Origin of the sequence: Yoonia sp. GPGPB17, from assembly GCF_037892195.1 — a bacterium.
Lineage (GTDB): Bacteria > Pseudomonadota > Alphaproteobacteria > Rhodobacterales > Rhodobacteraceae > Yoonia.
The window spans coordinates 2,738,929-2,969,614 of the sequence record NZ_JATACI010000002.1 but is presented as its reverse complement, the minus strand read 5'-3'; the positions used below and the strand labels follow the sequence as shown (position 1 = coordinate 2,969,614).

At 55.8% G+C, this 230,686-nt stretch carries 196 protein-coding genes, 2 tRNA genes, 27 pseudogenes and 1 riboswitch (2 of these 226 running past the window's edge); of the genes and pseudogenes, 90 read left to right on the top strand and 135 right to left on the bottom strand.

Annotated elements, in window-relative coordinates; translation table 11 throughout:
• The 4 genes in view from QTO30_RS15590 to rpsJ are tightly spaced (at most 12 nt apart) and all read right to left on the bottom strand, a layout consistent with a single transcriptional unit that may run on beyond the window.
• Window positions 1–42 carry the 5' portion of a 50S ribosomal protein L23 gene (locus QTO30_RS15590; RefSeq protein ID WP_340425002.1) on the bottom strand. It extends 255 nt beyond the left edge of the window, so only the first 42 of its 297 coding nucleotides appear in the window; its start codon is at window positions 40–42; its stop codon lies beyond the left edge, outside the window.
• Entirely contained in the window at window positions 39–659 is a 621-nt protein-coding gene (rplD, locus tag QTO30_RS15585) for a 50S ribosomal protein L4 (protein ID WP_340425001.1), read from the bottom strand. The genes QTO30_RS15590 and rplD overlap by 4 nt, the downstream gene beginning before the upstream one ends.
• Window positions 656–1,510, bottom strand: coding sequence for a 50S ribosomal protein L3 (rplC, locus tag QTO30_RS15580; RefSeq protein ID WP_340425000.1), 855 nt, complete (start codon window positions 1,508–1,510; stop codon window positions 656–658). Before rplC ends, rplD begins: the two co-directional genes overlap by 4 nt.
• Window positions 1,511–1,522: 12 nt before the next feature.
• The gene (gene rpsJ / locus QTO30_RS15575; protein ID WP_340424998.1) at window positions 1,523–1,834 is read right to left on the bottom strand and encodes a 30S ribosomal protein S10; all 312 of its coding nucleotides are present in this window, start codon (window positions 1,832–1,834) and stop codon (window positions 1,523–1,525) included.
• A 274-nt stretch (window positions 1,835–2,108) separates the two neighbouring features.
• Here rpsJ and QTO30_RS15570 point away from each other — a divergent pair, with 274 nt between their 5' ends.
• Window positions 2,109–2,684: a hypothetical protein gene (locus tag QTO30_RS15570; protein WP_340424997.1), complete on the top strand. Its 576-nt coding sequence runs from the start codon at window positions 2,109–2,111 to the stop codon at window positions 2,682–2,684.
• Window positions 2,685–2,968: 284 nt separating this feature from the next.
• On the opposite strand, the gene tuf is transcribed toward QTO30_RS15570, so the two are convergent.
• From tuf to rpsL, 4 genes are all read right to left on the bottom strand, one after another.
• On the bottom strand, window positions 2,969–4,144 hold the full coding sequence (gene tuf / locus QTO30_RS15565) for an elongation factor Tu (RefSeq protein ID WP_340424996.1): 1,176 nt from the start codon (window positions 4,142–4,144) through the stop codon (window positions 2,969–2,971).
• A gap of 87 nt (window positions 4,145–4,231) precedes the next feature.
• Window positions 4,232–6,349, bottom strand: coding sequence for an elongation factor G (gene fusA, locus QTO30_RS15560; protein WP_340424995.1), 2,118 nt, complete (start codon window positions 6,347–6,349; stop codon window positions 4,232–4,234).
• 15 nt (window positions 6,350–6,364) lie between these two features.
• Window positions 6,365–6,835, bottom strand: a complete 471-nt coding sequence (gene rpsG, locus QTO30_RS15555) for a 30S ribosomal protein S7 (RefSeq protein ID WP_340424994.1) — start codon at window positions 6,833–6,835, stop codon at window positions 6,365–6,367.
• 12 nt (window positions 6,836–6,847) lie between these two features.
• Window positions 6,848–7,219 (bottom strand): 30S ribosomal protein S12, encoded by a 372-nt coding sequence (rpsL, locus tag QTO30_RS15550; protein WP_008232574.1) that lies wholly within the window; start codon window positions 7,217–7,219, stop codon window positions 6,848–6,850.
• 406 nt (window positions 7,220–7,625) lie between these two features.
• On the opposite strand from rpsL, the gene QTO30_RS15545 reads away from it, so the two are divergent.
• Complete coding sequence (locus QTO30_RS15545) at window positions 7,626–8,213, top strand: hypothetical protein (RefSeq protein ID WP_340424993.1); 588 nt, start codon at window positions 7,626–7,628, stop codon at window positions 8,211–8,213.
• Between the two features lie 2 nt (window positions 8,214–8,215).
• On the opposite strand, the gene QTO30_RS15540 is transcribed toward QTO30_RS15545, so the two are convergent.
• The 6 genes and pseudogenes from QTO30_RS15540 to QTO30_RS15520 all read right to left on the bottom strand — a co-directional run bounded on the left by QTO30_RS15540 (window position 8,216) and on the right by QTO30_RS15520 (window position 15,109).
• The gene (locus QTO30_RS15540; RefSeq protein ID WP_445327160.1) at window positions 8,216–8,836 is read right to left on the bottom strand and encodes a DMT family transporter; all 621 of its coding nucleotides are present in this window, start codon (window positions 8,834–8,836) and stop codon (window positions 8,216–8,218) included.
• Between the two features lie 14 nt (window positions 8,837–8,850).
• A complete protein-coding gene (locus QTO30_RS22140) occupies window positions 8,851–9,117 on the bottom strand; it encodes a hypothetical protein (RefSeq protein ID WP_445327159.1) in 267 nt (88 codons plus the stop codon).
• Window positions 9,118–9,155: 38 nt separating this feature from the next.
• Window positions 9,156–9,563: a universal stress protein gene (locus QTO30_RS15535; protein ID WP_340424992.1), complete on the bottom strand. Its 408-nt coding sequence runs from the start codon at window positions 9,561–9,563 to the stop codon at window positions 9,156–9,158.
• 94 nt (window positions 9,564–9,657) lie between these two features.
• Entirely contained in the window at window positions 9,658–10,932 is a 1,275-nt protein-coding gene (locus QTO30_RS15530; protein WP_340424990.1) for an NADH:flavin oxidoreductase/NADH oxidase family protein, read from the bottom strand.
• 102 nt (window positions 10,933–11,034) lie between these two features.
• Window positions 11,035–13,923 (bottom strand): annotated as a pseudogene (locus QTO30_RS15525) (DNA translocase FtsK 4TM domain-containing protein).
• A gap of 11 nt (window positions 13,924–13,934) precedes the next feature.
• Window positions 13,935–15,109, bottom strand: a pseudogene (locus QTO30_RS15520) (aminotransferase class I/II-fold pyridoxal phosphate-dependent enzyme).
• Between the two features lie 215 nt (window positions 15,110–15,324).
• Here QTO30_RS15520 and QTO30_RS15515 point away from each other — a divergent pair.
• On the top strand, window positions 15,325–15,702 hold the full coding sequence (locus QTO30_RS15515) for an ACT domain-containing protein (protein ID WP_340425952.1): 378 nt from the start codon (window positions 15,325–15,327) through the stop codon (window positions 15,700–15,702).
• Here QTO30_RS15515 and QTO30_RS15510 read toward each other — a convergent pair.
• A pseudogene (locus tag QTO30_RS15510) lies at window positions 15,699–17,026 on the bottom strand (amidase). The gene QTO30_RS15515 and the pseudogene QTO30_RS15510 sit on opposite strands and share 4 nt — an antisense overlap.
• A gap of 42 nt (window positions 17,027–17,068) precedes the next feature.
• Between QTO30_RS15510 and QTO30_RS15505 the strand changes: the two are divergent.
• The 8 genes and pseudogenes from QTO30_RS15505 (at window position 17,069) to QTO30_RS15470 (ending at window position 27,354) form a co-directional block, all read left to right on the top strand.
• The gene (locus QTO30_RS15505; protein WP_340424988.1) at window positions 17,069–18,316 is read left to right on the top strand and encodes a UbiH/UbiF/VisC/COQ6 family ubiquinone biosynthesis hydroxylase; all 1,248 of its coding nucleotides are present in this window, start codon (window positions 17,069–17,071) and stop codon (window positions 18,314–18,316) included.
• A 406-nt stretch (window positions 18,317–18,722) separates the two neighbouring features.
• Complete coding sequence (acs, locus tag QTO30_RS15500) at window positions 18,723–20,687, top strand: acetate--CoA ligase (RefSeq protein WP_340424987.1); 1,965 nt, start codon at window positions 18,723–18,725, stop codon at window positions 20,685–20,687.
• Window positions 20,687–21,373 carry an adenylate kinase gene (locus tag QTO30_RS15495; protein ID WP_340424986.1) on the top strand — a complete coding sequence of 229 codons (687 nt, stop codon included), beginning with the start codon at window positions 20,687–20,689 and terminating at the stop codon, window positions 21,371–21,373. Before acs ends, QTO30_RS15495 begins: the two co-directional genes overlap by 1 nt.
• 63 nt (window positions 21,374–21,436) lie before the next feature.
• A pseudogene (locus tag QTO30_RS15490) lies at window positions 21,437–21,720 on the top strand (DUF4212 domain-containing protein).
• Window positions 21,721–21,724: 4 nt separating this feature from the next.
• A complete protein-coding gene (locus QTO30_RS15485; RefSeq protein ID WP_340424985.1) occupies window positions 21,725–23,518 on the top strand; it encodes a sodium:solute symporter family protein in 1,794 nt (597 codons plus the stop codon).
• A gap of 75 nt (window positions 23,519–23,593) precedes the next feature.
• Window positions 23,594–25,421: pseudogene (locus QTO30_RS15480) on the top strand (DUF294 nucleotidyltransferase-like domain-containing protein).
• Between the two features lie 24 nt (window positions 25,422–25,445).
• Window positions 25,446–25,967: a hypothetical protein gene (locus QTO30_RS15475; protein WP_340424984.1), complete on the top strand. Its 522-nt coding sequence runs from the start codon at window positions 25,446–25,448 to the stop codon at window positions 25,965–25,967.
• Window position 25,968: 1 nt separating this feature from the next.
• Window positions 25,969–27,354 carry a 3'-5' exonuclease gene (locus QTO30_RS15470; protein ID WP_340424983.1) on the top strand — a complete coding sequence of 462 codons (1,386 nt, stop codon included), beginning with the start codon at window positions 25,969–25,971 and terminating at the stop codon, window positions 27,352–27,354.
• A 13-nt stretch (window positions 27,355–27,367) separates the two neighbouring features.
• On the opposite strand, the gene QTO30_RS15465 is transcribed toward QTO30_RS15470, so the two are convergent.
• The 3 genes from QTO30_RS15465 to QTO30_RS15455 are packed head-to-tail and all read right to left on the bottom strand — an operon-like array spanning window position 27,368 to window position 29,124.
• Entirely contained in the window at window positions 27,368–27,547 is a 180-nt protein-coding gene (locus tag QTO30_RS15465) for a Trm112 family protein (protein ID WP_340424982.1), read from the bottom strand.
• Window positions 27,544–28,185 carry an LON peptidase substrate-binding domain-containing protein gene (locus QTO30_RS15460; RefSeq protein WP_340424981.1) on the bottom strand — a complete coding sequence of 214 codons (642 nt, stop codon included), beginning with the start codon at window positions 28,183–28,185 and terminating at the stop codon, window positions 27,544–27,546. The genes QTO30_RS15465 and QTO30_RS15460 overlap by 4 nt, the downstream gene beginning before the upstream one ends.
• Before the next feature lie 27 nt (window positions 28,186–28,212).
• A complete protein-coding gene (locus QTO30_RS15455) occupies window positions 28,213–29,124 on the bottom strand; it encodes a co-chaperone YbbN (RefSeq protein WP_340424980.1) in 912 nt (303 codons plus the stop codon).
• 108 nt (window positions 29,125–29,232) lie between these two features.
• Between QTO30_RS15455 and QTO30_RS15450 the strand changes: the two genes are divergently transcribed.
• From QTO30_RS15450 to rplA, 4 genes and pseudogenes are all read left to right on the top strand, one after another.
• Complete coding sequence (locus QTO30_RS15450; RefSeq protein ID WP_340424979.1) at window positions 29,233–29,772, top strand: GDSL-type esterase/lipase family protein; 540 nt, start codon at window positions 29,233–29,235, stop codon at window positions 29,770–29,772.
• A 100-nt stretch (window positions 29,773–29,872) separates the two neighbouring features.
• Window positions 29,873–30,274: an NUDIX hydrolase gene (locus tag QTO30_RS15445; protein WP_340424978.1), complete on the top strand. Its 402-nt coding sequence runs from the start codon at window positions 29,873–29,875 to the stop codon at window positions 30,272–30,274.
• A gap of 451 nt (window positions 30,275–30,725) precedes the next feature.
• Window positions 30,726–31,150 (top strand): annotated as a pseudogene (rplK, locus tag QTO30_RS15440) (50S ribosomal protein L11).
• Window positions 31,150–31,850 (top strand): annotated as a pseudogene (gene rplA, locus QTO30_RS15435) (50S ribosomal protein L1). Before rplK ends, rplA begins: the two co-directional pseudogenes overlap by 1 nt.
• 17 nt (window positions 31,851–31,867) lie before the next feature.
• On the opposite strand, the gene QTO30_RS15430 reads toward rplA, so the two are convergent.
• A complete protein-coding gene (locus QTO30_RS15430) occupies window positions 31,868–33,664 on the bottom strand; it encodes an EAL domain-containing protein (protein WP_340424977.1) in 1,797 nt (598 codons plus the stop codon).
• Window positions 33,665–34,004: 340 nt separating this feature from the next.
• Between QTO30_RS15430 and rplJ the strand changes: the two genes are divergently transcribed.
• The 4 genes and pseudogenes from rplJ (at window position 34,005) to rpoC (ending at window position 43,893) form a co-directional block, all read left to right on the top strand.
• The gene (gene rplJ / locus QTO30_RS15425; protein WP_340424976.1) at window positions 34,005–34,517 is read left to right on the top strand and encodes a 50S ribosomal protein L10; all 513 of its coding nucleotides are present in this window, start codon (window positions 34,005–34,007) and stop codon (window positions 34,515–34,517) included.
• Window positions 34,518–34,585: 68 nt separating this feature from the next.
• A complete protein-coding gene (rplL, locus tag QTO30_RS15420) occupies window positions 34,586–34,960 on the top strand; it encodes a 50S ribosomal protein L7/L12 (protein WP_340424975.1) in 375 nt (124 codons plus the stop codon).
• Between the two features lie 245 nt (window positions 34,961–35,205).
• Window positions 35,206–39,344, top strand: a pseudogene (gene rpoB / locus QTO30_RS15415) (DNA-directed RNA polymerase subunit beta).
• A 301-nt stretch (window positions 39,345–39,645) separates the two neighbouring features.
• Window positions 39,646–43,893 carry a DNA-directed RNA polymerase subunit beta' gene (rpoC, locus tag QTO30_RS15410; RefSeq protein WP_340424974.1) on the top strand — a complete coding sequence of 1,416 codons (4,248 nt, stop codon included), beginning with the start codon at window positions 39,646–39,648 and terminating at the stop codon, window positions 43,891–43,893.
• A gap of 245 nt (window positions 43,894–44,138) precedes the next feature.
• On the opposite strand, the gene QTO30_RS15405 is transcribed toward rpoC, so the two are convergent.
• From QTO30_RS15405 to QTO30_RS15380, 6 genes and pseudogenes are all read right to left on the bottom strand, one after another.
• Window positions 44,139–44,564, bottom strand: coding sequence for a F0F1 ATP synthase subunit epsilon (locus tag QTO30_RS15405; protein ID WP_340424973.1), 426 nt, complete (start codon window positions 44,562–44,564; stop codon window positions 44,139–44,141).
• A gap of 12 nt (window positions 44,565–44,576) precedes the next feature.
• A pseudogene (atpD, locus tag QTO30_RS15400) lies at window positions 44,577–46,002 on the bottom strand (F0F1 ATP synthase subunit beta).
• 18 nt (window positions 46,003–46,020) lie between these two features.
• Entirely contained in the window at window positions 46,021–46,893 is an 873-nt protein-coding gene (locus tag QTO30_RS15395; protein ID WP_340424972.1) for a F0F1 ATP synthase subunit gamma, read from the bottom strand.
• A gap of 25 nt (window positions 46,894–46,918) precedes the next feature.
• Window positions 46,919–48,456, bottom strand: a pseudogene (atpA, locus tag QTO30_RS15390) (F0F1 ATP synthase subunit alpha).
• On the bottom strand, window positions 48,457–49,017 hold the full coding sequence (locus tag QTO30_RS15385) for a F0F1 ATP synthase subunit delta (protein WP_340424971.1): 561 nt from the start codon (window positions 49,015–49,017) through the stop codon (window positions 48,457–48,459).
• Window positions 49,018–49,349: 332 nt separating this feature from the next.
• Entirely contained in the window at window positions 49,350–50,273 is a 924-nt protein-coding gene (locus tag QTO30_RS15380; protein ID WP_340424970.1) for a hypothetical protein, read from the bottom strand.
• A 244-nt stretch (window positions 50,274–50,517) separates the two neighbouring features.
• On the opposite strand from QTO30_RS15380, the gene QTO30_RS15375 reads away from it, so the two are divergent.
• Window positions 50,518–51,261, top strand: coding sequence for a class I SAM-dependent methyltransferase (locus QTO30_RS15375; protein ID WP_340424969.1), 744 nt, complete (start codon window positions 50,518–50,520; stop codon window positions 51,259–51,261).
• 129 nt (window positions 51,262–51,390) lie between these two features.
• On the opposite strand, the gene QTO30_RS15370 is transcribed toward QTO30_RS15375, so the two are convergent.
• Complete coding sequence (locus QTO30_RS15370) at window positions 51,391–51,732, bottom strand: DUF2793 domain-containing protein (protein ID WP_340424967.1); 342 nt, start codon at window positions 51,730–51,732, stop codon at window positions 51,391–51,393.
• Between the two features lie 153 nt (window positions 51,733–51,885).
• On the opposite strand from QTO30_RS15370, the gene gmd reads away from it, so the two are divergent.
• The 4 genes and pseudogenes from gmd (at window position 51,886) to galE (ending at window position 55,124) form a co-directional block, all read left to right on the top strand.
• The gene (gene gmd, locus QTO30_RS15365) at window positions 51,886–53,007 is read left to right on the top strand and encodes a GDP-mannose 4,6-dehydratase (protein WP_340424966.1); all 1,122 of its coding nucleotides are present in this window, start codon (window positions 51,886–51,888) and stop codon (window positions 53,005–53,007) included.
• A 2-nt stretch (window positions 53,008–53,009) separates the two neighbouring features.
• The gene (locus tag QTO30_RS15360) at window positions 53,010–53,978 is read left to right on the top strand and encodes a GDP-L-fucose synthase family protein (RefSeq protein ID WP_340424965.1); all 969 of its coding nucleotides are present in this window, start codon (window positions 53,010–53,012) and stop codon (window positions 53,976–53,978) included.
• Window positions 53,972–54,046 (top strand): annotated as a pseudogene (locus QTO30_RS22135) (sugar phosphate nucleotidyltransferase); the annotation flags it as partial. The gene QTO30_RS15360 and the pseudogene QTO30_RS22135, both read left to right, overlap by 7 nt.
• Window positions 54,047–54,107: 61 nt before the next feature.
• Window positions 54,108–55,124 carry a UDP-glucose 4-epimerase GalE gene (galE, locus tag QTO30_RS15350; protein WP_340424964.1) on the top strand — a complete coding sequence of 339 codons (1,017 nt, stop codon included), beginning with the start codon at window positions 54,108–54,110 and terminating at the stop codon, window positions 55,122–55,124.
• A gap of 132 nt (window positions 55,125–55,256) precedes the next feature.
• On the opposite strand, the gene QTO30_RS15345 is transcribed toward galE, so the two are convergent.
• Window positions 55,257–56,645 (bottom strand): phosphomannomutase, encoded by a 1,389-nt coding sequence (locus tag QTO30_RS15345; protein WP_340424963.1) that lies wholly within the window; start codon window positions 56,643–56,645, stop codon window positions 55,257–55,259.
• 216 nt (window positions 56,646–56,861) lie between these two features.
• On the opposite strand from QTO30_RS15345, the gene QTO30_RS15340 reads away from it, so the two are divergent.
• Both QTO30_RS15340 and QTO30_RS15335 read left to right on the top strand, forming a co-directional pair.
• Entirely contained in the window at window positions 56,862–57,062 is a 201-nt protein-coding gene (locus tag QTO30_RS15340) for a hypothetical protein (protein WP_340424962.1), read from the top strand.
• On the top strand, window positions 57,062–59,035 hold the full coding sequence (locus tag QTO30_RS15335) for a M10 family metallopeptidase C-terminal domain-containing protein (protein ID WP_340424961.1): 1,974 nt from the start codon (window positions 57,062–57,064) through the stop codon (window positions 59,033–59,035). The genes QTO30_RS15340 and QTO30_RS15335 overlap by 1 nt, the downstream gene beginning before the upstream one ends.
• A gap of 6 nt (window positions 59,036–59,041) precedes the next feature.
• Here the strand turns inward: QTO30_RS15335 and QTO30_RS15330 are convergent, their stop codons facing one another.
• From QTO30_RS15330 to QTO30_RS15320, 3 genes are all read right to left on the bottom strand, one after another.
• On the bottom strand, window positions 59,042–59,266 hold the full coding sequence (locus tag QTO30_RS15330) for a hypothetical protein (RefSeq protein ID WP_340424959.1): 225 nt from the start codon (window positions 59,264–59,266) through the stop codon (window positions 59,042–59,044).
• A gap of 29 nt (window positions 59,267–59,295) precedes the next feature.
• Window positions 59,296–60,156, bottom strand: coding sequence for a polysaccharide biosynthesis/export family protein (locus tag QTO30_RS15325; protein ID WP_340424958.1), 861 nt, complete (start codon window positions 60,154–60,156; stop codon window positions 59,296–59,298).
• Between the two features lie 106 nt (window positions 60,157–60,262).
• On the bottom strand, window positions 60,263–60,439 hold the full coding sequence (locus QTO30_RS15320; protein WP_340424956.1) for a DUF1674 domain-containing protein: 177 nt from the start codon (window positions 60,437–60,439) through the stop codon (window positions 60,263–60,265).
• 72 nt (window positions 60,440–60,511) lie between these two features.
• Between QTO30_RS15320 and QTO30_RS15315 the strand changes: the two genes are divergently transcribed.
• The 11 genes and pseudogenes from QTO30_RS15315 to QTO30_RS15260 all read left to right on the top strand — a co-directional run bounded on the left by QTO30_RS15315 (window position 60,512) and on the right by QTO30_RS15260 (window position 73,061).
• The gene (locus tag QTO30_RS15315) at window positions 60,512–61,786 is read left to right on the top strand and encodes an RsmB/NOP family class I SAM-dependent RNA methyltransferase (protein ID WP_340424955.1); all 1,275 of its coding nucleotides are present in this window, start codon (window positions 60,512–60,514) and stop codon (window positions 61,784–61,786) included.
• Window positions 61,787–61,856: 70 nt separating this feature from the next.
• Entirely contained in the window at window positions 61,857–62,816 is a 960-nt protein-coding gene (locus tag QTO30_RS15310) for a heparinase II/III family protein (RefSeq protein WP_340424954.1), read from the top strand.
• Entirely contained in the window at window positions 62,777–63,598 is an 822-nt protein-coding gene (locus tag QTO30_RS15305; protein WP_340424953.1) for a heparinase II/III family protein, read from the top strand. The genes QTO30_RS15310 and QTO30_RS15305 overlap by 40 nt, the downstream gene beginning before the upstream one ends.
• A gap of 18 nt (window positions 63,599–63,616) precedes the next feature.
• A complete protein-coding gene (gene purH, locus QTO30_RS15300; protein ID WP_340424952.1) occupies window positions 63,617–65,206 on the top strand; it encodes a bifunctional phosphoribosylaminoimidazolecarboxamide formyltransferase/IMP cyclohydrolase in 1,590 nt (529 codons plus the stop codon).
• Between the two features lie 10 nt (window positions 65,207–65,216).
• The gene (locus QTO30_RS15295; protein ID WP_340424951.1) at window positions 65,217–65,723 is read left to right on the top strand and encodes a signal peptidase II; all 507 of its coding nucleotides are present in this window, start codon (window positions 65,217–65,219) and stop codon (window positions 65,721–65,723) included.
• Window positions 65,724–65,773: 50 nt separating this feature from the next.
• Window positions 65,774–66,420, top strand: a pseudogene (locus tag QTO30_RS15285) (DUF3035 domain-containing protein).
• Window positions 66,421–66,505: 85 nt separating this feature from the next.
• Window positions 66,506–67,836: pseudogene (locus tag QTO30_RS15280) on the top strand (M16 family metallopeptidase).
• Window positions 67,836–69,145 (top strand): annotated as a pseudogene (locus QTO30_RS15275) (M16 family metallopeptidase). Before QTO30_RS15280 ends, QTO30_RS15275 begins: the two co-directional pseudogenes overlap by 1 nt.
• A 108-nt stretch (window positions 69,146–69,253) precedes the next feature.
• Complete coding sequence (mutL, locus tag QTO30_RS15270) at window positions 69,254–71,065, top strand: DNA mismatch repair endonuclease MutL (protein WP_340424950.1); 1,812 nt, start codon at window positions 69,254–69,256, stop codon at window positions 71,063–71,065.
• Window positions 71,062–72,300: a DNA recombination protein RmuC gene (locus QTO30_RS15265; RefSeq protein WP_340424949.1), complete on the top strand. Its 1,239-nt coding sequence runs from the start codon at window positions 71,062–71,064 to the stop codon at window positions 72,298–72,300. The genes mutL and QTO30_RS15265 overlap by 4 nt, the downstream gene beginning before the upstream one ends.
• Window positions 72,301–72,302: 2 nt before the next feature.
• Window positions 72,303–73,061, top strand: coding sequence for an SDR family oxidoreductase (locus tag QTO30_RS15260; protein ID WP_340424948.1), 759 nt, complete (start codon window positions 72,303–72,305; stop codon window positions 73,059–73,061).
• A gap of 87 nt (window positions 73,062–73,148) precedes the next feature.
• Here QTO30_RS15260 and QTO30_RS15255 read toward each other — a convergent pair whose 3' ends face one another.
• Together QTO30_RS15255 and QTO30_RS15250 are read right to left on the bottom strand one after the other, a co-directional pair.
• Window positions 73,149–73,799: a ChrR family anti-sigma-E factor gene (locus QTO30_RS15255; protein ID WP_340424947.1), complete on the bottom strand. Its 651-nt coding sequence runs from the start codon at window positions 73,797–73,799 to the stop codon at window positions 73,149–73,151.
• 8 nt (window positions 73,800–73,807) lie between these two features.
• Entirely contained in the window at window positions 73,808–74,332 is a 525-nt protein-coding gene (locus QTO30_RS15250; protein ID WP_445327195.1) for a sigma-70 family RNA polymerase sigma factor, read from the bottom strand.
• A 254-nt stretch (window positions 74,333–74,586) separates the two neighbouring features.
• On the opposite strand from QTO30_RS15250, the gene QTO30_RS15245 reads away from it, so the two are divergent.
• The 5 genes and pseudogenes from QTO30_RS15245 to QTO30_RS15225 all read left to right on the top strand — a co-directional run bounded on the left by QTO30_RS15245 (window position 74,587) and on the right by QTO30_RS15225 (window position 79,177).
• The gene (locus QTO30_RS15245; protein WP_340424946.1) at window positions 74,587–75,885 is read left to right on the top strand and encodes an NAD(P)/FAD-dependent oxidoreductase; all 1,299 of its coding nucleotides are present in this window, start codon (window positions 74,587–74,589) and stop codon (window positions 75,883–75,885) included.
• On the top strand, window positions 75,882–76,640 hold the full coding sequence (locus QTO30_RS15240; protein WP_340424945.1) for a DUF1365 domain-containing protein: 759 nt from the start codon (window positions 75,882–75,884) through the stop codon (window positions 76,638–76,640). The genes QTO30_RS15245 and QTO30_RS15240 overlap by 4 nt, the downstream gene beginning before the upstream one ends.
• Window positions 76,637–77,863 carry an MFS transporter gene (locus tag QTO30_RS15235; RefSeq protein WP_340424944.1) on the top strand — a complete coding sequence of 409 codons (1,227 nt, stop codon included), beginning with the start codon at window positions 76,637–76,639 and terminating at the stop codon, window positions 77,861–77,863. The genes QTO30_RS15240 and QTO30_RS15235 overlap by 4 nt, the downstream gene beginning before the upstream one ends.
• Before the next feature lie 2 nt (window positions 77,864–77,865).
• Window positions 77,866–78,438 carry a DUF3833 domain-containing protein gene (locus tag QTO30_RS15230; protein ID WP_340424943.1) on the top strand — a complete coding sequence of 191 codons (573 nt, stop codon included), beginning with the start codon at window positions 77,866–77,868 and terminating at the stop codon, window positions 78,436–78,438.
• A gap of 2 nt (window positions 78,439–78,440) precedes the next feature.
• Window positions 78,441–79,177, top strand: a pseudogene (locus QTO30_RS15225) (SDR family NAD(P)-dependent oxidoreductase).
• 6 nt (window positions 79,178–79,183) lie between these two features.
• Here the strand turns inward: QTO30_RS15225 and QTO30_RS15220 are convergent.
• Both QTO30_RS15220 and mutY read right to left on the bottom strand, forming a co-directional pair.
• Window positions 79,184–80,325 (bottom strand): annotated as a pseudogene (locus tag QTO30_RS15220) (alkane 1-monooxygenase).
• Window positions 80,326–80,375: 50 nt separating this feature from the next.
• Entirely contained in the window at window positions 80,376–81,428 is a 1,053-nt protein-coding gene (mutY, locus tag QTO30_RS15215) for an A/G-specific adenine glycosylase (RefSeq protein ID WP_340424942.1), read from the bottom strand.
• A 68-nt stretch (window positions 81,429–81,496) separates the two neighbouring features.
• On the opposite strand from mutY, the gene QTO30_RS15210 reads away from it, so the two are divergent.
• From QTO30_RS15210 to QTO30_RS15200, 3 genes and pseudogenes are all read left to right on the top strand, one after another.
• Entirely contained in the window at window positions 81,497–82,015 is a 519-nt protein-coding gene (locus tag QTO30_RS15210; RefSeq protein WP_340424941.1) for a DUF721 domain-containing protein, read from the top strand.
• A gap of 2 nt (window positions 82,016–82,017) precedes the next feature.
• Window positions 82,018–82,683 (top strand): DsbA family protein, encoded by a 666-nt coding sequence (locus QTO30_RS15205; protein WP_340424940.1) that lies wholly within the window; start codon window positions 82,018–82,020, stop codon window positions 82,681–82,683.
• 25 nt (window positions 82,684–82,708) lie between these two features.
• Window positions 82,709–83,841: pseudogene (locus QTO30_RS15200) on the top strand (CaiB/BaiF CoA transferase family protein).
• On the opposite strand, the pseudogene lpxK reads toward QTO30_RS15200, so the two are convergent.
• From lpxK to QTO30_RS15170, 6 genes and pseudogenes are all read right to left on the bottom strand, one after another.
• A pseudogene (gene lpxK, locus QTO30_RS15195) lies at window positions 83,838–84,718 on the bottom strand (tetraacyldisaccharide 4'-kinase). The pseudogenes QTO30_RS15200 and lpxK sit on opposite strands and share 4 nt — an antisense overlap.
• Window positions 84,719–84,826: 108 nt before the next feature.
• Window positions 84,827–86,020, bottom strand: coding sequence for a 3-deoxy-D-manno-octulosonic acid transferase (locus QTO30_RS15190; RefSeq protein WP_340424939.1), 1,194 nt, complete (start codon window positions 86,018–86,020; stop codon window positions 84,827–84,829).
• 22 nt (window positions 86,021–86,042) lie between these two features.
• A complete protein-coding gene (locus QTO30_RS15185) occupies window positions 86,043–86,288 on the bottom strand; it encodes a DUF4170 domain-containing protein (protein ID WP_340424938.1) in 246 nt (81 codons plus the stop codon).
• Between the two features lie 36 nt (window positions 86,289–86,324).
• Window positions 86,325–87,116, bottom strand: a complete 792-nt coding sequence (locus QTO30_RS15180) for a 3'(2'),5'-bisphosphate nucleotidase CysQ (RefSeq protein WP_340424937.1) — start codon at window positions 87,114–87,116, stop codon at window positions 86,325–86,327.
• Entirely contained in the window at window positions 87,103–88,449 is a 1,347-nt protein-coding gene (locus QTO30_RS15175; protein ID WP_340424936.1) for a TldD/PmbA family protein, read from the bottom strand. The genes QTO30_RS15180 and QTO30_RS15175 overlap by 14 nt, the downstream gene beginning before the upstream one ends.
• A gap of 122 nt (window positions 88,450–88,571) precedes the next feature.
• Entirely contained in the window at window positions 88,572–90,074 is a 1,503-nt protein-coding gene (locus tag QTO30_RS15170) for a DUF2125 domain-containing protein (protein WP_340424935.1), read from the bottom strand.
• Between the two features lie 112 nt (window positions 90,075–90,186).
• Here QTO30_RS15170 and QTO30_RS15165 point away from each other — a divergent pair, with 112 nt between their 5' ends.
• From QTO30_RS15165 to QTO30_RS15145, 5 genes are all read left to right on the top strand, one after another.
• Entirely contained in the window at window positions 90,187–90,951 is a 765-nt protein-coding gene (locus QTO30_RS15165; RefSeq protein WP_445327158.1) for an SDR family oxidoreductase, read from the top strand.
• Window positions 90,948–91,556 carry an enoyl-CoA hydratase/isomerase family protein gene (locus QTO30_RS15160; RefSeq protein ID WP_340424934.1) on the top strand — a complete coding sequence of 203 codons (609 nt, stop codon included), beginning with the start codon at window positions 90,948–90,950 and terminating at the stop codon, window positions 91,554–91,556. Before QTO30_RS15165 ends, QTO30_RS15160 begins: the two co-directional genes overlap by 4 nt.
• A 58-nt stretch (window positions 91,557–91,614) precedes the next feature.
• Window positions 91,615–92,922: a mechanosensitive ion channel family protein gene (locus QTO30_RS15155; protein ID WP_340424933.1), complete on the top strand. Its 1,308-nt coding sequence runs from the start codon at window positions 91,615–91,617 to the stop codon at window positions 92,920–92,922.
• Complete coding sequence (locus QTO30_RS15150) at window positions 92,919–94,082, top strand: TIGR03862 family flavoprotein (protein WP_340424932.1); 1,164 nt, start codon at window positions 92,919–92,921, stop codon at window positions 94,080–94,082. The genes QTO30_RS15155 and QTO30_RS15150 overlap by 4 nt, the downstream gene beginning before the upstream one ends.
• A 397-nt stretch (window positions 94,083–94,479) precedes the next feature.
• Window positions 94,480–94,692, top strand: a complete 213-nt coding sequence (locus QTO30_RS15145) for a hypothetical protein (protein ID WP_340424931.1) — start codon at window positions 94,480–94,482, stop codon at window positions 94,690–94,692.
• Between the two features lie 53 nt (window positions 94,693–94,745).
• On the opposite strand, the gene holA is transcribed toward QTO30_RS15145, so the two are convergent.
• The 6 genes from holA to QTO30_RS15115 form a co-directional block, all read right to left on the bottom strand.
• Window positions 94,746–95,768, bottom strand: coding sequence for a DNA polymerase III subunit delta (gene holA / locus QTO30_RS15140; protein ID WP_340424930.1), 1,023 nt, complete (start codon window positions 95,766–95,768; stop codon window positions 94,746–94,748).
• On the bottom strand, window positions 95,765–96,250 hold the full coding sequence (gene lptE / locus QTO30_RS15135; protein WP_340424929.1) for an LPS assembly lipoprotein LptE: 486 nt from the start codon (window positions 96,248–96,250) through the stop codon (window positions 95,765–95,767). Before lptE ends, holA begins: the two co-directional genes overlap by 4 nt.
• Window positions 96,240–98,798: a leucine--tRNA ligase gene (leuS, locus tag QTO30_RS15130; protein WP_340424928.1), complete on the bottom strand. Its 2,559-nt coding sequence runs from the start codon at window positions 98,796–98,798 to the stop codon at window positions 96,240–96,242. Before leuS ends, lptE begins: the two co-directional genes overlap by 11 nt.
• A 77-nt stretch (window positions 98,799–98,875) precedes the next feature.
• Window positions 98,876–99,217 (bottom strand): DUF3576 domain-containing protein, encoded by a 342-nt coding sequence (locus tag QTO30_RS15125; RefSeq protein ID WP_445327194.1) that lies wholly within the window; start codon window positions 99,215–99,217, stop codon window positions 98,876–98,878.
• Window positions 99,218–99,421: 204 nt separating this feature from the next.
• Entirely contained in the window at window positions 99,422–100,069 is a 648-nt protein-coding gene (locus tag QTO30_RS15120) for a porin (RefSeq protein ID WP_340424927.1), read from the bottom strand.
• A gap of 10 nt (window positions 100,070–100,079) precedes the next feature.
• The gene (locus QTO30_RS15115; RefSeq protein ID WP_340424926.1) at window positions 100,080–100,631 is read right to left on the bottom strand and encodes a porin; all 552 of its coding nucleotides are present in this window, start codon (window positions 100,629–100,631) and stop codon (window positions 100,080–100,082) included.
• A gap of 226 nt (window positions 100,632–100,857) precedes the next feature.
• Between QTO30_RS15115 and QTO30_RS15110 the strand changes: the two genes are divergently transcribed.
• Together QTO30_RS15110 and QTO30_RS15105 are read left to right on the top strand one after the other, a co-directional pair.
• Complete coding sequence (locus tag QTO30_RS15110; protein ID WP_340424925.1) at window positions 100,858–101,511, top strand: YggS family pyridoxal phosphate-dependent enzyme; 654 nt, start codon at window positions 100,858–100,860, stop codon at window positions 101,509–101,511.
• Window positions 101,508–102,155, top strand: coding sequence for an RluA family pseudouridine synthase (locus QTO30_RS15105; RefSeq protein ID WP_340424924.1), 648 nt, complete (start codon window positions 101,508–101,510; stop codon window positions 102,153–102,155). Before QTO30_RS15110 ends, QTO30_RS15105 begins: the two co-directional genes overlap by 4 nt.
• Here the strand turns inward: QTO30_RS15105 and QTO30_RS15100 are convergent.
• The 3 genes from QTO30_RS15100 to QTO30_RS15090 form a co-directional block, all read right to left on the bottom strand.
• Window positions 102,152–102,748, bottom strand: a complete 597-nt coding sequence (locus QTO30_RS15100) for an alpha/beta hydrolase (RefSeq protein WP_340424923.1) — start codon at window positions 102,746–102,748, stop codon at window positions 102,152–102,154. The genes QTO30_RS15105 and QTO30_RS15100 overlap by 4 nt on opposite strands.
• A 1-nt stretch (window position 102,749) precedes the next feature.
• Window positions 102,750–103,679 carry a VOC family protein gene (locus QTO30_RS15095; RefSeq protein ID WP_340424922.1) on the bottom strand — a complete coding sequence of 310 codons (930 nt, stop codon included), beginning with the start codon at window positions 103,677–103,679 and terminating at the stop codon, window positions 102,750–102,752.
• Between the two features lie 96 nt (window positions 103,680–103,775).
• Window positions 103,776–105,215: an aldehyde dehydrogenase family protein gene (locus QTO30_RS15090; protein WP_340424921.1), complete on the bottom strand. Its 1,440-nt coding sequence runs from the start codon at window positions 105,213–105,215 to the stop codon at window positions 103,776–103,778.
• A 123-nt stretch (window positions 105,216–105,338) separates the two neighbouring features.
• Between QTO30_RS15090 and QTO30_RS15085 the strand changes: the two genes are divergently transcribed.
• Window positions 105,339–105,992 carry a peroxiredoxin gene (locus QTO30_RS15085; RefSeq protein ID WP_340424920.1) on the top strand — a complete coding sequence of 218 codons (654 nt, stop codon included), beginning with the start codon at window positions 105,339–105,341 and terminating at the stop codon, window positions 105,990–105,992.
• 64 nt (window positions 105,993–106,056) lie between these two features.
• Here the strand turns inward: QTO30_RS15085 and QTO30_RS15080 are convergent, their stop codons facing one another.
• Together QTO30_RS15080 and pnp are read right to left on the bottom strand one after the other, a co-directional pair.
• Window positions 106,057–106,650: a hypothetical protein gene (locus QTO30_RS15080; RefSeq protein WP_340424919.1), complete on the bottom strand. Its 594-nt coding sequence runs from the start codon at window positions 106,648–106,650 to the stop codon at window positions 106,057–106,059.
• Window positions 106,651–106,888: 238 nt separating this feature from the next.
• Window positions 106,889–109,021: a polyribonucleotide nucleotidyltransferase gene (pnp, locus tag QTO30_RS15075; RefSeq protein WP_340424918.1), complete on the bottom strand. Its 2,133-nt coding sequence runs from the start codon at window positions 109,019–109,021 to the stop codon at window positions 106,889–106,891.
• A gap of 424 nt (window positions 109,022–109,445) precedes the next feature.
• Between pnp and QTO30_RS15070 the strand changes: the two genes are divergently transcribed.
• Complete coding sequence (locus QTO30_RS15070; RefSeq protein ID WP_340424917.1) at window positions 109,446–110,624, top strand: DegT/DnrJ/EryC1/StrS family aminotransferase; 1,179 nt, start codon at window positions 109,446–109,448, stop codon at window positions 110,622–110,624.
• A gap of 187 nt (window positions 110,625–110,811) precedes the next feature.
• Here the strand turns inward: QTO30_RS15070 and QTO30_RS15065 are convergent, their stop codons facing one another.
• On the bottom strand, window positions 110,812–111,582 hold the full coding sequence (locus QTO30_RS15065; RefSeq protein ID WP_340424916.1) for a class I SAM-dependent methyltransferase: 771 nt from the start codon (window positions 111,580–111,582) through the stop codon (window positions 110,812–110,814).
• Complete coding sequence (locus tag QTO30_RS15060; RefSeq protein ID WP_340424915.1) at window positions 111,579–112,397, bottom strand: 2OG-Fe(II) oxygenase; 819 nt, start codon at window positions 112,395–112,397, stop codon at window positions 111,579–111,581. Before QTO30_RS15060 ends, QTO30_RS15065 begins: the two co-directional genes overlap by 4 nt.
• A 363-nt stretch (window positions 112,398–112,760) precedes the next feature.
• Between QTO30_RS15060 and QTO30_RS15055 the strand changes: the two genes are divergently transcribed.
• Together QTO30_RS15055 and QTO30_RS15050 are read left to right on the top strand one after the other, a co-directional pair.
• Complete coding sequence (locus QTO30_RS15055; protein WP_340424914.1) at window positions 112,761–112,961, top strand: hypothetical protein; 201 nt, start codon at window positions 112,761–112,763, stop codon at window positions 112,959–112,961.
• Window positions 112,962–113,102: 141 nt separating this feature from the next.
• On the top strand, window positions 113,103–113,705 hold the full coding sequence (locus tag QTO30_RS15050; RefSeq protein ID WP_340424912.1) for a prolyl hydroxylase family protein: 603 nt from the start codon (window positions 113,103–113,105) through the stop codon (window positions 113,703–113,705).
• A gap of 70 nt (window positions 113,706–113,775) precedes the next feature.
• On the opposite strand, the gene rpsO is transcribed toward QTO30_RS15050, so the two are convergent.
• From rpsO to truB, 5 genes are all read right to left on the bottom strand, one after another.
• On the bottom strand, window positions 113,776–114,045 hold the full coding sequence (gene rpsO, locus QTO30_RS15045; RefSeq protein WP_340424911.1) for a 30S ribosomal protein S15: 270 nt from the start codon (window positions 114,043–114,045) through the stop codon (window positions 113,776–113,778).
• A gap of 137 nt (window positions 114,046–114,182) precedes the next feature.
• On the bottom strand, window positions 114,183–114,440 hold the full coding sequence (locus tag QTO30_RS15040; RefSeq protein ID WP_340424910.1) for a hypothetical protein: 258 nt from the start codon (window positions 114,438–114,440) through the stop codon (window positions 114,183–114,185).
• A gap of 13 nt (window positions 114,441–114,453) precedes the next feature.
• On the bottom strand, window positions 114,454–115,023 hold the full coding sequence (locus tag QTO30_RS15035; protein ID WP_340424909.1) for a calcium-binding protein: 570 nt from the start codon (window positions 115,021–115,023) through the stop codon (window positions 114,454–114,456).
• 101 nt (window positions 115,024–115,124) lie between these two features.
• Window positions 115,125–115,637, bottom strand: coding sequence for a DUF1643 domain-containing protein (locus tag QTO30_RS15030; protein WP_340424908.1), 513 nt, complete (start codon window positions 115,635–115,637; stop codon window positions 115,125–115,127).
• The gene (truB, locus tag QTO30_RS15025) at window positions 115,638–116,543 is read right to left on the bottom strand and encodes a tRNA pseudouridine(55) synthase TruB (RefSeq protein WP_340424907.1); all 906 of its coding nucleotides are present in this window, start codon (window positions 116,541–116,543) and stop codon (window positions 115,638–115,640) included. It abuts the gene before it with no gap.
• A gap of 129 nt (window positions 116,544–116,672) precedes the next feature.
• Between truB and QTO30_RS15020 the strand changes: the two genes are divergently transcribed.
• Together QTO30_RS15020 and QTO30_RS15015 are read left to right on the top strand one after the other, a co-directional pair.
• A complete protein-coding gene (locus tag QTO30_RS15020) occupies window positions 116,673–116,870 on the top strand; it encodes a hypothetical protein (protein WP_340424906.1) in 198 nt (65 codons plus the stop codon).
• The gene (locus QTO30_RS15015; RefSeq protein WP_340424905.1) at window positions 116,843–117,892 is read left to right on the top strand and encodes an MFS transporter; all 1,050 of its coding nucleotides are present in this window, start codon (window positions 116,843–116,845) and stop codon (window positions 117,890–117,892) included. Before QTO30_RS15020 ends, QTO30_RS15015 begins: the two co-directional genes overlap by 28 nt.
• On the opposite strand, the gene recQ is transcribed toward QTO30_RS15015, so the two are convergent.
• From recQ to QTO30_RS15000, 3 genes are all read right to left on the bottom strand, one after another.
• A complete protein-coding gene (recQ, locus tag QTO30_RS15010) occupies window positions 117,889–119,925 on the bottom strand; it encodes a DNA helicase RecQ (RefSeq protein WP_340424904.1) in 2,037 nt (678 codons plus the stop codon). The two genes, QTO30_RS15015 and recQ, sit on opposite strands and share 4 nt — an antisense overlap.
• 155 nt (window positions 119,926–120,080) lie before the next feature.
• Window positions 120,081–120,413, bottom strand: coding sequence for a hypothetical protein (locus QTO30_RS15005; RefSeq protein ID WP_340424903.1), 333 nt, complete (start codon window positions 120,411–120,413; stop codon window positions 120,081–120,083).
• A 94-nt stretch (window positions 120,414–120,507) separates the two neighbouring features.
• Window positions 120,508–120,840 (bottom strand): hypothetical protein, encoded by a 333-nt coding sequence (locus QTO30_RS15000; RefSeq protein WP_340424902.1) that lies wholly within the window; start codon window positions 120,838–120,840, stop codon window positions 120,508–120,510.
• A gap of 483 nt (window positions 120,841–121,323) precedes the next feature.
• Between QTO30_RS15000 and QTO30_RS14995 the strand changes: the two genes are divergently transcribed.
• From QTO30_RS14995 to QTO30_RS14980, 4 genes are read left to right on the top strand one after another with little or no spacing between them, the layout of a single operon-like run.
• Window positions 121,324–121,968, top strand: a complete 645-nt coding sequence (locus QTO30_RS14995) for a histidine phosphatase family protein (RefSeq protein ID WP_340424901.1) — start codon at window positions 121,324–121,326, stop codon at window positions 121,966–121,968.
• A 12-nt stretch (window positions 121,969–121,980) separates the two neighbouring features.
• Entirely contained in the window at window positions 121,981–122,583 is a 603-nt protein-coding gene (locus tag QTO30_RS14990) for a glutathione S-transferase family protein (protein ID WP_340424900.1), read from the top strand.
• Complete coding sequence (locus QTO30_RS14985; RefSeq protein WP_340424899.1) at window positions 122,583–123,632, top strand: saccharopine dehydrogenase; 1,050 nt, start codon at window positions 122,583–122,585, stop codon at window positions 123,630–123,632. Before QTO30_RS14990 ends, QTO30_RS14985 begins: the two co-directional genes overlap by 1 nt.
• Window positions 123,632–124,540 (top strand): glutathione S-transferase family protein, encoded by a 909-nt coding sequence (locus tag QTO30_RS14980; RefSeq protein ID WP_340424898.1) that lies wholly within the window; start codon window positions 123,632–123,634, stop codon window positions 124,538–124,540. The genes QTO30_RS14985 and QTO30_RS14980 overlap by 1 nt, the downstream gene beginning before the upstream one ends.
• 22 nt (window positions 124,541–124,562) lie before the next feature.
• On the opposite strand, the gene QTO30_RS14975 is transcribed toward QTO30_RS14980, so the two are convergent.
• The 7 genes and pseudogenes from QTO30_RS14975 to QTO30_RS14945 form a co-directional block, all read right to left on the bottom strand.
• Window positions 124,563–124,889 (bottom strand): DUF3775 domain-containing protein, encoded by a 327-nt coding sequence (locus QTO30_RS14975; RefSeq protein ID WP_340424897.1) that lies wholly within the window; start codon window positions 124,887–124,889, stop codon window positions 124,563–124,565.
• 84 nt (window positions 124,890–124,973) lie between these two features.
• A complete protein-coding gene (locus QTO30_RS14970; RefSeq protein ID WP_340424895.1) occupies window positions 124,974–125,150 on the bottom strand; it encodes a hypothetical protein in 177 nt (58 codons plus the stop codon).
• A 336-nt stretch (window positions 125,151–125,486) separates the two neighbouring features.
• Window positions 125,487–126,149: a hypothetical protein gene (locus tag QTO30_RS14965; RefSeq protein ID WP_340424894.1), complete on the bottom strand. Its 663-nt coding sequence runs from the start codon at window positions 126,147–126,149 to the stop codon at window positions 125,487–125,489.
• Between the two features lie 317 nt (window positions 126,150–126,466).
• A pseudogene (gene dxs, locus QTO30_RS14960) lies at window positions 126,467–128,381 on the bottom strand (1-deoxy-D-xylulose-5-phosphate synthase).
• An 11-nt stretch (window positions 128,382–128,392) separates the two neighbouring features.
• A complete protein-coding gene (locus tag QTO30_RS14955; RefSeq protein WP_340424893.1) occupies window positions 128,393–129,301 on the bottom strand; it encodes a polyprenyl synthetase family protein in 909 nt (302 codons plus the stop codon).
• Entirely contained in the window at window positions 129,294–129,527 is a 234-nt protein-coding gene (locus QTO30_RS14950; RefSeq protein ID WP_340424892.1) for an exodeoxyribonuclease VII small subunit, read from the bottom strand. The genes QTO30_RS14955 and QTO30_RS14950 overlap by 8 nt, the downstream gene beginning before the upstream one ends.
• Window positions 129,524–130,446, bottom strand: a pseudogene (locus QTO30_RS14945) (histone deacetylase family protein). The gene QTO30_RS14950 and the pseudogene QTO30_RS14945 overlap by 4 nt, the downstream one beginning before the upstream one ends.
• Before the next feature lie 148 nt (window positions 130,447–130,594).
• Here QTO30_RS14945 and QTO30_RS14940 point away from each other — a divergent pair.
• A complete protein-coding gene (locus QTO30_RS14940) occupies window positions 130,595–131,296 on the top strand; it encodes a hypothetical protein (RefSeq protein ID WP_340424891.1) in 702 nt (233 codons plus the stop codon).
• A 54-nt stretch (window positions 131,297–131,350) separates the two neighbouring features.
• Here QTO30_RS14940 and QTO30_RS14935 read toward each other — a convergent pair whose 3' ends face one another.
• Together QTO30_RS14935 and QTO30_RS14930 are read right to left on the bottom strand one after the other, a co-directional pair.
• Window positions 131,351–132,052 (bottom strand): response regulator, encoded by a 702-nt coding sequence (locus QTO30_RS14935; protein WP_340424890.1) that lies wholly within the window; start codon window positions 132,050–132,052, stop codon window positions 131,351–131,353.
• Window positions 132,049–132,555 carry a MarR family winged helix-turn-helix transcriptional regulator gene (locus QTO30_RS14930; protein ID WP_340424889.1) on the bottom strand — a complete coding sequence of 169 codons (507 nt, stop codon included), beginning with the start codon at window positions 132,553–132,555 and terminating at the stop codon, window positions 132,049–132,051. Before QTO30_RS14930 ends, QTO30_RS14935 begins: the two co-directional genes overlap by 4 nt.
• A 148-nt stretch (window positions 132,556–132,703) precedes the next feature.
• Between QTO30_RS14930 and QTO30_RS14925 the strand changes: the two genes are divergently transcribed.
• On the top strand, window positions 132,704–133,573 hold the full coding sequence (locus tag QTO30_RS14925; protein WP_340424888.1) for a branched-chain amino acid aminotransferase: 870 nt from the start codon (window positions 132,704–132,706) through the stop codon (window positions 133,571–133,573).
• Window positions 133,574–133,624: 51 nt separating this feature from the next.
• Here the strand turns inward: QTO30_RS14925 and QTO30_RS14920 are convergent, their stop codons facing one another.
• Entirely contained in the window at window positions 133,625–133,810 is a 186-nt protein-coding gene (locus QTO30_RS14920; RefSeq protein WP_340424887.1) for a hypothetical protein, read from the bottom strand.
• A gap of 294 nt (window positions 133,811–134,104) precedes the next feature.
• On the opposite strand from QTO30_RS14920, the gene QTO30_RS14915 reads away from it, so the two are divergent.
• Window positions 134,105–134,671, top strand: coding sequence for a hypothetical protein (locus QTO30_RS14915; protein WP_340424886.1), 567 nt, complete (start codon window positions 134,105–134,107; stop codon window positions 134,669–134,671).
• On the opposite strand, the gene QTO30_RS14910 is transcribed toward QTO30_RS14915, so the two are convergent.
• Entirely contained in the window at window positions 134,668–135,588 is a 921-nt protein-coding gene (locus tag QTO30_RS14910) for a DMT family transporter (protein WP_340424885.1), read from the bottom strand. The genes QTO30_RS14915 and QTO30_RS14910 overlap by 4 nt on opposite strands.
• Before the next feature lie 114 nt (window positions 135,589–135,702).
• On the opposite strand from QTO30_RS14910, the gene QTO30_RS14905 reads away from it, so the two are divergent.
• Window positions 135,703–136,728 carry a fatty acid desaturase gene (locus QTO30_RS14905; protein WP_340424884.1) on the top strand — a complete coding sequence of 342 codons (1,026 nt, stop codon included), beginning with the start codon at window positions 135,703–135,705 and terminating at the stop codon, window positions 136,726–136,728.
• Here QTO30_RS14905 and QTO30_RS14900 read toward each other — a convergent pair.
• The 8 genes and pseudogenes from QTO30_RS14900 to QTO30_RS14865 form a co-directional block, all read right to left on the bottom strand.
• A complete protein-coding gene (locus tag QTO30_RS14900; protein WP_340424883.1) occupies window positions 136,725–137,873 on the bottom strand; it encodes a PQQ-dependent sugar dehydrogenase in 1,149 nt (382 codons plus the stop codon). The two genes, QTO30_RS14905 and QTO30_RS14900, sit on opposite strands and share 4 nt — an antisense overlap.
• Before the next feature lie 2 nt (window positions 137,874–137,875).
• Entirely contained in the window at window positions 137,876–138,913 is a 1,038-nt protein-coding gene (gene queG, locus QTO30_RS14895) for a tRNA epoxyqueuosine(34) reductase QueG (protein WP_340424882.1), read from the bottom strand.
• A 51-nt stretch (window positions 138,914–138,964) separates the two neighbouring features.
• Window positions 138,965–139,631 (bottom strand): annotated as a pseudogene (gene fzlA / locus QTO30_RS14890) (FtsZ-binding protein FzlA).
• A 64-nt stretch (window positions 139,632–139,695) separates the two neighbouring features.
• The gene (gene mtgA, locus QTO30_RS14885; protein WP_340424881.1) at window positions 139,696–140,460 is read right to left on the bottom strand and encodes a monofunctional biosynthetic peptidoglycan transglycosylase; all 765 of its coding nucleotides are present in this window, start codon (window positions 140,458–140,460) and stop codon (window positions 139,696–139,698) included.
• 517 nt (window positions 140,461–140,977) lie between these two features.
• Window positions 140,978–145,510: pseudogene (gltB, locus tag QTO30_RS14880) on the bottom strand (glutamate synthase large subunit).
• A 54-nt stretch (window positions 145,511–145,564) separates the two neighbouring features.
• Window positions 145,565–146,236: a hypothetical protein gene (locus QTO30_RS14875; protein WP_340424880.1), complete on the bottom strand. Its 672-nt coding sequence runs from the start codon at window positions 146,234–146,236 to the stop codon at window positions 145,565–145,567.
• A complete protein-coding gene (locus tag QTO30_RS14870; RefSeq protein ID WP_340424879.1) occupies window positions 146,233–146,904 on the bottom strand; it encodes a hypothetical protein in 672 nt (223 codons plus the stop codon). Before QTO30_RS14870 ends, QTO30_RS14875 begins: the two co-directional genes overlap by 4 nt.
• A gap of 86 nt (window positions 146,905–146,990) precedes the next feature.
• Window positions 146,991–148,418, bottom strand: coding sequence for an NAD(P)-dependent oxidoreductase (locus QTO30_RS14865; protein ID WP_340424877.1), 1,428 nt, complete (start codon window positions 148,416–148,418; stop codon window positions 146,991–146,993).
• A gap of 216 nt (window positions 148,419–148,634) precedes the next feature.
• On the opposite strand from QTO30_RS14865, the gene QTO30_RS14860 reads away from it, so the two are divergent.
• Complete coding sequence (locus tag QTO30_RS14860) at window positions 148,635–149,438, top strand: undecaprenyl-diphosphate phosphatase (protein ID WP_340424876.1); 804 nt, start codon at window positions 148,635–148,637, stop codon at window positions 149,436–149,438.
• Here QTO30_RS14860 and QTO30_RS14855 read toward each other — a convergent pair.
• Entirely contained in the window at window positions 149,435–150,415 is a 981-nt protein-coding gene (locus QTO30_RS14855; protein WP_340424875.1) for a complex I NDUFA9 subunit family protein, read from the bottom strand. The genes QTO30_RS14860 and QTO30_RS14855 overlap by 4 nt on opposite strands.
• A gap of 157 nt (window positions 150,416–150,572) precedes the next feature.
• Here QTO30_RS14855 and QTO30_RS14850 point away from each other — a divergent pair.
• Together QTO30_RS14850 and QTO30_RS14845 are read left to right on the top strand one after the other, a co-directional pair.
• A tRNA-Leu gene (locus QTO30_RS14850) sits at window positions 150,573–150,659 on the top strand.
• A 208-nt stretch (window positions 150,660–150,867) separates the two neighbouring features.
• Entirely contained in the window at window positions 150,868–151,080 is a 213-nt protein-coding gene (locus QTO30_RS14845; RefSeq protein ID WP_340424873.1) for a helix-turn-helix transcriptional regulator, read from the top strand.
• 48 nt (window positions 151,081–151,128) lie between these two features.
• Here QTO30_RS14845 and QTO30_RS14840 read toward each other — a convergent pair whose 3' ends face one another.
• Together QTO30_RS14840 and QTO30_RS14835 are read right to left on the bottom strand one after the other, a co-directional pair.
• The gene (locus QTO30_RS14840; protein ID WP_340424872.1) at window positions 151,129–152,973 is read right to left on the bottom strand and encodes an ATP-binding protein; all 1,845 of its coding nucleotides are present in this window, start codon (window positions 152,971–152,973) and stop codon (window positions 151,129–151,131) included.
• On the bottom strand, window positions 152,970–153,974 hold the full coding sequence (locus tag QTO30_RS14835; RefSeq protein WP_340424871.1) for an SIR2 family protein: 1,005 nt from the start codon (window positions 153,972–153,974) through the stop codon (window positions 152,970–152,972). Before QTO30_RS14835 ends, QTO30_RS14840 begins: the two co-directional genes overlap by 4 nt.
• Window positions 153,975–154,263: 289 nt before the next feature.
• Here QTO30_RS14835 and QTO30_RS14830 point away from each other — a divergent pair, with 289 nt between their 5' ends.
• Together QTO30_RS14830 and QTO30_RS14825 are read left to right on the top strand one after the other, a co-directional pair.
• Entirely contained in the window at window positions 154,264–155,220 is a 957-nt protein-coding gene (locus QTO30_RS14830; RefSeq protein ID WP_340424870.1) for a DNA cytosine methyltransferase, read from the top strand.
• Window positions 155,221–155,292: 72 nt separating this feature from the next.
• Window positions 155,293–156,177 carry a NaeI family type II restriction endonuclease gene (locus QTO30_RS14825; protein ID WP_340424869.1) on the top strand — a complete coding sequence of 295 codons (885 nt, stop codon included), beginning with the start codon at window positions 155,293–155,295 and terminating at the stop codon, window positions 156,175–156,177.
• A 57-nt stretch (window positions 156,178–156,234) separates the two neighbouring features.
• On the opposite strand, the gene QTO30_RS14820 is transcribed toward QTO30_RS14825, so the two are convergent.
• From QTO30_RS14820 to QTO30_RS14775, 10 genes are all read right to left on the bottom strand, one after another.
• Window positions 156,235–156,912: an H-NS family nucleoid-associated regulatory protein gene (locus QTO30_RS14820; RefSeq protein ID WP_340424867.1), complete on the bottom strand. Its 678-nt coding sequence runs from the start codon at window positions 156,910–156,912 to the stop codon at window positions 156,235–156,237.
• Window positions 156,875–157,246: a calcium-binding protein gene (locus tag QTO30_RS14815; RefSeq protein ID WP_340424866.1), complete on the bottom strand. Its 372-nt coding sequence runs from the start codon at window positions 157,244–157,246 to the stop codon at window positions 156,875–156,877. The genes QTO30_RS14820 and QTO30_RS14815 overlap by 38 nt, the downstream gene beginning before the upstream one ends.
• Window positions 157,203–157,991, bottom strand: coding sequence for a hypothetical protein (locus tag QTO30_RS14810; RefSeq protein ID WP_340424864.1), 789 nt, complete (start codon window positions 157,989–157,991; stop codon window positions 157,203–157,205). Before QTO30_RS14810 ends, QTO30_RS14815 begins: the two co-directional genes overlap by 44 nt.
• Before the next feature lie 83 nt (window positions 157,992–158,074).
• Window positions 158,075–158,386: a hypothetical protein gene (locus QTO30_RS14805; protein ID WP_340424863.1), complete on the bottom strand. Its 312-nt coding sequence runs from the start codon at window positions 158,384–158,386 to the stop codon at window positions 158,075–158,077.
• Between the two features lie 412 nt (window positions 158,387–158,798).
• Window positions 158,799–159,602, bottom strand: coding sequence for a DUF2927 domain-containing protein (locus QTO30_RS14800; RefSeq protein ID WP_340424862.1), 804 nt, complete (start codon window positions 159,600–159,602; stop codon window positions 158,799–158,801).
• A 538-nt stretch (window positions 159,603–160,140) separates the two neighbouring features.
• Complete coding sequence (locus tag QTO30_RS14795) at window positions 160,141–160,374, bottom strand: hypothetical protein (protein WP_340424860.1); 234 nt, start codon at window positions 160,372–160,374, stop codon at window positions 160,141–160,143.
• A gap of 104 nt (window positions 160,375–160,478) precedes the next feature.
• Window positions 160,479–161,195 (bottom strand): hypothetical protein, encoded by a 717-nt coding sequence (locus QTO30_RS14790; protein ID WP_340424859.1) that lies wholly within the window; start codon window positions 161,193–161,195, stop codon window positions 160,479–160,481.
• 221 nt (window positions 161,196–161,416) lie between these two features.
• Complete coding sequence (locus QTO30_RS14785; protein ID WP_340424858.1) at window positions 161,417–162,190, bottom strand: hypothetical protein; 774 nt, start codon at window positions 162,188–162,190, stop codon at window positions 161,417–161,419.
• Between the two features lie 2 nt (window positions 162,191–162,192).
• The gene (locus QTO30_RS14780; protein WP_340424857.1) at window positions 162,193–162,909 is read right to left on the bottom strand and encodes a hypothetical protein; all 717 of its coding nucleotides are present in this window, start codon (window positions 162,907–162,909) and stop codon (window positions 162,193–162,195) included.
• 360 nt (window positions 162,910–163,269) lie between these two features.
• Entirely contained in the window at window positions 163,270–166,155 is a 2,886-nt protein-coding gene (locus tag QTO30_RS14775; RefSeq protein ID WP_340424856.1) for a Tn3 family transposase, read from the bottom strand.
• A gap of 93 nt (window positions 166,156–166,248) precedes the next feature.
• Between QTO30_RS14775 and QTO30_RS14770 the strand changes: the two genes are divergently transcribed.
• A complete protein-coding gene (locus QTO30_RS14770) occupies window positions 166,249–166,854 on the top strand; it encodes a recombinase family protein (RefSeq protein WP_340424855.1) in 606 nt (201 codons plus the stop codon).
• Here QTO30_RS14770 and QTO30_RS14765 read toward each other — a convergent pair.
• The 8 genes from QTO30_RS14765 to QTO30_RS14730 form a co-directional block, all read right to left on the bottom strand.
• The gene (locus QTO30_RS14765; protein WP_340424854.1) at window positions 166,851–167,390 is read right to left on the bottom strand and encodes a tripartite tricarboxylate transporter permease; all 540 of its coding nucleotides are present in this window, start codon (window positions 167,388–167,390) and stop codon (window positions 166,851–166,853) included. The genes QTO30_RS14770 and QTO30_RS14765 overlap by 4 nt on opposite strands.
• A gap of 22 nt (window positions 167,391–167,412) precedes the next feature.
• Window positions 167,413–167,958, bottom strand: coding sequence for a hypothetical protein (locus QTO30_RS14760; RefSeq protein WP_340424853.1), 546 nt, complete (start codon window positions 167,956–167,958; stop codon window positions 167,413–167,415).
• 156 nt (window positions 167,959–168,114) lie between these two features.
• Window positions 168,115–168,915: a tripartite tricarboxylate transporter substrate-binding protein gene (locus QTO30_RS14755; RefSeq protein ID WP_340424852.1), complete on the bottom strand. Its 801-nt coding sequence runs from the start codon at window positions 168,913–168,915 to the stop codon at window positions 168,115–168,117.
• 111 nt (window positions 168,916–169,026) lie between these two features.
• Window positions 169,027–169,767, bottom strand: coding sequence for an RraA family protein (locus QTO30_RS14750; RefSeq protein WP_340424851.1), 741 nt, complete (start codon window positions 169,765–169,767; stop codon window positions 169,027–169,029).
• Between the two features lie 9 nt (window positions 169,768–169,776).
• The gene (locus QTO30_RS14745; RefSeq protein ID WP_340424850.1) at window positions 169,777–170,547 is read right to left on the bottom strand and encodes an IclR family transcriptional regulator; all 771 of its coding nucleotides are present in this window, start codon (window positions 170,545–170,547) and stop codon (window positions 169,777–169,779) included.
• A gap of 618 nt (window positions 170,548–171,165) precedes the next feature.
• Window positions 171,166–171,783, bottom strand: a complete 618-nt coding sequence (locus tag QTO30_RS14740) for an SMI1/KNR4 family protein (RefSeq protein ID WP_340424849.1) — start codon at window positions 171,781–171,783, stop codon at window positions 171,166–171,168.
• 252 nt (window positions 171,784–172,035) lie between these two features.
• Window positions 172,036–172,698 (bottom strand): HXXEE domain-containing protein, encoded by a 663-nt coding sequence (locus QTO30_RS14735; RefSeq protein ID WP_340424848.1) that lies wholly within the window; start codon window positions 172,696–172,698, stop codon window positions 172,036–172,038.
• A gap of 85 nt (window positions 172,699–172,783) precedes the next feature.
• The gene (locus QTO30_RS14730) at window positions 172,784–173,197 is read right to left on the bottom strand and encodes a DUF6640 family protein (protein WP_340424847.1); all 414 of its coding nucleotides are present in this window, start codon (window positions 173,195–173,197) and stop codon (window positions 172,784–172,786) included.
• Between the two features lie 325 nt (window positions 173,198–173,522).
• Here QTO30_RS14730 and QTO30_RS14725 point away from each other — a divergent pair, with 325 nt between their 5' ends.
• Window positions 173,523–173,726 (top strand): hypothetical protein, encoded by a 204-nt coding sequence (locus QTO30_RS14725; protein ID WP_340424846.1) that lies wholly within the window; start codon window positions 173,523–173,525, stop codon window positions 173,724–173,726.
• A 145-nt stretch (window positions 173,727–173,871) separates the two neighbouring features.
• On the opposite strand, the gene QTO30_RS14720 is transcribed toward QTO30_RS14725, so the two are convergent.
• The 11 genes from QTO30_RS14720 to QTO30_RS14670 all read right to left on the bottom strand — a co-directional run bounded on the left by QTO30_RS14720 (window position 173,872) and on the right by QTO30_RS14670 (window position 186,773).
• Window positions 173,872–174,489: a glutathione S-transferase family protein gene (locus QTO30_RS14720; RefSeq protein WP_340424845.1), complete on the bottom strand. Its 618-nt coding sequence runs from the start codon at window positions 174,487–174,489 to the stop codon at window positions 173,872–173,874.
• Between the two features lie 418 nt (window positions 174,490–174,907).
• Window positions 174,908–177,721, bottom strand: a complete 2,814-nt coding sequence (fdhF, locus tag QTO30_RS14715; RefSeq protein ID WP_340424844.1) for a formate dehydrogenase subunit alpha — start codon at window positions 177,719–177,721, stop codon at window positions 174,908–174,910.
• Entirely contained in the window at window positions 177,718–178,122 is a 405-nt protein-coding gene (locus QTO30_RS14710; protein WP_340424843.1) for an NADH-ubiquinone oxidoreductase-F iron-sulfur binding region domain-containing protein, read from the bottom strand. The genes fdhF and QTO30_RS14710 overlap by 4 nt, the downstream gene beginning before the upstream one ends.
• A 41-nt stretch (window positions 178,123–178,163) precedes the next feature.
• Entirely contained in the window at window positions 178,164–178,709 is a 546-nt protein-coding gene (locus QTO30_RS14705; protein ID WP_340424842.1) for a hypothetical protein, read from the bottom strand.
• Window positions 178,682–179,404 (bottom strand): NADH-quinone oxidoreductase subunit NuoE family protein, encoded by a 723-nt coding sequence (locus QTO30_RS14700; protein ID WP_340424841.1) that lies wholly within the window; start codon window positions 179,402–179,404, stop codon window positions 178,682–178,684. The genes QTO30_RS14705 and QTO30_RS14700 overlap by 28 nt, the downstream gene beginning before the upstream one ends.
• 114 nt (window positions 179,405–179,518) lie before the next feature.
• Complete coding sequence (locus QTO30_RS14695) at window positions 179,519–181,309, bottom strand: OFA family MFS transporter (RefSeq protein WP_445327157.1); 1,791 nt, start codon at window positions 181,307–181,309, stop codon at window positions 179,519–179,521.
• A gap of 152 nt (window positions 181,310–181,461) precedes the next feature.
• Window positions 181,462–183,450, bottom strand: coding sequence for a sensor histidine kinase (locus QTO30_RS14690; protein WP_340424840.1), 1,989 nt, complete (start codon window positions 183,448–183,450; stop codon window positions 181,462–181,464).
• Window positions 183,438–184,349: a sigma-54-dependent transcriptional regulator gene (locus tag QTO30_RS14685; protein WP_340424839.1), complete on the bottom strand. Its 912-nt coding sequence runs from the start codon at window positions 184,347–184,349 to the stop codon at window positions 183,438–183,440. The genes QTO30_RS14690 and QTO30_RS14685 overlap by 13 nt, the downstream gene beginning before the upstream one ends.
• A 2-nt stretch (window positions 184,350–184,351) precedes the next feature.
• The gene (locus QTO30_RS14680) at window positions 184,352–184,840 is read right to left on the bottom strand and encodes a response regulator (RefSeq protein ID WP_340424838.1); all 489 of its coding nucleotides are present in this window, start codon (window positions 184,838–184,840) and stop codon (window positions 184,352–184,354) included.
• 2 nt (window positions 184,841–184,842) lie between these two features.
• The gene (locus QTO30_RS14675) at window positions 184,843–185,037 is read right to left on the bottom strand and encodes a DUF6494 family protein (RefSeq protein ID WP_340424837.1); all 195 of its coding nucleotides are present in this window, start codon (window positions 185,035–185,037) and stop codon (window positions 184,843–184,845) included.
• Window positions 185,038–185,894: 857 nt separating this feature from the next.
• Window positions 185,895–186,773 carry a hypothetical protein gene (locus QTO30_RS14670; RefSeq protein WP_340424836.1) on the bottom strand — a complete coding sequence of 293 codons (879 nt, stop codon included), beginning with the start codon at window positions 186,771–186,773 and terminating at the stop codon, window positions 185,895–185,897.
• 212 nt (window positions 186,774–186,985) lie between these two features.
• Between QTO30_RS14670 and QTO30_RS14665 the strand changes: the two genes are divergently transcribed.
• The 5 genes from QTO30_RS14665 (at window position 186,986) to QTO30_RS14645 (ending at window position 190,704) form a co-directional block, all read left to right on the top strand.
• Window positions 186,986–188,209, top strand: coding sequence for a hypothetical protein (locus QTO30_RS14665; RefSeq protein ID WP_340424835.1), 1,224 nt, complete (start codon window positions 186,986–186,988; stop codon window positions 188,207–188,209).
• A gap of 132 nt (window positions 188,210–188,341) precedes the next feature.
• Window positions 188,342–188,962 (top strand): hypothetical protein, encoded by a 621-nt coding sequence (locus QTO30_RS14660; protein WP_340424834.1) that lies wholly within the window; start codon window positions 188,342–188,344, stop codon window positions 188,960–188,962.
• Window positions 188,886–189,251 carry a zinc ribbon domain-containing protein gene (locus QTO30_RS14655; RefSeq protein WP_445327156.1) on the top strand — a complete coding sequence of 122 codons (366 nt, stop codon included), beginning with the start codon at window positions 188,886–188,888 and terminating at the stop codon, window positions 189,249–189,251. Before QTO30_RS14660 ends, QTO30_RS14655 begins: the two co-directional genes overlap by 77 nt.
• Window positions 189,211–189,723: a hypothetical protein gene (locus QTO30_RS14650; RefSeq protein ID WP_340424832.1), complete on the top strand. Its 513-nt coding sequence runs from the start codon at window positions 189,211–189,213 to the stop codon at window positions 189,721–189,723. The genes QTO30_RS14655 and QTO30_RS14650 overlap by 41 nt, the downstream gene beginning before the upstream one ends.
• 222 nt (window positions 189,724–189,945) lie before the next feature.
• Window positions 189,946–190,704, top strand: coding sequence for a class I SAM-dependent methyltransferase (locus QTO30_RS14645; RefSeq protein WP_340424830.1), 759 nt, complete (start codon window positions 189,946–189,948; stop codon window positions 190,702–190,704).
• Window positions 190,705–190,838: 134 nt separating this feature from the next.
• Here QTO30_RS14645 and QTO30_RS14640 read toward each other — a convergent pair whose 3' ends face one another.
• The 11 genes from QTO30_RS14640 to QTO30_RS14590 all read right to left on the bottom strand — a co-directional run bounded on the left by QTO30_RS14640 (window position 190,839) and on the right by QTO30_RS14590 (window position 206,792).
• Entirely contained in the window at window positions 190,839–191,315 is a 477-nt protein-coding gene (locus QTO30_RS14640; RefSeq protein WP_340424829.1) for a toxin-activating lysine-acyltransferase, read from the bottom strand.
• Between the two features lie 7 nt (window positions 191,316–191,322).
• Complete coding sequence (locus tag QTO30_RS14635) at window positions 191,323–198,747, bottom strand: DUF4214 domain-containing protein (protein WP_340424828.1); 7,425 nt, start codon at window positions 198,745–198,747, stop codon at window positions 191,323–191,325.
• On the bottom strand, window positions 198,713–199,720 hold the full coding sequence (locus tag QTO30_RS14630) for a hypothetical protein (RefSeq protein ID WP_340424827.1): 1,008 nt from the start codon (window positions 199,718–199,720) through the stop codon (window positions 198,713–198,715). Before QTO30_RS14630 ends, QTO30_RS14635 begins: the two co-directional genes overlap by 35 nt.
• The gene (locus QTO30_RS14625; RefSeq protein WP_340424826.1) at window positions 199,707–200,414 is read right to left on the bottom strand and encodes a hypothetical protein; all 708 of its coding nucleotides are present in this window, start codon (window positions 200,412–200,414) and stop codon (window positions 199,707–199,709) included. The genes QTO30_RS14630 and QTO30_RS14625 overlap by 14 nt, the downstream gene beginning before the upstream one ends.
• Window positions 200,415–200,417: 3 nt before the next feature.
• Window positions 200,418–200,765: a hypothetical protein gene (locus QTO30_RS14620; protein WP_340424825.1), complete on the bottom strand. Its 348-nt coding sequence runs from the start codon at window positions 200,763–200,765 to the stop codon at window positions 200,418–200,420.
• Window positions 200,762–201,037: a hypothetical protein gene (locus QTO30_RS14615; protein ID WP_340424824.1), complete on the bottom strand. Its 276-nt coding sequence runs from the start codon at window positions 201,035–201,037 to the stop codon at window positions 200,762–200,764. Before QTO30_RS14615 ends, QTO30_RS14620 begins: the two co-directional genes overlap by 4 nt.
• Before the next feature lie 267 nt (window positions 201,038–201,304).
• A complete protein-coding gene (locus tag QTO30_RS14610) occupies window positions 201,305–202,615 on the bottom strand; it encodes a hypothetical protein (RefSeq protein WP_340424823.1) in 1,311 nt (436 codons plus the stop codon).
• A gap of 224 nt (window positions 202,616–202,839) precedes the next feature.
• The gene (locus tag QTO30_RS14605) at window positions 202,840–203,154 is read right to left on the bottom strand and encodes a hypothetical protein (protein WP_340424822.1); all 315 of its coding nucleotides are present in this window, start codon (window positions 203,152–203,154) and stop codon (window positions 202,840–202,842) included.
• A 47-nt stretch (window positions 203,155–203,201) separates the two neighbouring features.
• Window positions 203,202–204,794, bottom strand: a complete 1,593-nt coding sequence (locus tag QTO30_RS14600; protein ID WP_340424821.1) for a Hint domain-containing protein — start codon at window positions 204,792–204,794, stop codon at window positions 203,202–203,204.
• A gap of 827 nt (window positions 204,795–205,621) precedes the next feature.
• Window positions 205,622–205,984, bottom strand: coding sequence for a tyrosine-type recombinase/integrase (locus tag QTO30_RS14595; protein ID WP_340424820.1), 363 nt, complete (start codon window positions 205,982–205,984; stop codon window positions 205,622–205,624).
• On the bottom strand, window positions 205,896–206,792 hold the full coding sequence (locus QTO30_RS14590; protein WP_340424819.1) for a hypothetical protein: 897 nt from the start codon (window positions 206,790–206,792) through the stop codon (window positions 205,896–205,898). Before QTO30_RS14590 ends, QTO30_RS14595 begins: the two co-directional genes overlap by 89 nt.
• 328 nt (window positions 206,793–207,120) lie before the next feature.
• Between QTO30_RS14590 and QTO30_RS14585 the strand changes: the two genes are divergently transcribed.
• Window positions 207,121–207,660: an RNA 2'-phosphotransferase gene (locus tag QTO30_RS14585; protein WP_298383912.1), complete on the top strand. Its 540-nt coding sequence runs from the start codon at window positions 207,121–207,123 to the stop codon at window positions 207,658–207,660.
• Between the two features lie 182 nt (window positions 207,661–207,842).
• Here QTO30_RS14585 and QTO30_RS14580 read toward each other — a convergent pair.
• Window positions 207,843–207,918: transfer RNA gene (locus QTO30_RS14580), tRNA-Lys, on the bottom strand.
• A gap of 95 nt (window positions 207,919–208,013) precedes the next feature.
• On the opposite strand from QTO30_RS14580, the gene dapF reads away from it, so the two are divergent.
• From dapF to QTO30_RS14560, 4 genes are read left to right on the top strand one after another with little or no spacing between them, the layout of a single operon-like run.
• Window positions 208,014–208,829: a diaminopimelate epimerase gene (dapF, locus tag QTO30_RS14575; RefSeq protein ID WP_340425944.1), complete on the top strand. Its 816-nt coding sequence runs from the start codon at window positions 208,014–208,016 to the stop codon at window positions 208,827–208,829.
• Window positions 208,829–210,088, top strand: coding sequence for a tRNA (N(6)-L-threonylcarbamoyladenosine(37)-C(2))-methylthiotransferase MtaB (gene mtaB, locus QTO30_RS14570; protein WP_340424818.1), 1,260 nt, complete (start codon window positions 208,829–208,831; stop codon window positions 210,086–210,088). The genes dapF and mtaB overlap by 1 nt, the downstream gene beginning before the upstream one ends.
• Window positions 210,085–210,717, top strand: a complete 633-nt coding sequence (locus QTO30_RS14565) for a glutathione S-transferase (RefSeq protein WP_340424817.1) — start codon at window positions 210,085–210,087, stop codon at window positions 210,715–210,717. Before mtaB ends, QTO30_RS14565 begins: the two co-directional genes overlap by 4 nt.
• 23 nt (window positions 210,718–210,740) lie before the next feature.
• Window positions 210,741–211,343, top strand: coding sequence for a glutathione S-transferase (locus tag QTO30_RS14560; RefSeq protein WP_340424816.1), 603 nt, complete (start codon window positions 210,741–210,743; stop codon window positions 211,341–211,343).
• Between the two features lie 6 nt (window positions 211,344–211,349).
• Here the strand turns inward: QTO30_RS14560 and QTO30_RS14555 are convergent, their stop codons facing one another.
• A complete protein-coding gene (locus QTO30_RS14555; protein ID WP_340424815.1) occupies window positions 211,350–211,994 on the bottom strand; it encodes an outer membrane protein in 645 nt (214 codons plus the stop codon).
• 417 nt (window positions 211,995–212,411) lie between these two features.
• Here QTO30_RS14555 and petA point away from each other — a divergent pair, with 417 nt between their 5' ends.
• From petA to QTO30_RS14540, 3 genes and pseudogenes are all read left to right on the top strand, one after another.
• On the top strand, window positions 212,412–212,969 hold the full coding sequence (gene petA, locus QTO30_RS14550) for a ubiquinol-cytochrome c reductase iron-sulfur subunit (protein WP_340424814.1): 558 nt from the start codon (window positions 212,412–212,414) through the stop codon (window positions 212,967–212,969).
• 12 nt (window positions 212,970–212,981) lie between these two features.
• A pseudogene (locus tag QTO30_RS14545) lies at window positions 212,982–214,335 on the top strand (cytochrome b).
• 10 nt (window positions 214,336–214,345) lie between these two features.
• Entirely contained in the window at window positions 214,346–215,224 is an 879-nt protein-coding gene (locus QTO30_RS14540; RefSeq protein ID WP_340424813.1) for a cytochrome c1, read from the top strand.
• An 82-nt stretch (window positions 215,225–215,306) separates the two neighbouring features.
• Here QTO30_RS14540 and QTO30_RS14535 read toward each other — a convergent pair.
• The 3 genes and pseudogenes from QTO30_RS14535 to thiB all read right to left on the bottom strand — a co-directional run.
• A pseudogene (locus QTO30_RS14535) lies at window positions 215,307–215,997 on the bottom strand (thiamine ABC transporter ATP-binding protein); the annotation flags it as partial.
• Window positions 215,984–217,512 (bottom strand): annotated as a pseudogene (locus QTO30_RS14530) (thiamine/thiamine pyrophosphate ABC transporter permease ThiP). The pseudogenes QTO30_RS14535 and QTO30_RS14530, both read right to left, overlap by 14 nt.
• A complete protein-coding gene (gene thiB / locus QTO30_RS14525; protein ID WP_340424811.1) occupies window positions 217,488–218,477 on the bottom strand; it encodes a thiamine ABC transporter substrate binding subunit in 990 nt (329 codons plus the stop codon). Before thiB ends, QTO30_RS14530 begins: the two are co-directional and overlap by 25 nt.
• Window positions 218,478–218,513: 36 nt before the next feature.
• Window positions 218,514–218,616, bottom strand: a riboswitch (TPP riboswitch).
• A 90-nt stretch (window positions 218,617–218,706) separates the two neighbouring features.
• On the opposite strand from thiB, the gene aroC reads away from it, so the two are divergent.
• The gene (gene aroC, locus QTO30_RS14520; RefSeq protein ID WP_340424809.1) at window positions 218,707–219,810 is read left to right on the top strand and encodes a chorismate synthase; all 1,104 of its coding nucleotides are present in this window, start codon (window positions 218,707–218,709) and stop codon (window positions 219,808–219,810) included.
• Here the strand turns inward: aroC and QTO30_RS14515 are convergent, their stop codons facing one another.
• The 7 genes and pseudogenes from QTO30_RS14515 to QTO30_RS14485 form a co-directional block, all read right to left on the bottom strand.
• Entirely contained in the window at window positions 219,811–220,671 is an 861-nt protein-coding gene (locus QTO30_RS14515) for a DMT family transporter (RefSeq protein WP_340424808.1), read from the bottom strand.
• Between the two features lie 117 nt (window positions 220,672–220,788).
• Window positions 220,789–221,079 (bottom strand): HU family DNA-binding protein, encoded by a 291-nt coding sequence (locus QTO30_RS14510; RefSeq protein WP_247228465.1) that lies wholly within the window; start codon window positions 221,077–221,079, stop codon window positions 220,789–220,791.
• A gap of 133 nt (window positions 221,080–221,212) precedes the next feature.
• A complete protein-coding gene (locus QTO30_RS14505) occupies window positions 221,213–222,694 on the bottom strand; it encodes an AMP nucleosidase (protein ID WP_340424807.1) in 1,482 nt (493 codons plus the stop codon).
• On the bottom strand, window positions 222,691–224,490 hold the full coding sequence (ade, locus tag QTO30_RS14500; protein ID WP_340424806.1) for an adenine deaminase: 1,800 nt from the start codon (window positions 224,488–224,490) through the stop codon (window positions 222,691–222,693). Before ade ends, QTO30_RS14505 begins: the two co-directional genes overlap by 4 nt.
• Window positions 224,491–224,531: 41 nt before the next feature.
• The gene (gene tspO, locus QTO30_RS14495; RefSeq protein WP_340424805.1) at window positions 224,532–225,011 is read right to left on the bottom strand and encodes a tryptophan-rich sensory protein TspO; all 480 of its coding nucleotides are present in this window, start codon (window positions 225,009–225,011) and stop codon (window positions 224,532–224,534) included.
• Between the two features lie 30 nt (window positions 225,012–225,041).
• On the bottom strand, window positions 225,042–226,064 hold the full coding sequence (gene crtB, locus QTO30_RS14490; protein ID WP_340424804.1) for a 15-cis-phytoene synthase: 1,023 nt from the start codon (window positions 226,062–226,064) through the stop codon (window positions 225,042–225,044).
• Window positions 226,061–227,598: pseudogene (locus tag QTO30_RS14485) on the bottom strand (phytoene desaturase). The gene crtB and the pseudogene QTO30_RS14485 overlap by 4 nt, the downstream one beginning before the upstream one ends.
• A gap of 108 nt (window positions 227,599–227,706) precedes the next feature.
• Here QTO30_RS14485 and crtA point away from each other — a divergent pair.
• The 3 genes and pseudogenes from crtA to QTO30_RS14470 form a co-directional block, all read left to right on the top strand.
• On the top strand, window positions 227,707–228,408 hold the full coding sequence (gene crtA / locus QTO30_RS14480) for a spheroidene monooxygenase (protein ID WP_340424803.1): 702 nt from the start codon (window positions 227,707–227,709) through the stop codon (window positions 228,406–228,408).
• Window positions 228,409–229,410 (top strand): magnesium chelatase ATPase subunit I, encoded by a 1,002-nt coding sequence (bchI, locus tag QTO30_RS14475; RefSeq protein ID WP_340424802.1) that lies wholly within the window; start codon window positions 228,409–228,411, stop codon window positions 229,408–229,410.
• Window positions 229,411–229,420: 10 nt separating this feature from the next.
• Window positions 229,421–230,686 (top strand): annotated as a pseudogene (locus QTO30_RS14470) (magnesium chelatase subunit D) (it continues 349 nt past the right edge of the window).

The following is a 230,686-nucleotide window of genomic DNA, read 5'->3' as shown; positions in this document are numbered from 1 at the left end:
CGGCTTGCGGATCACATCGTAATGTTCTGCTTTGGCGTTCATGACAAACGAGCCTCCAGAGCTTCGACGCCTGCTTTGGTCAACACGAGTGTGTCAGACTTCAGGATGTCGTAAACGTTCGCACCCTGTGAGGGGAGAACGTTCAGAGTGTTGATGTTGGCGGCTGCCTTCTTGAAGTTTTCGTTTACTTCGGCACCGTCGATGACCAGCGCGCGCTTCCAACCAAGGGACCCGACCTGCTTGGCCAGTGCCGATGTCTTGGCATCTTTCATGTCGATGCTATCGACAACCACCAGCTCGCCAGCGGCCACTTTCGCGGACAAAGCGTGCTTGAGACCAAGCTTGCGGAACTTCTTGGGCAGATCATGCGCGTGGCTACGGGGCGTTGGACCCTTGTAGATACCACCGGACCGGAAGATCGGTGCACCACGAGAGCCGTGACGTGCGCCACCTGTGCCCTTTTGGCGATAGATCTTCTTGGTGGAATAGCTCACTTCGGAACGACCCAGCACATCGTGTGTGCCTGCCATTGCCTTGTTGCGCTGCCAGCGAACGACGCGGTGCAAGATGTCCTTGCGCGGCTCAAGACCGAAGATCTCGTCGTTCAGTTCGACGGAACCAGCTTTCTTGCCGTCCAGTTTGATTGCATCAGCCTTCATTCTTTTTCACCTTCTTCTGGCGCGGCATCATCTGCCGAGGCTTCAGTTGTGGCTTCTGCTTCCGCAGCTTCCAGCGCGGCCTGCTCTGCTTCGGCAGCGGCCTTTGCGGCGGCTTCCTCTTCAGCGGCAGCAGCGGCGGCAGCTTCTTCAGCCAGACGCTCTGCTTCTTCGGCCATGGATTTCAGACCAGCAGGGTAAATCACGTTCTCAGGCGTTGGCTTTTTCACCGCATCCTTGATTGTGACCCAGCCACCTTTGGAGCCTGGAACAGCGCCTTTGACCATGATGACACCACGGTCAGCATCTGTCTTGACCACTTGCAGGTTCTGAGTAGTGACTTTCGCCGCACCCATGTGACCGGCCATCTTCTTACCTTTGAAGACTTTGCCCGGATCCTGACACTGGCCTGTGGAACCATGCGAACGGTGCGAGATCGAAACACCGTGTGTCGCGCGCAGACCACCAAAGTTGTGGCGCTTCATCGCACCGGCAAAACCTTTACCGATGGATGTACCACAAACGTCAACGAACTGACCTTCGAAGTAGTGGTTCGCTGTCAGCGTCTCACCCACGTTGATCATGTTCTCTGGGGCAACGCGGAACTCAGCAACCTTGCGCTTGGGTTCTACCTTGGCCTTGGCAAAGTGACCGCGCATCGCTTTGGATGTGCGCTTGGCCTTGGCGTTGCCTGCACCTAGCTGAACAGCCGTGTAGCCGTTTGTGTCAGCAGTACGCTGTGCGACAACCTGCAGGTTCTCGAGGGAAAGAACGGTCACAGGGATCTGCTTGCCGTCTTCCATGAAAAGCCGGGTCATGCCGACTTTCTTTGCGATCAATCCTGTACGGAGCATGTTGGTGCCTCCTTATACAGAAATCTGGACGTCAACACCGGCGGCCAGGTCGAGCTTCATCAGCGCGTCCACGGTCTGTGGCGTTGGGTCGATGATGTCGAGAAGGCGCTTGTGTGTACAGATCTCGAACTGATCGCGGGATTTCTTGTCTACGTGGGGGCCACGCAGAACGGTGAACTTTTCGATCTTGTTTGGAAGTGGGATCGGTCCACGCACGCTTGCGCCTGTGCGCTTTGCTGTGCTGACGATTTCCTGTGTGCTTGCATCAAGCACCCGGAAATCAAACGCCTTGAGGCGAATACGGATGTTTTGGCTCGCTGCCATGTCATCACCCTTTATCTAGGGCCTTAACGGATTGGACGAAGCCGGCTCATCCGACCCCCTCGTCGCGTCTTTTGGTCCAACGTATACAGAGCACGCGCGGCGCACCCTTATTGGATAGCGGGCGTATAGGGGGAGTCAGCGGATGTGTAAAGGGGGGTTGGTACTTCGAAACGGTCACTAAAGCAAAACACTACCTGAAGATGTTTTCTCTTTTAAGAATCGCCTAATGGTGTAACTCTATAGCTGTTATTACCTAGTGAAAGTGAAAGCACTCATGAAATTCTTACTTATTGCCGGTATCGCGATGCTTCTTTCCGCTTGCACAGCAAACATGCAAGCCTTGGGAGGCAAAACACAACGTGGCTTCATCGATAGAAGCAGTTATAAATTTGGAGAGGTTCTCCTATGGGATAGTCAGGCGAAGAGACTTCAGCCACTCGCAGTTCTTAGAGAACTTAATGTTGACACCGACGATCAAGGCACAACAGACAGAGTGAACTTCTCAACTGAAGTAAAATTTGGCGGCAACATCGATCTAACCGCAGCTCAAATTGACGCTCTACAAGGCGAAGTGACCTCTCGGACCACAGCAACGATCACCAACTTTGTTACTCAGCAATTTTTTCAAGTCAGAAATGTGTTTGAAGACAACTGGGACGCCGAACCCGACAAGTGGCGCCGCTTGACTGAAATCTCTGTAAATGGATGGCCAGCCGACGGAAGCCCCATTTATGTTGTTGTCATTGACGATCAAACGCTGGCAAAAAAATGGAGATCCAAGTCGAAGGACAGAGCGCAGTTGGAGCATCATTTGAGTCTTCGATCCGAGGTCCATTTGGCGCTAACTTGAATTACTCAATCGTAGACACTGCTGCGATCAATAGAGAGAATAGTGGGAACGGTCGATCTGTCGTTTTTTTCGAACCAACGATCATTAGAATTACGCAAGGCGCCAATGGTAATCCTTTCTTTTCTACAACTCGTGTCGACAACAAAGTTCGAGAAGAGATTGAGGCATATCTATTGCGATAGTTAGAATTAAGCATTTGCAAAACGCAAAAGGCCGCCCCTTATGGAGCGGCCTTTGGTTGTAAGGTGGATCATGATCCACCTTACGTGTTTGGTCAGTCGTGTTTACTCGACGATTTTGGAAACGACGCCAGCGCCGACGGTGCGGCCGCCTTCGCGGATGGCGAAGCGCAGGCCGTCTTCCATCGCGATGGGGGCGATCAGCTCGACGTTGAACTTCAGGTTGTCGCCCGGCATCACCATCTCTGTCCCCGCTGGCAGCTCAACAGTACCGGTCACGTCTGTGGTCCGGAAGTAGAACTGTGGGCGGTAGTTGGCAAAGAACGGCGTGTGACGGCCACCCTCTTCCTTGGTCAGGATGTAGGCCTCGGCCTCGAACTTGGTGTGTGGCTTCACAGAACCCGGCTTGCACAGGATCTGGCCACGCTCAACACCGTCACGGTCCACGCCGCGCAGCAGCGCACCGATGTTGTCGCCAGCTTCACCGGAGTCCAAGAGCTTGCGGAACATTTCAACGCCTGTGCAGGTCGTTTTCGCTGTGTCGCGGATCCCGACGATTTCGATCTCGTCACCAACATTGATCACGCCACGTTCAACACGGCCGGTCACAACAGTCCCGCGGCCAGAGATCGAGAAGACGTCCTCGATGGGCATCAGGAACGGCAGGTCAACCGCACGGGCTGGTGTCGGGATGTATGTGTCCACAGCTTCCATCAGGGCTTCGATGGATTTCTTGCCGATCTCTTCGTCACGCTCTTCCATCGCGGCCAGAGCCGAACCCGGGATCACAGGAATGTCGTCGCCAGGGTACTCGTAAGAGGACAGAAGCTCGCGGATTTCCATTTCCACCAGTTCCAGCAACTCTTCGTCATCCACCTGGTCAACCTTGTTCATGTAGACAACCATGTAAGGGATGCCCACCTGACGGCCCAGCAGGATGTGCTCGCGTGTCTGTGGCATTGGGCCATCAGCGGCGTTCACAACCAGGATCGCGCCATCCATTTGCGCCGCACCGGTGATCATGTTCTTGACGTAGTCAGCGTGGCCGGGGCAGTCGACGTGCGCGTAGTGGCGGGTCTCTGTTTCATACTCAACGTGCGCGGTCGAGATCGTGATACCACGGGCCTTTTCTTCGGGCGCGCCGTCGATCTGATCATAGGCCTGGAAGTCACCAAAGTACTTCGTGATCGCCGCTGTCAGCGTCGTCTTGCCGTGGTCAACGTGGCCAATCGTACCAATGTTCACGTGCGGCTTGTTACGTTCAAACTTTTCCTTAGCCATGAGAGGCCTCCTTCGATTTTGTTGTGCGGCGGGGTTGGCCCCGCCCTACGTGGGGGTGGTAGGGCGGGGTTCACCCCGCCGCACCGCTTATGCGTATTTTGCCTGAATCTCTTCCGAGATGTTGCTTGGCACTGGATCGTAGTGGTCAAACTGCATCGTAAACTGCGCGCGACCCGAAGACATGGAGCGCAGCGTGTTGATGTAGCCAAACATATTCGCCAGAGGCACCATTGCGTCGATAGCAATAGCGTTGCCGCGTGTGTCCTGACCCTGTACCTGACCCCGACGTGATGTCAGGTCGCCGATGATACCACCGGTGTATTCGTCAGGTGTGATCACCTCAACCTTCATGATCGGCTCGAGCAGTTTCGCACCAGCTTTGCGCATGCCTTCACGCATACACATACGGGCCGCGATTTCGAACGCCATGATGGACGAGTCAACATCGTGGAACTTCCCGTCGATCAAGGCCACCTTAAAGTCGATCACAGGGAAGCCAGCCAATGGGCCGTTATCCATGACGGACAGGATGCCTTTTTCAACACCGGGAATGTATTCCTTAGGCACAGAACCACCAACGATGCGGCTCTCGAAAGAGTACCCTTCGCCGGGCTCTGTCGGTGTGATGATCATCTTCACTTCGCCGAACTGACCAGACCCACCAGACTGCTTCTTGTGGGTGTAGGTATGCTCGACCTCGTGGCCGATGGTTTCACGATAGGCTACCTGTGGCGCACCGATGTTTGCTTCGACTTTGAACTCGCGCTTCATGCGGTCAACAAGGATGTCGAGGTGCAATTCGCCCATGCCCTTCATGATGGTCTGACCGGATTCCAGATCAGTTTCCACACGGAAGGATGGATCTTCGGCAGACAGACGCTGCAAGGCGATGCCCATCTTTTCCTGGTCACCCTTTGTCTTAGGCTCAACGGCGATCTCGATCACAGGGTCGGGGAATGTCATTGTTTCCAGAACAACCGGATCAGCAACAGAACACAATGTGTCCCCTGTTGTTGTGTCCTTCAGGCCGCCCAGCGCGATGATATCACCAGCGAATGCTTCGGAGATCTCATCACGGTCGTTGGAGTGCATGATCATCATGCGGCCAACGCGCTCTTTCTTGCCTTTGGTGGAGTTCAGGAACGTGTCGCCCTTTTCCAATGTACCAGAGTAGATCCGTGTGAATGTCAGCGAGCCAACAAACGGGTCGTTCCAGATTTTAAACGCCAGCGCAGAGAACGCCATGTCATCGTCCGCACGGCGGGCAATGTCACGGACTTCGTTTTCGTCGCCGGGCTTAAAGCCCATGTAGTCAACAACGTCGAGCGGGCTTGGCAGATAGTCGACAACAGCGTTCAACAGCGGCTGAACACCCTTGTTCTTAAATGCAGAACCACCCAGAACAGGTACGAATGCCATGGACAGACACGCCTTGCGGATCAGCTTGCGCAATGTTGGCACGTCAGGCTCATTGCCTTCCAGATACGCTTCCATTGCATCGTCGTCTTGCTCAACCGCACCTTCGATCAGCTTCTCACGCCACTCGGCGGCAGTATCCTGCAAGCTGTCACGGATCGGCGCTTTGACCCAGGACGCACCAAGGTCTTCGCCCTGCCACAGCCATTCTTCCATGGTCACAAGGTCAACCAGGCCTTCTAGCTCAGTTTCCGCACCAATGGGGAATGCGATGGGCAATGCACGTGCGCCTGTACGGTCTTCGACCATTTCAACACACTTGAAGAAGTCAGCACCGATCTTGTCCATTTTGTTGACAAAGACCATGCGCGGCACCTTGTAGCGGTCAGCCTGACGCCAAACAGTTTCTGTCTGCGGCTCAACACCGGCGTTGGCGTCAAGCACACAAACCGCACCGTCAAGCACAGCCAGAGAACGCTCAACTTCGATGGTGAAATCAACGTGGCCGGGGGTGTCGATGATGTTCAGGCGGTGCTTGGGGCTGTCAGCAGTTTCACCATCTTCTGTGCGCTCCCAGAATGTGGTTGTCGCAGCAGAGGTAATGGTAATACCACGCTCTTGCTCTTGCTCCATGTGGTCCATGGTCGCCGCGCCATCATGCACTTCGCCGATGTTATGCTCTTTACCTGTGTAGTACAGGATACGCTCGGAACATGTGGTCTTACCGGCGTCAATATGCGCCATGATGCCGAAGTTACGGTAAAGTTCGAGGGGATACTCGCGTGCCATCTTGATAGCTTCCTTTTACCAGCGGTAGTGGCTGAACGCTTTGTTCGCGTCGGCCATCTTGTGGGTGTCTTCGCGCTTTTTGACGGCTGTGCCACGGCCATTGACCGCATCCATCAGCTCGCCTGCAAGGCGCTCTTCCATGGTGTTTTCGTTGCGCTTTTTCGCAGCAGCGATCAACCAGCGAATGGCCAGTGCTTCGCGGCGCTCGGGGCGCACTTCAACAGGCACCTGATATGTCGCACCACCGACGCGGCGCGAACGCACTTCGACGGCTGGCTTGATGTTATCAAGACTCTCGTGGAAGACCTCCACAGGGGATTTCTTCATTTTGTCTTCAACGCGATCAAAGGCGTTATAGACGATACGTTCTGCGACGGATTTCTTACCGTCGATCATGAGGTTGTTCATGAACTTGGTCAGAACCAGATCACCAAACTTTGCGTCTGGCAGGACTTCGCGTTTTTCAGCGGCGTGACGACGTGACATCTAATCTCTTCCTTACTTAGGACGCTTCGCGCCGTACTTCGAACGGCGTTGCTTACGGTCTTTGACACCTTGTGTATCAAGCACACCACGCAGGATGTGGTAACGCACACCTGGAAGGTCTTTGACACGGCCGCCACGGATCAGAACCACTGAGTGCTCCTGAAGGTTGTGGCTTTCACCGGGGATGTAAGAGATGACCTCAAAACCGTTTGTCAGGCGCACTTTGGCAACCTTACGCATGGCCGAGTTCGGCTTCTTCGGTGTCGTTGTATAAACGCGCGTACAGACGCCGCGTTTTTGTGGGCAGCCTTCCATATGCTGCGACTTGGACTTGGTGACTTTTGGCTGGCGCGGTTTGCGGATCAGCTGCTGAATCGTTGGCATCGTTTGATGTTCCCATCTATTCACATTTTGCGTCCGGCAAACGCGGGTTTCAAAAATGCTTTCACTTCGGAAAGCACAAAAATTCCGCAGTCGAACCCTTACCGGAGGTTCGGTGCGGTGAGCTCCAGAGGAACAAAGCTAAAGGCGCTCGGTTCTTGGCCACTACGTGGTATGATATCGGGACGACGAGGGGTGACCCTCAGCCCGGATGAGCGGCGTATAGGAGGAGTCGGAATGCCTGTCAACAGCGGCCCATCCCCCTGGCCTGACCATGACGTCACATGACCAATAACACTCGGTCGCTATCGCATATCAGTCAGTCTTTATTGCTTAGCAGATGTGGCCACGCCCATCCTGACATTCAAGGCGCATCTTTGCCGCCACCAGTCATGATGGAGATACTTCAATGGTCCGTACCGCAGCCAGCCTCATCACCCTGATCGCCATGTCCGCCTGTGGCGTCGGCGGCGGGACCGCGACACCTAACCCGCCCACCGTCAACAACGCAGATATGCGCGATGCGCTGGCCGAGGCCGCCGCCATCAGCAATGCGCCGCAGACCAGCTTCAGCAACCTGCCCACAGGCAGCGTGACCTATACGGGTCAATTGGGCGCCGACGTGCGCGGAGACGTGAATGGCAGTATTCTGGGTGATTTGAATATGAATGTTGGGTTTTCCAGCAACACGGTTCGCGGCTCGGTGGACAATATCAACGTGCTTGATGCAAACGAGATGGCGGACCAACGTCTTGGTGGCCGACTCATTCTGGATGGTGTCGAGACAGCGGGGCAGCTTGATGCCTTCGCCTCTGGCAATCTATCCGGGGTGAACAACAGCGGCACAACTGTCGACACACAGATGCTGCTGATCCTTGATGGGCAGGTGCGCGATGACTTTGGGCGCGGTGATGCAGTTTATGGTGCCGCCAGCGGTCAAGCCGAAGGCGACCTCGATTTCGACGTCGAAGGCGTGTTTTACGGCAGCCGCAACTGACCTTACCTGATCCGGTCGGGCACAACCCTGTGCCGGATTTGTAGCTTGGTTTCGCGGTAAAGTGTAAACAGCCCCGTCGCCACGACAACTGCACCACCGATTAGGGCCAGCGTATTCGGCCATTCATCAAACACCAACACGCCTAGCACCAATGCGACCAACAGGCTGGTATACCGGAAGGGCGCAACAAACCCGATCTCGCCAAACCGCATGGCACTGACCGAGGCGATATAGCCAAAGATCAGAAACGACATCGCACCGGCCAGTTGCAAGCCAGAGGTCATCGAGAATGGCTGCCACGCGACAAAGAGCGATCCGACCCCGCCAAGACCGGTCACACCGACCGCCGCGATCAAAGCGACAAACACAGAAGGCACATCACGTGACATACGCCGCACAGCAATGTCGCGGAGGGTGACACAGGCCACGGCACCCAACGCGTAAATACTGTATATGCTGAAGTCTGCGCCACCGGGCTGAATGATCAACATCACCCCAATAAACCCCACAAAAATCGCGGTCAGTCTGCGCCAGCCCAGCGCCTCGCCCAGAAACAGGGCCGCGACAAGGCTGACACTCAGCGGCAGCACTTGCAAAATCGCGCTGACATTCGCGATGGGCATATTGAACAGGGCGGTCAGAAAAAGAACGTGCCACCCAGCTCGCCCGCCGTGCGCAACAATAGAAAGCCCCAGTCGCGCAGCGGAAACCGGAACCGTAGCTGGCCCAGCATTTTGCACATGATCGCCAGAAAAACTACCGCGCCCACGCCCCGAAAGAAGATCGCCTGAAACAACGGTATCTCATCCGCCAACGCCTTCATAAAGGCGTCATTGAACGTGTAGGCGCACATCGCGCCCATCATCATCAGCGCACCGCGGATGTTATCGGATAAGACTGGCATGGCGCGGAGGTATCAGCGCCGTCCTTGCAAGGCCAGCATTAGCGCAAGACATGCACCGCACATTTGGCGTGTCGCACAACCTTGGCCGCAGTGGACCCCAGCAGGTAGTCCTGCATGCCCGGTTGGTGGCTGGCGACGATGATCAGATCAACGTCATTGTTGTCGGCATGGGCCAGGATAGTACGCGATGAATGGCCATCAATCACGATGGTCGCGGCGTTGTCGACACCTTCGACCAACGATTTCAAACCATCCAGCACATCAGCCTTCGCCGCCTCAAGGTGACCTTCCGGCAGATACTCAGTGGCATATTTGGGCAGTTTTTCCATCACATGCAGGCAAGTGATCGCGCCGCCCTCTGCGCGCAGCGCCTTGGCGATTTCCATCGCGCCTTGGGCGTTGCGGTCCGCTTCAAATGACACGGGGACGAGGATATTCTTGTACATAGGGCACTTCCTTCTTTGGTTACCCCAGTTCTATCGCAGCAAACGCGCCTACACTTTGATCTGTATCAGGATGCCAACAAAACGCCGGCAAGCCCTACCTGCGTAACTTGCGCTGCAAACCAAGCCGTGTAGTCCGGCCGACATACCAGATAAAACAGCCAATCGCGTTCATCCTGGCCTCCGACATCGGTGCGAGGCCGCGCGACATCCGCGTCATTTGCCACACATAGTACTCCACCCGTGAAACCGTATTGATCAGACCGGCAAGCCAGCTCTTGGTGTTCACGCCCAACCATCCGCGCCCAATAACAAGCCCGTCTTCTTCGATCCCGACGTTTTCACTTGCACCACTCAGCAACGCGTCTGCCGCATCAGGTTGTACACAGAAAGGGCGGGCCAAACCGATCAGGTCAATCCCGTCTTCGGTCAAAGCGCGCTCCATCGCGGATCGGCTGCGAAAACCGCCCGTGACCATGATGGGTACAGTTACCGCCTGCCGTACGACCTTGGCATACTCCAGAAAATAAGCCTCGCGGCGCTGTGTACTTTCACGCCGATCATCCTCAGTGCCGTTAACGAAACTCATCTGCTCATAGGTGCCGCCCGAAAGCTCGATCAGGTCAATCCCGTCCTGTTCGAGCCAGCGTGCCACCTGCGCGCATTCCTCCAGATCAAACCCGCCTTTCTGAAAGTCGGCCGAGTTCAGTTTGACTGCCACTGGGAAGTCCGCACCAACCGCCGCACGGGTTGCTGCGTAAACACGGCGCAGAAACCGCGCACGGTTTTCAAGCGCGCCGCCCCACTCATCTGTGCGTCGGTTCGTGATCGGCGACAGAAACTGGCTGACCAGATAGCCATGTGCGCTGTGGATCTGCACCCCATCAAAACCTGCCTTCTGCGCGATCCGGGCTGTGTTGGCGTATCGCGTAATGGCATCCTCGATATCATCGACGATCATCTCACGCGGCTTGCCAAATTGTCCCATGATCTTGAGTTTTTCGGCGGAGGGCGACAGCGGACGGGCGTTTACGACAATCGGGCATTGCCGCCCCGGGTGGCTGATCTGCATCCAGACCTGATTGCCGCCTGATTTGGCGGCCTGCGCCCAGCCGCGCAATTCGTCCAACGCGCTTTCATCCTCGACCACCACATTGCCGGGCCGTTCCAGATAGCGTCGGTCGACCATCACATTTCCGGTCATCTGCAATGCGAGCCCGCCCTCAGACCAGCGCTGGTACAGTTTTTGGTGCCCTGGCGTGGGACAGTCCTTGCGATCAGCCAAGGCCTCGGTCATTGCGCTGCGCACGATCCGGTTTTTCAAACGCGCACCGCAGGGCAAGGTCAGGGGTTGTGAGAGTGCCGTCATCATCGTTACCTTCGCGGCCAAACAAGCATGCCACACAACATGGTGTCGAAGGGCGCGGAAAGTAAAGCGCCGGGCATGGATCACCCAGGCCCGACTCCATGATCTCTAGTGCTGCTCGGGCACCAAAATCTCACGTTTGCCAACATGGTTTGCTGCGCTCACCACACCCTCATCCTCCATCTGTTCCACCAGACGCGCGGCCTTGTTATAGCCAATGGCCAATTTGCGCTGGATGTAAGAGGTGGAACACTTGCGGTCCTTGATCACAATCGCCACGGCGGTGTCATAAAGCGCATTCTCGCTGTCGGACCCATCGCCCAGACCCAGCACCAGATCAATACTGCTTTCCTGATCATCAGACGGCCCTTCAACCACACCTGACATATACTCCGGTGGTCCAAAGCCTTTGAGGTGATTGACGATCTCTTCGACTTCCTCATCGCTCACAAACGGGCCATGCACACGGGTAATCTTGGACCCACCAGCCATATAAAGCATGTCACCCATGCCCAACAGCTGCTCGGCCCCCATCTCACCAAGAATTGTGCGGCTGTCGATCTTCGACGTGACCTGGAAAGAAATCCGCGTCGGGAAGTTTGCCTTGATTGTGCCGGTAATCACGTCAACCGATGGGCGCTGCGTCGCCATGATCAGGTGAATACCCGAGGCACGCGCCATCTGCGCCAAACGCTGAATGCAGGCTTCAATCTCTTTCCCCGCAACCATCATCAGGTCAGCCATCTCATCCACGATGACGACGATGTAAGGCAGGATTTCCGGCTGGAATTCCTCGGTCTCAAAGATCGGATCGCCGGTTTCGTCATCAAACCCGGTCTGCACGGTCCGGCTGAACATCTCATTCTTGGCCAGTGCATCCTTCACCCGACCATTGAAGCCATCGATGTTGCGCACGCCCATCTTGGACATCTTGCGATAGCGTTCTTCCATCTCGCCCACGACCCATTTCAGGGCGACAACAGCCTTTTTGGGATCGGTCACAACAGGCGAGAGCAGATGTGGAATCCCGTCATAGACGCTCAGTTCCAACATCTTGGGGTCGATCATGATCATCCGGCATTCTTCCGGTGTCAGCTTATAAAGCAACGACAGGATCATCGTGTTAATCGCCACGGACTTACCCGAGCCCGTCGTACCCGCGATCAGCAGGTGAGGCATCTTGGCAAGGTTGGCCACGATAGGATCGCCGCCGATATCCTTGCCCAGCGCCAAAGGCAGCTTTTGATTGCCGTCACCGAAATCGCGGTGCGAGAGGATTTCACGCAGAACCACCTTTTCGCGGTTTTCATTCGGCAATTCGATCCCGATGACCGATCGGCCAGGCACAGTGGAAACACGCGCAGACAGGGCCGACATGGAACGGGCGATGTCGTCAGACAGGCCAATGACGCGGCTGGCTTTCAAACCGGGCGCAGGTTCCAACTCATACATTGTAACCACAGGACCCGGACGAACAGAAACGATCTCACCCTTCACGCCATAGTCATCCAGCACGCTTTCCAGCATACGGGCGTTTTCTTCCAAAGCCTCGTCACTCAGATGATGCCGTTGAATTTCAATCGGATTGGTCAAAAGGCCCAACGGCGGATGCTCGTAAGAAGCATATTTATCATCAAACTTCAGCGCAGGCTGCGCCTCGGCCCTGGCTTGGCGAGACGGAGCGGGCGCACGCTTGGGTGGGTGCTGCACGACGCTACGCTGTTCTGGCGCAGGGGCCATGACCGGGGGTGTGGGCACATGCGCCTCGGGAATTGGCATATGCGGTTCGGCCATGCGGGGGCTTCTTCGATCCCCTCAACCAACGGCTCATCGTCACCCATTGGTTCAAACACCAATGGTGCAGGACCACGGCCCGCCGTTAATGAGGGCTCAATCCGCACGCCGGTGGGGGACGGCGGCACAGCGCGGCTCTTGATCGCATCAGCGATACGCGCGCTGACGCGGTCAGGATTGCCAGCCTCGAGTACATCCTGCCGGACGGCATCTGGTGTCACCAATTCGGGCTCGGGCATGGTATCATTGCGCTTGAGCAAGCCAGACAAAAAACCGCCCTGCGGTTCGGGGGTTGTTGCGCGGGCTGGCGCAGACAGCGGCGGCGCCATGCGGCATCTTGGGCGCGGTCAAAGGCGGCTCGCTTGTTGGCACGACGGGGTTTGCACGCACAACAGCGGCCGCACGGGTGCGGACGTCATCCTTCAGTGGCGGCACGGTAAACGCGTCTTCCATTGTGGGTTCTTCGGCGCGCGCCGCGCGGGCCTCATGCATCTGCTCGCGGCGGGCTTGAACGGTGCTGCTCATCCCTTGCGCCGCCTGGGCTGAAAGGGCTGCACCCTTACCCAACACACGTAACAACGTGGCATATAGCAACACGGTTCCCAGCAGAACGAAACGGCCCGCTACCTTCATCTCAGACTTCGTGAAGCCCAGCACAAAGGCCATTAGCGCCAACAACGCAACGCCTGTCAGGAACGACAAAAGCTTGACGCCAAAGATCGCGCCCACAGGCACAATCGTCAAAATGACACCCAAAACGGTATCGCCAAACAAACCACCAAGACCAAAGTTCGCAGGCCAATCAATGCCCGGCGTCAAAGTCGCGGCATGCACGGATGCCAGGATCACGGCCACAGGCGCAAAGATCAGACGGCCAATCGCGCGCTCTTGCCCGTGGTGCATCACAAAACGAACACCCCACATGATCAGCACCAAGGGTACGACCCAAACCCCAAGACCGATCACCATCATCAAAGGCGCCGCAGTCGAGGCACCAAAGTGGCCCAGCCAGTTCTGCACGGGGGCATCGGTCGCAGAAATCCAGCTTGGATCGCTAGGGGAATAGCTGCCAACCATCGCAGCAATCAGCAGACCGACAAAGATCAGACCAAGACCCACAAGTTCTTTGGTGCGTTTCTCAATCGCTGCCTGCGTTGTGCTGTCCAGAAGCGGATCGCGCCGCCGGGATTGGTAAGATGCCATACGCTCGTTCCTCAATCGTACAAACAGTCGCGGATCAGGGTCAGACCGCGCTGCATTTCTTGTGTTGGGGCCACCATGGCGACCCGAATGTAATTCTTGCCGGGGTTTGTCCCGTTTGCTTCCTGAGACAGATAGGCCCCGGGTAGGGTGCGTACGCCTGTCTCCTGCCAAAGCTTTACTGCCGCTGTTTCGCCGTCACCTGTCGGCAGCCACAAAAAGAACCCTGCCTGTGGGGAGTGGTAGCCGGGCACGTGACCCAGAATATCATCGGCAATCTCGTACTTGCGATGATAGAGGGCGCGGTTTTCAACCACATGCGCCTCATCATTCCACACCGCAGTGGCGACGGCCTGCAAAGGCTCTGGCAAAGGCGCCCCGGCAAAGGCGCGCAGGCTACGCAAACGGGCGATAGATTCTGGACCGCCTGCGCAAAAGCCAGAACGCAGACCTGACAGGTTCGACCGTTTTGACAGCGAATGAAAGATCAAAACCCGTTCAGGATGTGCGCCCATCTCTTTGGCGATCTGCAACGCGCCGGGGGCGGCGTTTCACGGTAGATCTCCGAATAGCACTCATCTGCAAAGATAATGAAATCATGTTTTTCGGCCAAGGCGATCAGGTTGCGCCAATAGTCCGCATTCGCCACAGCGCCTTGCGGGTTGGCAGGCGAACAGATGTAGGCGATCGCTGTGCGGTCCAGCACATCTACAGGCAGTGCTTGGAAATCCGGCAAATGGCCGGTTTCGACGGTCGCAGGCACATAGACCGGCTCCGCCCCCACGGATCGGGCTGCAACCGCATAGACCTGATAAAACGGATTGGGCGTCAAGATGACCGGCTGGCCATTCTTCTCTTCCCGGCACAGGGCCATGGCGGCGTTATAAAGCCCCTCACGGGTGCCGTTCAGCGCCAAAATCTGATCGTTTGGCACGTCGATGTCATAGCGACGCTTGAGGAAACCACCAATGGCATCAAGCAAAGCAGATGTTCCATAGTTCTCAGGATACTTGCCAAAACCCGCCAGATTGGCTGCAAGTATGTCGCCCACAAAGGCAGGAAACGCATGGCGCGGTTCGCCAATCGTCATGTTTATGGTTTCGGACGCCTTTGTCGGCACGTCAAGAAGCGCACGCAAGCGTGGCCAAGTCGCTGCCGGAAGGTCCGAAAACCGCTCGGGAAATACCATATCTGCCTCAATACACCGGATCATTTGCGCCCGGCTTTTTCGCAAACTAGCGCGGCGGCGGCGGGTCTGTCCAGAAGAAGGGGTGAGTCCTGGGGTTTTTGTGGCTTTTTGGTCAGTTAGCAATTTGGGTTGCGACATCTATCATGGCCTGCAATCATTCATCATAAGAAGAGGAACACATTCAATTGCAGGCAATCGCAAATAACGCTCATGATATGATTTCGAATATGTCGCCAGAGGTTCAGCCCGGTGAGTTTGCCTTCATCTCGACGCAAGACAAGGATTTGATTGCCAAGCTGCTGCCTGAGGCAATCGGTACGTTCCAAGAAGCAGAAGGCCTTTCATTGCTCGTACCCTTAGATCTTGCCGGAGAGGCACCCCTATCGATGAAATGCATCACGCTGCGTGTCTATTCCTCACTTGAAGGTGTAGGACTAACCGCAGCGGTATCGTCCGCATTGGGTGAACACCACATTCCTTGCAATATGGTTGCCGCTTACAACCACGACCACGTATTCATACCTGCGGACAAATGCGATCAGGCAATGGCGATTCTCAAGGCATTACAACGACGAGCCGCAAACACTGCCTAGGTGAGCGCCCGCTCCGCCGCAGCCGCCACCCTCAACAGCGCCTCCTCATTCCCGTTCTGCCCATTCAGCATAAACCCGCATGACGGCACCCCTGTCGGCAATGTCACCGAACACACATCCATCAGGTTCGCGACCCGCGTGTTGCGTAGGGCCAGCAGGTTCTCGGCTTTGTAATAGTCATCATTATTCAACAGCCGTTCCGCATTCGGCGGCAGGATCGGGGCGGTGGGCATGATGACCGCGTCAAACGCTGCCGTCGCAGCGTGGTACTGCTTGCGGATGTCGCGCAGCATGTTCCAGCCTGCGCAATAGTCAGCCCCGCCGACCGTTTTGCCGCCGCGCACCCGTTCTAGAATCTGCGGGAACATCTTTTCAGGATGCGCCTCGACCAATTCCCGCCACCAGCCATAGCTGTCGGCGGCATAAAGGTTGCCTGCCTGCGCGAAAGCATCAAAGAGCTGTGCAAAATACCGATGCTCGATCTGCGCGCCCGCCGCTTTAAGACGCGCCACGGCCCCTTCAAACGCTGCGCGGGGGCGTCACGGACATCGTCGGGGGCGATGGTGTCGAGGATCATGAAGCGGACGCCTTCCAACGCGTTCCCAGTCAGGTCAGCTGGTTTGTTCCCCTCCAACGCGGCCAACAGCAGATTGGCATCCTCAACCGACCGACACAGCGGACCGACCGTATCAAAGGTCAAACACAGCGGCACAACCCCTTCCAAAGACAACCGCCCATGCGTTGTCTTCAACCCCACCAGATCATTCCATGCCGACGGTATACGCACAGACCCGCCGGTATCGGAGCCAATCCCAGCGGCTGCTAAGCCAAAAGCAACCGAGGCCCCGGCGCCAGACGATGACCCGCCCGGCACGGCATCGCAATCATTCACGCAAGGGGGTGTGGCGGTAATCGGGTTCAGCCCCAGCCCTGAAAACGCGATCTCGGACATATGCGTTTTGCCGAGGCAGACGAGGCCAGCCGCCGTTGCAGCTTTCAAGACCGCTGCATCCTCATCCGGCACACGGCCTTCCATGAGCGCGGTCCCCGCCTCGGTCCCGACACCAGCAGTATCGAACAGATCTTTCCAAGACACCGGCACACCGTCCAGCACACTACGGCGCAGGCCCGATTTCGCCCGCTCAGACGCCGCCCGCGCCTCGGCCCGCGCGCGGTCGTGCGTCACCCGCGCATAAATCCGGTCGCGGAATTCATGGGCGTCGATGGCCTCCAGATACACCTCTGTCAGCGCCACCGGATCAATCTCGCCTGCCCCAATCGCACGACCCAAATCGGCCGCCGTCATCCATCGCCAGTCTTGCATGTCGTTCTCCTGTTCAGCGCGACGGTAGCGGCCATCCGGCGCATGGACAATCCCGCCTGGCTGCGCATATTGCACTGTATGGATACTGACCTGATTATCGTCGGCGGCGGGCTCAACGGACCGGCCTTGGCACTGGCCGCAGCGCAGGCTGGTTTTACGGTGACCATTGTCGACAGTCTGCCACTTGACACTCGCAAGCGCATCGACTTCGACGGGCGGAGTTATGCACTTGCGCATGCCTCCATGCGCCTGCTGCGCGGGATCGGGGTTTGGTCAACGATCAGTAACAAAGCCCAGCCGATGCTGGAGATCAAAGTGACTGACGGGCGCGCGGGTGAAGGACCGTCACCTTGGATGATGCATTTCGATCATGCGGAAATCGAAGAAGGCCCGATGGGTTTCATGGTCGAAGACCGGCACCTGCGGCGGGCCTTCCTTGATGCGATGGCGCAGGATGATCGGGTCACGCAACTTTCAGAAGAAACCGTTGTGGCGCAGTCGGTCCATAGCGCTGGCGCAACCGTGACGTTGGCATCGGACAAAAAAATCACCGGCAGGCTTTTGATTGGATCGGACGGGCGTAAAAGCGGCACCGCTGAACGGGCCGGGATCAAGCGCACCGGATGGGGCTATGGCCAGACCGCTGTTGTTTGCGCAGTAAAGCATGAAAAGCCTCATGGCGGCATCGCGCATCAGTTCTTTATGCCAAATGGCCCATTGGCCATTCTACCGCTCACCAAAGACCGAAGTTCGATTGTCTGGAGTGAGACAGATGCAAACGCAGCGGCATTGATGGCGATGGACGACAATGACTTTCTGAACGCCCTGCGTCCGGCATTTGGCAGTTTCCTGGGACAGATCAGCCTGACAGGTGCGCGGTTCAGCTATCCTTTGGGATTGACGCTGGCGAACAGTTTCGTCGCCGAAAAGACCGCTTTGATCGGCGACGCCGCACATGGGATGCACCCGATTGCAGGGCAGGGGCTGAATGCTGGGCTGCGTGATGTGGCGGCCTTGGCAGAGGTGCTGGAAACCGCCCGCAGCCGTGGCGAAGACATTGGCGGCGCGCAGACGCTCGCGCGCTATCAACAATGGCGGCGGTTCGACACGGCAACGCTGGCTTTGGCAACCGATACATTCAACAGGCTTTTCTCAAACGACAATCCGCTGTTGCGCGCCGCGCGGGACATCGGCATGGGGATGGTGAATGCGGCACCCGGCATCCGCCGTAGCTTTATTCGCGAAGCTGCTGGTCTAACCGGTGATCTGCCGCGCCTGATGCGCGGCTGAACAACAGGTCGTTCTGTTAACAGTCTGCCTCTCGAATCAGCTACGGTGATCCGGCTCGCCTTTTAATTGTGCAACCGTCTTCGGTCCCATTCTGATGCGAAGGCTTCCCGAACGCGTTCAACACCCAAGCTGACGCAAGGTCGTCACGCCGCGATACAATACAGAACGCAGTCACAGCCAAACAGCATCAAAGCACTGTTGATTAAGGCAAAAATGCGGAGTTTAGCTCTGACATTAACAACGTCAGCGCTAACATTTGTCATTTATTTTACAGAAAAATATAGTATCTTCAGTTATTTGCGTACCAACTACCCGGTATGCAATAGAATACATTTACGAATTGATGCGATGCCGGGGGGCGCGTTACCAAAGACGCCCTCCGTCGCATTCGCAAGGAGGAGCGATTATGAACACCGACACCGTCATGCCACCACAGAGTCAAGCTTTCGCGTCTGATCGGATGCCACACGTCACCGCACAGCAGTATCAGTCGCTCTATCAAGCGTCGGTGAACGACCCTGACACATTCTGGGCAGAGCAAGGCAAGCGCCTTGATTGGATCAAACCTTTCACCAAGGTCCAGAACGTCGATTTCACCCTTGGTAGCGTGTCCATCAAATGGTTCGAAGATGGTGTTCTGAATGTCTCTGCCAACTGCATCGACCGTCACTTAGAGACGCGCGGCGATCAGACAGCCATTATCTGGGAACCGGATGATCCGACCGACAAGGCGCTCCACATTACCTACAAAGATTTGCACCGCAGCGTTTGCAAGATGGCTAACATTCTTGAAACGCTGGGCGTGCGCAAAGGCGACCGGGTCGTGATTTACCTCCCCATGATCCCGGAAGCCGCCTATGCAATGCTTGCCTGCGCGCGGATTGGCGCGATCCACTCCATCGTTTTTGCGGGCTTCTCCCCCGATGCGCTCGGCGCGCGGATCAACGGCTGTGATGCAAAAGTTGTGATCACCGCAGACGAGGCCCCACGTGGCGGGCGCAAGACGGCGTTGAAGTCCAACACCGATGCGGCCCTGCTGCACTGTGATGACCGGGTCAAATGTCTGGTGGTCAAGCGCACCGGCGGCCAGACCACATGGACCGACCGGGACTATGACTACAACGAAATGGCGCTAGAGGCGGACGACTATTGCGCGCCCGCAGAGATGAATGCCGAAGATCCGCTGTTCATCCTCTACACCTCGGGCTCAACCGGCCAGCCCAAGGGCGTGGTCCATACATCCGGTGGCTATCTGACCTATGCCGCCATGACGCATGAGATGGTCTTCGATTACCACGATGGTGATGTGTTCTGGTGTACGGCGGATGTCGGCTGGGTCACGGGCCACAGCTATATCGTCTATGGCCCGTTGGCGAATGGCGCGACCACAATCATGTTTGAAGGTGTTCCGACCTACCCCGATGCGGGTCGGTTCTGGGCTGTGTGTGAAAAGTACAAAGTTAACCAGTTCTACACAGCCCCCACAGCCATCCGCGCCCTGATGGCCGCTGGCAACGGTCCCGTTGAATCCCATGACCTCTCCCATCTGCGGGTTCTCGGGACCGTTGGCGAGCCGATCAATCCCGAAGCGTGGAACTGGTACAATGACATCGTTGGCAAGGGGAACTGCCCCATCGTTGACACATGGTGGCAGACCGAGACAGGTGGTCACTTGCTAACACCCCTGCCCGGCGCGACCGAGCTGAAACCCGGCTCAGCCCAGCAGCCATTCTTCGGGATCGTGCCCAAGGTGCTCGACCCGCAATCCGGCGAAGAGATCACCACCACCGAAGCCGAAGGCGTTCTGGTGCTGGCCAGCAGTTGGCCGGGCCAGATGCGCACCGTATGGGGCGATCACGAACGGTTCGAGAAAACCTATTTCAGCGACTACAAAGGCTACTACTTCACCGGTGACGGCTGCAAACGCGATGCCGATGGCGACTATTGGATCACCGGTCGCGTTGACGATGTGATCAACGTCTCGGGCCACCGTATGGGCACCGCAGAGGTCGAAAGCGCCCTGGTTGCGCATGCCAAGGTGGCCGAGGCTGCCGTTGTCGGCTACCCCCACGATATCAAGGGCCAAGGCATCTACGCCTACGTCACGCTGATGAATGGGGAAGAACCATCACCGGAACTGCGCAAGGAACTGGAAACCTGGGTTCGCACCGAGATCGGCCCGATTGCCAAGCCGGACCTGATCCAATGGGCGCCGGGCCTACCGAAAACACGCTCTGGCAAGATCATGCGTCGCATTCTGCGCAAGATCGCCGAGGATGATTTCGGGTCACTGGGCGATACGTCCACGCTGGCCGAACCTGCCGTCGTCGATGATTTGATCGAGAACCGCATGAACCAGAAGGACGCGTAATGGACGGCTCTCGCTCACCACAAACGCCCCCTGTCCTGATCTTGCTCGGGCCCCCGGGCGCGGGCAAGGGCACGCAAGCGCGGATGCTGGAAGAACGCTTTGGTCTGGTCCAGCTCTCTACCGGCGATCTGTTGCGCGCAGCGGTCGCTTCGGGTTCAGAGGCAGGCAAGGCGGCAAAAGCGGTGATGGAGGCCGGTGGCCTCGTCAGCGACGACATCGTCATCGCCATTTTGCGCGACCGGCTTGCCGCACCCGATTGCGCCAAGGGCGTGATCCTTGATGGCTTCCCACGTACTACCACGCAGGCCGAAGCGCTGGATCAAATGTTAGCCGAAACCGGGCAACAGATTGATGCGGCTGTGCTGCTGGAAGTAGACGATGTGAAAATGGTCGTCCGCATTGCGGGTCGCTTTACCTGTGGCGCATGTGGCGAAGGATACCACGACACATTCAAGGCACCAAAGGTCGCCGACACATGCGACAACTGCGGCGCTCAGCAAATGACGCGCCGAGCGGATGACAACGCGGCAACCGTGATGTCACGCCTTGATGCATATCATGAACAAACCAGCCCTCTGGTTGCATACTACACCGACAAAGGCGCACTGCGTCGTGTGGATGCAATGGGAGAGATCGCAGAAATTCAGAACGCCATCGCGGCGCTTACAGAAAGCGTCATGCGTTAAGAAACCGCGTTCGGGCGATACCGTCCGGACACTGAATAGCCAAAAAATCAGGAGGAGCGCCACATGGCGGAACAATCAACACAAATAAAAGCAGCCGAGGATGGGGTAGAAGCTATTGGAAAGCCAATATCCGCATCATTCTCGCCAGCCTTGTCATCTGGGCACTTGTGTCCTTTGGCTTTGGCATTCTGCTGCGCCCAATGCTGTCCGGCATCGCTGTGGGTGGCACTGACCTTGGGTTCTGGTTCGCCCAGCAAGGTTCAATTCTTGTCTTTCTCGCGCTGATCTTTTTCTACGCCTGGCGGATGAACAAACTCGACCGTGAATACGGCGTAGAGGAGGACTGATCTGATGGAACAGTTTACCATTAACCTGCTGTTCGTCGGCGCGTCATTTGCGCTGTACATCGGCATCGCGATTTGGGCCCGTGCAGGTTCCACATCAGAATTTTATGCTGCTGGCCGGGGTGTGCACCCTGTCACTAACGGTATGGCCACAGCGGCGGACTGGATGTCTGCGGCATCTTTCATCTCGATGGCAGGTCTGATCGCCTTTACCGGCTATGACAACTCGACCTTCCTGATGGGTTGGACGGGCGGTTATGTGCTTCTTGCACTGCTGCTGGCACCTTACCTGCGCAAGTTCGGCAAGTTCACTGTGTCTGAGTTCATCGGTGATCGCTTTTATTCCCCAACGGCCCGCATGGTGGCTGTGATTTGTCTTATCGTTGCGTCCACGACGTATGTGATTGGTCAGATGACAGGCGTCGGTGTGGCTTTTGGCCGCTTCCTGGAAATCTCGAACACTGCCGGTCTGTTGATCGGTGCTTGTGTCGTATTTGCTTACGCGGTGTTTGGCGGCATGAAGGGCGTTACCTATACACAGGTCGCACAGTATTGCGTGTTGATCACGGCCTACACGATTCCGGCGATCTTCATCTCACTGCAACTGACAGGTACGCCAATTCCGGCACTTGGCCTGTTTTCGGAAGTGAGCGCATCAGGCGGCGAAAGCAGCGTTTACCTGCTGACCAAGCTTGACCAGATCGTCACCGACCTTGGGTTTGCCAGCTATACCGAAGCGCACAAAGACAACCTCAATATGGTTCTCTTCACGCTGTCGCTGATGATCGGTACGGCGGGTCTGCCACACGTCATCATGCGCTTCTTCACTGTGCCAAAGGTATCTGACGCGCGGTGGTCTGCGGGTTGGACGCTGGTGTTCATCGCACTCTTGTACCTCACAGCCCCGGCTGTTGGTGCAATGGCGCGCCTGAACATCACCGAACTGATGTGGCCAAATGGCACCTCAGGTGAGCCTGTGTCGGTGCAAACCATCGAGACCGCACCAGAATACGACTGGATGCTGACATGGCAGAAAACCGGTCTTCTTGATTGGGAAGACAAGAACGGCGATGGCCTGATCCAATACTACAATGACAAGTCCGATGCGATGGCCGAAACAGCCGCTGCAAATGGCTGGGAAGGTAACGAGTTGACCAACTTCAACCGTGACATCCTGGTGCTGGCCAACCCAGAGATTGCCAACCTGCCTGGTTGGGTGATTGGTCTGGTGGCTGCAGGTGGTCTGGCTGCAGCGCTGTCTACGGCTGCGGGTCTGCTGCTGGCGATTTCATCTGCGGTCAGCCACGACCTGTTGAAAGGTCAGTTGACACCAAACATGTCTGAAAAGGCAGAACTGATGTCAGCCCGTATCGCCATGGCCGTTGCCATTGGTGTGGCCACGATCCTTGGATTGAACCCACCGGGCTTTGCTGCACAAACCGTGGCTTTGGCCTTTGGTCTGGCAGCGGCGTCGATCTTTCCTGCCTTGATGATGGGTATCTTCTCGAAGCGGGTGAACAACGTCGGCGCGGTGGCGGGCATGCTGTCAGGTCTGATCTTTACCCTGATCTACATCTTCCTGCACAAAGGCTGGTTGTTCATCGCGGGGACGAATTCTTTCCCGGATACGGTTGATGGTTCTCTCTTCGGAATCCAGTCCACTGCGATCGGTGCAATCGGTGCTTTGATCAACTTCGGTGTCGCCTATGGTGTCTCAATGATGACCAAGGACACACCGCAAGAGATCAAGGATCTGGTCGAAAGCGTCCGCATTCCTGCGGGTGTTAAGCAGTGCCGTTGATCACTAAAACAAACGGGCCAGCAGCCTTCGGTTGCTGGCCCACCCCATATTGATGCGTTACCGCGAGGCATCCGCATGACCGACACCACACTTTCGTTCCTTAAGCAACTGCACCCTTACGACGCCCTGCCGGACCGGGCGTTTCATGCGTTGTGGAAAGAAGTGATGTTTCGGACCTACCCCGCCGGGACCAAGGTCTATGATCTGGGGGAAGAACTGGACGGACTTTACATCATCGAAAGTGGTCAAGTCACAGTCCGTGATGAGAACAACAACCTGATTTCGCAGCTTCACCGTGAAAACTCTTTTGGCGAACGTGGCCTGATCAAAGGCGGCAGCGCCGTCACCTCGGCCTATGCCCAAGAGGCGTCGCGCCTGATCTGTATCCCACCAACGGTGTTTCATAAACTCCGTGCAGACCATGAACCTTTCCGCCGTTTCTTTGACCGGACGCGCGGCGCAGAAACGCACGATGCCCTGAGCCAGTTTGACCTCGCGCGCGCGCAGGTTGCCGCATTGATGGTACCAAACCCTGCGACCTGTGCGCCAACGGCAACGATTCAGGCGGCTGCACAAATGATGCAGGCTGATGGTATCTCCTGCCTTTGCGTGGTGGCCAGAAAGAAGCTGGTTGGCATCCTGACGGTCCGTGACCTTGCTGGCAAAGCACTGGCGGAAGGGCTGGCGCATGACACACCCGTTCGTGACATTATGACGCCGGATCCGTATGTCCTGTCCGCTTCGGCCATCGGTTCAGACGTGTTGCATATGATGATGGAGTACAGGCTGGGCCACCTGCCCATTGTTGAGGCGGGAAAACTGGTTGGCATCGTCACACAAACCGACCTGACTCGCTTTCAGGCCTCAAACACGGCTGATTTCGTGTCGGAGGCCGCACGTGCCGAAACCAATGAAGACCTGTCAGCGGTCACCAAACGCATCCCCAATCTGCTGGTGCAATTGGTCGCTGCTTAGCAATCGACATGATGTCGTCACCCGTATGATCACCGATATCGCGGATGTGGTGACCCGGCGTTTACTGACCATGGCCGAAGAGAAATACGGGCCCCCACCCGCCCGCTATGTCTGGCTGGCCTGTGGCAGCCAAGGGCGGCAGGAACAAACCGGCGTGTCCGATCAGGACAATTGCCTGATCTTTGAGGACGACCTAAGCGAAAATGACCTCGCCTATTTCGAACCCTTCGCGCAATTTGTCAGCGATGGGTTGGATGCCTGTGGATACATCTATTGCCCCGGCAATATGATGGCGACGAACCCGCGCTGGCGGCAACCTGTTTCGGTCTGGCATGAGTACTTCCAACATTGGATCAAAAGCCCGGGCAAAGAGGCGCAGATGCTGGCTTCTGTCATGTTCGATCTGCGGCCCATCGGCGGTGACTTTAACCTGTTCGACGGGTTGCAGGCCGAAACACTGAAAGCGGCCGCGGCCAATTCGATCTTCACCGCCCATATGGCGACGAATGCGCTGACCCATGCCACCCCGCTGGGGATGCTCAGGGGGTTGGCCACCATCCGATCGGGTGAAAACCGCAATACAGTCGATATGAAACTCAGCGGCGTCGTTCCGGTTGTCGATCTTGGCCGCATGTACACGTTGCAAGGCCAACTCGAGCCGGTGAATACCCGCGCGCGTCTGCAAGCGGCTATCGGAGACGAGGTGGTCAGCGAAAGTGGCGGGCGTGATTTGCTGGACGCCTACGATCTGGTTGCGCAAACGCGGCTTGAGCATCAGGCCCGCCAGATTAAACAAGGCAAAGCGCCGGACAACTTTCTGCCGCCCGCGGACCTGTCCGCCTTCGAACGCAGCCACTTGCGCGATGCGTTCGTGGTGATCAAAACAATGCAATCTGCCTTGATGCAGGGACGCGGCGTTTTGGGCTAACATGAACAACAGGGAGGAGACCTGATGTTTTTCGAACTGATCGGCACGATTGTGGTAAGCGTTGCCGCTGCGCTGTTGGTGTGGGCGATCAACAAAGCACTGAAAGGACGGTTGCCGAAATGGCTAATCCCAGCCTCTGCCGGTGCTGCGATGCTGGCCGCGACCATATCCAGCGAATACGGCTGGTATGACCGTACCGTAGCGACGATGCCGCAGGGGATGGTTGTCGCACAGACAATCGAAGAAACCGCCTTCTACCGCCCATGGACCTACGCAGCACCCTTTATTTCCCGCTATGTCGCGGTGGATCAGGTGAGCACGCGCACCCACCCCAACCACCCGGACCAACGCATCGTCGATCTGGTGTTCTACGGGCGCTGGACCCGGACGGCCAAGGTGCCGATGCTGTTTGATTGCGCCGAAAATCGCCGCGCCGATGTCGTTGATGGGATCACCTTTGGCGATGACGGTGCTGTGACGAATGCACAATGGTTCCTGCTTGAACCCGCCGACCCATTGCTCAGAACCGCCTGCGCGGAGGTGTAACGTGACCCACCTCAGCCTGCGTCTGCGCGTCTTCCTTTTCTTCAGCCTGATCGGGATTGGGGGGATCATAGTGGTTCTGGGGGCGCTGATCCTGGGCTACCGACAACTCGGCATGACCGAGGCGTTTTCGGCCTTTGCGACTGTTGCCATCACAGCAGGTTTCGGCGTTCTGGCTTTGGCGACCTTTGTTTGGCGACTGTTTGACGAAAACATCAGCAAACCCATCGAAGCGCTGGCCGCACAAATCCGCGTGCGCGCTGAGGCGGGGATCGACACGGCCTTGGATGAAAGATCTGCCAAGTACCTTGGTGATCTCGGGCCCGCCGCCACTGCGATCAGCGACAAACTGGGCCGGGCATCACAGGCGACTGCCGAAACGGTCGCCCAGAAAACCACCCGTCTGGAACGCCAGCGCGCGCAGCTTTTGCGCATTTTGTCCGATATCCCTGTCGCCGTAATCGTCGCGACACCCGACGATCAGATCGTGCTATATGATGGGCAGGCTGCCGATCTGATGGAATGCGAAGCACCGGCTAGGCTGAACGCATCCGTCTGCGATTATCTGGACGCGGACACATTGCACGAAACGCTTGCCCGGATGCAGGAAGACAAGGTGATGCGTCGCCCGATCACGATCAAAGGGAAATCGGGCGCTGTGTATTCTGGTCACATCCGTGTCTTTGAAGATGACAGCGGATATATGGTGATGCTGGAACCACTGGACCCTGATGCGGCCCGGCCTTTGGTCTATGACTTTGACCTGTTCGACCAAACACCCGCAAAAGACATCAATGAAACACCCTTGCGCGACCTGACGTTTGTTGTGTTCGACAGCGAAACCACCGGGCTTGATCCACAAAAGGACGATGTTGTTCAGCTGGGTGCGGTGCGGATTGTCAACGGGCGCATCATCGGGTCCGAGACCTTTGATGCGCTTGTCAATCCGGGAAGGCCCATTCCCGCACAATCAACCAAGGTGCACGGGATCAATGATGATATGGTCGCCGATGCCCCCGATTTTGGGCAGGTCCGCGAAACCTTTCAACGCTTTGTCGCGGATGCTGTCCTTGTGGCACATAACGCGCCATTCGACATGGCGTTTCTCAATCGCAACGACCACGCGTTTCAGAATGCTGTGATGGACACGGTCCATTTGTCGGCCATCGTGTTTGGCGGATCGGCGGTGCATACACTCGATGCGCTTTGCGACAGGCTTGACGTCAACATTCCCGCAGAACTGCGCCATACCGCCCTAGGCGATGCGATGGCAACGGCTGAGGCATTTGCAGCTCTGCTGCCCATACTGGAAGCGCGGGGTTTTCAGACCTTTGCCGACGTGCGGAAAGAAGCGACTAAGCACCGGCGCATCCTTGAGGTGCATGAATAGATCGGGTGAGGTTTCACTCCAGCCCGCGGGCTTCATCCATCAGCATCACCGGGATGCCATTGCGGATCGGAAATGCGACGTTCGCTGCCTTGCTGACAAGCTCATTCTTCTCGACGTCATAGGTCAACGTAGCCTGCGTCATGGGGCAGACCAGCGCTTCGAGCATTTTTGGGTCAAACGCTGTTTCGCTCATTGCATCACCTCTTCACCTGATCCGCCCCGCAAAGCGAATTCGATCAAAGTCATGAGTGTTTCGCGGCGCGTGGTCAAGGAGGGTGCCTCGAGTAGAGCTTGTTTATCCTCAGGCTCGAACGGGCACAGCATGGACAGCGAATTGATTAATAGCTCATCTTCCGCCTCGCCCAGACTTTCCCAATCAGTCGACAGCCCCTGATCAACCAGATAGCGGCCCAGCGCCGCCATGAATTTTTCCCGGTCAAAGCTGGTGTCTTTCTCGGTTGGTCCAAGATCTCGGTCAAAACCCTGCCAGCTGACATTGCAACGGCGATACGCGGTGAACCCTTCGACCTCCTCAGTAATGCGAAACCGGGATGCTCCGGAGAGGGTGATCATGTATCGCCCATCTTCCGTTTCGGAAAAGGCTGTCACTTTGCCCGCACAGCCGATCGCATGCAGTTTCCCACTGCCGCCCGGCGTATCATATGGTTGCACCATACCAACCAGCCGCGACGAGGTTTTCAGCACGTCGTCCAGCATCGCCAGATAACGCGGTTCAAACAAATGCAGCGGCAGGCGAGATCGCGGCAAAAGCAGCGCACCGGGCAAGGGGAACACCGGGATCGTGTCGGGCAGGTCGGTCTTTGATATCATGCAAGCAAAGGTAGGCCGAACCTTTGATCAGGCAAATATCATCGAAGAGAGCTTGCGCCGCCCATTCAGAACAATCGGATCTTTCGCTTCGTGCGCGTCGAAAATTGTAAACAGCTGCGTCTTGGCTGCCCCGTCATTCCATTCACGGTCACGACGGAAAAGTTCAAGCAGCGTGTTCACGGCATCTTCAACCTGCCCGTTGGCATGAAGGGCAATGGCAAGATCAAAACGGGCTTGATGATTGTCAGGCTCAGCCTCAACCGTTGCCTGCAACTCGGCCACCGGACCGGCATTCGCCGCCTCGCGTGCAAGGCTGATCTGCGCATGAACCGCTTCAAGCAGCGGGTCGGTTGAAATCTCTGCCGGTGCGCCGTTCAAAATCGCCTCGGCCTGATCCACATCATCGAGTGCCAGATAGGCACGCACCAACCCGGCGTAGGCGGGCGCGTTGTTTGGTTCTTCCTGCAAGATCGCGGCGAACGTCTCTGCCGCATCTGCCGCAGCACCTTCTTCGAGCATCTGATCCGCCGCTTCAATCGCTGCACTCAACCCTTCAGCCTCTGGATCACCCGCGAGCGCTGCGATCTTGTCGACAAAGGCGTTGATCTCGGACGGCGGTAAAGCGCCTTGAAACCCATCAACGGGCTGCCCATTGAAGAACGCATAGACCGTGGGGATTGATTGCACCTGCAACTGACCGGCGTAGGCTTGGTTGGCATCTACATCGATCTTGACCAGCTTGACCCGGCCCTTGGCATTGGTCACCGCCGCTTCAATCGCGGGGCCCAACGTTTTGCAGGGGCCGCACCACGGTGCCCAGAAATCCACGATAACCGGCACCTGCTTAGAGGCTTCGATTACATCTGCGGCAAAACTTGCATCGGTGCCGTCCTTGATCAGATCAGCGGGGGCGCCTGCATTTGCATCCAATTCCAGCATGTCTGTCTCCTTCAACTTCGTGTTGTGCTCTATATGTGCGCTCCAGACCGCGAGGCCAAGGGGGCAAAGCGGCTTTACCATTCCAAGTGCGAGACATAGCGTGCACCCATGACAAAAACAGTCCTGACATTCGGCGATAGCAACACCTATGGCACCCCACCTGCCCATGCGCGTGGCGAATACCGGCGGTTCGGGCCAGAGGTGCGGTGGCCCACGGTCATGCAAGCGGCCATTGGCCCCGATTGGGCGCTAGTCGAAGACGGCTTGCCCGGGCGCACAACGTGCCGCGCTGACCCGGTGATGGGTGCGCATATGGACGGACAGCTGGGTTTGCGGATTGCGTTGGAAAGCAACGGACGCATTGATCTGCTGGTGATTATGTTGGGCACGAATGACATGCAAACCCAGCATGCGGCGAAGGTTGATCAGGTTGTGGGTGGCTTGGCCGGGTTGCTGGCCATTGCCCGTTCAGAGCCATACCAGTTGCGCCATGATGGGTTCGATATCCTGCTGATCGCGCCGCCACTTGTGTTGGAGCAAGGCACATATCGTGATACCCTTTTGGGGGCGCATGAAAAGTCGCGCGACCTGCCCTTTGCCATTGCGCAGCTGGCAGATCATTGGGGCATCGCCTTTCTGGATGCTTAAGCGCGCATATCAGACCCAGCGCTTTGGACGGGCTGCATTTCGAGGCCGCAGATCACGTGACACTGGGCAGGGCCATCGCTGCCAAAATCGAGGCAATGTGATGCAACCCAAGCTTGGCGCCATCGCGGTTGTCTATCACGAAGGACGTTTTCTGCTGGTCAAACGCAAGAAGGAACCCAATGCCAACACATGGGGCTTTCCCGGTGGGCATGTGGAACTGGGTGAAACCGGGTTTGAGGCGGCGGTACGCGAACTGGCAGAAGAAACCGGCATTGTCGGGACAGCGGACCGCTATCTGACGAATATTGATGTCATCACCTACGACGATGAAGGAGCAGTCCTGTTTCACTATCTGTTGGCGGTGGTGATTTGCATCTACCAAAGCGGAACACCCGTCGCTGCTGATGATGTCAGTGATGCGGGTTGGTTTACCGCAAAAGAAGCGACCGCGCTGAACCATAGCCCAGGCCTGCAGATGATTGTTGCGCAACTGGATAAGTGAGGGGCGCCCGAAAGGCTCGCCCTCTAATGCGTGCTTCTGAGACAAGACATTCCACGCGGTATGCGCTATCCGCTCCAACCTCAATAGTTATTGCCACGTTAGACGTTTACAGCGTGATGAACCAACGGCAGCTCAGCGGAGATGGCGTTGAGAAAGGGTGGCCTTGCAGTCACGAAGAAGAGGTATGCCGTGCCGCCCCTCCTTGGCGATCAGGCCAGTCAAAGCAGCAACTTCTTCACACGATCTCAGCATCGCTGACGTCACAGTTTTCCCGATCCGAACGCGAATAACCCTTGCAAACCGTCTGATTCACCCCTAGTTGCACCGCCTGTCGCGGTCTTCAGCTGCGGCATCCATGTGGGAGGTACGGCGCGCGCGCGTGACCGGCCGCACCACACAACGAAAATCTCGGGCGGCGCGTCGTTCCGGGAGTTGCAAAAGGAGAAGGCCAATGGCCAAGAAAATCGTGGGTACGCTTAAGCTGCAGGTCCCTGCAGGCGCTGCAAACCCTTCCCCCCTGTCGGTCCAGCGCTGGGTCAGCGCGGCATCAACATTATGGAATTCTGTAAAGCGTTCAACGCCAAGACAGAAGACATGGAAAAGAATGCGCCGTGCCCGACCGTGATTACTTACTATCAGGACAAATCGTTCTCGATGGAAATCAAGACGCCACCCGCGTCTTACTACATCAAGAAAGCTGCCAAGCTGCAGTCCGGCTCCAAAGAGCCTGGTAAATCTGTGGCGGGTTCCATCACCGGCAAGCAGGTGCGCGAGATTGCAGAAGCCAAGATGAAGGACCTCAACGCGACGTCCATCGAAGGCGCAATGCAGATCATCATGGGTTCTGCCCGTTCTATGGGCATTGAGGTGAAGTAATGGCAAAATTTGGTAAGCGCACAACTGCGGCCCGCGCCGCATTCGAAGGCAAGCAAAACGTATCCGTTGCAGAAGCCGCATCTTTGGTCAAAGACAACGCCAAGGCAAAGTTCGACGAAAGCATTGAGATCGCAATGACACTGGGCGTTGACCCGCGTCATGCCGATCAGATGGTCCGTGGCACTGTGTCTTTGCCGCACGGCACCGGCAAGACTGTCCGCGTTGCTGTTTTCGCCCGCGGCGAAAAGGCGGAAGAGGCAAAGGCCGCCGGTGCAGATATCGTTGGTGCTGAAGACCTGATGGAAACTGTTCAGGGCGGCACGATCGACTTTGATCGTTGCATCGCCACACCTGACATGATGGCCGTTGTCGGTCGCTTGGGTAGGTTCTGGGTCCACGTAACCTGATGCCAAACCCACGTGTTGGCACAGTCACCATGGACGTCAAAGAAGCTGTGGAAGCAGCAAAGGGCGGTCAGGTGCAGTTCAAGGCTGAAAAAGCAGGCGTCGTTCACGCCGGTATCGGCAAGGCCTCTTTCTCTGCCGATCAGATCGCGGAGAACATGAAGGCATTTGTTGATGCGGTCAGCAAAGCCAAGCCAACAGGTGCCAAAGGTACTTACATGAAGAAGATCGCGGTCAGCTCTACAATGGGCCCAGGTGTTTCTATCGACGTGGCTTCGGCGACTGGCAACGACTAGGTTAGTCTCAAAAAGACTTAAGCAAGTTTCGGCAGGTCCAATGGGCCTGCCGTTCGCGTTTTAGACACTGTCGCTTTTTCGCTTAAAAAAGTGCAGAAGTCCGCCTCGGAGAGCGGCCTTGCGTAGGCATAGCCTTGAAACAACCGGCAGCCGAGCGCCCGGATGATTGCCACGTCCTGTTCGGTTTCCACCCCTTCAGCGAGCGTTTCGATCCCCAGCGCGCGCGTCATTTCCAGAATGGCTGACACGACAGTGCGTTGAACTGGATCATGAACGGCAGCCTGAATGAGTTTGCGATCAATCTTCAGGCGATCTGGGCGCACCTGCAATAGACTGGTGATCGAGGCCCGCCCGCTGCCGAAATCATCCGTTTCGATCTGCACGCCAATCGCGCGCAGGCGATCCAGATTCTCGCTGACCAATGTCTCTTGCTGCAATGCGTCAAAGCTGATCGTTTCAAGGAGTTCAATTGAAAGCTTGCACTGACGGTTCGTCCAATACTTTTCGATGTCATCAACTAAATGCGGATCGATCAGTCGACCCGCGCTGAGATTGACCGAAATTGATGGCAGATGCAGATTCATGTCCCCCACACTACCGGCGAATTCAAGCGCTTTCTCAAGCATGCAACGGTCAAGAGCGGCAACAAGACCCAGTTCTGCAGCAAGATCCAGAAATGCAGCCGGGGCCAGTAACCCGTGCTCGGGGTGCTGCCAGCGCGCCAGAGCCTCGACACCGATGATGGCGCCTGTGTCGGCGTCAATCTGCGGTTGATAGAAGGGAATAAACTCGCCGTTTTTGAGCGCATGCGGGATTTCACTGGCCAGTTGCCGCCGCGCGGCCATTTGCGACAGCCTCTGTCCGGTCAACTCTCGGATACATCCACGGCCGCCGCGTTTTGCATCATACAGCGCGATGTCTGCATTGGCGGTCAATTCGCTGGGCGTGATCTCTCCTCCTATGCCGCAGGCAATGCCGAGGCTCGCACCAGTTGACGTATTTTGGCGCCCAACCCAAATCGGCGCACTCAAGGCCTCCAGAACAGCGTCGCCGATCCATCGGGCCCGATCCAGATCGGCGTTATCTGCAAGCACGATCTGGAATTCGTCACCGCCGACCCGGTAGACGGGTGCTGTACCGCTTGCCAGGTGTCTGATCCTTTCGGCGACTGTAGTCAGGACAGCGTCACCCGCTTGATGACCCAGCGTATCATTGATCCATTTGAAGCGATCCAGATCGATATGCATCAGGATCACTTCCTTGCCCGGTACGGCCAAGGCTTCGTTTAAATCCCGCTCAAAGGCGCGGCGATTCAGTAGATTGGTCAAGCTGTCCTGGTTCGCGCTGCGTTCCAACGCGCGGCGGGTTTCATTGAGTTCCATGTTGCGCTCCGCCAGCGCGGCATTCGCAGTCGTCAGGTCCTCCAACGCTTCGACCTCGGCGGTGATGTCGTTGCCGACTCCGCGATAGCCGATGAATGCGCCAGATGCATCGAACCTGGGTTGTCCCGACACGCGAAACCAAAGCATCTTTCCATCAGCAGGGCGCCTGTATTGGTATTCGAAGTTTCTGAATATGCGGCGTGCGTCAAGGTCAGCCAGATGTGTCTGCCACTTGGGCTCTTGCAGAGTGGCTTCCGCCAGATTGACCCGGTGATGGCCAAGCACATCTTTGCGGTTGATCTTTAAAACGGATTCAAGTTTACCAGAAAAGAAGGTGAATCGATGGTTGGCATCGGTTTCCCAAAACCAATCAGATGCAATCTCGGCAAAGTCCTCTAGATTGCGGTGTTTCGTGATGGGATGTCTTTCCATATATATGGAGATAACCGCAGGAGCCTAAACAAGTGGTTAGCCGCCCCAACAAACGACATTTTTTGGTTGATAATACCTGAATTGCACTTGGCATTCTGGCCTAGGGGTACTAATTGAACGCTCAGGCCCGTGCGATTGATTCGTTTGGGCCTTTATTCGTCCGAGACGGTGGGTTGGCCACATGCCAGTAATTCCTGCCTGAGATGGGATAAACCAGAATTCTTGAGGCTCGTCTCAATCCGTTCTGGCATGCCCCGTTTACAAGGACTGTAGACTGTTGGGCGGCCCGGACCGTTTGACAAAATTGAGCCGGGGGAAACCCCAAACTTGGAGTAAAACTGTGGATAGAGCACAAAAAGAACAGCTGGTCGAAGATCTCGGCCAGATCTTTGAAAGCTCTGGCGTCGTAGTGGTTGCCCACTACGAAGGCATGACAGTTGCTGAAATGCAGGACCTGCGCGCGAACATGCGTGAAGCGGGCGGTTCCGTGCGCGTTGCCAAGAACAAGCTCGCCAAGATCGCCCTTGAGGGCAAGCCATGCGCAAGCATTGCGGAATACCTCGAAGGCATGACTGTACTCGCTTACTCGGAAGACCCTGTCGCTGCGGCGAAGGTTGTCGACAAGTATGCCAAAGAGAATGACAAGCTTGTCGTTCTTGGCGGTGCCATGGGCGATACAGCGCTGGATCCAGCTGGTGTGAAAGCTGTTGCCGGTATGCCATCCCGTGAGGAGCTTATTGCTTCCATCGTGGGCTGCATCGGTGCACCTGCTTCCAACATCGCCGGGGCCATTGGCGCGCCTGCTTCGAACATCGCAAGCGTTCTCTCAACCATCGAAGAGAAAGCTGCATAAAGCATCTGAATTGACTTGGGGGTCTACTCCCACGTTGGAACACACATAACGGAAACGGAAAGCATAAAATGGCTGATCTGAAAAAACTTGCTGAAGAGATCGTTGGTCTGACCCTTCTCGAAGCACAAGAACTGAAAACCATCCTCAAGGACGAGTATGGCATTGAACCTGCCGCTGGTGGCGCTGTCATGATGGCTGGCCCTGCTGATGGTGGTGGCGAAGCTGCTGCTGAGAAGACAGAATTCGACGTCGTTCTCAAAAACGCTGGCGCATCCAAAATCAACGTCATCAAAGAAGTCCGCGGCATCACAGGTCTTGGCCTGAAAGAAGCCAAAGACCTCGTCGAAGCTGGTGGCAAGATCAAAGAAGGCGCGTCCAAGGACGAAGCCGAAGAGATCAAAGGCAAGCTGGAAGCAGCTGGCGCAGAGGTCGAGCTGGCCTAAACCACGCTTTTGGCGAAGTACAATTCGCCCCAAAAACACGGCTGGACTCGCAAATCGTGGGTCCAGCCAAACCTGTCTTAGAGGTCGGCCATTCTGCTGACCGACCTCTTGGGTAGGTTTCTTAGTCGGGAGGCGCCGGTGGGACGGTTGCCACGAATAGACTTTGGACCCCCTGTCAAATGGGTGATGTATCGCGGCCCGGGCGATGCAGCACTCGAGAGACAAAACAAAAGGTGATACCGCACATGGCTTCTACGTTCCTTGGACAGAAACGCCTGCGTAAGTACTACGGCAAAATCCGCGAAGTACTTGAAATGCCGAACCTCATCGAGGTTCAGAAATCTTCTTATGATCTGTTCCTGCGCTCTGGCGACAGCGACACACCGCTTGACGGTGAAGGCATCAAGGGTGTCTTCCAATCGGTGTTCCCGATCAAAGACTTCAATGAGACCGCCGTGCTTGAGTTCGTCAAGTACGAGCTGGAAAAGCCGAAGTACGATGTTGAGGAATGTCAGCAGCGTGACATGACCTACAGCGCCCCGCTGAAGGTTACCCTGCGTCTGATCGTGTTTGAAGTCGATGAAGACACAGGCGCAAAGTCTGTGAAAGACATCAAAGAGCAGGACGTCTTCATGGGCGACATGCCTTTGATGACGCCGAACGGCACTTTTGTCGTCAACGGCACCGAGCGTGTGATCGTCTCCCAGATGCACCGTTCCCCCGGTGTGTTCTTTGACCACGACAAGGGCAAAACCCACTCTTCCGGCAAACTGCTGTTTGCCTGCCGCATTATCCCCTACCGCGGCAGCTGGCTCGACTTTGAATTCGACGCCAAAGACCTTGTCTTCTGCCGGATCGACCGCCGCCGCAAACTTCCGGTGACAACCCTGCTTTATGCGCTGGGCTTTGATCAGGAAGGCATCATGAATGCCTATTATGACACCGTTGAGTACAAGCTGGCCAAAAAAGGCGCGGGTTGGACCACCAAGTTCTTCCCCGAGCGTGTTCGTGGCACACGCCCTGCGTTTGATCTTGTGGATGCCAAGACCGGCGAAGTGATTGCCAAAGCGGGTGAGAAAGTCACCCCGCGCTCGGTCAAGAAACTGATCGATGCTGGTGAAGTCACTGACCTGCTGGTCCCCTATGAAAACATCGTCGGCAAGTTCGTCGCGCAGGACATCATCAACGAAGAAAACGGCGCAATTTACGTCGAAGCCGGTGATGAACTGACGCTTGAGATGGACAAAGATGGCGAAGTCATCGGTGGTACGCTCAAGGATCTGGTTGATGCGGGCATCAAGACGATCCCTGTGCTGGATATCGATAACGTCACCGTCGGCGCTTACATGCGCAACACCATGGCGTCGGACAAGAACATGAACCGCGAAACCGCGCTCATGGATATCTACCGCGTCATGCGTCCGGGTGAGCCGCCGACCGTTGATAGCGCATCTGCTCTGTTTGATACGCTGTTCTTTGACAGCGAGCGCTATGACCTGTCCGCCGTTGGCCGCGTGAAGATGAACATGCGTCTTGATCTGGATGCCGAAGACACCATGCGCACTCTGCGCAAGGAAGACATCGTTGCATGCATCAAAGCACTGGTTGAGCTGCGTGACGGTAAGGGCGATGTCGATGACATCGACCACCTTGGTAACCGTCGCGTCCGTTCTGTTGGCGAATTGATGGAGAACCAGTACCGCGTCGGTCTGCTGCGCATGGAACGCGCGATCAAAGAGCGTATGTCTTCGGTCGAAATCGACACCGTGATGCCGCAGGACCTGATCAACGCCAAGCCTGCAGCCGCAGCCGTGCGCGAATTCTTCGGCTCCAGCCAACTGTCCCAGTTCATGGACCAAACCAACCCGCTGTCAGAGGTCACGCACAAGCGTCGCCTTTCAGCACTTGGGCCCGGCGGCCTGACACGCGAGCGTGCGGGCTTTGAGGTGCGCGACGTGCACCCAACCCACTACGGCCGCATGTGCCCGATTGAAACACCAGAAGGTCCAAACATTGGTCTGATCAACTCGCTGGCCACTTTTGCCCGCGTGAACAAATACGGTTTCATCGAAACACCATACCGCAAGGTCACAGACGGCAAGGTTACAGACGAAGTATCCTACATGTCCGCGACCGAAGAAATGCGTCACACTGTGGCGCAGGCCAATGCGAATATGGGTGCCGATGGCACGTTCAACAACGAATTGGTCTCGACCCGCAAGAACGGCGACTACACCCTGTCCCCACGCGAAAACGTGGACTTGATCGACGTGTCACCTAAGCAACTGGTGTCTGTTGCGGCGTCCCTCATCCCGTTCCTTGAGAATGACGATGCGAACCGGGCCTTGATGGGTTCGAACATGCAACGTCAGGCGGTTCCATTGCTTCAGGCCGAGGCCCCATTGGTGGGTACTGGTATCGAGGAAGTCGTTGCCCGAGATTCAGGTGCGGCAATCATGGCGAAACGCGCCGAAGCATCATCGACCAGGTCGATGCCCAGCGTATCGTGATCCGTGCGACATCTGACCTTGAGTTGGGTGACGCAGGCGTTGACATCTACCGCATGCGCAAGTTCCAGCGGTCCAACCAGAACACCTGCATCAACCAGCGTCCGCTGGTGAAGGTGGGTGACACGATCCAGAAGGGTCAGGTGATTGCCGATGGTCCATCCACCGATATCGGTGAATTGGCCTTGGGTAAGAACGTGGTCGTCGCGTTTATGCCATGGAATGGCTACAACTACGAAGACTCCATCCTGATCTCTGAGCGTATCGTGCGCGACGACGTCTTCACCTCGATCCACATTGAGGAATTCGAAGTCGCCGCCCGTGACACAAAGCTTGGGCCAGAGGAAATCACACGCGATATTCCAAATGTCGGCGAGGAAGCCCTGCGCAACCTCGACGAAGCGGGTATCGTATATATCGGTGCCGAAGTTGGCCCGGCAGATATCCTTGTGGGTAAGATCACACCGAAGGGTGAGAGCCCGATGACACCAGAAGAAAAGCTTCTGCGCGCCATCTTTGGCGAGAAAGCATCTGACGTCCGTGACACATCCTTGCGCCTGCCACCGGGCGACTTTGGTACCGTGGTAGAGGTCCGCGTCTTTAACCGCCATGGTGTGGAAAAAGACGAGCGTGCGTTGCAGATCGAGCGTGAAGAGGTTGAGCGCCTTGCCCGTGACCGCGACGATGAGATGGTCATCCTTGACCGCAACATCTATGCGCGTTTGTGGGACATCATAGGCGGCAAGAAAGCAGCGAAAGGCCCGAAAGGCTTTAAGTCTGGTTCTGTCGTGTCCGAGGAAAGCGTTTCTGAACTGACACGTGGTCAGTGGTGGCAGTTGGCGATGGCTGACGAAGATGACGCCAAGATCGTGGAAGCACTGAACGAACAGTACGAAATCCAGAAGCGTGCCATGGACGCCCGTTTCGAAGACAAGGTCGAGAAAGTGCGCCGCGGCGATGATCTGCCTCCGGGTGTGATGAAGATGGTCAAAGTCTTTGTGGCTGTGAAGCGCAAGCTGCAGCCCGGCGATAAGATGGTAAGCCGTCACGGCAACAAAGGTGTTATTTCCAAGGTTGTACCTATGGAAGACATGCCATTCCTTGCCGATGGGACACCTGTCGACTTCTGTCTGAACCCATTGGGCGTGCCGTCGCGTATGAACGTCGGTCAGATCCTTGAGACACACATGGGCTGGGCTGCACGTGGCCTTGGCATTCAGATTGACGATGCGCTGGGTGAATACCGCCGCTCTGGTGATCTGACACCTGTGCGGGACGCCATGAAGATCGTCTATGGTGACAACGTCTATGACGAAGGCATCGCTGGCATGGACGAGGATGAGCTGATTGAAGCGGCAGGTAACGTCACACGCGGTGTGCCGATTGCGACGCCAGTCTTTGACGGTGCGAAAGAGGCTGATGTGAACGACGCGCTGGTGCGTGCCGGTTTCAGCACCTCTGGTCAGTCGGTGCTTTATGATGGCCGCACGGGTGAGCAGTTCAGCCGCCCTGTGACGGTTGGTGTGAAGTACCTGCTGAAGCTGCACCACCTTGTCGATGACAAAATTCACGCGCGTTCAACCGGGCCTTACAGTCTTGTCACGCAGCAGCCTCTGGGTGGTAAAGCCCAGTTCGGCGGCCAGCGTTTCGGGGAAATGGAAGTCTGGGCATTGGAAGCTTACGGTGCCGCTTACACCTTGCAGGAAATGCTGACTGTGAAGTCGGATGACGTGGCAGGGCGGACGAAAGTCTACGAAAGCATCGTCAAGGGCGAGGACAACTTTGAGGGCGTGCCGGAGTCGTTCAACGTGCTCGTGAAAGAAGTCCGGGGCCTCGGCCTCAACATGGAACTCCTGGATGCGGAGGATGAAGAGTGAAAGCAGCTTCGGTCGCTTCAACGCTAGGCGGACTTTCAGTTCTGGCTGCCTGTGCATCAGTAGATGTACGGGCAGCTGAAGATCCCCGGTCTCACAACGCTTTTGTGCGTTTGAGCCCGTTTGGATTTTTCGGGAACTGGTCGGACGCCGAAGCGGGAGGTGATCTGGCTTTGAGCGCGGCACGGGAAACATGCAAGCTTCCCGATGCAAGTTCAGAAACTCTCGCGCTGACGCGCGGAATCAGCATCTATGATATTCGGGACTACAGCTTTGTATGTCCCCAACCTGGAAAGGTCATGCAATGAACCAGGAACTGACAAATAACCCGTTTAACCCGCTTACACCGGCAAAAACCTTTGACGAAATTAAGGTCTCTTTGGCCTCACCTGAACGCATCCTGTCGTGGTCCTTCGGTGAGATCAAAAAGCCGGAAACCATCAACTACCGTACGTTCAAACCAGAGCGTGACGGCCTGTTCTGCGCGCGTATCTTTGGCCCGATCAAAGACTACGAATGCCTCTGCGGTAAATATAAGCGTATGAAGTATCGCGGCGTTGTCTGCGAGAAATGCGGTGTGGAAGTGACACTTCAAAAGGTCCGCCGTGAGCGCATGGGTCACATTGAGCTGGCTGCGCCTGTTGCGCACATCTGGTTCCTCAAGTCGCTGCCATCCCGCATCGGCCTGATGCTGGATATGACGCTGCGTGATCTTGAGCGCATCCTGTACTTTGAAAACTACGTCGTCATCGAGCCCGGTCTGACTGATCTGACCTACGGCCAGTTGATGACCGAGGAAGAGTATAACGACGCGCAAGATCTTTATGGCATGGACGCGTTCCAGGCCAACATCGGTGCGGAAGCGATCCGCGAGATGCTGTCTCAGATCGACCTTGAGTCCGAAGCAGAGCAGCTGCGCGCTGATCTGAAAGAGGCGACAGGCGAGCTGAAGCCCAAGAAGATCATCAAGCGCTTGAAGATCGTCGAAAGCTTCCTTGAGTCCGGCAACCGCCCTGAGTGGATGGTTCTGACCGTAATCCCCGTGATCCCACCAGAACTGCGCCCACTGGTGCCACTTGATGGTGGCCGTTTCGCGACGTCTGACCTGAACGATCTGTACCGTCGCGTGATCAACCGGAACAACCGTCTCAAGCGCCTGATCGAATTGCGTGCACCTGACATCATCGTCCGTAACGAAAAGCGGATGTTGCAGGAATCTGTCGATGCGCTGTTCGACAACGGCCGTCGTGGCCGTGTGATCACGGGTGCCAACAAGCGTCCGTTGAAATCACTGTCTGACATGCTGAAAGGTAAGCAAGGTCGCTTCCGTCAGAACCTTCTAGGTAAGCGTGTCGACTTCTCTGGTCGTTCGGTCATTGTGACCGGTCCGGAACTGAAGCTGCACCAATGTGGTCTGCCGAAAAAGATGGCGCTCGAACTCTTCAAGCCGTTCATCTATTCGCGCCTTGAAGCCAAAGGTCTGTCTTCCACAGTGAAGCAGGCCAAGAAACTGGTCGAAAAAGAACGTCCAGAGGTCTGGGATATCCTTGATGAGGTGATCCGCGAGCACCCTGTTATGCTGAACCGTGCGCCAACGCTGCACCGTTTGGGCATTCAGGCGTTCGAACCTGTGCTGATCGAAGGTAAAGCTATCCAACTGCACCCGCTTGTGTGTTCGGCCTTTAACGCCGACTTTGACGGTGACCAGATGGCGGTGCACGTCCCACTGAGCCTTGAGGCCCAGTTGGAAGCGCGTGTCTTGATGATGTCCACGAACAACGTCTTGTCGCCCTCAAACGGTGCGCCAATCATCGTGCCTTCGCAGGATATGATCTTGGGTCTGTACTACACCACGATCATGCGTGAGGGCATGAAGGGTGAGGGCATGTCGTTCTCGGATATCGAGGAGGTTGAGCACGCCTTGACCGCTGGTGAGGTGCATCTGCACGCCAAGATCACGGCGCGGATGACGCAGATCGACGATGAGGGGAACGAAGTCTACGAACGCTTCGAAACCACACCGGGCCGTCTGCGCCTTGGTGCATTGTTGCCGCTGAACGCGAAAGCACCGTTTGCCTTGGTCAACCGTCTGCTGCGCAAGAAAGAGGTGCAGCAGGTCATCGACACTGTTTACCGTTACTGCGGTCAGAAGGAGTCGGTCATTTTCTGTGACCAGATCATGACCATGGGCTTCCGTGAAGCGTTCAAGGCAGGCATTTCGTTCGGTAAGGACGACATGGTTGTACCTGACACCAAGTGGTCGCTGGTTGATGAGACCCGCGAGCAGGTGAAAGACTTTGAACAACAGTACATGGACGGCCTGATCACGCAGGGTGAAAAGTACAACAAGGTTGTCGATGCCTGGTCAAAGGCCAACGATAAAGTCACTGACGCGATGATGGGCACCATTGGTGAAACACCGACGCTCGAAGATGGCTCTCAGGGTGAACCAAACTCGGTTTACATGATGGCCCACTCCGGTGCGCGTGGTTCGGTCACACAGATGAAGCAGCTGGGCGGTATGCGCGGCCTGATGGCCAAGCCGAACGGCGAGATCATCGAAACGCCGATCATCTCGAACTTTAAGGAAGGTCTGACTGTTCTTGAGTACTTCAACTCCACACACGGTGCCCGTAAGGGTCTGTCGGATACAGCATTGAAGACCGCGAACTCTGGTTACCTGACACGTCGTCTGGTGGACGTCGCCCAAGACTGCATCGTCCGTGAGGTCGATTGTGGGACTGAGCGTGCGATCACTGCTGAGGCTGCGGTCAATGACGGTGAGGTTGTGGCTTCACTGGCTGAGCGTGTGCTGGGCCGTGTCTCTGCTGATGACGTTGTCAAGCCGGGTACGGATGAGGTGATTGTCGAAGCAGGCGAGCTGATCGATGAGCGCAAGGCCGACATGATCGACGTTGCCAACATCACCAAGATGCGTATCCGTTCACCGCTGACCTGTGAGTCAGAGGATGGCGTTTGCGCAATGTGCTATGGCCGTGACCTTGCACGCGGTACACGCGTCAACATCGGTGAAGCCGTTGGTATCATTGCGGCACAGTCCATCGGTGAACCTGGCACACAGCTGACCATGCGGACCTTCCACATCGGTGGTGTTGCCCAAGGTGGCCAGCAGTCGTTCCAGGAGGCGTCACAGCCCGGTAAGGTGCGTTTCGACAACGAGAACTTGTTGGAAAACGCATCCGGCGAAATGGTTGTCATGGGTCGCAACATGACCTTGTCCATCATGGATGCAGACGAGAACGAGTTGGCCAGCCACAAGGTGGGTTACGGCTCCAAGGTCTTTGTCAAAGACGGTCAGGACATCCTGCGCGGCGACAAAATGTTCGAATGGGATCCATACACCTTGCCGATCATTGCCGAGCAGTCCGGTACAGCCAAATACGTCGATCTGGTCAATGGTATCGCCGTGCGTGAAGAAACAGACGATGCAACGGGTATGACCCAGCGTATCGTATCTGACTGGCGTGCTGCACCAAAAGGCAATGAGCTTGCTCCCAAGATCATTGTTCTGGGCGCCGATGGCGAAGCTGCGGTCAAAGAGGATGGCAACCCAGTTGCCTATCCGATGTCCGTGGATGCCGTTCTGTCTGTTGAAGACGGGCAAGAGATCAAAGCGGGTGATGTTGTCGCACGTATCCCACGTGAGGGTGCGAAGACAAAAGACATCACCGGTGGTCTGCCACGTGTGGCTGAACTCTTCGAAGCCCGTCGTCCGAAAGATCACGCAATCATCGCTGAAATCGATGGCTACGTGCGCTTTGGCAAGGACTACAAGAACAAGCGCCGCATCGCGATTGAATCTGCTGACGACGCAGACGTGAAGGTCGAATACATGGTGCCCAAGGGCAAGCACATTCCGGTTGCGGAAGGTGACTTCGTTCAGAAGGGCGACTACATCATGGACGGCAACCCAGCCCCGCACGATATTCTGGCGGTTCTGGGGGTCGAGGCCCTTGCGGACTACATGATCGACGAAGTGCAGGACGTGTACCGCCTGCAGGGTGTGAAGATCAACGACAAGCACATCGAAGTTATCGTGCGCCAGATGCTCCAGAAGTGGGAGATTCAGGACAGCGGTGACACCGTTCTGCTGAAAGGCGAGAACGTCGACAAGGCTGAGTTTGATGAAGCCAACGCAAAGGCACTGGCACGGGGCGATCGCCCTGCGCAGGGTGAGCCGATCTTGCTCGGTATCACCAAAGCGTCGTTGCAGACCCGGTCGTTCATCTCTGCCGCGTCGTTCCAGGAAACGACACGCGTTCTGACCGAAGCTTCCGTGCAAGGTAAGCGCGACAAGCTGATCGGCCTGAAAGAGAACGTGATCGTGGGCCGTCTGATCCCAGCCGGGACCGGTGGTGCGACACAGCAGGTGCGCCGCGTGGCACAAGACCGCGACAACGTCGTGATCGAGGCCCGCCGCGAAGAGGCCGAAGAGGCTGCACGCCTCGCCGCTCCGATGGAGATGGCGGACGCGTCAGAAGCGCAGGTCTTTGGTGATGCCGCACCCGTTCCAGAAGGCGACGACGCGTAAGCGACATAGCATATCAACAAAGAAAGGCCCCTGCATTGCAGGGGCCTTTCTTTGACTAGTCAAGCGAAATGGTCGTAACGCTGCGGCTGCTTCGTTCGCCCTCAAATGCAAAGGGCGCGCTCATTCTGACCGATGCTGTGGTATCGGCTACTCTCTTCAGTCGTCGACTTGGGATTATGGTTGACACTTGTCCACATAAGAAAGGCCTCGCAAAAGCGAGGCCTTTGTATTCGTTTATGTAACGCTTAGTTCTTGGCGGTTAGACCAATGTGTCCACCGATAGCCACCATGTCAGACAACAGCTTGGCTGCATCATCAACAGGGCCCGGTTCGTTCTTAAAAGTCTCTTGCGCTCGGCCGTAAGCCGCTTTCGCGTCTTCAACCATCTGGTCGTAGACCTCTTGGGTCACTTCGTCCTTGGGCAGGGCTTGTTCGGCCAGAACCGATACGCCTGTGGCTGTAATCTCAGCGAAACCGCCAGAAACCACATAGGCGTCAGACCCACCGCCATGCACCACAGTCAGAACGCCGGGGCGTAGTGTTGTGATGGTGGGGGCATGGTCAGCCATTGCCGTCATGTCACCATCTGCGCCGGGGATCTGGACCTCGGACGCCTCGACCGACGCCAGACGGCGTTCGGGCGAGACCAGATCGAATTGTAGGTTTGCCATGATGGCTTCTCCTTAAGCTGCGTCTGCAGCCATTTTCTCGGCTTTGGCTTTCACTTCGTCGATGCCGCCAACCATGTAGAAAGCACCTTCGGGGAAGTGATCGTATTCGCTAAGCCACAACAGCCTTGAACGACGCGATTGTATCTTCCAGCGGCACTTGAACACCAGGGGAACCGGTGAAGACCTGTGCAACGTCAAACGGCTGAGACAAGAAGCGCTCGATCTTACGTGCGCGGGCAACAGTCAGTTTGTCTTCTTCTGACAGTTCGTCCATGCCCAGAATGGCGATGATGTCCTGAAGCGACTTGTAACGCTGCAGCATCTGCTGCACGTCAGCCGCCACGCTATAGTGCTCTTCACCCACAATCGCAGGATCCAACAGACGTGATGTGGAATCGAGCGGGTCAACCGCAGGGTAGATACCCTTTTCGGAAATCGCACGGTTAAGAACGGTTGTGGCGTCCAAGTGCGCAAACGACGTCGCTGGCGCCGGGTCGGTCAAGTCATCCGCAGGCACGTAGATCGCCTGAACAGATGTAATCGAACCGTTCTTTGTCGATGTAATACGTTCCTGCATGGAGCCCATGTCGGTCGCCAGTGTTGGCTGATAGCCCACAGCGGATGGGATACGGCCCAGAAGCGCTGACACCTCGGAACCGGCTTGTGTAAAGCGGAAGATATTGTCGACAAAGAACAGAACGTCTGTACCGGACTGGTCGCGGAAGCTCTCCGCCATTGTCAAACCAGACAGCGCCACACGCATACGTGCACCTGGAGGCTCGTTCATCTGACCGTAGACCAGTGCCACTTTGGACTTGGTCAGGTCTTCGGCGTCGATAACACCGGATTCGATGAATTCGTAGTAAAGGTCGTTCCCTTCACGGGTCCGCTCACCTACGCCCGCAAAGACGGAGTAACCGGAGTGCACTTTCGCGATGTTGTTGATCAGTTCCTGAATAAGAACAGTCTTACCAACACCCGCACCACCGAAGAGGCCGATTTTCCCGCCCTTCGCGTAAGGGGCCAGCAGGTCGATGACCTTGATACCTGTCACTAGAACTTCAGACGCTGTGGACTGCTGCTCAAAAGCAGGCGCATCAGCGTGGATGGAGCGGCGATCTTGCTCACCGATGGGGCCTTTTTCGTCAACGGGCTCGCCCACAACGTTCATGATGCGGCCAAGGGTCGCGTCGCCCACAGGAACGGTGATAGTTGTGCCTGCGTCAGTGACGTCTTGGCCGCGTACCAGACCTTCGGTGGAGTCCATCGCAATTGCGCGAACTGTGTTTTCACCAAGGTGCTGGGCCACTTCCAAAACCAGCTCTTTGCCGTTGTTGTCTGTTGTCAGCGCGTTCAGAATCTCGGGCAGGTGGTCATCGAACTGCACGTCGACGACGGCGCCGATAACCTGCGTGATCTTGCCTTTTGCGTTTGCCATAATGGTCTTCTCCGGGGTCTAGAGCGCTTCCGCGCCCGAAATAATTTCAATCAGCTCGTTGGTGATCACAGCCTGACGTGAGCGGTTAAACTCGATTGTCAGCTTGTCGATCATCTCACCGGCGTTGCGAGTTGCATTGTCCATCGCAGACATACGTGCACCCTGCTCGGACGCGGCGTTTTCCAGCAAAGCGCTGAAGATCGCCGTGGCCACACCACGTGGCAGCAAGTCAGCCAGGATCTCTTCCTCGCCGGGTTCGTAGTCATAAAGCGTGACATCAGCTTCTTCATCCTGCTCAAACTTGGCTGGAATGATCTGCTGTGCGGTCGGGTGCTGGGTGACAACGTTTTCAAATCGCGCAAAGAAGATTGTCGCCACATCGAATTCCTCAGCGTCAAAGCGGCCAAGAACATCCTTAGCGATGCCTTGTGCGTCAGCGTAGCCCACGCGCTTGACTTCGGTCAGGTCAACGTGACCGACAAAGTGATCGCCCAAGTCACGCTTGATCGCGTCGCGGCCTTTCTTGCCGACTGTGATGATCTTCACAGTCTTGCCTGCTGAAAGCAGCTCCTGAGCATGCGTCTTGGCCAGCTTGGCTATGTTGCCGTTAAAGCCACCGCAAAGCCCGCGTTCCGCGGTCATGATGATCAGCAACTGCACCTGATCGCTGCCCGTACCGGACAACAGCTTTGGTGCAGACTCTGATCCGCCAACCGATGCGGCCAGCCCACCCATCACGGCGTTGAACCGCTCTGTGTAAGGGCGTGACGCCTCAGCTGCATCTTGGGCGCGGCGCAGTTTTGCTGCCGCGACCATCTGCATGGCCTTGGTGATCTTGCGGGTCGATTTGACCGACTCGATCCGATTTTTCAGGTCCTTAAGACTAGGCAAAGCAAAGTCTCCTTTGTCTCAAAGATTAAGCGAAGTCTTTTGCGAAGGCTTCGATAGCCGCCTTGATCTTGTCTTCCGCTTCACCTTTGACCTTTGGGTCTTCTTTGGTGATCATGTCGAGCACTTCAGAAGCGTTCGTGCGCAGGTGGTTCAGCAAACCAGCCTCGAAACGACCCACATCCTTGACGTCAATCTTGTCGAGGTAGCCATTTGTCCCTGCGTAGATGACGCATACAATCTCGGCATTTGTCAGCGGCGCATACTGTGGCTGCTTCATCAGCTCGGTCAGACGTGCGCCCCGGTTCAGCAATTGCTGTGTCGCGGCATCCAGATCGGAACCGAACTGCGCAAAGGCAGCCATCTCGCGGTACTGCGCAAGCTCAAGCTTAACAGGGCTTAAGCAACCGACTTCATGGAGTTGGTTTGCGCGGATGAACCCACACGAGACACCGACAGACCCGTGTTCACCGCTGGGCGGATACCTTGGTAAAAGAGTTCCGTTTCCAAGAAAATCTGACCGTCGGTGATCGAAATCACGTTGGTTGGAATAAACGCGGACACGTCACCGCCTTGGGTTTCAATGATCGGCAGAGCTGTCAAAGAACCAGCGCCATTATCTTCGTTCAGCTTTGCTGAACGCTCAAGCAGGCGGGAGTGGAGGTAGAAAACGTCACCTGGGTAAGCTTCACGGCCTGGTGGGCGGCGCAGCAGCAAGGACATCTGACGATAAGACACAGCCTGCTTGGACAGATCATCATAGATGATCAGCGCGTGGCGACCATTGTCACGGAAGTGCTCTGCCATCGCAGTCGCCGCGTAAGGTGCAAGGAACTGCATTGGTGCCGGGTCGGACGCGGTTGCAGCCACAACGATGGAGTACTCAATCGCACCGCTTTCTTCGAGCTTCTTAACCAACTGGGCAACGGTGGAACGTTTCTGACCAACAGCGACATAAACGCAGTAAAGCTTGTCGTACTCGGATGCGGCCGCATCGTTATAGGATTTCTGGTTCAGCATGGTGTCAAGCGCAACCGCTGTCTTACCAGTCTGACGGTCACCAATGATTAATTCGCGCTGGCCACGGCCAATCGGGATCATGGCATCAACAGATTTCAAACCAGTTGCCATCGGCTCGTGAACCGATTTACGGGGGATGATGCCGGGAGCCTTTGAGTCTGCGACAGCGCGTGTTTTTGTCTTAATAGGGCCCTTGCCGTCCAGCGGGTTACCCAGACCATCCACAACGCGGCCCAGCAGTTCGTCACCGACGGGGACGTCCACGATGGATTGTGTACGCTTAACAGTGTCGCCTTCTTTGATGTCACGGTCGGAACCGAAGATAACGACACCCACGTTGTCAGCTTCGAGGTTCAGCGCCATCCCACGGATACCACCGGGGAATTCAACCATCTCACCGGCTTGGACGTTGTCGAGGCCGTAAACACGGGCGATACCGTCGCCAACGCTCAATACGCGGCCCACTTCGGCCACTTCGGCTTCTTGACCGAAGTTTTTGATCTGGTCCTTCAGGATCGCAGAAATTTCAGACGCTTGGATCGCCATTTATCCGACCTCTTTCATAGTGTTCTGGAGTGCGTTGAGCTTGGAGGCGATCGACGTATCGATCATCTTTGAGCCCACTTTGACAATAAGACCGCCAATGATGCTCTCATCGACGGTTTCTTTGATGGTGACTGATTTGCCCACTTGGGCTTTGAGTGTTTTGGCCAGCTTGTCGGCCTGTGCCTTGGTCAGCTTCTTGGCGGTGATGACTTCGGCGGTCACTTCGCCACGCTCTTCAGACAGCATGTCCTGCAGAACGGCCAAAAGCTGTGGCAACACAAACAAACGGCGCTTGCTTGCCAGCAGCGCCAATACATTGCTTGTGGTGTCTGAGAGTTTCATTTTCTTGGCGACAGCAGAGATCGCGCCAGATTGTTCTTCACGGCTGTAAAGCGGTGATGTCAGCAATGTGCGCAGATCGGCGCTTTCGGCCATTGCTGCTTCTAAAGTCGCAACATCTGATTCGAGTGCTTTGATCGCCTTGCCTTCTTTGGCGAGGTCGAAGACGGCAGTCGCATAGCGCGCGGCGATGCCTGTCGAAATACCAGCAGTTTCGGACACGTGGAGCCTTCCGATATCTTGGGCCCGGACCCGTGACGCCCGAGCGATCGGACAACGGTTGGGCAACTTCTTTGGCCCTCACGAAAACGCGAAAGCGGCAAAATCCTGCGCGATGTAGCAGAGCCCTCTTGGTGTCGCAAGCACCCTGCGACAAGAATCCACTGTAGGCAGGTGCATATGTTGCGCTGATTGTAGTTGAACAGGCATTTTGAGGCTAAATTCTGGTCGTTTGTTTGGGCATATTGCTCGAAAGAGGGAAAGCGCGACGCCCGATGGGTGTACATGAGGTTGTCTGGTTTCTGTCCAACGATGCGTTCGCTGAATACTTTGCGCTACGACCCAGTTAGTCGGCGTCGCAGATTCCGTAGCCTTCTGCGCCAGCGCAACTTTCGGCGAAGACTATACGATAGGTCCTCGTACCATTCCTCACGCTCAACAAAACTCGCGCCCCGAACATTCCTCAGATTGAATCGAATGACACCACTCGATGCTTCGGGACCGGGGTCAATCGATGCCAGTGCGTCGGCCATCTGCGGGATGACAAATGATTTGCGCTTTTCACGCCCGCCCTGATCACGATCCGGATCCACGTCGGGAAAGGTCGGGTTCGTGTTTATCTCAAATACGGCGAGTTTGCCCTCAAAGAAGCCGTAGTCTATACGACCATAGCGGATACCCACTTTATGCGCCACCTCGCGCAGCCAGTCTTCGTGCGGATTTTCTTCGCAATACGCGTACTCTTCCTTGATGAATGCGGCATCATCGTCACGTTGGTTGTGCTTAACCACCCAGTGTTTTGTTCGCATGATGTGGATCGGGACTATCCTGTCACCAATGACAAAGGCTCCATATTTACGAAAATAGCCCTGATCGTCTCGGTCCGATGTAAATCGAACCGTGATTCTTCGCTTCATCGGTCTGCCCGCTTCAGCGAAACTGTTCAGGGCGTTGTCCAGTTCGGCAGGCGTTTCCAGCAAATCCGTCTCAGGTCCTGCACACCCATCTTCGGCCCTCAGGAACAAGGGGTAGTGTTGCGGCACTAGGGGGCCAGGTAATCGCGTGACTTCGACGGGGTTCAACCCTTCTTGGTACAACCGGTTCAAAAGATCAAAACGCTCACAAGCCTCAGCTGGATGGTTCAGGATCGGCAGATCCGGACGAGCCGTACGGACTGCATTTGCCAAAATGGCAGCAGCATCCAGCTCGTAGCTTTGCAGGTGATCAAAATCAGTGAAAATCAGCGCGCCTGCAGGCACACATCGCCGTGCAAAAAGGCGTTGGTAGGTATGGCAAGTAAATACGCCCGAAATCTGCGGGGGCGCCAACGAAATGTTTCTGGTCGTTTCGGCATTTCGGGCGTGGACAATCAAATGAAGCATTTTACTTGAATTTCCACTATGAAAGTCAACATATTCAGCCCGACCGGCGTGCTATCAGATCCGCTTCGTCCTATACTACGCATTGGGCAGCACGCAAAAGAGAAATGGGCCAAGCGCCAAAATGACAGAGCAATCAGACAGCTATTACCGGCGCGTGACTCACTACAGCCCGGAACGTATTGCCCCGTTCAATCTTGCCAATTCGCACAGTCCCCACGCGCGCCGGATCGAACGTCAGTTGCTGATTGATCGACTGGACTTGCAGTCGGATAACAGGGTTCTGGATACAGGTTCCGGTGGGGGGTACCTTGTTCAAGGTTTCCCACAATCGGTGATTGAAAACGGGACGATCATCTGCAGTGATACAGCAGAGCATTTTATCGCAACGATCCCCAAGCCTTTTGTGCCAGTGGTTTGCGGAATGGATGCCTTTCCTCTGCCACGCCACTCAATGGATCGCGTATGCAATCTGGCCGGGTTACACCACGTCCAATACAAAGACCGCTTCTTCAAGGAAGCATTCCGCGTTTTGAAGCCGGGTGGCGTGATCGCCGTGGCCGATGTTCTTGAGGGAACAAAGCCTGCGCGCTGGCTTAATGGTCCCGTCGATCAATTCACCGACATTGGCCATGACGGCATGTTTGTTGTCAAAGGAGAGTTCACCGCGCTTCTGGAAGACGCTGGGTTTACTGAGATCGACGAGAAACACGAAGTCTACCCTTGGTCGTTTGAAAGCTGGGACGAATTAGTCGATTTTTGCAGAGACCTCTTTCGTCTGACCAAAGCAACAAGAGAAGAGATCGAAGCAAAGATCGAGGAAGTGCTGGTGGTCCGCAGCGAAGAAGCTAAGCGCAGTGCATCTTGAGTGGGAGCTGACCTATGCAACCGGCCGCGCTCCTTACTAGCGGATCGCTCGCGCTGGCACAGAAGGCTTCGCTGCGGTTTCGCTTAATGGATTGAAAGGAATCGCGTTCGATCAATCATGGAGCAGTGCTTAAGCTACTTTCGCCCAACTCGTGCCGGTAAAGACTTGCAACTCCGCGTCATCTTTGACCCAGGCCATCCAGCCCTCTCGCGGTGCGACAAAAAGCCACCCGCCGCCACGCCAGGTCGCGATTTGCCCACCATGGCCCGACCAATCCCCCGTCGGCGACGCGCCCAGCGCCCAGCCCTCACCTTCGCTTGGTAACGCCGGTGGCGTCACTGCGTCGCTGTTCTCCAGCGTTAGCTGCACAATTGTGTCAAGCAATTCGATTGCCTCGTTATGGGTCACATGCTTTTGCGCCTGAGCAGGCATGATGAATGGCATAGCAAGGTTTGGGGTCTGTTCTGACATATGGGTGCGCCTTCCGCTAAACGATGGGTTCACGCGCAGTATTTCGGCCAAAGTGTCAGGAATATCTTACACCAACGTGCGCAAGTTAACTTTACATTAAGGGGTTCCCATCCATGAAGGTTAATAACAGCTTTACAAGTCGATTGAGGACCCATGCCCAAACGTGCCCTTATCACCGGAATTACCGGACAAGACGGATCATACCTTGCAGAACTTTTGCTAGAAAAAGGGTACGAGGTGCATGGCATCAAGCGCCGCTCCTCCTCTCTGAATACTGAAAGGGTTGATCATATCTATCAGGATCCACAAACCGATGATGCACGGCTGATCCTGCACTATGGTGACCTGACAGACAGCTCGAACCTGACGCGAATTCTGTCAGAAGTGCAGCCAGATGAGGTTTATAACCTTGGCGCGCAAAGCCATGTCGCCGTCAGCTTTGATACCCCCGAGTATACTGCAGATGTCGATGCGCTTGGCACATTACGTTTGCTAGAGGCGATCCGTTTTCTGAAAATGGAGACAACCACACGCTTCTATCAGGCCTCGACGTCCGAACTTTATGGACAGGTCCAACAATCCCCACAAACTGAACTCACCCCGTTCCACCCGCGCAGCCCCTATGCCGTCGCCAAGCTTTATGCCTATTGGGCCTGCGTGAACTACCGCGAAGCCTATGGCATGTATGCCTGCAACGGCATACTGTTTAATCATGAAAGCCCGCGCCGGGGTGAAACATTTGTGACCCGCAAGATCACACGCGGGTTGTCGCAGGTCGCCCTTGGCCTGCAAGATTGCCTTTATCTGGGTAACATCGACGCCAAGCGTGACTGGGGCCATGCGAAGGATTTCGTCGAAATGCAGTGGCTGATGCTGCAACAGGACCGGCCCGAGGACTATGTGATTGCGACCGGCCAGCAGCACTCCGTCCGCGATTTTGTGAAATGGACGGCGGCAGAGTTAGGCATGAAACTGGCTTTTAGCGGCAATGGCACAGAAGAGATTGCGACGGTCGCGGCGGTGAACTCCAACCGTGCCCCGAGCGTGCGCACTGGTGACGTCGTGATGCGCATTGACCCGCGCTATTTTCGACCTGCGGAAGTTGAAACGCTTTTGGGCGATCCGTCCAAGGCAAAGAAACAACTTGGGTGGACACCAACAATCACACCGCGAGACCTTTGTGCCGAGATGGTCGCAGTCGACCTCAAAATCGCACAGCGCCATGCCATACTGCGCGAACACGGCATGGATATGCCTGTGGCGCTGGAGGCGTAACCATGCGGATTTTTCTGGCAGGTCATACTGGCATGGTGGGCAGCGCTATCCTGCGCAAACTGGTCGCGACGGGCGATCATGACGTGATCACGGTGGCGCACGCAGCCTTGGACCTGACAGATCAAGCCGCTGTCCGGTCATTTGTCTGGGCGAAGAAACCTGATCTGGTCATTATTGCGGCAGCCAAGGTCGGTGGCATCATCGCCAACGATACACGGCCTGCCGATTTTATTCAGGACAACCTGATGATCTCCAGCAACCTGATCCACGAGGCCCATGCCGCAGGCGTCCAGCAGTTGATCCAGCTGGGATCGTCATGCATCTACCCCCGTGACACGCCCCAACCGATCCCCGAGAGCGCTTTGATGACCGGGCCACTGGAACCCACGAACGAGCCCTACGCACTGGCCAAAATCGCCGCCATCAAGCTATGCGAAAGCTACAACCGGCAGTATGGCCGCGACTACAGATCGCTGATGCCGACAAACCTGTACGGGCCTGGCGACAACTTTCACCCAAATCACGCACATGTCCTGCCCAGCCTGTTGCGGCGCTATGACAATGCGGTACGCACCGCCCAACGGGCTGTGACGATCTGGGGAACCGGGACACCACGGCGCGAATTTCTGCATGTCGACGATCTGGCCGATGCGGTTCTTTTCACAATGGGTTTGAGTCAGGAACAATACGCCGCAGCAACCAAGCCCATGCAAAGTCATCTGAATGTCGGCGTGGGCAAAGACATCAGCATTCTGGAACTGGCCTATATGGTGGCCGATCTGACCGGGTTTCAAAGAGAGACAAAGACAGATCCCGGCAAACCTGATGGTACACCACGCAAACTGCTGGATACATCCGTGATGCAAAGCCTAGGCTGGCAGCCAAAGATATCGCTACGCGACGGCATGGCCCAAACCTATGACTGGTACTGCGCGATGCAGGAGACGGGCGGCAACCTACGCGCATCATAAAAATCAGACCAGTCATCCTATGTGGCGGATCAGGGACACGGCTGTGGCCGCTTTCATGCAAGAGCTATAGCGCAGTTGAACCCGACCCTCGGACTGCCTAGAAACGTTCAGCAACATTTGGAGGCGGTCATGCGTGTATTGGTCACGGGCGGCGCTGGGTATATCGGCAGTCATACGTTGTTGGAACTGATGGCGCAGGGACACGAGGTCTGCGTTCTGGACAACTACAGCAATGCAACGCCAGAAGTGCTGAACCGTGTGCGGTCGCTATCGAACGGGGTGCTGCATGACTATGTTGGCGACGTGCGGGACGCGGGCAAACTTGATCAGGTGATGCAGGATTTTCAGCCCGAGGCCGTGATCCACTTTGCCGGACTGAAGGCCGTTGGCGAAAGCACCCGGAAACCGCTTCACTATTATGATGTGAACGTCTCTGGCACCCTGTCACTTTTGCATGCGATGGGCCGTGCCGGCTGCAATCGCATTGTGTTTTCATCATCTGCAACCGTTTATGGCGAACCCATCTACCTGCCCTATGATGAAGCGCATCCGACAAACCCGATGTCTGTTTACGGGCGGTCCAAGATGATTGCCGAGCATATCCTGACTGATTGGACGGCGGCGCATCCCAACACTACCGCCGTGCTGTTACGCTACTTCAACCCCGTCGGCGCGCATGCCTCTGCACAGATCGGTGAGGACCCACAGGATATTCCAAACAACCTCATGCCTTTCATCGCGCAGGTCGCCGTCGGCAAGCGAGAGGCCTTACAGGTCTTTGGCGATGACTATGATACGCCTGACGGGACAGGTTTGCGCGACTATATTCATGTCGTAGACTTGGCTCGCGCCCATGTTGCCGCCATCAACTATGCCGAAACCGCCACCGGAGCCCGGCCTTTCAACATTGGCACCGGACAAAGCTATAGCGTGCGCGATATGGTGGCTGCATTTGAACGGGCAAGCGGCAAATCCATCCCAACCCGGCAGGCGCCGCGACGCGAAGGTGATATTGCGGCCATGCAGGCCGACGCTAGTCGCGCAAATGCAGAACTAAACTGGTCAGCGAAACATGATCTGGAGGCGATGACAGCAAGCACATGGGCCTGGCAGTCAAAGAACCCGAATGGCTATGAAGGTGCGTAAATAAAACGTGCCTTGCATCTGAAGATGCAAGGCACAATGAAGATATACCGTTAAACCCTCACCACACAAATTATCCCCAACAACTTATATATAGATACAATTCGATACGTTCTGTGCGTTTTGTCACAAAGTTTATCTATCTTGCTGCGGCGAAAAGGCACGCGCCAAAACCGGCATGAGTTTCATCAACATGTTACGCGCATCCTCTGGCGATGACGCTTCGACATAAAGCCGCATTTCTGGCGCGTTCCCTGACGGGCGCAGGTGGACAATGTGGCCGTCCAGCAAGGTCATTTGCACCCCGTCGGTTTCATCAATCGACCGACATGTGCTGCCAAGTGGGGTCAGAAACGCGGCCCTGTCATTATCACTGTGCCGCAGCTGATGGAGAAATGTGGCGACGCTATCCAAATCGACATCCTGCAATCTGTCAGCGGCCGTAAAGCGCTGCGGCTGCGCCGCAACCGTCGCCTTAACACCGATGGCCCTAATTTGCGCCAGAACCGCGATGACGGGTAAGGCCGCATCACGCGTCATCAAAGGCGGCAAGGCCCCGCTGGGTCCTTGCGCCTGAAAGCCCAACAAAAAGCCGCCATTCGCCTCGTAGCCCACAACTGCGCCCGCACTGCTCCGCATCCCCGCGATCACATGCGGTGAACCGATCGCTGTGCGGACAACGCGTGTAAACTGACCCGAGAGCAACACACCAGTGTTGGATGAAATCGGGGTGACAACCGTATCGGCCCCCAGCGCCTCTGCCGTGATCTGACCCAGAATATCGCCTGGCACAACGGCACCATCTTCATCCGTCAAAAGCGGGCGATCACCATCCGCGTCGGTCGACACGATCGCATCAAGGTCATGTTCCTGCGCCCAAAAGTGCAGTTGGTCGCGCAAATCATCTGACAGCGCCTCGGTATCTATCGGCACAAAGACGTCAGACCGGCCCAGTGGCGTAACCTTTGCACCAAGGCTGCCCAACAGATCAGCAAGCGCATCGCGCCCCACTGCGCTTTGTTCGTAAAGCCCAATATGTAAACCAGCCAATGCTTGACCGAATGCAGTTTGGTATCGCGCCGCGTAGCGGGCCTGCACATCCGTCGCGCGCGTCACAGCGCCAGCAGAGGCTGCAATACAGGATTGACCAAGAGCCCTTTGGATCAACACTTCATCAGCCTTGGTGATCTCACCCTGCGGGGTGTAAAACTTCAGCCCATTGCGATCTGCCGGGATATGGCTGCCAGTCACCATGATTGCCGCTGCGCCATCCGACAGCGCCGCATTGGCCAATGCGGGCGTGGGCACCGCGCCACACAGCGTGACCATCACCCCCGCATCGACGGCTGCTTGCGCCACGACATCGGCAAGCCCAGCCGAGGACTCGCGCAGATCATATCCGACATAAAGGCCGCGGCCTACAGGGCAGCTTGCGAGAAAAGCGTGAACATAGTCGCCCACACAACGGGATGTCAGCTCGGTCACAAGGCCGCGCAGGCCGCTGGTTCCAAATTTGGGGGGCATATCCGTGATCCAATTGCAGACCCCCAGCATGACAGATGTTCCCGCGCCATCAAGCTCAAGATCACCGGGGGATTCATCTTAAATCCGTAACGATATTAAACAAATTGCACGGCAAGCTTCATACCCCCGCCGCAATTGCGCCCCTATCCGACCGCCAGTGCCACGCATCTTAACAGAACATTCTGATGACACATGGTTCCGGGGGGGACCTATTTCATGTCTTCTATATCCTTTTCGTATTATGTCACCGGTCCCGGTGACATGGCGCTTTCGCATATTACTGACCTCATGGTCATGGATGTGAACGGCACCGCACAGCTTTATAGCAGCACCCGATATGACGGCGTGTTGCGACAATGGGACATTGACAGCGGTGTTCTGAGCATTGGTGAAGACAAGCCCTTTGCCGGGGGGTGATGGCCGGTGGTACAGGTAGCATCGCCGGACTCTCTATAAGTGGATCACAGGCATTGCTCGTCGGTGGTGGAACTGATGGCGCACTTGAGGCTGTTGTCCTTAACACCGATGGGAGCTTTGGGGTGACTACGGCGCTAACGTCGCTGCCCCCCACCTTTACCGGTTTCCAGTTTGGAACAAACGTCGGCCTGTCCGACGGCAGTCAGGTGATCTACGGGGCCTTGGCCGGGCAAACCGGGCTGGCGCGTCTTAACTTTGACGCAAGCGGCACGCTGCTTGGCCACACCGTTCTGCAGGACGTGACACCAGACACGACCGCTGGCATCACAGCATCTGCGACGACGGCGGTTGCCGGGCAGAATTTCCTCATCACAACCAGCACTGTGCAAAACGGCATCACCGCAAGGGCGGTGGATGAAGCGGGGCATGTGACCAGCGAAACCACCATCGGAGCGGACGAGGGCCTATGGATCAGCGCACCAACCGCACTTGAGACCGCAACAGTGGGTGGAACAAACTATCTTGTCCTTGCCGCTGCTGGAACAGGCAGCCTGAGCGTCGTCGAACTGGGCGAAGGTGGTAGCATGATCGTCCGCGATCATGTGCTCGATAGCCGCGACACCCGCTTTGGCGGCGTCACATCGCTTGATGTGATCGAAGCGGACGGCAAAACCTATGTTATCGCGGGCGGCGCAGATGACGGGATCTCTGTCTTTCTGTTGCTGGAAGGCGGCTTGTTAGTACACCGCGCCTCAATAGAAGATACCGATGATTTCGGTCTGGATAACGTCAGCGCGGTTGCTGCATCTGCGCGCAACGCAGGCATTGATATATTCGCCGCCAGCAGCAGTGAAACCGGGGTGACGCAACTGCGGCTAGACACCGGGCTGGCTGGCATAACCATAACGGCTGTGGTGGATGGCGACCAACTGACCGGCACGGCTGGCGGCGACATTCTACAAGGCCACAACGGCGATGACACAATCAACGGTGAAGGCGGCGACGATATCCTGCGTGATGGGTTGGGCCGCGATATCATGGCTGGCGGCGCGGGCGCAGATGTGTTCATACTATCTGCCGATGGCGAGGCGGATACGATCACAGATTTCGCCGTGGGCGAGGACAAGATCGACTTGTCGCTTTGGCCGATGCTGCGCGACATCAGCCAGTTATTCATCACGCTGCAAGACGATGGCATGCGGATTATCTATGGGGATGAGGTACTGCATGTCATCAGTTCAGATGGCAACCCGATTGACTATCGCACGCTGAGTACGGGTGATCTGATTGGCCTGTCCCGGTTGCCAGTCGACCTGACACCTGGCTATCCGGGCCCAGCCACACCTACACCACCGCTGGGCGGCACCCTGCCCACGCCACCTGTAGCCGACAATGGCGACAACAGCCCTTTGACCCCCTGGCAGATGATCAAGTCCGGCAATCTCGATCTGCTACGCGGAACCATGGGTTCATCATCAAGCGAAGGATCTGGCCTTGTGATTGACGGCAGCAACGCTTCGGAAACGCTGGAAGGCGGTGCCGGGTTCGATCTTGTCTTTGCTGGTGGGGGTGCTGATGTGGTGCGTGGACATCGGGGCGATGACGCGCTCTTTGGGCGCGCAGGCGACGATATGCTCTTGGGCGATCAGGGGGCAGATACGCTGCTGGGTGGTGCAGGTGCGGACACCTTGGACGGTGGTTCGGGGCAGGACGTGCTGATTGGCGGCACCGGTGCGGATACGTTTATTTTCAATAGCGGAACCGATGAGATTATCGACTTCGCGCAAGGGGTGGACCAGATCATCCTTGACCCCTCGCTTTGGACGGGTCTGACCTCGGCTGCGGATGTGCTGTTCGTCTACGGTGATATCGCCGACGGGCGCGCCGTTATTGATTTTGAAGATGGCAACGTCCTGATCGTCAACGGGATCACAGACCCCGCCACTTTCGCGGATGACATCGCCCTGTTCTAGACTCTATCAGTTTGTATTCGCCAGGCTGCGCACGTTGTTGGTCAGACTAAACAACGTCAATGCCGGGCCAAGCGCGCTTTCGGTGCCGTAGATCAGATCATCGCCTTCCAGCATGAAATTGCGGGCCGAAAACAAGCCGTCAGCGGTGGTCAGGTCAATGTTGAACACCACCCGCTCTTGCGGTGGCCCGGCAATCCCGTCAGCCACGGCACCTGTGGCATATTCGCGCAAGATAAGAATGCCCTCGGGGTTGGCGCTGCTTAAGCGTTAACACCCCCGATAAAAGCAAGCGCTTCAATGGCCGAAAATTCGACCTCGGGAAAATCAACAACGGTTTGGGTGCCGGTGGCGCCAAGCGCAATGAACTTGCGGGCGTCATCTTCGACATAAACGCGGTCGCCACCTCGCAACGCAATATTGGCGCTGGGCTCCCGCAACAGTCGTTCGAACGGGATACCAAAGGTGCGCGACCCACGGACGAGACGGACCTGAGGCGAGTTCAGTTCGGGGTTCGGTCCGCCCGCCTGTGAAAACAGATCAAGGATTTTGACGTTGCGATCAAGCAGCGGATAAAGGCCAGGCGCGGCGAAACCAAAAGCCAGATTGGCCGTATTGGACCGCCCCGGTTCAACGGACAACTGCACCTGTGCAGATGGCACAGTTCGGATCAACTCTTCTTCGATACGTTGCCGCGCGGTGGATGGAGACATGCCAGTCACGCGCAAATCACCGATGTAAGGTACAAAGATCCGCCCGTTGGAGCTCACTACTTCGGGCTGCAAAGGTGTCACACCGGTGGCCCCGAAGATCGAGTTTTCTTCGGCGTCCCAGATCGTCACCTGCACCGTATCACCTGCGGCAATCATCAAGGATGCGGGCTGTTCCTGCGCCACGATCCACGGCAACGTATCATCGCCCGTCACTGGCCATCCTTGCAGAATGGGCAATGTATCGCGGTTCACCTCGTAGACAGCAAAGTCATAGACGGGTTCTTCGCCTTCAGCGGCCGTATTGGCGTTAGACGCCGCTAAAATCTCCGATTGGAAGCCCGCGCCACGGGGCAAACCACAACTGGCAAGGGCAAAACACGCAATGACGGCAGCAAATCTTGGGACGAGCAAACCTGATTCCTTTGTAGCAGCCCGAATACCCTACACCGCCAACAACATAGGCAACAGCGCTTGGTTTGCAAAATCAGTAGATATCTTTTGCGCGGCCACGCTAAGGTCAGAAATCGATGGCCAGACCCTTCTTCTCCCAATCGCCGTAGCGCACAGGCTCCGGCCCATCGCGTCCACCCAATTCGGTCGGCAAGGTCTGATCCTTCGCCATCTTACGCCGCTCTTCCGCCTCGGCGAGCGCACGCTGTGCTGCAGGTGGCAGGTCCTTGGGCTGATCGGTCACGGGCGGCACCCTCCTTGTCGATGTCTATGGATTGATATACGCCCCGGCCACCCAGCTTCAAGTGAGACCGTCATGAACCAAACAGGTTTGCCCGCCCGCCGCTCTGCGCATTATCTGCTGATGCAGATCACCGGTGAAGGCCGTTTGATGGCAGAACTGATCGGCAGCGGCGCATTGGCACGGCTGGAAAGCGATGACCGTGCCCGCGCCCAGCGCCTTGCGACCGAAGCTTTGCGCGGGTTGGACCGGGCCGACCGGATGTTAAAGCCCTACCTCAAGAAAACGCCACCTGATCACGTGATGAATGCTTTGCGTCTCGGTGTCATAGAACTGTGCAGCGGTGAGGCCGCACACGGGGTGGTGAACGCCTATGTCGAGATCGTGGCCCGTAACAAGCGCACCCAAGCGATGAAGGGTTTGACCAACGCCGTCTTGCGGAAAATTGCTGCCGAAGGACCGGACGGCTGGGCCAAACGCGCTGTGCCGCTTACGCCGGGGTGGTTACGCCAACCTTTGGTTGCGGCATGGGGGCGTGAGGCCGTCATGGGGATGGAAGCCGCGCATTTCACAGGCGCACCATTGGATCTATCGGTGAAGGGTGACGCGGCAGTTGTTGCAGAAACCCTCGGTGGCACGGTTTTACCGACAGGTTCGGTGCGTTTGCAGAACGCGGGCCAGGTATCCACTTTGCACGGCTATGCCGAGGGAGATTGGTGGGTGCAAGATGCAGCGGCGGCCATCCCGGTGAAGCTTCTGGGTGATGTCAAAGGCCTGAAGGTGCTGGACCTTTGCGCAGCGCCGGGTGGCAAGGCGATGCAGCTGGCGGCCTTGGGGGCTGATGTTATCGCCGTCGATATATCCGAAAAACGGATGGAACGGATTGGTGAAAACCTGTCGCGCGTGGGTCTGAAAGCCAAATGTGTGATCAGCGATGCGTTTGCCTTCAATGAAGGCGGCTTTGATGCCGTCCTGTTGGATGCCCCCTGTTCCGCCACAGGCACCATCAGACGGCACCCCGATCTACCCTATGCCAAGGACGGGTCCGAGTTTGGCGCGCTGATCGACCAACAAGAGGCAATGATTGATCATGCGCTGACCCTGCTGAAGCCTGGGGGCCGGTTGGTATTTTGTACCTGCTCGCTCTTGCCAGATGAAGGCGAGGTGCAAGTAGAAGAGGCGCTGGCCCGCCATACTGACCTCACGATTGAGGCGGACGCCCTGCGCCTTGGCGGCATAAGCCCTGACTGGGTCACCGATGAGGGCGGGCTGCGCCTGCGCCCCGATTACTGGGCGGACACCGGCGGCATGGACGGGTTCTACATGGCCGTCCTGCGAAAGCCTGCGTGACTTAGCGTCAGGCTTTTCCTATGGTTTGCACAAAACCGTATGTTACGCGTGCAAACTAAGGCTACAGGCATTGGCCAAAGCAATCACATGGCAGGACAAGCGCACGCGCTTTATGAACCGGATGCATGCCCGCCGCGCTGCCCGGGCGGCCCTTGCGACGGAATTTGTATCCCCGCCAGAACCGCGAACCATTGGCGTTGTGGAACGCGGACAGCAGTTGATAGCAGGAAAATTCTTGTTTTCAGGACTTTTTGTCGAAGGCAAAGACTACACCATCTGGGATATCGCGGCAGCATATCCGGAAGTTGTAGACGAAGCACAAGGTTGCGCGTGGTTGGATGATCTGGCCGCAGTGGGCGACGAAAAAGCGCGGGCGCTCGCCCAAAACTGGATCTTTGGCTGGATCGACACCTACGGCCATGGCCGGAGTGACGGCTGGACACCGGGTATCACCGGGCGCCGTTTGATACGCTGGATCAACCACGGGCCCTTTCTGCTACGCGGCCATGACAAATACACATCTGCCCGGTTCTTTCAGAGCCTTGCGCGGCAGACTTTGTTTCTGTCGCGCCGCTTGCACACGGCAAGACCGGGTTTGCGGCGGTTTGAGGCGCTTGCCGGGACAATCCACGCCAGCCTGTCGCTTAAAAGCATGCAAAGCCATGCAGACCCCGCACTTACCGCACTGGTACAAGACTGTGCGACACAGATTGGTCCTGATGGGGCGATTGCAACGCGCAAGCCGCAGGACCTGTTAGACATCCTCAGCCTACTGAACTGGACCGCGCAGACACTACGCGATGCCAAACGCACTGTGCCACGTGAGCTCACGGATGCCATTGCCCGCATCGTGCCGACTTTGCGGGCGTTGCGCCATGCTGATGGCAGTCTTGCGCGCTTTCATGGTGGCGGAGAAGGGATCGAAGGGCGCCTGGACGAAGCGCTGGTGTCCACCGGGATCAAGACGCAGCCTAAGCAGCACAGCCCTATATGGGTTATGCGCGGCTCGCCGCTGGACGCACCACGCTGATTGTGGATGCGGACACACCCCCTTCAGGCGCCGCATCGGTTGAGGCACATGCCAGCACACTTGGGATTGAACTGACCTCTGGCCGCCGCCCAATGATCGTCAACTGCGGCTCTGGTGCGCGCTTTGGGGAAGAGTGGCGCAGGGCCAGCCGTGCAACACCCAGCCATGCAACCATGATGATTGAAGGGGTGTCATCCTCGCATCTTGGCCCCAAGGGACGTTTGGCAAACGGTGACGAATTGCTGACTGAACTGCCAACGCAAGTGCAATGCGCCTTCTCTGACCTGGACAATGGGCGCAAGCTGGAGCTATCGCACAACGGCTACCAAGCCTCGCATGGTTTAACCCATGCGCGCATCCTGCATCTTTCGGCGGATGGGCGTACGTTGGAAGGGCAAGACCTGCTGACCACACTCGGCCCCAATGACGAAACCGTTTTTGACAAAGTGCAAACGCCGGGTGGTTTGCCATTTGTGATCCGCTTTCATCTGCACCCAGATGTCATCCCCGCAATTGATGTTGCTTGCACGACCGTCTCGCTCACTCTGAAATCAGGCGAGATTTGGCAGTTGCGTCATGACGGTACAGCAAAACTTGGCCTCGCGCCGTCAGTTTATCTGCAAAATCGGCGATTAAAACCCCTTGCGACACAACAGGTGGTTTTATCCGGGCGCGCAATGGCCTATGCGACGCGTGTCCGTTGGTCCTTGGCCAAAACGCAAGACACACCGACTGCGGTGCGTGACTTTGCCAAGGCCGATCCATTGGACGCGATAGATTAGCCTTTCGTAAGGACCCACATGACCGATCTTGCCCCGCTGCGCCGCGCCCTGCTTTCTGTATCTGACAAAACCGGGTTAACTGACCTTGGTCGTGCGCTCGCTGCACGCGGGGTTGAACTGCTGTCCACCGGCGGATCGGCTAAGGCGCTGCGGGATGCCGGGCTTGAAGTCCGCGATGTGGCCGATGTGACGGGCTTTCCCGAGATGATGGATGGGCGGGTCAAGACATTGCACCCGGTCGTCCACGGTGGCTTGCTGGCCCGTCGCGATCTGGAAGGACACCGTGATGCGATGGTCGAGCATAACATCGGGCCAATCGACCTGTTGGTAGTGAACCTTTATCCGTTTGAAGAGACCGTCGCCAAAGGTGCGGATTTCGACACCTGTATCGAAAACATAGATATTGGTGGGCCTGCGATGATCCGCTCTGCAGCGAAAAACCATGCCTTTGTGAATGTGGTCACAGATGTGGAAGACTATGATGCGTTGCTGGCCGAACTGGAAGCCAATGACGGGCAGACTACGCTGGCACTGCGCCAGCGCCTAGCGCAGACAGCCTATGCACGCACTGCCGCTTACGACACAGCGGTCAGCACTTGGATGGCTGGAGCGATTGGGTCAGATACGCCGCGGCGGCGGTCTTTCAGCGGCACATACAAACAGACCATGCGCTATGGCGAAAACAGCCACCAGTCGGCGGCATTCTATACCGATGGCACAGATCGTCCCGGCGTGGCGACTGCCGTGCAGCATCAGGGCAAAGAGCTGTCCTACAACAACATCAACGACACGGACGCCGCCTTTGAACTGGTGGCAGAGTTTGACCCTGCCGACGGCGCCGCCGTCGCAATTATCAAGCACGCCAACCCTTGCGGTGTAGCGCGTGGTACGACTTTGCTGGAGGCCTATCAGAATGCCTTTGACTGCGACCGCACCAGTGCCTTTGGCGGTATCGTCGCACTGAACCAGCCGTTGGATGAGGACACCGCCAAAGCGATTGTCGAGATCTTCACCGAAGTCGTGATCGCACCCGGTGCCTCTGATGCGGCCAAAGCCGTGTTTGCCGCAAAGAAGAACCTTCGCCTGCTGACAACCGATGGACTGCCGGACGTGAAAGCGCCCATCACCACCTACCGTCAGGTTGCGGGCGGCATGTTGGTGCAGGACAAAGACACCGGCTATGTCGGCATGGATGATCTGAAGGTTGTGACCAAAGTGGCACCAACCGACGATCAAATGGCCGACCTTCTGTTTGCTTGGAAAGTCGCCAAACACGTCAAATCCAACGCTATCGTTTATGTAAAAGACAAGGCAACAGTGGGAGTCGGCGCTGGCCAGATGTCGCGCCTTGATAGCGTGCTGATCGCTGCCAAGAAGGCGGAGCGCATGGCCGAGGCGATGGGCTTGCCGGAACCGCTCACCAAGGGTTCTGCGGTCGCGTCCGATGCGTTCTTCCCCTTCGCTGACGGATTGATGGAAGCCGCCGCTGCGGGTGCGACCTGCGTGATCCAACCCGGTGGTTCCATGCGTGACGATGAGGTGATTGCGGCTGCCGATGAAGCTGGCATCGCAATGGTCTTCACCGGCATGCGCCACTTCCGGCACTAGAGGTTTTGCGATGCGGTTGATGTTCCTGACGGCCTTTTGGATTTTCCTGCTTGATCAGCTGATCAAATTCCACGTGCTGTTCAATGTCTTCGGGTTGAAGTGGGCGCAAGTAACCGTGCCATCAGATCAACTGCCCTATCCGCAATCAGTCGAGGTGTTCCCGCCCTTTCTTGTCCTGCGCATGGCGTGGAATCGCGGTGTGAACTTTGGCCTATTTGCAGAATTCGATATGCGCTGGGTGCTAATTGCAGTCGCCTTCTTAATCACTGCCGCTGTCATCTGGTGGCTGAACAAAGTCGGCGGCACCAAGTGGGTCTACATTTCGGGCGGGCTGCTGATTGGCGGTGCGATGGGCAATGTCATCGACCGCTTTTTCTATGGCGCCGTTGCTGATTTCCTGAATATGTCGTGCTGCGGGATCAACAATCCCTATGCGTTCAATGTCGCTGACATCTGTATCTTTATCGGTGCAGTCGGATTGGCCTTTCTTGCCGATGACAAAAAGAAATCAGCGTGACGTCCCCACGACCATGGGTTAAACACCAAAAACACACTGAGGGTTTTTCGATGCGTGCGCTTTCTTTCTCTGTTCTGGCCCTGATTTTGGTGACCGCCTGTGGCAACACCGACCGGCCCTTGCGTGACCTGCGGTCGGCAGGTGGAGGTCCGGACGAATTCAAGGTGATCCCGCTCGGCCCGCTCGAAATCCCGCAAACACGTGATCTGCCAACTCCTACACCGGGGGTGCCAATCGCACCGATCCATCACCGAACGCCGACGCCATCCGCGCGCTGGGTGGATCGCCATCCGCGCAGATCGCTGGCGGTATACCTGCAGGTGATTCAGCCCTTCTGGCGCAAACGAACCGCTATGGCGTGGATCCGAACATCCGGTCCGTCTTGGCCGCAGAAGATGCAGCGAAGCTGGAACGCGCGCGGCGACTAAATGTCGTCAACCCACTCGGACGCGACAGATATTTCCCCGCTTACAGCCGCGACGCACTTGATGCACCAGCAGAGCTGGCACGTCTTGGGACCCTGGGGGTTCTTGTGCCGCAAGTCCCTGCCGAAGCGGTTGAAGCACGCGAGACAGCTGCATCCGGACTATTGGGACAATTTGGCTTGCGTGAAAACTGTGTGTTCACGACAATCGGATCACCCGATGGGCGCTTGCGCCGCGTTTGTGAAACCGACGAACCTGCAGAAGCGCAATAACCACACCTCACATCCGCGTATGGTGACTTGATCGAAACGCAAAGCAGCGTAGGTATCAGGGCAGTCATTTGAAAAAAGGGTGCTCATGACACGTTTGTTCGCCGCATTGGCAATCATGATGTCGGCTATTGCCGCACAGGCCGAAGAAGTTACAACATATACGCTGGATAACGGGATGGAGGTTGTCGTCATCGAAGACAACCGCGCACCTGTGGTCGTGCATATGCTATGGTACAAAGTAGGCTCCGCGGACGAGCCCGAAGGCGTCTCTGGCATTGCGCATTTCCTTGAACACCTGATGTTCAAAGGCACCGATGTACTCGCATCGGGCGAGTTTTCATCCGTCGTCGCGGCCAACGGGGGCAGTGATAACGCCTTCACCAGCTATGACTATACGGCCTATTTCCAACGCGTCGCCGCTGATCGGCTTGAGTTGATGATGCAGATGGAAAGCAATCGCATGAACAACCTTGTGCTGACGCCAGAAGAGGTCGAAAGCGAGCGTGGCGTTATTCTGGAAGAGCGCAACCAGCGTACCGAAAACAGCCCCAATGCTTTGGCCCGCGAACAGTTCCGCGCAGCCTTGTTTCAAAACCACCGCTATGGCGTGCCGATTATCGGCTGGAAGCACGAGATGGAGCAGCTTGATCAGCAAGACGTGCAGGACTTCTATGACCTCTACTATGCGCCGAATAACACCATCCTGATTGTAGCGGGTGATGTACAGCCCGACGAAGTGCTTGCACTTGCCGAGCAATACTACGGCGTGATCCCCGCCGAAGATCAGCTGCCAGTCCGTGAACGCCCGCAAGAGCCACCGCAACGCGCGGAACGACGCATCACCTATGTCGATGCGCGTGTCAGCCAGCCTTATCTGGTCCGCAGCTACCTTGCGCCGGAACGTGACCCTGGCGCACAGACCGAAGCGGCAGCACTGGTCTATTTGGCAGAACTGTTGGGTGGATCACCCTTCACGTCAGCGCTGGGGCAAGCGCTGCAATTTGACACAGAAACCGCGATTTACACCAATGCATCCTACAGTGGCTCATGGCTGGACGATGCGACATTCTCTTTGCGGTGGTTCCGTCCGAAGGGGTCACCCTTTCGGAAGCCGAAGCCGCAATGGATGAGGTGATCAGCGCCTTTATGGAAGGGACGATTGATCCTGACCGTATGGAAAGCATCCGCACACAGCTGCGTGCGTCAGAAATCTACGCGCTCGACAATGTCCAAGGGATCGCGCAGCGCTATGGCGCGGCCCTGACCCAAAGCCTGACCGTCGCGGACGTACAAGAATGGCCAGATGTTTTGCAAGCGGTCACCGAAGACGACATCAAAGCGGTCGCCGCAAAGGTCTTTATTCGGGATCAGGCGGTCACCGGCTGGGTCGTGACCAACGATGAGGAGGCACGCTGATGCTGCGTATTCTGATTGCTTTGTGCCTGACCATTATCGCGACAACCGCACGGGCCGAGATTGACATCAAAGAGGTCACATCCCCCGGTGGTATCAACGCTTGGGTGGTGGAAGAGCCTTCAATCCCCTTCGTGGCGCTCGAGCTGCGTTTCCAGGGTGGCCCCGTGTTGGACCAGCCCGGCAAACGCGGCGCAACAAACCTGATGACAGGGCTTTTGGAAGAAGGATCCGGCGATATGTCGGCGCAGGAATTCCAGGCAACGCTGGAGGAACTTGCTGCAAGCATCAGCTTTCGGGCGTCTGATGACACGATCTCTGTCTCGGCCCGCTTTCTGACCGAGAACAAAGAGGAGGTCATAGCCCTTTGCGTCAGGCACTGCTGGAGCCACGCTTTGATCAGGACGCGCTGGACCGGGTACGCGCCCAGGTGATTTCGGGAATAGCCAGCGACGAAAAGAGCCCAAATGCGATCTCAAGTGCGGTTTTCAACGCGGCCGCCTACGGCGATCATCCTTACGGGTCAGCGATTGAGGGTACCGTGGAAAGCGTCAGTGCGCTGACACAAGATGACATGGTGACAGCCCACCGCAATGCCTTGGTCAGGGACCGTCTGTATGTATCCGTTGTCGGCGACACAACAGCCGAGACCGTGGGCAGCTTACTGGACGATCTTTTAGGCGATTTGCCTCAAGAGGGCCCGCCACTGCCTGAAAATGTTGTCTATGACGTTGCGGGTGGGATCACCGTGGTAGATTTCGACACACCCCAATCCGTCGCCCTTTTTGGGCATCGTGGCATGCAACGCGATGATGAGGATTTTTTTGCCGCTGTGATCGTTAACCGCGTGCTTGGTGCAGGTGGGTTTGAATCGCGGCTAATGACCGAGGTGCGGGAAAAACGCGGTCTGACCTATGGCATCCGCTCTTATCTGGTGCCACGGTTTCATTCAGAGGTCATGCTGGGATCAGTCGCATCCTCCAATGAAACGATTGCCGAAGCGATTGAAGTGACCCGCAACGAATGGACCCGCATGGCCGAGGAAGGGATGACGGCAGAGGAACTGGCCGTCGCAAAAACCTATATGACCGGTGAGTATCCACTGCGTTTCGATGGCAATGCGGAAATCGCCAAGATCATGGTTGGCATGCAAATGGTTGGGCTGACGCCCGACTATGTTATCAATCGCAATGATTTTGTTGACGCTGTAACGCTGGACGATGTGAACCGGGTGGCAGCAGAGCTGCTGCAGCCGGAGAACCTGCATTTCGTGGTGGTCGGCAAACCTGTTGGATTGGAAAGCACACCTTAGCGGCGAACAATTTTAGATAAAAATTGTTTTGTCAGAAGGAAATTCCAGAATTTCCTTCGCATGTTTTCCACTCGCAGAATCGTGCATGAACATGCTAGAACTTGTGGTATGGCCATCGCAGACCCCCAAATACAGCCACACCCGGTGATCCGGCAATTGGACGACGCCGCAATTAACAGGATTGCGGCGGGCGAAGTATTGGAACGCCCTGCCTCGGCAGTCAAAGAACTTGTTGAAAATAGTATCGACGCAGGGGCTTCGCGCATTGAAGTGGTTATCGCTGATGGTGGTAAGACATTGATCCGCGTGACCGATGATGGATGTGGCATGATGCCCTCGGATCTGCCAATGGCGATGTCCCGCCATGCGACGTCAAAGATTGATGGGTCGGACCTGCTCAACATCCGATCGTTCGGGTTTCGGGGTGAGGCTTTGCCGTCGCTGGGGGCAACGGGCCGCCTGACGATCACGTCGCGCGCCAAAGGCGCTGAGGCCGCGATGATCGCTGTTGCGGGCGGGAAAGCCGAAGGCGTAAAACCCGCCGCGCTTTCATCAGGCACGGTGATCGAGTTGCGCGATATGTTCTATGCGACACCCGCACGGCTCAAGTTCCTGCGCACGGACCGGGCAGAGGCGCAAGCGGTGACAGATATCGTCAAACGCCTTGCTATGGCAGAGCCATTCGTCACCTTTATTCTGCAAGACGCCTCCAAAGGTGACAATCGCACGGTGTTCCGCGCCGATGCCGAAACCGGCGATCTGTTTGACGCCCTACATGGGCGGCTCCGCACGGTCTTGGGCAAGGATTTCGCCGAAAACGCACTGCGGATTGATACCCAGCGTGAAGGGTTCCACCTGACAGGCTATGCCGCCTTGCCAACCTATTCGCGCGGGGCTGCAGTCGCACAATTCCTTTTCGTGAACGGACGCCCGGTGCGCGACAAGATGCTGCTGGGTGCCTTGCGCGCCGCTTATATGGACGTTCTGTCACGCGACCGACACCCGGTTGCCGCACTGTTCATCGATTGCGATCCGACGCAGGTGGATGTCAACGTCCACCCCGCAAAATCAGAGGTGCGGTTTCGCGACCCCGGTACGGTACGCGGGTTGATCATCTCGGGCCTGCGCCATGCTTTAGCCGACGCCGGACACCGCGCCTCTACCACGGTCGCGAATGCAACTTTGGGCGCGATCACGCCAGAACCAATGACACCTCGCGTCTATCAGATGGACCGGCCCAGCTTCAGTGCGCGTTCGATGACGTTTCAGGCGCAGGCGCCCGGGTTTGGCGAAGCACCTTCAGCCCGGATCGAACCGGTCATCGAAGATGAACCCGACGATCTGCCACTTGGCGCCGCCCGCGCGCAGGTGCATGAGAACTATATCATCGCGCAAACCGAAAACGGGATCGTGATTGTTGATCAACATGCCGCACACGAGCGGCTGGTGTATGAAAAGCTCAAGGCGCAGATGGCGGAAAACGGCGTTGCCGCGCAGGCCTTGCTGATCCCTGAGGTGATTGAGCTGTCAGAGAACGAAGCGCGACACCTGCTGGAAATCGCCGAGGACCTCGCCAAGTTTGGCCTGACCATCGAACCCTTTGGCGGCGGCGCAATTGCCGTGCGCGAAACCCCCGCCATTCTGGGCGAAGTGAATGCCGCAGCCATGATCCGCGATATCCTCGACGAATTGGCCGACCAGGGCGACAGCGCATCGGTCCAAACGCAGATTGAGGCAATACTCAGCCGGGTCGCTTGCCACGGCTCCATCCGTTCGGGCCGTCGCATGCAGGCCGCTGAAATGAACGCGCTCTTGCGCGAAATGGAGGCGACGCCGCTGTCCGGCCAGTGCAATCATGGACGGCCGACTTACGTCGAACTCAAACTGACCGATATTGAGCGGCTTTTCGGGCGCACATGATCCAAATCGGTGAAAATATCTACGACCTCAGCGATCCCATGGTGATGGGCGTGATGGCTGGCGCAGTGCTTATGCTGGTTGTGTTGATCCTACTGATCATGACCGTGCGCCGCGCAGGCACGTCGACCGAAGCGGTGCAATTTGTCGCCTCGCAGGTCGGGCGCCTGTCACAGGACGTCAACGCACTTGGGCAAGGGCAGCAACAACTGGCAGGCAACATCCGCACCGTCAGTGACGCGCAGGCGACAGCTCAGGTGCAGGTGGTCCAAACGATGGAAGCGCGCTTGGCCGAGGTGCAGGCGCAGATGGCCGAACGCCTGTCTGACAATGCCATCAAATCGGCGCGCTCTTTGGCTGAAATGCAAGAGCGGATGAAAGACACGCTGTCGGGATCGTCCGAGAAGACGACCAAGAGCCTAACCGAGCTGCAAGAACGCTTGGCAACCATCGACAAGGCGCAGACGAATATTGAAAAACTGTCCGGCGACGTGCTGTCCTTGCAGGACATTCTGTCAAACAAGCAAACCCGCGGGGCTTTTGGCGAAATTCAACTGCAAGACATTGTGTCCAAGGCCCTGCCGTCTGATAGCTATACGTGGCAAGCGACCCTGTCGAACAACAGCCGCCCCGATTGTCTGGTACATCTACCCAATCCGCCCGGCCCCATCGTGATTGACGCCAAGTTTCCGCTGGAAGCCTATGAGGCGCTAATGGCAGCGGAAACAAAGGCAGAGCGGGAACGCGCACTGGCCACCTTTGGTCAGGCCATCAAGGCGCACATCAGGAAAATCTCGGACAGTTACCTGATAGAGGGCGAAACCGCCGATGGCGCGCTGATGTTTCTGCCGTCCGAGGCTGTCTATGCCGAGTTGCACAGCCGCCTCCCGCATATCGTGCGCGAAGGTTTTGCCGCCCGTGTCTGGATCGTATCGCCGACCACCTGCATGGCCACGCTCAACACCATGCGTGCCATTCTGAAAGATGCGCGGATGCGCGAGCAGACAGGTGCCATTCGCAAAGAACTCGCGATGCTGGGAGGCGATGTTGAGCGGCTCGTGACCCGCGTCGGCAATCTGGATCGGCACTTTGGGCAAGCCGCCAAGGATATCGAAGATATCAAGATTTCGGCCGAAAAGGCAGGTAAGCGCGCCCACCGGTTGGATAACTTTGACTTCGAAGAGATCGCGCCAGAGCCTGACCCAAAGGTCGTTCCAATGATGCCGCCCAAAGGATGACCATGGCCCAACGTGTTTTTATCACTGCCGGAGCAGGCGGGATCGGCAAAGTGATTGCCGAAACCTATGCGGACCAAGGCGCACAGGTTTATGTCTGTGATCAGGACAATGCAGCCCTCAATGAGCTGAGAAAAGGGATCACCGGCACCCCTGTGGATGTCACCGATGAAGCAGCTTTGGACGCATGGCTAAGGGCCGGGCTGGACCACTTTGGCGGCTGTGATGTCTTGATCAACAACGCAGGCATCGCGGGTCAGGCAGACCCGGTTGAAGCCCTTGACCTTGCGCAGTGGAAACATTGCCTTGCGGTCAATCTGGACGCTCAGATGATCACCTGTCGCGCCATCGCCCCTGTCATGAAAAGGCAAAAATCCGGGACAATCATCAATCTCTCATCGACATCAGGCCTGTTTGGTGCCCCGTTTCGTGCGCCTTACGCCGCAGCGAAATGGGCTGTGATCGGATTTACCAAAACGATCGCAACAGAACTGGGTCCATATGGTATTCGCTGCAATGCCATTTGTCCCGGCGCGGTGAGTGGTGACCGGATGGATCGGGTTCTTGCCGCAGAAGCCCAAGCGCGCGGCGTTACCCCGGATGAGGTGTATCTCGACTATGCCTCTGGCAGTTCACTGCGTCGCTTTGCAGAACCCAAAGAAATAGCGGAGCTTTGCACATATTTATCATCCGATGCCGCAAAATTCGTTTCAGGCCAGGCGATTGCTGTCGATGGCAATACCGAAACTTATCATTCGGTCTAGACGCGCTGTCGTTACTGCTACGCGATTCCAGATACAAAAAGACACCCCGATTTGCATCGGCGCGCCTTTTTGTGAGTGGGTCCCGGTTCAGATCCCAATAAATTTCTGTGCAATGCGCGGCACGATGCCACTAAACCGCAGCGGCGCATCAGTCGCAGCAAGGCAAATGCAATCCATGCCCTCTTCCGCAACTGGCGTATGGTGCAAATCTTCGTTGGCGACCTCAATGTCACCGGCCGCAAATCGATCCTCTTCGTCGGTGAACGCACCTTGCAACACCAACGTCAGTTCCGTCCCACGATGCCCATGATCCGGCACTGCCGTACCCGCAGGAATGCGCAAAAGCCGCACACTGGCGTCCTTTGAGGTGTTCAGGACAAGCTGACTGACACCCCCACCGATCTTGCGCCACTTCAGGCTATCGATATCACCGGCAATATAATCCTGCAGGGGGCCTGGAAACATGCTGCGCTGGTCGCGAAGCGGCGCTGGCTTTTCTACGAACCGCCCGCCATCTATCATCGCCAGCGTTGCTTCCAACGCATCTTCAGCGATCTGAGCCGGGTCACTTTCCAACATCACTTCCCCGCCCAGCGCTTCGTACTCGGCCAAGGCTGCGCGACAGGTATCACACATCGAAATATGCGTGGCCACGACCAGATTGAAGGCCTCCGGCAGCGTTCCAGCAGCATACCCCATCAGAAGTTGCTCGGTCAGGTGGTGTTTGATCTTTTTCATATCGTTCATCATTTCATTGCGTGGCGCAGTCTATCCAGCGCCAATCTAATCCGCGATTTGATCGTCCCCAGCGGCAATCCCGTCTCAGCGGCGATCTGACTGTGGCTCAGCTCGCCAAAGTAGGCGCGCTCGATCAGTTTTCTCTGTTCTGCGGGCAATGTGGCCAAGGCCTGCCCGAGTTGTTCCGTTTCTTGCTGCAGTCCCAAAGCCTCGGTCTGGTCTGGCTCTGCTTCGGGGCCCCATGGCAGGTCTTCCGGTTCGGGCCGTCGCTGCTTGCGCAAAATGTCGATCTTTCGGTTACGAGCAATCGTAAAGATCCAAGTGGATACACTCGCTTTCGTGGGATCGAACATATGGGCCTTGTTCCAAAGGGTCGCCATGACCTCCTGTGTACATTCTTCTGCCAGATCCGGGCTGGCCCCCGACTTCATCAAAAATGACTTCACGCGCGGCGCGAAATAGCCAAAAAGCTCGGCAAAGGCCTTGCGATCCTGGCTGTCACGCACGGCATACACCTGAACGACCCACGCCATGCGTTTTGATGATGCTTCGGGGTTCACCTTTGTCTTCCTCACTTTGCGCATGGGCTGCACTTTCGCATCACCATAAGTGACAGCGGGCGGCAGCGCATCCGCTTTTGTGAGGGTGTTCGGTTCCGTCAACATATAGGTGTTACGCCGCCAACCCGCGGTTGGATCACCACACATGCGATTTTCTTGTGATCCATGTAAGTAATGGACACGTAACAACAATAACAAATGATCAAGACACACTGGAGCCCCCTGACATGCCATTCGAGACCGGGACAGCCGTTCCCAGAAAAATTGCGGTGATTGGTGCTGGTATTTCAGGTATGGGGGCTGCGCACGCACTGGCAAAAGACCACCGCGTCGTGCTGTTTGAGGCCGAGAACAGGTTAGGGGGCCACGCCCGTACACGAATGGCGGGCAAAAACAGGGATCAGGCCGTTGATACAGGGTTTATCGTTTTCAACTATGCCAATTACCCAAACCTGACGAAGCTGTTTGATCACCTTGATGTGCCGGTCATCAAAAGCAACATGAGCTTTGGCGCCTCTTTCAGCGGGGGCCGGATGGAGTACGGTCTGGCCAGCCTCAACGCGCTATTCGCCCAGCGCAGCAACATTGCCAGCCCCAAGTTTCTGCGCATGGTCCGGGATATCTTGAAATTCAATGCCCACGGGCTTGAAGCAAGCCAAGATGAAACGATGACGATTGGTGAGTTGCTGAAAAAGCTGAACCTCAGCGATTACTTCCGCGACCACTACCTCCTGCCCTTTTCCGGCGCGATCTGGTCAACGCCAAAGGAAAAGATCCTCGACTTTCCGGCCTATGCCATGATGCGCTTTTTCGACAATCATGCGCTGCTGGGCGCAACAGGTCAGCATCAATGGTACACTGTCGACGGTGGGTCGCGCGAGTATGTGACGCGCCTTGCCGCTGATATGGTGCAACGCGGTATTGATATCCGGCTTGGCGCACCCATTGACGCCGTGCGCCGCACGGCAACAGGGGCTGACGTGAAGACGCATGGCGAAAGCTGGGAAGCCTTTGACGAAGTGGTCTTTGCCACCCATTCGGACGACACATTGCGAATGCTGTCGGATGCCACTGCCGTCGAAAAATCTGTTCTTGGGGCCGTGCGCTACCAGCCCAATAAAGTCGTGCTGCATTCGGACACCTCGATCATGCCCAAGCGCCGTCAGGTTTGGTCGTCTTGGATCTATTCCGAAGATGCCCAACGCACCGACAAAGAGATCAACTTGACGTACTGGATGAATTCGCTGCAGCCTTGGCTAAAAGGCGAGGACATGATGGTTACCTTGAACAGCAACAGGCCCATCGAAGAAGAGCTGATCTGGGATGAAGTGACGCTGCGCCATCCGGTCTATGATCTTGAGGCGATAGCCGCCCAAGAGGCCGCCGCGGCAATGAACGGCTCGAACCGTACCTGGTTCTGCGGCGCATGGATGAAGAACGGGTTCCACGAAGACGGGTTGTCCAGCGCGCTTGATGTCGTGCATTCGCTCAATGCTGTTAATCATCTGCAACTTGCTGCCGAGTGACCTCTGCCGTTCATCATATCGCAGCGGAAACCTATCATGGGCGGCGTGGGGCGACGAAGAACGCTTTTCGCTATTCCATCGACTATGTTCTGACGGACGCTGAGGCGACGCCGCAAACGCCAGCGTTCTTTTCGCGCAACAGCGGCAACCTGATGTCATTGCACGACCGCGACCATGGCGGTGCACCCAAGCAAGGCAAAGGGGCCGCTTGGGTCCGTGATGTGCTGGCGACATACAATGTGACAGACGCGGTCCGGATTGAGCTGCTGGCGCAGCCGCGCGTGCTGGGGCATGTGTTCAACCCTGTCTCCTTCTGGCTGTGTTACGATGGCGATGATACCCTCACCACTGTCATCGCCGAAGTCACCAATACGTTTGGCGACCGTCACTCTTATCTGTGCCGTCATGATGATGGTCGACCGATCACCAAAGACGAAACACTTTCAGCTCAAAAGCTGATGCATGTGTCGCCCTTTCAACCCATCGAAGGCGGATATACCTTCCGTTTTGACATTCAGCCCGACATTATTGGCATCTGGATCGATTATTCACGCGGCAATGGCGGTTTGATCGCGACGCTGACGGGGCCACGTAAGCCCATTACCAATGGCTCCATCATCAAGGCAGCGCTTCGGCGACCCTTCGGGTCTCGGCGCGTGCTGACGTTGATCCACTGGCAAGCGATCAAACTATGGTGGAAAGGTGCAACTTTCCGATCCCAACCTGAACCGCCGACCAACGAGGTCAGCAGATGAAAGCCCTGTCAGAGCGGCTGCCCGCCTACTCGGTCTTTGCGGCCGTGCTGTCTGGCGCTGGCCTGCCGATCTATATCTATGCACCCAAATACTACGCTGATACCTTTGGGGTCAGTTTGGCTGCACTGGGTGCACTGCTGTTCGCGATGCGCCTTTTCGATATGGTTCAGGACCCGGTGTTGGGATGGATCAGTGAACGCCTGACGCGATCCAAGAAACTGGTGATCACACTGACCGCTCTCGTCATGGCGCTATCCATGATCGGCCTTTTTGCGGTCATCCCGCCCATCGCCCCGATTTGGTGGTTTGGGATCACCGTCACCGCGCTTTTCACCGCGTTCAGTTTCCTATCCATCAATTTCTACGCCCAAGGGGTCAGCAAGGTAAGCAGCGACCCACAGGGTCACGTCAAACTGGCGGCATGGCGTGAAAGTGGGGCGCTGTTGGGTGTGTGCATCGCGGCTGTCATCCCAACGGTCTTGATTGGGGTCGTTGCCAGCCCCTTTGCCGCCTTTGCATATGGATTTGCCGCACTAACACTCATCGCAGCCTTCTTCATGTGGCCCGAATGGAAAGAACGCGTCAGCCAAGAACCATCACAGATCGGTGAAATCATCCGCGACAACACCGCGCGAAAGCTCCTGATCCTGGCGCTGGTCAATGCAACACCACTTGCGGTTTCGTCCACGCTGTTCCTCTTTTATGTGGAAAGCAAATTGGGGGGCGTTGGCTGGGAAGGTGCGCTACTGGTCCTCTTTTTCCTGGCGGCAGCGCTCTCTTCCCCTATCTGGTCAGCCCTCGCGCGACGGTTCAGCCCCAAGCCTGTTTTGATCGCCGCCATGATCCTCGCGGTCCTTTCATTTGGCTACACCCTCACTTTATCGCCCGGCGATGTGATCCCTTTTGCAGTTATCTGCGTATTAAGTGGAGCGACCATCGGGGCAGACCTCACTTTGCTGCCCGCAATGTTCGCGAAACGGATGGCTGCAATTTCGCCCAATGGGGGGCAGGGATTTGGCCTTTGGAATTTGGTGAACAAGTTCACGCTTGCCTTCGCCGCGGTGGTTCTACTGCCGCTACTTGAACGATCTGGCTTCACGGCAGGGGCCACCGATTTGCCCGCCGAAGCGATCACCATGCTGACGGTGCTATACGCACTTGTGCCGTCACTATTGAAACTTTTGGCCATCGGCTTGCTGATCGCCACGAAACTCGAGGACTAACGATGTCGTTTGTCACTTACATTCTGCTCGGAGCGGCGCTCATGGCAACGGCGGTGTTCTTCAAAGAGCGCTATGTGTCCTTCTGGGCGCAAAAGTCTGATGACTACGCAGATGGGCCCATCTTTGACATTCGCGAACGGTTCAATGGGCCGATTCTATGTGAAGGCGTGATCTACGGTCCTACCGGCAAAGTATCGTCACGCTTCGTGGCTGATTTTGAAGCATCCTGGAATGGCAATGTCGGCACCATGAAAGAGGTTTTCTACTACGACAGCGGTCAGGTACAGAACCGTGAATGGACCCTGACACTGGGCAATGACGGCAAGATCAAAGCCGAAGCTCCTGATGTTGTTGGAGCGGGCACGGGCCAACAAAGCGGATCTGCCGTCTTGTTGAACTACCGCATCAAACTGACCGAAGAGGCAGGCGGACATGCGCTGGATGTGACTGACTGGATGTACCTGATGTCCAACGGCTCCATCATGAACCGCAGCCAGTTCCGCAAATTCGGGATCAAAGTGGCCGAGCTTGTCGCAACCATGCGCCCCAAAGACAAGGCCTACGCAGGAGAATAACCGTGAAAGACTGGCAAGGAAAACGCTACTGGCTCGTTGGCGCGAGCGAGGGTTGGGCCGCGAAGTGGCCTTCAGCATAAGCCGCGCCGGGGCCGAGGTGATTGTCTCTGCCAGATCCGAAGACCGCTTAAAGGAACTGGTGGCACAACTGCCTGGCAAGGCATCATATGTGACCGTTGATGTGGCCGACCGCACCGCTGTTGAGGCGGCGGCGAAAAAGGTGGGTGACATTGATGGCGTTGTCTATCTCGCCGGGGTATATTGGCCCATGAAGGCGCAGGATTGGGACAACGAAAAGGCCGACATGATGGGCGAGGTAAACTTCCTTGGTGCATCACGCGTCGTAGGTTCCGTGATCAAGGGCATGGTCGCCAAAAACGCGGGGCATATCGTGCTGGTTGGCTCGCTCTCAGGTTTCAGGGGTCTCCCCGGTGCCATTGGCTACTGCTCGTCCAAGGCCGGGATGATGTCTTTGGCGGAATCCATGCAGGCGGACCTGCGCACCTCACCTATCGAAGTGCAGTTAATCAACCCCGGCTTTATCAAAACGCGTCTGACAGAAAAGAACGACTTCAACATGCCGTTCATCATGTCGCCCGAGGATGCAGCAAAAGAAGTGTTCGAACATATGAACACCGACGCCTTCAAGAAAAGCTTCCCGATGGTCTTTTCCTGGGTCTTCCGCCTGTCGCAGTTCATGCCCGACTGGATGTACTATCGCCTTTTCGGGGCGAAATAGCCCCTCTTATCGGGGCAACGGATTAGTCGCGTTCTTGTAAGGCCGCCAATCTTTGATCTCTGGATAGTACCGCCGTCGCCATTCCTTGACGCGCGGATTCATGATTTTACGCCACGCAAGCGGCACCAAAGCGATCATCGTCATCAACGGATAGCCATAGGGCAGTTGCGGCGCTTCATCGTCATCATAGGTTTGTAGCAAAGGAAAACGCCGGTTGGGTTTGTAGTGATGATCTGAATGGCGTTGCAGGTTGATCAGCAACCAGTTCGAGGCCTGTTGCGTGGCATTCCATGAATGGCGCGGCAACACATGTTCGTATTTACCATCGCCAAGGTGTTTACGGGTCAGACCATAGTGTTCAACGTAGTCCACCAACTCGAGTTGGAAGACAGCCCAGAACGCCTGTGTTGCAAACAAAAAGACGCCCCACCAACCGCCAATGACCCATGCTAGCAGGGCAAACCCTGCCTGAAGCGTCAGATACAGCCAGAAGGGGTTTGAGAGGTGAAGCCAAGGCAATGACTTACGCGCCAGCATGCCTTTTCCGCTTTGAAGGACGACACTAGCGACTGATAGAGCACGCGCGGAAAGAAGCGGTAGAAGCTTTCACCGTAGCGGGCCGTGACGGGATCACGAGGCGTGCCGATATAGCGGTGATGGACCAACAGGTGTTCGGATCGGAAATGCGAATACAAGACTGATGCTAGCAAAACATCCGCCATCCAGCGTTCCAGCTTGGGCTTTTGGTGCATCAGTTCATGCGCGTAGACGATACCGATTGTGCCGGACAGAATCCCAAGGGCGGCAAAGAGAAGCCACTCTTCAACACGCGTCAGGTGATCAGACCCAATCACATAGATCATGATCCCAAAAATGGTGATCAATTGTATCGGCGTCCAAAGCAGGGTGATCAGCCGATACCAACCCAACTGATCCTCGGGCGTTTCCAGATCGGGGTTTTCATTGTTTTTCCCGACAACATAATCCAACCCAGTGAACAGAAACCACGTTGAAAGGGGCAATAGCGCAATCGCCCAGCCCCCATACGTCGCAGCAAAGATGGCCACAGGGACCAGTCCGAGCGAGAGCCAAAACGGCAACGCGGTTGTGATCTTTGCGATCTTGGGTGTCTGAGGAATTGACGTCATCTCGCCTCCGCAACGCTAGGACGACAGTGTACGACTGCTAGCTTCATTTCTCAAATGTGGCGTAACGTCATATGGGCCAGATCAAACACTTTACGCATCGCGGTCGGCAACGCCGTCGGGCTGAAAGCATCGGGCGTCAGGAACTGTCCACGCAGGGGCTGTGTGTCCAAATCGGCGTGGGCGATCATGATGTTCAGCCGCAAATGAAAATGGGTAAAGGTATGGCGCGCCTCTTCTTGAAGCAGCTGCCAATCAGCCTCGAATGGTGGTGCCTCCTCGGGCTCATCCCCCCAGTCTGATCCGGGCCAACCGAGCATGCCGCCAAGCAACCCTTTCTCAGGCCGAGTTTCCAATAACCAAGCGCCATCCGTCCTGCGCGCCACATAGACGATTCCAAACCGCGTGGGCGTTTTCTTTTTCGGGGTCTTCTTGGGCAATTCCGCCGCCGTCCCCGCCACCCGCGCCGCACAAGGATCACGCCAAGGACAAATCCCGCAAGCTGGACTGCGCGGGGTGCAGATCGTCGCCCCAAGGTCCATCACCGCTTGTGCATAGTCGCCGGGGCGGTTCTGCGGGGTCAGCTCTTTGGCCTTGGCTGTCAGTTCAGCCTTCGATCCCGGCAATGGCGCGTGAATGTCATGCAAACGCGCCATGACACGTTCAACATTGCCGTCGACCACCGTTTCTGGCCGATCAAACGCAATCGCCGCCACCGCCGCTGCGGTGTAAGGGCCAATGCCCGGCAACTTCAGCAACTCGTCATAGCTATCGGGGAATATGCCATCCCAATCCGCCACAACGGCGCGCGCGCATTTCAGCAGATTGCGCGCACGGGCGTAATAGCCCAGCCCGGCCCAAGCGGCCATGACATCGGCATCCTCAGCCGCCGCCAGATCACGGACCGTCGGCCAAAGCCCCATGAATTTGCGGTGATAGTCACGCACAGCGGCAACCGTTGTCTGCTGCAACATGATCTCTGACATCCAGACCCCATAAGGGTCTGGCAGAACCCCCGCTTGGCGGTCCGCAGGCGAAATCCGCCACGGCATTTCGCGCGCATGCACGTCATACCACGCCAACAGCTCTGAACTAAGGTCACGCAATTTTTATTATCCGTTTCATCCTGACACACAGACTTGGCGCATCTTTCGTAATAAAGTAGGGCTTAGACATGAAACAGCCACGGCACACCAGCACCACGCGTGGATTTTCCCGTGCGGCTACATTGATGCAAAGCGACATTCGCAAAGCCAGCGAAGAGCGTGGGTTTGCTGTGACGCGTTTGCTGACCCATTGGGCCGAGGTTGCCGGTGATGCAACAGCCGAGATTGCTACCCCTGTGAACGTCAGCTACGGCAAAGGCGGTATGGGGGCGACTCTAACACTGCTGACCACAGGTGCGCAGGCGCCGATGCTGGAGATGCAAAAAGAACAAATCCGCGAAAAGGTGAATGCCTGCTATGGGTATCGCGCGATATCACGGGTGCGGATTACGCAAACCGCGCCCACTGGCTTTGCCGAGGGACGTGTGACCTTCGCGCCTGCGCCCAAGGTCAAGAAAACACCAGATGCCGCCATGCAATTGGCGGCAGAAGCCCTATCTAAACCGGTGGAAAACGAAAAACTGCGGGCGGCGCTGACGGCGCTGGGCGCAAATGTCTTAACAAAACAAAACTCTGATCAGAGGTAGATATGAAACGCAGAACTCTTTTGGCCGCTGGTGGCGGTGCGCTTGTGGCCCTGGGGGCCGGTTGGACACTGACACGGCCTGACCCGCAAACGGGGCTTTTGCCCGGTGCCGCAATGGCGCAAAGCGCAGATGGCGAGATGCCCACCGTTACGGAAATGGTCATGGGTGATCCTGAAGCACCCGTCGAAGTGATTGAGTATGCCTCTTTCACATGCCCACATTGCGCGACATTCCACGCCAATCAGTTTAAGGCGATCAAAGAGAATTACATCGACACTGGCAAAGTCAGGTTCATCTACCGTGAGGTCTATTTTGACCGTCCCGGCCTTTGGGCGTCGATGATTGCGCGTTGTAGCGGAAACACCGATTTCTTCTTTGCATTCTCCAATGTGCTTTATGCCGAACAACGCGCATGGGCCGCATCCGGTGATCCGGCAACGATCATCGAAGACCTGCGCCGTTTGGCCAAAACTGCGGGTCTGGATGATGCAACGCTTGATGCCTGTCTGAGCGACGGAGCAAAGGCGGAGGCATTGTTCACTTGGTATCAGGAAAATGCAGAACGTGACGGTGTCCGTTCGACCCCAACGTTCATGATCGACGGGCAGCAGTATTCAAACATGGCCTATGATGAATTCGCTGGTGTTCTGGACGGGAAGCTGGGCTAATCGGCCCATCGCTTGAACTGAAAGAATGACCCATGCAGCCCCTTGCTTAAGCCTGAAAGTAATTGAACTGGCGCGGGTCCTTGCGGGCCCGCTTGCCGGTCAAACCCTTGCTGATCTTGGGGCAGAGGTCATTAAGATCGAAAGCCCCCAAGGCGATGATACACGCCAATGGGGCCCGCCCTTTGTTGACCATGATGGCGAGAAAAGCGCCGCCTATTTCCATTGCTGCAATCGCGGCAAGAAATCCGTTGTCATCAACCTGCGGACACCGGAAGGACAGGAACAGGTGCGCCAGCTTGTTGCCGATGCGGATATCCTGATCGAGAACTTCAAGGTTGGCGGGCTAGCCAAATACGGCCTCGATTATGACAGCCTGTCTGCCCTGAATCCACGCCTGATCTATTGTTCGATTACGGGGTTCGGTCAGGACGGGCCCTACGCTAAACGCGCCGGGTACGACTACATCATCCAAGGCATGTCTGGTATGATGTCAGTCACCGGCCCACCCGATGGCCAACCGCAGAAGGTGGGTGTCGCGGTAACCGATCTGTTTACCGGCATTTACGCCTGTACCGGCATCCTCGCCGCGGTAAACCAGCGCCATACAACGGGCAAAGGCCAGCATATTGATATGGCGCTGATGGATGTTGCCACTGCCGTGATGACCAATCAGGCCATGAACTATTTGGTGACGGGCGACGCGCCCAAGCGGATGGGAAATGCGCATCCAAATATCGTACCTTATCAGGTCTTTGATTGCGCCGATGGGCATATCATTGTCGCAAGCGGAAACGATGGGCAGTACGGGCATTTCTGCGACCTTCTGGGGTTGGTAGAATTGGCTGAACACCCCGACTATGCAACGAATGCCGCCCGCCTGACGAACCGCGAGGCTCTGACAACGCTGCTGACCGAGAAGACGCGGCAGCGGTCGAAGGCGGATTTGTTGGCCGCCTGCGAAGAAAACGGCGTGCTTAAGCAGGACCAATCAACAATCTTGAAGAAACCTTCGCCGACCCGCAGGTCATTCATCGCGGTCTGCGCGTTGATCTGGAGGGTATCCCATCCGTGCGATTGCCGATTACGTTTTCAGATGCAGATGTCGACCCAAAGGCCGCATCACCCAAATTGGGGGCCGATCAGGATTTGTTGGACTAAAGGCCTAGCCTGTCAAAGGCCGCATCAATCGGTGCCCAATCCACCAATTGCAAACGTACCGGTAGCGTCAGCACCTTCATGCGAAAACTGTCAGGTAGGCGCACGGCATCCTTCTCTGTCGTCACCAACTGCGCCGTTCGCGCCTCTGCCTCAATCTCGAGCCGCTTCATCAGCGCATCTGTCAGTGGCTGGTGATCGCCCAGCGCCTCGGCGCGGACCAGCGTAGCCCCCATATCGCGCAGAGTAACAAAGAATTTTTCGGGGTGGCCAATGCGGCAAAGGCCAGGAGCTTCAAATCGCGCCAAGGCATACCGGTTGGCAAAGGTGCAAGATGCCCAACAAGGTGCGGAACATCAAAACTCCAGTCAGCGCTGAACCGGTCCTGCGCGTCAGGCGGACCAATGGAAAGTACCAGATCGGCGCGCCGTAGGCCCGCCGTCACAGTCTCGCGCAACGGACCAGCAGGGATCACGCGGCCATTGCCGAACCCGCGCATCGCGTCCACCACGACGACCGACAGGTCTTTGGCCAAATCGGGGTTTTGAAATCCGTCATCCAGCAAGATCACATCAGCACCCGCCGCTTGCGCGGCCTGCACCCCCGCAGCGCGGTCCTCAGCCACCCATGTTGGGGCAAAGGCAGCCAGCAGAAGCGGCTCATCCCCGGTTTGAGCCGCTTTGTGGCTGCGTTCATCCACCCGTACAGGACCGTTCAGATTGCCACCATAGCCACGCGAGACGACATGCGGTGCGCGCCCTCTGGCCACCAACCGCTCGATCAGCGCAATTGTTGTGGGTGTCTTGCCAGTCCCGCCCGCATTGATGTTGCCGATGCAAATCACCGGCACATCCGCGTCAATCTTGGGTGGCTGCCGCACGCGCCGCGCCGTTGCCGCACCATAGAGCGCCGCCAGTGGCACCAAAGCCCGGGCTAGCAATGCTGGGCGATCCGGTGGCGTAAACCAAAATGAAGGTGCACGCATCCGTTACACCAACTCTTCCAGCCGCAACTGAATAAACGCGGCAATTCGGTTGGTTACGCTGGCCCCGCGCGAGGTGACGTCCCACGCGGCATGTGCCAACTGCGCGGTTTTTTCCGAAGACAGCAAGCTTTCCACATTTGGCCCCAGATCAGACGCCGACCGGATCAGACGGGACGCGCCCGCCGCATTCAGACGCGCCGCATGGCGCTGAAAAGGTGCCACCTGCGGACCATACAGAACAGCAGACCCTAAAGCTGCAACTTCGAACGGGTCACGGCATCCGCCGCCATCCAGCGTGCCGCCCAGATAGGTGATGGGCGCAATGCGATACCACAGTCCAAGTTCTTCGTCGGTATCGACAACATAAACCTGTGTAATCTCTGAAGGTTCCGGTTCGGACGACCGCAGCGCCACGTTGAAGCCGTATCGGCGTAATTCATCCGCGATATGCGAGGCCATGACCTGATGTTTGGGTACGAATATCAAGAGAAGCCGATGCGCACGTCTGCTCGCGACCTGCTGCGCACGCGCGATACCTTTGCACTCATCCAGTGAGGCCGCGGCCGCAAGCCAGACCGGGCGCGTGCCGATAGCAGCGGCAATTTCGCTCCTGTCACTCTCATCACAAGGCAAAGTAGGTGCGCAGTCTTCCATCGCACCGGTGACTAAAACGGTTTCGGGCGGGGTTCCTGACTGGATCAGGCGATCGGCAGCGTTTTGGTCCAGGGCAAAGACGGCCTCAAACTGCGACAAAAGCGACCGCATAGCACCAGGTACCCATGTGCCTGCAACGTCTTCCAACCCTTCAGCAGAAGCATCGACAAACACAGTCGAAATATTGGCATTGCGCATTTCGGCCAATAAAATGGGGTCAAGATCACCTCTGACCCAAACGCTCATGACGGGCTGCCAGTGGGCGATGAACTCGCGAATGTCGGGGCGGCCCCGCGGCTCTGGCAGGGCACGATCTGCAAAAACCGGGTTCCAGTCCAGCAGCGTTGCAATAACATGCACTGGGTCGCCATCCTCTGCCAGCTTGCGATCCAACGTCTCAACCGCAGTCAGTTGGTCCGGATGGCTACACCGCGCCCAGATGATCGTTCCTGTCGGTCGGGGCGGCTGTTCTGTGGGATTGCTAGGCCTGCCCGGCGATCCAAGGCCCGCCAGATAGGCCGCAATTGCGAGGGACCTTGCCATTTTGCGATCCTAGAGCCTCACATCAGTTGTCGAGTTCTTCGGTCGGAGAGGACTCTTTTTCTTCATCCCGCAAACGGTGGATATGCGCGATGTAATAGCGCATATGGGCATTATCCACCGTGCGCTGGGCGGCACCTTTCCATGCGTTGTAGGCGGTGTCGTAGTCGGGGAACATGCCAACGATATCAATTGCTTCAATATCTTTGAACGCGTTCTTGCTTGGGTCGATAAGCTCACCGCCGAAGACGAGATGCAAGCGCTGTGTCATGGGAATACCTTTGTATGTATGCGTGTTGGGTGCACTCTAGGGGTTTGGCTGTTGTGGCTCAAGCCGGGCCAGCAGATCACTGTGCAAACCTGATCCGGCAGCCAGTACACCTGGAACCTGAGGATACTTGTTGTTAAATTGTAAGCCCATGCCATTTTGGTCGGTGACCGAAGCCTGCGATTCTTCCACAATCAATGCGCCAGCGGCAATGTCCCACTCCCAACTGGGGCGCAGTGTGATCATCCCGTCAAACCGCCCCTGCGCCACAAGACAAAGCCGGTAGGCCAACGATGAACGAAACGCGCGTTTGATGGGCGGCTGCATACCGCCTTTCCAAAAACGTCCTTCAAAGTTTGGCCTTGCACCCAGCAAAGTCGCCTCTGCCATTGGTGCCGTTGTCGCTTTGATCGGCGCACCATTCAGCGTGGCACCTGCGCCTTTCATAGCTGCAAACATCATGTCACGCATGGGCAGATACACCGCCGCAGCGACAGGAACGCCATCCTCTGTGATGGCAAGCGAATGCGCCCAGTCTTTGCTACCGTCGATAAAGGCGCGTGTGCCGTCAATCGGATCAACGATGAACTGGCGCCGGGTCTCAAGCCGGGCTGTTGTATCCTCGGTTTCCTCTGACAGCCAACCATAGTCTGGGCGCGCATCCCGCAGGACACCTTCCAGCATATCATTGACAGCAAGGTCAGCCGCCGTCACCGGCCCTGCCCCGCCGGGTTTGTCCGTCACATCTGGGTCTTGCTGAAAATAGCGTTTTGCGATGTCGCCGGACTGGCGTGCCGCCTCGACCAGCAAAACGAGATCAGTCTCCGGCAAGGGTGAGCCCCGCGACCAGCAAAGAGGGTACAACCCGCGAAAGATGCATGCGCCCGTCGTTGGCTGGTACAATCGTCTTCAGCATATCGCGCAGGTTCCCGGCAACCGTGCATTCGTTCACCGGGTAAGTAATTTCGCCGTTCTCGACCCAAAAGCCTGCAGCACCACGCGAATAGTCGCCTGTGTTGGGGTTGATGGTCGAACCGATCATCGAGGTCACAAGAAGCCCGGTACCCATTTCCTTGATCAGGTCAGCGCGAGATTGATCGCCTTGGGTCAGCGCCACATTCGTCAGGCTGGGGGTGGGTGGCGAAGTGGTACCGCGCGCCGCGTTTGCTGTGCTTTCCATGCCCAGCTTGCGACCTGTCGCAAGATCCAGTGTCCACCCTGTTAACACGCCATCGTCAACAATAGCCCGCTGCGATGTGGCCAATCCTTCTGCATCAAACAGGCGCGACCCCGTAACACGGGCGCGATGGGGGTTCTCGATGACGGACAGCCCTTTGGGCAGGACCCGTTCCCCCACAGCATCGCGCAGCCAACTGGAGCCACGCGCAATCGTTGCCCCATTGGTGGCCTGTAGCAAACTGCCAATCAACGAACTGGCAACACGCTCGTCAAAGAGAACCGGAAACGCACCTGTCTGCGGCTTCTTCGCACCGACACGCTCAACCGCACGTTCCGCCGCGATACGCCCGATTTCCTCTGCATCGCGCAAATCGGCCTGAAACACGCGGCTATCATAGTCATAGTCACGTTCCATTCCTGTGCCTGTACCACTGATGGCAACACAAGACAGACCGCGGTCACTGCGCGCATATCCGGCTGAGAACCCGTTGGACGCTGCCAGATGAATGCGGCGGCGGCCATAGCCCGCAGAGGCGGATTGGACCTGACTGATCCCTGCGTTGCGCAATGCCGCCGCTTCGGAGCGGGTCGCATCCTCTTGCAAGGCAGCCGGGTCCGGTTCTTCACTTGGGTCAAATAGCTCCAACGCCTCAGTGGCAGTGTTTGTCGTCAGCTGCGCTGCGTCAGCCAAGCCTGCGTGCGGATCTTCTGGTGCTTCCTTGGCCATTGCAACGGCACGTTCGGCCATTTGGGTCAGCGTATCGGGCTTGGTGTCGGACGACGATACACAGGCCTGCCGCTGTCCGACAAAGACCCGCAAACCAATGTCGATACCCTCAGACCGCTCCGCCTGTTCCAGAGCGCCCTCGCGCACTGTGATCGACAGTGACGTGCCGTCCACCGCAATCGCATCGGCGGCATCTGCGCCAGCGCGTTTGGCCGCTTGCAAGATTTGATCAGACAGGTCGGAAAGAGATTGGGTCATCAGGTATCCTTTGCTTGACCAAAGACCTAGTGCGCTGGCGTCTGGCCCGCAAGGCCAAGGGATACGCACAGCACAAAGGGCGCAGGTGTTGCCACCCGCGCCCCATTGCAAAACCGATGTGGTTAGCGAACGCGGTTGCCGTTCACATTGACTTGTCCGTTCGGCAGAACTTCAACTGATGTCTCCATCTTGTCGTCACCGGTTGAACGGGCAAACATGCCCATCATCATACGCGCACCCATCACGTCCTGCTCTGGGACCAGACCCATAGCGACGACGTTATCAAGCAACGCATTAAAGCCTGTAATCTCGACCGAGGCTTCACCTTCCGGGCGCGGCAGCGGTGCAAAGCTCTGCATATCGCTGCTGTCGAAGGTGAACGCGCCATCGCCCGTGACCATTGCGCCTGCTGCGTTGATGTTCAGGGTATCAATGGAAACTGATTCCAGTTCATATGGCATCTCGGCATCGTTGATCGCATCCTGCTGTGAGGGATCGAACATATCAAACAGCGCCTTGGCTTTGCCGCTGACTGCCAATTGGATCGTGGCTGGATCGCGCGGCAAAACACTGCCTCCGTCAAACATATTCCAGATCGCATCACTGATATTCAGATCGATCAGATCAAAACCAATGGCAAAGTCAGACGCTTCATCCGCTGCACCCATCGGCATCAGAAAGTTGATGCCATATTGCGCCAGGCTCAGTTCAACCGGCAGAGGAAGATCGCCAGAGACAAAATTCAGCGCGATATCGTCTGTTTTCGAGGTATAGCCTACGGTGTCGCTATTCATCTCACCCGTCAGCATGGATGCACCCATGCTGATAGAACCAGAGGCCTGATCGCCGTCCGCGTTCACATCAAAGATATAGTCCGCGCTGTCGATCGTATACCCACCCGCCATCGCGAAACCGTCGTTCACCAGACTATCGGGGTCTTCAAAGTTTGCATCCAGTGGCACGGCCATCTCAGCCTGCGTCGTCAGGCCAACCATCTTGCCACCACCAGTCACATATTCACCACCGCCGCCAGGAATCTGGAAATCAACAAGCACGTCAACGGATGCGATCGTGCCACCGTAAGAGATATTGCGCAGGTCACTAACCGTGGTCTGATATGTCAGATCAACATCATTCATTGCGATTTCTGCGTCACCTGTGAAGGTCACATCACCATCGACGACATCTTCAAGCGCAATCATATATTGATCGGCAGTGACCTCATAATCCATCGCATCAGGATCACCGCTGACAATCATTTCCATGTTTTGCTGGCTGACGTTGATTGTGATCACCACACCATCGTCGCCAGTCACGACCATCGGATAGCTTTCATCCATCGTCACGCGCACCGAACCGTCAGACTGCTCGTTAAAGGTGATAGCCTCCATCGTCATTTCAGCCGTGACGTCGTCGTCTGACACGCGCAAACCAAGATCACGCACTGTGACCGTACCGCTTGAGGTCTCTTCTGCGCCAATCGTCAGGTTGTCTTCGCCATAAATGGCCAACTGCGCCTTCCAGTCCTCCCAGACTTGCGCGGCCGTCACATCGGCGTTTGCTGCGCTGCCAGCGATTAGTGCGGCGATGCAAACAGCGCTGCGCATTCCAGTTGAATAGATCATTAAAGGTCCTTTCTTTATGTCTCTTTCGGAACGCGCCTTGACTTTCTAATATGGGCCAAAGGGCGTTACTATTGACTCGATAAGTAGCTACCCAAAACATAATCCGAAAGGGATGGCCGTGAAAAACATCAATTTAGTCGGGAAAACCGTACTTATCACCGGGGCCAGCCGCGGGATTGGAGAGGCCACCGCCTATGCTTTTGCCGAAGTTGGCGCAAATGTTGCCCTTGTTGCACGCAGCACAGACCATATTGCTGAAATCGCAGGGAAAATCGGTGAGAAGGCACTTGCGATTCCCTGCGATGTCTCGCGCTACGCCGAGGTCGCATCAGCGGTTGAGGCGACTGCGCAGACCTTTGGCGGCTTGGATGTGCTGGTCAACAACGCGGGCATTGTTGATCCCATCGGCCACTTGCAAGACACCGATCCAGAGGCATGGTCACGTACAATCGACATCAACCTCAAAGGCGTAATGCATGGGTTGCATGCCGTGATGCCGGGGATGATTGCGCAGGGGCACGGCACAATTATCAACATTTCATCGGGGGCAGCGCATGGCCCGGTAGAGGGGTGGACGGCCTACTGCAGCTCGAAAGCGGCCGTTTATATGCTGACTCGCGCGGCAGATAAGGAATCGCGCGACAAAGGTCTGCGGATCATGGGCTTGTCCCCCGGCACCGTCGCCACCCAGATGCAACGCGAAATTAAGGCCTCTGGCATCAACCCGGTCAGCCAGCTTGACTGGTCGGTACATATCCCACCGGAATGGCCAGCACAGGCGCTTTTGTGGATGTGTACCCCCGAAGCAGACGACTATCTGGGCGAAGACATCAGCTTGCGCGAAGATGACATTCGCAAAAAGGTCGGCCTTACATGATCCGTTGCGACAAGGACGGGGATACATGGACCGTCACGATTGACCGACCCGACAAGGCCGGGGCACTCACGCGTGAAATGCTGACCGAATTGGCCGACATTGCCGAGGCCGCACAATCAGCAAAACTCTTTATCCTGTCGGGCACCGGCGGCGTCTTCAGCGCAGGCGCTGATCTGGACGCCGCGCGCGCAGGCCTTGCTACAGATCCTGTCTGGGAAAGGCTTTCGACCGCGATTGCCAATCTACCAGGACTGACAATTGCGGCCCTGAACGGCACTGTCGCAGGCGGCGCGTTCGGCATGGTGCTGGCCTGCGATTTGCGCATCGCGGTTGCAAAAGCCAAGTTCTTCTACCCGGTGATGAAGCTAGGCTTTCTGCCGCAACCGTCCGACCCACCGCGTCTTGTCACGCTGGTGGGCCCAGCGCGCGCGAAACTGATCTTGATGGCAGGCCAGAAAATCACCGCTGATCAAGCTTATGGCTGGGGCCTGGTTAATCAGATCGTTGACGGCGATGCATTGCGTCGCACGGCCCTTGCACTGGGTGCCGATGTGCTGTCCGCCGCACCTGACCATATTGCGGGCATTAAGGGCATGACGGCTTAGCCATGCTTGTTGAACAGGCAGACGTCAGAACAAAAGAAACGGGATAGGGGCGGCCCTGATGGAACCAACGACATTGATGGATCAGGCGCGCGACGCCTTTGATCAGGCCTTGGTACTGGCGCAGGATTGGCTTTTGTCGCCCGCGGCATGGTCGCAGTTTGCGCTGCTGATCGGGGCCTATCTGCTGGCGCGTCTGGTCAATCGGATCGTTACACCACGTCTCACCGCTTTGCTGACACCGGATGCGGCCAATCAGTCTATTCTGGCAAAGGCACGCCATTTCATTCTGATTTTTCTCCCGCTCCTTTTGCCGCTATTGGCCTATGGTTTCACCGCCATCGGCGAAGCTGTCACAAGATCACTCTTCGGGTCCGGCGCCGTCATCGCCTTTGGCAAACGGGTTTTCCTGTTTTTGGCCGCTCGCGCCTTGGCCAAGCACATCATCACCGATCCCTTCCTACGGACACTTGCAAAATACGTTCTCGTCCCGGCGGCCGCACTCTACGCGGTGGGCTTTTTGGATGAGATCGTCGCGGCGCTCGATGCAGCCCAGGTTAACCTCGGCAACATCAGTTTCTCTGCTCTGGCAATTGTAAGGGGCATCGTTGCTGGCAGCATCCTGTTCTGGCTGGGCCAATGGTCCAACTCGCAGTCGTCGTCCTACATCGAACAACAGCCGATGCGGCCTGCGATTCGGCAGTTGGCCATAAAGTCATCCGAGTTCGCGATCTTCGCAATCGCCTTCCTGATCCTGATGAACATCATGGGCATCAGCCTCAGCTCGCTCGCGATCATTGGCGGTGCCGTTGGTGTGGGCCTTGGTTTTGGCTTGCAAAAGATCGCGTCGAACTTCATTTCGGGCGTGATCCTGATGGTCGAAGGGCAAGCTACCGTCGGCGACTATGTCGAACTGGATGGCGGCGAGGCAGGCACCATCATCAAGATGACCGCGCGTGCAACGATTCTTGAGACATTCGATGGACGGTGGATCGTGGTCCCGAACGAAGATTTCATCACGACACGGGTGGTCAATTATTCCGACTCGGGTTCTGCCAACCGTTTGGAAGTGCCGTTTTCGGTCAGCTATGACACCGATATCAACCAAGTCCCCGCGATCATCGAAGCGGCGGTGTCCAAGCACCCCGGTGTTTTGCAAGAACCTGAAGGCCCTGATTGCGAGTTGCGCGGCTTTGGCGATAGCGGCATTGATTTTGGTGTTGAGTTCTGGGTCGAAGGCATCGACGACGGCAAGAACAAATATGCCTCTGACGTGTTGTTCCTTATCTGGAACGCACTCAAGGAAAACGATATCGAAATCCCTTATCCGCATCGCGTGGTCGAATTCAAAGGGCAGATGCCCACGTGACAGACGCCGTCGTCATTGGCGCAGGCCCCGCTGGCCTGATGGCGGCTGAGGTCTTGGGGCAGGCTGGTCTGTCGGTTACGGTGGCAGAGGCGATGCCCTCGGTGGGGCGCAAGTTTCTGATGGCCGGAAAATCTGGGCTGAACATCACCAAAGCTGAACCAAGTGCCGCTTTTCTTGCCGCCTACGGCAGCCAGTTGCCCGCTGCTTTGCAAAAAGCGCTTGATGAGTTCGGCCCCGATCAGGTGATCAATTGGGCAGAAGGGTTGGGACAATCCGTTTTCACCGGATCAACCGGACGGGTCTTTCCAACGGTAATGAAGGCGTCACCCCTACTACGCGCATGGCTGGCGCGTCTGAGTGATCTTGGTGTGCGTCTGGAAACCCGCTGGCGGTGGAACGGATGGCAGGGCAACAACCTGATTTTTGAAACCCCCTTAGGCCTGCAAAGGATACAATCGAAAACCACCATCCTTGCAACAGGGGGCGCAAGCTGGAGGCGCCTGGGCGCAAATGGCCAATGGGCCGTACATCTGGCACAGGATGTTACACCGTTTCAGCTTACCAACATGGGATTTGTTGTCGATTGGTCGGACCACATGAAACCATACCTTGGGACACCTGTGAAATCGGTTGCGCTGACCGCCAGAGATCAGAGATCACGCGGCGAATTCATCATCTCCGAGCAGGGAATCGAAGGAGGTGGGATCTATATGGTCTCACGTGCCATGCGTGATGGGGCGACGTTGACCATTGATCTGAAACCGGACTGGTCGCACGATCGGGTACGCTCTGCTTTAAGCAGATCACGTGGTAAGAGCAGCCTGTCAAACCACTTGCGCAAGATGCTGAAATTCACACCAGTACAAACCGCATTGCTGTCAGAATTCGGGCGACCATTGCCTGATGATCTGGCACCGTTGATCAAGGCGCTGCCGATCACACATCTAGGACCGCGACCGATCGATGAAGCGATTTCGACCGCTTGCAGCGGTATGCGGTTTGATGCACTGACCGATAGCCTGATGATCAAACATAGACCGGGCGTGTTTTGCGCAGGCGAGATGCTGGATTGGGAAGCCCCAACCGGCGGTTATCTGATCACGGGGTGCCTTGCGACCGGGGCACTGGCAGGTGCGAGCGCCGCCGCTTTCATTGGGTGAGCAGGGATTAGTAACAGTTGTCTGCCACAACATGGCAAATCAGAATCCTTGCAGCGGATCGTGAAAAGCGCCAACTCACGTCTTATTGCGGTTAGAACTGTTGCGGAAATACACCTACTTCAGACTGTTTTCTATTGACACATCGTGGGGCAGTGCCGCGTCAAGCAAGGCGTTGCCCATACAGAAACCACATAACTATTTGTTATAAATAAATAATATTTGTTCCGTTACATGCGGTAGAGTAGGAATCTGCGGCCTCGGCATGATACTGCCCAAATGCGCCAGATATTCCATGTATTTTCGCATCTAGGATTTACCGGCAATCCCTGATTCAATGTCACAATGTGGTTCGGTCACGCTTTGACCTCACCGCCCCGTGCATGAATGGAGTATCAATATGCGCTTTACAACAACACTTGCCGCTGCCGCAGCTCTTGCAGTTTCCGGCGTTGCCGCCACAGCTGGTGGCATGGCCGACGAAGTTATGGAAGCACCTGTCGTGATGGCCGAGCCAGCACCAGCACCAGCTGCTTCTTCTGTTAGCCCAACATATGTTGTTCTGGGTGTGCTTGCAGCACTTCTGATCGCTGCAGCCGCTGCTGAAGACTAATCAAAGTCTACGATTTTGATGGAAAGGCAGGCCTTGGCCTGCCTTTTTTCGTGTCATCGACGCGCCAGCATTGCAAGCCGGATCAGAACGCGCTCCATCAATGCATTGGGCGGCGCTGTATTTGCAGAACGCAACTGTAGGTCGACATCCGTCAACGCGGTGAGCGCCTTCTCAACCCGGTCACGGCCCCAATGATTGGCCTGTCGCACCATCTTGTCGCGACGTGGACCAAAGACGGGCGGACGCAAACGACCAACCCCAGCAGCCGCACCGCCCGGATCACTTGCCACCGCATGCAGCCTGCGGAAGTGGCGCATTGCTCCGATGCTTAGCGCGACAGGCGTTACCCCTTGTGCGTAGAGGTTCCGCAGAAGTGGCCCAAGCCGATCCGCCTGCCCCGTTGTGACAACCTCAAGCACGTCATCAATATCGACCTCGGCCGATTGTGGGGCGTTTGCGGTCACATCTGCGATGCTTAGGGCAGTATCATCGCCGCGTTTGTAAAGGCTGACTTTCTCGATTGTCTGTCTGAAGTCGCCGGGCTCTAAGCTGTTGGCCAGCGACATCAATGTGTCCATCACATCCCGTTCGGGCAAATCCACGCCAACGTCCCTGAGTGCCTGCTCCACATCGGCAACAGTCGGCGGGTCATCATATAGGCCAATTGCGACGGCATTTTTGTGCCCCTCAACCACCTTGCGCAGCGCTGATTTCGCGGTCAACTGACCAGCGGTAATCACGACCTGTGCGTCGCCTGCCTGCCAATCGGCCAAGGCCGCAGCCAACACCTTCGACATCCCATCGGTGGCATCTTCGACAAAGGCCACCCGGTGACCTGGAAAGAACCCTTGCGCCTTGATCGCATCGTCCAGCAAGGCTGGGTCCTTGCGCAAATCAGCGGTGCTGATCCGGGTCAGCCGCATCTCTTCTTCGCCCTGTGGGCCGACCAATGCATTGATCACCTGCTGACGTTTATCAGCAACGCGCATCGGATCGGCACCAAAGATCAAGAGCGCCGCATGCGACGGGTCCGGTTGGCGGAAATAAGTGTTGGCCGCAGCACCGGTTAGTTTCATTGGTCCTGCTCAGTGTCCAGAACAAGGATACGGCTGACAATCAGATCTGCCAATATGACCGACAACCGCGCCTCGGCATCGTCCCGTGTCGCCTGCGTCGCAATAGTCGAGCCGGTGGCCGAATAGCTGGTAAAGGCTTCAACCTTGCCGCTGTCCAAGACTGCCGCGGTTTCAAGCGAAACCAGCGACCACTCTGCCGTCCCGATGATGTTAAAGCGTGATGTATCACCTTCTGAGGAAATCGCCGCAGCCCTTTGCGAAGACCGGAGTGTCGTCTTGAGCGTGAACCGCGGCGCAACACTGCGGCCAAGTCGATCTTCCAGCCGTTCGCGTAGCCGAAAGCCCGCGATGCTCTCGTCTGTTAAAAAATCGACCTGCCCTCTGAACCCGTTGTCAGCGCCGTAAATCGGCACAAAGCCGCAACTCGCCAGCCCCATCAATCCGATGAGAAGGACGCGGCGGGGGATGGGCTTAGATGACAATGTTTACAATCCGTCCTGGGACAACGATCAGCTTCTTGGGGGCCCCGCCGTCAAGGGCATTCTGCACGACCTCCAATGCCATTGCCATCTCTTCGACAGCATCTTTCGAGGCATCGGCAGCCACTTGAATTTCCGCACGGCGTTTGCCGTTGATCTGGATCGGCATGGTGACCGTGTCTTCCACCAGCATTGCCTCATCCGCGACCGGCCAGGACGCATTCGCGATCAGACCTTCACCCCCCAGCATCGACCAGATCTCTTCTGACAAATGTGGGGTCATCGGCGACATTAACTGGGCCAGAATCCGGGCCGCCTGACGTTTGGCGGCACCACCCGCCTTTGACTTTGCCAATACGTTGGTGAAAGCATAAAGCTTTGCAATTGCTGCATTAAAACCAAACGTCTCCACCCCCATAGTCACGTCATGGATTGCCTTATGCATGGCACGCAGCAGGTCTTCGTCACCCGCACCCGTGCCTTCATCCATTGCCGCAATCTCGGTCACAACACGATGGACGCGGTTCAGGTGCTTGTAGGTCGCCTCGGCGCCCGAGGCGGTCCACTCCACGTCACGCTCGGGCGGGCTGTCAGACAGTACGAACCAGCGGGCCGTGTCGGCACCGTATTTGGCCAGAATGTTGTCCGGGTCGACGACATTCTTCTTGGACTTCGACATCTTCGCAGATGGGATCACATCAACATCCTGCCCGGTCGCACCTAAGCGTGCACCACTCTCGGTCCACTCGATATCCTCGGGCAGATGATAGACCGGGCGGTCCCTTTCATCGCGTGTCACATAGATCTCATGCGTCACCATGCCTTGCGTAAACAGCGCATTAAACGGTTCTTCGGTGCCTTGCGGCAGGTGGCCGGTCATTTGCATCGCGCGGGCAAAAAAGCGGCTGTAGAGCAGGTGCAAAATCGCATGCTCAATGCCACCGATGTACTGGTCGACGTTCATCCAATAGGCGGCATCTTCCATCTTCGTCGGCGTGTCCGCGTCAGGCGCGGTGAAGCGTGCAAAGTACCACGACGAATCCACAAACGTGTCCATCGTGTCCGTTTCGCGCTTTGCGGGCTTATCGCAGGATGGACAAACGCAGTCGCGCCAAGTCGGGTGACGGTCTAGCGGATTGCCAGGCACGTCAAAGCTGACGTCATAGGGCAGCTCAACCGGCAGGTTCTCTTTCTTCTCAGGCACCACGCCGCAGTCATCGCAATGAACAACGGGGATCGGGCAACCCCAATAGCGCTGGCGGCTCAACCCCCAATCGCGCAGGCGGAACTTGGTCACACCTTCGCCGATGGCATGCTTCTCACAAAAGGCAATCGCTGTGGCAATGCCCGCGTCGCCGGTTTGCTCGGTCTCGCCAGCGAAACCGCGGATATAGATGACGGGTTCTGACTTTGGCGGGACATAAGCATCGCCGCCATCTTCGGGCATCACTATGCCTTCGTCCTTCAAAGGCGCATAGGTGCTGATCACAGGCAGGCCGTATTTACGCGCGAAATCAAGGTCGCGCTGGTCATGGGCCGGACAGCCAAAAATCGCGCCAGTGCCGTAGTCCATCAGAATGAAGTTTGCGATGTAGACGGGCAGGTCCGGTTGACCCTCCAGCGGATGCTTTACGCGCAGGCCGGTGTCATGGCCCAACTTATCGGCCTTCTCAATCGCCTCAGCAGTCGTGCCACCTTTGCGGCATTCTGCACAGAACGCGGCAACAGCTTCGTCTTTCGCTTCCAACTCTTTTGCCAGCGAGTGATCTGGAGAAACGCCCACAAAGGACGCCCCCAGCAGCGTATCCGGTCGGGTCGTATAAACCTCGATCTCACCACCATCGGTGCGCTGGAAGGCGAACTGCAAGCCGCGCGATTTACCGATCCAGTTCGCCTGCATCAGTTTCACTTTGGCGGGCCAGTTATCCAGCCCGTCGATGGCGCTCAACAGCTCTTCGGAGTAATCGCTGATCTTAAAGAACCACTGCACCAACTCACGCCGCTCAACTTCGGCACCAGAGCGCCAGCCCTTGCCGTCGATGACCTGTTCATTGGCCAGCACGGTCATATCGACCGGGTCCCAGTTCACCACGGCTTTCTTACGGTAAATCAGGCCCTTAGACAGGAAGTCGATGAACAGGGCCTGCTGCTGGCCGTAATAGTCCGGATCGCAGGTCGCAAACTCTCGCGACCAATCAATCGACAGGCCCAGCGGCTTCATTTGCGCCTTCATGTCGGCGATGTTGCTGTAGGTCCAATCCTTCGGGTGGCCGCCCGATGCCATCGCCGCATTCTCGGCGGGCATCCCAAAAGCATCCCAACCCATCGGGTGCAAGATGTTATGCCCGGTCGCCAGCTTATAGCGCGCAATCACATCGCCCATGGTGTAGTTGCGCACGTGACCCATGTGGATGCGGCCTGACGGATAGGGGAACATCTCAAGCACATAGTACTTGGGCTTATCCGCGCTGCGCTCAGCCTTAAAGGTCTGGGCCTCGGCCCAGGCATCCTGCCATTTCGCCTCGATCGTGGCGGGGGTGTAAGTCGTCATCTCATCGGTCTTTCGAAAAAAGCAAAACGCCGGGCAGTGGGCCCGGCGCTATTCATAATCGGGCTTTATGCCGATGGCTATAGGGCGCCATCAGCAATACGGAGTTGGCGGGCACGCGCGAGGATCGCATCTGTCACAGCGCGTTCCGTCTCAACAGCAACTGGGCCGCTGCGGGTCAGCAGGTTGACGTTTAGTGACCGGGCATCCATCGCCGGATCAGTCACCTGCACCGTTGCACGGTAGGCGCGGCCACTGCCGGGGGGTGTCCCAAAGCCTGTTGTGATCACGCCGGTAAATGGATCGGCGGATTGCACCGGCAAAAAGCTCAGGACATCCAGCGAGGCGGCCCAAAGATAGCGGTTCACCGCAACATTCTCTGCACCCCGTGGGGTTGGCGGGGTGCCGCTGCCACAAGCCACAAGGGCCGCCAAAGCAAAGATCGCCAGCGCCTTGCGCCAAATTCCAGAAATCACAGTCAAACCACTTCCCCTCTGATCGGGTCAATCACGTTGCAGGAATATGTAGCGAAGGGGGGACGTGGTCACAAGCGGTTAGGGGCCTGCACAAAAAGAAAGAGCGACCCCAAGGGGCCGCTCTCGCTATTTCAGATCGTTCTGCTTCGATTAGAAGGAGAAGGATACTTCAACAGTTGTACCAACCTGGTACTCTGGATCACCAACTTCGTCGTCGTCGATTGTGCCTGGAACTTCTGCTTCGGCATAGGATACCAGCAGCTCTGCACCACCGCCGAGGTCGTATGTACCAGCGACATAGAAGTCTGTGCCGTCATCAGCAGCGGCCGTGTTGTCAGATTCATCAAAGACACCGGCAAGTACAGTGAAGCCGTTACCTACGTCGTAAGAACCGTCCAGCGCAACTTTGTTCACGCCTTGATCGTAGTCGTAATCAAGGGTCACCGCAAATGGGCCACCATCTGGTGCATAAGCTACAGTCACACCGTAGTTATCTTCGTCGTTGTCGTTGTCGTCCTCAGACACATAGTAAACTGTGCCTGTGATCCCGCCACCGAATGGGTATGCAACCTGAATACCTGTGGATGATTCGTCATCATCAGCACCGAGGCCTGTTTTCTGGGCGTATGCCAATGTGATGTCTGCACCAGCAACACTTACGCCAGCCGAGATACCAAAGATTTCGTTGTCGGTGAAGTCGCCGTTGTCGCCAGTGATTGGAGGGCCTACATCATCATCATTGGTGAAATAACCGGGGAATTCGTTCTCTTCTTGATATGCCACAGCAAAGTTAAACATACCAAATTCGCTAAGCTGCACCAACAGACAATTGTGCGTAGTCTTCTTCAGTATCGTCAGAGACCAACTCACCTTTGTTGTTCGAAAGAGCAAGCGATACAGATGCGTCGATGCCAGCAACTGACACGTCACCGCGCAGAACATTTTCACCATCCGCTTCGGAGAAGTTATCGGCTTCCATGTCACCAGCAGCGGACCAGTGAGTTTCAGCAGCAAATGCTGTGTCGCCCAAGAACAGGCCAGCATCGTCTGTTGTCAGCGACAAAACAACGCTATCAGAGTTGATTGCCTGACCGTTGTCTTCGTCTGTGATGTCGAATTCCCAAGTCGCAGACGCCGTTACACCGTTGTCCAGTGCCGCTGTACCAGTGACGTTCAGGTCACCTTCCCAGTAGAAACCGTCGTTGTCGCCAATCTTTACTGTATCATCATCATCGTTGTCGTCGTTGAAGCCAAGTGTAAAGTCGCCGCTGAAAGAGACGCCAGCATGGCCATCAGCGTAAACAGCGGATGTACCTGCAAGCAGGATCAGCGCTGTTGTTGTAAGAAGGGTGCTTTTCATGGATATTTTCCCTCGTGTTATGCATTCCCAAGAATGCCAGTTGTCCTAGCATTGGCGTCTACCTGCGCCCTTCCACCTTAACACTCAAGTGAAATAGGGCTGTAATTCCTGTCTTTGATAAAAATGATGCATCAATGACACACAATTATTTCAATCATGACACGGGTGCAATTTCGCACTATTTCAGCCCGAAACTTACCGTGATCCTTATTTCTTGGAGTCTGCCATGCCCCTAGCCGAAATTCAGGCCCGAGTCGCGAGCGCATGTGATGCGGCGGGCCGAAATCCTGATGATGTAAAGCTGATAGCCGTGTCAAAAGTGCAGCCCAACGAAAGGGTTGAAGCGGTGCTGGCAGAGGGCCACCGCATCTTTGGCGAAAACAAGGTGCAAGAGGCCGCAGGCAAATGGCCCGATTTTCGCGCGCGCTATGACGGCATCGAACTTCATCTGATCGGGCCCTTGCAGACCAACAAGGTCAAGCAAGCCATGCAGTTGGCCGAAGCGATCCATACCGTTGATCGCCCCAAGCTGGCCAAGGCAATCGCGCGCCATGCGCAGGATCTGGGCCACTGCCCCGATCTTTATATTCAGGTCAATACAGGCGAAGAGCCGCAGAAGTCGGGCATTCTGCCCGCAGAGGCGGATGCTTTTGTAGCCGAGGTCCGCGCGCTTGACCTGCCACTGAAGGGCCTGATGTGCATTCCGCCCGTTGATGAAGAACCGTCTTTGCACTTTGCCCTGCTGGCCAAGATCGCGGCACGCAATGGCCTGACCGGGCTATCTATGGGTATGAGCAGCGACTTTGAAAGCGCCATCGCGCTGGGGGCCACGCATATCCGCGTCGGCTCTGCCATCTTTGGTGAGCGTGTTTACGGGTGAGCGGCGACTACAACCCGCCGCAAGACCCGCTTGCCATCCTGCATGATGATCATGAGGTGCTGCTGGTCGACAAACCCAGCGGGCTCTTGTCCGTACCCGGAAAGGGCGACCACCTTGCCGATTGCCTGATGGCACGTGTGCAGGCGGCGTTTCCCACCGCCCTTCTGGTGCACCGCCTCGATCGCGACACATCCGGCGTGATGATCTTTGCCCTGACGCCGCATGCCCAGCGCCACCTTGGCCTGCAATTCGAAAAGCGGCAGACCAAGAAAACCTATGTCGCCCGCGTCTGGGGTGAGATGACCGAGAAGACCGGCACCGTTGATTTACCATTGATTGTCGATTGGCCGAACCGTCCACGGCAAATGGTGGATCAAGTGAACGGCAAGCAAGCGGTCACCGATTGGCGCGTTGTGCGGGCAAAGGCTGGCGAAACCCGCGTTCGGCTGATGCCACGCACCGGACGGTCGCATCAGTTGCGGGTGCATATGCTAGCACTCGGCCACCCGATCCTAGGCGATCCGTTTTACGCAGAAGGTGAGGCGCGGGATTTCCCGCGCCTGATGTTGCATTCCGAGACATTGCAATTTCGGCATCCCGATGGCGGGCAAGGCATGCGTGTTACGGCGAAGTGCCCTTTTTAGCCTGTGACAAACTGCGCAATCGCATCAACTTCCGACTGAGCAATCTCATGCCCGCCAGGGTGCCAATGCACTGTCACGCCTGCGCCCTGCGTGCCTAGATAGTCCGCCAAGGCTTGTGTCATCGGTGCCGGGCAAATCGGATCGCGCTCACCCGCTGTGATCAAGATGCGACGCCCCGCCAGACCGGGTTGCGGATCAGGCGCCCATGGTATCAGCGGGTGCATCAGGATCAGATCATCCACCAGCGCAGGCCGTTCAAGCGCAACCGCCGCCAGAATATTCGCCCCGTTCGAATAACCCAAACCAAGCGTCTTTGACGGCGACGTAGAGTCTTTCTCAGACTCTATGAAACCGGCCATCGCGGCCGTCCGCTGCGCCAGATCAGCCATGTCATAGACACCCTCGCCCGTGCGACGAAAATACCGCAACGCGCCATGTTCAGACACGTCACCGCGCGGCGAGGTCACATGGGCACCGGGGATCAACTGTTCGGCAAAGCCATGAAACTGGTCTTCATTGCCGCCTGTTCCATGGAATGTCAGGAACAGCGGTTTGCCCGCTGCCCCTTCCGTGCGTTTCGCTACATAGGACATATCAGTCACCCAACGGCTGAAGTATACCTTCCAACCGCCCACGCAGATGCTCATGCTGGCTAGGCAGTTTGAGCGCTTCGCCAAGATGGGCTGTGTCTTCGTCGCGGTCAAAGCCGGGCTCATTCGTGGCAACCTCAAACAACACACCACCGGGCGTGCGGAAATAGATCGCATAGAAGTAGTCACGGTCGATGACTGGCGTCACCTGATAGCCGGTGTCCAGCAATGCCTCGCGCACCTCTAACTGACGCGCGCGGTTTTCCACGGCGAACGCGATGTGATGCACCGATCCGGCCCCCTGCGCGGCATGGCCCGCGTTTGGCAGCTCTTCGATATCAATCGTGTTGGCGTCATTGCCACCGGGGACAGAGAAGCGGGTGACATTGTCTTGGCTGTCCAGCTTTTCATATCCCATGAACTGCAACAGCTCAGTACTGACGGCCGCATCCTTCAGACGCATATCGGCAGAGTGGAAGCCATGGATGCCCATCGCCTCACCCACGCCATTCCCGGTCCAAGGGGCGCGATCGTCGTCGCTTTCAACTAGGGCAAACTGGTCACCATCGGGACCATCAAACAGCACACGCTTTTCACCAAAGCGGGTATCCTGCGCGACGCCATCAACCGCGAACGTGGCAAACCGGTCCAGCCAAGCCTGTGAAGACCCGGTTGGAATACTGAACGCGGTGCGCCCAACCTCACCCACACCTTTTGCCCCGCGCCCCGCATTCGGGAAGGGGAAGTAGGTCATGACAGTACCCGGCGATCCAGCCTTATCGCCATAATAGAGGTGATAGACGTCGGGTGCATCGAAGTTCACGGTCTTCTTCACCCGGCGCAGGCCGAGCACATTCGTGAAGAAGGCATTATTCTCGCGGGCATCACTGGCCAGCGAGGTGACGTGGTGGAGTCCTTTGATCTGTTTTAGCATAACGCTCTCCTATTCCTTTGACAGAATAGATAGCGATCACGCCGTCGCACAAAAGACCGATAGGCGCACCTATTTGGTGCGCCCATGCACATGACATTACTCGGCAGCCCAGCCAGAGATGGCCTTGACCTCAAGGAACTCTTCAATCCCCCAAACGCCGCCCTCGCGGGCGCGCCCTGACATCTTGACACCACCAAAGGGCGACCCGGCCCCGCGACCTTTGCCATTCATCTCAACCATGCCAGAACGCAGCGCGCGGGCCATGCGGTTGCGTTTGTCCCCGTCTTCACTCTGAACATAGTTGGTCAGACCGTAAGGTGTGTCATTCGCAATCTTCACCGCATCTGCCTCATCGTCAAACGGGATGATCGACAGAACCGGGCCAAAGATTTCTTCCTGCGCGATGCGCATGTCGTTGGTCACATCAGCAAAGACCGTCGGACGGACATAATAGCCACGATTCATCCCCTCGGGCAGGCCGGGGCCACCGGCAACAAGCCGGGCACCTTCGTTGATGCCCACCTCAATCATGTCCTGTATTTTGGTCCATTGGGTTTTGTTTACCACGGGGCCAATATGGCGACCGGGCTCAGACGCCGGACCAACGGTGATCCCTTTGGCAATCTCGGCCGCAGCCTCGACTGTTTGGTCATAGATCGAGCGTTCCACCAACATGCGCGTCGGCGCATTGCAGGACTGACCGGAGTTATTCATGCAATGGATTACGCCGCGCTTGACCGCCTTCTCATCCGCATCGGCAAAGATCACATTGGCACCCTTGCCCCCCAATTCCAGCGTCACGCGCTTGAGCGTTTCAGCAGCCGCGGCAGAGATCGCCTTACCGGCACGGGTTGACCCCGTGAAGCTGATCATCGCCACATCTTCGTGGCGGGACAACTGACTGCCGACCCCGGCACCATCACCGTTCACGAGATTGAAGACACCAGCCGGGACGCCCGCGTCATGGACAAATTCAGCGAAGAGGAGTGAAGACAAAGGCGACTCCTCGGATGGTTTGAGAACCATCGTGCAACCAGCAAGAAGCGCCGGGATCACCTTGAGCGTCACCTGGTTCATCGGCCAGTTCCACGGCGTAATCAGGCCCACAACGCCAATTGGCTCCATCGCGATACGATCATTCGGTGCGTGGGGGCCAAGCGGGCGAATCCACGCGATCTCTTTGAACGCCGCAAGAGAGCTTTCCAAATGCCATGGCAAGCACGGGGCTTGGCTGCTGCGCGCCATATCAATGGGCGCACCCATCTCGAGGCTGATGGCTTCGGCCATTTCTTCAACACGCGCTTCATACTGTGCAAGAATGCCTTTGACATATCCGGCGCGCACCTCAGGATCGGTCGCCGCCCACGCGGGAAAAGCAGCCTTAGCCGCCGCAACGGCGGCATCGGTGTCCGCCTGATCGCCCAAGGAAATTACGGCACAAGCATCTTCGGTCGAAGGATCAATCACATGGTAATCATGCGCTTGCACCGGCGGCACCCACGCACCGTTGATATAGAAATTGCGACTCTCAATCATGGCAGCTCTCCTCTCGCTCACAGAATATGTGGCATCGCAAAAGGTGTTGCGCAAGCGGATGTGGTGTTGCGCCGCCATGCCCCCTATATTGAATTCGGAAAATGAAGAGCAAGGAGTACTACAATGGGTCTGCGCATCAACGATACCATCCCTGATTTGACGGTCGAGACCGATCAGGGAACAATGTCACTGCATGATTGGGTCGGCGATAGCTGGGCAATCCTGTTTTCACATCCCAAGGATTTTACCCCCGTGTGCACCACCGAATTTGGTGCCGTTGCGCAACTGGCCGACGAATGGGCCAAGCGCGGCACCAAGGTCATGGGCGTCAGCGTAGACGGCGTTGAGGACCATAAGAAGTGGAAAGGCGATATTGAAACTGTTGGCGGCGCACCTGCCGGGTTCCCGATTGTTGCCGATGACGGATTGGAACTGTCCAAAGCCTTCGACATGCTACCCGCCGAGGCCTACCTGCCCGATGGCCGTACCCCAGCAGATAGCGCCACCGTGCGTTCCGTGTTCATCATCGGCCCTGACAAGCAGCTCAAGCTGTCGATGACATATCCCATGACAGTCGGGCGGAACTTTGCCGAAGTGTTGCGGGCGTTGGACGGCCTGCAAACATCCACCGGGCGTGGCGTGGCCACGCCTAAGAACTGGAACGTGGGCGATGATGTAATCATCCCAGCAACAGTCAGCGATGAAGATGCCAAGGCGAAGTTTGGTGATTTCACCACGGTCTTGCCGTATCTGCGGACAACCAAGCTAAAAGACTGACGCTTATCTAACAGAAAAGCCCCGGTCGTCTTTTGACCGGGGCTTTTTTTCGCGCTGTGGGATTTTAGTAGGTATAGCTGACAGCAAAACCGACAAACGGCAGCACTGGCAAATCCTCAAGATCATCATTCAGCTCTGAAATGTCATCCTGAACATCTGTGCTTGGATCATCCGATGAAACCTCCAACGATGAAACAATCACCCCCAGATCACCTGACAGGGACCAGCCCGGCGCGATCTTTGTGTTGAAGCCAGTTGTGATCATTGGTGCCACTTCGTTTTTAAGGGCAACCTCACCATCATAAATCAAGAGGCCGTCCATGACCTGTCCTGTGATTTCGGTGTTCGAAAAGAACAATCCACCTGACACGCGCCAAGCGTTCGACAACGGGTAATAGTCGGCCAGAATGGCGACACCGCCCAAATCAGCCTGCCCATCGACATTGGCATCATCAACCTCAAACTCATCATCAATGTCAAAGCCACCCATGATCATGCCGCGCACAGCAACCTGCGGTGCCACATCATATTCACCCTGCAACGCGAAACCAAAGTTGGTCACGCCCACACCGACAGAGATTTCACCTGCGTCCTGCGCTTGTGCAGCAGTGCTCAGGCATGCAATCGCCAGTGCGGCTGTCATCATCTTCAAACTCATTCCAATTCCTTTCAACAATACAGAATCATAGCGCCTACGGCGTGAAGAAATTCTAACGGCATTGATTGGACGTATCAGTGATGACGGCGGCATTGGGTCACGCAACCAACCAAATGTCACATATTTGCTTGGTGCAATTGCACTATACGCTTGATTTTGAAACCAAAAAAGGCCCCGGCAGTGACGCCGAGGCCTCGTGTTTTCGTTACCCCGGAACAACCCCGGGCAGAGACGCTGCTTACTCGGCAGCATCCTCTTTCTTGATCTCTTCACCGGTTTCCTGATCAACCATCTTCATGGCCAAACGGACCTTGCCGCGATCATCAAAGCCCAGCAGCTTGACCCAGACTTCCTGACCTTCTTTCAGAACGTCGGAAGGATGGTTCAAACGGCGGTTTTCGATCTGTGACACGTGCACCAGACCGTCGCGCTTTCCAAAGAAGTTCACGAAGGCGCCGAAATCGACAAGCTTCACGACCTTGCCCTTGTAGATCACACCCTCTTCCGGCTCAGCCACGATAGAATGAATCATGTCGTAGGCTTTCTTGATCGCATCCGCGTCGTTAGAGGCCAGCTTGATGATACCTTCGTCGTTGATATCAACCTTGGCACCAGATGTTTCCACAATCTCGCGGATAACCTTACCGCCGGACCCGATGACTTCACGGATCTTGTCGGTTGGGATCTGCATGGTTTCGATCTTAGGTGCGTGAACGCTGAATTCATTCGCACCAGTGATGGCTTTGCCCATCTCGCCCAAAATGTGCAGACGGCCCGCTTTGGCCTGCTCCAGAGCTTTTTTCATGATCTCTGGCGTGATGCCTGCGATCTTGATGTCCATCTGCAAGGATGTGATGCCGTTTTCGGTACCAGCTACCTTAAAGTCCATATCGCCAAGGTGGTCTTCGTCACCCAGGATGTCGGACAGGATGGCGTATTCGCCGTCGTCTTCCATCACCAGACCCATCGCCACACCGGCAACCGGTGCTTTCAGCGGAACGCCTGCGTCCATCATGGACAAGGAGCCACCACAAACAGACGCCATTGAGGACGAGCCGTTTGATTCAGTGATCTCAGACACCAGACGGATGGTGTAAGGGAAGTCTGTCGCCGCAGGCAGAACGGCCTGCAACGCACGCCATGCCAGTTTGCCGTGACCAATTTCACGACGGCCCGGGCCAGATACACGACCAACCTCACCAACAGAGTATGGTGGGAAATTGTAGTGCAGCATGAAGTTGGACTTATACATGCCGGTCAACGCGTCAATCATCTGTTCGTCGTCGCCGGTACCCAGCGTCGTCACAACCAAACCCTGTGTCTCACCACGGGTGAACAGGGCAGAACCGTGTGTGCGGGGCAGGACACCTGTCTCGGACACGATTGGACGAATAGTATCAAGGGCACGGCCATCGATACGCTTGCCGTTCTTGACAACATCACCGCGCAGAACCTGGCTTTCCAGCTTCTTCAGCGCCGCACCAAGGTTGCCGTCTTCTTGCTGCTCTTCGGTCAGAGCCTCAACAATTTCCGCCTTGGCAGCAGCTACAGCGGCAGTGCGTTCTTGCTTATCGGTAATCGCATAAGCAGCACGCATCTTGTCTTCGCCAGCGGCCTTCACAGCGGCGGACAGCTCAGAGTAATCCTCTGGCTGGAAGTCAAACGGCTCTTTCGCGGTTTCTTCGGCCAGATCAATGATCAGGTCGATGACCGGCTGAATGCTGTCGTGGGCGAATGTGACGGCGCCCAGCATTTCGTCCTCTGTCAGCTCGTAAGCTTCAGATTCAACCATCATCACCGCATCTTTGGTCCCGGCAACAACAAGGTCCAAACGCTGCTCTGGGTTCATGCGCAGGTTGTGCATGTCGTCGATTTCAGGGTTCAGGATGTATTCGCCATCCTCATACCCCACGCGGCAAGCGGCAATCGGACCCATGAACGGCGCGCCAGAGATGGTCAGCGCGGCAGAGGCCGCAATCATCGCGACCATGTCGGGGTCGTTGACCATGTCGTGGGACAGCACCGTGCACATCACCAGAACTTCGTTTTTGAAGCCGGGAACGAACAATGGGCGGATTGGACGGTCGATCAAGCGGGCGGTCAGCGTCTCTTTCTCAGTCGGACGCGCTTCGCGCTTGAAAAAGCCGCCTGGCACTTTACCGGCGGCATAGTATTTCTCTTGATAGTGGACGGTCAGCGGGAAAAAGTCCTGCCCCGGCTTTTGCTTACGCGCAAATGTCACGTTCGCCATGACACTGGTTTCACCCAATGTTGCGATGACAGAGCCATCAGCCTGGCGGGCAACCTTGCCCGTTTCCAGTGTCAGCGTTTCTTCGCCCCACTGAATTGATTTCTTCACTTCATTAAACATGATGTTTTCCTAGTTGGCCTGTTTGGCCTTTTGCGTAGGGGGCGTATTCCCCCTCACCCCGGTATCTTGCTATGGCGCTGGGATGCGGGCGCCTGCTTCTCAAGATTTGCGGGGCTTAGCGGGTTTTAAGTGGTTTGGGAAGGGGGTGTCGCGATCAGTGGTTTGTCGTGCCTTATGCGACGAAGCTTTGTTGTCAATGTCTGCATCGAGATACAGCTTTGAACCCATCTTACTGGATGCTGCAGATATGAAAGGTTGCTTCTATTCATTTCACACAATTGTTAAACTTGTCCAAGTATAGCTGCGCAACAGCTTTGAAAGCACACCCAGCGTCGAAGTCATTTGGAACACAAAGAGGTGGAATACCATGCATGTCTGCTGGTCACGCGCATTAACTCTCACACCAAGACAGGAATAGACGAGGATGGTGAAACTCCCAAACCTGAACGCCGCTGAACCAATCCCTGATTCTGCCATGGCAGAAGTCGATCGGATACTGCGCACAGGAGACTTGTTCAGATACAGCTCAGATCAATCACCCGTTTCTCTACTTGAGGCCGAGTTCTCCTCTGCTCTTGGAAGTAAGTATGCACTAGCTGTGTCATCCTGTTCTGCGGCCTTGTTTCTTTCCCTGAAAGCGCTCGACCTGCCACGTGATGCGAAAGTACTGCTTCCAGCGTTTACATTTGCTGCCGTGCCGTCAGCGGTCGTGCATGCAGACTGTATTCCGGTGCTGTGCGAATGCGGAGACGACTATCGGATCGATTTGGTCGATTTCGAAAACAAGCTACCGGGTTGCAGTGCCGTTATCATAAGTCATATGCGCGGCCATACGTCTGATATGGATGCCATTATGGCAATGTGCGATGCCGCCGATGTTGCAGTGATCGAAGACGCAGCACATAGTCTTGGCACAACCTGGGCAGGCCGCAATATTGGTACTATTGGCAAGGTCGGATGTTTCAGCTTCCAATCTTACAAAATGCTCAATGCGGGTGAAGGCGGCATTATGATCACCGATGACGAGAACCTCATTGCGAGGGCCGTCATCATGTCAGGTGCCTATGAACATAATTGGCAACGGCATCCTGTCCTTCATGAAGCCGTCGCAAAATGGCAAAATCAGCTGCCGTTGTACAATCAAAGACTGAATACAATGTCGGCCGCTTTGATCCGGCCGCAGTTGGATGCTCTTGCGCGTCGGGTCGAAGCAGGGCGTCGCAATCATGACCATGTTGCCGACATTCTAAACAACAGCCCGAATATCTTCGTACCGCAACCATTGCCAAAGGAGCGACGTGCACCTGATTCAATTCAGTTCAATTTGGTGAACATGTCGGACGAGCAGGTTGATGGTTTTGTCAAGGAAGCGGGAGCACACGGGTTGAAGGTACAAGTCTTTGGCCGTTCTCAAGACAACGCCCGAGCGTTTTGGAATTGGCAGTTTTTAGGCGACAACCCTGATCTGCCAAAAACCCGTGCAATGCTTGATCGCGCTTGCGATGTACGTCTACCAGCCCGGCTTGAGCTTCAGGAATGCAATGCCATTGCGCAAGTACTTCTTAAAGCTGCCGAATCGACTGTATGTGTCGAAGCGGGCTAGGGAATTGAAACGGTTTCCATTGAAAACTTTGCCTTTGGCGCGACTTAAAGCGGATCGTCATACAGCCCCCGTGAAAGCCAAAAGCTGCGGTCCAGCTTCGCCAAAGCCAAAAACGACTATCGGCGGATCTGTTCGAAAGATGGGTTTTGTCAGGCAAATGGGGTGCGCCCAGCGGGAACGGCTTGTACTATGTGGCAGGCTTGTCCAGCACGCTCATGACGTATTTCATCAGCCCCGCGCGATGAAGCGTTTTCATGGCAGCCTCGGGCGAGGCGCGCGGCGTCATCCTGGATGAAACGATGTGATCCCATGTGGCATCGATATGCGCTGATATATCGCGGGTTGCTCGCAGGTTCAGCCCGTTCACCTCGTGATCTGCGGCAGTTGCGCGGGGGTTTGGCCAAGGCGCATAACCCTCGGTGATCACTGCCAGGCAGGCCGCAGCATCTTCTGAGTTGCAATGCTCAAAAAGAATATCGCTGCACACCAAAATGCCGCCGGGACGCAAGACCCTTGCTGCCTCGGCCAGAAAGTGTTGCCGATCTGGAAAATGGAACATCGCTTCAAGTGACAGAACACAATCGACACTCGCGGTTTGCAGGCCAGTTTGTGCAGCTTCCGCCTCAATCCATTGCAAGCTGTTGCCATTCTTGGCCGCGATCTCATCGCAAATGGCCAACTGCCTTGGGTCGATATTTAGGCCGATCAGCGTCGCATCGTGAAGCCTGTCGTTGATCACACGCAGACTGCCCCCGATCCCACATCCTATATCGGCGACAGTCATACCATCCCGCAGGTTAAGTGCATCAAGATGCAGCGCGGTCATTGCCTCTTGTGCCTGCGGCCACGTCAGAACCTCGCCTTCTGGCCAAAACCCCAGATGCACATGATCAGTGGCATACCCCGCCCGGTAGGCTGCGATCAGACCGGGAATATAGTCGAGCCCCCGATCACTCATCCCCAGCAGTAAACCTGTGATCCGTCTTTGGCCAAAGCCATAAAGCTGCACACGGTCCAGCGCGTGCGATCGCCCTGCACCTTACTGACACCATGCAGATATCGGCTGGAATGCAGGATCACCATTTCACCGGGTTCCAGACGGATAGAGGTTTTTTCGATATCACTTAAGTCGCGTTTTGGCTGGCCGGTATCCCGATTGCGAAAGCCCTGCGCGTCGGTGGCCGAAGACAGGTTGTAGACATCAAGCGCACCGCCCGCCTCAGCCTGATCAATGCAAAGCACGAAGGAGTAAATCTCTGGCTCACAAAGGGCGGCAACATGTTGGTAGGTAGGCCGGATCGCGGCTTCGTTGTCGAAATGGGCGGGGATGTATCCGCCAGTCAGGTGGGCACGCAGCGTTGTGAAGAAGTGCCGCGCACCGTCAGGGCCGGGTGCAGCACCATAGGCGCGACCTTCGTCAAGTTGTGACAGCAGGCCAGTGATCCGGCGCTCCAACGGCGCACCCCCGAAATCGAGCGCGGCGAGCTTTGCCCGAAAGTCCGGCTCTGCCGCAAAGTAAGGGGCAAGGTCGCTGTCAGCGAGATTCAGGTTGATACCGTAGAAGTAGGCACAGAACGCCGGTGGAAAGGTTGTCTTAACGAAGTCCGGTGCATTCTTGGCAAGAACAGGCGGCAATTTTGCCAGTGCTTCTTTCGGATAAACGCCGCGCACAATGACAGCACCCAGATCATTCGCGCGCAACCGGACCATCGCATCGGTTGATGTGGCAATATCATCAGCATCGACATCAGCGACTTTGAGGAATGAGGTCATCGTTTATCCCAAGCTTTTCGGATGGGACTATTGCAAAGCAAAGCAAAAGTGACAACGCAGACCATACAAACAGAAAAGCCCACCGGATTGGTGGAGCGTGATAGATTTTTGATAAGTTTGTGAAGCGAGGTGGTGCGACCCAACTAGCCGCTGTTTCTCCGCCGACGACTGCCCAGCCTACCACATTTGCCTTCGCGGTTCTTTCGATGGGCGAACAAAAAGCTTGGCAGGAGTCGCTTTCGCTTGCTACTTTGATGGGTAGAAGCGCAAAGAATTTTAATAATTGGGATCATAGTTCAATGAAATACGTACCTCACGCAGCAGCGATTTCACTTGCAGCCACACAATCAATGGCTAAATGGCTTGGCTGATGCTATCGATGAAACGCCTGTGATCCAACCCGAGGTTGTCGAAGCACCAACTGGAAGCTCCGATTGGATTATCCCGGTTCTCATTTTCGGTGCGCTGGCCGCAGTCGCAATATCAAGTAGCGATGATGATGGCGACACGCCGACAACACCGACGCCACCAACTCCTCCGACACCTGGACCAGTTACCCCTTAACCGAACTAGGGTATCTGGACATTACTGATTTATATGCGGCTGACGCGTTTGGCCGCATTCAGTTGGGTACGCGTTACCCACCTAAGTGAGGCATGGATATTGTCTGCAAATCTACTTTGTTTGAATCCCTTGGTTGTTGTAATGGACGATGTCTTTGACGCGGCATTGGCCAACGAAATCATTTCACTTGGGCAGGACACCCTGGTCAGAGCGACCGTCGTACGCAGTGCGGGAGGCGGGAAAGAACACGATAGCCGGACAAACGACGCTAGCGTCATAGACCAATGGGCACATGAAAAGATGTCGGCACTTGTGACGAAAATCGCAAGCTTTGTGCGGCTTCCACCCGAGAACGCAGAGCCATCCCAACTTTTGCGATATGAAGGTGACCAGAAGTTTGACCCGCACACCGACGCTTTTGACAACAGCGTCGGGGGGCGTGACTTTCTTTCCCAAGGGGGGCAGCGGCTCTTTACGACAATTTGTTATCTCAACGATGTCGGCAAAGGCGGCGAAACAGAATTCCCGGCACTGAAGATCAAGGTGGCCCCAAAGTTGGGCCGGGTCCTGATTTTCGGTAACACTCGTCTGGGAACAACGATGGAGCATCCGCACTCCAGTCACGGTGGTCGTCCTGTTGAAGAGGGCGAAAAATACGCCCTTTCCATTTGGTGGCGGCAACTAGCCTATCATATCCAACGGGATTACCCCGCCGAAGAGGGCGAAACCAAGACGGTCTCTTAGCGCGGCATCAACAAAAGCAAAACGCCCACCAAAAGGTGGGCGCTTCATCGTCTTAGCATGTCGTATCGCCTTAGCGACGCAAGCCGAGACGCTTGATCAAATCCTGATAGCGGGCTTCGTCTTTGGCTTTTGTATAATCCAAAAGCTTGCGACGCAGGGCCACCATTTTCAGCAGACCACGGCGACCGTGGTTATCTTTTTTGTGGGTCTTGAAGTGCTCTGTCAGTGTCGCGATGCGGCTGGACAGGATAGCGACTTGCACCTCGGGGGAACCAGTGTCGCCCTCTTTGGTCGCAAATTCCTTCATGATCCGTGCTTTGTCTTCAGCAGTAATCGACATCGGGGTCTCCTTCATATCAAGGGTTAATGGCACGATCCGGGATGTCGTCCAGAAAGGCCCATGGAGGGTCTGGGCAAGGGGAACCCTGCGCAGATGCGCCGAAATAGGAGGATTCTGTGCAAAAGGAAAGGGTTTTGTTAGGCGGCAACCAAGGTGATCTGATGAATATCCAGATCAGCAAGCTCAAGGAAGGTCGCGACCACCGTGCCATCTGCCATCAGAACAAGGCCATCCTCCGTTTCCATGGTGCTGAGTTCCGGTACCTTGCCTTCATAGGTCAGCTCAATCACATCCGCTGTTGCGTCAAAGTCTTCAACAATCAGATCGTTGTCAGCCAGCACCGCAAAGGTATCGGCCCCTGTCCCGCCATGCAGGTTATCGCCCGCGCCACCCATCAGGGTGTCATCGCTAAGCCCCGCCGTTCAGGTAATCCTTGTCGTCGTCATCACGATCATAAAGCGTATCATTGCCAGACCCGCCATGCAGTGTGTCGGCCCCGCTGCCGCCCACAAGCGCGTCATCACCCAATGACCCCAACAGCGCGTCATCGCCCGCACCGCCCATCAGCACATCATCTCCGTCGCCGCCGTTCAGCGCGTCATTCCCATCGCCACCAGCAAGCACGTCATCGCCCACATGACCGTTCAACTGGTCATCACCGGCCCCGGCATCCAGAACATCGTCACCGCGACCACCGTGTAGGATGTCATCCCCCGCACCGCTGGCCAGGTGATCGTTCCCGTCTTCACCATCCAGATAGTCATCCCCCGCCCCCGTCAGGACGATATCATCCAGATCACCGGAAAAAATCACGGTGTCCTCATCACTTGGATCCATCAGCTCATCGACCGATTTGATCTCAACGCTGGGATCATCATCTTCTGGCATCTCATCACTGACTGGCGCGTCCTCCTCATCCGAGTCCGACATCACCACAGCCGCCATCGCGACCCCCATCAATCCAAAAAGAGCGAGCATTTCGTCTACCTGCCACTAACCGAGTCGCCCCCAACCCGTGGACAATTAGATAGCATGCCGAAAGCGCAAAACGTTGCGAATTTTAAGCAACTGGTTAACGTCTACACCGCTTCCCATAGGATCGGTTGCTGCTGATAGCTGATGTAGAGCGGGTGCTTGGGATGCCCTTGTTTGCTCAGGCCCAACGAGTAGAGTGGCTTGCCCGTCTGGCGTAACAACGCCTCGGTTTGCGGACCACGATCAAGGTGCACGCCATGTGTGCCCCATGCGGCGATGATCTGATCAGCCCAAGCAACCCCGTCCAGAATTGTCGCGTCATTCTCGGGGCCGACCGGGTCCACTGCCTTGCGCATCTGAAACGGATCGGTATCGCGCCATGCAAAGATGTTTGTTACCTGAAACGCGCCAAAACCCAGCGCTCGCGCGCGCCGTTCGCAGCGCTCTACCGTGGGATCGTTCTGCACTTCGGTGGCCTTTGAGGGGTTGAGCATGACAAACAAGACCCGCTTGCCCGGCGCATCCCACGTCCGGGTCAGCGCATAACGATAACGTTGGCAATCGGAATAAGTCGCAGTCGAGGGCGCATCGTCCTTGAGATGTGTCCGTGTGATCATCTAGCCGACAAACACGCGGGATGGCTGCAGTTCGCCGCCACGGTAGGTGCCGACGGCGATAGCCTGGCCGTCAAAAGAGGCCCAAACCTCTTCGCCATACTCTACGTCTGAAGCGATAACAGAGGCCGGGTTGCCATTGCGCAGCTTGGCCACGCTTTCGGCAAGGCAACGGACTTCTGGCAGGTCCACCAGCCCAACCTCCAGCGGTAGCAGGTAAGCGTCCAGATCAGGCGTCTTCGCCATCGCATCGACCTGTTCCAGCGTCACACCCTCGGTCGCCTGAAACGGCCCTGACCAGATACGACGTAGTGATTTGACATGGGCCTTGCAGCCCAGCGCATCACCCAGATCACGCGCGATAGAGCGGACATAGCCGCCTTTACCGCAAGTCATTTCCAGCACCGCGTGATCAGGATCAAGACGATCAACCAATACCAGCTCTTCAACCCACAAGGGCCTGGCGGACAGCGACATTTCTTCGCCATCACGGGCCTTCTTATAGGCGCGCTCGCCATCCACTTTCACAGCAGAAAACTGCGGCGGCACCTGCATGATGTCACCGACAAAGGCACCAAGCGCCGCTTTGATCGCATCGTCATCAGGGCGCAGATCAGAGGTTGCAATCACCTCGCCCTCGGCGTCATCGGTGTTGGTGGCCTGCCCCAACCGCATGGTAAAACTGTAAGCTTTTAACGCATCGGTGATGTAAGGCACCGTCTTTGTCGCCTCACCCAGGGCCACTGCCAATACGCCCGTCGCCTCGGGATCAAGCGTACCTGCGTGGCCCGCCTTCTTGGCGTCCAACGCCCAGCGCACCTTGTTCACGACAGCCGTTGACGTGATGCCAGCGGGTTTGTCCACCACCAGCCATCCCGAGATATCGCGACCTTTCCGTCTGCGTGCCATGTCATTGCCCTTTGTCAGAATGGGCGCTTGCTAGAGCGTCGGGTTGCGCGGGTCAATATGGACAAAGCACAGCGGTTGGCGCAGGCTGGTATCAGCGTCATTCCCGCTCATCAAACTCCGGAAAATCACATGGCAACGGCCCTCCTCGCACGTAACCGCAATTTTCGTCTGCTTTTCAGCGCAGGTGCGCTGACAAACCTTGGCGATGGGCTGGTTGTTCTGGCATTGCCTTGGCTGGCCACGCTGATGACGGATGACGCGCTGATGATTGGTGCGGTGGCGGCGGCAGGCCGCCTGCCGTGGCTCTTGTTCGCGATCCCGGCCTAAGCGTTGTGATTGACCGGGTGGATCGGCGCAAGCTGATCGCGCGAGCGGATCTTTTGCGGGCAGTGATAGCCTTTGCGATCATGTTGCTTGCACTGCAGGAGTATCATGCCGGGGCTGTCTGGCTGCTCGCCGGGCTCGCGTTTCTACTCGGGTCCGCCGAGGTGATCCGCGACAACGCCGCGCAAACCATTTTGCCTTCCATCGTAGCGCCCGAAGACCTTGAAAAGGCTAACGGACAATTGTGGAGCACTGAGCAACTGACCGGTCAGTTCATTGGGCCACCACTGGCGGGCGTTCTGATCGCCGCGGGCATCGCATTGCCTTTTGGCCTGCATGCCGGATTCCTTGTTCTGGCGGCCGGGCTGGTCTGGCTGATCACGTTGCGACCCACGATCAAGGTACAAGCGGGGTTCGGCCAAGCTTTACTGGAAGGCATCGCCTTCATGCGCAGTGACGCCCTGTTGCTGCGACTGGCAATTGTACTCGGCATCGCAAACTTCATCGCCACCGCAACCCTGACGGTGCAGGTGCTGTTCGCGCAGGATGTGTTGAACCTGTCGCCCGCTGCCTATGGCCTGGTGCTTTCGGCGGCAGCCGTTGGTGCAATTTCCGGCAGCCTGTTGGCACCTTGGCTGACGCGACTGTTTGGCATTCAGCTCTGCCTCTTTTTGTCTATCGCAGGATGGGGCGTTGGCTACGCCACGATCGGATTGACATCGCAAGGCATTGTCATGGGCTGCGCGCTTTATGGTGTGATGGCAGCGGCCATGCTCTGGAATGTGATCACCGTCTCATGGCGTCAGCGCCGTATCCCCTCCGAACTTCTGGGCCGCGTCAACAGTATTTACCGCTTCTTTGGGTGGGGCTCCATGCCACTGGGCGCGCTGGCCGGTGGCCTGCTGGTCGCTGTTCTCGAAGACGACATCGGGCGCGAAATGGCGATCCGTGCGCCTTTCCTGCTCGCTGGTCTCTGTTGCGCTGCTTTACTGGTCTACGCGATATTCAAGCTGCGGCTGGATTAACTGCCTTCAAGCACTTCCAAGAACGCCTCACCAAAGCGTTCTGCGTATTTGTCACCAATCACACGGGTCAGATGATCCATATCTGCGCCGCGCAGCTGCGCCACCTTTGCCAGCATTGAGGCCGAACAACTCATCGGCTTATCCGCCCCATGCGGGCCCCGGTTAAGTGACGCCTGCACCTGCATCAACCGGTCATAGACCGCCCCTTCGTCACGCCCTGCCAGTTTGCGGCGCATCGGGTGTACGTTTTCAAAGGCACCGGCGATGACTTCGAGGAAATCGCGTCCGTAGTTTTCCAACTTCTTGGCACCGACCCCGCCGATATGCGCCATGTCATCCAGCGTCATCGGGCGTTTCTCGGCCATCTCGATAAGGGTGCGATCGTTAAAAATGATGTAGGCTGGCGCATTGGCCTGTTCAGCCAGATAGCGGCGCTTGGCCTTCAATGCGGAAAGCAAAGGCGCATCTTCTTCACTGACCAACATCCGCACCTTGGGGCCGGACCCGCGTGCCGCTTTGATGCTGTCTTTGCGCAGTTCAATCGATGCCTCACCACGCAGGATCGGGCGCGCATGGTCGGTCATGCGCAACGCACCATGCCGTTCTCGGTCAGGGCGCAACAGGTCATGCCCCATCATCTGCCGGAAAATCGCCTGCCATTGGCGTTTGTCATAGTCTTTGCCGACACCATACGTCGGCAGGCTGTCGTGGCCACGTTGCTGGATCTTATCGGTCTGGTTGCCCAGTAGGATATCAATCAGATGCCCTGCGCCAAACCACTCTTCGGTGCGCAACGCAGCCGAGAGTGCCATGCGCACGGCGGTTGTACCATCAAACACCTCTGCTGGTTTATCACACAGATCACAGTGCCCACAGGGTTCGGAGGGTTCACCAAAATACTCCAACAAGTTCTGCCGCCGACAGCGTAATGCCTCTGCCAAACCCAAGAGCGCATTCAGACGCCCGTGATCTGCCGCGCGACGTTCAGGCGGGGCCAGTCCTTCATCAATCTGTTGGCGGCGATAGCGGATATCATCGGGTCCAAATAGCGTGAGCGTTTCCGCAGGCGCACCATCGCGCCCCGCACGGCCGATTTCCTGATAGTAGGCCTCAATCGACTTGGGCAGATCGGCATGCGCGACCCAGCGGATATCTGGTTTGTCGATCCCCATGCCAAAGGCAACCGTGGCACAGACAATCAACCCGTCCTCTTGCTGAAAGCGACGTTCGATGATGCGGCGGTCGTCTGCCTCCATCCCGCCGTGATAGTGGCAGGCTCGATGGTAAGCATCGGACAGAGCTTTGGCAAGCGTTTCGGTTTTTGCGCGCGTCCCGCAGTAGACAATGCCAGATTGCCCTTTCCGGGCTGCGGCAAAGTTTAGGATCTGGTTGCGCGGGCCGTCCTTCACGGCAAAAGCCAGATGAATGTTGGGCCGGTCAAAACCACGCAGGAAGGTAGCGGGTTGCTGGCTACCAAAGAGCTTTTCGACAATCTCGTCGCGGGTTTCGGCATCGGCCGTCGCCGTGAACGCGGCCAAAGGCACGTCCAGCATCCGCTTCAACTCACCAATCCGCAGATAGTCGGGGCGGAAATCGTGGCCCCACTGGCTGACACAATGGGCCTCATCCACAGCGATCAGGCTGATACCTGCACGGCGCAGCATGTTCATCGTACCGCCCGAGGCGAGACGTTCGGGCGCCATATACAGCAGCTTGAGCGTACCGGCCTCCAGCGCCTGCCAGACGGCATCGGTTTCTTCGGGGGTATTGCCGGACGTCAGCGCGCCCGCCGCAACACCGGCTTCGCGCAGGCCGCGTACCTGATCGCGCATCAGGGCAATCAAGGGTGATATCACAATGGTTACGCCGCTTCTGGCAAGGGCAGGTAGTTGAAAACACAAGGATTTCCCACCACCTGTTGGCATGATCGCTAGCGTGTTTTTCCCTTTGATCACAGCTTCGACAATTTCTTCCTGGCCAGGCCGAAAATCATCAAAGCCGAAAACGTCACTCAGAAGCGATGTGGTGGACACGCGATACCCTGTTTTTTTAAGTCTTGCTGCTCTCGAGGGTCACAATCCCATGCCAAGAATCTGTTAACAAGAGCAATGCCTGCGGCAAAACGCAAAAGGCCGACACCTAACCAAAGGTGCTAGCCCCAGGAACAGGAAGGGGGACGCCTTCCTGTTTAGCTGTTGATGTCGTAGTCGCGCTGGGCAACTTCCTGACCATCAACTTTCAGAATGGCGATCACGTCCTGCTTTGGACGGACACCAACATTGACGCGGACATCTGCGTTTGCACCGGCGTTCACAGCTTCGGTGCCGAGCAATGCGCCGATTTCGCCTGTGGCAAAGTCGTAGATTTCGACAACGCCTGCGCCTTCAGCGCGAACCAGACCAAGGTCCAGTGTAGACTTGCTTTCCAGGTTTTCACCCAATTCAAAGTAGCTGTCAGCAGATGCAACAGAAGCGGTAGCGGCGATCGTAGCGGCAACAAGTGCGATTGATTTGATAGACATGGTTATGTTCCTTCAGCTTTGTAAGTGCAGCGGGAGAACTGCTTGGTGTTGGGGTGGCGGTGACCCGTCAGCGGGCCACCGCCGAGGGGGATGATTATTGGATGATGTCGTAGTCGCGCTGAGCAACGGTCTCGCCGTCAACTTTCAGAACTGCGATCACGTCCTGCTTAGGGCTGATGCCGAGGTTCACACGAACATCTGCGTTTGCACCGGCGTTCACAGCTTCGGTACCGAGCAGCGCACCGATTTCACCTGTGGCAAAGTCGTAGATTTCGACAACGCCAGCGCCTTCAGCGCGAACCAGACCAAGGTCCAGCGTGGATTTGCTTTCCAGGTTTTCGCCGAATTCAAAGTAGCTGTCAGCAGATGCAACAGAAGCGGTAGCGGCGATCGTAGCGGCAACAAGTGCGATTGATTTGATAGACATGGTTATGTTCCTTTTCAGTTTGTTAGGTGCGGCGGGAGAACCGCGTTTGGTTTGTTTGTGCGGCGATCGGTGCCGCGTTTCGATGAGTTGAAGATTGGGTATGAAAGGCCGTTCGGAAAGGTCTTCAGCGATCACGAAAATGGTGATCAATGTGATCTGGTTTGGTGCTTGACATGAAGATTTTCATTCTATGTATGCAGTTCTGCGCATATACGCACAGAAATGAATCCTACTCTGTGCGCCAGTTGCCTCCAGGGCAGCCAAAACTGGATCAAAAGTTTTTCACCCGTTCACAGATTTCATTTCGACTTTTTTCTGTGAGCGGTGATTATTTCTCTGTTCTCGCGCCTGCGTGACTGATGTGACATGAAATCCGGGACTTAGCGGACGTCATATGCGTGCACTGCACCCCCGAATCCGCAATTTTGAGTCGTTGCCAACCCCTGCCACACCACTTAACCCTGTTGGTTCAGGAGGAATGTGATGGGCGAGATCATTTTAGTCCGGCACGGACAGGCCAATTCCGGCGCGACCGATGAAGAAAGCTATGATCGGCTGTCTGATCTGGGCCACCAGCAAGCAAAATGGCTGGGTGAATATCTTTCTGATCGCGAAGATGGCTTTGACAAGGTCATTTCCGGCAGCCTGCGCCGCCACAAAGAGACCGCGGCCGGTATTGGATACGTCGACCCCCATATCGACCCCCGCCTGAATGAGATGGATTACTTCAATCTGGGTCAGGCGCTCGAAGATGTGCATGGTGTGCCCTTTCCCGGCCCTGATGAATTTGCCAGCCACGTCCCTCAAGTGATGGAAGCCTGGCACAAGGCCGAGATTATGGGTGTCGAAAGCTTCACCTCGTTCGAGGATCGGGTCACATCCGTGCTGCAAGAGGCCGCCAATCCGGGGGTCCGGGTGCTCTGCGTGACCTCTGGTGGGGTCATCGGTATGATCATTCGCCATCTGTTGAACCTTGACCCAACCCGCATGGCCCATGTCCTGCTGCCGATCATGAACAGTTCGCTGCACCGGGTCCGCGTGATCCCCCAAGGGCCAATCCTTGCCAGCTTCAACGCTGTGCCACATCTGGATCAGGATGATCGCCTGCATGCCCAGACACACTACTGAAGGAAACCCGCTATGCTGAAACTGCACTATGCCCCGCGCACGATCTCTGTCGCTGTTGCCATCGTTCTGGAAGAACTGGAGATGCCCTATGAGGCGCTGCGTGTCGATTTCGCGAATGCAGAGCAAACAAAATATGACTACCGTCAGATTAATCCCAAAGGTCGGGTCCCGGCACTGGAAACACCAGAGGGCATTCTGACCGAAACCCCCGCGATCATCGAATACGTCGCACCCCAGTTGGTACCAGAGGACGCCTATGCCGCGGCCAAGATGCGCGAGCTGATTTCCTATCTCAATGGCACCATGCACCCGCACCATGCCCACGGCACCCGGGGCGAACGCTGGGCCGATGAGGAAAGCTCTTTTGCGGATATGAAGCGCAAAGTGCCCCAGCGAATGGCAGATTGCGCGGCGCATCTGGAAGAATTCCTGCCGAGTTTACCATTCAGAACAGGCACGCTTGAAGTGCTGTCGGATGCCTATCTCTATGTCGTGCTCGCTTGGTTGCCTGGCGATGGTGTCGATATCTCTCACTATCCCCGCCTCGCAGCCTTCCAGCATGACATGAATACGCATAAATCCGTGCAGGCCGTCTTTGAAAAAGGAATGCTGTGATGACCCACATTTGGGTACGCTCAGAAAGTCGCCCGCATGAAGAACGTGTTGGCTTGACACCGCAAGGTGCCGCCAAGCTGATCGCAGCAGGGTATCAGGTGACTGTTGAGGAAAGCACGCAGCGCAGCCTGCCTATCGCCGACTACGCCGCGGCGGGATGCGCGATTGCGCCAGAGTTCTCTTGGGTCGACGCACCCGACGACGCGATCATCTTTGGGCTTAAGGAGTTGCCCGAAGACGGCACACCCCTGCGCCATCGCCATATCATGTTCGGACACGCCTATAAGGGACAGCCCGCAGGTCAAATTCTGCTGGAGCGGTTCAAAGCGGGCGGCGGCAAACTCTATGATCTGGAGTATCTGACCCAGGAAGATGGGCGGCGCGTTGCTGCGTTCGGGTATTGGGCCGGATATGCCGGGGCGGCTGTGTCGCTGATGTGTTGGATGGCACAGCAAAGGGGCGACGTCGCGGCACCGGTCAAAGCTTACCCTAGCGCCAACCATCTGTTGATGGAACTCCAACAAGAGCTGATGGCACTGGGCACCAATCGGCCCACGGCCTTGATCATTGGCGCCTTGGGCCGCGTCGGCACGGGTGCCGCTGACCTGTGTCAGGCCATGGGTGTCGCAACAACCAATTGGGACATGGCCGAGACAGCTTCCGGCGGACCGTTCCCGGAGGTTCTCGCACACGACATCTTCCTCAACTGTATACTGGCACGACCGGGCACACCGGTCTTTGTGCCTGCCAGCGCGAAAGTAGCACAACGCACGCTTTCGGTCATTGGTGACATCGCCTGCGATCCTGATAGCGACTTTTCTCCTATCAAGGTCTATGATCGTATAACAAGCTGGGATGCCCCCGCCCTCCGCGTGCATGACCAGCCTGCGCTGGACGTCACCGCCATCGACAACCTACCCTCCATGCTACCCACTGAAAGCAGCGAAGATTTTGCTGAACAGCTTTTGCCGCATCTGATGACCCTTTCCCAAATCGATGACGGGGTTTGGGCGCGGGCGCGAGGCTGGTTTGATCGGGCAACCGCCTGATGGGGTATATGGTCGATGGCGTCTATCACATCGGAGAAGATGTAACGAAGACGCTCCCCAACGGCGAATGGGAGCGTAGCCGCAGCACGGTGCGACACTGGATCGGCAAGGGCGATTTCCCAGCAGAAGCAGGGCGCTATCACCTCTTTGTGGCATGGAACTGCCCATGGGCGCATCGGGCGTTACTAACCCGCGCGATTAAGGGGTTGGACGAGATCACCGTATCCTATGCAAGACCCAACCGTGATGATCAGGGGTGGGTCTTTGACAAAGAGGGTGAGTTCAGTGATCCGCTTCTTGGTGTCCGCGCCGTGCACGAGGTTTATAGCGCCGATCCAATGCAATACACCGGGCGCCTGACCGTGCCCGTCCTCTGGGATAAGGTGCAAGGGCGGATGGTCAGCAACGAATCCGCCGACATCGTGCGGATGCTGAACGCAGCCTTCGACGGGCCGGACCTTTATCCAGCAGCGCATCAGGCGCAGATCGACGAGTGGAACACGCTGATCTACGAGACCGTGAACAACGGGGTCTACCGGGCGGGTTTTGCATCGGCGCAGGAACCATATGAGAAAGCCGCGCATCAGGTATTTGAGACGCTCGACAAGATCGATGCGCATCTGGGCAAACACGCGTTCCTCTGCGGAGATACTTTCACCGAAGCTGACCTGCGGCTGTTCCCAACGCTCGCGCGGTTCGATGTGGCCTATCACTACGCGTTTCGCTGCAATCTGCGAATGCTATCGGACTACGCACACCTTTGGCCCTACTCCAAAAGAATCTACGCGATGCCCGGCGTGGCCGAGACAGTGCGGTTTGACATCTACAAACGGGGGTATTTCAGCGCGAGCGAGAAGCGGAACCCGCTGGGGATCATCCCGATAGGACCAACTGTTGATTGGGGCTAAGGTGGATCACGATTCACCTTACTCATGCGGGTCGATAAAGATCGTCCTCTGCCGCAGACGGATCAACCCCAAGGGCCGCCATACCCGCCTCAAGATGATCAGCCAAATGCGGTGACCCTTTCAGATAATCCGCCGCCGGGATTGTCGCTTCGCGCTCTGCCGTTGCCAGGGCTTCGGCCATATCCTCGGGCTCAAAACTCCCGCGTCCGACCCAGAAGATCGCAACTAGTGCAGCTTTTTCATCATCGGCAAGCTGATCGACAAAGCCATCAAACTCATTCTCGGCACGGTCAAGCTCCCGGGCCAGAATGATCACCTCGGCAATCTTGTCGGCTGTAATTGGTAACATCGGATATCCTCCTTTGCTGCCAGCATGAAGAAACAACACGCAAGCGCATTGATCTGGCGCAAGCCATATCAATTCTACGCCGACTTACTTTTTGTCGCGCGCAGCTTTTTCTTCCTTGGTCAGCTTATTGTTCCAAACATTGTTGCTTAGACCCAGTTCCGCCGCCAAAGGTTTGGTTTTACCCACACTGACTTTGCCACCTTTGTTCAGGAATTCCTGAATAAGGGCATCATCGGTGGTTTCTTTCGGGACATGTTTCATAGTGGAAAGGGTAGCCGAGGCACGCGTTGCAGGCAATGGCGGGCATGCGGACAGAGCTGACTCTAGGTTTTCGCGCTTCGCTGACGCAGCATCGCCTGGCAGGTGCAACAGAGGCCTTGCCGCACCGCGGCCGTTGTCACGAAAGCAGTCATTGCCGAGCGTCCCGGAACACAAGATCCAAACCGCAATTTCTCTGCGGCTGCGCTAGGTTCTGCTTTTGATCCTTATATTCAACGCACATCCCGTCAAGGCTAAGACTTGAAGAAGGCGGAGATAAGAGATGCGGCACATAGTTGCATATGCTCAACTTTATGCCGGAGCGCAGACTGGCATATACTACCGTTTTCCGTAAAAATAACCGCCGAGATCGGAGTCACTGAAACCCGCTGCAACCTCATTTGCGTCGCTGCCGTAGATGCCGCCATCCAACGCCATGTCGGTCCCGTCGAAATCTACGCTGCCAGTGATTACGCCGTTGTTGTCGACGGTGCCAAATACACTGAGGCGTGCATCATCAGACCTGCCGACCAAGGTGTTGTTGAAGAACGCATATTGCAGGTCAAGTGCGCCATGTCCGGCGATTTCATCGTCAGCAGCCACAGTATAGTGCCCCTGATAAGTGACATTGCCGGTGGGTATCGCTTCGGTAGTGCCTTGTATGATTGAAAAGCCGTCACTAAGGCCATCACTGCCCCCCGCAGCCGCGACGATGACATTGTCGCCAGTAAACACAGCACCTGCGAGTCCGAAGCTTCCAGTCAAAACCAGCTCTTCACCGGCGACATTTCCGGGGGTCGGAATATCCAGATTATCTAGAAAAACGCCATCGGTGAGACGGTAGCCGTTCCCAGTGACATAGGGGGTGATTTGCCCACCACTCACCGCTATCGCGACCGGTCGACTAGATGCCGAGGCAGTGCTATCAACATCGCCACCAGAGCCGCCGCTGGCGCAAGCTGTAAGCAGGGGCAGTGCGGCGAGAAGCGTCAGTTTTTTCATTTTGATCTCTTTGGTTGGTCAGATTGGGCACAATCACTCGCTGATCGCCCACAGCGACCTTCAATATGTCCTCCATGTTCAAATTGGGGCGAGTTTGCGACGAATTTGATTTGATTTGGCAGCAATAGGCGGTGGACTTCAGCTTCGTCCGCACCCTGTGAATTGCTCCAACGATCCGCTCCGCTTAGCCTTCGAACGGCCGGTTTTCGCGCCAACTTGCAGAGGAACAGACAGTGCGAGCGCCGCACAATTTGCGCTGCGTGTGCTCGCAGCATCATTAGAAGACTTCCGCCTTGGACTCTAAACCGCCATAGACCCTAAGCGCGCTTCTCCAACGTTGCCACGCCCATCACTTCAAGTACCTTCGCCTCGATATGCTCGGCATTCATGCCAACCACATCATACATCGCCTTTGGGCTGGCCTGATCAATAAAGATATCGGGCAGCACCATCGACCGGTACTTTAGGCCATCATCAAAGACGCCCTCGTCGGCCAATAGCTGAGCGACATGTGATCCAAAACCACCTACGGCGCCCTCTTCAACGGTGATCAGCGCATCGTGCTCCGCAGCCAGCTGCAAAATCAAATCCCGGTCGAGCGGTTTGGCAAAGCGGGCATCAGCCACCGTCGGTTTGATCCCCTTCGCTCCCAGAGCTTCACAGGCTGCAACCACCTCTTGCAAGCGTGTGCCAAAAGACAGGATCGCCACCTGTTTGCCCTCGCGGATCATCCGGCCCTTGCCAATCTCCAGCGGTTCCGCGTTTTCTGGGATGTCAACGCCCACACCTTCGCCCCGCGGAAAGCGGAAAGCGATAGGACCCTCATCATGCGCAGCGGCAGTGGCAACCATACGTACCAGTTCGGCCTCATCAGCCGCCGCCATCACAACAAGTCCGGGCAGGCTCGCCAGATAGCCGATATCAAAAGAGCCCGCATGGGTCGCACCGTCGGCCCCAACAAGCCCCGCACGATCAATCGCAAAGCGGACCGGCAAACGCTGGATCGCAACATCATGGACAACCTGATCATAGCCACGTTGCAAGAATGTCGAATAAAGCGCACAAAACGGACGCATGCCGCCAGCCGCAAGGCTGAGCACTAAATGTCACCGCATGCTGCTCGGCGATCCCGACATCAAAACAGCGGCTGGTATAGCGTTCCATAAACTTGGTCAGGCCCGTGCCGTCTGGCATCGCCGCCGTTATCGCACAAATCTTAGGATCATCGGCGGCCAGCTTGCACAGGGTTTCCGAGAACACAGAGGTATAAGATGGCGCATTGCTTGGCGCTTTCTTTTGCTGTCCGGTGATGACATCAAACTTGGCCGTCGCATGACCCTTGTCGTTGGCGCGCTCGGCAGGCGCATAGCCTTTGCCCTTCTTCGTAATCGCATGGATCAGGATCGGGCCATCGGCACGCTCTTTCACCGTGCGCAGCACGGACAAAAGCTGTTCCATATCGTGCCCATCAATCGGACCCAGATAGGAAAAACCCAGCTCTTCAAACAGCGTCCCACCCACGGTCATATGCTTAAGCATATCCTTAGCGCGCTTGGCCCCTTCGCGAAACGGTTCTGGCAGCAGCGAGACAGCGCCTTTGGCGGCAGCTTTGAACTCCTGAAACGGTTCACCAGCATAGAGACGCGACAGATAGGATGACATCGCCCCGGTCGGCGGCGCAATCGACATTTCATTGTCATTGAGGATCACGATCAGGCGTTTACCCAAATGACCGGCATTATTCATTGCCTCATAAGCCATGCCCGCCGACATCGCGCCATCGCCGATCACGGCAATCGCATCGCCACCTTCACCGCCCAGATCACGGGCCACAGCAAAACCAAGGGCCGCTGATATCGATGTACTGGAGTGGGCCGCGCCAAACGGGTCATAGGGGCTCTCGGACCGCTTGGTAAAACCACTCAACCCACCTTCGGTCCGCAAGGTGCGAATACGGTCCCGGCGCCCTGTCAGGATCTTGTGCGGGTAACACTGGTGCGACACATCCCAGATGATCTTGTCCTTGGGCGCATCAAAAACGGCGTGCAACGCCACTGTCATCTCAACCACACCCAGACCGGCACCCAAATGCCCGCCCGTCACGGATACAGCCGAAATCGTCTCGGCCCGCAATTCATCTGCCAGCTGGCGCAACTCGGCGTCTGACATGCCTTTCATGTCATCAGGCATGTTGACGCGATCCAGAACAGGGGTGTGGGGCTGGTCAGACATAGCGACCCTTCTTAATGCGTGCGCGCAATCACAAACTGTGCGGCCTCTTTCAACGTGTCGGCGTCGTCACCATAGGGAGATAGCGCATCACAGGCCTCTTCCACCAGCGCTGCCGCGCGGCTTTTTGCCCCATCCAGGCCAAGTAGTGACACAAAAGTGGCTTTGCCAGCCGCAGCATCCTTGCCAACGGCCTTACCGACAGTATCGGCGTCTCCCGTCGTATCCAGCACGTCATCGGCAATCTGAAAGGCCAGACCAAGGTAAGCACCGTAAATCGAAAGCGGTTCCCGCTCCGCTTCGGCCATACGCGGCCCAACAAGGGCTGACCACGAAATCAACGCGCCTGTCTTGGCCGCCTGCAAATCCATAACTTGCTGCAAATCAAGCGGTACTGCGGCGGTTTCAGCAGCAATATCAGCCGCCTGTCCACCAACCATGCCACGGACACCCGCAGCGTTGGCCAATGACATGATCAGGTTCAGTTTCGCCCGTGGTCCGCATTCGGCCTGTACCAGCAATTCAAACGCCAGGGCCTGCAATCCGTCACCTGCCAGAACGGCCGTCGCCTCATCCCACTTTTTATGCACCGTCGGCTGACCACGACGCAGCTCATCGTCATCCATGCAAGGCAGGTCATCGTGAACCAGCGAATAAGCATGGATGCATTCAATTGCAGCGGCAGCACCGGCCACAGCGACCGGATTGATCCCGAGCATGCGTGCTGTTTCCAAAGCCAAAAACGCCCGCAAAGCCTTACCACCCGAGGCGGCATAGAGCATCGCCGCCGGCACATCGCCCTCCAATCCGGTCAGCGCAAAACCAATTCTGGCTTCCGCAATCTTTGATGCGTTTGCCAAAGCCTTTTCCAAAGGTTTGCGTTGCAAGGCGGCGATTTGATATGTCTGCGCGCCCTCAGCCATCGAGTGGAGCCGTCCCTGCTGGTGCGCCGCCTTCACCCAAAGTGATCTTGGCGACCTTTTCTTCGGCCTCTTTCAACTTGGCCTCGCAACGGGCTTTCAATGCCGCACCACGCTCATAAAGGGCGATGCTTTCATCCAAGGCAACATCGCCGCGTTCAAGCTGGCCGACAACCGTTTCCAGCTCTTTGATCGCATCTTCAAAACTCATCTTTTCAACGTCGGTCATCGGCCGCGTTCCTCCAATACCTTCACATGGGCTGCCGCAGATGCGCCCAATGCCGCCAAGTCATATCCACCTTCTAAACTCGATACCACCCGACCCTGACAATGACGGTCGGCCACATCACACAGGCGTTCGGTGACCCAACCAAAATCTTCGGTCGTCAGGTTCATACCCGCCAATGGATCATCCATATGTGCATCAAATCCAGCCGAAATTATGACGAGTTGCGGAGAGAATGCGTCAACACGGGGCAAGACAACGCGTTCCATAACATCGCGAAACACCTTTGAGCTAGTCCCGCCGGGCAAGGGGACATTCAGCACATTATCCACACCCACCTCATGCGCGGCGCCCGTGCCGGGGTAAAGCGGGGATTGATGGGTCGAGCAGAACAGAATGCGCGGATCATCCTCGACCAGGTCCTGTGTGCCATTGCCGTGGTGGACATCAAAATCAACAATCGCCACGCGGTCCAGCCCATGATGGTCGAGCGCATGTTTGGCCCCAATCACGACATTGCCAAAAAAGCAAAATCCCATCGCCGTCTGCCGTTCCGCATGATGCCCCGGCGGGCGCACGGCGGCAAAGGCATTCGCCGCCTCACCGCCCAGCACCATATCCACGGCGCGGACCACGCCACCTGCCGCGCGATAGGCGGCTTTCAAGGTACCGACAGACATATGCGTATCGGCATCTAAGGAACGCCACCCCTCTGCGGGGGCCGCTGCACGAATAGCATCGACATGGGCTTTTGGGTGGGCGCGCAGCAGATCATCTTCCGCCGCCAACGGCGCCTTCACCCTCTGCAAATCAAAACCGCTCAGCGCACCCAAGACCGCATCCAATCGGGCCACCTGTTCAGGGTGGCCGGGGGGGTTACATGATCCGCGCAGTCTTCATGAGAAATTAGTGCTGTTGTCATGAAGACAAAAGACGAGATTCAGGGCCGAAGCACAACCGCCTTTGTCATCAATGCGTAGCACCTTTCCACTTGTTGATCATAAATCCTAAGTTAGTCTATTGAAGTGATCCGCTTCTTTCTTCAATCCATATGCGTACTGCTTCTCACCGTGCTGACGCAGATCGGTGGTCTGGCATGGATCGTAGCACTTATGTTCCGCAGACGGTTGTTCGCGTTTCTGCTGACGTACACGGCGATGACGCTCGGGACACTCTGGATCGCGCCCAGCTTTGGCCGCACTGCATTGAGCTGCGCCGCGGATGGCCCTCTTCAGGTGCAACACTGGATGTACTGTGCCCTGAACCGAAACTACGTGACGCCTGAACTCGCCGAAGCCCTCGAAGCAACGGCAATTGAGATGGATGAACGCTATCCGGGTACGGTCACGCTGGTTCTGGATGCAAACTTCCCATTCTTCGATAACTTTCCGCTACTTCCGCACCTGTCCCACGACGATGGTGAGAAAGCGGATCTCGCATTCTATTACCAAGATGGGACAGGGTATCTGGCTGGAGCGACGCGCTCCCCCATCGGGTACTTTGCCTTTGAGCCGGGGCCAACCAATTGCACACCCACTTGGCCATCACTGCGATGGGACTTTGTAGCGCTGCAACCGCTGTGGCCGAACTATACGTTGGCACCCGAACGCAACCGCGCGGTGCTGCAAATTCTAGCAGATGATCCACGCATAGGGCGCATTTTCGTCGAACCGCATCTGCTTCAAAGCCTCGACATCACCCACACCAAGATCCGCTTCCAAGGATGCCGGGCTGCCCGCCACGATGATCATATCCACCTACAGCTCAGGTAAAATCCAGGTCAATCATCTTCTCATGTTGAAAAATACCGCGGGGGCGGTTTCCGTCTACTCCGGTGCCAGCATATACCCTGCACCGCGTACCGTCTGTAGATAGCGCGGTTGCTTGGGGTCCAGCTCAATCTTGCGGCGCAGCCGCGTGATCTGCACATCCACCGCGCGTTCCTGGGTCTGTCCGCCCGACCGGCTCAACTCCTCAACCAGCCGGGTCCGCGTCACCGCCTCACCCGGAGAACCCGAGAAGATGCGCATCAACTGGCTTTCCGTCGCGGTCAACCGCACCAGCTTTTCACCATGCCACATCTCGCCGCGCTCAATGTCATAGCGCACGGGACCCATATTGAGGACCTTGGGCAAGACAACTGCAGGCTCTGCCGCAGGCATGCGGCGCAGAATGGCGTTGATGCGCAGCAGTAGTTCCTTTGGCTCGAACGGTTTGGCCAGATAATCATCCGCCCCGGCCTCAAGCCCGGTAATCCGGTCATCCGTGCCGCCCTTGGCGGTCAGCAACATGATCGGCGTCGTGATCGTTTTGCGCAGATCACGGCAGAGCGCCATGCCATCTTCGCCCGGCATCATCACATCCAGCACGATCAAATCAAACTCCAGCCCCGACAGAATGCGCCGCGCGTGCGCGGCATCGCGGGCGGTACTGACGAGGAAACCGGACCGCATCAGGAACTTCTGCAGAAGACCACGAATACGCTCATCATCGTCGACAATTAGCAAGTGTGCGTCATCGTTACTCATTCCGGTCTATCCTTCATCGCCTCATAATGGTGGCGCGGTTCTTCATCCATCATCGCTTCCAGCACCTGTCGAAACCCGACAACCGCCGCCGGACCAGCCGCACGATAAGCGGCGCGCATCCGGTCCCGCTGGGCATCAGAGAGTTCACGCTCCAACGCGGCACCGGCCTCTGTCAAATGCAGATGGCGCTCGCGCTTATCACGCTGCCCTACGGTGCTCGCTACCAAACCGTCTTCGATCAAAGTACGCAACACACGATTAAGCGATTGTTTTGTAACGCCAAGAATGGACAACAGATTATTCACCGTCGTTCCGGGGCTGCGATGAATGAAATGGATGGCCCGGTGGTGGGCACGACCATAGGACTTTTGCGCAAGGATTCGGTCAGGATCCGCCGTAAACCCGCGATATGCAAAGAACATCGCCTCAATCCCTTTGCGCAGCTGCTCATCCGTCAGGAACAGCAGGCTCTGGCCCATCTGCGGCGGCATCCCATCGTTCATGCGCGTCCTCCCATTGGTCGTTCACCCACAATACGTCAGCTTTGTTGACATTCCAAGAATCAACTCGTAAGAAAATGCAGAAACTGCGCAATATTATGTCCGAAACGGACCTATCAGCGTAACAAATGCAAATCGGATGGAGGATACGATGGCCGGTGCATATGACGACAGAGACGGAAAGATCTGGATGGACGGCCAGTTGGTCGACTGGCGCGATGCAAAAGTGCACGTCCTGACACATGCCATGCACTACGCCTCATCCGTTTTTGAGGGTGAGCGGTGCTACTCTGGCAAAATCTTCAAATCGCGCGCACACTCTGAGCGTTTGATCAAATCCGGTCAACTGATCGACTTTGAAATCCCCTATACGGTGGATGAAATCGAGGCCGCAAAACAGGCCGCACTTGATGCCAACGGGTTGACCGATGCCTATGTGCGCCCCGTTGCGTGGCGCGGTTCCGGTGAAGACATGGGTGTCGCCGCGGCCCGCAACCCGGTCCATCTGGCCGTAGCGGTTTGGGAATGGGGCAACTACTATGGCGACGCCAAGATGAAGGGCGCCAAGCTTGATATCGCAAAGTGGAAACGCCCCAGCCCCGAAACCGCCCCATCGCAGGCCAAAGCAGCCGGTCTCTATATGATCGCCACCATGTCCAAACATGCGGCAGAGGCAAAGGGCTGTTCCGACGCCATGATGTTCGACTATCGCGGCTATGTGGCCGAAGCGACGGGTGCCAACATCTTCTTCGTGAAAGACGGCGAGGTGCACACGCCCAAAGCCGACGCCTTCCTGAACGGGATCACCCGCCAGACTGTGATCGGGATGCTCAAAGACAAAGGGTTGACCGTGAATGAACGGGTCATCATGCCCGAAGAACTGGAAGGGTTCGAGCAATGCTGGCTGACAGGTACGGCAGCGGAGGTCACCCCGGTTGGCGAAATCGGTGACTACAATTTTGAGGTTGGCGCGATCACGCGCGAGATCTCAGAAGACTACGAGAAATTGGTGCGAGCCTAACGCCATCATCACCAATACGAAAAGGGGCGCTCTGGCGCCCCTTATTGCATTCTAAGGCTCCATACCACGCGCGAACAGCGTGTAGAACTTTGCGCGATGATCCCACGCTCTGTTCCGGCGGCGGCGTTGCAGTGCGAGCGTTGCCCGATGCGGGCCGTTCTGGCGTTCGATCGCCACGGCCTGTTTCATCATTGCCGGTGAAACAGTCTTTGGTCTGTCGAGTACATGTTTTGTCATCTCATCCTCCGATCTGATCCCCTACCATACCATATCTCCAAAATGATTGCGCGCTTATCGGCAAACTTCGACCAATGCCCACATTTCACATGAAGGAAAGCGCAGACGGCCAATTCTCATAAAATTGTACCCGATTTCGAAACAATAAATATCTGAATGTGTTCGTCGCAGACAAAGTTCAGACCGCTTTCAGTGCGATACCTAAAACGTACAGAAAGTAAAAGTGTCATGATATTTCCCAGCAACGTCAACGCACTACCGATATCCCACAAATCAAAGCTTTCGGAGAGTGAGATGCACTTGCGCCGTGTGCTCAAGTCGTCGCCACAAGACCTGTGGCTGGACACTTTGCGGCGTACTCGCGGGCCAGAGCATGACACTTTGGTTTATTGGATGCTGGGCCAGACAGAGTGTGATTTTGCGATTGCGGTGCATGCGTTTTATCGCAGCGACCCTGTGCTGCATCTTGATGATCCAAAACCGCTGCCGCTGCGCCCCGGGCCTTCTGACCTCTTTGCGCTTGTTTTGCTCAATTGGGATACAGGGTCATACCGGACGCATCGTGTTCAGGTCGAACCCTTGGATGCAGACCCACGGGCGATTGCCCGCACCAAGCAAAAACTGATGGCGCACCCCCAAGGATCTCTGCCATTCAAGATCCCGCAGCGCTTTCTGGAACCAACAGGCGGCGCCCCAATCAAAGTTCCACCACATTTGCAACCAAACGAAGTATCACATCTGTGGTCGATCTTTTCGGAGCTTGGTTTGCAGGTCGACGCCAACCCACCCGGTTTTGTTCGCAGGGTCGCACGTGCAAAGGCGCTGTTCCAAAGGTTCAGTGCAATCGGACGACGGGCCTAGTTGCCCACATTCCCCGTCGCCTTACGTTGCTGCGCACGTTGCAAACCAAGCGCACGCTCGCGCCAAATAATCAGCACGCCAGCAGCAATCACGATTCCTGCTCCAATCAGCATCGTGCCTGTCGGCACCTCATCAAAGATGAAGTACCCAATCAAAAGCGCCAATATCATTGACGTATAGTCAAAGGGCGCAACCAGTGATGCATCGGCATAGCGATAGCTGGAAGTCAGCAATATCTGCCCAATCCCACCCAACAAACCCGCCATCACCAGCATGACGGCCACATGGACAGGGGGCACAACCCAGCCCCATGGCAGCGTAAACAGCGCCATCACCGAAGAGGTGATTGTGAACCAAAAGACAATCGCGGCAGTTGTCTCGGTCGCCACCAGTTTACGGACAAACACCTGCGCCAGCGCCGCTAAAACGGCACCCATCAGCACCACAACGGCACCCAATGTCTCGGACGTATTCAGTGTCGCCCCCACCGAAAGACGCGGCGAAAGCACGATCAAAACCCCCATCATCCCCATGGCGACTGCGGATAGCCGAAAGGCACGCACGTTTTCATTCAGAAACATTGCCGCAAACACGACCACTAAAAGAGGGGCGGCATAGCCAATCGCCGTGACCTCTGGCAGAGGCAACAGCCCAAGGCCTGTAAATCCCAGCCCCATAGCGGATGTGCCGACCAAACCACGCCAAAAATGACCCAATGGGTTTTTGGTTTTCCAGCCATCACGCAACTCATGCCGGATGGCCAGCCAGCCCAGAATAATCGGCAGCGCAAAGAAAGACCGAAAGAAAACAGCCTGCCCGGGCGGCACGTCTGCGGATGCGGCTTTGATCAGGCTAGCCATCCCCATGAACATGCAGACCGACATGATCTTGAAAATGATGCCGCGGAATGGCTGCATGGGTCTTCCCTTCGTGGCGACACTAAGGCGTGATCAAACCACAATGAAGCCTTTTTCGCTTGCTAATGTCTGACGTTAGGTTATCGAAAACCAAATCAGGCTAAGAAGCAGTGTATGCAAGATAAAATTCAGACTCCCGCAAACATGGCCCCGCGCGACTGGGTCCGAATTTTAGCCAAGTATCGTGAACCCAGCAGCATCCGCAGCAGCTTTGAACTTGCCATCAGTTTGATCCCCTTTGTTGTGCTTTGGGTGCTGGCCTGCTGGGTGGCACAATATAGCTATTTTGCAGCGTTTGTGATCTCTGCGGCCAATGGCCTATTTCTGCTGCGCCTGTTTTGTATTCAACACGATTGCGGGCACGGCTCGTTCTACGATAACCGCAATGTCAGCGACTGGATCGGGCGCGCTCTGGGCGTTGTCACGCTGACCCCATATGATGTTTGGCGGCGCACCCATTCCATCCATCACAGTCACGCAGGTGATCTTGACCAGCGTGGCATCGGTGATGTGATGACTCTGACCGTCGAAGAATACCATCAGCGCACCGCATTTGGGCGCTTCCTATACCGCGCCTACCGGCATCCTTTCGTGATGTTTGGCCTCGGTCCGACCTACCTGTTTTTCCTGCAAAATCGGCTGCCGCTGGGGCTGATGGACCAGGGGCGCAAATACTGGATCAGCGCGATGGGTACCAACGCGGCAATCCTCACAATTCTTGGCACAATCGTCTACTTCGGTGGGTTTCAGGCGCTCTTCCTCGTCTTCCTGCCAACAACCCTGATCGCCTCATCTATCGGCGTTTGGTTGTTCTATGTCCAACACCAGTTCGAAACGACGCATTGGGAACAAAACGAAGATTGGCAACTGCACGAAGCCGCCTTGCACGGCAGTTCACACTATGACCTGCCACCGATCCTGCGCTGGTTCACAGCCAACATCGGCATTCACCATGTGCATCACCTTTACAGCCGCATCCCGTTCTACCGGCTTACAGAGGTGCTGCGTGACCACAACGAACTGGTCGAAGTCAGCCGTATGACGATCGCACAAAGCATCAAATGCGCGAGCCTTGATCTGTGGGATGAAAAGTCGCGTCGCCTGATTTCATTTGCTGCAGCGCGCAAGCTGGCGGTTTAACCGGGCGTCACGCGCAGTATCTCACCTGCGTCAAGCAAGACCAAAACCGCACCGTCATCCAAGACCTCAACGTCGCGGATGCGGCCCACATCGGTCAGCATCCGCTCTTCCCCGACCACACGGCCATCCTGTATTTTCAGGCGCACAAGCCCACCAGGGTTCAGTGACGCAATCAGCAGATCACCCTGCCAATCGGCATAGGGCCCATCGTAAAACATCATACCCCCGGGTGCGATCACCGGGTCCCAGTAATAAACCGGCTCTTCAAACCCCGCCGCGCGCGCCTGGCCTTCACCCACATCCGATCCACGATAGTTGATCCCATAGCTCACCACTGGCCATCCGTAATTCAGCCCTGCTTTGGGTTGGTTCAACTCGTCGCCACCACGCGGCCCATGCTCAATCGTCCAAAGCCCGCCCGGCCCTATCGCCGCGCCCTGCATGTTACGATGCCCCAGCGACCAGATCTGATCATCCCCCTCGCGACCAACAAAGGGATTGTTGGCAGGCACAGATCCATCCGCATTGACACGAATAACCTTGCCATGCGTGCTGTTAATGTTCTGCACCAGCGTACCACCATCCCCCGCACCCCGATCACCGGTCGTAATCCAAACCGTACCATCCGGCATTGGAATGATCCGGCTACCAAAATGGCGCCCATTCCGGGCCGGGCTGTCCTGCACGAAGATGTCGCGCACCTCACTCAAGCTTCCATCGGTCGCCAGCACGCCACGCGCCGCAGCAGTCACCAAACCACCGCGCACTGACTTCGCGTATGTCCAGAATACTATACGATCCTGCGCAAATCCGGGTGACACAGCCACATCGAGCAATCCACCCTGACCTTGGGCGGCGACATCCGGCAACCCGGATAGCGGACCAGACACGCTGCCATCCGCATTGATCACCCGCAATGCGCCGGGCTTTTCAGTAACTAGAAACTGCCCCGCACCCAAAGGTGCAATCCCCCAAGGGCCGTCCAATCCTTCGGCGAAGACCTCAACGGTGATTGGTGTATCGGCCATTGCGGGCGCACGGGTCTGTTCGGCAAAGGCAGGCGCAAAGTCAGCATTTGCGCGGCCTTGTGCCACTTGCGCATTGGCAACCACCGGCAACAGCATCAAAGCAAGAATACGGATCATGATCAGTCCTCCTTCAACCGCAAGATAGCCCAGCGCGCCGCATCGGCCACCGCCGGGTCAAGGTCATCAACCAAAGGTGAAATGACGGCGAGGAGCGCAGGATCACCCGAGTTCCCAATCGCATAAGCCACATTGCGCACAAAACGATCCCGGCCAATGCGTTTGATCGGCGACCCAGCGAACTTCGCACGAAACGTCGCATCATCAAGACCCGCGAGATCAGCAAGCGGCGGCGCGATCAAATCATCCCGCGCGGCGAGTTTTGCATCGCGCCCCTCAACCGCAAACTTGTTCCAGGGACAGATTGCCAGACAATCATCACAGCCATATATTCGGTTACCAATCAAGGCGCGCAGGTCTTCATCCACGGGCCCATTATGCTCAATTGTCAGATAGGAAATACAGCGCCGCGCATCCAACTGATAAGGGGCGGGAAACGCCGCCGTTGGGCAAATATCCAAACATGCGGTGCACGACCCACAATGGCTGATCTCGGCCTGATCAGACTCCAATTCCACCGTCGTAAAAATCGCGCCAAGAAAGAACCAGTTCCCCAAATCACGGCTCAACAGGTTGGTATGTTTGCCCTGCCAACCAAGGCCCGCAGCCTGCGCCAAAGGCTTCTCCATTACCGGTGCGGTATCAACAAATACTTTGATCTCGGCCCCCGGCGCCTGCTCAATCAGCCAGCGACCAACCCGCTTGAGTCGTTTTTTGACGACATCATGATAGTCGCGGTTCTGCGCATAGACACTGATGGCAGCCCGATCCGATTCCTCCAACACCGCCAAAGGATCATGCTCCGGCGTATACGGCTCTGCCAGCATGATCACCGACCGCGCTTCCGGCCATAAAGCCGCCGGATCGGACCGCCATTGCATCCGCTCTGCCATCCAGCCCATCTGCCCATGCAGTCCTGCATCGACAAAAGACTGCAGGCGTTCAGGCAGTTCTGGCACCGCATCCGGCCGACACACCCCAACAGAGGCAAACCCCGCCTCATGCGCAAACGTCACAAGCTGCTCTTTCAAGCTTCTCATGTTCCAAAATACCTCGGGGGCAGGACCGAAGGGACAGGGGGCTGGCCCCCTTTAGAAATCCAGATCAGCATAATGTGCAGCAGGCTGAAAGCCGGGCACCTCGTCCGCCAGGATCGACCGGAATGCCGGACGGGATTTGATCTTGGCATACCAGTCTTTCAGAACCTCATGCCGGTTCCAATCCACATCGCTGGTATAATCGAGGCAGGACAGCTGTGCCGCAGCCGCGAAATCAGCCAATGTCATATCGTTTCCCGCCAGCCAACGGCGCTCATCCAGCAAACGCGCCATATAGTCGAGGTGGTACTTAATCGCCTTCGCACCCGCCTTTACATTCGTACTGTCGGGATAGCCACGCCCCATCACCTTACGGTTCACACGTTCACCTGTCAGGTTGATCGTGACCTCATGATAAAACTTATCATCAAACCAGCCTACCAAACGACGCACTTCGCAACGCGCATCGGTTGTTTTGGGCAACAAAGCCGGCTGTCGGGTGGGTCTCTTCGATGTACTCACAAATCGCCACGCTATCTGACAGCGTGCGCCCATCAATTTTCAACACCGGCACTTTACCCGCCGGGTTGCGGCGCAGAAAATCCGGGTTTTCTTCCCAATAGCGTTCCTCGACCAGCCCGACTTCGATCTTCTTCTCGCCCAGACACAAACGGACTTTGCGGGAAAACGGAGACAGTGGGTAATGGTAAAGGGTGTTCATGATGGGCTCACTTAAGGGACTGTCCCTTCAATGCCGCAAGCTGCCGCCCTGATCAATGGCTCGGTCAGTTTTCAAAGCATTCCGCGCGCCCGTCCGCCGCAATAGTCGCCGCTCCACTCATGATCGAAGCAGCCCGGTTGCGGGTGAACGTGCTGGGGTTACTGGCCGAGCGGTTCTTGGGCGACGGCAAAATGGCAGCCAAACGGGACGCTTGGGTCGCTGAAAGGTCCGAGGCATCCACACCAAAGTAATGCCGCGCTGCCGCCTGCACCCCGAACACGCCTTCATCAAACTCGGCGACGTTCAGGTAAATCTCGACGATCCGGCGCTTGGACCAGACCGCCTCGGTCAGTGGTGTCCACAACGCCTCAATCGCCTTGCGCGACCAGCTGCGCCCGTGCCAGAGAAACACGTTCTTCACGACCTGCTGCGAAATGGTCGAGGCGCCACCGCGTCCGCGCTCCACAGCCGATTGGATCGCGTTCACATCGAGGCCCCAATGCAGGCAAAAATTCGCATCCTCTGCGGCCACGACCGCACGGGCCATCACCGGGGCGACATCTTCAATATCGACCCATTCCTGTTCGATATTGACCAACCGATGTGCCTCGGCCCACATGTAGGGCGTCGTGGGGGGATTGATGACGGCGTAAAGCAGCGTCCACATCAGAGCAAAAGAAAACGCCGCGAAAGCGCCCCAAAGAAACACCCTGCGAAAGAGCCGACGAACCCGGGCAACCGGGCCCAGTTTCTTGGTTTTCTTCGCTGGCTTTCTTTTGGGTGCCGACTTTTTTGCCGGTTTCTTTTTTGCTGAGCTCGTCTCTGCCATCAGGCACCATAAGCCACGGCAGGCGTTCACAGGTCAAGAAGATGAGTCACCAATCTAGGTTTTATCATGAAATCGTTGCGTGGTGCCCTCAGATTCATAACCGTCAGGTCGAAAGAAGTTCACGGCTCCTTTCGCTGCAGTTTCACACCACTTTGCCCCGCTCATCCCCTGTCGTACGACGAAACTAAAGTAGGCTTGACTAAGCAGTAAATGGGACAGTGCCAAGACGCCCAAAACCGGGAGGACTAGAAGTACCGCGATAGCAATTTTGGCAATGAGAATAGTCTCAAAAATGAGGGTAATTCGGGCTATCGCCGATAGTCCAATCGCACACCCTAGGAATGCAATTGGAAACCAAATCAAACAGTATGACCGGACGCTAGACTCAAGCCTCTCTATCAAAAAGTGGTTTATTCTCCGACATAGCAGCCAAAGGCCAAAAGGTACGGCTAGAAGAAACCTCAATCATGGAGCTCCCGTTGGGGCGCCCGCGCACTTAAACGCGGGGGCGTGTCATTTACTCCGCAGGGATTGCGGTGTCCTCAATGCTGAGCGGTGCAGGCAGATGCACCAGCATCTCTTTCGGGCAGACCTGCACAAAATGCGCCTTCTCAATGTCCCAATGCTGCAAGATATCGGCGGCCTTCCGGCTGCCTGTCTCTTCCGCATGCCGTTCGATCAGACCCTTTAACTGCGCTTCCCAATGATCCACCGTCACCGGATTTGTCACCAGTGTTTCCATGTTGATCAAATCAACCGCTTCACCTTTTGGGTCATAGATGTAGGACATCCCGCCCGTCATACCGGCACCAAAGTTCGCGCCAATTGAGCCAAGGATCACCGCAACACCGCCAGTCATATATTCGCAACCGTTCGTGCCACAGCCCTCAATCACCACTTTCGCGCCGGAGTTCCGCACTGCGAAACGCTCGCCCGCGCGGCCAGCCGCAAAGAGATAGCCATCGGTGGCCCCGTACAGCACCGTGTTGCCGATAATCGTATTCTCAGACGCGACCAGCGGGCTGACCATTGGCGGACGGACGACAATCGTGCCCCCCGACAGACCTTTCCCTACGTAGTCATTGGCGTCACCCGATACTTCCAGTTTCAACCCCGGTGCAGCAAATGCACCCAGAGATTGCCCGGCGGAACCACGCAGTTTCACCGTCAGGTGGTCAGGTTGCAACGCGTTGCGCATACCAAACTGCTGCACGATATGCGAAGACGTCCGCGTCCCTATCGTCCGCAGCGTGTTCTGCACCGCATAATCCAGCTGCATCTTCTCGCCATCATTGAGGAAGCGCTCTGCGTCCTTCACAATCTGCGCGTCCAGCGTGTCATCGACAGCATTGCGCGGCTTGTTGCGATCATAGTTGATCTTGTTCGCACCATCGACCGTGATGAGCAGCGGGTTGAGGTCCAGATCATCCAGATGCGCCGAACCGCGTGACACCTGCGTCAGCAGATCAGCCCGACCAATCACATCGTCCAAAGACCGCGCGCCGATGGATGCGAGGATTTCGCGTACCTCAGTCGCATAGAAGGTGATCAGGTTCACAACCTTATCGGCATTGCCGGTGAACTTATCCCGCAGCGCCTCATCCTGCGTACACACACCCACGGGGCAAGTGTTCGACTGGCACTGGCGCACCATGATGCACCCCATCGCGATCAGGGCAGCGGTGCCGATCCCATATTCCTCGGCCCCCATCATCGCGGCCATAACAATGTCACGGCCTGTCCGCAGGCCGCCATCGGTGCGCAGCGTAATCCGCTCACGCAGGTTGTTCATGGCCAGCACCTGATGCGCCTCGGTCAGGCCCATTTCCCACGGCAGCCCTGCGTATTTGATCGACGTCGCGGGGGACGCACCTGTGCCGCCATTGTGGCCAGAAATCAGGATCACATCCGCCTTGGCCTTAGCCACACCGGCGGCAATCGTACCGACACCAGAGGACGACACCAGCTTGACCGTTACTTTGCAGCGTGGGTTGATCTGTTTGAGGTCGTAAATCAGCTGCGCCAGATCCTCGATCGAATAGATATCGTGGTGCGGCGGCGGTGAAATCAGCGTCACACCTTTGGTCGAGTGACGCAGACGGGCGATCAGGTCCGTGACCTTCATACCGGGCAACTGCCCACCCTCACCGGGCTTCGCACCCTGGGCGACCTTGATCTCCAGCTCTTCACAAGCATTCAGATATTCAGCGGTCACCCCAAAGCGACCGGATGCCACCTGCTTGATCTTAGCGGACGGGTTGTCGCCATTAGGTTCCGGGTGGAAATGTGCCGGGTCTTCACCGCCCTCGCCGCTGTCAGACTTGGCCCCAATGCGGTTCATCGCAACGTTCAGTGTTTTATGCGCCTCGGGTGACAGCGCACCCAAGGACATGCCGGGGGTCACAAAACGCTTACGGATGGCAGTAATGCTTTCGACCTCTTCAATCGGGATCTCCTTGCCCAGCGGCTTGATCGCCAGCAGATCACGCAAATGAATCGGTGGATTTGACTGCATCGACTTAGAGAATTGCTGCCAGAGTGAATAGCTCGCGTTGTTGCAGGCCGCTTGCAGCATATGCATGGTCTGTGCTTCCCACGCATGCTTTTCCCCGGACCGGCGCGCTTTGTAGAAACCGCCTATTGGCAGAACATCAGACGCACCCTTCCAGCCGCGCGCATGAACCTCTTCCACCTTCGTCTGGATACCTGACGTCCCAATCCCGGAAATGCGCGAATGCATACCGGGGAAGTACTCGGCGACCATTGCGCGACTCAGGCCAACGGCCTCGAAGTTCAGACCGCCGCGGTAGGACGACAACACCGAAATCCCCATCTTCGACATGATCTTCAGCAGACCCGCATCGATCGCGGCGCGATAACGGATCATCGCATCGGTCAGCGTACCGTCAATCAAACCGCGACGCAGGCGATCTGCAATAGAATCCTGCGCCAGATAAGCGTTCACGGTGGTCGCACCGCAGCCGATCAACACCGCAAAATAATGCGGATCAATACATTCAGCACAGCGCACATTGATCGAACAGAAGGTCCGCAAGCCTTTCGCCGTCAAACCAGAATGCACCGCAGACGTCGCCAGAATCATCGGCATCGCGACCTGGTCCTGCGACTGGTTCTGATCGGTCAGCACAATGTGACCGGCGCCAGAACGCACAGCATCTTCCGCCTCATCGCGGATGCGCTGCAAACCTGCATTCAACGCACCGGGACCGGGCTCAAACAAGCAATCAATGACGGCCACGTTGTCGCCGAAGTGCGTGACCATCTCATCAAATTCCGCATTGCCCACGAATGGGCTGGAAAGCTGTAAAATCTCGGTCTGTGAGCTGTCTTCGTCCAGCACGTTCTTGAGGTTACCAAACCGTGTCTTCAGCGACATCACGCGGCTTTCGCGCAGGCTGTCGATTGGCGGGTTTGTCACCTGAGAAAAATTCTGACGGAAGAAATGCGACAACGGCCGATAAGTCTTGGACAGCACCGCTGACGGCGTATCGTCGCCCATTGATGCGATCATTTCTTTGCCGTCTTCCGCCATTGGTGCAAGGACCTGCTCCAGTTCTTCGATGCTGTAGCTTAGCAGCCACCTGACGGGTGCGTAGCTCGGCACCGTCAAACAACGCTTTTTCGGGCACGTCACGCATGATGTCATTCAGATCGACAACCTTCTTGACCCATGCGCCAAACGGCTGCGCCGCGGCCAGCTTGTCTTTCAATTCCTCATCGTGGAACAAGCGGCCCTCTTGCATATCCACGGCGATCATCTGGCCGGGACCAAGCGCGCCCTTCTCGACCACGGTCGCCTCATCAACGGGCACCATGCCAACCTCGGACCCGGCCACCAGCAAGCCATCGCCTGTCACGACATAACGCAGCGGGCGCAGCCCGTTCCGGTCCAGACCACCGCAGACCCAGCGGCCATCAGTCATGGCCAGGGCAGCCACCCATCCCAAGGCTCCATCACTGCGTTGCAATAACCGTACATATCCTGCCACGCCTGCGGCATTTCTACCGCCTGCTGAGACCACGCCTCTGGCACCATCATGGTTTTCGCCATCGGCGCCGTACGGCCAGCACGGACCAGCACTTCAAACACAGAATCCAAAGCTGATGAGTCAGACGCACCCGACGGGATGATCGGCTTGATGTCTTCCGCCTTTTCGCCGAACGCATTCGACGCCATACGAATTTCGTGGCTCTTCATCCAATTGACGTTGCCCTTTAGGGTGTTGATCTCACCATTATGGGCCAACATGCGGAATGGCTGGGCAAGCGACCACTGCGGGAATGTGTTGGTGGAATAGCGCTGGTGGTAGATGGCAAAGGCGCTTTCGAACCGCGCATCCATCAGATCGGGATAGAATTCCGCCACCTGTTCGGCCAGCATCATACCTTTGTAGATCAGCGAGCGACAGGACAGCGAACAGACATACATACCGCCAATACCTGCGGCGGTCGCTGCCTTCTCGATCCGGCGGCGGATGATGTAAAGCTCACGCTCGAACTGTTCCTCATCCAGACTCTTTTCATCACGGATCAGGATTTGCTCAATCTCGGGCCGTGTCGCGTTGGCCTTGTCACCCAGCACCTCGGTGTTCACAGGTACATGGCGCCAGCCGTAAATGTAGTGGCCCATGCGCAAGACTTCGGTTTCGACAATCGTGCGGCATTGCTCTTGCGCTGCAAAGTCGGTGCGGGGCAGGAAGATCTGACCGACCGCAATCAGGTGATCCTGATCAGGCTCATGACCGGTGCGCTGAATCTGATCGTAGAAAAACGGCACCGGAATCTGCACATGAATACCCGCACCATCACCGGTCTTGCCGTCTGCATCAACAGCACCGCGGTGCCAAACGGCTTTAAGAGCATCAATACCCTTTTCAACAACACCGCGGGACGGGGTGCCATCAATCGACACGACAAGACCCACACCACAAGAGGCATGCTCATCATCATCCTTGTAGAGGCCATTTTCAGCCGTCCACTGACGCTTGGCTTCTTCGGCGGCGACCCAAGTTTCGTCATATGTTGTCATGTGCATTTCCTTTCGAGGAGGAGCCATCACACGGATGGGCTTGATGTTCAGGTCTTAAGAGATCGCGACGCCGCAACCGTGCTTTGGGCTGCTGCTCAGGAACCCCGGCTCACTGGGATAGATGAACTCGACAGGGCGGTTGCTTTGCTCAAACGCGCCGTTGGGCGTTGTCACTGTGCCCGTCCCGGCAATGAACATGCGCCAATTCCGGCTGATGAATTCATTGCCCTTGGAGGACCAAACTTCGTTGCCCGCATCATCAAAGGCGGTGATGTCATAGGTCGTCTCGGCGAGTGTCACACCGTCAATGGTGATTTCACGGCCTGTCAGCGTGTCTTGACCCACATAGCGTGTCGTGCCGATCTCGTCGGAAAATGTGCGGAAATCGTAGTCATCCACACCACTTTCGATCAGATCAGACAGCGACGCAGGTTCGGCCGGGTTGCTTTCCAACGCCTCACGATGACCGCTCATCACATGAAAGCTGCTGATCCACTGGGTTTCGCGGTCAATCTCGCCCACGTAAGTCACACCGCGTTCGTCAAGACTGACGCGGCGCTGATGCCCCTCCGGATCGCCTTCACAGGTAAAGTGGTGGTCGACCTGACAGCTTTCGCTTTGGATCGTCAGGTAAGCGTCACAACCGCCCGGCAGGCTGAATGTGGCAGGTCCGTCCTGCGCGACGGCAGGGGCAGCCAGTGCGACGAGTGCAAGCGCGACCCTCATGGCTGGTACCCCGATTCAATCACGTTGCATTCGTACTTTGGACGGTCTGCAAAAAAGCCGCTTTCACCGGGATAGATAAATTCAACCGGGGACATATCGATGACTTGGTCGGGGTTATCCTGCGGCCAGCTTTCGCCAAAAAAGAACATGCGGTGCTTTTCGCTGACAAACTGGCGTCCGTTGCTGGCATCAATCTCATTGCCGTCGGCATCAATCGTGCGGCCCTGATACTCGGTCTCGAACAGGATCTCGCCGTCAATCTCAGTCGTCTCACCTGTCAGTAGGTCATATCCGACGTTGCGCTCAGTGCCATCTTCGGTTTCCAGCGTGAAGTCCCACGTATCGATCTGTGTGTCGAACAGTTCGGTCAACGATGCGGGGTCATCGGCAGGCGTGATCAAACGCTCATTGCCGGTAACTTTATAGGCCTCGATCCATTGGAATTCGGCGTCAACTTTCTGCACGCTGAACACACCGCCCTGCGTCAACAGTGCGATCCACTGATCACCGGGATCATCGGCATCGCACTGCCAGATGTTCGTCATGACGCAGCCCTTGTTCTGCACGGTCAGGATCGCCTCACACCCCTCGGGCGCGGCAAAGCTTTGCTGGGCAGTGGCGGGTGCGGCCGCAGCCAATGCTGTCAGGATCATCCAAGGTTTCATCATTCTTTAACCCTTCAGGTCAGTATTGGTGACGTATATGGTGCGGAGTGTACTTACGCTGTGTGTACGGGATGTGTACGCGTTGCATATCACTCGGCGGCGACGCTGGCCGTCTGACCCAGATACTCCAACATTGCGGTTGCGGCGTCACGGCCATCACGGATTGCCCAGACAACAAGCGAAGCGCCGCGCACGATATCACCGGCGGCATAAACGCCCTCAAGGCTGGTCTTACCTGTGTTGAAGTCCGCCTTCACGGTGCCCCAACGGGTCACTTCCAGCCCATCAACACCCCACAACTTCGGCAAGTCCTCGGGTTCAAAGCCCAGCGCCTTGATGACGATATCCGCGCCTTCGACATAGTCGGACCCCTCAATCAACTCTGGTGCCTGACGGCCCGTCGCATCCGGCGCACCAAGGCGCATCTTCTGCACCTTCACACCGGTGACGGCGTCACCTTCGAAACCGTTGGGTGCAGAAAGCCAGACGAATTCAACGCCCTCCTCCTCGGCATTCTGCACCTCGCGCTGCGATCCGGGCATATTGGCGCGGTCGCGGCGGTATAAGCATTTGACGCTTTCCGCACCCTGACGCACAGCTGTGCGCACACAATCCATTGCGGTGTCACCACCACCGATAACAACCACACGCTTGCCGTCTGCGTTCAGTTCACCGCTGTCAAATTCGGGCACATCGTCGCCGAAACTCTTGCGATTGCTTGCGGTCAGATAATCAATCGCATCAACAATGCCTTCGGCACCGGAATCCGGCAGGTCCCGTGTTTTATAGACGCCTGTGGCGATCAGCACCGCATCATGCTTGCCACGGATCGCATCAAATGACAGGTCCTCGCCCACATTGCAATTCAACACAAACTGCACGCCGCCATCTTCCAGCTGCGCCATGCGCTGCATGACAATATCTTTTTCAAGCTTGAAGCCGGGGATGCCATAGGTCAGCAACCCGCCGCCACGATCATAGCGGTCATAGACCGTAACCTGCACGCCCTGACGACGCAGCATATCAGCGGCAGCCAAACCACCGGGGCCAGCACCGATGATGCCCACACTTTCACTCCGTTCTAGGTGCGGGCGGATCGGCTTGACCCAGCCTTCTTCGAACGCGGTGTCGGTGATGTATTTCTCGACTGAGCCGATAGTCACGGTGCCATGACCCGACTGTTCAATCACACAGTTGCCTTCGCACAGGCGATCCTGTGGACAAATGCGGCCACAGATTTCAGGAAATGTGTTGGTTGCCTGGCTCAACTCATAGGCTTCCTCCAACCGGCCTTCGGCGGTCAGGCGCAACCAATCGGGGATATTATTGTGCAACGGGCAATGGGTCTGGCAGTAAGGCACACCACACTGGCTGCACCGGCTGGCCTGCTCGGCGGCCTTGTCACGGGCGTACTCTGCGTAAATCTCACCAAAGTCTTCTTTGCGCAGGTTAGGCGGACGCTTCTCGGGCATATCCCGCTCGACCTTAGTAAACGTCAACATCTTCTGACCAGCCATGGCTACTCTCCCGTTTGGCGAGGCGAGCCGCCTTTTAAAACGCGGCAAGTGAAATGAAAAGGCAGCATTACTGACCCATATGCAAGAAAATCAACCGCCTCGCAATGCCTAACGGCATAAATTATCAAAATTTAGGTCCGCTTTGATACCCATATCGCCTCTTTCCCCAAGAAATGGGGCGGTTAGGTTGAACCCGACGAATCAAAGACCGGATCAATGACGACATTTCACCTGCTTCTTATCGCCCTGATTCAGGGGATCACCGAGTTCTTGCCAGTGTCTTCATCCGGACATCTGATCCTTTTGCCGTCCCTGTCAGGCATGAACGACCAAGGCCAAGTCATTGACGTCGCGGCGCATGTTGGCACGCTCGCTGCGGTCATTCTTTACCTCTGGTCTGACGTGAAACTGGCCCTTGGCGGCCTGCTCCGCCTGATACGCGGCAAGATCGACACCCAAGGCGCATTCCTCGCGCTTTGCCTGATCATTGCCACGGTGCCGGTAATCGTCGTCGGCCTGATCCTGAAAGTCACCGGACTATCAGATGCCATGCGTGGGATTGCCGTCATCGGCTGGGCGATGATCATCTTTGGCGTGCTGCTGTACTGGGCTGACCAGAACGGCCCAACCGAAAAGACCGCCCCGCAGTGGTCACTGAAAGACGCCTTCCAAATGGGGTTATGGCAGGCGGTCGCCCTGATCCCTGGCACATCGCGCTCGGGCATCACCATCACGGCGGGGCGGATGCTGGGCTATACCCGTTCAGACGCTGCCAAGCTGGCCATGCTGATGTCGATCCCGACGATTATTGCGTCGGCCGCATTGCTGGGACTCGACGTAATCAGCACGGGCGACACAGGCGAAATACGCGACATCGGCATTGTCATCGCAATGTCATTTGCGGCGGCACTTCTGGCACTGACACTGATGATGCGCCTGCTGAAATCCGTCAGCTTCACACCCTATGTGATCTACCGGATCGGACTGGGGGTCGTGCTACTGTGGATTGCCTATGCTTAAGTCTTCAGGTTTTTAGCCGACTCTTTGATCGCGTCGTACTGACCCGACGGACGAAAACGCCACAGATAATCGGGGAGCACAGCCTCCATCGCCGTTGGACGCATACCCAACGCATCAAAGCCACGCGCACCTTCTGAAACGACATTATCAACGGCCAGATTGATCACCTGATCCTTGGTCACAGGCCCTTTGACCAAACCTAAGGTCACCGCGCGGCCAATGCCAAACGCGGTCGCCATAATCCGGGCGATCCAGAATGGCGTATTCACGATCAAACGACGGCGGCGGATGACAGCCAGCATCAACTGCATCAGCTCGCGGAACGTGTGCACATCCGGGCCGCCAAGTTCATAAATACCACCTTCGGCCTCGCCCTGCACACCTTTGACAGCTGCCGCCGCAACATCGTCAACATAGACCGGTTGGAAACGGGTATTGGCACCAATCACTGGCAGAACGGGGCCAAGCCGGGACATACCAGCGAAGCGGTTGAAGAACTGATCCTCTGGACCAAAAATGATAGACGGACGCAGGATCACCGCATCTGGCATATTTTCCTGCACGCCAACTTCACCAGCGGCCTTTGTCTTGGAATACACGCTTGCAGCTTCGGCATCGGCGCCAATAGCCGAGATATGAACCATACGCGCCACGCCATGGGCAGCTGCGACACGGGCGATACGTTCGGCGCCCTCAGCCTGAACAGCTGCAAATGTGTTCTTGCCAACCTCATCCAACACACCGACGCAGTTCACAACCGCATCAGCACCGTCCATGACAGCAGCAACGCTGGCATCATCGCGAATGTTGCAAAAAACCGGCTCCACCTGTCCGACAACGCCGTAGGGGCGCACAAACATCGCTTCATTGACGTTGCGGACGGCGACACGCACACGCCAACCCTCTTTCGCCAGACGGCGGGCAATGTAGCGGCCGACAAAACCGGATCCGCCGAAGATGGTAACAAGCTGAGACATTGCGGTGGCCTTTAGATAAGTAGCTGCCCCGGGTTTACCCCTCGGCGCCACCTTAAGACAAGGCGCAATGGCAATGAATCAAACAGCCATTACTTTTTTGTACTCGAATCGCGTTGACAGAACCTGGATCGGCGCGTAAATCGCCCGGACGTGACCTGCCCAGGTGGCGGAATTGGTAGACGCGCCAGCTTCAGGTGCTGGTGTCTGTATGGACGTGGAGGTTCGAGTCCTCTCCTGGGCACCAATACTCCCCGTAAATTGCTGAATTTATTCAGAAGTTTTTGATGGAGAATTTCCAGACCCCCATTTAGTCCACCCTTTCTGCCGAGATGCTATGTGCCCTTATGTTCCGCTAGGCGCATGTTGATTGAATCAGCGGAAGGTTTTGACTTAGCATACAGACCTCTCGGGAGACTTGTCGAAACCTGAGAGCATCGCGTTGCTCTCCAATCATGGAGAACATCGTGATGAGGATACTTTCAAAACGTCAGGTGAAGGAGCTTGTTCTGTACTCACCCCAACACATAGCCCGGCTGGAGAAGGCAGGCCAATTCCCTAAGCGGGTACCGCTGGGTCCGAACCGGGTGGGCTGGGTTGAGAGTGAAGTGCAGGACTGGATTCAAAAGCGCCTGGCGCAGCGAGAAAAACCAAACCGACACTCCTGATTTCAGGAGCTGGGTGGCCGGGGTTGCAAACCCGGCCATCCGTTTTTCTTAGTCACCAACCACTTGAGGTTGTTCGAGAATATCTTGAAATTTTAGCGTCGTGCTGGAGGGTTGAAGGTGCTGTTCCAAAGGCTTCATTGCGAGCTTTAGAGGCATCTGACCAGCAATGCCGCTGAAGACACAAGTTCCGGTTGGTAGGGTGGGGATGGATTCTTCGGTGATCTTGTCGATGTAAGAAACTGCACTGGCGATTGATTGTAAGTCTTTCTGATTGATCAGACGGTGAATGAAATAGTTGTGCGCCTGTGAGGTGATTGTCGGTGAAATGTCACTCGGACGCTGGCTTGCAATAGTGACGAACACACCAAACTTGCGCCCCTCTTTCACGATTTCCTCAAACGTCTCAAGCCGGTAGTCTTTCCAGCTTTCAGCTTCGCGGGATGACTCGCGCGACAAGATGTTGTGCGCTTCGTCGATAACAATGTTTAGCGACTTCCGGGCACCTAATTTCTTGTGCTCCTGATACACTTTGCGACAGATCAGCAAAGGGATCGTCTTCTTCATCTCAAGGTTCACGTCATGTAGATTGATCACGACGACATTGTTAGCAAAGAGATCGCCAGCAATAACCGGGTCGAATATCTTTCGAATATCCGCTTGTTTGCTTTTAAGCTTGTTGATCGCCGGAGCAATGTGATCGTTCTGAGCGCGGTTCGACAGGACATCATAAATTAGCTGAATGTATCCAAATGTTACAAAATCAGAGATGATATCATTAGCGAATTCAAATTGAGCGACATGACCATAGACTGTTGTGTTTTCTATGTAATCGGGGTTCTGCTTGAGAAATACGTTCCCTAGTTTGAACTCGGCCGAGTTATTGTGCCAGTCGAGGTCAGCCGCAAGTTCAACCGCATCACCATGCTCGTCTTCTTCCGGCAATACCTGCCTCAAGTAGTCCATCAAGAGGTCAGCTCGTATCTTGTCTGACATCTGCAGAATTTGTTTTACTTGGTTGCGAAGGATGTTTCGCGTGTGTTCAAGCGGCTCGTCACCGTCCAAGACACGCTTTTGTAGTTTAAGTGCGCGACGGAGAAATGGCTTCTGAGTCTTTTCAGTTGCATCAGCCACAATTGAAAGCATCTCGATATCCAAGAGCCCAGTGTCCGACAAAGGAATTTTATCTCCTGTGTCATTGCGAGTTGATAGGTTGTACACCTGCTTTTGGGTGGTCAGACAATCGTTGCTGGCGTATTCACCGTTAAAATCGAAAATTAGAACACGGCTGTTTGCGTCAAATGCCACCTCGTTGTTTGCTCGCATGGTGTCGATAAAGCCTTGATACAAAGATGCGAGCGTGTTTGATTTCCCGCTGCCTGTGTTTCCAAAAATCGCAATGTGGCTGTTCATCAACGTATCGATTGGCAGGTTGATGTCGTAGCCCTCGTATTCTGAGGTTGCGACACTCATGGATAGGGTAGACGAGACGGTAAGGTCATGAACTTGATGAACCTTTTCCTTGGTCAGAAGGAAGGCTTCGTTGCCAACAAGCGGCAGCTCTTTTGTTCCGCCGAAGAATGTCCCTGATCTATCAAGAAAGCCCACTAATGCGATGGTAAGTGTTCGCTTGACCTGCGCGGCAGGTTTTCCCTCTTCGCCATGTTTGAGGTCAGGCACGGCGTTCTCGCCCTCGACCCGGCCAATGAGACTAATGAACCCTTTGCGGATATCGATGTAACTCCCAACAGCCACGTTGCGAATCAAATCGCCGTCAAAGAAAAGCTCAGAGAGGTTCTTGTCGGCATCGACGCCCAACGAAATTCGACGCCCAGTTACTGCCGTAACCTCGCCGATACGGAGTACAGCCTCTTTTTGCAGTCGGGCATCACTCATAGGCTGTCAATTTCAGACGCTATTGACGCGAGCAGTTTGTTGAGCTCGGTGAAACCAAGTCTGGCGCCGTCAACGGGGGCTACAATGAGCACGTTGCGCTGTTGCTTAAACATTTCGGCGTATGTCTCCGCACCTTCGGCACTGTATGAGAAGACAATCAGTTGGGCGGTTGGGTTGCGCAACGCTCGACGTGTAATATCGAGTATGTGCTCGTCGGCAAACGAAAATCCGAATGCGACCAGCAACGCATTTTCTCGTTCAAGGGCATTGGAAAATAGACGGAGTAAATCAAAGTACACCCGGTCGAGTAGCGTCGATTCAAACTTCCGAATGTTTGGCAAGATCAAAGCTCGTTGTTTCAATGAAGCGATGACTTTTTCGGGGTTCGCTTTGTCAACATCAGAAAGTCCAGCAGGTCTTCTCGGTTCGAAGACGATGCTTTCTTGGTTATTTCGCCCCCAGCTCAACGAACCATGTATCTTAATCAGATTGAACGTGGGTACTTCAGCTTGATGATTGTAAACGCTGCCAGACCGATAGGTGCGGTCAAAGTACTTCTCTGGCGCAAACCTAAATGCATCTGTCAGGCCGGTGGCTCGGTCAAAGCCATCATTCAAGATAAAGCCAGAAAGAGCATCAGCGCTTCGTTCAAAAAACATGTCGTAGTTTGTTGTGAAAAGGTTTGCTTGCCGAGATAGCAAGTTAGTTTTTCGTTCGAAGAGTATTCGGTCAACGTTGCTGAGAAAACCAAGATATGCATTAAAAGTCGTTTTGGCGTCGCCATCAACCATATCCGCCACAATGTCTTCATTGGCGTCTTCGATCTCTTCAATGAACTTTAATGCTGCAAGGTTGGCAGCTGCTACGTCTCCAGCTTCTATGAGATCGTTGATTTCCTTTTCGATGTTACCCGCAACACTAATTGCAGGCATCGAGGCACCGGAACCGACTAGGAAGTTTAAGTTTCCAGATTGAACATACGAAGCCAATGTCTTGCCCACGTCTCCACTCTGATCAGTAAGTACAGTTGTTTTTGCCATTAGGAGTTTTCTGGATTATTTTAGCAGTTTTCGAGCGATCGCGGCAGCTATGCCATCGTACGACCTTAACACTTCTTGATTGTAAAGCTTAAATTCACCAAGTGTAAGCGTTGTGTGAAGTTGAGCTTGAAGGCAATCAAGATAGCTGCTCTAGGCTCTAGAACATATTGTGAACATCTGGCAGGTAAGCTAAAGACTGTTGCACCGGATTCCGCAACCTGTTGTATATGTGTGAAGGAGGGCCCGCTACATGCTGACATCTTTAGAACTTTGTGCGGGAGCCGGTGGCCAAGCGCTTGGCCTTGAGAAAGCAAAGTTCCAACATCAAGCCTTGGTCGAGATTGACAAGCACTGTTGTAACACGTTGCGGCACAACCGACCTAAGTGGAACGTCCTAGAAGAAGACATGCGCCACTTCAAAGAGGATGCGGCGCAGTACCAGGGCGCCGACCTCCTTGCTGGCGGTCTGCCGTGCCCTCCGTTCTCCAAGGCGGGCAAGCAACTCGGTCAAGAAGATGAGCGCAATCTTTTCGACGATGCCATCGATATCATTGATGTCGTGCGCCCACGAGCGATCATGATTGAGAACGTTCGCGGTTTTTTGGACGCTGTGTTCGAAGACTACCGCCTGCATCTCAAGAAACAGCTCAAGAAGCTAGGGTACCATTCTGAGCCTAAGCTCCTGAACGCCTCCGATTATGGCGTGCCGCAGCTTCGTCCTCGCGTTGTCATCATGGCCATCGAAGAAAGTCGAGTAGAACATTTTTCGTGGCCGGAGCCTGCGAAAAGAAAGCCCAGGACGGTTGGCCAAACTCTGAAACGCATGATGTCAGAAAATGGCTGGCAGGGCGTTGACTCGTGGGTGAAACAAGCCAACGAGATCGCCCCGACAATCGTTGGAGGCAGCAAGAAACATGGCGGTCCCGACCTTGGGCCAACCCGTGCCCGCAAAGCCTGGGCATCGCTGGGCGTGGAAGGGCGAACAATTGCACCGGAAGCCCCTCATCGAGACCACATTGGTATGCCACGTTTGACTGTTCCGATGGTGGCGAAACTGCAGGGGTTCCCGGACAGTTGGCACTTCACTGGCGCCAAGACCAACGCATATAGGCAGGTAGGAAACGCCTTTCCGCCGCCAGTTGCCGAAGCGGTAGGCAAGCAGCTTCATGTCGCGCTATCCGCAAGGACTCTGTACGCAGTGGCGTAGCGGACAAAGAAACGCCAGCCTTTTCAACCATTTAGACTCCACAACACCAACAAATGCCGTCAATGATGCGGCATGAAGATGTTGCCGTCAGTAGTGATGCCTGGTCATCCAGACTTCGAAGAGCTGGCCAGAATTCGTGACGGCATCTTCGATATCGCTGGCGGCGATGCGGAAATACAAGATGCGTTCCCACAAGCCGTTCGTGATGCCATCGACTTTGTCCTGGACCCAATTCGAACTGGACGCACTGAAATCCGTGAACTGGACAACGTAGAGAAGACCTTCGTCGGGTTGAAGATCGAACACTACGTGCGCGATATTCTGGGTGCTCCCAAGGGGATTCGTGATTTGGTCATCGGAAACCGGGACGTAGATATCAAGAACACCCTCGACAATAGCTGGATGATTCCACCCGAAACGTACCGTGACGAGGGACCATGCCTGGTCATCAACTCAAAGGAAGATGAGAGCCGATGCTGGATGGGGGTCATGCTAGCTCGGGAGCAATATCTCAATGCGCCCAATCGAGACGGAAAGAGGGGCGTCAAATCAGGTGCCGTGGAGAATGTCTTGTGGTTAGCAGAAGGCGCAGGCTTTCCGCCATCAGTGTGGCGAGCATTCGATATGGCAGCGTTTCGAGAGCTTAGGAAGTTGCAGCCAGGCACCGCGCGCGCCTCCGAGTTTTTCCGACAAAACCTGGAGAAGCCGGTCCCACGAGAGGTGGTCGAGGCGCTCTTGTTTGACCAGGACGATCCGATGAAACGCCTGAGGAAAAACCAGGGTGCACGAGGCGTGCTGGGTCCAGAAGGAATAGCGTTGTTGTCGGACACCTTTGGCAACGGTCTTTTGCAGGAGCTTGGCCGAGGCAAACTCCCGCCCAGAACGTTCATGGCGATTGTCCCTCGCAATGAGGTTGAGCGACAAAAGCTAGTACAAATTGGCGCGATCTATATATGATCTGTGCCTTTGAGAGAGACTACAATGTGAGCCTGACTCAACCCTGGGTTATCTTTCTTAGATTGCCATATCTTCAGGCGTCTTGCCTGCAGCCATCGCAGCCTCAAACCAGTCTGGCTGACGCCCTTTGCCTGTCCAGGTCTTTGCCTTGTCATCAGGATTGGCGTACTTTGGCGCACCCAACTTTTTGGCTTTTTTGGCCGCACGCCTCTTTGGTTTGTCTGATGCAACACCTCCGCCGGTGAGCTCCGACAAAGAGAATCCGTGAGCTTTGGCGGCTTTCTCGGCAGCGACCAAAGCCTCTTTCATCTCCGTCTTTACCACCCGCGCAAGCGCTTTCTCAACATTCACTTTGAGTTTTTCGAGGTCTTTTCTGGTCATTGATTTGAGATCAATCGACATAGGTGTATAGCCCGTGTCTTTCTGGTCAATGAGCGCCTTCTCACGGATCGCGGCCTTATCCAGCGCAGTGCCATCGGCGAAGATGATCTCTTCGATGTCGCGCGAGCTGCTGGAGAACTGGTCCGTGACGGTCACCGTCTCCGCACCGGTGTTCATTACCAGATCGCCACCGCTGTTGTGAGAGAAAGTGACATCACCGGCATTCAGATCGGTGAAGACAAAGGTGTCGTCGCCGTTGCCATTCTCCCGGATGGTGTAAGATCCATCACCTGCCGTGTGCTCATAGCTATCGGCCTCATTGAAGCCGCGAATGTAGCCCGTGTCTCTGGTCAATCAGCGCCTTCGCGCGGATGCCCGCCTTGTCAAGAACAGTGCCGTCGGCGAAGACGATCTCCTCGATATCCCGGCTACTGGTGGAAAACTGATCAATCACTGTGATCGTTTCGGCACCAATGCTGATTACCAGATCGCCTCCGCTGTTGTGCGAGAAGGACATATCGACAGCGTTTGAGTCCGTGAACACCAACGTATCGTCGCCATTGCCATCTTCACGGATAGTGTCAGATCCATCACCGGCTTGATAGAAATAGACGTCCGATGATGAACTACCATAGATGTAGTCATCACCGCCGCCCGCATCGATGAGCGAGCCCGCTGTTGCTGACAAAGTTTCGGCTTGCAGACGTGCCATCAACGGTTTGCTCCGCGCCACTTTGACGGGCCGCATACAGAAACCCAGCAGTGCTCGAACCAGCATTGGCTACACCGTCTATGAAGTCTGCTCTAAATTGTGCCTCATCCCCGCTTGCGTTCTCAAGTAGCCAGAGCAGCGCTTTGACATCATCGATACTGAAGGTCCCGGCGTCGTAGTCGGCTACAATCTCGCTGAATGATGTCGCGATGTTTACGTCAAAGATGTCAGTGAGAGGGTTGGACAACAGAAGCGCATCAAATGTCGCGTCATCAGAGCTGTTCAACGCCGCATTTGATAGAGCTACCTTTGCAAGGAATTCTGCTGCCATAGTGTCCAACAGGTTTGTCATTCCTTCGGTCATCTGTGCGCCAGCACGTGTTTGCGGGTTTCCGCCACTCCCACCAGCAAAACTTTCATCAAAGACGTTTTCTAGAAACGTCAAATAGCGGGCATCAATGTAGGGGCCACGGCTTCCGGCCGCAACATCGTCTGCATCCCCCCACGCCAAAACGAAGTCTTCAAAAGCTGCTCGGAAGCCTGTAATATCGCCGGACGATGCTTGTGCGACCAAGTTGATTGCTTGTTGTCGCAAGGCGTCGTCTTGAGACAATGCAACCCAACTGGAGGCCAGTGATCCTACCCCCACAAACCCGGGAAGAATGAATGCATCAGCATGATAGGTGAAATCGTCAGGCACCAAAGCGACTGTATCAAGCATATCGCCTTGGAAAAATGCATCAACGACATCCCCAGATGTCCCATCAGCCCAAGTGAAAGTGCTTTCCCAAAGGATATCGTTGCTTAAGCGATTTGATAGTTCGTCGCTGTTGCATTCACCGATATTGACGCAATACCGACTTCAGCTAGTCCGCGCATTTCGCCTGCCTGGCTGATCCCGTCAGAGTTTGCGTCTTGCCAAATTAACAGATCGTCAAATACAGCGTCATCAGCGTTGATAGTGCCGTCGCCGTTACCATCATGCGCGGCCAGCGCGAGGAACCCGTGATCATAACCAGTTTGGTCACCAAATAGTTCGGATCCGTCGTTGATGATCCCATCACCGTCGATATCAAGTGCTAAGAGACCATCATCAGGGGCGACCCAACCGGTCAACTCGGCGAAGCCATTCGCGTCAACGTCGAAGTAAGCCGTGGCGCCGTTGAGTGAGGTGAGTTCAATACCGTCGCCATCAAGGTCGAGAACTAGCGGGGAGTTTGGTGGGTTTTGAAAGTAGTTGGCAAGGTCTTTAAACGCGTCTCCAATAGGATCGCTATCACTCAGAAGATCTTCAAATGGTTCAATGATCCCATCACCATCAAAATCATCATCCGGTGTCAGTAACTCATCATTGTTATTGTCGTAGTAGTTATAGTCATCCCTATCGACGTCGCCATCTCCGTCCAGATCGAACCTTGGATCGTTTCCATTATTATTTATGAAATCATCGTAGTCGAAGCTGTAGCCGTCCTCATCTACAATGGTAGGAATAATTTGACTTGAATCTGATCTGTACAGGCCTATCGGGTCACCTTTGTTCTAAAGTTTGAGTGAATATGTCTACAGTGTCACCAACAGGGGATCCTGGCTGGACTGTATCATGATAAAGTGCGTCAAGGAGCAAGCGGTCGAGCGTGCGATCCTCAACTGGTCGTAAAGTATCATCAAACGTAAAATTAACTGATCCTACTGCATCGTTTAACAGCCCGAGTGACTGAAACATTTCCTCATACAGGCAGTTGAGAATCCAAGTTTCGGGATAGTCGCTACGTACATATGTGGCCGCTGTGTGTATTACGTCATCAGTCGACCAAGCCGAGTAATGGCAATTCTGTTCCTCATCTTTCGCCATTGTGCGCATGAATTGTGGATCAGTTTGTGTCAAAGCGCCTAGAAGAAGCATTTCTTCTAGGCCAACAGTGAATACAAATATATTCCCATGGATCCGGATATCTCGGTCGCCAAGGTTCAAACTTAATCTCAGTTTCCGTTCGTGACCTTCCTCACCGATACGAATAATGCTGACATCTGTTTTACGGTAAAGATCATCAGTGTAATCATTTAAATCAAAGAACTTAACTTCGCCAAAACCGAAGAAATTTTCACGACCCATTTCAATTTCAGCAAGTGTTGATTGGACGAATGCGGGCATACGGGGATCTCTGTAAACCACAACGACATCCGGCGGAGCCAGCCACTTACGTGCCTGCCCTTGTCCGGCGTCAAGTATTGTTTGAGCCTCCGCTGCAAGCCCTATATTTAAGGGGTCGCCTTCAACATCTTGCGCACTGCTTTGAGACCAAATGAGTATCAGCGTGAATGCTAAAATCACGCACCTCATTGCATTGCTTGTGATCAACTGAGTTCCTGTTACTACATTTCGTGTCAGCTAGTTTCATCTCAACTTACGCAACCAACGACGAAGCACAATAGCTAAGATGTCGCCTTAGCCGTGTAAATTGCAAGCTAATTTGCGGCAATCGAACGAAACCTTCATGACGAAGGCTTGTTCTTTCGCATGCAGTTAACGCAGAAGCTTGTCCGATAACGCCTCCCGATTCCGTTTGGCGACGCAAAAGCGGTCGTTGCCCGAAATCTACTAATGGTCCGGTTTGTCCGCAACCTGTGAGTTACCCTGACAAATCTCGCTGCGAGGTGAACGAATGGCAGCGATCTCCGCTGCCGCGCGGCGTCCCGAACTGGGCATCTGCAGCAAATGTTGTGCTGCGAGCGCGCGCAGCGAGAATTTTGAATTCACAGATTGGGCTCTTTTGATCTTTTAGCCGCGCATTGTCTGAACGGGGTCGTTTGCGGTATGGGGCGAAATGAAACTCTAAGCAAAGCATGTAAAACAGGTCGCGAGAGATGAGTTAAGCCAACATGAACTGGTCAGGCTCCACCGGCCCAATGAGATCGATAAGTTGGTCCGCTTCCGCCACTTCTTCGACTGGACTTAACCGCGAAACACCGACATCAATATCTGATTGCATAGTCAGCTCGACCTCAACAAGATCCACGGCACGATTTTCTGTAAAAATAAATGTATCATGGCTCCCCTCTGTCGCAGGTAAACCCCCAAAACCACTATCAAGTGAACTTGTCATAGACGAAGTTGCTGGTGCATCAGTTAGTGTGATGCCGAGGTAGCTTGATGCGGTGGTATCAAAGTCAAAGATGAAGAGTGAATTTGGATTGAGTGGGTCATCCTTTAGGACAACACAAAGGGTTGTCGGTCGGGTAACTCCTGGAAAGTATAGGTCGTGTCCGCCACACAATAGAATTCACCAGACGCTGCTTCATAGTATGTGAAGCTTTCGGGAGTTAGTCCTAACTGAGGAATTGACAGAAACGGCGCTGTGCCAAGCGGTACTTCCGACCCACCGGTCAGTAAAAGGCCCTCATAGAACACTTCGCCATCTCCATAGACTTGTCCATCCGGAGTGAAGTCGCGGTCGAATATCTGGTCATTTCGAACGGCATGGTAAGTGTCAAAACCTGCACCACCATAAAGGAAGTCGGGATCATCTGCCGCATAATCTGCATTTGTCGGCGTGGCCTCCCTAAAGTCGCGGCCCCCAATCAATATGTCATCGCCAACTCCGCCAAGAGACGCCTCCTCTTGTTCTAAAGCATCAACCGTTACCCCGGCTTGATCCAGCAGTTCCTCGGTTACGGCGACAATATCATCGGAGTTAGTTAGTGAAATATTTTCAAAATTGGAGACAAAGTCTTGCCAAAGCGTTGGGTTGGTTCGATCCGTCACCGCAAAAACTGCCGTGCCGTCAAGTCCCTCTTCTGCCCCTAGGTTAAACTGCACCCCGTTGGCTAGAAGTTCGTAAGAAAGTAGATCACCCGTATTTTCTGACCCGCCGTCGATATAATCGCTTCCGACGTCTCCAAATACGATATCATCGCCGTCTTCCATCAGCACGACGTTATTTTCATCGACCCGCTCTGCTGGCGACGGTCAATCGATTGGGCACCTGCAGTCATTGAGATTGATCACCTTCGGTCATTGGCGGTGGACATGACCAACACTGACGATATGAGCAAAGGCATGGCGCGCGGAGACATCAACTATCGCAGCGCGTTGTGCCTTTGCGGTAGTATGTAGGGCATTCACTCAAACTGATTGAAGTTCGACCTTTAGCTCCGATCATATTCGCGAAACCGTATACTCAATACGCGTGTTCCGTTTTTTCGAGCCAAAAACTGATAAATAAACTTGGCTTCTTCGTTGGTTTGAGGCTCGCTGTCACTTGAGTAAAGGTCAAATGTGTCTGCTTCACGAAATCTCCGGTTCTGGAGTCCAAACAGCACGGCATTATCCTGAGTAAGCGAGTTACTATTGTATGCTATTTCCCACCATATTTCAGCTCTTTGCTCAAACCTTCCTGGATCATCTTGTGGGTTTCGCTGTACCAACCCAATCTGTGTGGGAATGTTAGCGGGAATGCCCGCACCACTACCCAAATTGTAGGTTTGAGAAATAAACGCCGCCCGTTCAGATGAAATCTGTATATCGTCGGCTCCAAGTGCGGCGGTCAGACCAGCTTCCCATTCTTCGACAGCAACATTGAGCAAGTCTGTTGCTTCTGCTTCTGTTACCGTTACACCCGCCCATGCGGCCAAGAAGTCAGCTTCGTTGATCGTGCCACTTTTATACTGTGTCAAAGCGACTTGTTCGGCTTGGGTAAGCGGTATCCCGGCATTATCAAAGAGGTCAATTGTATCGTTGGCGGAGTTCTGATCAACGTCCCAACCGTAACCTATAAATAAACTTCCAGTACCATCATCTTGAACTGAATGCTCAATAATGGCTCCTGTCGCAAGTTGATTATTCTCGCTTCGTTTGATTTCTTCATTGCGCAAGTCTTCATAAGTATTCTGATCCAACACGGTAACATTTGCGAGTGGCATGTCTAATTCTCCATTTGGCAAGTTGCGATTTGAGAAAAGGCGCGCTCGTTAAGAGACCAAAGTAAAAACTTAATATTTACTTCCTCATCAATAACTGACGAATGAGCTGTAAATAGATAGTTATTTCCGTCAATGTTTAGCGGTGCGACCCCTACAGTCCAACCATCGTTCGCGTAGCGTTCAACTTCGGGCGCGCCCGTAATGTCCCAATTGGTGATGACCACAGAACCGCCAAGCGAGAGCATTGAGCATGGACTTTGAAGGCTAACGAAATTTTGTCCGCCTTCTGAACAGTATGCCCGTATATTTGCTGATTTGCGGTAGCTGGGACGACCATTGCCCTGTAGCAGGTCCGTCGCGATCACTAGGTCCTCTGCACCATCGTGATTTAGATCGAGATTTAGCCAGAATGCGCTGTCGTATGTTGAAGCTTCGAAAGCTGTGTGTTGGATGACATCATCAATGCGGATGCGGCTTTCCATTGGCCGGTCCCAAGCATTCCAACCTCGTACCACGTCAAGAGAATTATTGTTTGTGGATCCATCGATGAACTCCAAAACGGCAGGTTGTGCAAATAGTTGCTGGCATTCAATGTTTTCGGTTTCTGCACTGACTAATGGTACGCTCAGCGTAAGTAATGCACTCGAAAGAAGACTGTAAATCAGTGCGCTTTCGAGACCATCAGCTAATGAACTAGTTGATAAATGCCTTTTTGACATTGTGCCCTCAGTTTGACTTGGTTTTCTTCAAGGCCGTCATGTTGAAAGCCTGTGGTTTAACCATGGAAAACGAACAAAGGTAATACAACAGGGGTGAAGGCGAATTCAACGCCAACACAATTTAGGAAACCTACCACCACGATCATGTTGTTACACTTATGAAATGCAACGCCGCGGATAGAATCAACTATTGCTTGTCCATAACCATAGATCAACTCGTCGTAACTTTAATATGACATGGTTACCCTTAGGATGGCCGTATGCAAAAAATTATGCTCTTGGGTCGTGTCGAACCGTTGGAACTACCTCAATAATATTCCACTAAATCAATGTCTGCTTGTATTCTCGCTGTAATACTCATCATTTCTTAGGCCATTTGTATTCGCCGGTCAGCAGGATATGCGCCCAACCGAGCGGCGATGTATGCGCCAGCAAGTCTGGCTGAACGGGTAGACCTGCCTCTTGACGCTGCACGACAGCCTCGCCAAGGCGGGCGGTGTTCCAGTATATGACAATTGTGGCCAGCAGATTGAGCGCCGCCATTCGGTAGTGCTGTCCCTCGGTTGTTCGGTCACGGATCTCGCCCTGCCTGCCGATGCGTAGCGCATTCTTCAACGCGTGGTGCGCCTCGCCTTTATTCAACCCGATCTGTACGCGCCGCTGCATATCGGCGTTGAGGACCCAATCCAACATGAACAATGTACGTTCGACACGGCCAACTTCTCTCAAAGCAACAGCAAGATCGTTTTGGCGAGGGTATGACGCCAGCTTGCGCAGAATCTGGCTGGGCGCAATAGTGCCGGTCGTCATCGTCGCGGCGATCCTGAGAATGTCGGGCCAATTGCTGGCAATCAACCCCTCGCGGATTTTGCCGCCGATCATTCCCTTTAAGTTTTGCGGTGTTCCCCCAGCATCGAAGACGTACAACCGCTTTGATGGCAAGTCCCGGATACGCGGAATGAATCTATGACCCAAGATCGATGTGACCGCAAAAACATGGTCGGTGAAGCCACCGGTGTCGGCGTATTGCTCCTTGATCCGCTTGCCAACATCGTTGTTCAGCAACCCATCAAGGATGTAAGGTGCCTCGCTGACCGTGGCGGGTATGGCTTGAGATGCAAACGGTGCAAACTGATCCGAAACGTGTGTGTAGGCTTTCAACCCCGGCTCATTTCCGTATTTAGCATTGATCAGGTTCATCGCCTCGCCCTGACGGGTGGTGGGAAAGAACTGACCGTCGCTGGATGCGGTCAACCCCATGCCCCAGAACTGCGCCATTGGTAACTTGGCCTGCGCATCGACGATGCTCGCAAGGGCACGACCGTATGATTCACTTTCAATGTGCCAGCGCGAGATGCGCATCAGTTCCCAAAATCCATGCGAATTGCTTGCGTCAGCCATTTTGCTCAGACCCAGATTGAGACCTTCGGACAGCAGCACGTTCAGCAAGCCAATCCGATCTTTTGGGGGTGCACCAGTTCGTAAATGCGTAAAGGCTTCGGTGAAACCGGTCGCCTCATCGACGTGCAGCATGATGTTAGTGATCCGCATATCCGGCACACGCTTGTAGAGATCAAAGAGGAGATCCGCCGCACCGTTTGGTGTTTGGGTCGGCAACCGGCTGAGTTGCAGCACCCCATCTTCGATTGTACCACTGGGGATGGTTCCTCGCTTCGCTGCCTTGGATAACTTTTCGAGACCAATTTCCATCTGGGCGTGGCGGTCTGCCAACCACTGCTCAGGATCAAGCGGCACGGCAAGCCGCGCACTTGCTGCTGCCGTTGAGGCGGGAACCAGCACCTGTTTAAGATCAGCATAGCGTTTCGACTGTGCCAGCCAGATATCGCCCGATCGGAAGGCATCACGCAGATGGAACAGAACAGCCACGTCCCAAAGGCGTCGGTCCTCCGGTTCTTGCGCCTTCAGATACTGATGCCATTTCGAGGTGCGCCGCAGGAAATCTGTTGGCACATCATGCGTTGCGCCATTTTTGATCAACTCAATAGCAGCAATGAGAGGTATTGCGACATGCGCCCCACGAATCTTAAGAAGATGGAGCATTCGAGGCACATAGCGTCGGAAGCGGTTGTGGCCCAGCACGAGATGAGTAATGGGGTTTGATGAAAGTATGTCGGTCAACTGTGATGCTGTTGCGACCAATGCCTCCAAATCGGGCCAGCCCGTAGAGGAAGTCACGGCAGTATCAAGCGATGCGCCGTCATTCTTGGCCCCCAACAGTCCCGTTCCCAAATCTCGGAATGACTTTAAGGTGTGTTGAACGGCGGATTTTGCATCATCCGCACGGGCATCACACAGTCTTTGCCCCTCTCGCCATGTCCTGCCAACGATCCGGTCATGGGTTTCGACAACAGCATCAGAAATTGCGGCGCGCCACTCGACAACACAGACTGAAAGTATGGCATGGCGGCGATCATCTGGCAGATCACGCAAACCATCCGCAAAATACCTTTCGCCCTGTCGGCGGAGTCGCGTGACGCGATGAGTTGGCACACCCATTAACAAGTCTGGCGAGAGATTAAATCCTTGAAGGAGCGCCAGTCGGTCCAGCAAGCGATTGGCTCCTGCCGAATTGTCTCCCACCTCGAATTGCCGCAACCAGACAAACCGCGACAGGCGCTCATCGACTTGTTCAGACAGCAATGCATCGATCCTGACGCGCATCTCATCGGTCAATCTGTCAGCGATCCTTGTTTCAATCCGCTTTTCTGCCGCCACCAACGCATCCGCACAGAGCCGCTCAATCTTTGATATGGCGGGAAGTATGGTTAGAGATCTGCGACATTCCTCAACGAACCGGCGGGCAATGTCTTCGTTCGAGGTCGCAAGTTCGGCTTGCGCGTCCAGCCAATCCTTCAGGTCACGCGCACCCCGGCCCGTGAATGCCTTGTATCCGTAGATGTCGCGCAGTGCTTCCAGATGCTCTTGGCGTGTCTGACGCCTCGCAGCGTAAGAAAGTAGAGCGTCACCAGTCAGCCCCAACTGCGCGCCGATGAAGGCCAAGACATCATGTGGGATAACCTCCCCAAGTGACAACACCCGCCCAGGATATCTGAGTGCGCAAAGTTGGAGCGCAAATCCGAGGCGATTTTCGGGACGGCGGCGTTCATTGATATTCTCAAGGTCTTCGTCGGACAGCGTGTAATGTCGGAGCAATGACATTTCATCTGTTGGTAGATCAAGGAGCGCCGAACGCTGCCGTTCGGTCAAAATACTACGCCGGGGCATGAATGCTGTACCTATTGAACAAGTGTTTGTTTGTGACAATAACCACTTCAACAATATCAACGACTTGCAAGGTCAATATCCGAAGGGGTTCAATTGGGACAGCGGGCTGTCATCTATGCGCGGGTTTCGACCAATGACCAATCCTGCGAACGGCAGATCACGGATCTGGTCGCATTCGCAGCGCGTGGCAGCTTTGAAGTCGTCGGACAATTCAAAGAAACGGTGTCGGGCACAGCATCAAATCGAGCAGCACGAAACGAAGTGATGGCTCTTGCTCAAACAAGGAAAATTGATGCGGTTCTGGTGACAGAGCTGAGCCGGTGGGGACGATCCACCCAAGACCTGCTTGATACGCTGCATAAATTGGCAGGCTGGAAAGTCTCAGTTGTCGCCATGAGTGGCATGACATTTGAGTTGGACTCACCACATGGCCGGATGATGGCAACAATCCTCGCCGGGATCGCCCAGTTCGAGCGCGATCTTATCAGTGAACGTGTGAAATCTGGACTGGCGGCGGCGCGGGAGCGTGGTCGAAAACTCGGCCGTCAGCCGGGTCAACGACCAAAATCAGATAAGCTCGCGCCCAAAGTTCTTGCAGCGGTCGAGGAAGGTCGCAGCTATCGCTGGATCGCTCGTGACCTCGGCATCAGCAAGAATACGGTCCTCACAATCGTAAAACGGCACCGCGAAAATCCTTAGAGTGTCATTTCGCCCCCTCCCGCAAACAACCCCAGAAAGCCGGTGATAACGGATTTTCCAAGCAATCCGCCGATGATGACGAAAGCACAGAAGTAGATGGCGACAAATTCAGGAGGTCCCAGCGAGGCGGCATAAACGGCCAATATCGCCGCGCCAAAGATCAGAAGAAGTTCAGAGAACAAATCCCCCTGCGCCGACGCAATAACTGCCATGCGAAGCGCCTTGCCCTGCTTTCCCTGCTTGCACAGCGGAAACCCTTCGATCTGCGTGGCCGAGGCCTGGGGTGTGCCCGGTGTATTGAACAGGATGGCCGGGATCGACCCCCCGAAGTCCGAAGACTTTGAGACCGTATAGATCAGCGCCAGCGCCGCCAGCGGATCAAGATAATAGGTCACCGGGATCAGGATTGCGATCATGGCGCCCGACGACAGGCCCGGGATAGCGCCTCCGATCAACCCGATCAGCGTTCCAAGGATCGCGAAGAAAACCGGCTGCCAAGAGCCAAAGAGCGCAGAAAAACCGTCGATAATGCCCATCGACCCCTCCCAATTCGTGATTTTAGTTGAGGCCCAAAAGGCTGCGCACAGAGCGCGCGAACCCGTAGCTGTCGTAGGACAGGATCGTGCCACGCTCCTCAAAAATACCGAACAGGATGAAGAAGACGAAGTAATAGATCCCGACCGCGCAAAGTGGCATCAGAATTGTGCGCTTCCATCCCCTGTTCCCGAAATACGCCGAAAGAAAGACCAAGAGCGCAAGGGTCGGCAGGGCATATTGAAAAAGCCCGATGGCGTAGATGTAGAACCCTGCCACCACGAACAAAAGCGCGGGACCAGCAAGCTGATCGAAAGAGATGGAAACAGGCGCACGCACCCCGCGCATGGCCCAGATCGCCTTCGCGGCCAAGGCCAAGCTTAAGGCTATCCCAAGCCATACGATAAGCTTCGGAAAATCCTGTGACCCAAAACCGGGGTCCGAGGGGTCGACGAATATCTCGGAGATCTGCGTTGAAAAGGGGACCAGAACCAATAGCATCAGAACCGCCGCTCCGAGGTCTCTCACTGGCTGATCGTTGCTGTCATTTGTTGTTTGTTCCGGTCCCACTTTACCCACCTCGCTCGGGAGATTTCTTGTTAGTTTTCAAGCGTCGCTCTGACCGCATCTACTGTGGGTTTCCAGGCGTCAGCCAAACCCTCCAGATAGGCCGTGGTTTCGCCAGAGTTCCGATAGACAACGGCCTGTTTCGCTTTGCTTGTCAGGCTAAGAAATGACCTGTGCTCGACCGCGCTTAGCCACCGCAGTCGCAAGGCACTCGACATATTCGTCAGAGACACCTGCAGGTGCTGCGACGATGATGGGCGACGATGTCGGAACAAAGTCAACGCCTTGCTCTGCCAGCGTGGCCACGTTGTCGACAACCGGGTCGCGCTCTTCGGCGAGCAAACCAACCGCCACCAGCCGATCAGCAAAGGCAGGCACGGTGTGTACGCCGCTTGCGGAAAAGTCGACATCGCCGGACAACAATGCATTGCGGGTCTCACCGCCACCTTGGAACGGCACATCCTGCGTCATATCCAGGACGCCGTTCAGCTCAAGAAACGCGGTCACGCCTACATGGCTGACAGACCCACGGCCCGGATGCGACCAGGTTGTTTTCTCACCGCTCTCAAAACGCGCACGGATAGAGGCCAGAAGTTCTTCGGCGGTTGTGATGGCGCTTTCGGTCTGAACAACCAGCGCTTGGTTCGTTTCGCCAAACTGTGCAACGGCGCGGAAATCTTCGAACCAGTCAATTCCTTGATCGCGGATCATGGTACTCATCAAAGCCCCGCCCATGGCCGCGACTTGCACCGTCAAACCGTCCGCATCCGCGTCCAGGACTTGACGCATGGCATTGACCTGCGCTCCGCCCGGACGGTTGACTACGACCATTGGCGTTCCATCCAGAAATTCCGGGATCGATCCTGCCAGAATACGCGCATAGCTGTCGGTTCCACCGCTTGGCGCCGTATCCAACGACAACCCGAATGGGTCGCTCGATGCCGCAATTGTCTTGCGCAACCGCTGCTCCACCCAGCGTGGAAAGCCCCAGTGCCACGGCGGCGGTACAGAGTAGTCTCCTTGTAAGTCGCATAGTATCCTCCCAATTGTTCGACTTGATTGTTGATTGCGTCAGCTGTTGTACCGGCTTCGGAACAATGGCTTCAATTCGGACAAAGGCGCCTTGCGCCTGATGAGCTCGCGCGCGGCTTCCTCTGCCGCTTCGGTTGCTTGTGCTTCTTCCAAAATGAGCTCGACCACCACGTCGTGCACCGTTACGGGGCCGTTGATTTCGATGGCTTCCATGCGGTACTTGCCGGTCTTCGGCGTTCCGCCACGGCACCAGATCGGGAATTCAAGATCGCGTATAGTGTTCACATCGCGCACGGCACCGTCCACGATTGCCCCGGCGACACCCTGCATCTTTGCGGTTAGGCAGGATTGCCCGCCCATGTTGGAGGCCTCGACGTTGCCGCCGAAATCCGCCACGAGCACATCGCCCACTTCCGACAGATAGTGGCACTCCCGGCTGGACATCTTGATCGGGTCTTTGTCGAGCGTCCCTTGGGTTGGGGTTTTTCGCTCGGGAATATTGCGCAGCGTGATCGCCGTTCCCGCGATCCTTTTCCCAGGCACCAAGTTCGGAAGATGCGTTTGAGCGACCGCCCCGCGGATGCCAGATTTATCAAGCGAGTCCGCAACCGTTGTGGTCAGATCGGTGAGCTTGAGAAAGGCCTGGCGGACCTTTTCGGAGACACGATCGAACTTCACTTTTCGAATACGCGACAGGGGAACTTCACCCCAGATCCGACCCAGTTCGTCATATTCCGCGTAGTCTTTTTCCAGCCGCGAAAGATTGCTTTGATCCGTCATTTCGGCCCCTCAGGTCTGCGCTGACTGGACAGGTTTCTTGGTCCCGCCGCGCTCTAGAATTTTTGATTTTTCATTCAGCAAGGCGACGAGGTGTTCGAGCTTGTCCCTGCTGTAATCAAGCGTCGGACCAGCCAGCGTGAGAGCGCCCTGCAGCTCTCCGGTGTTGGCCAAAACTGGGACGGCAACCGCGAACGCGTGCCGAGTCAGCTCGGATTCACTTAGGTCAAATCCTTTTTCGCGGATCGGCTCCAAGTCACGGTATAGCGCGGCTTTGGCGCCCTCGGACAAGGACAGTGAATCCAGGATGTCACTGGCCAATGAGGGTCGGGAAAACGCCAGCAGAACGCGGCCGGACGCGCCCAGATGGATGGCCCTCTGCTGCCCCTCTTTCACGGTATACCGAACTGCTTGATCCGGTTCTTCTTTGGTAAGGATCAAACGATCCCGGCCGCCGACAACTGAGAACATTGCCGTCAGACCCGTGGACGCGACCAGTTCAACAAGCGTCGGGCGTACCCTCGCCGAAAGCGATCCGAAGCGATCCGAGAGAAGCGTGCTAAGCCGAAAAAGCGTCGGCCCCAGTCGATACTGAGAGGTCTCTTTGTCCTGTGTTAGATATCCTTTGTGCATCAGCGTTCCCGCAAGCCGAATGATGCGGCTGCGGGTCAGACCTGTACGGGCATGAAAATCCTTAAGCCGAAGGGGCTCATCGCTTTCGAAGCAGTCCAACACCGCAAGTGCGGACAGCACAGACTCCACGTGTCGGTCCGATTCACTCATATATCTCCTCCTAGAAAGTTCTACTTCGTAGAAACAAATTTCTAATATAGAATCACTACGGAAAGAACTGATATTTGTCAACGCTTTGGCAGGTCTGATTGGTTTCACGCTCAGTTACACGCAGTCCGAAGCTTCAGTTTTGTCTGGGTTTTTGACCGACAATTGGTGTTGGGAGTCGACAGGACGGAAATGCAACACGAGAGAAGAGTTGCCGAGACCCTCCGGCCAGCGTGGGTGAGGGGTCGTTTATCGAAGCGGACTTTCGAGACAGCTCGGTCAACGGCAGTAAGGTCCCGCACTACCGTCATAGACTATATCAGACAAGCTCGCGCCAAAGGTGCTCGCGTCCCTTGAGGAAGGCCGTAGCTACCGCTGGATTGCCCGCGACCTCGGTATCAGCAAAAACACTGTGCTCAGCATCGTCAAAAGGCACCGCGAAAATCCTTCGGCTTAGCCTTCGCCGCATTAGTCACGAGAGGTCGGTTCGGGAAACACTGCCGTTCGCGGCATGGCGCATGAACTGGAGGGATGCGGGACGTAGCAGCCATTGGCAATCGCTCAGCGAAGGTCTGGTTAGCTGTAGTCAACAGACCTTAATCCATGGCGCAGGTAGAATTTTCACTCCCAGTCTTTAGCTTCAGAGGCTGATGGTATGCTCTCATCGAAACCATCGCATCCAGGATTCATTTGTGCGCCAATCCTTGCAAATTTTTGGAATTCCATCTTGACTAGGCCATGCTCGGAGACCGTAATCGCTCCCTCGTCCAATGCTTGGTTCAACGTTTCACAGTATCGAGATAGCGAATTCGACAGACGAGCTACGCCAACCGCATGCATAAGTTCGTAGACGGCACCGTAAGTTGGCGAACCGTCCCTACAGTTGACCAATAAGCGAGAACCGTCACCAGGCGTCCCAATCGGAACAAAACCATTTGGCCAATATGCGTCGAAAAGAGGATCTTCATCCCACAGTTCCTTTGCCAAACGATAGTCTTCTCCGGCACTGTCGAAGCTAAGATACAAGAACTGACCATCTAACCAAGTTTGTTCCAATGGGGTCTCCGGCGGTACCGTCATACCATTGAACAAAGACCATGAGGCGATGAGGTCATCGGGCAACGAGACTTCTGCAAATCCATGGAAAGTCGGCTCGAGTTGCCGACTTGGGACCAGCCAAGTTGTCGCGATTGCATTTGCGGACCGCAAAGCACTGACGAAGTCCTCGAGTTGTTTCATTTGCTCATGCCTGACCAAAACGTGCATAAAGATGAGACATTTTTTGATGTCTCAAATCAAGCTGATAGCAGACTTTCTGACAATCCGCAGCATCTGTCAAAGAGGGTTCGCCGCTGCCATCTGACTGTCTTGCCTGGATAACCCGTGCAGCCCAAAGCCGTTATTGGATCGGGCTGCTCGGGCGAGCGTGTCGCGGGACTCTGCTGGCATTAGGCTCGCGGTGATGAAGGTCGGCAGTCATCGTAGCTAGAGCTATGGCATGCTCGGTCCCTTGACGCGGATTGCCGGGATGAGCGACCAGACGATCAAAGCTGCAAAATATGCAACCTCGGGAACCGGGGCAAACTGATGCATCACTAAAATCCCGGTTATCATGATCACATGGGCGACCAGCCCCCAAAGAATGCTGCCGAGTATCTGACGCAAGGTGGCCAGATTTGCCCGCAGCAGCCACACATACACCGCGACGCCTAAGGGGACGAAAATCACTATGCCGGTCACCAAACCAGGATTGTAACCTCCCGCAATCAAGCTAGCGCCGATATGGCTGACGGCGTTTACGACGACAATGGCCGCCATGCACAAGGTCGCAAAGATATGGTTGCTTCCGCGCCAAAGACCCAAAGCGCCAACCAGCCACACGAGCGAAGTGTTGATCACGAAAATCGAGGTTGGGGACATGAATTCAGTCCCGCGCTGGCTTCCTGTGAGATCCGATAAGAAGTCGTTTAAATAGGGATGGAACGCGTAGGTCTGGCCGAAAGCGTCGATCCAGTGTTCCTCAAACTGATGAACGATGTAGGCAACCAGCAAGATGAGCGAAAGGAAGCGCGGGTTAGTGCGCGGATCATCGTCTTTTGCGACGGCAAAAGCCACAAATAGAAGAAACGGGGCCATGAATGTGCCCAGTTTCATCCAATGCTCGGTCAAGAAAGCGTGCTGCCCCAAGGGTAACCACAACATCGCAAAGGCGAGGATTAGAAATGATGTCACCGCTCTGTCATTCATCCCCTGAGCTGCTTCCATAGAATTTCACTGAAAACCCAAGCGCAGCAAGGAAGAGCACACTCACCACCGAGAACAGGAACAAGTTCGACTCGAACCCCATTATCTGCTGTTCGAACCCGTTTGGGTCCACCAGGCCGCCCCCGTAAGCGGACTGGAAGAGTGTTGCGACCCAGAAGCCACCGGCGAACAGCAGTCCAAATACGATCGGCAAAACGACCTGGTCCCGCACCCAGATCAGAAAGAGCGCCGTCAGCGCGATACCGGCCGCAAATGCCAAAAACCACGCGCCATGAAAGCGAGCGTGTTCGCTCCATAGCGGATTGAGCAAGTGCGTTTCGTTCAGGTCGGCAATCGCAGGGACAAGACCGTAGAAGACCGTCAAGAGGCTAACGACGATTTTCAGCAAGTGTTTCCCAATCATTGGGTTCTCCCTATTCAAAATTCCAAGCCAGCCTCATCCTGAAAGTAGCGACTACAAAACGATTTCGAGCATACCAAAGCCGTCATGTGTTCGCCCAGCAGCATCGGTGACTTTGGGCTCAACACGAGCATCTGGAGCGACCCCTCCCGATGGCTACTAGCAGCGCCAGAGAAAACACTGCTCTACAGGACCTGATCGAAAGATCAGCAGGAGTTTGCTGCCTTAGTCCACCCTCGACTCATGTATCCTTTTGGGTTGAAATGCGCCTGCATTGGTACAGGACACACGGCTTTGGATAGAGGTGAACTCGATGAATAGAAGCGATGCTGGGGCGAACTACGTGCTGAGCGTCCTACTCCCTCGTTTGGAGGAGATGAAACCTGGGCTTCTTGAGGAGATTGCCCTAGGCGTCAGCGCGGACAAGCAAGCTGTAGTCAAGTCCGGAAAGATGAACTCCGAGCTTGAGCAGGTCTTTCTTTCGGCAGAGAGGATACTTGGTCAAGCGTCGATATAGCAGGCGCAGCGGACATCCAAAAACATACCCTTTAAAAGCCGCAATGCTTAAGCTGTGATGGGCTCAATACAGTCATAATTTCGAAGGCTTGAGGGCGCGACTAAAGGCGAACCGACCGATGGTCCTCAATAGGCCAAACGACCGCTCAGGATGAGAAGAGTTCTGGGGGCCAGGTAAGTCGTTCAGCCCGCTGAAAGGCCGAGCGTGCTTTTAACCTGTTACCATAGTCGTCCAATATTTGGCTTTCAGGAAGCAAATCATTGAATTGAGCCATTGTGATAACCGACCCTATGGCGACATCTGCAGCAGTAAACTGGTCTCCCAGCAACCATTCCTGCCCATCGAGCGCCTGGTCAAGAATATCCACTGCATCTTGAGCACTATCCCAGGTGGTATGTCTGAGCGGCGCATCAAGGTGCGATGCGCGTACTGCTATCGCGGGGTCAAGAACAGCCGTCGCATAAACCAGCCATTTCAGGTAAGGCCCGCGATCTTTTGCGTCGATTTTGGGTGCTAGAGCTCCATACCCAAATCGATCGGCGAGAAGTGCACAGATCGCCGGTCGTTCACTCACAACCATGCCATCAACGGAAACCACGGGTACGCGACCGGAAGGATTAATCTTTAGAAACTCTGGCTCCCTGTTTTTCCGCTCTCGGATATCAACGTCAACGACCTCGTAGGGAATGCCGAGCTCTTCGAGCATCCAGTATCCGGCCAGAGAACGTGACGCCTTAGATGCAAAAAGAACTAAATCTGTCATTTGAACTGCCTCTTGGCCTAGCTTGCCTTTCAATCGTAGGATATTCGATCCCGACATGCGACTTGGAAGCTGACATTCGCTGCCAAGCGAAATTTTTGCAGGTATGCGTTCGAAGCTGCCCAATGCTAGCGCGGCAGTGCCTTTGCAGAAAGCAAGTTCGGACCAGTCGTCGGGCGTTCAGGCCAAGCCCTTGATATCGCGACTTGTTGCGTGATGAGCAGCCATTGGCGGGTCGGGTACCGTAGTTCGCACAACTGGCGGCGAAACCTCACTGCGAACCCAACGCAGCCATTTCAATTTTCTGCTGAGAACGCACGGTGTGCGAGAGCCGCTGCAAGTGCGAAGTGCTGCGCAACGCGTCGCAGTACTTAAACCAGTCATTGATGCGCGATGCATCGGACGAATGTGACGCGACAATTCACTCCGCAGCGACTGGCGCGGCGAAGATGCGCGCCGCGGAGAACTTGAATTCGGGAATTTTACCAAACGGGTCAAGCTGCGGGTTTGTCAGGAAATTCGCCGGTGCCTCGACAAAGCAGAACGGAATGAACAGCATGCCCGGCGTGACATCACGGTCGGCCCGGAGTGTCAGCGTGATCGCGCCGCGCCGGGTTTCAACCGTCACCTGCTGACCGCGCTGGAAACCCATCCGCCCAATATCTTTGGGGTGCATGGAGACGACCGCCTCGCTTTCCTGCGCGTTCAGATGGGTCGCACGCCGTGTCATGGCACCAGTGTGCCAGTGCTCCAGCATCCGCCCTGTGGTCAGCACCATGGGGAAATCGTCATCCGGCAGTTCATCCGGTGGCACCAAGTCGGTCGGGACCAGCTTGGCCTTGCCTGACGCGGTTGGGAAGCCGTCGTAAAAGATCACCTCTTCCCCCGGCCCATCTTCTGACTTGGTGGGATAGCAAACAGCGCCTTCGCGCATCAAGCGCTCCCACGAAATATTGTCGAGTGAGGGCATGTTGCTTACCATTTCCGTGTAGACGGCGCCGACATCCGCGTAGTCCCAATCAAGGCCGGATCGCTGACCCATCTCAACCAGGATTTTCCAGTCCTGCCGCGCCTCACCGGGCGGCGTGCGCACTGGCAGGCCAAGCTGCACCTGACGGTTAGAATTGGTGTAGGTCCCCGGCTTTTCCGGTTGGGCCGAGGCGGGCAGGATGACATCAGCGAACCATGCTGTTTCGGTCAGAAAGATATCCTGCACCACAAGATGGTCGAGCGAGGCAAGCGCCTTGCGCGCATGGTGCTGATCGGGGTCCGACATGGCGGGGTTTTCACCCTGCACATACATCGCTTTCACCTTCCCGTCGGTCACAGCATTCATCACCTCAACCACCGTCAGGCCCTTTTTTGGGTCCAGGCTGCGGCCCCAGGCATCCTCATACCGCGCGCGGACATCGGCATCCTCAACAGATTTGTAGTTGGGGTAGGTGATCGGGATCAGCCCCGCGTCAGAGGCGCCCTGTACGTTGTTCTGCCCCCGCAGCGGGTGCAGACCTGTGCCATCGCGTCCGATATGACCTGTGATCAGGCTCAGCGAGATCAGGCAACGGGCATTGTCGGTGCCGTGCACATGCTGGCTGACCCCCATGCCCCAGAAAATGATCGACCGTTCAGCGGTCGCAAAGGTGCGGGCAAGGTCGCGGAGATATTCCGCTTCGACCCCGCAGATATCGGCCATGGCGTCAGGCGTGAAATCGCGGGTCTTCTCTGCCAGCGCATCAAAGCCGTCGGCATTGGCCTGAATGAACTGTTCGTCATAGAGGTCTTCATCAATGATCGTATGGATCATGGCGTTCAGCATCGGGACGTCCCGCCCGGGGTTGAAGATGACCGGGTGGGAGGCATGGCGCATGAGCCCCTGTTTGCGCGGGTCAAAAACCATCAGTTTCGTGCCGCGCTTTGCCGCCTGTTTGAAGTAGGTGGCAGCAACCGGGTGGTTCTGTTCCGGCCGACAACCAATGGTCATGATGCAGGTGGCATCGTCGGCAGCTGTGAACGGGGCAGAGACGGCGCCAGACCCGACCCCTTCCATCAATGCGGCAACGGATGAGGCATGACAGAGCCGCGTGCAGTGATCGACATTGTTCGTGCCAAAGCCCTGACGGATGTATTTCTGGAAGAGATACGCCTCTTCATTTGTCCCCTTGGCAGAGCCGAAACCGGCAATTGCATGCCCGCCGATCGTGTCGCGCACCTTGGTAAGGCCACCGGCGGCAAATGCCATCGCCTCGTCCCATGTCGCCTCGCGGAAGACGTCATCAATGTCAGAAAATGTCATCCGGGCATCTGCCGTTTTGGACACGCCTTCCCGCCGGATCAGCGGCTTGGTTAGCCGTTCGGGCGACATGACGTAGTCCATCCCGAACCGCCCCTTGATACACAATTTGCTGCGGTTGGCCGGGCCGGGCCGCCCGTCAACCTTGACGATATCGTTATCCTTGACGCTGACCTCTGTCTGGCAACCGACGCCGCAGAACGGGCAGACGCTGTCTTTCTTTTCGACGTCATAGACGTCACGCTTGGTTGCCGTGGCATCCAGCATTGTCTTTTCCATCAGCGCGCCGGTGGGGCAGGCCTGCACGCATTCACCGCAGCCCACGCAGGATGACAGGCCCATCGGGTCGTTGACATCAAAGACTGGCACCGTCGCAGCCCCGCGGCCCGCCATCCCGATCACGTCGTTGACCTGCACCTCGCGGCAGGCGCGTTCGCACAGGTTGCACGAAATGCAGGCATCAAGATTGACCGCGATGGACGGATGGGACGCGTCATGAAAGACGCTGTCGACAGGAATGTCCTTGCCCGCACCGGGCCGCCCGGATGGATACCGTGCCTTGTCGAGCCCGGCGAGTTCGGCCTGCTGCCAGAAATGGCTTTGCGGGTCAGGGCTGTCTTCACGGGCGGGCATGTCAGAGGCGAGCAGATCAAACACCATTTCACGGTTCTTTTGCACCCTTACATTGCCAGTATTCACGACCATCCCGTCGGTTGGGCGCCGGATGCATGATGCGGCCAGCACACGTTCGCCTTCCACCTCAACCACGCAGGCACGGCAGTTGCCGTCTGACCGAAGCTCCGGCACGTCCTTGTGGCAGAGATGCGGGATCGCGGTGCCTTCACGCTGCGCAACTTCCCAGATCGTTTCGCCAGGTTTTGCTGTCACCTCTTTCCCATCAAGTGTGAAGGTGATGACCGGCATATGGATATCGTCGAGGCTCATGTCGCGAACTCCTCGGGGAAATGTTTCATCAGATGTTTTACGCAGTTGCCCGCGGCTTGGCCGAGGCCACAGATGGAGCTGTCACCCATGACGGTCAGCAGATCCTCAAAAAGGTCAGGGTCCTGTTCCTGCGCCTTGAGCAGTCGCACCATCTTGTCGGTCCCAGACCGGCACGGTGTGCACTGGCCGCAGCTTTCATGGGCAAAGAATTTCATGGTGTTGAGCGTTGCCGCCCGCACGCTGTCTTGATCCGACAGGATCACGACCGCGTGGCTACCGATAAATCCGCCCTCTTTTTCCCATGTGCCAAAATCCATGGGCCGATCCGCCATTTCGGCGGGAAAGATGCCGCCGGAGGCACCACCCGGAAAGAAGGCTTTGAACGTGTGGCCATCGGCCATGCCGCCGCAATAATCCGCGATCAAACGGATCAGGGGTATGCTTAAGCCGGGGCGAGCTTTACCCCCGGTTCCTTCACACGGCCAGAGACGGAAAAACTGCGCAGGCCATTGTGGTTTTCGTCCCATCCTTGATCGGCAAACCATTTGGGGCCGTTGCGCAGGATGTCGGGGATCCAGCTGACCGTTTCGATATTGTGGTTCAGCGTTGGGCGCCCAAAAAGCCCAAATTCGGCGATGAAGGGCGGTTTGTGACGTGGCAGGCCGCGCTTGCCTTCGATGCTTTCGATCATCGCGCTTTCTTCGCCGCAGATATAGGCACCCGCACCCCGGCGCAGTTCAATCGGGATGATGTCCAGATCGCTGGCTTCAAGTGCCGCAATCTCACGCCGCAAAATTTCAAGCACTGCGGGATATTCATCGCGCATATAGATATAGATCTTGTCGCAACCGACGACGCGGGCGGCGATTTGCGCGCCTTCGAGCATCCGGTGCGGTTTGGATTCAAGCCACCAGCGGTCTTTGAACGTGCCTGGTTCGCCTTCATCCCCGTTCACGGTCATCAGGCAGGGGCCGTCATAGGCGCGCACAAAGCCCCATTTGCGGCCGCTGGGAAGCCAGCGCCGCCCAGCCCGCGCAAACCCGCATCTGACATCGTTTCGGTTGCTGCATCGGCTGTGATGTCGCCTGACAGCACACGGCCCAACATTTCATAGCCGCCAGCGGCACGATACGCCGCCAGATCCTCATACTCTGGCAGGTCAGGTGTGTTGTTATCCTCGGTCAATGCCTTCAGCAGCCTCTCAACCGTTGCATGGCGAAAGACCCGTTTGCCGATCCATGCTGAGGGCGCAGCGTCACATTGCCCGATACAGGGGCTTGCGATCACGCGCACCTCTTTCGGATCAGTTGCGGCTTTCAGTGCATCGATCAGATCAAAGGCGCCTGCAAGCTCCTCCGACACGCCTGTGGGCACGCGGATGGTCACTGGCGGTGGCGGTGTTTCACCTTCGCGGACGACGTCGAAATGATCATAAAAGCTGACCACCTCATAGACCTCGACTTGCGCAAGGCGGAAAAGTTCGGCCAGAGCGGCAATGGCAGTTGCGGTGATGTGGCCGCGTGTGTCTTGGATGATGTGAAGCGCCTCAATCAGTAGATCGCGGCGGCGGGGCATGTTGCCCAGCAGGGCTGCGACGTCGGCAACATTGGCGTCTGAAATCTGGCGACCCTTGGGGAGCGACGGGTCACGGCGCTTGAATTTGGCTGGAGCGATCTGGTCCATCTGACATGGGCCTTTCTAGCTGGCGCGTATGGCAAAGAAGGGGCGGCATCGGGGAGACGTGCCGCCCCAGGATATCCCCGGCCCTGCATGACGCAGGGACGGGCACAGGGAGAGTTATTCGGCTGGTACCGCGTCGGGGTTTGCCCGTTCCACATGGTGCTTTTCGCCGACAGGCCGCACCATCAGATTGGCAAAGAATGCGATGACCAACAGCGCAGCCATGCAATACATCGTCGTATTGTACAGCGTGGAGGTTGGATCGACCGTGTAGGCTGGCGCAATCTCCATCAGACGCGCAATGGTGACCGTATTGGCCGCCACCAGCTCATTGAGCTGTGCGATGGGTGCCCCGAACTTCTCGGCAAAGGCCGCCGGATCAACCACCGATGCCAGATCGGCAATCGCACTTTCCTTGGATGAATTGCGCAAGTAGGTGATCGCAAATGGTCCAAGCACACCCGCCGTTGACCATGCTGTCAGCAGACGCCCGTGGATACCGCCCACATGCATTGTGCCAAAGAGGTCAGCCAGATAGGCCGGGATCGTCGCGAACCCGCCGCCATACATCGTGAAGATGATCATCGTGGCGATGTAGAACCCGATCAGCGCCGTCATCCCGCCGGACCCGGCGAAATAGGGGATCGAGCAGTAGAGAATCGTCCCGAGGATGAAGAAGCAGTGATAGGTGTTCTTGCGCCCGATGAAGTCTGAGGTGGAGGCCCAGAAGAACCGGCCAATCATATTGAAGACCGAGATCATCAACACATAGGTGCCTGCGAAGGCAGCGGTTACCAGCGCCAGATCACCAAAGATTTCGTTGATCATCGTCTTCGCCACGCCGATCACGCCGATCCCGGCGGTCACGTTAAAGCACAGGACAATCCAAAGCAGCCAGAATTGCGGCGTTTTCAGCGCTTCGTCGATATGGACATTGTTGCGTGTGACCATGCCGGACGCGACAGGCTTCGGCTCCCATCCAGCGGGTTTCCAGCCGTCTCTTGGGACACGGTACTGAAACGCGGCAAAGATCATCACGAAGAAATAGATAATCCCCAGCGTCATGAACGCGCCGCCCGCACCCGTGTTGCCAGTGCCGACGACATAGACGCCAGCCTCGCCTCCGAAATTCGCCGCTTGTGTTGCCGATGCAACCACAACCTCAACCTTGCCAGCGGCAGTTTCGGCGAAACGACGCCCGCCTTCGGTGATCAGCGACACAGCACCTTCGGCGCCCAGATAGTCTGGCGCTTTGCTGTAGATGCCCAGCAACCATTGCTTGAGAGGTGCGCCAATCATCGCACCGCCGCCAAATCCCATGATCGCCATACCCGTGGCCATACCACGCCGGTCAGGGAACCATCGGATCAACGTAGACACAGGCGAGACATAGCCAAGGCCCAGCCCCATACCGCCAAAAACGCCATAGCCAAGATAGACCAGCCAAAGCTGATGCCAGGCGATACCAAGCGATCCGACAATGAAACCACCACCCCAAAGGGTGGCCGCCACGACGCCAACATAGCGCGGCCCGACTTTTTCAAGCCATTTGCCACCGACGGCGGCGGTGAGGCCAAGCACGACGATGGCGACGGAGAAAATCCACACGACCGAGGACAGTGACCAGTCATTCGCGGCAGAAGCCACGACACCCAGTTCGCGCGTCAGTGGCGGATTGAAGACCGACCATGCATAGACCGACCCGATACAGAGGTGGATGGCGATTGACGCCGGTGGCACGCGCCACCGGTTGTAGCCGTCAGGGGCTATGATGTTTTCCTTGCGCAAGAACCCTAGCGGTCCCGATGCTGAGTTCGACATTTGCGTGTCCTCCCATGAATGTGGGGAAAGCCCCCGATGCAGCTGCGCGCGGACGATTTGTCCACAATCGTATGCAGCGTCTTTCATGGTCTGGCCCTTGTTTTGACGTATTGTCAAACTATTTATTTTTTATAAACAGTATGTTAGATGATTTCAGCTGCATCGCAGAAAGGTCAAAATGTCTAACAATCATCGGTGGTCGGGTGGGTTCAACAGGACAAAATGTCCACTTATTCGCCCTAGGTATTGCCCGCATCAGACAAATTGTCCCCTACCGTGCACCACACCAAAAATGTTGTGCCGCGCCCCATGGTGCTCCTTACCGTGATCAATCCGCCCGTCCGACGGATCAGCGCCTGACTGATCGAGAGGCCGAGTCCCGACCCTTCTGACAGTTTGGTTGAGAAGAACGGATCAAAAACATGGTCGAGTTTGTCTGGTGCAATTCCCGGCCCGGTATCGTCAACTTTGATCAACGCACCGGGTATGCCTTCCCGGTCTTCCGGCCCAGTTGTAATCGTCAATGTGCCGCCATGGCCCATGGCCTGTGCTGCATTGATGGCCAGATTGATCAGAACCTGCTGCAGTTCTGTTTCAACAATATGGATATTGGGCGCCGGATGGTGATCAACAACAACCTCAACATTGTGCTTTCGCAGATCGCTTGCCACCAGCACCAGCGTATCTTCAACCACCTTCACCACATCCACAGATGTTGTTGCGTCGGACAATTCCCCCGGTCTCGTGAAGTCCAGGAGCTTGCCGACGATCGTGTTGATGCGGTGGGTCTGGGCGTCGATCAGATCAAGTTCCATTTGCAGATCTTCCTGTGCCTCGGGCGAAAGGGAGGCGCGCAAGATCTCAAGATTGCCCTGAATGACAGCGACAGGATTATTGATCTCATGCGCAACGCCTGCCGTGATCTCACCGATGGAGGCGAGCTTTTCAGACATGACAAGCTGCGCAAACGTTGCTTCGAGCTTTTTGGAGGCCTCACGCAATTCAGCCGTCCGCTTATCGACCAGATCGTTGAGGTTTTCTGCCGCATCCCGCAATTCGGCGTCGCGTTCCTGTACCTGATCGAGCAAGCGATCAAGGTGCTGGGCGACCTCGCCAATTTCGTCCTGTGCGTCAACCGGTCCGATCCGCGCCTCTAGCGCGCCTTTCTCCACATGGGTCATGGTCGCGGACATCTTTTCCAGCGGTGCAAAAATCCCTTGCGCCAACCTCAAAAACAGCGGGATCGTCACCGCCAAAACAACAAGGAACGACGACAGCAGCCAAAGGATGGTTGCATTACGCTGCGCTGCAAAAGGCTCTTCCAGAAAACCGGTGTAAAGCATCCCGATCCGGTCCCCGCTGATGTCGGTCAGCGGCACGTAGCCCGAGACATACCATTCATTCACCACAAAGGCGCGATCCAGCCAAGGCTCCCCTTGGCCCATCACTTGATCGAACACGACCTCTGACACACGGGTGCCAAGCGCGCGTTCATCCGCGAACAGGCGGACATTGGTCGAAATCCGCACATCTTCCAGAAACAAAGTCGTGGTGCCGGTGCGGGCGTCGATATCCTGCCGCTCGCGGTAGATCAGCGCATTCATCGTGTCGATGATGTTCAGATCGCGATTCAGGAGCCGCCCGCCGATCAGCACCTGATCGCTTTGCGGCACCGGGCTTGCCACGAGTATGACCATCCCGCGCGTTTCGACCGTCTTATCGATCGTGCGCGCGGCCTCTGTCGGGACCAGATCAAGTCTGGCACGCTCTGACAATTGCGGATTTACGGCGAGCAGATCATCTTCACTCAATAATGCAAGACCTGCACTGGGCGTGTCCGCGGATGCCAGACCAGCCACACTGCGAAAGATCGCGGGTGCTGCAGGATTGTCCTTTCCCTGCAGCACCAGAAAATCCAGATCACCCCTGACCGCATCGTCGCTGAGCAGTGCTGTCACCGCCTCTGGCCCTTGCCCCCGCGCCTCTGCAAAGGCCACGGATCTGGCCAAGGCCTGCACCTCGGTCGCTTGGGTGATTTCGATAGCCGTGAAATACTGCTCTGCAATTCGCAGGTCGCTGGCGACCTTAGAGATCAAGAGGTCGTCATACTTATCGATCCAGCGCCACATCGTGACGCCCAGAAGGACAGGAAGCAGGACCACAAGCGGCAAGAGAGCCAATGTCAGCAGGCGCAGCCTGACCGATCGCCTGATTGTCAAAGACCCCATGACTGGCACTTGCGGTCAATGGTTTTGCGCGCCACGCCGAGCCTGCGCGCAGCCTCTGCCCGGTTCCCGCCGCAGGCATCCAGCACTTTCAGGATATGGCGCTGTTCAACAGCGCCAAGTGTCTCAAGCTCTGCCGGATCATCATCGCCGCCATTGGGCGGATCAAAACGCCCGATAATCAGTGCCCGCTCAACCGCGTTGCGCAATTCCATGACATTGCCGGGCCACGCATAGGCTAAAAGGCGGCGCCGTGTGACGGCATCAATCGGCGGCGGGGTTACGCCCATTTGTTGCGATAGGGTTTCGGAAAAGAACGCGATCAGGTCCAGAACATCGTCTTGCCGTTCGCGCAGCGGGGCGAGATTGATGGTTGCGACGTTGAGTAAATAGTAGAGGTCCTGGCGAAAGCTGCCATCCTCCACCGCTTGCTGCAAAGGCCGCGTGGTCGACGCGATAACCCGGACATCAAGGCGCATGCTCCGCTCAGCCCCCAGCGGGCTGAACCGGCCGGTCGATAGCAGCTCTGCAAGGATATTCTGGCAGGCCGGAGTCAGCATTTCCACGTCTTCAAGAAAGACGGTGCCACCGGCTGCGTTGATCAGGATGCCGTCTTCGCCTTGCGCTGTGCCGTTCGCCACATCCTCCACCCGGCCGAAAAGCCGGGCCTGAAATGTCTGTTCGGTCATCCCGAAGGATTGCAGCCAGACAAACGGCTTGTCGGACTGGTCAGACAGGCCGTGCAGCATGCGTGCGGCGATCTGTTTACCGGTCCCGGCCTCCCCACGGATCACGACATGGGCGCGGATCCCGGCGGCATGGCTGATCGCCTGCCGCACCTCTTCAATGACCTCAGATGACCCGATCAGCGCATCACGGTGACGCAGCAGATCCTTGCCCACCGCTAATTCATGCCGCAGCAGGAAGTTTTGCTTAAGCGCAGACGCGACCGCGCGAGCGATTGCCCCAGCGCATTCAAAACCTGATTGCTGCGAAACGGTTTTAGCAGGAAATCAGACGCGCCAGCCCGGATTGCAGAGATTGCCGTTTCCAGATCCGCATAGGCGGTGATCAGGATCGCGTCGGAAAATAGGCCAATGCGCTTTTGTTCTGTAAGCCAGTCCAGACCGCTTTGTTTCGGCATGATATTGTCAAGGATGATGACGTCATAGCTGTGTTCATCAAGGCGTGCTGAGGCCTCTGCCGTGTCCGCGCAAGTGTCGACAACGGCGCAGTGGTCGCGCAATGCCTTTTGCAGAAAGTTGCGCATGCCCAATTCGTCATCGACAACCAGAACGCGCGCGCTGGCAAGGTCGCGGTCAAACTGTTCAGAAATCGCCGCACTGGCGTTTTCAGTGGTCAAAAGCTGCTGCATCTGCTGATCGCTCGGCAAGGCTATGCGCCTGGCGAGATCTCACCCGACACTTTATGATTCAGTCCAAGGCTTTCGCTTTTGACCGTCACCGTGATTGTGTGGGTTTGGCCAGCCGCGCGACTGCTGTCACGCAGGGCCGCCTCAATCGCTGATTGTGATGTGACGCCCACCTGCTTGAGCAGCTTGCGGATCGACATGTTATAGTCATCTGCCATCTTGAAGTCCTCCCACCCAAATAAGAACGCTTTCGCGACCGTTCTGCAAACCAGAAATGAAGTTTTGGAGCGATGCAGTGCAATCCTCAAAGATGCTAGATGGTGTATCGAAGATGGAAAGCTACGTAGCGTTTGCATTTTGTGCCGTTTGGAGCCCGATCAAAAGCAGTCGAAAAGCTGTCGATACCTTAGCTAATGGGACTGTGACAACCGAAGCAAGACTGACATCATCTACACGACCTGTTGAGAATGATCATTTCAGTTGCATGCTTTATTTCAGTTGCATGCTTTACAGTGAACGAAGACATATCGCGCCTGCAAATGCCTGCCGCCTTACCGAGCTCCTAAAGCCCCACGAATGCTCCCCAGGCCCCTTGATCCTTATTAAGTTAAGCAGCGAAAGAGCCGTTTTGGAGTTTTGCTTCTCAAACTGGACCTCAATGTCCGCTCATTGGAATAGATCGCATCGCTCCGGTACTAGTGCTGCGCGAGCGAATGGATGCTGCATAAGGACTAGCCGCACCCGCACCAGTCCACCTCGTCCGCCTCTGAGTTTGTTCATAGATCGTATGGCGAAAATATAGTTTGGAGAAGGCCATCGGAACGCTGTTTGAACGACCGCTATGGCGGCAATTTCTATTGCGCAGCAAAAACTGTGTCGCGCCTGCGAAGGGATGCTGCGTCAACCAAAAATCTAAAACCGAATGACTGCAAAGTCCCGCATCTTTCCAGTTCGCTGATACCGCAGCGAAGGGCAGCTTTCGCCATCGGCGCAAGGGATCGATAATTCCTAGTTATCGTTACTCAAAGATCATAGCTAGAGAAAGCGTGGGTGCAGCTCCCCACCTTGGTTCAATTTACGCTCCATTGGAGTTACTCAGATATGCATTTTCTCTTTCCGGTATGCGACCAAGCACTTCAGCGCCTGCTTCAAGGTACTGATCCGCTATGGCCACCAATTCGGCTTCTGACGTCACTAGACCTGTAACTTCCCGGATTTGAACCCCCGTGACTGGATCCGACTGCAAGAATCCAGTTGGTTCTCTCATACGTGACAAGACTATTGGAACAGCATAAGCCGTTCCCGATCGCTCAAAACCAGTTACAAAGCCTGAAACTGTCCGAAATACTCGTCCAGGGTGAAGTAATTTCATTGAAGTCATATCACCGGTGACGGTATCGTAACCTAGCATATAGAGGCGTCCATTTTTTGTAGATATGGAACCATCTATCGGTACTGTCTCACCTGAGAGCATTTTCCGCCGCATATGAAAAGTAGGCAAACCCACTCTCTCAAACCTGTCAAAGATTCGAACAAACGAAACGAAAACGCCTTCACCATCAGCGCCACGATAGGCTCTGAAGGATAGAAAGGTGCCGCTTGCTAGGCTGGAAAGTTCAGCCAAATCCTCGTGGCGCATTTGTGCCATTGTCTTGAAGTCAGAGTACCGGTCGAGCTCTCGAGGCCCGAAGACCAGGTCTAATTCAGCCCTGCCAAGCGCAATCATGCGTGTATCTGGTTTTTCGACGCTGTGAACTCTGATGGTCTCATGAATGGCTCCGACATCTCGGAACTTTGGGACCGTAGACTTCGCCTCGCTAAGGAAGTTGGTCAAAACATACCGAGATACGCCAGACCTTCGCGACACTTCCGCGAGACCTCCAACATCCTCGACCATGTAACCAACTAGGCGCTTTAACGCAGCAAGCCACTCATCCGAAAATCGGTCAGACATAAATGCTAATCAAAACCTACAACAGCTTTCAAATTCCTACCCAACTAATGTCAATTTTTAAGGCCCAAGGCAACTATGAACGTCATCTTGCTCTCACCATTTGATCTTCTGGTGATCTTTGCAAACCAGCAATCATCCTTTTCCGTCGCGCCTATCTGCGAAGTGACGCATCCTGAGGTGAAACTGAACAGCATATCAGTCGGGAGGTTCCAATGGGACAAAACGAGAATACTGACGCAATTCTTCAAGAGCTCTACTCTCGGTTGGCAGTAAATGAAGGAAAGGCAGAGCTTATCGTTCAAGCCTGTTTCCGCTTCATGGTACTTAGCTGGGCCGTCCGCAAAATGCCCCACAACGAAGTCAAATATCTAAAGGAAGAACTCGAGAAGTGTGCAAGAGCCAACAACCTTACTGAGTTCGTTGCGTTAATGGAAGCGGCCAAGAAACAGTACAAGTTGGTCTGCCACAAATTTCGCTACCCTGATCTCGTGGACTTCGCGAGCTTCTTCCCAAAGAAAACCAAATCAATCGAAGTTGAAAAGGTTATCGATGACCCTGAGAAACCGGGACAAACGAAGACCGTCAGGGTAAAAGAAAAGGTGCAGACAACGGATTTGCGTGAGTTTTGCCAGATCATGCCGGACGCTATGGGGCATACAGGCTATTCGATTATGCACTACCTGTTTCAAACACGGACGGAGGCCATCGCCCATGGAAATAACGCTGCGCTTGGGCTAGCTCAGAGCGCGAGGAAAATCTTCCATACCGATGGCGGCAACAAACGAATTGCGCTACTGAACTATTGTGCCTTCTTTACTCATATTGAGGTCCTGAAAATCTCGACTGATCCTGATGGCGGTGATCGAACACCGGTAATGATCGAATTTACCGACGGGGGCATCGAGTTCTGGTTGAAAGTTCGCGCAATGGCTCGGATCCTCTATGCGCCGTTCGCGCGCAGGTGCGTTGAAATCCGCCGGTCAATTGAAGATATTGAAACGAGAGGCGGATCGGGACGGTCAGGCAGTGGACTAATTGGCATTTCTGCCGTTCTGCTGACCAGCGCTTTGCTCACTTTTGGTGGCGCAAGCCACGCCAAAGCTGAAAATGCGTGGAATGGTATTGAACTAACCTCGGCTTTTAACTCCGAGATCAATACTTCGTGGTTTGAAGAAGCATCGTGGGCTTCAATTCAGCGGTCCTCTGGCAAAGGAGAGTGGTTGCAAGACGATACCAACTTCGAAATCGTTACAATCATGAGCGGGCCGATTGGTTCTAAGGAAATCAAAAGTCAGTTTGATATCCAATTTGTTCATGTTGACCTCGCGACACACGATATGGAAGGCAGCGGTCTTGATTCGACCGCCAGCACTATCGGTAGCGCGGCCATCGTTACAACTGCCTACAGACGAGAGCCAAAGTGGACTGTAAGTTAGGCGATGCACACTCCAATCATCGGCCTGGCGTTCCGCCGGTATCAAGACCCGGGACCGTTTGGAGTGGGTGTCCATGAGCGCCTCCTGCATACGTACGCGATTGGCCAGACGGGCACTGGGAAGACAACGCTCTTGCAGAATCTGGCTTGGCAGGATGCCATGTTAGGCAACGGCTTCTGTCTCATCGATCCGCATGGTAACTTGGCTGAAAGTCTGCACCGCAAGGTCAACCAAACACATCTTTATTGGGACGTGGCTGATCCTTCGTGCCCGCTCGGATACAACCCGATAAAGCGCGTCGCTGAGCAATACCGTCCGCTCGTCGCATCCGGCCTAATTGAAACGCTTAAGAAGCAATGGCCAGACGCTTGGGGTGCTCGCATGGAACACTTGCTGCGTCATGCCGTGTTGGCGCTTCTAGAGCAGCCACAAGCCGACCTGCGCGACCTGATGCGCCTTTTCGTGTACAAGGGCTATCGCCGCCAAATCATCGAAGCACTAACCGACCCCCAAGTGCGCTTCTTTTGGAAGCACGAGTTTCCGGCTCTAAACTACCAGACCAGCACTGATGGCGTGTCACCGATTGCAAATAAGCTGGGTGCGTTCTTGGCGCAAGGTGACGCGACACCATCATCTGTTCCAGGGCTTGTTTCGGTGTGGGTTGTGTGGTGGGCCAATGTCGCCGGAACTACAAAAAGGCCGAGTCTACTACCGCTGTCAGAACAAATCGTGCGCTATGAAGACGATCCGTGAAGATGTGCTGGAAGCCCAAATTATGCGGAAGCTGATGGAATTTGTGATCGACGAAACGGAAGCGACGAAGCTGCAAATTGCCTGGAGTGATCGTCTATCAGAGGTCGATCACGCAGAGACTATCAAGTCTCTGGAACTGCGTATCGCAGATGAAACCACGCGGCTAAAACGACGGTTGAAGCATGTGTCGAATAATGTGCGCGATACCGCCCATACGTTTAATCGCCAATCATCGCTCAAAGCGCTGCATGAGCGCCTTCTTAATCCCATACCGCATGGCGGCGCTTAGTGTGTTGGCTATCGCGGTGGCCTCCGGCAAGGTGGGCTATGTCTATCTGTCCGGTGGCAAGCTGCAGGACTGGGGCATTGCGCTCAAGGCCACGCGATCAACCAGTGATTTGGTTGGCTACGTGCAAGAGCTGATCTTTGAGTTGAAGCCTGATGTCGTGGTGACAGAGAAGCGCACCACGGGCTGTCGCAAGGGGCAGCGCACCAAGGCGCTGATACAAGCCATTGCGGAGCTGGCGAGCCACAATCACGTGCTGGATGTCTCGGTACAACGTCCGCGCAGCTATCCTTCAAAATATGAAGAGGCGCAGGCCCTGGCCGTGGAATACCCGGAGATCGCAGGATATCTGCCCAAACAGCGACGGCGCATCTTTGATTTTGAGCCACGCAGTATGGTGCTGTTTGAAGCACTGGCGCTGGCGCAAGAAGTGATGAAGGGGCCACCAACCAAGCTCGCTGCGGCGATGGGGTAGCCCTACCAAAACTCTTTTAGAAACTGCTCAATGAGGGGCAGTTTTGTGATGCGGCTCTCTAACTGCTCGGTTCGATGTGAACGCTGCACTAGTTTGCCGAAATTCACCGCATTTGTGCGCTTTTGGTGGAGACATCGCGACGAAATCGGTTTGTAGTGACGTACAATCAATTGTTGAAACTAGGCAATCGTAGCAGTCCTTGACATCAGAGAAGGTGCTTATGTGACCAACTTCAATCGTCCTAATGTCTTGTTTCCAGCTTATGTCGATCAGCCGAAGTCATTGGAGCGATTGTGGAAACGTTGGCAAATGATCATAGAGCCGATCCAGCCAGATCTAGTCGGCATGCGCGTCTTGGACATTGCCGCACATGACGGGAGATGGGCCTACGCCTTTAGTTGCTCAGGGGCTACGTCAATCGTGGCGATTGAAGCTAGGCAGGCGCTTGTTGATCAGTTCTCTTCGTATCCAGACGACGAGCTGAAGGCGTCGGTTGACTTCAAATGCCAAGAAGTATTCACCTATTTGGATAGCGCGGTCAGGGGAAACGAGACCTTCGATGTTGTTGCAATTCTGGGGTTTCTTTATCACACGATGGATCACCATCGGCTCTTTGATCTGATCCGGCAGCTTCGACCGAAACTCATCATTATTGATAGCGAATTCCTGAATGCTAACAATGCAGTGATCCAAATCACTGGAGAACGAACAGACAATCCACTAAATGCGGCACCTTACTTCGCTGGACAAGAAAAAGCGCTTGTTGGGACACCATCTGTTGGCGCGATGGAACGTTTCGCCGAGAGCATTGGTTATGATGTTTTTGGGTCGACCCGACTGAAAACCAACAAAGCGATAAGACCGGGGTACGAGACTACTATCGCTGCGGTAGAAAGCAGCGTAGAGTTTGTCATTTGGTGCAAAAACGCTAGCCCGCAGGCAACGCTCCATCAAAATCGACCCACAAAATCTCAAACATAAAAGGCGGTAAATTATTTTACTTGTGAGCGTTGGTCCTGATCAGTAGTGACCGTCGACGGATCGAAAAGTTGCCCGTTGATGTGTGACGCTGCACCGGCTCACATGTCATAACATTTGCTGGGGTTTCTCGGTCGTTACGTAAGCACGGGGGTATTGAGATTGGTGTCTCGGGCCTTTGCAATCGCGTTGACCCCATGCACATAGGCAATGCGCATCCTTTCAGTTCCCGGTTTAACGCGCAGGAACCGGCCGATGTCGGTCGAGAACCGGTTTTGACGCAGATCCTCTGCAATCATCCAGGCGTGTCCGAACGGTGCTATGAAATCGATGATCCAGATTCTGTCACCTGTTTTCCATTGGTGTTTATCCAAAGCGCCTTTCTTGTGAATATACTCCTGCTCAACTTGTTCGCTCATCCATGCCCAGGTGACAAAGCCGACCGGCCGTTGGCCTTGGTGGTAGAGACGATACTGTCCGCGTTCCAAGGGCGGTAGAAGCCACTTATGCAGTGACGCAATCGGCCAGGACTGGTGAATTTCGGACAGCGAATAAAGCCAGAGCATATCGCCAAGGGCGGCAGATAGCTTGTTGGCGCCACCCTCAGTCTTCACCTGGTGGTCATGCAAAGTCAAAGTGGTCTTGGGTTAGCTGCCCCACAGTCACGCCATTGAGGGTGATGCTGTCGTCACCATCATACCGCACGACAGCACCAGCGGAGCTGGTTTCGATGGTCAGGTCAGAGAACACCATACCCTCTATGTCGAAAATGATGGTATCGTGGCCGACCTCAAAGTCGGTAATGATATCGTTTCCGTCATCCTCGTTGAAGATAAAATAATCTGAGAGATAAACATCTCGACGTGACGTCTGTCCACCTGTCAAAGTATCATCACCACTTCCGCCGTTAATGAAATCACGATTGTCTGCCAGTCCAACAATGATGTCGTTACCTGCAAGTCCCGTAACCCATCCACCCGCCGTAGTCAGGTTGTTATCTGCCGCATCCCCAGTGAGGCCTAAAAGAGAACTGTTCCCGGTTAAGCTAAATGGGAAAGTTTCTAACTCTATGACATACTCACTCTCGAACTTGATCTCATCGACAGTAAACTTGCTGTCTCCGAAATTGCGAACCGTCAACTGATCCTGCTGCGAGATGGCACCACTGCCATCGATGAAATTGATGAACGTATCAAAATCAATCCGCCGGTCAGGAAATATTTCATTTCCGTTTGTAGAAGTCTCCTCATTTGTAATGATCAGATCTGCAATTCCGATGTCTGGACCGAACTGAACTGTATCAAACCCGCCCTCACGAGCCGCTACGGTTGCATTTGTTTTTGTGTCATGAATCCAAGTGTGTAAGCCAGTGACGGCTCCCTTTCCACTTGGTGGGTTATACTTAGTTGCCAACCCTTCATCATCATATTGGATAGTCGTCACACCACCTTCAGTGACTGTGAAGCTGCTCTCATCAATGATATCTCTGCCGTCGCCCCGATTGAACATATACGTATCGTCGCCAAGTCCGCCGCGCAGTAGATCACCGTCTCCGGCACCACCTGCAATGATATCATCGCCTTCTGATCCAAAGAGCATGTCAGTTCCTGCACCGCCGCTGAGCATGTCACCCATTAGTGTGCCGGTGATCTGATCATCCCCGGGTGAGCCATTCAGCATAAGTGATGCGACGAGGTTGTCTGAGGTCCAAGTGATGCCGTCCGCAAACGTCACCCGCTCAATTCCTCTGGTACCGCCGCCAAACTGACCTAGCACTTCAACCCTGCCGCCATTTGCGCCGGGAACTTCGATCACCATTGCGCCACTGAACGTCATCCGAACGTCAACTTCGGTCGAGGCGACATCATCAAAGACCAGATGATCAAGCGCGAGCACATCCGTGCCTGTGTCATTGATGACGTCATTGCCGTCACCGCGCGACCAGATGTAGGTATCCGCACCCGTACCACCGTCCAACTGGTCATCATCAGCGCCACCACGCAACGTGTCGTGCCCGTCACCACCATTCAGAGTGTCGTTGCTTACCCCGCCATTGATGTTGTCTTGCCCTAACAGACCCGTGATGGTTTCCCCCGCAGCAGCTCCTTCCATTACTGTCAGGTCAAGGATGTCCTGCAAGGACCAGATTTCGCCATCTTCAAAAACGATTTTTTCGATACCGCCGCCATCATTGTCCGCAAACTGATTAAGAACTGCGATGCTCGACACACCTGTCGCAGTGGTGATTTCAACCCGCAACGTGCCGCGGGCAGCGTCATTACCCGTCACCGCGCGTGTTAGGCGAACGTCAGACGCAAATACGCCATTCAGGGCAAGTGTATCGATATCAAAACGCTGCCCATCCAGCTCTACGATTGTGTCGTTACCGTCGCCAGCAGACCAATGGTAGGTGTCGTCACCTGCGCCGCCTTCAAGTCGGTCATCGCCGCCCATCCCATAGAACTGATCTTCGCCTTCGTATCCGACAAGGGTCTGCGCAGCAGTTGTGCCTTCAAGCCGTGTATTCGCAAAGATGTCGGCTTGATCCCAAACGGTGTTATCGCTGAAAACGATGGCCTCAAGCCCCTTGTCCTCGTAAGCATTCTGGAACTGGTTTCTGACAGTGAGCACAGCACCCGTGGGAATGATCGTTATCAGAAGGTCCCGTCCATTTGATGACCGGGTGAGTTCAACTTCATGCGCCAGCAGGTCCGGTAGATTGAGCGTATCTTCCTCGGTCGTATTACCGACTGTATCATCTATGATGTCGTTTCCGAGCCCGCGGCGCCACACGTAGTAATCGTTGCCGCTGCCACCATAGAGCGTATCGTCACCTTTGCCGCCATGCAGCACGTCACTTGAGGCACCGCCGTAAAGTCTGTCGTTGCCCTTGTAGCCGTAGATCGCATTCATTTTGCCGTCACCAGTTATGGTTTCTGACGCAGAGCTTCCATTCAAGCGTTCGAAACCAGAAGCTCGGAACGCGATGTGCTCATTACCATCGGCGACATGTTCCACGCTTTCTGAAAGCAACGTGATGAACTCTGCCTTTGAAATCCGTCCAGACGACAGGTGGCCTGACCATGTTTGTAATTCATTTGCATCAGGTTCACGGCCAAAAGCACTCTTGAAAGCTTCTTCGACCAGTCTTGATCCATTCAAGTCCGATAAGTCATTGACCCTGATATGCGGCGTACTTCCATCTATGTTGATGACGCGGATGTATGGGTCGGCTTGCAAAAGCAGTGATGCGACATCCGCCAGCGTTTCTGTACCGTTCATCAAACGATCAGACAGATAGGTCAGTTCATGTTCTGTCGCATCACGATCAAACGCCACATCAACCAGTCGAGCGACCTGCGCTCTGACATAGGCCTCATCTAGATTGCGCTCTAGCAGTGCTGGGTTCATCTCTACATCGAAGTTGTTAGTCATGATATGACCGTTGCCGACAACCTGATGCTCAATCGAGTCAGAAATCTGTAAGGCAAAGTCTGCCCGTGCCGTGGCACCTGATGAGAGATCCTCAAGACCTTCAGCGATCTCCGCCATGCTTGGAACACGGCCCAAGGCATTCATGTAAATCTGCGCGATGAACTGAGCGTCAGATACGGTGACCCCGTCACCATAGCGTATCAGGAATTCATCCGAACTCATCAATTCGTTGATCAACGCGGTCTTGTCGAGGAGCTGACTGTCGTAAGCGACATGTTTTGCCAGTTGCTCACGCTCCGTTCCGGTAAGGTCGCGATCAAGCATCGTATCGTAGATGCTCGCAGCCTCCTCAAACAGCAGTTGCTTGGCTTCAGCATCAAGAGTGATACGGATCGCTGTTGTAGCGCTTCCGGCGCCGGAGCTTGAAGTCTCTGTGACCGTCCAGTTATCGATGCCAAATGCGTCTACTTCGTGCGTGGTAACGATATGTGTTCCGTCGGCCGGATCGACCCCATTATCCCACGTGTAGCTTCCGTTATCGATCGGTGAACGCGTGGTCGTCTGTACCGTCGTTGTACCATCTGTGGCATCGAACCGTGTTTCGGTCGTGATCAAGCTATCAGAAGAGGTTTCTGTCACAAAACTGCTGTTAAGAATGCCCGCCTTGTTAAAGGAATGAAACGTCACCGCCTGGGAGCCGTCCGACGCGATAACGGTTTCCGAGATTTTGTCGGCGATACCGTTGCCGTCATAATCTGTCTCGCGATTGGTCGTGCGACCATCGGCGCTAACAGTTTCCACAATCCGCGATTGCAGATCGCCGTCGGCATAGCGGGTTTCCGTCGTCGTTGTCCGGTTGCCGTTAGCATCAAGCACGGTATTCACTATCGTGGCGCTATCGGTTGTCCCGTCACCGTCAACATCAAATACACGGGTTGATGACAGACCATCCGCCGATGTCGTCTGCTGCATGCTGTAGACTGTCGAACCAGCAAAAGTCTCGACGAACGACCGAACCATATCTCCATTGTCGGCGTAGGTGACATCCGTTGTGCGTAGGATGTCGGTCGTGCCGTCCGCATCGATGTCGAGACTATATTGGGCACTCAGGCCATTCGCCGTTTCAAAAACGCCGATACTTTGCGCCAACGTCCCGTCAGACGCGAAACCGGAATAGGTCATCGTCGTATTGCTACTCAGGTCAATGACGGTCTGAACTTGTTGTTCGACAGTACCATCGCCGTCGCGGTCAATGGATGCAGTACTGCTGCGTTCATCTGCGCTCAGAGACTGCGCTTCACGACGCACCAGAATCCCGTCGCGATCAAAATACTCTACAGAGCTTGTCAAGCCGCCATCTGCACCACGCTCAATATTCGTGCTTCGATCGACACCAAGTATCGAGGAGCTGGTCTGGGTAGACAGGCCATCGCCGCTGGTCGTTGTGGTAATCGTTGCCTCGATCGGTGTGCCAATACTGTCGCCATTTACGATCGGCGAGCCATAGACATATTGAGTCTGTGTAACATCACCATTTCCGGCGTAAATGGTCTGCGATTCGTTACTGGCCTCGACTGTCCCATCACCGTCGAAATCAAACGATATCTTTGATCGCATCTGATCATCGCTTGTTTCATAGATTTCCCGTGCCGAAAGGGCGTCCTCTCGGCCGTAATACGCAACCTCCCGCGTGACCGACCCATTCGTGGCGATATCAGTTACATCAACTGTCCGCAGATCAATCTCACCATCGCCATTGCGGTCTCTCTCTCGGGTGATGGTGCGACCATCACCGCTTGTGGTCATGGTGTAGGTGCTTTGCAATGCGCCACCCGTCGACAGATACTCGGATTCCGACTGACGAGTCCCGTCATCGGCAACAGTTGCCGTGATCCGCATATCATCATGCCCATTGCCATCGACGTCATTGAAGGTCGTCACTGTGCGACCATCTGCGCTGTTTTCGACTGTAAGACGACCAATTGCATCGCCGTTGGCCGCAGTGCGTGTCGTTGTCTGTGTTTGCACACCATCTACCGCGATATCGAGATCGGATTGAACCGTCAGGTCCGCAATGCCATCCGCATCATAATCGTTTGTCTGAGTTGTCGTGCGCCCACTGGCGCTGGTTGTAACTGTAGAACTGCTGTAGGTTGCACCATCACGGCTCCGATCCTCGGTCAGAACGGTAATTGAGCCATCAGCATTGAGCGTTGTACTCTCCAGCATGACAAGGTCAACAATGCCATCGCCGTCTCGATCTTCACTCACGGTCGTAGTCAATCCATTAGCACTCAGAATGGTTTCGGTTGCCGATTGCAAGCTGCCGTCCGCAGCGAGCTGTGAGGTGGTCGAGGTCAGTGTTCCGTCATCAGCCTCAAGTGTCACACTGGACACATCTGTGACGCCGTCGCCATTGGTATCCACGGACCGTGTCACCTGGCGGCCATCGTCAGAAGCTGTCGTTGTAGAACCGCTGCGCAGAACGCCTGCTGCGTCGCGCACTTCGTTCATCATGTTTGTGCCACCATCAACATCAAGCGTCGTGGTGGTCGTTCTGATCAGATCATAGGTCCCATCACCATCCGCATCCGTTGATTGGGTAACGACCAACCCATCATCGCTGGTGTCTGCGAGCGACCGTGAGATCAGACTACCATCTTCAGCGGTTAGCTGGGCAACCGTGGTTTGGCTGCCGTCTGCATTCAGGGTTGTTATGCTGGTGCTGGTGCGCTCTGCGCCGCCGTCACCATCACTGTCGGTCTGGGTCACAGTGGTCAAACCATCATCGCTTACAGTGACAACACTCTCACTGCGCAAACTACCGTCGTTGTTGCGCACCTCATTGACCTGCGTCCGACCGCCATCAGCATCCAACGTGGTGGTGCTGGTCGATAGCGTCTCGGTGACGCCATCACCATCCGCATCTGTGGCAGTGGTTCCGACAAGACCATTGGCGCTGACCGTTGTTGTTTGCGTGCTTGCAACCGTGCCATCAGCGTGGAAGCTGGTGTCGACAATGGTCTGTGCACCATCGATCGCTTGTGTAGACACAGTGGTACGATCAACGCTGCCATCGCCGTTTGCATCGGTATCCGTCGTGACAATATGCCGGTCAGCACTCTGTGTTGACACGCTTTGCGACAGCAAAGCAACGCCATCACCAGCATAGGTGGCGCTGTCAGACACGACTGTACCATCAACGTTGTTTGTCTGAGTCACCTGAGTTGTGCCGTCCAAAGCGCCGTCACCGTCGCTGTCAAACGCCGTGGTGGTGGTTAGACCATCTGCACTTGTGGTCTCTGTTGAAACAGAGCGTAACGTGCCATCCTGGTTGGTCGTGGTTACAGTTCGCACGGCCTCACCGGCTCCGTTGACGGCCGTCTCATCGACGATTTGCGTGTCGAAGTTGGCTAGTACGTCAACAACACCATCCCCATTGGTGTCGCTATCGCCATCACGATCAATCGTCGTTGTGCGCAGTAGACCGTCAGCACTGGTCACCGACGTCGTCACACTATTGATCGACCCGTCCGCATTGCGATCCCAGGTCTTTGCGGTACGTGCGCCCGTTGCGCCATCGACGGTGACCTCACGCACAAGATCCGTCGCTTCAAACACGCCGTTCTGGTTCAGATCAAAATAGGTTTCTGAACTCACCTTATCCGCACCCAACGTGGTCTGCTGCATGCTGCGGATTGAGCCATTGGCGTTGGTCACAGTCATCGTGTTCACGCGGCTCTCATCCGCATTGATGACCGTTTCATCGACGGTCGTCACATCAACCACGCCATCCCCATCCAAATCCACGGCAGTCGTGCTGGTCAGCGCATCATCGGATTGCGTGACTGTTGTCGATGTCCGCGCAGAGCCGTCGCCATTGGTCACATCAATGGTGGAGGTCGTGCCATTGGCCGAGGTCGCAATATCCGTGTCTTCAACCGTGTCGATATTGCCATCACCATCAATATCCCGCGCAATCGTTTTGGTCTGCCCGTCCGCACTAACGGTTTCCGTGACAACAGAACGGACCGAACCATCAGGGTTGGTCACGGTTGTGGTTTCCGCGCGACTGCCATCGGGGTTAACGACAATCACATGGGCCATCGTCATATCCGCGACACCGTCACCATCATTGTCGATGGCTTCGGTACGGGTCAGACCATCGGCAGAGACGTTCTCAGTTACAGAACGGATGGTCTCACTCGGAGTCCCATTCGTGGGATCACCTTTGCTGACATCCGTGGTCACAATCGTCATGCTGCCATCCGCAGCCGTCGTGCGCACCTCGATCTGATCGAACCAGCCACCGCCGGTCGAGTCGCGCTCAATCGTGACGGTATTGCTATCCGCACTCGTCGTCGTCACCGTCTGGTTCAGCAGAATGGCGGTCGCCGCTGCAGCACCGAGGCTGTTCGTCACGGTCTTGGTTGTGGAGGCATCCGGGTTGGTCACGATGGTGATGGTCTGCAAGCGATCCACCACACCGTCGCCGTTGTCGTCATAGGTATTCGACGTCTGCGTGCCATCCGCAGAAACAACGGTCATGTTCACAAAGGCAATGCTGCCGTCCGCGTTAAAGCCCGTGGTCACTTTCAGTGCGCGCGCCATCAGGCGCGAACGTCTCGACCTGTTCAATCCGGTGGCCATCCGCCTCCGCAATCAGCGTGACATCACCCGCCGTGCCCGTGGTGCCATCAGCATAGGTAAAACTGGTCTGGCCGGTAATGACCGAGCCGTCAGGCAGTTCGATATTGGTCGTATCAACCGTCAGATTGATCGAGGTGATGCCAAGCTCCGCAAAGGTTTTGGCCACCAAAGAACCGTCGTCCTGCGTCACCATCAGCTTGAAGTCGAGCCAGGCGTCATCATTGGCATCAAAGACACCGTCGCCATTGCTATCAAACACCGAGGCCAGCGCCTCAAAATCCGACTTCGCCGTCGGATCCCACTCTGTAAAGATGTACTGACGGGCCTCGGTGATCTTCCCATCACCGTTGATATCATAAAACAGCACCGCATCCCCGGCACCCGCCCAGGCCGTCCGGTTCTGCAAACCATCACCCGTCGCATCCATATACACAGACGAGTTGGACAGCTCCGTGATCTGGATACCATCGCCATCAAGGTCGAAGAGAATAGGCTTATTCTTGTCCGCCCAGCCTACACCGTCGTCGAAGTCTCGCCAGTTGGGCGTACCGTCGTTGTCACGATCCTGGTCCCATCTACCAATATTGCTCTCGTCCTTACTGCGGTCCCTATCACGGTCGCGATCACGATCACGATCACTGCCTCCGCCACGCATTTCGTCTGCTCTGTTCGTACCAAACAGCCAATCCCAGTTTTCCCAGGCGCCACGCTCTTGCACAACGGTCCGCCCCAAGCGACCGTGCTCAACTTTTTCACCGTCGATAATCCAATAATCATCAGAGTCATCCCAATAAGTACCATTGTCCGAAAACGTATACCCATTTGCAGAGTAATCCGTCGGCCTTGCTAACGGGCGCGGCGAGGTTTCTGGGGCGAATGAGGAAACACCTGATCCGCCGCTTGACGGTATGTGAGGGCCTTCAAATACCGGCAAACCACCACCTTCTACTGGAGGATACAGCGCTGACGGTAGCCCAGCCGATGGGACGCTTGCGAGCTGGTGGAATACCAGGGGGCGTAGATATGGAGATATTATTGAGAAAAAGACTGTTTATTAGATATTCAATGTATCTCGGACTACCCAATAAATCTGGTTGGCCGATGCTATCTTGTACATTACCAATATTCTCCGGAAAAAGGTTTTGACTATTCGAATTAGCATATCTTATGAAACTATCCATATATGAATTAATTTGCGTCTGGCTAAATCCAGCCTCTCTGGCTTGTTGCTCCAATTCTTTTATGACGCCTCTCGCCACAGAAGAAAAGCCAGCCTCCGCAGTATTACTCAATGCATCTTCAAATAGTTCACCAAAGCCGCCACCAGCTATTGGTGCTGTATCTGCCAAAGAGCTAATTTCATCACGGTAAGCGCTAACCTTCTCTCGAAGGTTCATATTTGTAGGGTCATTCCTTAGCTGCTCGACCGCATCGTTATGATCACGTTGAAGACGAAAAGCATTGACATTAATCGTTTCCCGAAGCTGAGCGTCGCTAGCAGCATCTGCGGCAGTATCTCGCAGATCTTTACTACCGGCGAACGCCGATGCAACATCTGCTGATGACGGTCGAGCAACATCAATTCTAACATAGCCGTAGGGATCATAGCTATAAACAACATCAACCATACATCAGCCCTCACCCAAACAGTTAGTGTACTTTTGGGAATTTATTATCTGATCAACTGAAAAAGTCGGAATATCAAACTGAACAAAGCAGGAGAGTTCTGCAGGCGTTAATGGTCTCCAAGGATCTAACAATTCGCTAATGTAGCGAACGAGAAAGGATGGAGTTTGTGAATTCTCCAAATCAACTTCCTGACTAAAATAATAAAGTGCGAAAGCGCGATATAGATCGATCCGCCTACGGTCATCAAGTTTGTCGTAATCTGCATTAGCAAGCGCGGCCATACCCACCATCAGCGCACTCAAGTCTTGAGTTTCTTCCTCACTATCTCGATTTACTTCCGGAAAATTCAAGTTTGTCGTAATGTAGATTCTAAAAAAAGATAATACTCAAACTCTTCGGTGATTTGCTGTCTTAGTCCTTCCATACTTGTCTCTGCACGGATACCGAAACTTCGAAGGTAAGATGCGCCAATGCGATCGCATGCTGGAATATCCGACAAGTCTTCGAGCGGTGTGTCTAAAAGAGTAACATGGTTTATGCAGTCCGCTTCATTAGCAATTGCTGGCGGTGTAACAACTTGAAAAACGAGAAGTAAGAGCAATATGAGTAAGTGTTTAAGCATAATGTGAGTCCATTGTCGTTTCGGTTATTGCTGTAGGATGAGCATTGATATTAACTACTAGTTGTTGATTTGCAGTCTTTGAAAAGACTAATGGCTCCGCATTTTCTGCAGAAACGGCAGTTACCCCAAACAGAATAGACATTGAAGAAAGTGTTGCTCTTTTCGAAGCACCAAACGCGTACAAAATAATTCCCCACCACGAAAACGTTCAATTTGCGACAGCTACCGCAGGTTGTGACTGCACATCATGCGGTTCCTTGATCCATGTCAAGCCGGAAAACATCCTGCTGCCGATGACCTTGCACCATGACCACCGCCATCAAAGACCGAAGCCAGCGCATCAAAATCCGAGTTCGCCGTCGGATCCCACTCAGTAAAGATATACTGACGAGCTTCGGTGATCTTCCCGTCACCGTTGATATCGTAAAACAGCACCGCATCCCCAGCACCCGCCCAGGCCGTCCGGTTCTGCAAACCATCACCCGTCGCATCCATATACACAGACGAGTTGGAGAGTTCGGTGATCTGGATGCCGTCGCCAGTCAGGTCGAAGAGGATGGGGCGCGGTCCGGTGAAGTTCGGATCATCTTCGGTGCGGCCCTTGGTATCCGTTCTAGGTTTCACCTTTGTTTGATCTGGCGCCTTCGTTTTCGGCGTATTCGGTTGACTGTCATCTCTTGTCCGATCCAATCTGGAATCCGTGGGTCTAGCCGAAGCATCATCGCGATCACGATCTTTGTCGCGACCCTTGTCACGGTTACCACCCAAACTTGGCACGCGATCCGCACCCGATCCGGCGCTACTAGGATTGTTGCTGGAGTGTCGCGGATCATTTGGAGACAGTCGCCAGTCGTTGTCATTGGTCGGGTCGCTGTCGCCAAAGTTATGAGGGGGTGTCCCTGGTGCTCTCCGCTGGGCTGCTGGACTTAGGCCCTGAAGCGCTGCTTGATCTAGAGCATTTAATTCTTGACCGATTCCGACGTTTCCGGGCTCATAAACATTGCCTTTTAGAAGATCGAGCGCAGTACCTGTTGGGGGAATGTCATTTTGAACAATCGTCGTTCGCGGCGTTTGGTCATTGTCGGAACCTCTCGCTGAATATTCTCCAACATCAAGTCTATGGCCTCGACCTATGACCATATGCTCTGTGACTAAGATTGATCCTCCAGATGCGGCTCCGCTGATTTCATATGATAGTCCATGGCCTGCAACAGTTGCACCCAATCCAACCGAAAGACTAGGATCCGCTATCCACCCATCTGAGAGGTTGATCGTCCCTGTTCCAAGGTCCTTTGCAACCGTTATCTGGCTTCCGTACCCAAAAACAGTTCCGCTAAACTCTAAGCTCACCGAACCGCTTTCAATCGTTCGAGCTAACCCAAACGTAATTGGGCCTGCTTTGATATCGCCTATTGTACCTGTCAGACTGGGTTTCGCATGTGCAGTAGTCGTGTTAACTTCCGCAATGACTCCAACACTACCCCAACCTGAAGGTGTGCTAGTTTCGCGGGTGTAGACGCCACCCAATTGGTAACCTTCAATTCCAAATGAGATATCCCCATCACGTCCATTCGTCATAATCTATTTCCTTCCCAAACCCAAGAAACTCGCCACCCTCAACAAAACCAATACAGAAAAAGAGAGCCAACAAATTGACAGTACGACAACCGTGGTTGGAGACTGCTCTCGTTCGAGTAGATCGCCAAACAAAACCAGCCATATGAATGTTGAGACGCAGACTATCGCCAAGGCATTCTTTACCCTTGAGGCTGTGTATCTTGCTTCTCCCTTTTTACGGTCGCTCATACTCTTAATCCTAATTGTTGATCGAAGACACAGGTTACAGCACTAAAAATACTAATTGGTGAGAAAGAATAGCGTTGGCGCCGCAAATATTGGGGGCGACTCTTCAAGCAATCCACAAAACCATCACCATTGCTGTCAAACACCGAGGCCAGCGCCTCAAAATCCGACTTCGCCGTCGGATCCCACTCTGTAAAGATGTACTGACGGGCCTCGGTGATCTTCCCATCACCGTTGATATCATAAAACAGCACCGCATCCCCAGCACCCGCCCAGGCCGTCCGGTTCTGCAAACCATCACCCGTCGCATCCATGTAAACAGACGAATTGGAGAGTTCGGTGATCTGAATGCCGTCGCCGTCTAGGTCGAGGATGATCGGTTTAGATTTTTTTCTTCCTTATCAGTCTTGCTCTTCTCTTTGTCTCTATCCTTACGATCAGACTTATCTCGTGATTTATCACGGCTTGGTGTGCCGCCAGGATTATTGGACGTATTCTGCCTGCCATCGTCACCTCCGAAAAGGTCCTTAATGCCATCCCAGAAGTTTTTGAGGTTTTCTGCGTTCTGTCGACCTTGGGCTATCTCTTCAGGAGTGCGACCGTGCCGGTCAGTTTCAAAGATCCTGCCGGAAACAGGGTCAAAAAAGTCAGGCACGCCGTCATTGTTGTGATCGCCAATGACCAAATCATCTGTGTTCGGCTTATAGAGACGATAGGCACGTTCCGCGCTGATGCCGGTCTCTATGCCGAGGAAGTCGAGGGTGCTAGTAAGCGCAGTACCGGCCCAGTGAAACGGCTCGGTTATGATATTTGTGAATTGGTCAAATGCACCACCGGGTTTTGCATCAAAAACATCCTGCGCAAATTTGTCGAGGCCGTGGTTAATTCTGTTTCCCAGCTCACCTAACGGACCTGATTTATTGTGAACGCGGACGCCGCCCGCAATGTACGTATGCAGCCCCTCAACCTCAAAGTTATACGTCTTCCAACCCGTCTGAACTTCTTCCTCATAGGCGAGGTTCCCGCCAACTGTCATGGATTTAACTGAGGCCTGCTCAAACATGTCAGCAGTTTCAGCAGAATAGTGCAGCCACTCAGCTTGCGCCGCAATGACGTCACCGGACTGATCAATGATGCGCGCCTTGCCGCCGCCAAGGCGGACCAAATCGCCAATTTTCGTGAAAGAACCAGTCTCATCGAGGAACGCGTGGCCTGGCGTTGTGACCAGATCGCCGCGACCATCAGTGAACTTGAGACGGATCAGTTCTTGCGTGACGTTTTCGTAGAGGCGAGTGACTTCTCTAATTTCAAATGTTTTGCTCCGATTGGCCTGCGGTGTGGCAAAAGCGGAGACTTTGGAACCCAGATCAATATTCTCAATAAATACCTCGAAACTATTAGCCAGGAGTATTTTTGTACCAGGAACGAAGCACTCGGCGCCCTTAAGACCGCCATAACTCACTGGCAGCTCGATCCTTATTTCTACGGGTAGTTCTTGTATATATTCGTTGAACCGCAACAGATCCTCAGGGGTCAAGTTGGTAAATTGGCTCATTGTAAAGACGTATTGCTGTGCAAAGTTCTTGTTTGGGAACATCTGCTTTATTAATTCTGGCTGACCGGTTCTTTCCCAAGCTGCCCAGTGGTCTTCAAGCTCCCAAGCAGTATGCGGGAAATCTGGATCAATACGTTTAAGCGTGAAAAACGAACTACCTATGCCGTCTAGCATGCCTCCAGCGATACTGCCCATTGCGGTCCCAAACCCAGCACCGCCTGTTTGGTTGTCAGGCAGCCCACTTTGCATACTGCCCCAGGCACTGCGAGTCTGAAAACCGTCGGTCACTCGTGCCATCGCAAAGGCAACGTCATTCAGTAGGTTAATGTTCGAAGGGTTTGTCGGGTCAAACTCTACAATATAACGATCAGAAATCTCTAACTCTTGATGTTCTCCCATCTATTTAGCCTCGCAATCCGCGGCATACAGTTTATCAACGACAATCTTGATGGGGTTCTTAGAGGCGCGTATTTCGTCTGTTTCTCTAACAAATATGTAGGTACATGTTAGGGGAGAAGAGCTGCCATCAACCGGTATGGAGCAACTCGCGGCCTCAATTACGTCGCCGTCTAGATCATGAAACGCTACAAACTGCTGGCGCGGCGGATTTCTTGGTGAAACTATCAATGGCTCCCAATCGAGCATAGCTAGGGCTGATTGCATTTCAACGGTCGTTGGGACCGAATACGAAACAACCGGGTTCTCGTATGTCTTAGTATCCGTGGATAAAACTTCTAAGGTAGAAATGATTTGCGAGCACTCTGCCTCACTCACTTCGGCAATTGATGCACTAGCTGTGCAACACAAGACTGCCACAGGAAATATAGTGTTCATTTGAGAGTAAGCTCCTCGATAGGATTATTGTAATGCAGCAAGGTATCTGAAACTTTCGATTTTGAAACACAGAAAGTGTTTCTGCATCCATAGCTGACCCTGCAAGCGATCCAAACACAACAAAGAATTGGGGGGTTTAACGCTCAATCCAAACTTTTCAATAACGCACAATATCGATTCTCTAAATGCAACTTAGGCAAAAGCAAACAACCTCAAAGGTTGTACCTGAGCGTCACCGATTTTCTTGATCTATCTCAAGGCCCAAACCAAAAGTCTTACAAGAAAAAGAAGATGATCAGAAGATAGAGCCATCGGAACAAGTTGTTTGGGTTTAGCAGTTCGTACCGCCCGTGGGCTAACCAAACAAATCTCGCCTCTGACAACACATCAACTCACCACATCCTCTCTGCAATCCCCCGTTCTTCCGCACCACTCGCGTTTGCGTAGATCGCGGTGGTGCTCAAATCCGCATGCCCCATCCACTTTTGTAGCAGGTTGAGCGGGATGCTGGCGTTGAGCGCATGTATGCCAAACCCATGCCGCAGACTCTTCGGGCAGGCTTGTACACCACGAATGTTTGCATCAGCCATCAAGCGCTTGATCCAGCGATAGGCGGTGCTGCGATTGGGCGCAATGCCTTTGCTGTAGCGCCGCGCTTGAATGGTCTCATAGGTTTCCAGCGTGATCAGTGCCTTTACCAGTCCCCCCAGGGCCTGAAATCTCCACGACAGAGCCTTTAGTGTCAGCGCCCTCAAGAAGTGCCTCCAATTCGCGCCGAGGCTTTTCCCGCGCGAGGCGGCACTCACTTACCGTGACGCCGATATCGTCAAGTGCGTGGCGGCTCAGTTCCTCAATTTGGCTACGAGCTACAGCAAGCCGTGGTGCCGAGCCGATGCTTATCCCGAGTTCCTTCAGTTTAGCGATAAGTTCGCTTCGGTTCAGTTCACCGCCTATTGCGTCGGAGCGAAGCACCAGCCCGAATATCCCGTCATACGGATCGGGACCACCGTTCGCCGACGCCAGCTGTCGGGCCCGTATACGATCGTGATGCTCCGCAATTGAATTTGGTCGGGCATAATCGAATGTCAAAACCGAAAATGATCGTAGGATTTGATAGAGTGTTTCGTCTCCGGATTCACCAGCTGCTGTGAGATGCGTTCTGAACGCGGCGACAAAAGCTCGCATCTCGTTATTGCTGCGACCAGGAGTTCCAAGAAGTTGCAAGAACGAACCGACGTCAGCAGTCTGCCGTGCAAGTTCCAGCGCCTCTTGAACACCGTTGTCAATCACGCCCGTCGTTCGTTCTATCGCAACTGCAAAGCGGCGATCAGGTTCTATTTTTCTTGCACTAACGACCCCTTCCACGATTGAAGCGAAATTGGCATCCCGTTCGGTGAACGCCATTGCTCGTTTGACCTGAACCTCTAGGCATTGGTCTTCGCCCTCGATCGTTTTTCCATGTACAATTACGTCGTCTAGAGGATGTTCTTGGCCACCTCTTTGAAATTCAATGCGATCAATAGTGGCGCCTGGTAGTCCGAAGGGTTCAGTCGTGGCCAGCAACGCTAAAGCGTAATGGGTGCCGACTTTTGCTTCAAATTGAGAACCTGCTGGTCCAGTCGATCTAGGACTCAAATCAGAAATGTGTATGTCCCCTTAACCCGATAACTTTTCGTGGCATACGAAGTATGCGCAGCACCCGAATTGAACCACAATAGCCCCTTGAACGCGAAGCGAGAAATCATGATCGCCGCAGATCGAACGAAACAAAAGAAAACTTGCCGGAGAAGGAAGCTAGACCTGCACTGATGTTTGGAACCACCCATCCAATTCCAAATAGCAAGGCTTCGTGGTAAGAGCCAATCAAGTCAGAATCTAAAGAAACCAATAGATGAGCAGAGAAAGCAAGTTCTTAAGCTTGGTGCTTCGGCACAAACCTGAAGAGATCGGTCTTCAGCTTGATAAACACGGGTGGGTTCGTGTTGATGATTTGCTGCGGAAGCTGAAGAAAGCCAATCGCAAGCTAAGCCGTGACGAACTCATTCAGCTTGTCGAAAACAACGATAAGAAGCGCTTCACTCTGTCCGAGGATGGCTTGTGGATCAGGGCAGCTCAAGGTCACTCAGTCAATGTGGACTTGGGTCTAGAACCGCGACGTCCACCTGACGAGCTATACCACGGCACAGCCAGCGCAAATCTGGATGCAATATTCTCAGACGGACTAAACCCTGGGCGTCGTCATCAAGTTCACCTCTCTTTGGATCCTGACACGGCTAAACGCGTCGGCCAAAGACACGGAAAACCTGTTGTTCTAAGAGTCGAGGCGCAACGAATGTTTGAGGACGGGTTTCTGTTCTATTGCGCCGACAACGGCGTTTGGCTCACTGACAAAGTGCCAGCAGTCTACTTGGGATTCGGGAAAACCGCATAGAAACCAGAGCAGCTTGCAAATGGGCAGCTATGAACGCAGTTTTTGTCTGAATTCTATCGAGAGTGCCTAAATCTGCGGTACTCACAAAATTCGCGATGTGCAAAATCCACTGATCTGCGCTAAAAAGCGACAGACTCCTGTCGAAAGAGACAAACTTCGTGTCATCTTTCATAAAGAAAAAATGGTGAGCCGTGATGGGTTCGAACCATCGACCTACTGATTAAAAGTCAGTTGCTCTACCAACTGAGCTAACGGCCCACTAGCGCGCTACTTAGAAAGGCGGGCGGGTGCGGTCAAGCCCCAAATGCCGCGCACCGCTGGATAACTTGCCTGCCTTGCCCTATATCGCCGCCATGGCTGTGCGCGACTCATCATATTTGCCCTTCATGAAGATGCATGGGTTGGGAAATGACTTTGTTGTCGTTGACGAACGGGGAATCACCTCGCGCGTGGATTCTGCTGTCGCGGTGGCGATTGCAGACCGGCATCGGGGGGTTGGTTTTGATCAGCTTGCTGTGCTTTCAGATACGCCGGATGCCGATGTGCGTCTGGTGTTCTGGAACAGTGATGGCTCGCAGTCGGCGGCCTGTGGAAATGCGACGCGCTGCATTGCGCGGCATGTGATGGATGAGACAGGCGCCACTGAGCTGACCTTGCAGACTGCGCGTGGTATTTTGCGCGCCAAAGATGCGGGCAACGGTCTAACGGCGGTTAACATGGGCCAACCGCAACTAGATTGGCAGAACATACCACTGGCGCGCGCAATGGATACGCTTGAATTGCCAATCGCGGGTGCGCCAACTGCGACAGGCATGGGCAATCCGCATTGCACGTTCTTTGTTGATGACGCCGAAGCCGTCGACCTTGCCATCAACGGCGCAGAACTGGAGCATCATCCGCTTTATCCGGAACGCACCAACGTACAATTCGCGAGTCTGATCGGCCCGGACCACCTGCGCATGCGCGTGTGGGAACGTGGCGTGGGGATCACGCTTGCCTCTGGCTCTTCTTCCTGTGCGACCGCTGTTGCCGCAGTCCGACGGGGGTTAACCGGACGCGATGTGCAGATTGACCTTGATGGAGGTACACTTCACGTCAGCTGGCGTGATGACGGTGTGTGGATGACAGGGCCGACGGCCCACGTCTTTGACGGGCAATGGCGGCTTTGATGACGAAGATCGCCCCAATATTCTCCAACCACGGATGTCGCCTGAACGCATACGAGACTGAGGCGATGAAGGAACTCGCCGCGTCTGCTGGCGTTGACAATGCAATTGTGGTGAACACCTGTGCCGTGACATCCGAGGCCGTGCGCAAAGCCCGCCAGGATATCCGTAAGCTGCGCCGCGATCACCCGGATGCAAAGCTGATCGTCACGGGGTGCGCAGCACAGACCGAGCCTGACACCTTCGCTATAATGGACGAAGTTGATGTTGTCCTTGGCAATACTGAAAAGATGAACCCAGCCACATGGGCAGGCATGGCCCCTGATCTGATTGGTCAAACCGAACCTGTGCAGGTTGATGACATCATGTCGGTGACCGAAACGGCTGGCCATCTGATTGATGGGTTTGGCACCCGCAGCCGGGCCTATGTTCAGGTCCAGAACGGGTGCGATCATCGCTGCACGTTTTGCATTATACCCTATGGCCGTGGGAATTCGCGGTCGGTGCCTGCGGGCGTTGTTGTCGATCAGATCAAGCGGTTAGTGGATACTGGGTACAATGAGGTTGTCCTGACCGGCGTCGATCTGACCAGTTGGGGCGCGGATCTGCCAGCGACACCGAAACTGGGTGATCTTGTCATGCGCATCCTGAAACTGGTGCCGGACCTGCCGCGCCTGCGCATCAGCTCAATCGACAGTATCGAGGTGGATGAGAATCTCATGCAGGCCATCGCGACCGAACCGCGTTTGATGCCGCATCTGCACCTATCGCTGCAACACGGCGACGATATGATCCTGAAGCGTATGAAGCGCCGCCATTTGCGGGACGATGCGATTGCATTCTGTCAGGAAGCGCGCAAGCTGCGGCCAGATATGACCTATGGCGCGGATATCATTGCCGGTTTTCCGACGGAGACGGATGAGATGTTCGCCAACTCCCTTGCGCTTGTGGAAGAGTGTGATCTGACCTGGCTACACGTCTTTCCCTACTCGCCGCGCCCCGGCACACCCGCGGCCCGCATGCCGCAGGTGAATGGCAAGCTGATCAAGGAACGTGCGGCGGCATTGCGTACGGCAGGAACGACGCAAGTGGATCACCATCTGAAAGCGCAGGCGGGCAAGACCCATCACATCCTCATGGAAAACGCTCGGATGGGGCGTACGGAGCAGTTTACAGAAGTCCTGTTCGACACTGACCAACCGGAAAGCCAGATTGTGCAGGCGCAAATCACCGGAATTTCAGGTCAGCAATTGACCGCATGACTGCGCTTCCCATCCTTTGGACCTTCCGACGCTGCCCCTACGCGATGCGCGCGCGGCTGGCGATCCAATCGAGCGGGCAGCACGTCATCCTGCAGGAAATCCTGTTGCGAAATAAACCCGCACCTTTCCTCGCGGCTTCGCCCAAGGGCACAGTCCCTGTCGTCCAAGATGGCAACCGTGTGATCGAAGAAAGCCGCGATGTGATGCTTTGGGCGTTGGGCCGCAATGACCCTGAAGGCTGGCTTGATATGCCGGACGCGGGTCATAGCCTCATCGACACCTGCGATGGCCCATTCAAGAGTGCCTTAGACCATACCAAATACGCTGTGCGCTTTCCTGACCGCGATGAAGCCGATGAGCGGGCAAAAGCCATGGTCTTTCTAACGGACCTCAATGATCGACTGACAGAGAAGCCTTTTCTGATGGGCCCACGGCGCACCCTTGCTGATATGGCGATCCTGCCATTCGTGCGCCAGTTCGCAAATACCGACCGCGCATGGTTTGACGCACAAGGGTTGAGGCCGCTCACCAGATGGCTTGATGATTTCCTCGCCTCTGACCGCTTTCGCGGAATCATGACCAAACATCCGCCTTGGCAATACGGACAGGATCAGGTCTTGTTCCCCTGACCCCCAGATAAGGACCCGGACCCATGCAACTGCTGATCTCACCCGCCTCCCCATTCGTGCGCAAAGTGCGCGTGCTGATCCGCGAAGCCAACCTGATGGACACTGTGGAAGAGGTGAACGTCACCACAACGCCAATGAACTCGGCGCCAGAGGTTGTGGCCGCGAACCCGATGGGCAAAATCCCTGCGCTGATCCGTGCGGATGGCCCCGGTATCTATGACAGCCGTGTCATCACCCGGTTTCTGGACGATTTGGCAGGATCGAACCTTTACCCGCAAAGCCGCATCTGGGAAATCCTCACTCTAGAAGCCACCGCAGACGCAATCATGGATGCGACAGTTGCGATGTCTTACGAAAAGCGGCTGCGTCCAGATGAATTGCAATCGGCAGATTGGGTCGAGGCACAATGGGCCAAAGCCGCGCGCGGGATCGCGGCGGTAAATAGCCGGTGGATGAGCCACCTGTCAGGCCCATTGAATATCGGGCAGATCAGCGTGGCTTGTGCATTGTCCTACATTGACCTGCGGCATAACGGGCACGGTTGGCGGAATGGGAATGAAGCACTGGCCAATTGGCACGCGGCGTTTGCCGCGCGCGACAGCATGGTTGCAACAAAACCTGAATAACAAGGCTTAGAAGTTGAAGCTGACGCCAAAGTTAAGGGCGTTGGTAACAATGTCCGCTTCCAAGGTACCGCCACTGTCAAGATCTGCGGTATTGGATGAAAACGTACCCTTATACTCACCAAACACCGACCACTGATCGTTGATCGGCATAGACGCACCAGCCAACCAAGTAGCGGCAGGACCCGTCAATTGATAACCAAAGGTTTCTGACGCGCCGTTGGTCACCTCGACATGCGGCAAGGCGATGCCAACACCACCGCCAACATAAGGCGTGATGTTCCCCGCGAGATCAGTCCAGCGGCGATAGGCGTTGATTGTCAGGGTGTTCAAGCCGTCCGTGAACTCGAGCACTTCGTACCCGGCTGGCAATGAATCATCTTTTGGGTAGACCTTGTTGTGGGCAAAATCCAAACCAAACCCAAAGGTTGGCGAACGCCATTGGGTCGCGCGAATGCCATAGTAGGGCGGTGCCTCGAACGACCGCCCCTCCCACTCCTGAGAGAAATCATCATCACCGATTTCGGGATCTCGAATCGAAATATCAGACGAGGGTGCCGACTGCACACCGCCGTAAAAGCTCAGCTCAACATCTGCTGCCGCAAATGATGGAACGATCATCAGGCTGATGAAGGGGGCCAAGACGCGATTCATAACATAAAGTCCGAAGTGAGTGATGCTTGAAGTGAGTAGACTTGTGCAACGAAGCTGACAACAAAACATTAATCACCAATATGTCACCGCAATGCGAATGTGGCACGCCAAACACAACTATGGGCAATTTATAGAGAAAATCCGCCGATTGCGGCAAAAAACGGCTACTTTGTGTCACACCCATTGCGGTGTATCTTGACCACAGGGAACAATCTGCACTGGCCCGATTCTCTGTCTGCGATTAACATTGTGTTGGGTATTGCCCACTTAAATATACGTCCTGTCGGCCTGCGCGGGATTGTCCGCTGGACGTTGAAGGCTTTGGTAGTTAAACAGCGCCAAAATTGACTGATCTTTGCATCGGTCTATTTTTTCGTGCGGGCAATTCGCCCATCAAAAGAATCGGAGATGCATCCAGTGTCACATGCAGATGATCATCAGGGCACACGCCGCGACTTTCTTTACTATGCCACCGCTGGTGCGGGTGTCGTCGTAACAGGGGCAGCGGTTTGGCCACTGGTAAACCAGATGAACCCTTCCGCCGATGTTTTGGCGCTCGCCTCAATCCGCGTTGATGTCAGCGCCGTTGATCCGGGCACACAGATTACAGTGCTGTGGCAAGGTAAGCCGGTCTTTATCCGGGCGCGTACCGAAGATGAGATCGCAGAAGCGCGCGCTGTTGAGCTCAGCGAACTGCCAGATGCGGACGCCAATAACGAAAATCTGGGTGAAGCTCCGGCAACTGATGAAAACCGCGCCTTGACCGAAGATGGCGTATGGCTGGTTCAGATGGGCGTTTGCACCCACCTTGGCTGTGTGCCTTTGGGCAACGCGGGCGATTTCCATGGTTGGTTCTGCCCATGCCACGGTTCACACTATGACACCGCTGGCCGTATTCGCCGCGGCCCGGCACCGCGCAACCTGCCTGTTCCGATCGCGTCCTTCGTGGACGAAACAACAATTCAACTCGGTTAAGGAGAAAAACCCATGGGCGGCATTCCCCACGACCATTATGAGCCAGGCACAAAAGGCGAAAAGTGGCTGCACAGCCGTTTGCCAATCGTTGGCCTGCTGTATGACACACTGATGATCCCCACACCCAAGAACCTGAACTGGATGTGGATCTGGGGTATCGTTCTTGTTTTCACACTTGTGCTGCAAATCATCACAGGCATCGTGCTTGTGATGCACTACGTGCCGCATGTTGATATGGCGTTCAACTCGGTTGAGCACATCATGCGCAACGTGAATGGCGGCCATATGATCCGCTATTTCCACATGAACGGCGCGTCGCTGTTCTTTGTGGCCGTGTATGCGCACATCTTCCGTTCGCTCTACTACGGTTCATACAAGTCACCGCGTGAGGTGACATGGATCGTTGGTATGCTGATGTACGTCCTGATGATGGGTACAGCCTTTATGGGTTACGTGCTGCCATGGGGGCAGATGTCCTTCCACGGGACTGCTGTTATCACCGGCCTGTTCGGCACAATCCCGTTCATTGGTGAGTCTGTGCAAATCTGGCTGCTGGGCACACCGAACGGTTCCATCGGACAGCCTGCGCTGAACCGTTTCTTCTCGCTGCACTACCTGCTGCCATTCATTCTGCTGGGTCTGACAATCGTGCACGTGTGGGCGTTCCACACGACAGGTAACAACAACCCAACCGGTGTTGAGGTGCGTCGCACATCAAAAGAAGACGCTGCAAAAGATACACTTCCTTTCTGGCCGTACTTCGTGATCAAGGATCTGTTTGCATTGGCGATCATTCTTGCGGTGTTTGTTGCGGTTGTTGGTTTCATGCCAAACTATCTGGGTCACCCGGATAACTACATCCCTGCTAACCCGCTAGCGACGCCGTCGCATATTGTGCCGGAATGGTACTTCCTGCCGTTCTACGCGATTCTACGGGCATTCGACCAAGAGGTCTGGCTGGTCATTGCCGTGAACTGGATCACATTCGGCATTGTCGACGCAGCCTTCTTCGGCGTTGTGGCGATGTTCGGCGCGATCGTCGTGATGGCGCTGGCCCCTTGGCTGGATACCTCTACAGTGCGGTCCGGTCGCTATCGCCCGATGTTTAAATGGTGGTTCTGGCTGTTCGTCGTTAACTTCATCCTGCTGATGTGGGTTGGTGCGCGTCCGGCTGAAGGGATCTACCCCTACATCGCCTTGCTCGGGTCGACCTACTGGTTTGCATACTTCCTCGTCATCCTGCCTCTGCTTGGCGTGATCGAGAAGCCAAACACGCCGCTTCAACGCAACCATCGAAGAAGACTTCAACGCGCACTACGCGCCGAAGAGTGACGGCGCCAAGCCCGTCGCGAACCCGGCCGAGTGAGAGAGGACCAATGAATATGTTCCGTAAATTCACACTCACCGCTGCAACAGCGCTTGCCCTAACAGCAGGGCAAGCCATGGCTGCCGAAGTCGAGGTCGAGATCACTGACTACGCGTTCCCGTTTGAGGGCCCGTTTGGCAGCTATGATCAGATGCAACTTCAACGTGGTCTTCAGGTCTATACTGAGATTTGCGCTTCGTGCCATGGGCTAGAGCTTGTTGCATTTCGCAACCTGCATGACGAAGGTGGCCCCGCGTTGCCAGAAGATCAGATGCGTGCCTATGCAGAGCAGTTCACGCTTTGGGATTGGGATGCGAACCCGCAATATATTGATCCTGAAACAGACGATCAGATCACGTTTTCACCGGCAAATACCTTCCCCGCAAACGAAGCGCAAAATGCGCCCGACCTCAGCCTGATGGCCAAGGCACGTGCTGGTTTCCACGGTCCTGAAGGCACGGGGATCAACCAGTTTGTGTATGGTATGGGCGGTGCTGAATATATCGCGTCGCTACTGACAGGCTACCACGAAGAGCCAGAGTGTGCGCTGGAAGGCGAACCGATGGACGGCTCTTATAACGTGGCCTTCGCTGCAGGCGGCTTCCCTGAAAGCTGCATCGATGAAAAGGGTAAGCACATGGTACCCGGCTCCTGGATCGGGATGGCTCAACCGCTTTGGGGCGACGACGTTGACTACGCAGACGGTCACTCTGCCGAGTTGGAAGACGTCGCTATGGACGTTGCGGCATTCCTGATGTGGACGGCAGAGCCAAAGCTGGTCGCGCGCAAGGAAGCAGGCCTGACAGGTGTACTGTTCCTAACGGTTCTGTCGGTGCTGCTGTACCTGACAAACAAGCGCCTGTGGGCACCACATAAGCACAAAGATTAAGTTTGAACTGATCTGACAAACACAAGGCCCGCTAATTGGCGGGCCTTTTGCTTTACATCAGGTGGACCCTTGACCCACCTTACCCAAGATAGGCTGCCAGCGCCGCATGGCGGGTTGTCGAACAACACATCTGTTGCCACCGGCGCATGGACCATCCCATCTGCGACCAACGCCGCCATGTCAGCAATCCGCCGGGCGTCAGCCGGATCGTGGGTCACCATAATCACCGTCTTCCCGCCCGCAACCAGCTTGGCCTTCACCAAATCCAGCATCTCATCCTTGAGCGCAGGGCCAAGTGCCGCAAAGGGTTCGTCCAGCAAAACAAGAGACCGGTTTGCCACAAGGACCCGCGCCAAGGCCACCCGGCTTTGCTGGCCACCAGATAGCGCGCCGGGTTTGCGATCACCAAAGCCATCCAGCCCGACATCGGCCAAAGCTGCGGCAACTACAGCTTCGTCTTGTGCGTTCAAACGCAAATCCGGGCGCAGCCCCAGCCCGACATTCTGCGCAGCCGTTAAATGCGGAAAAAGGTTGTTGTCCTGAAACAGCATACTGACAGGGCGCGCACCCGGCGCGGCGCCTGACAAATCGACGCCATCCCACAGCAACCGCCCTGATGCAGGCAACAGAAACCCGGCAATCGCCGCCAGCAATGTCGATTTTCCTGCCCCGGATGGCCCGATCAGCGCAACAGCCTTGCCCATCTCGAAGGCTACATCGGATCGCAGCGAGAACGACCCTTGGCGCAGCACCAGATTTTCACATGTCAGCATCCGCCCGCCCCCAACGATCACATATCCAAAAGAGCGTGAAGCTCAATGCCACCAGCAACAGCGCTGCTCCCGCCGCAGATTCCATGCGGTAAGCCCCCATCAACCGGTACATCGCCAGTGGCAGCGTTTCCTCGGACTGCCCCGCAAACAGGGCGATCACCCCAAGGTCCCCCATCGACAAGGCCGCCGCCAACCCGGAAGCAAACCCCAGCGGGCGTCGCACCCGGGGCAGAACCACCAAACGTACCCATGATCCTTTGGCCATATCCAGCGATAGCGCCAAGCGACCATAGTCTTTTTTGACTTGCGCGGCTGCCGGTGCAAGCGCGCGCAGCGCAAATGGCAAAGCTAGGGTCGCGTTCACCAGCATCGTGACCAGCAATGCAACATCAGCCGGGCGAATGAAGGGAAACACCAGCAAGAATGCGCCCGTTCCGACGACCAAACCAGACGCCGCCAGAGGCATGACCCCAACAACGGAAACCATCATGCCACCCCGTAGGGCGAGCGCGAGCGCCATCAGCACACAAAGCGCCGCCGATCCAAGCGCGACAACCACTGATCGTAGCGCGGCTACCCAGATTGTGGCTGGCATATTGAAGAACTCCGGCAATCCACGCAGAACGATCATGGTCAGTGGCAACAAAAGAAAGACCGCCGCCAAGATAATCACACCATAATCGACGCCCGGCCGCGCCAAATCCCACCGCTGTATGACACGGTCCAGCCCGGTCCCTATCGGATCATTGCCAGTGACCCGCCATGCCAAAACAGCGCCCAACACGCAGAGCACAAACTGAATGCACGCAAGCAAAGCCGCACGACCCAGATCAAAGTCAAAACGCACAGCCTGATAGATAGCCAACTCGACCGTTGTCGCACGCGGGCCACCGCCCATCGTCAGCGCCACGGCGAAGCTCGTCAGGCACAGCAGGAAGACGACAAGGAAGGTGCTGGGCACCACTGCGCGCAGCATCGGCACTTCCAGCAACCGCCACACCGGCACATTCAGCGAAGCGGCCAAGCGAAACCGTTCAGCCGGGATCGCCAGCCAGCCTTGCAAAATAAAACGCACGGCCAGCGGCATGTTGAAAAACACATGCGCCAGCACGACGCCATGCAGGCCGTAGATCGAAATGGGCGAGATACCCAACCATGCCAACCCGTCATTCAGCAGCCCAGCGCGACCAAAGATAGCAAGAAGGCCCAAAACGGCCACAATGACGGGCAACAGAAACGGTGCACCCAATAGCGTGATCAAGAGCTGGCGGCCCCAAAACCTGCGCCGCGCAAGGGCACGAGCAACTGGAATTGCCAACAATACACTGAAGAAAGCAGAAAGCAGCGCCTGCACAACCGTAAACCGGATTGCGGCCCAATCTGCGGGGGCCAGCCCGCCCCCCATTCGGCACGCCAGGCAACAGCACCCAGCGTACCAAGAGTTAACACAAGCACCAACGCCGCCGCAGCGGCGTCAGGCCATCGTGCAGTTACCGGGACAGCGCTGTGCGCCATTCATCCAGCGCCGCATCACGCTTTGCAGCCGCGTCCTCGGGCGACAACAGCAAAGATGTGCCGGGTGTGACCAATGTCTCAAACCCCTCTGGCAAGCCGCTTGCGGGCGTCACCGCCGGATACATCCAGTTTGTTGTCGGGATCACGCTTTGGAACCCATCGGACACCATGAACGCAAGGAACTGATCTGCAAGCTCCGGCTGGTCCGTGCCCGCAACTTTGCCCGCAACTTCGACCTGCATGTAGTGGCCTTCATCAAAAGCCCATGCAACCTTGCTGTCGTCTTCTTCAGCAATCAGGTGGTAGGCGGGCGATGTGGTGTAGGACAAGACTGCGTCCGCCTCGCCTTCAAGGAACATGCCGTAGGCCTCGGACCAGCCCGAGGTCACAGTGACGATATTGTCAGCCAGATCAGCCCAAAGCGCAGGGGCTTCGTCGCCGTAGGCCGTCTTGACCCACATCAGAAGACCCAGACCGGGGGTGGATGAACGCGGGTCCTGGATCACGATCTTGGTGTCACTGTCAGCCAATGCGCGCAATGACGCGGGCGCATCCGCACCTGCATTGCCAACGAAAGCGAAATAGCCCCAATCGAAGGGTAGAAACTCGGCGTCAGTCCATGCAATCGGCAGATCAAGATCAGCATCAACGCCATGCGGCGCAAACAATTCTGTTTCGCGGGCAGCTGCTGTGAGGTTCGTATCCAGACCCAGCACGATGTCTGCATCCGTTTGTGGTCCTTCCAACTGCAGCCGCGCCAGCAGTGCCGCACCGTCACCAGTGCCAACGAATTGTAGATCGCAGGCACATTCCGCCTCGAAGGCCGCTTCAATCGCGGGGCCGGGGCCCCATTCGGTGACAAAACTGTCGTAGGTCATGACTTGCAGCACTGGGGTCTCGGCCATGGCGCCTGTGGCACATAGGGCAAGTCCCGCAACAGCTGGCAGATAGGTGGTTGGTTTCATCGTATCCTCCAAATGCGACGGGCGGATTGGGGGATAGCGGGGTTGCTAAACCTTCCCTCCGCCGGTCTTAACCGGTTCAGGTTCTACGGGTCCGCATGATTGCATCTCAGCCACGCTGGTGGCCCCCCGAGGTAGGTCTTAGCTAAGCCGGTTTGGGCAGCGAGGCAAGGGAAAGCACTTGAGCCTGATTGTCACGCCCGCTAGACCCAAGCGGCAAAGGGGTACTTCTATGTCGATCAACAGCTTCGGTCATTTGTTTCGCTTCACTACCTGGGGTGAAAGCCACGGGCCTGCTTTGGGTGCGACGGTTGACGGCTGCCCACCGGGCGTGCCGCTTGAGGCACCGATGATCCAGCAATGGATGGACAAGCGCCGCCCCGGTCTGAACAAGAACACGACCCAGCGGAATGAACCTGATGCGGTGAAGATCCTGTCGGGTGTGTATGAGGGTAAAACGACGGGTACGCCGATCCAACTGATGATTGAAAATACCGATCAACGGTCGAAAGACTATGGCGATATCATCAACACGTTCCGACCCGGCCATGCAGATATCACCTACCACCAGAAGTACGGTCTGCGCGACCCGCGTGGGGGCGGGCGATCATCTGCACGGGAGACGGCGTCGCGTGTGGCCGCTGGGGGTGTGGCGCGCGAGGCGATCAATGCGATTGCGCCGGGCGTCCAGATCAAAGGCTATATGACCCAGATGGGCACAAAAAAGATCGATCCCGCCAAAATGGATTGGGACCAGATCGATCAGAACGATTTCTTCTGCCCGGATGCCGAGGCGGCAGCCGAATGGAACGACTACCTTGCATGGCTGCGCAAGGACGATCACAACTCTGTCGGCGCGATCATCGAAGTTGTCGCACGCGGCGTGCCCGCAGGCATAGGTGCACCGGTCTATGCCAAGTTAGACACCGATTTGGCTGCTGCGATGATGTCGATCAACGCGGTGAAGGGCGTCGAGATTGGCGAAGGCATGGCCGCCGCCGCGCTGACAGGCCGCGACAATGCGGATGAGATTTTCATGGGAGCTGATGGGCCAGATTACAGCTCGAACCACGCTGGCGGCATCCTTGGCGGGATCAGCACCGGACAGGACATTGTGGTGCGGTTTGCCGTAAAACCAACCTCATCAATCCTGTCGCCGCGCAAATCGATCCGCATGGACGGAACACCCACGGAAGTGATCACCAAGGGGCGTCACGACCCATGCGTCGGCATCCGCGCGGTACCTGTCGGCGAAGCCATGATGGCTTGTGTCATCCTCGATCACCTGCTTCTGGATCGCGGGCAAACGGGCGGCGTGCGCGGTCAGATCGGCTAACTACTGTTTCGACAGTTGCACGGCCAAGATACCTCCCGCGATAATCGCAACGCCAATAACGTCCAGAACGCCAATCACCTCGCCCAGCAAGACCGCCGCAATGGCGACCCCGAAGAACGGGTTGAGAAAGTGAAAGGTTGAGGCCTTCACCGCCCCGATGCGCCCCACAAGCAGGAACCAGACCAAAGTCGCCGCCAGCCCGGGCACCAAAGTGGTATAGACGAACGCGACAACCAACTGCCAGTTCCAAGTAACGTCCCAAACTTCGAGTGTCAGCGCAGGCGCCCAAAGAATTGCGCTGCCCACCAGCATCTGCAAGCCCACAATCATCAGCACATTGCCACCCGATGAGGCGCCCAGAACTGCAAGTGTTGCGATAGTCAAAGACACCACCCCGATCACACAAAGGATCAGCCCATAAACATCAACGCCACCCTGCAAGCGCGCGCCCATGATCAAGACCACGCCGATAAGCCCCGCGATAAGCCCCGCGATCCCCAAGGGCCTCACGCGATTGCCAAAAACGATCCAACCAGCCAGAGCGACCAGAAGGGGCATCGTAGAGGCAATGATTGCCGCCAATGACGCAGGTATCGTCTGCATCGCCACGAAATTTAAACCGAGGTAAAGGGCGTTTTGGCAGACGCCAAAGATCACCACACCCAGCCACTGCTTGCCCGATAGCCGAGCTGACTGTCCCAGCGCCCAAGCTATTGCAACGCCCAGCAACCCGGAAATGAGAAACCGCAACGCCAACGCGCTGAGCGGCGGCGCATACTCCACGATCACCCGCGCCGAGGTAAAGGCCGAGGACCACATCAGCGCGAACGCCAAACCCATTGCGATTGCTTTGATATCCATATCCGCCACCTATCGAAGAAGATCAGGATGGGAAATGCCAATCACGCGCCGCAACGGAAAAGGGCCGCCAATCTGGCGACCCTCTCAACATCTGCATCCTGCCTTTCGGCCGATGGCTTAGCCGTTCACGCTGTCTTTCAGCGCTTTGGCGATTGTCATTTTGACAACCTTGTCTGCGTCTTTCTTGATCTGCTCGCCCGTAGCTGGGTTGCGGACCATACGCTCTGGGCGCTCGCGGCAGTAGATTTTGCCAACGCCAGGAAGTGTCACAGCACCGCCGCCGGATACTTCTTTGGTGATGATGCCAGTCACAGCGTCCAGTGCGGAACCCGCCGCTTTCTTATCCATGCCTGTTTCATCGGCCAAAGCAGCAACAAGCTGCGCTTTTGTCATTGGTTTTGTAGCCATTGTTCTGGTCTCCCTCATTCGCCCCAGCAGTAGGGCCTATTACCCGCACATTTAACGGTATGTTGTGGCAGACCACAACGATTAGTGTAGGTTTACAAGGGAAAAAGCGCCACTTTTTGCGTTTTTTGGCTGATCAGAGGAAAGCCGTCTCCTCAAAACTGCGTAATTTCCGACTGTGGATGCGTTCAAGCGGCATTTCGCGCAGACGTTCCATCGCCCGAATGCCGATCATCAGATGCGCTGCCACCTGTGTTTTATAGAAGTTTGAGGCCATACCAGGCAGTTTCAGCTCTCCATGCAAGGGTTTGTCGCTAACACACAGCAGCGTCCCATAGGGCACCCGAAAACGGAAACCGTTGGCGGCAATTGTCGCACTTTCCATATCCAGCGCAATGGCACGCGATTGCGACAGGCGCTGCACGGGCCCCGCTTGTTCGCGCAGCTCCCAGTTGCGGTTGTCGATAGTCGCAACAGTGCCCGTCCGCATGATCCGCTTCAACTCGTAGCCTTCAAGTTCAGTCACATCAGCCACAGCCGTTTCAAGCGCAATCTGGATTTCCGCCAGCGCCGGAATCGGCACCCACACCGGCAAGTCATCGTCCAGCACGTGATCTTCACGCAAGTAAGCGTGCGCCAGCACGAAATCACCCAACCGCTGCGAGTTGCGCAGCCCAGCGCAGTGGCCGACCATCAACCAAGCATGCGGACGCAGCACGGCAATGTGGTCAGTCGCCGTCTTTGCGTTCGACGGGCCCACACCAATGTTCACCAAAGTGATCCCGCTGCCGTTGGCGCGTTTCAGATGATAAGTCGGCATCTGTGGCAGTTTGCCAGGCAAGGGGATGGGTGCATCTGCATCCGTGATTTCCACATTCCCGGTGCTCACAAAGCTGGTATAGCCGCTTTCGGGATCAGCGAGCATATGGCGCGCGTAGGATTCAAACTCTTCCACATAGAACTGGTAGTTGGTGAAAAGGACGTGGTTCTGAAAATGCTCTGCCGCCGTCGCCGTGTAATGCGCCAAACGCGCCAGTGAATAATCAACGCGCTGTGCGGTAAAGGGCGCCAAGGGCCGCGCGCCGTCGGGATAGGTAAATGTCTCACCATTCACGATATTGTCGTGCGTCGTGCTCAGGTCTGGGACATCGAAATTGTCACGCAGATTGAACTCCATCGAGCCGTCCTGCGGCACCGTCAGCCCCGGGTCATTTGCAGCCGCAAAATGTACAGGCATTTCGGTGCTCGACGCCCCGATCACAACCGGCACCCCATGACTTTTGATCAGCAGGCCAATCTGCTGCTCAAGATAGGATGCAAACAAATCAGGCCGGGTAATCGTGGTGGCATAAACGCCGGGCTCAGCCACATGGCCAAACGACAAGCGCGTATCCGTCTTGGCATAAGTCGTCGTCGTCAGGCGAATTTCCGGATAGTAAGCGCGTACTCGCGCTTCAGGCTGTCCGTTTATCAGTGCTTCGCCGAAGTTCTCGGACAGGAATTTCACCGCCGCGGCGTACAGCTCCTGCAACCGGGCGACAGCCTTCTTTGCATCGGTGAAACTCTCAGGTTTCGGGATATCAGGTGTCCGGATTGACACCTCTTGGGCCATATTCATGCATTTTCCTCAAATATTTCGGTAATCTCAAACTTGTCGACATCGACCAACCCCAGATCAGAAATCCGCAACGATGGGATGACAACAAGCGCCAGCAGCGAATGCTGCATATAGGCATTGTTCAATGTGCAGCCACAGGCAGCCATGGCCGCGACCATCTGATCAGCTTTGGCAGCGACCTCTGCGGCAGGGCTGTCAGACATCAAACCAGCGATGGGCAGCTCGACAAGCGCCAGTTCCTTCCCGTCTTTCCAAACAGTGACACCGCCACCGACTTCACCTAGACGGTTGGCCGCAGCCGCCATCATGGCGCGATCCGTGCCCACCACAATCATATGGTGACTGTCGTGCGCTACGGTTGAGGCCATGGCCATCTTACCAGTATACCCAAAGCCAGAGACAAAGCCGTTCACGACCTTACCGGTGCCTTGGTGCCGTTCCACAAGAGCGATCTGATATGTATCGCCTTCGCCCTCAACCCGCCCATCAACAACGGGCAGCTCAGCGGTCAATGCCTCAGTCGGTGCCTGGTTTTCGACGACACCTATGACCCTTGCTTTGACCTTGTTCTTGCCTTCAGGGGCTGGGATCGCAAAGTCCGTATCATCCAGCGCTTTCCCCATATGCACTGTGTTCCGCGCGTCGGCAGGCCAAGCGAAGTGCGGGCAATCAACCGTGATCTTGCCGTCCTTCCCGACGGTTTGACCGCGCGCAATGACCTCTTCAATCGGCAGCGTTGTCAGGTCAGACGTCAGGATCATATCGGCGCGGCGCCCCGGCGCGATTGAGCCAATCTCACGTTCCAGCCCAAAATGGGTGGCTGTATTGATTGTGGCCATTTGCAAGGCAATCACAGGATCACACCCGCAGGCAATGGCATGGCGCACAACGCGGTTCATATGTCCGTCATTGACCAAGGTGCCAGAATGGCAATCATCCGTGCACAAAATGAAGTTGCGTGGATCAAGACCCTTCTCGGTCACCGCGGTAATCTGGCTTTCCACATCATACCAAGCCGATCCAAGGCGCATCATTGACCGCATCCCATTGCGCACACGCGCAATCGCATCTGCCTCAGCGGTGCCTTCGTGATCATCCGCCGCTCCGCCCGCGACATAGGCCGAAAACGCGATACCCTTGTCAGGCGAAGCATAGTGCCCGCCCACTGTCTTGCCCGCATGCATCGTTGCCGCCATCTCGGCCAGCATCTGGGGATCACCGTTGATCACACCGGGGAAGTTCATCATCTCGCCTAGGCCAATAATGCCCGGCCACGCCATCGCCTCGGCTACGTCTTTCGCGGAAATCTCAAACCCGGTCGTTTCCAACCCCGGTGCAGAGGGCGCACAAGATGGCATCTGTGTATAGATATTGACGGGCTGCATCAGCGCCTCATCATGCATCATGCGCACGCCGCGCAGACCCAACACATTGGCGATCTCATGCGGGTCAGTGAACATAGTGGTCGTGCCATGGGGGATCACGGCGGCAGCAAACTCTGCCGGGGTCAGCATGCCGCTTTCGATATGCATGTGGCCATCGCAGAGGCCAGGGATCAGATAGCGGCCTTCGGCCTCGATCACCCGCGTATCGTCACCAATACAGTGCGAGGCATCTGGGCCAACATAGGCAAAGCGCCCTTCTGCAACAGCCACCTGCCAGCCATCCAGAATCTCGCGAGTCTGGACATTCACCAGCTTGCCACCGCGAATGACCAGATTTGCCTTATCGCGCCCTGCGGCGACGGCCACCAATCGGGAGGCAACTTCGGCCCATGATTTGAAATGCGTTTCCATCCCCAATGGTTTCACCGATTTGGGGGACGTTCAAGGGGGTCTCAGATGTTCTGAAGCTGCAATGGCTCTTGATCAGGATTCAGGCGAACCATTGCCATGTTCAAAGCGGCAGCAACGGTGACCCATGCCAGATAAGGCACAAACGCCAAGCCTGCCCAAAAATCCAGCTGCATATGGGTGATCGTTGCACCCAGCACCGATATCCATAGGCCCAGCATGATTGGGATAGACGCTTTGAGGTGGCGCAAGCCAAAGAAAACGGGCGTCCACAGCGCGTTGAACGCTATCTGCATCCCCCAGAAGGCCATCGCATAAGCGTTGCCTTCCAGGACGGCGACGCGCGCGCTAACAAAAGAAATGAACAGATAGATCGAGGTCCACATGACCGGAAACACCCAGTTGGGGGGCGTCCATGTCGGTTTATTAAGGGTCTTGTACCATTCGCCTGTCGGGAAAAGCGCACCGGTCGCGCCTGCGGCGAAAGTCGCGGCAAGGAACAAACAAAAAAGTAGAATATCCATCTTCGGGGCCTTTCAGGCTGCCCCATATACCTAAGCCATCGGGCGGTCAGTTCCAATGCCTGCATCACGCGCTTTTAGCTCTGCCAATATCTGAAGCACAGTGGTTGACCGGCCGTGGTCTGGCTTTGCACGGCTGGCCGCGTCGACAAGGAATGCCACCTCTGGAAGCGGCTTTGCGTAGATCACCGCTGATTTTGGCATGACCAATGACGTGGCCGTGCGGGCGCCCGCCTGCATCAACCAGCCCAGTTTCTGACGACCCGACGTGCGGGCGCGCATGGAAATGCTGTCATACCCCTGTCGGCGAAGTTGCTTTCCGATCCCCGCGTAAATCAACCGCGCCGCCCAGATCCCGGTGCGCGCTTGCAGAGGCAGGACATCAATTCCGGCTTCAGACCGCAGATACAGCCGGTTCGCCTCGGCCAGCAGACGTTTGACCATGCGCTGCACCTCGGGTGTGGGCAGTGGGTCGCGCACGAAATTCAGTGGGTCAATCCCAGCATCAGCCAACCAATCCAATGGCAGATAGATGCGGCCCATGCGGGCATCTTCGCCAACATCCCGCGCAATATTGGTCAGTTGCATTGCAACACCCAGATCGCAGGCGCGCGCCAATGCGTCAGGATCGCGTACGCGCATCAGCACGCACATCATCGCGCCAACAGCGCTCGCCACACGGGCTGAATAGTCTCTAACACTGCATAAAGTGTCATAGCGATGCGCGGCGGCATCCCATGCAAGGCCCTCTAAAAGCGCCTCTGGCAAGGCGCGCGGCATCTCGAAATCTTCAACAATCGCAGCAAAGGCCCGATCTTCTGGCGCGTTCTTCGGCGTGCCAGCATATGCGGCATCCAACCGCTCTTGCAGGCGAAAGACAGCGCCAGCCTGATAATCGCCTTCATCTACCTCATCATCCGCTAGACGGCAGAACGCATAAAGCGCAAGCGCCGGATCGCGGACCTTGGCAGGCAACAGTTTTGAGGCCGCATGGAACGATAGCGACCCATGGCGGATCGCCTCGCGACAATGTTCAAGGTCATCAGGGTGGATCATTCGGCGGCCACTTTCATCTCTGGCACCACGGGCGCATCCGGCACCATCTTGGCCAACACTTCCGCACTGGAGATCACACCGGGCACACCTGCGCCGGGGTGGGTACCAGCGCCAACCAGATACAGGCCCTTGGCCTCTTCGCTGATGTTATGCGGACGGAACCAAGCAGATTGCAGAATCCGGGGTTCGATTGAGAAGCCAGAGCCATTGGGCGACAGATAACGATCACGGAAATCCTCGGGCGTCAGCACCATTTCAGTGCTGATATGGTTGGCAAAACCCGGCAACGTCTTTTCGACCTCGGCTTGCACCTTGGCTTTGTAAATCTCAGCCTCTTTCTGCCAATCGACAGGGTCGTCAAAGCCCAGATGCGGGACAGGTGACAGCACATAGAACGTATCATCACCCGCAGGCGCAACGCCGGGGTCCGTTTTGGAAGGGCGATGGATATAAAGGCTCATGTCATCCGACAGCTTGCCCTTGATGAAGATATCGCGCAGCAACCCTTCGTACCGGGGCGCATTGGTGATCGTGTGGTGGCCCACATCGGGCCACATCTTGGCGGTACCTTTGGTGCCGAAATACCAGACGAATAGGCCCATCGACCATCGCCGCGATTTCAGCTTTTTATCGGTCCAGCGCTTGCGCGGCTGGTTGCGCAGCAGGCGTTGGTAGGTGTGACCCGCATCAGCGTTACTGACCACCAGTTGCGCTGGAATAGTCTCTGAATTCGCCAGCTTCACGCCTTTCGCCGCGCCATCTTCGACCAATATCTCGTCGACCTCGATACCTTGCCGTACCTGACCACCTTGCGACCGGATCACGCCCGTCATCGCCTGTGCAATCGCCTGTACGCCGCCCATCGCGTAGTGCACACCGAACTCCTTTTCGAGGTAAGCAACAAGGGCATACATCGAGGTCACATGCATCGGATCGCCACCAATAAACAGCGGATGGAATGACAGTGCCATGCGCAAACGGGGGTCTTTCACCCGGGCCTTTGCCAATCCCAGAATCGACCGGTCAGCACGTAGCAGCGCAAACTGCGGCAACACCTTGATGGTGTCCCAAAGGCGGTGCATCGGTTTGGCCACCATGCCCTCAAAGCCCACCACATACCGGGCCTCGCTGTCCTTCAGGAAACGCTTATAGCCCTTCACGTCACGCGGGCTAAGACGCGCAACCTCGGCCAGCATCGCATCGGTGTCCTGGCGCGCGGTAAAGGTTGATCCGTCCTGCCAGCGGACCTCATAAAACGGGTCCATCGGGCGCAGATCGATATCTTTGTGAAAGTCGCGCCCGCAGGCGGCCCACAAATCCTCATATACCTGCGGTACGGTGATAATCGTCGGCCCAAGATCGATCGGTGTCCATCTTGCGTGACAGATGACCCCCGGCCACCGGGCTTATCCAACCGGTCCAGCACGGTCACAGCATAGCCTTTCGCACCCAATCGCATGGCCGCAGCAAGGCCGCCAAGCCCTGCGCCGATGACAATTGCTGCGTTTGAATCACCCTTGACGTCTGTAAGCATGACTTAACAGTAGAGATGTAAGTTTAAGTTGACAATTCTTATCGTCACCATCTTCCCAACTTCGGCCAAATGTGTCAGGATTTGTTGACACACAGTGAGGATACGCTTGTGACTCAGACTGTTAGCCTATCGTTTTTTCGCTTTGCCGGGCCGCTAGCCCGTGCTTGGGCGTTGGCAATGATGGGCGCAGCAAGGCTGCCACTGTCACGTACACCTGACATCGGATTTTGGAAACTCTGCGGCTCTGGCACAGGCGAGGGGTTCACGCCGGTGCCGAACACAGCCGTCTATGCGATCCTGGCAACATGGCCAGATGCGAGGACCGCCCAAAACAGGACGCAATCAGGAATCTTTGCGACTTACCAAAAGTGGGCGGCTGAAAACTGGACCGTTTTCCTGCAAACACAAACCGCCCGCGGCGTATGGTCGGGCCAAACCCCTTTTGAGCCTTCCATTGCTGAGACATCCGGCCCTTTGGCAGCGCTGACGCGCGCCACGATCAAACCCCGTATTCTGACCCGGTTCTGGGGCCGCGTGCCAAATATCTCGGAAATGATCGGCAAAGACCCCAATGTCGCTTTCAAGATCGGCATCGGCGAAGTGCCCATGCTGCATCAGGTTACGTTCTCGATCTGGCCGTCTGAGCAAGCGATGGCCGGTTTCGCCCGCACTGGCCCCCACGCCGAAGCGATCCGCGCCGTCCGTGATGAAGGCTGGTTTCGCGAAGAGCTTTATGCTCGTTTCGCGGTCCATTCGGACCGCGGTACATGGAACGGCACCTCACCCCTAGCCAAACTTGAGGTTACCTAAATGCAACCCTTTCCATTCTCCGCCATCGTCGGTCAGGACGAGATGAAACAGGCGATGATCCTCACCGCGATTGACGCCAGCATAGGGGGCGTTCTGGTGTTTGGCGATCGCGGCACGGGCAAATCGACCGCTGTGCGGGCTTTGGCGGCTTTGTTGCCCCCGATCAAGGCGATCAAGGGCTGCCCGATCAACAGCGCCAAAGCCAAGGACGTGCCTGAATGGGCGGGCGTCACCGGGAAACGGGCGCAAGACATGCCGACGCCGGTCGTAGACCTCCCACTTGGCGCGACCGAGGACAGGGTGACCGGTGCGCTCGACATCGAAAAGGCGCTGACCAAAGGCGAAAAGGCGTTTCAGCCCGGCCTGCTCGCGCGTGCGAACCGTGGTTATCTGTATATTGACGAAGTGAACCTGCTTGAGGACCATATTGTTGATCTGCTCCTCGACGTTGCCCAATCGGGTGAGAACGTGGTCGAACGCGAAGGGCTTTCAATCCGTCACCCTGCCCGGTTTGTTCTGGTCGGGTCAGGCAACCCTGAAGAAGGGGAACTGCGCCCTCAATTGCTGGACCGTTTTGGTCTTTCCGTTGAAGTGGCCTCACCAAAAGAGGTGGACACGCGTGTCGAGGTCATCAAACGCCGCGATGCGTTTGAAAACGACAAGGCCGCCTTTATGCTCCGCTGGCAGGCTGAGGACGCGGCGATCCGAGACCGGATACTAAAGGCGCGGAAGTCGCTGTCTAAACTCAAGACATCCGAAAAGACACTGACGGATGTGGCTGAACTTTGCCTTGCGCTTGGCTCTGACGGCCTGCGCGGAGAGTTGACGTTGTTGAAGGCCGCCCGTTCCTATGCCGCGTGGCGCGATGATACGGCATTAACCCGCGCCCATGTCCGCGAAGTCGCCCCAATGGCCCTGCGCCATCGCCTGCGCCGCGATCCTTTGGACGAGGCTGGTAGCGGCATGCGCGTTGCCCGTACCGTGGAAGAAGTTCTTGGCTGACCGACGCTGGATGCACGCAACGCTGGCGTTGCAACTGCTGCGGCTTGATCCGGGGTTAGGCGGGATGTGTATCCGTGCGCGATCGGGCCCGGTGCGCGACCGGCTGACGGCACTGATTGACGCAAAGGCACGACGGTTGCATCCGGCCGTATCGGACGAGGCCCTATTTGGCGGGTTGGATTTATCTGCAACTTTGGCAAGTGGGCAACTGGTGCAGGACAAGGGGCTTCTCGCGACCCCCGGAACCCTGATCTTGGCAATGGCCGAACGCGCAACAACCGGCCTCGCAGCCCGGCTCGCTGTTGCTTTGGACAAAGGCGATGAGCACTGCCTTATCGCATTGGACGAGGGCGCCGAACCCGACGCACACCTGAACCCGAAACTGGCAGAGCGTCTGGCCTTTCACATTGATCTGTCAGATTGCGGTCTAGCCGATATCAAAAGCGCCGAGAGAATGACCGAAACAGCGAACGCTTCTCAAAGCGTTACGATAGCGGCAGAGACGACAGCGCAGATCACACGCATTGCCGATGATCTTGGCATCGACAGCATGCGCGCACCACTGTTTGCAATGCGTGCGGCGCGGGCGCATGCAGCAATGCATGGCCGCGATAGCGTCATCTCTGAAGATGTTGAAACGGCCTGCGCGCTGACATTGGCACACCGCGCCACGCGTATACCCGAACCACAAACGCAGGAAGACCCACCCGCGCCGCCGCCCGAGCAGGACAACCAGAATGCGGCTGAGGACAGTTTCGATCTGCCTGATGAGTTGCTGCTAGAAGCCGTACACGCACTTCTGCCGGATAATCTGCTTGATCAACTGGCAGCACAGAAAGCGCGGGCTGGGCGCGGCAATGGCACTGGGGCCGCGCGCAAGGGCAACCGGCGTGGCAGACCATTGCCATCACGCGCTGGCCGCATCAGTGATGGTGCGCGGATTGATATCATAGGCACGCTACGCGCTGCTGCCCCTTGGCAAACGATCCGACACAACGCGACTGGACGTGATGGATTGCAGATCAGGCCCGCCGACATCCGCATCAAGCGTTTTGAAGAGAAATCAGACCGCCTTCTGATCTTCACGGTTGATGCCTCTGGATCCTCGGCGCTGACACGGTTGGCCGAGGCGAAAGGTGCGGTCGAACTGCTGCTGGCACAGGCCTACGCCCGCCGGGATCACGTGGCGTTGGTGGCGTTTCGCGGGACGGAGGCGGAGCTGCTGTTGCCGCCAACACGTTCGCTTGTTCAAACAAAACGGCGTCTTGCGGCGTTG

Excerpts from the sequence above, each read along its gene's own strand:
- QTO30_RS15165 (WP_445327158.1), top strand. The coding sequence starts at position 90,187 with ATGGCCGTGAAAAACATCAATTTAGTCGGGAAAACCGTACTTATCACC.
- QTO30_RS15405 (WP_340424973.1), bottom strand. The coding sequence starts at position 44,564 with ATGGCAAACCTACAATTCGATCTGGTCTCGCCCGAACGCCGTCTGGCG.
- QTO30_RS15475 (WP_340424984.1), top strand. The coding sequence starts at position 25,446 with ATGTTTTTCGAACTGATCGGCACGATTGTGGTAAGCGTTGCCGCTGCG.
- QTO30_RS15005 (WP_340424903.1), bottom strand. The coding sequence starts at position 120,413 with ATGTCTATCAAATCAATCGCACTTGTTGCCGCTACGATCGCCGCTACC.
- QTO30_RS15170 (WP_340424935.1), bottom strand. The coding sequence starts at position 90,074 with ATGATCTATTCAACTGGAATGCGCAGCGCTGTTTGCATCGCCGCACTA.
- QTO30_RS14845 (WP_340424873.1), top strand. The coding sequence starts at position 150,868 with ATGGAGAACATCGTGATGAGGATACTTTCAAAACGTCAGGTGAAGGAG.
- QTO30_RS15515 (WP_340425952.1), top strand. The coding sequence starts at position 15,325 with ATGATTTCGAATATGTCGCCAGAGGTTCAGCCCGGTGAGTTTGCCTTC.
- QTO30_RS15245 (WP_340424946.1), top strand. The coding sequence starts at position 74,587 with ATGCCATTCGAGACCGGGACAGCCGTTCCCAGAAAAATTGCGGTGATT.
- QTO30_RS14970 (WP_340424895.1), bottom strand. The coding sequence starts at position 125,150 with ATGAAACATGTCCCGAAAGAAACCACCGATGATGCCCTTATTCAGGAA.
- mutL (WP_340424950.1), top strand. The coding sequence starts at position 69,254 with ATGGCCATCGCAGACCCCCAAATACAGCCACACCCGGTGATCCGGCAA.
- QTO30_RS14675 (WP_340424837.1), bottom strand. The coding sequence starts at position 185,037 with ATGGCAGATGACTATAACATGTCGATCCGCAAGCTGCTCAAGCAGGTG.
- tspO (WP_340424805.1), bottom strand. The coding sequence starts at position 225,011 with ATGGATATTCTACTTTTTTGTTTGTTCCTTGCCGCGACTTTCGCCGCA.
- QTO30_RS22140 (WP_445327159.1), bottom strand. The coding sequence starts at position 9,117 with ATGCCAGTCTTATCCGATAACATCCGCGGTGCGCTGATGATGATGGGC.
- QTO30_RS14585 (WP_298383912.1), top strand. The coding sequence starts at position 207,121 with ATGAGCAGAGAAAGCAAGTTCTTAAGCTTGGTGCTTCGGCACAAACCT.
- QTO30_RS14565 (WP_340424817.1), top strand. The coding sequence starts at position 210,085 with ATGACTGCGCTTCCCATCCTTTGGACCTTCCGACGCTGCCCCTACGCG.
- acs (WP_340424987.1), top strand. The coding sequence starts at position 18,723 with ATGAACACCGACACCGTCATGCCACCACAGAGTCAAGCTTTCGCGTCT.
- QTO30_RS15465 (WP_340424982.1), bottom strand. The coding sequence starts at position 27,547 with ATGAGCGAAACAGCGTTTGACCCAAAAATGCTCGAAGCGCTGGTCTGC.
- QTO30_RS14990 (WP_340424900.1), top strand. The coding sequence starts at position 121,981 with ATGCTGAAACTGCACTATGCCCCGCGCACGATCTCTGTCGCTGTTGCC.
- QTO30_RS14775 (WP_340424856.1), bottom strand. The coding sequence starts at position 166,155 with ATGCCCCGGCGTAGTATTTTGACCGAACGGCAGCGTTCGGCGCTCCTT.
- mtgA (WP_340424881.1), bottom strand. The coding sequence starts at position 140,460 with ATGGCAGAGACGAGCTCAGCAAAAAAGAAACCGGCAAAAAAGTCGGCA.
- QTO30_RS14735 (WP_340424848.1), bottom strand. The coding sequence starts at position 172,698 with ATGAAACTGGGCACATTCATGGCCCCGTTTCTTCTATTTGTGGCTTTT.
- QTO30_RS15070 (WP_340424917.1), top strand. The coding sequence starts at position 109,446 with ATGGTGAAACTCCCAAACCTGAACGCCGCTGAACCAATCCCTGATTCT.
- QTO30_RS14855 (WP_340424875.1), bottom strand. The coding sequence starts at position 150,415 with ATGTCTCAGCTTGTTACCATCTTCGGCGGATCCGGTTTTGTCGGCCGC.
- QTO30_RS15030 (WP_340424908.1), bottom strand. The coding sequence starts at position 115,637 with ATGATCACACGGACACATCTCAAGGACGATGCGCCCTCGACTGCGACT.
- QTO30_RS14985 (WP_340424899.1), top strand. The coding sequence starts at position 122,583 with ATGACCCACATTTGGGTACGCTCAGAAAGTCGCCCGCATGAAGAACGT.
- QTO30_RS15050 (WP_340424912.1), top strand. The coding sequence starts at position 113,103 with ATGGACGATGTCTTTGACGCGGCATTGGCCAACGAAATCATTTCACTT.
- QTO30_RS14955 (WP_340424893.1), bottom strand. The coding sequence starts at position 129,301 with ATGGCTGAGGGCGCGCAGACATATCAAATCGCCGCCTTGCAACGCAAA.
- rpsO (WP_340424911.1), bottom strand. The coding sequence starts at position 114,045 with ATGTCGATTACTGCTGAAGACAAAGCACGGATCATGAAGGAATTTGCG.
- QTO30_RS15120 (WP_340424927.1), bottom strand. The coding sequence starts at position 100,069 with ATGTTTAACTTTGCTGTGGCATATCAAGAAGAGAACGAATTCCCCGGT.
- QTO30_RS15160 (WP_340424934.1), top strand. The coding sequence starts at position 90,948 with ATGATCCGTTGCGACAAGGACGGGGATACATGGACCGTCACGATTGAC.
- ade (WP_340424806.1), bottom strand. The coding sequence starts at position 224,490 with ATGGAAACGCATTTCAAATCATGGGCCGAAGTTGCCTCCCGATTGGTG.
- rplC (WP_340425000.1), bottom strand. The coding sequence starts at position 1,510 with ATGCTCCGTACAGGATTGATCGCAAAGAAAGTCGGCATGACCCGGCTT.
- QTO30_RS15035 (WP_340424909.1), bottom strand. The coding sequence starts at position 115,023 with ATGCTCGCTCTTTTTGGATTGATGGGGGTCGCGATGGCGGCTGTGGTG.
- QTO30_RS14610 (WP_340424823.1), bottom strand. The coding sequence starts at position 202,615 with ATGACGAATGGACGTGATGGGGATATCTCATTTGGAATTGAAGGTTAC.
- galE (WP_340424964.1), top strand. The coding sequence starts at position 54,108 with ATGCGTGTATTGGTCACGGGCGGCGCTGGGTATATCGGCAGTCATACG.
- QTO30_RS14975 (WP_340424897.1), bottom strand. The coding sequence starts at position 124,889 with ATGTTACCAATTACAGCCGACAAGATTGCCGAGGTGATCATTCTGGCC.
- holA (WP_340424930.1), bottom strand. The coding sequence starts at position 95,768 with ATGAAACTAACCGGTGCTGCGGCCAACACTTATTTCCGCCAACCGGAC.
- QTO30_RS14965 (WP_340424894.1), bottom strand. The coding sequence starts at position 126,149 with ATGAAAAAACTGACGCTTCTCGCCGCACTGCCCCTGCTTACAGCTTGC.
- QTO30_RS14745 (WP_340424850.1), bottom strand. The coding sequence starts at position 170,547 with ATGAGTGAATCGGACCGACACGTGGAGTCTGTGCTGTCCGCACTTGCG.
- fusA (WP_340424995.1), bottom strand. The coding sequence starts at position 6,349 with ATGGCACGCGAGTATCCCCTCGAACTTTACCGTAACTTCGGCATCATG.
- QTO30_RS15530 (WP_340424990.1), bottom strand. The coding sequence starts at position 10,932 with ATGATGACGGCACTCTCACAACCCCTGACCTTGCCCTGCGGTGCGCGT.
- QTO30_RS14810 (WP_340424864.1), bottom strand. The coding sequence starts at position 157,991 with ATGCTTGATACAGTCGCTTTGGTGCCTGACGATTTCACCTATCATGCT.
- purH (WP_340424952.1), top strand. The coding sequence starts at position 63,617 with ATGACCGATCTTGCCCCGCTGCGCCGCGCCCTGCTTTCTGTATCTGAC.
- QTO30_RS15250 (WP_445327195.1), bottom strand. The coding sequence starts at position 74,332 with ATGGCGTGGGTCGTTCAGGTGTATGCCGTGCGTGACAGCCAGGATCGC.
- QTO30_RS14555 (WP_340424815.1), bottom strand. The coding sequence starts at position 211,994 with ATGAATCGCGTCTTGGCCCCCTTCATCAGCCTGATGATCGTTCCATCA.
- dapF (WP_340425944.1), top strand. The coding sequence starts at position 208,014 with ATGGCTGTGCGCGACTCATCATATTTGCCCTTCATGAAGATGCATGGG.
- QTO30_RS15090 (WP_340424921.1), bottom strand. The coding sequence starts at position 105,215 with ATGATTGAGAGTCGCAATTTCTATATCAACGGTGCGTGGGTGCCGCCG.
- QTO30_RS14695 (WP_445327157.1), bottom strand. The coding sequence starts at position 181,309 with ATGAAAGACGCTGCATACGATTGTGGACAAATCGTCCGCGCGCAGCTG.
- QTO30_RS15535 (WP_340424992.1), bottom strand. The coding sequence starts at position 9,563 with ATGTACAAGAATATCCTCGTCCCCGTGTCATTTGAAGCGGACCGCAAC.
- QTO30_RS15145 (WP_340424931.1), top strand. The coding sequence starts at position 94,480 with ATGCGCTTTACAACAACACTTGCCGCTGCCGCAGCTCTTGCAGTTTCC.
- QTO30_RS14635 (WP_340424828.1), bottom strand. The coding sequence starts at position 198,747 with ATGGCGCGCGCACTGAAAGTGACCACGGGCTTTAACGCGGACGGCAGC.
- QTO30_RS15345 (WP_340424963.1), bottom strand. The coding sequence starts at position 56,645 with ATGCCCCCCAAATTTGGAACCAGCGGCCTGCGCGGCCTTGTGACCGAG.
- crtB (WP_340424804.1), bottom strand. The coding sequence starts at position 226,064 with ATGATCCACCCTGATGACCTTGAACATTGTCGCGAGGCGATCCGCCAT.
- QTO30_RS15450 (WP_340424979.1), top strand. The coding sequence starts at position 29,233 with ATGACAAAAACAGTCCTGACATTCGGCGATAGCAACACCTATGGCACC.
- QTO30_RS14665 (WP_340424835.1), top strand. The coding sequence starts at position 186,986 with ATGGGACAAAACGAGAATACTGACGCAATTCTTCAAGAGCTCTACTCT.
- QTO30_RS14765 (WP_340424854.1), bottom strand. The coding sequence starts at position 167,390 with ATGGGCATTATCGACGGTTTTTCTGCGCTCTTTGGCTCTTGGCAGCCG.
- QTO30_RS14780 (WP_340424857.1), bottom strand. The coding sequence starts at position 162,909 with ATGTCAAAAAGGCATTTATCAACTAGTTCATTAGCTGATGGTCTCGAA.
- QTO30_RS15255 (WP_340424947.1), bottom strand. The coding sequence starts at position 73,799 with ATGAAAAAGATCAAACACCACCTGACCGAGCAACTTCTGATGGGGTAT.
- QTO30_RS14790 (WP_340424859.1), bottom strand. The coding sequence starts at position 161,195 with ATGGAAGACGGCGATGATATCGTATTTGGAGACGTCGGAAGCGATTAT.
- rpsL (WP_008232574.1), bottom strand. The coding sequence starts at position 7,219 with ATGCCAACGATTCAGCAGCTGATCCGCAAACCGCGCCAGCCAAAAGTC.
- QTO30_RS14650 (WP_340424832.1), top strand. The coding sequence starts at position 189,211 with ATGAGCGCCTTCTTAATCCCATACCGCATGGCGGCGCTTAGTGTGTTG.
- QTO30_RS14830 (WP_340424870.1), top strand. The coding sequence starts at position 154,264 with ATGCTGACATCTTTAGAACTTTGTGCGGGAGCCGGTGGCCAAGCGCTT.
- QTO30_RS14920 (WP_340424887.1), bottom strand. The coding sequence starts at position 133,810 with ATGACAAAACATGTACTCGACAGACCAAAGACTGTTTCACCGGCAATG.
- QTO30_RS14615 (WP_340424824.1), bottom strand. The coding sequence starts at position 201,037 with ATGCTTAAACACTTACTCATATTGCTCTTACTTCTCGTTTTTCAAGTT.
- QTO30_RS14860 (WP_340424876.1), top strand. The coding sequence starts at position 148,635 with ATGACGACATTTCACCTGCTTCTTATCGCCCTGATTCAGGGGATCACC.
- QTO30_RS14720 (WP_340424845.1), bottom strand. The coding sequence starts at position 174,489 with ATGACAGATTTAGTTCTTTTTGCATCTAAGGCGTCACGTTCTCTGGCC.
- bchI (WP_340424802.1), top strand. The coding sequence starts at position 228,409 with ATGCAACCCTTTCCATTCTCCGCCATCGTCGGTCAGGACGAGATGAAA.
- QTO30_RS14510 (WP_247228465.1), bottom strand. The coding sequence starts at position 221,079 with ATGGCTACAAAACCAATGACAAAAGCGCAGCTTGTTGCTGCTTTGGCC.
- QTO30_RS14925 (WP_340424888.1), top strand. The coding sequence starts at position 132,704 with ATGGCCGGTGCATATGACGACAGAGACGGAAAGATCTGGATGGACGGC.
- QTO30_RS15305 (WP_340424953.1), top strand. The coding sequence starts at position 62,777 with ATGGGTTATGCGCGGCTCGCCGCTGGACGCACCACGCTGATTGTGGAT.
- QTO30_RS14515 (WP_340424808.1), bottom strand. The coding sequence starts at position 220,671 with ATGGATATCAAAGCAATCGCAATGGGTTTGGCGTTCGCGCTGATGTGG.
- rpsJ (WP_340424998.1), bottom strand. The coding sequence starts at position 1,834 with ATGGCAGCGAGCCAAAACATCCGTATTCGCCTCAAGGCGTTTGATTTC.
- QTO30_RS15210 (WP_340424941.1), top strand. The coding sequence starts at position 81,497 with ATGAAACAGCCACGGCACACCAGCACCACGCGTGGATTTTCCCGTGCG.
- QTO30_RS15115 (WP_340424926.1), bottom strand. The coding sequence starts at position 100,631 with ATGAAAAGCACCCTTCTTACAACAACAGCGCTGATCCTGCTTGCAGGT.
- QTO30_RS15190 (WP_340424939.1), bottom strand. The coding sequence starts at position 86,020 with ATGGCAAGGTCCCTCGCAATTGCGGCCTATCTGGCGGGCCTTGGATCG.
- mtaB (WP_340424818.1), top strand. The coding sequence starts at position 208,829 with ATGACGAAGATCGCCCCAATATTCTCCAACCACGGATGTCGCCTGAAC.
- rplD (WP_340425001.1), bottom strand. The coding sequence starts at position 659 with ATGAAGGCTGATGCAATCAAACTGGACGGCAAGAAAGCTGGTTCCGTC.
- QTO30_RS14740 (WP_340424849.1), bottom strand. The coding sequence starts at position 171,783 with ATGAAACAACTCGAGGACTTCGTCAGTGCTTTGCGGTCCGCAAATGCA.
- truB (WP_340424907.1), bottom strand. The coding sequence starts at position 116,543 with ATGGCACGCAGACGGAAAGGTCGCGATATCTCGGGATGGCTGGTGGTG.
- QTO30_RS15375 (WP_340424969.1), top strand. The coding sequence starts at position 50,518 with ATGACAGAGCAATCAGACAGCTATTACCGGCGCGTGACTCACTACAGC.
- QTO30_RS14750 (WP_340424851.1), bottom strand. The coding sequence starts at position 169,767 with ATGACGGATCAAAGCAATCTTTCGCGGCTGGAAAAAGACTACGCGGAA.
- QTO30_RS15185 (WP_340424938.1), bottom strand. The coding sequence starts at position 86,288 with ATGACACAGCGCTTGCATCTCGTCTTCGGCGGTGAGCTTATCGACCCA.
- QTO30_RS15110 (WP_340424925.1), top strand. The coding sequence starts at position 100,858 with ATGCCCCTAGCCGAAATTCAGGCCCGAGTCGCGAGCGCATGTGATGCG.
- QTO30_RS15230 (WP_340424943.1), top strand. The coding sequence starts at position 77,866 with ATGTCGTTTGTCACTTACATTCTGCTCGGAGCGGCGCTCATGGCAACG.
- QTO30_RS15460 (WP_340424981.1), bottom strand. The coding sequence starts at position 28,185 with ATGATATCAAAGACCGACCTGCCCGACACGATCCCGGTGTTCCCCTTG.
- QTO30_RS15265 (WP_340424949.1), top strand. The coding sequence starts at position 71,062 with ATGATCCAAATCGGTGAAAATATCTACGACCTCAGCGATCCCATGGTG.
- QTO30_RS15505 (WP_340424988.1), top strand. The coding sequence starts at position 17,069 with ATGGACAATCCCGCCTGGCTGCGCATATTGCACTGTATGGATACTGAC.
- QTO30_RS15455 (WP_340424980.1), bottom strand. The coding sequence starts at position 29,124 with ATGCTGGAATTGGATGCAAATGCAGGCGCCCCCGCTGATCTGATCAAG.
- QTO30_RS15430 (WP_340424977.1), bottom strand. The coding sequence starts at position 33,664 with ATGGAAAGACATCCCATCACGAAACACCGCAATCTAGAGGACTTTGCC.
- QTO30_RS14725 (WP_340424846.1), top strand. The coding sequence starts at position 173,523 with ATGAATAGAAGCGATGCTGGGGCGAACTACGTGCTGAGCGTCCTACTC.
- QTO30_RS15080 (WP_340424919.1), bottom strand. The coding sequence starts at position 106,650 with ATGAGTTTGAAGATGATGACAGCCGCACTGGCGATTGCATGCCTGAGC.
- QTO30_RS14950 (WP_340424892.1), bottom strand. The coding sequence starts at position 129,527 with ATGACCGACGTTGAAAAGATGAGTTTTGAAGATGCGATCAAAGAGCTG.
- QTO30_RS14690 (WP_340424840.1), bottom strand. The coding sequence starts at position 183,450 with ATGGGGTCTTTGACAATCAGGCGATCGGTCAGGCTGCGCCTGCTGACA.
- QTO30_RS14915 (WP_340424886.1), top strand. The coding sequence starts at position 134,105 with ATGCACTTGCGCCGTGTGCTCAAGTCGTCGCCACAAGACCTGTGGCTG.
- QTO30_RS15370 (WP_340424967.1), bottom strand. The coding sequence starts at position 51,732 with ATGTCAGAACAGACCCCAAACCTTGCTATGCCATTCATCATGCCTGCT.
- QTO30_RS14600 (WP_340424821.1), bottom strand. The coding sequence starts at position 204,794 with ATGGGAGAACATCAAGAGTTAGAGATTTCTGATCGTTATATTGTAGAG.
- QTO30_RS14995 (WP_340424901.1), top strand. The coding sequence starts at position 121,324 with ATGGGCGAGATCATTTTAGTCCGGCACGGACAGGCCAATTCCGGCGCG.
- QTO30_RS14905 (WP_340424884.1), top strand. The coding sequence starts at position 135,703 with ATGCAAGATAAAATTCAGACTCCCGCAAACATGGCCCCGCGCGACTGG.
- QTO30_RS15085 (WP_340424920.1), top strand. The coding sequence starts at position 105,339 with ATGGGTCTGCGCATCAACGATACCATCCCTGATTTGACGGTCGAGACC.
- rpoC (WP_340424974.1), top strand. The coding sequence starts at position 39,646 with ATGAACCAGGAACTGACAAATAACCCGTTTAACCCGCTTACACCGGCA.
- QTO30_RS15060 (WP_340424915.1), bottom strand. The coding sequence starts at position 112,397 with ATGACCTCATTCCTCAAAGTCGCTGATGTCGATGCTGATGATATTGCC.
- QTO30_RS15020 (WP_340424906.1), top strand. The coding sequence starts at position 116,673 with ATGGCAACGGCCCTCCTCGCACGTAACCGCAATTTTCGTCTGCTTTTC.
- QTO30_RS15540 (WP_445327160.1), bottom strand. The coding sequence starts at position 8,836 with ATGCCCATCGCGAATGTCAGCGCGATTTTGCAAGTGCTGCCGCTGAGT.
- fdhF (WP_340424844.1), bottom strand. The coding sequence starts at position 177,721 with ATGAGCCTCGACGATATCCATATGCCGGTCATCACCTTCACACTTGAT.
- QTO30_RS15065 (WP_340424916.1), bottom strand. The coding sequence starts at position 111,582 with ATGAGTGATCGGGGGCTCGACTATATTCCCGGTCTGATCGCAGCCTAC.
- QTO30_RS14710 (WP_340424843.1), bottom strand. The coding sequence starts at position 178,122 with ATGGCCGATGGCCACACGTTCAAAGCCTTCTTTCCGGGTGGTGCCTCC.
- QTO30_RS15340 (WP_340424962.1), top strand. The coding sequence starts at position 56,862 with ATGTCTTCTATATCCTTTTCGTATTATGTCACCGGTCCCGGTGACATG.
- QTO30_RS15335 (WP_340424961.1), top strand. The coding sequence starts at position 57,062 with ATGGCCGGTGGTACAGGTAGCATCGCCGGACTCTCTATAAGTGGATCA.
- QTO30_RS15360 (WP_340424965.1), top strand. The coding sequence starts at position 53,010 with ATGCGGATTTTTCTGGCAGGTCATACTGGCATGGTGGGCAGCGCTATC.
- leuS (WP_340424928.1), bottom strand. The coding sequence starts at position 98,798 with ATGACGACTTACACCCCCGCCACGATCGAGGCGAAATGGCAGGATGCC.
- tuf (WP_340424996.1), bottom strand. The coding sequence starts at position 4,144 with ATGGCTAAGGAAAAGTTTGAACGTAACAAGCCGCACGTGAACATTGGT.
- QTO30_RS15040 (WP_340424910.1), bottom strand. The coding sequence starts at position 114,440 with ATGGGTGGCGCGGGCGATAACCTGCATGGCGGGACAGGGGCCGATACC.
- QTO30_RS15445 (WP_340424978.1), top strand. The coding sequence starts at position 29,873 with ATGCAACCCAAGCTTGGCGCCATCGCGGTTGTCTATCACGAAGGACGT.
- QTO30_RS14910 (WP_340424885.1), bottom strand. The coding sequence starts at position 135,588 with ATGCAGCCATTCCGCGGCATCATTTTCAAGATCATGTCGGTCTGCATG.
- QTO30_RS14785 (WP_340424858.1), bottom strand. The coding sequence starts at position 162,190 with ATGCCACTCGCAAATGTTACCGTGTTGGATCAGAATACTTATGAAGAC.
- QTO30_RS15495 (WP_340424986.1), top strand. The coding sequence starts at position 20,687 with ATGGACGGCTCTCGCTCACCACAAACGCCCCCTGTCCTGATCTTGCTC.
- aroC (WP_340424809.1), top strand. The coding sequence starts at position 218,707 with ATGTCGATCAACAGCTTCGGTCATTTGTTTCGCTTCACTACCTGGGGT.
- QTO30_RS15315 (WP_340424955.1), top strand. The coding sequence starts at position 60,512 with ATGAACCAAACAGGTTTGCCCGCCCGCCGCTCTGCGCATTATCTGCTG.
- QTO30_RS14870 (WP_340424879.1), bottom strand. The coding sequence starts at position 146,904 with ATGATGAAACCTTGGATGATCCTGACAGCATTGGCTGCGGCCGCACCC.
- QTO30_RS15205 (WP_340424940.1), top strand. The coding sequence starts at position 82,018 with ATGAAACGCAGAACTCTTTTGGCCGCTGGTGGCGGTGCGCTTGTGGCC.
- QTO30_RS15100 (WP_340424923.1), bottom strand. The coding sequence starts at position 102,748 with ATGTCCTATGTAGCGAAACGCACGGAAGGGGCAGCGGGCAAACCGCTG.
- QTO30_RS14795 (WP_340424860.1), bottom strand. The coding sequence starts at position 160,374 with ATGACAAGTTCACTTGATAGTGGTTTTGGGGGTTTACCTGCGACAGAG.
- QTO30_RS15570 (WP_340424997.1), top strand. The coding sequence starts at position 2,109 with ATGAAATTCTTACTTATTGCCGGTATCGCGATGCTTCTTTCCGCTTGC.
- QTO30_RS14865 (WP_340424877.1), bottom strand. The coding sequence starts at position 148,418 with ATGGCTGGTCAGAAGATGTTGACGTTTACTAAGGTCGAGCGGGATATG.
- QTO30_RS15235 (WP_340424944.1), top strand. The coding sequence starts at position 76,637 with ATGAAAGCCCTGTCAGAGCGGCTGCCCGCCTACTCGGTCTTTGCGGCC.
- QTO30_RS14980 (WP_340424898.1), top strand. The coding sequence starts at position 123,632 with ATGGGGTATATGGTCGATGGCGTCTATCACATCGGAGAAGATGTAACG.
- QTO30_RS14505 (WP_340424807.1), bottom strand. The coding sequence starts at position 222,694 with ATGAATATGGCCCAAGAGGTGTCAATCCGGACACCTGATATCCCGAAA.
- QTO30_RS15155 (WP_340424933.1), top strand. The coding sequence starts at position 91,615 with ATGGAACCAACGACATTGATGGATCAGGCGCGCGACGCCTTTGATCAG.
- QTO30_RS14605 (WP_340424822.1), bottom strand. The coding sequence starts at position 203,154 with ATGGATGCGACGGGTGATGGTTTGCAGAACCGGACGGCCTGGGCGGGT.
- QTO30_RS15545 (WP_340424993.1), top strand. The coding sequence starts at position 7,626 with ATGGTCCGTACCGCAGCCAGCCTCATCACCCTGATCGCCATGTCCGCC.
- gmd (WP_340424966.1), top strand. The coding sequence starts at position 51,886 with ATGCCCAAACGTGCCCTTATCACCGGAATTACCGGACAAGACGGATCA.
- QTO30_RS15485 (WP_340424985.1), top strand. The coding sequence starts at position 21,725 with ATGGAACAGTTTACCATTAACCTGCTGTTCGTCGGCGCGTCATTTGCG.
- QTO30_RS14655 (WP_445327156.1), top strand. The coding sequence starts at position 188,886 with ATGTCGCCGGAACTACAAAAAGGCCGAGTCTACTACCGCTGTCAGAAC.
- QTO30_RS14900 (WP_340424883.1), bottom strand. The coding sequence starts at position 137,873 with ATGATCCGTATTCTTGCTTTGATGCTGTTGCCGGTGGTTGCCAATGCG.
- QTO30_RS14540 (WP_340424813.1), top strand. The coding sequence starts at position 214,346 with ATGAATATGTTCCGTAAATTCACACTCACCGCTGCAACAGCGCTTGCC.
- rplL (WP_340424975.1), top strand. The coding sequence starts at position 34,586 with ATGGCTGATCTGAAAAAACTTGCTGAAGAGATCGTTGGTCTGACCCTT.
- QTO30_RS14935 (WP_340424890.1), bottom strand. The coding sequence starts at position 132,052 with ATGAGTAACGATGACGCACACTTGCTAATTGTCGACGATGATGAGCGT.
- pnp (WP_340424918.1), bottom strand. The coding sequence starts at position 109,021 with ATGTTTAATGAAGTGAAGAAATCAATTCAGTGGGGCGAAGAAACGCTG.
- QTO30_RS14700 (WP_340424841.1), bottom strand. The coding sequence starts at position 179,404 with ATGGACCAGATCGCTCCAGCCAAATTCAAGCGCCGTGACCCGTCGCTC.
- rpsG (WP_340424994.1), bottom strand. The coding sequence starts at position 6,835 with ATGTCACGTCGTCACGCCGCTGAAAAACGCGAAGTCCTGCCAGACGCA.
- QTO30_RS14875 (WP_340424880.1), bottom strand. The coding sequence starts at position 146,236 with ATGAGGGTCGCGCTTGCACTCGTCGCACTGGCTGCCCCTGCCGTCGCG.
- QTO30_RS14670 (WP_340424836.1), bottom strand. The coding sequence starts at position 186,773 with ATGTCTGACCGATTTTCGGATGAGTGGCTTGCTGCGTTAAAGCGCCTA.
- QTO30_RS14560 (WP_340424816.1), top strand. The coding sequence starts at position 210,741 with ATGCAACTGCTGATCTCACCCGCCTCCCCATTCGTGCGCAAAGTGCGC.
- QTO30_RS14840 (WP_340424872.1), bottom strand. The coding sequence starts at position 152,973 with ATGAGTGATGCCCGACTGCAAAAAGAGGCTGTACTCCGTATCGGCGAG.
- QTO30_RS15260 (WP_340424948.1), top strand. The coding sequence starts at position 72,303 with ATGGCCCAACGTGTTTTTATCACTGCCGGAGCAGGCGGGATCGGCAAA.
- QTO30_RS15175 (WP_340424936.1), bottom strand. The coding sequence starts at position 88,449 with ATGACCCAATCTCTTTCCGACCTGTCTGATCAAATCTTGCAAGCGGCC.
- QTO30_RS14825 (WP_340424869.1), top strand. The coding sequence starts at position 155,293 with ATGAAGATGTTGCCGTCAGTAGTGATGCCTGGTCATCCAGACTTCGAA.
- QTO30_RS14625 (WP_340424826.1), bottom strand. The coding sequence starts at position 200,414 with ATGGTTGATGTTGTTTATAGCTATGATCCCTACGGCTATGTTAGAATT.
- queG (WP_340424882.1), bottom strand. The coding sequence starts at position 138,913 with ATGAGAAGCTTGAAAGAGCAGCTTGTGACGTTTGCGCATGAGGCGGGG.
- QTO30_RS14930 (WP_340424889.1), bottom strand. The coding sequence starts at position 132,555 with ATGAACGATGGGATGCCGCCGCAGATGGGCCAGAGCCTGCTGTTCCTG.
- QTO30_RS15000 (WP_340424902.1), bottom strand. The coding sequence starts at position 120,840 with ATGTCTATCAAATCAATCGCACTTGTTGCCGCTACGATCGCCGCTACC.
- QTO30_RS15095 (WP_340424922.1), bottom strand. The coding sequence starts at position 103,679 with ATGCTAAAACAGATCAAAGGACTCCACCACGTCACCTCGCTGGCCAGT.
- QTO30_RS15295 (WP_340424951.1), top strand. The coding sequence starts at position 65,217 with ATGCGGTTGATGTTCCTGACGGCCTTTTGGATTTTCCTGCTTGATCAG.
- thiB (WP_340424811.1), bottom strand. The coding sequence starts at position 218,477 with ATGAAACCAACCACCTATCTGCCAGCTGTTGCGGGACTTGCCCTATGT.